Consider the following 230,686-nt stretch of genomic DNA (forward strand, 5'->3'; position numbering starts at 1 on the left):
ATCAGTAGGCTGGTGGAAGAGACTGTGGCGGCATTTAGAACCCATGAGGAAGCCATGCTTTCTGGGGAGTTTGACAAAGCCCTGACTGACTGCATTCCTTCTTCCAAAGCCTTGGACAAGATCACCACATTGTCCGTAAAAAAGATATATCGCTCCCAGCCAGTACTGGAAAAAGAAGCGGCCGGGTTTCAAGTATTGGAGGGACTATTGGAAGTTTTCTCCGATGCCCTCTATAACCAGTATTTCGATTCGGAGAGATTTTCAGGTAAGGATAAGAGTATTCTGAGGTTATTGCCGGAGGTCTTTAAGCCGGATAATGAACTCCAGATGCCCTATTTGTTGCTGCGCAATTTGGTGGATTTTATTGCAGGAATGACAGACAAGTACGCCCTGTCGCTTTACCGAAAAGTAAAGGGAATAGCCCTGCCCGGTACTTGACTTGTTAATTTTAGATTAAATAATTGTTTTTTGTAATTTTTCATAGATGTATAATCATAAATAAAACGAAACATTTGCTTAATCAGATTGATTGGTGCTCGATGTAAATTTGTGGAAACACAAACAACTATAAAGAGACCAATTATGAAAAAATTATTAACCATTCAGGCCATTGCCAGTGCCTTATTTTTGGCTGGTTGTAATGATGAAAAGGGAGGGGACACTCCAGTGCCGCCCAATGCTGAGGTGGAGCTCGCAAACCACTCTAAGACTCCTGTGTTTTTGAAGCTAAAATCAGGTTTTGAGGATGTCGAGATCTATAATTTGTTGACCTCGGAAGATCAGTTGGAAAACACACCGGATTTTGTTTACGGCAGTATGGCGGATGGTGCCGGGTTAATGAAAAATAATGATGGCACATTTACCCTGCTCAATAATATCGAGGCAGATTATTCTGTAGCTCGCATTGCCTTTGACGAAACGTTTAAACCAGTAGGCGGGGAATATATTCTAAATGCAGAAGCCACCGCGGCCACTGCGCAATGTTCCGGTTCCCTGATTACATTGGAGGAGCACGGATTTGGGCCATTGTATCTTTCAGGTGGGGAATGGGGTGGAAACTCCAAAGGGGTTTTTATGACTGATCCAAGTAAAGACCCTGCCGATGCCCAAATAGCGACCATGCTGCCTGCACTGGGACAATGGTCCGTGGAAAATGCTGTGGCCATCGGGAAAGAGGCTTATCCTGGCAAAACGGTCGTTTTCATCGGTGATGATACCAGTGACAATGAAACGCCTTCTGGTCAAGTGGCCATGTATGTGGGTGACCAAGGAGACCTTTCCAACGGCAAACTTTATGGCATGAAAGTGACCAGTCCCGGTATCACATTCGAAATGGACATGGAAGAGGGAGAAGAGTATGAGGTGGAGTTTAGGGAATACGAGGAGCGCACCTATGATGAACTCGAGCAGGAGTCCAGAGAAAAGGGCTTTATGGGCTTTTCCAGAGTGGAGGACATCGACTGGAGAAGAGGATCTGCGGAAAATAACCGTGAAATATACTTTGCCGTGACTGGAAGGAAACAGGATGCCCTGCTGGACAAAGGCACTTTTTATGGACGTGTGTACAAGCTCGTGTTGGACAGTGAAGACCCGACCAAGGCGACCATTTCTTGTGTATTGGATGGGGACAAACTTGACGGTAAAGCAAAAGCATTCCATAGCCCTGACAATATCCTGGTCACCGAAAATTATGTGTATATCCAAGAGGATCCAAACGGGTATTTTGACCAGGATGACAAGATGCATTTCGCACAGTTGTACCAATATGACATCAATTCTGGGGAGCTGAAGACAGTCTTGGAGTGTGACCAAGAAACTGCTGCTGCCCAAAACTACGGTTCGGATGAGCGTACGTGGGAAATTACCGGAATGATAGATGTGTCGGATATCTTGGGTGTGGAGGAGACCTTCCTGCTGATTACCCAAAACCACGGTTGGGAAGATGAAGGATTCACCGACCCCAATGCAAATGCCAATACGGACTCAAATGAAGGAAGTATGCTGTACGTTTTGAAAGGGCTAAACCGATAACCGCATGCGTGATATATTGATCCAAAAGGCTTGTGTTTTCATAAGCCTTTTGGTTTTTTCATCCTGTTTTTTTTCTTGCGACGAGCAAACTGAGCATAAGACCGCTCTTTCGCCTGTCGATCAGCTGGCAGAGCAATATCTTGGCCATTTAAACAAATCGTACCTGTACTTGGACAGCATGGTTTTGGAAACGGACCGTCATCAGGTGGAAAGCTATTTTATGCAATCCCGAAAGCATTTTAAAATGGCCGAGCCCATCTTGGCTTTTATGGATTCGGAAAACTATAAATTCCTGAACCAGCCCAATATTACCAAGATTGAAGAGGAAGATTTTACAGATATAAAGATTAAATCTCCAAAAGGTTTTCAAGTATTGGAAGAGACGATTTTTGTAAATGATCCTGATTGGAATTCCATAATCAAAACGGCAAAGACCACCTCAGGAAGGCTCAAACTACTCTATAAAAACACCTCTTTTGACTTTGTGCAGCCCTACCATGTCCTGTGGATGGTGAGAGATGGCTTTGTCCGGGTAGCTTTGACGGGCATTTCAGGGTTTGATTCCCCGGTGCTGCAGAATTCCTTGGCCGAAGGCCGTTATGTGTATGCTGGGCTAAAGGAGATCTTGTCGCTCTTCAAAGAGCAGTTTCACGATATGGCCCTTTACGAAAGGACCATTCAGGAGTTGGATCAAAGTATCCGGGCACTTGAAGGTGATTTTAACACGTTTGATCGGTACGGCTTTATCAAGGGCCATACCCAGCCCATGCTTGGGATTTGGAATGAGATCGTGGTTGATTGGGGACTGAAGTTCCCTTTTGATGAAGCCATCAGAAATGATGCTACTTCCCTATTTTCGGACCAGACGTTCAACATCAGTTATTTTTCATCGGAGAATTTTGAAGCATTGGACGATGAAAAAGTGGCGCTCGGCAAGCAGCTATTCAACGAAAAGGCATTTTCTCTCAATGGGGATATGAGCTGTGCCACCTGCCACCTTCCCGAGAGGAAGTTTACCGATGGACGGAAAACGTCTTTGGGGACCTCCCGAAACAGTCCTACATTGTTATATGCAGCACTCCAAAAGGGGTTTTTCTATGACAACCGATCTGGTAGTCTAGAGGGACAGATCGTGGATGTCACCACCAATGTAAATGAGTTCCATACCGACTTGGACCACCTTCAAGCGGTGGCCGCCCGAAACCCCTCCTATGTCGAGGCATTTCGGGCTTTATATGATCGTGAGGAAGTCCTGGAAGGAGACATTCGGAATGCCATTGCCACCTATATCAGGAGTTTGGTTCCGTTTGATTCGAAGTTTGATCGAAATATGAATGGCCTCGAACAAACGCTTACGGCCGATGAGCGCGAAGGTTTTAACCTCTTTATGGGAAAAGCCAAATGTGCTACTTGCCATTTTCCACCATTATTTAACGGAACAGTGCCGGTAGCCTACACGGAATCTGAAATGGAGCTCATCGGAGTTCCGGATGCCAACGACACCATCAATGCGACCATAGACGATGACTTGGGCAGGTATGATGTTTACCACACCGAAGAAAGGAAACATTTTTTCAAAACCCCCACTGTCCGAAATGCGGCACAAACAGCTCCATATATGCACAATGGCGTCTATGGTACCTTGGAGGAAGTAGTGGACTTTTATGACCGTGGAGGTGGCGCAGGTATTGGCATTGCACTGGAAAACCAAACCCTGCCCACAGATAAGTTGGAATTGACCGAAGCGGAGAAAGGTGCCTTGGTGGCTTTTATCGAGGCACTAAGTGATGGGGAAGCAAGCAGTCAAGATGATGCTGGTAAGCAAATGGCGGAAAGGTAATTAGTTGTTAGAGGTGTTTTATAGCAAATTTTTAATGACATTATTGAAGGCTTCTCGTAACCTCCGTATAATGGCTATAGAAATTTCTCGATCAACTGCATAAGCTTTCCAAGGTAATGGGCATCGGTTTCATCAAAATCGTTGAGCTGATCGCTGTCAATGTCGAGGACGAGGCTTACCTTTTCGTCTTTGAAGGCGGGAAGGACGATTTCGGATTTGGAGGCAGAGCTGCAAGCAATATGGCCTGGGAATGCTTCCACATCCGGAACCAGCTGCGTTTTCCCTTCTTTCCAAGCTGCTCCACAAACGCCTTTTCCAAATTGGATTCGGGTACAAGCGATCGGTCCCTGGAACGGTCCCAGCACCAGTTGGTCGTTTTTTACCAGGTAAAACCCAACCCAGAAGAAGTCAAAGGCCTCTTTGAGTGCAGCGCTGATATTGGCAAGATTGGCGGTCTGGTCAGGTTCACCAGTGGTGAGGGCTTCTATTTGCGGAAGCAGGGCTTGGTATTTATCTGCTTTGGTTGCGTTTTTAGGAAGGAATAGTGATTCAGCCATTGGTCGTATTTTTAGAAGTCGATTCGTTTTTCTCGAAAATTTCCAAGCAGTCGCCCATGATGTCATATTTTTCAGTGGCGATTTGTTTCAGCTTGGGTGCGGAAATTCCGCTTTTGAAGGTTTTATTGCCAGTAAACACCCGTGCTTCGTCCCAAAGTTCACTTTGGATAAATTTTTGTAACAAATAGCTCCCGCCCTCGATGATCACACTTTGTACTTTGCGATGGTGGAGATCGCTGAGGATGTCCTCTATGCCAAAATGTTCTTTTAGTTTTACATAAGCCAGGTTATTGACCGTCTCATCTTTGACCAGGTTATAACAAATTGTAGGAATGCTTTGATCAAACAAGTGGAGGTTCTTGTCGAGGGTAAGCTGCTTGTCCAGGACGATTCTTAAGGGCGGCTCGCCTTGCCAATCGCGTACATTGAGTTTGGGGTCGTCAAAGTGGGCTGTTTTAGTGCCCACCATAATGGCATCTTCCTCTGCTCGCCATTTGTGCACCATTTGTCTGCTATAGCTGTTGGAGATCCATTTGCTGTCATAGTTGGGACGAGCGATAAACCCGTCCAAGGTCTGGGCCCATTTAAGAATGACATACGGACGTTTTTTTTCAATGCTGGTAAAAAAGCGTTTGTTAAGTCGTCTGGCAGGCCTTTCCAAAATTCCCGTGAGCACTTCAATGCCCGTATCTTGCAGAATTTTAATGCCTTTTCCTCCTACCAGAGGGTTGCTGTCCACCGCCGCAATGACCACTTTTTTGACTTGCTTTTCGGCCAGTAGGATGGCACAAGGCGGGGTTTTCCCATAGTGCGCACACGGCTCCAATGTAACATAAACGGTCGCTTCTTTTAGCAATTTCTGCTCTTTTACACTGTTCACGGCGTTTGGTTCAGCATGGGGACCGCCATATTTCATGTGGTAACCTTCTCCAATGATAGTGTCTTCATGCACAATTACACAGCCGACCATGGGATTGGGACTTACATGTCCTCGGCCCAGTTCGGCTAGTTCCAGTGCACGCAGCATGTATTTTTCGTCTGTCGTCAGGGTCATTGGTAGGGTTATTCTTCGGGGTTTTGGGGGATTTGCAGGATGATGGGCTCCATTTGGGAAGTGCTGTCCAGTTTGGTGAATACCGTGGTCAGGCTGTCCAAATAGGGAGCTCTTGGTTCAATATACACTTGATATTCGCCTGCTTCCAATCCTATAAAAGTGAAATTGCCCAAGCTGTCGGTGAGGGTGGCTAAGGTGTCTTCGCCGAGAACAGCATATACGTATGGTTTGGCATCTAAAGGGCTCACTTCACCGGTAATTTTGGTATTGTTCGTTTTCTCAAAAACACGCATGAAAGGGGTAAAAAGGAAGCTGTTTTCATCACTTGGGTTGATGCCCACGGAGCGGCTCAGGTCAATGTCCATAATCAGATCATAGGACATTCCGCCTTCCAAAGGGTAATTGACTTCATGCTCATAAGCTTTGTCCTCTTGGTCTGCAAACTGGAGTGATCGTGCTTCGTTGTCCTGCACAAGATATTGCCCATCGCCAAAGACTAGTTTGACCTTGCTGATTTTTCCCAGTGGCAGTTCTCCCCTGCCCAAGATCAATCTGGAGTCATTTACCAGCGCGCTTACATTTACAATATTGCTGAGGGGTAGATAATCCAGGGGAATCCACTCTTGAGTGCCTGCACTGTTTCCGCTTTCGACGAATACCTCTACCCGTTGGATATCCAAGTACACCTGGTCCCAATCGCCGGGAGCATCCACCAGGTAGATGTTGACCAAAGCGTGGGTTTGGTTGGAAGCATCATCCAAACAGCTGAAGGTAAGGAGAAGGATTGGCAGAAAAAGCCCAAAGGATCGTTTAAGTCTATGCATTACCTGAGTGGTTGGTTTTAGGTAAACAACGTAAAATTACTGCATTATGATTTCGGAAGAAAGTTATTTGTCAAAACCCATGACAAATGTAGTGATTTAGATACAGGATCCTTTGGTGAAATGTGGTTTAGTCCGTGCAAATGCATGCAAGTTGCTTAATTCTATATCCTTGATGGATGTATGTGCGCTTCACAAATGGGCTAGGGGATTACAAATCCCGAACAGCCATAGTGATGAGTTGAAAACTCAAATCCACCTGGTTCCGCTGCCCAGCTGCCGGAACAACTGTGCAATTGTATATTTATTAACCTCAGCTCGATTATAAAATCGTCACTGCGAGGCTTAGAGGGAGATGTGAGGGGTGGAAGCCGTGGCAGCTCGCCGCGGCGAGTTGCCACACCCTTTTCCAACCCACATCCTCCTTAAAAGGGTTCGCAATGACGATTTTAATACTAAAATTAAGTCGAACTCAGGTTATTACTTTTCAAGTTTCGCATTTGAAATGCGAACTGTTGAGAAAGGCATTTGGGCTCTATATGGATTATAGTGGGTGAAGCCCATGGTAAATTTCCCGTCCCACGTTTTCGGTTTTAGCCGCATTTCCCCCCCTATTTCCCTGTGAAGGAAGCCCATCGTTTTAACAGTAAGAAATTTTCTTATATAAGACCATGTCAATATTCGTCCCCCCAGAAATAAGGCTTGACCCACAGTGTCGGGGCTCGTGTGTTCGAGAATAGCTTGGCCTGGACAAAGCGGTTGATACCAAAAGCGCTCAAACCTTTTCAGGCCTGAGCGCTTTGATTTATCAATTGGTGGTTTTTTTTATACAAAGGCAAAGAAAATCAGCCATGTAATAATCAATACCGGTAGTAGGATAGGAATCGAAAACCGGATGATATACCCAAAAAAGGAAGGCATCTTGATGCCGGATTGCTCGGCGATAGACTTCACCATAAAGTTTGGTCCATTTCCGATGTAGGTCATCGCTCCAAAGAATACGGAGGCAATGGATATTGCCATCAGCTGAAAGGCCGAGTCATGGTATCCATCCATAGCAAACTTCCTGACCATTTCCACATCACCAATACTTGCTCCCCTAGAGGCCATTGCTGCGGCAAGGAAGTTAAGGTAAGTCGGTGCATTATCCAGAAATCCTGAGAGTAGGCCTGTACCCCAATAGAGGCTGTTATGGGTAATGAGTTCCGCTCCTGCCGGTGACTTGGCAAAATTCCCCACCAGCTCCAAGGCCGGCATCATTGTGCCAAAGATCCCGATAAATATAAAGGCGACTTCCCGAATGGGCTCGAAGTTAAATTCATTGCCTTTGATGGCCCTTTTATCAGCAAACTTAAAGGAAAAGAACGCTACGGAAAACATGATGATTTCCCGGATAAAGGAGAACTTGGTGCCATCATATACAATCGCCGGCACCCAATCCAGTACATTGGGATCCAAGAATACAGAGATGATTACCACCAGTAGCCACAGAAAGTTTTTGGATCCGATAAGGGAGATTTTGTTTGTATAAGCCTCGGTGTCCTCGATTTCTTCGTCATTGGCCGCACGGCCAAGTTTCTTGTCGATGAAGAAGAATGCCACAGAAAGAATGATGAGGGCAATCACCCAAGCGGGCCAGTTATGTTCCATGGTCCAGAAGAACGGAACACCCTTGAGAAAACCTAAGAACAGTGGAGGATCACCGATCGGTGTGAGGGAGCCTCCGACATTACTCACCATAAAAATGAAGAATACAATGTGGTAAGCACGGATGTTATTTTTATTTAAACGAATAAAAGGCCTGATAAGTAACATGGAAGCACCAGTGGTACCGATCAAGTTAGCAATGATAGATCCTACGATCAGCAGGGTGACATTAGCCAGTGGTGTGGATTTTTTGTCAATGCTGATCATGATCCCACCTGAGGCAATGTACAGTGACGCAAGCAGCGCAATGAACTGCAGGTACTCGGCCAGTGCGTGTACTGGAGCATGCGTATTGTGCATGGCGAAAATATAATATAGCACTACCAAAGCAGCTAGGATAATGGCCACTTTAGGGTAGTTGTGATGCCAGAAATGCTCATAAAACAGCGGTCCTGTAGCGATCATGAGCAGCAGTACCACAAAGGGAATGACCAGCCATACCGGTGCATGGGCATGTTCCGCTTCTCCTTCAGCATGGGCGCCTGCATGTCCTGTGTCGGACTGATGATCATTTTGGTCTTCGTGTCCTTCCTGATGTGCTGATACTTCTGTCTCTTGGTGACTGTTTTGAGCCATGAGACTGGCTGAGCCTGTATAAAACATTGCCCCCCAAATAATCCCAAAAGCAATAATAATGTTCTTCATTAAAATAGAATTAGATTAATTCGTCTTAGGTTTTGATTCTTTTTTCCGCTAGGGATAAAAGTAGTTGAAGGAATACGCGCCCCTAAACTACAGAATTTGAACCAAACCCACCAAAATAAATTCATATGGTCGGAATAAATTAATTTTATGTTAATCTTTATTCCTGATAAGTAGTTTTTATCGTTATACAAGTTGGCGCAGCGCTATTTCAAATGATTTTTCAGCAATTCCCGTTTTAGAGGGATGCTCATCAGCGGTTTTTTTCATTGCCTTGAAGATTGTCTGGCGGACATCTTCAAAGATGGCCTGGTCAGTCACTTGACTATGGTCTTCCATAAGATAAGCAAATGTCCGGGCCATGCCACAGTTGGCGATAAAGTCGGGAATTAGCCCGATCCTTTCGTCAGCTGAAAGTGCTATAGGGCCAAAAAAGATTTCTTCGTCAGCAAATGGCACATTGGCTCCGCATGAAATCACTTCCAGTCCACCCTTGATAAGGCGATCCAGCTGCGCTTGTGTGACCAGTCTGGAGGCAGCGGCAGGAATAAATATTTCATGTTCCAAATCCCAGACAATTTGATCCATGGCCTTGAATGGGATTAATTTATCTGCGACGAGTTTATTGCCTTTTCTGTCCAAGAACAGCTTTCGTACTTCATCCAATGTAAATCCGTCCGTATTGATCAACCCTCCTGCCTGATCGATGATTCCGACGATTTTGACGCCCTCGACGGCTAAGAAGCAGGCCGCAGAGGAGGCGACATTTCCCCAGCCTTGGATGATGGCGCGTTTACCTTTCAGTGTACCACCCCAAAGCGTATAGTAATGCTTTACTGCTTCTGCTACTCCAAATCCGGTAATCATATCCGAAACCGTATATTTTTTTTTGCCGTCAGGCGTATAATGAGGGTCTTCGAGTACCTTGGATACACCTTGGCGTAACCGACCGATCTTTCTGATTTTCTGTGGCTCCGTAGCGTGAAAATACCCGTTTACGATGCCTTCCTGAGGGTGCCAGAGTCCGTATGACTCTGTAATGGGTATTACCTCGTGTATTTCATCAACGTACAAATCCCCTCCAGTGCCATAATAATTCTTCAGTAAAGGTATAACCGCCTCAAACCACCTTCTCAGGACCTCTTCTTTTCGCGGGTCATTGGGGTCGAAGTTGATCCCGGATTTTGCTCCCCCGATGGGAGGGCCTGAGACCGTAAATTTTATCTCCATCGTCTTGGCCAGAGATTCTACTTCACGCCTGTCCAGTCCAGCTCGCATTCGAGTGCCTCCCCCTGCTGCTCCGTTTCGAAGGGAATTGATCACTACCCAGCCTTCAGCCTCGGACTTGCTGTCACTCCATTCGAAAACAATTTCAGGCTTTTTGTCCTCAAACCGTTTGAGTAGTTTGTCCATACGATAAGATTTATCGGGTTGCACAAAAATATAAAAAATTCATAATTGGGCTATTTTTATAGCTGTTCATTCAGTGATTTTTGTTAAAAAAGTAAAAACAGGTTGTTTTTTGTGCTTATAACTTCAGGTTGGTATAAAGTACGGGTTTTCATGGCTGTTTTATTTGGGTTGTACATTAGGTTAGTAGTCTTTTGGAGACCAAGGAATAATCCCATTAATGTAAGAAAAAGTATTCAAATTACCCTGAATTTACTGAAACTAGCAGGTATTGATCGTGAGGGGTGGCGACACAAAGCGCAAAGTATAAAAGTATCCCTAAAGACTTAGAAGTGATGTTTTTCTTCCTTGGGTTTTGTCTCCTGTGTATTGGATGGGAGGTGTCATGGGTAGTGGACACCTCCACAACTGTCCCTTGAAGCCCCAGTCACCGATGCAAAGGTATTCACCTCATTGTTCAATTTTAGCACCCCCAGAAAGGCAAAAATCAACGCTTCCTTAAATTCTACGATGGACCTGTCCGGGACCACGACTTCAATATGATTCCCGAGTCTTTTCTGTAGTTGGCCGATAAAAAAGGCATTGTATGCACCACCTCCCGAGACGAGGAGTTTGCCCTTATGTGGAGGAAAGAGCTGCTGAACCACCTTGGCGATCTGCTCGGTATAGTGTGCCACCAATGTCGCCAAGAGATCTTCCTCCGTATCATTTTGTTGCTTTAATAAAGGTAGGAAAATACCTTCCATTTCTTCCCGTCCAAGGGATTTGGCTCCTTGATGAGTATAAAAATCGATGGCGTTTAGCTGAGCGAGAAAGGCGGTGTTGACCTTTCCGGCTGCCGCGAGATTCCCCTGGTCATCATACGGTAATCCTTTTTTTGCCGCAACTTCATTGAGCAGTAGGTTGAAAGGCGACACATCAAAAGCCAAGCGCTGCCCTTGGTGCATCATGGAGATATTGGAAATGCCTCCAAGGTTAAGGCAGCCTTCATAATCCGGGAACAGGAAGTGGTCACCGGCGGGCGCCAGTGGCGCCCCTTGCCCGCCAAGTGCTACATCCAGGCTCCTAAAGTCATTTATTACCGGAAATCCAGCTTTTTCCCTTAAGCTCCAGCCTAAACCGATTTGTTTGGTCATGCCGAGGCTTGGCTGGTGGAAAACCGTGTGGCCATGTGAACAGACGACGGCTGGTCTTAATTGGTGTTTATGACAGAATGCCTTTACCTGTTTGCCCATCCAAGCTCCAAAATCCACATCCAGCAGGGACAATTGCTCACCTGACAGGAGATGTGACTGGCTGAGCTTTTTAGCAAGTGCAGCTGGAAAAGCCACCGTTTCGGCTTCTACGATCGTAAACTCCCATTTGTCGTTTTGCTGGAAGCAGCAGTGCGCGATATCAAGACCATCTCCCGAGGTTCCGGACATCAGTCCGATGGCTTCATACGTATCGGAGGACTTCATAAGGGTTAAAGTTTGTTAAAAATGAAAGCTTAAAGTTAATTTTAATCAACGTATTTCAAACGGACTTTTTAAAATCCTTAATTTAGGGTCGAAATTCGGGATAATGTTTTTTGTAGGAAACATCCTGAACGGTAAGTAAATGTAGGAGACTTTCGAAGAAGGAGTATTGAAAAATTTGGTCATCGACATTGGCAATACGCGTATAAAATCGGCTTTGTTTCATGGTGAAGAGTTGGTGGAGGATTGCGTAGAGGAGTATTTGGATGAATTGCTATTGAGGATCAGTTCGTGGGAATTTGACCATGCCATGGTCAGTTCTGTAAGGTGGTCGAGAAAGGAGCTGGAAGTGCTGCTTCCTTTTACCTTTGTGTTTTTGGACCGCTCTACGCCCATGCCGGTCACCAATGCTTATGAGACGCCCCACACGCTGGGACTGGATAGGATAGCTGCGGCTATCGGTGCCCACGGGATGGCCGGCGGATCGGCAGTATTGAGCATTGATCTGGGGACTTGCATCACGTATGACTTTATCGATCAATCACGTTGCTACCAAGGAGGAGCGATCTCTCCAGGAGTGCAGATGCGTTTTACGGCCATGCACACACAGACGGCACGATTGCCACTGTTGGAACATGTCCCGACGGATGGATTTCCAGCCCTTACGGGAAATAACACACTGGAAGGCATGAAAAGCGGCGTTTATCACGGTGTGTATTTCGAAATGGAAGGGATCATTTCCCAGTATCGAAGGCATTACCAACATTTAAAGGTGTTTATTTGCGGTGGTGATGCGAAATTCTTTGAAAGCTTAACAAAAGACTACATATTTGTAATCCCCAATTTGGTCCTACACGGATTGAATAGAATTTTAAATTACAATGTCAATACAAACTAGACTGCAACTACTTGGCGTATTTAGCGCTATTTTCATATTTACGCAAGCAAAAGGACAGGTTGGTTCTTCCACGTACAGTTCCCTTGGCGTGGGCGATATGAACAATTCAGGCCTTACGCAAAACCAAGCCATGGGAGGACTTGGCATCAGTTATGGCGACGCTTGGTCTGTCAATCAGGTAAACCCTGCCCTGTCCGTGAAGAATAATGTTTTTAACTTTCAGGCAGCTTTTAATTACAAGCGTTATCGGGCATCTACGGAAAGCAGTAATTCTACCTTAGATGGTGGGGGATTGAGCTACGTGACCGTTTCGCTGCCCGTCAAGCCAAGGAAATGGACGATCGGATTAGGTTTGGATCAGTTGAGCACTGTGGACTATGAGCATTTGGTCGAGTCCCCAGTAGTCAATTCCGACTATAATTCCATTAGTCGAATGAGAGGACGCGGAGGGATTAGTGAGGTGTACTTGAACACCGGTTTTGAGCTATTCAAGAATTTCAATGTGGGTGTTCAGGGCTCTTATATTTTTGGATCCACGATCAAGCGCCAGCAGATTACGCTGACCAATGAAGATGGGCCACTGGTCGATGGACAGTCGGAATATTATAACAGGTTGACAATTAACGATTTTTCATTTAAAGGCGGTGTTCATTACGCATTACGCACTGGAGATCGCAGTAGAATGAATTTTGGTGCCATTTATCAGGCTTTTGGTGACCTTAATGGAAAAGTCTTCGCAAAAATGGCCGATATCGGTGAGGCCAGTGATGAGAATTCGGATGGGCAGACTATATTTAATAATGAAAGAGGAAATATTTATCTACCTAATAAGTTAGGTTATGGCGTATCTTTCGAAAAAATTAATAAATTTGTGATTGGGCTTGAGGCTCAGCATCAGGATTTTACGCAATATGAGTCTTTTATAGGAAGAAACGACGATCTCGGATCATCCTTTAAGGTAGGACTGGGAGGCCAGTTTATCCCAGATATTTACTCCATTGAAAGTGTTTTTATGCGGAGTACTTTCCGTGCAGGGCTTGAATTTGAGCAGACACCTTACCTGATAGGAGAGAATAAGGTCAATGATATTGGCATTAATTTTGGAGCGTCGATTCCTATGAACAGCTTGTCTCTGTTAAATTTTGCCGTAAAATTTGGACAGAGAGGTACAACAGACGATGGTTTGGTCAAGGAGGAATATGTGAAGTTTTCCCTTGGATTTTCCATCAACGACAACAGTTGGTTCTACAAAAAAGTATTTGAATAAACAAAATGAGTATGAAAGCTAAAATTGCATTATTTGGGTTATTGTCTTTTGTTTTCGTGGGTTTGGCCCAAGCTCAGGAGGGATGGAATTGGCCTTCTGACGAAAAAATGGAATCAAAAGCAAGGGAGTACAACGCTGCCTACAACGATTACATGAAAGCAGATCAATTTATCCAAGCCACAAAACCACTTCACTGGTTATTGGTAAATGCCCCTGATCTAAATGAAGCCATTTATATCAATGGTGTTACTGTATATGACGGTGCTTCAAAAGAGACAACAGACGAAGCCCAAAAGAAGATTTACCAAGATTCTGTCATGACGGTTTATAATCTACGCGGCGAAAAATACGACAACACCGCCAGTTGGATTGAAAACCAAGCTTATTATGCTTATAACTACTACAGAGGTGATAAGGACAAAGTGGCCGATGCGGCTGAATATTTTGCCAAGGACATTGAGCTTAATGGAGAAATCAATACCCCTGGGTTAGTTCCTGCGTATTTTGATTTGGTGTACAGAAACTACGCCTATAATCAAGCCTATTCTGATGAAGAAGTGCTTGAAATATACGATGCGCTTTATGCCCGATTGGACAAGGCAGAAGCAGCAGGCGGAGATGTTTCCGGACAAAAGACCACTTTGGACCAGATTCTTGTTAACATGGAAATCATCGATTGTGATTTTATCCAGAACAAGCTGGCACCACAAATGGAAGCAAACCCAAGTGATATTGCATTGGCCAAAAGGGTATTTCAATACTCTGTCCAATATAAATGTACTTCTTCAGAAGCCTTTACCAAAGCCTTGGAAATCGTAGATAACGATAGCCCGACTTTCTCCACTTCCCAGGTAAGAGGTATGCGAGCGATGCAAAGTAAAGAACATGCCAAAGCAGAAGAAATGTTTAACAAAGCATTAGAGCTAGCAGAAAATGATGGCCAACGGGCAGAAGTGTATTATGATCTTGCGAAAGCACAAGCCCAGCAGGGCAAAAAATCAAGTGCCCGCCAGTCTGCACTTAAGGTATTGGACTTTGACTCTTCCAAAACAGCAGACGTGTGGAACTTTATCGGTAGCTTGTACATGGGCTCTTCAGCAGACTGTAGAGGTGGCCAGAGCCGTGTGAAAGACTACTCGGTATTCATTGCTGCTTATGAAGCATTTGCCAAAGCGGGCAACAATTCAGGAATGGCCAACGCCAAAGCGAGATTCCCTTCCAAAGAAGAATTGTTTACTGAAGGTTACCAAGAAGGTCAAACCATCAATACTGGCTGCTGGGTAGGTCAATCCGTGACCCTCAGAACAAGAGATTAATGAAGCCATAAAGTCAATGACTATGGTCAACATTGAAAAGGCGGTTTATGAAACCGCCTTTTTTTTATTCCCCGCTGAGTAATAAGGAATAACTCGATTTTATTGATAAATTTGCTGCATGATTAGGAATCTGGTAATAGTGTTTATCGTGGTGTCGGTGGGATTTTCCTGCAGGGAGAGTGTGGACACGAGCCAGCTGGAGCAGTATAATGGACCAATGCGGATTACCACTGATATGGAAGTGTTCAGGAGTGATTCGGCGACCGTCCGTATCAAACTTACGGCAGGAAAACAATTGGTCTTCAATAATCAGGACATGGAGTTTCCAGAGGGCATTCAGATCCAGTTTTACGATGTGGACGGTAAGCTTACCTCTACGATCAGGGCTGATAAGGCCTATTATGATAATAAGACAAAGCTGTATCGTGGAGAAGGGGATGTAAGGGTTCACAATATCGAAAAAGGAGATAAACTGAATACCGAGGAGTTGTTTTGGAATGAGCGGAAAGAAATTATTTTTACGGAGAAGTTCTTCACCATAGAAAAAGCAGATGAGACACTGATCAAGGGTACAGGCCTAGAGTCAGACCAGTCCTTTAGCAATTATACATTATATAATATAGTAGATAGCCGATTGCCGATACAGGAAGAGGAGCAATAGTATGAGATTAAAAGGAATTATTTTGCTATCACTGTCAGCAGCGCTGGTAATTATAGGTACACACCTGACGATGACACAGGGGATTACCTTTTCTTATCCAGTGTTTATGTTTGCGGTGGCGTTGCTGTTTTGGTACAAGTATTTAAAGACCAAATGGGCGGAGCAAGACGAGCAATCATCTCAAGGTCAAGAGGGTAAGAAAAAGCGCAAATAATGGAATATCAGTACCTTGTTTATGTTTTGGTCACCTTAATGTTTTCAGCCTTGTTTTCTGGTTTGGAGATAGCGTTTGTGTCAGCGAACAAGCTGCACATAGAGCTTCAGAACAAGCAAGGTGATTTCACGGGAAAGGTGTTGGCGGGATTTATGAAAAATCCTGGCCAGTTTATTGGCACCACCCTACTAGGAAATACTGTTTCATTGGTCGTCTATGGTATTTTCATGGCCTACTTGCTGGAACCTGCGATAGCCCATTACTTACAGTATTTGCCGGATGGCTTGCATGGTTTGAACAATCAGGTGACGGTCATGCTTATCCAAACAGTGCTGTCCACCTTGGTCGTTTTGATCACTGCGGAGTTTATTCCCAAGAGCATATTTATGCTCAATCCAAATAACCTGCTGAGCTTTTTTGCCATTCCATTTATGATCATCTATTACACCATGTATCCGATAGTGTGGTTAGTGGTGGGGATGTCCCGTTTTTTTATTACCCGTATTTTGGGATTGGATTATAGCGAAGATCGGCCGGTTTTTAAGATCACGGACCTGAACAGTTTTATCCAGAACAATTTGGAGACAGAAGGCGATGATGCTACCGACATTGACACCAAGATTTTTGACAATGCGGTAGAGTTTAAAAAGGTAAAAGCAAGGGACTGTATGGTTCCCAGGACAGACATCGTGGCCGTGGATGTAGAAGACAGTATTGAGGAGCTGAAGTCCACGTTTATGGAAAGTGGGCATTCGAAGATCATTGTTTATAAAGAAAATATCGATGATGTGATCGGTTATTGTCATCACTTGGAGCTTTTTAAGAAGCCCAAGGAAATTGGAGATATCCTTACCCCTATCATCATTGTGCCGGAGACTGCATTGGTGAACGAGCTCTTGGTGCAATTTATTTCTGAGCGAAAAAGTCTGGCCCTGGTAGTGGATGAATTTGGTGGGACCAGTGGTATCGTCAGTATGGAAGACATCATCGAAGAGATTTTTGGCGAGATCGAAGACGAATATGATAATGATGACCTGATCGAGCAGGAGCTTTCGGACAACGAATATCTGCTCAGTGCCCGCCATGAGATCGATTACCTTAATGAAAAGTACGATTGGAATTTGCCGGAGGGGGATTTTGACACTTTATCCGGTTTTATCCTGTACATCACAGAAAATATCCCAAAAAAAGGAGAGTCTGCCGTGTATGGACCATTTACTTTTACGGTGGTTTCCAAGCAGGAGCACCGGATTGATACAGTGAAACTTAAAATAAATACATAAGTGAGGTGAGGAAGTGATTATTGGGGGCGATAATATTTTGAATTTACCGCCAGATGTAATTATTTTGCGACACTTCAAAAACTAGAAGAATGGCTTTAATAAAAGAAATTAGACAGAGAACAGGTCTTGCAATCGGTGTGATTGCGGTAGGGTTGATACTTTTCCTGGTAGGAGGAGATTTATTGGGTCCCAATTCAATGCTCTTAGGAGGTAGGGATACCGTGGTAGGAGAAATCAATGGGGAAGAAATTTCCTATGAAGAATACATTGCGCAGGTGGAGCAGTTTAAGCAAAACTATGTGCAAAACTCTGGGCGAAACCCAACAGAGAATGAGATGTACAGTGTGCGTGAGCAAGCATGGCAAGCCATGGTGGTGAAGCGTGTCTTTTCAGAGCAGTATGAGGAATTGGGCATGACCATTTCCGATGCTGAATTGGTAGATATGGTGCAAGGCAAAAACATTGTCGCCGAGCTTCGCCAGCAACTTACCAATCCAGAGACCGGGCAATTTGATCGGCAACAGTTGATTTCTTTCTTGCAATCACTGGAATCTGCCCCTCCCCAGCAGCGCGCTTTTTGGGCTCAGCAGGAGCAGACCTTCGCTGATTCCAGGTTGCGGATCAAATATGACAACTTGCTTTCATCATCTTCATATGCTACCAAGGAGCAAGGTGCCATGCAATATAAGATGCAAAACAGCATTGCCGATGTAGAGCACCTGTTTGTTCCTTATTATGCGATTTCAGATTCTGCTGTGAACATTACAGATGCTGACCTAGAATCATATCTTTCTGAGAACAGAGAGGAATTTGAAGCGCAGAATACCAGGGACCTTTCCTATGTGACTTTTAATCTTTATCCAAGCGGAGCCGATTCTGCTGCAGTGATCGATGAGATCAGCCAGTTGACAGAAGAGCTTCGTGCTGCTGATAACGATTCTGTTTTTGTACTGAGAAATTCAGAAATCTCCAACCCATACAGAACCTTCCTTCCTGGACAGACCCTTCCGGCTGATTTTACGTCAAATGTGGAAAACCCTGAAGTAGGTGCAGTTTACGGGCCATTCATTACCAATAGGAGTTCGTACGTGACGTACAAGGTATCCGAGCAATATGAAGGCACTCCGCGAATGAGGGCCAGCCATATCCTATTCAGCACCCAGGGAATGGACGATGCTGGAAAAGCGGCGGCGAAGACCCAAGCGGAGACGGTTTTGGCGCAACTTGAAGAAGGAGGAAATTTCTTTGCAGCGGCACAGCAATACGGACAGGATGGTACTGCCCAGCGTGGAGGTGATCTTGGATGGTTTGCAAAGGAAGACTTTGTGGAGCCTTTTGCTGACGCGGTATTTTCAAGAAATGAGACAGGTCTTATCGGAAAATTGATCGAAACGGAATATGGGTTCCATATCATTAATGTTACCGCGCTTCCTGAAAATGAAGTGGTGAAAATTGCAGTCCTTGAAAAAGAACTGGTGCCAAGTGATGCGACTAGAAACGAGGTCTTCAGAAATGCAGACATGTTTGCCGCCAGTACTGGCAACGCCGATCAATTTGAAACCAATGCAAAAGAAGAAGGCTATCGTGTCATGGATGCAAGTGGACTTGCCACTAACGCGAGGTCTATCAATAACCTTACAGGAGCCAGGGAAGTGGTTAGATGGGCATTTAACGATGCTTCTATTGGAGCCGTGTCCCAGGTGTTTGAACTGGAGAATGCCTATGTGGTAGCCCTGCTCAAGGGCAAAACAGAGGAAGGTGATGTGGAACTAAAACAAGTAAGGGGTGTCGTAAGAGACCAAGTCCTTCGTGAGAAGAAATTTGAAATGATAGCAGAGAAGCTTTCCGGTAAAGGGTCTCTCCAAGATATGAAAGCGGTATTCCCCAATGAAGCATCTATTGGCACTGCACCAAGTTTGAAATTGAGCGAAAACACCATTCCAGGTATTGGCTACGCCCCTAAAGCAGTAGGAGCAGTATTTGGATTGGAGTCCGGTCAGATTACACAGCCGATCAAAGAGGATATCGGAGTGGTCGTGGCCAAGCTAAACAGTAAGACCCCAGCAGGAGAAGTAGCTGATTACACCATGTACCAAAACCAGCTACAGGCCAATCAGCAACAGCGTACGGCCTATATGATCATGATGGCTGCGGAGGAATTAGCAGAAGTGAAGGACTACAGATATAAATTCTTCTAAGAAGCTCGTATGTACATAGCAAATCCCATTCTCTATTGAGGATGGGATTTTCTTGTTTATGGATTTAATTTTTTATCTGTCGTGTTAATACAGTAAATTCGACTATTATGATGAAAAAGGAGTTTAATAAGGCCGCTTTCAAGGAGAAACTAGAAGAGCAAACAAGTTTTCCGGCCCTTTATATGTTTAAATTTATCGTGCCCAGCGGTAAGGAAGATGAAGTGAAGGACCTGCTGCCAAAGCATGAAGTGGTCTTTAAGGAATCAGCCAAGGGCACTTATGTCAGTGCGACCATTAAGGCTATGATGAAAGACAGTCAGTCTATCATAGACGTGTATGATAGAGCATCCAAAATAGAAGGAATTATTTCGCTATAAAGAATCAGCTATGTGGGAAGAAAAGAATGATCAACTTGTAAGGGAATTTGAATTTTCGGATTTTCAGGAAGCATTTGCTTTTATGACCAGGGTAGCCTTTTTGGCAGAAGGACAAGGCCATCATCCCAACTGGAGCAATGTTTATAATAAAGTGACCATAGCCCTGACGAGCCATGATGCGGGTAATAAGGTCACTGGAAAGGATAAAAAATTGGCTTCGGCCATCGATAAGCTGATCTGATGACCGAAACCATAAAGCCGCACCTTTATCTGGTGCCTACTCCCATAGGTAATCTCCAGGATATTACCCTCCGGGCGATAGAAGTGCTTAAGAGCGTGGATGTAATACTCGCTGAAGATACGCGTACCACAGGTAAATTGCTGAAGCATCTGGAAATACAGCGACCCCTTCAGAGCTACCATATTTTTAATGAGCATAAGACCGTAGAGAAACTGGTGGAGCGCATGGAAGGAGGGGAGCAGTTTGCATTGGTAAGTGATGCGGGTACACCAGCCATATCCGATCCTGGATTTCTTTTGGTAAGGGCTGCCAGGGAAGCAGGGCTGGAGGTCAATTGTCTGCCAGGGGCTACAGCCTTTGTGCCAGCGCTGGTAAATGCTGCATTGCCAAATGATCGCTTTGTCTTTGAAGGGTTTCTGCCACATAAAAAAGGACGTAAAACCAGGATCGACAATTTATTGGAGGAGGAGCGAACCATGATCTTCTATGAATCGCCCCATCGGCTCCTAAAGACACTTGGCCAGTTTAAGGATGCCTTTGGTGCAGAGAGGATGGCCTGTGTATCAAGGGAGCTGACCAAGATGTACGAAGAAAATATCAGGGGCAGCCTGGAAGAACTTATAGCCTATTATCAAGAAAATACCATAAAAGGAGAAATAGTAATCACAGTAGCAGGAAAAAACTAACCAATGGAAATCAACACACTTTTAGACAAAACCATTGCCATCGCGAGGGAAGCTGGCGCTTTTATCAGAAGAGAGAGACAGAGCTTTGACCTGAATAAGGTAGAGCATAAGGGATTTAATGACCTCGTGTCCTATGTGGACAAGGAGGCCGAAAAGATTGTAGTGAGGGGCCTACAGGAGATTATGCCTGAGGCCGGTTTTATTACCGAAGAAGGAACGATAAACAAGGACGGGGAAGTTTACAATTGGATCGTGGACCCATTGGATGGCACGACCAACTTTGTTCATGGTGTCCCCGTATTTTCTGTGAGCATTGCCCTTATGAAAGAAGGGGAAATCGTTCTCGGTGTGGTCTATGAAGTCAATAACAATGAGTGTTTCTACGCCACCAAGGGAGGAGGAGCATTCTGTAATGATACGCCTATTGGCGTTAGCCCGACCCCTTCTCTGGCCTCTGGTCTGATTGCGACGGGGTTTCCATATAGTGCATTCGAGGAGGTAGATAAATATTTGGGCTTGCTGAAGGATATCATACAGCATTCGCATGGAGTCCGACGGATTGGTAGTGCTGCGGTGGACCTTTGCTATGTTGCAGCAGGAAGGATGGATGGATATTTTGAATATAACCTGAATTCTTATGATGTGGCCGGTGGCGTGATCATTCTTCAGGAAGCAGGAGGCAAAGTAACGGATTTTAGTGGAGGGGATGATTATGTTTTTGGTCGTGAATTGGTAGGGAGCAACGAAAAAATCCACGAAGAATTGTTGGGGACGGTTAGAAATCACTGGTAAAAAGTGTAAATAATACGTTTTTAAAGCTAGTTTTTGACTTTTTACCTGAAGTAAAATGTATTGAGCTTGTTTTCAGATAATTAGGTGTGGAAATGTTTGTTATAGAGTAATTTTTTTTATAGTTTTCACCTGATTGAGCAGGTGGTCATTACCAGATGTCATAATCACCCAACTTCTTTCCTCTCACCAAGGAAAGAAATCCGCACCTTTTTCGTTAAAACAGTACAGGATATTTTAAAGACCGCGTAAGCATGACGTTAGGAATTATTGGAGGGACAAAATTGTCAGTGACTTTAGGGAATAAATTTATTTCCCGGGGTTTGAAAGTAGTATTTGGAGTAAGGGAGGAGTTTGAAGCCAAGCAAATAGAATGGAAGATTCTTAAGATGCAAAAAGATAAGGTTTTTGGTTATTGCGAAGCAATGGACAAAGCCGATGTTATCATGGTTTGCTGTGAGAATGAGTTTTTGCCGTTGGTATGCAAGTGTCTTTCGAGATACGACGCGAAGGACAAGCTAGTCTTGGACTGCACCAATGGAAAGTACCATCCGAATTTTGGCTGTAATACCAGGTATATCCAAGAAAAATCTGATTATAAACGTGTCTTGAAAGGGTTTAATAACCTAGGGCTGGATTATCCAAAATCTGACCCGTTGGAACTGGTCAAGGAAACCTATTTCTGTGGGGACAATGATTTTGACAAATACCGTGTGAAGAAGCTGATTGAATTGATAGGGTTTAAAGCAATCGACGCAGGAGGGCTTGATAATGCACCATTGCTCGAGGCTTTTTATCATCTGAGAAGGCAGATTACGCATTTCAAAAAGGAAAATGTGGACTACCATTTTAAGTTGATGTCAGTATAAGCCTGTATTCAGGAATAAAAAGCTGTAAATTTTTGATTTTCGGGAACATAAGGGTGTTCCCTTTTTTATTGGGGCATCATATTTGATAACTTTGTAACAGTCTTGCTGGTAATGGTATTTTTAGTTCAAGGCAGGAAAGATGTATCACTAATTTTGACATTGTTATGAAAAAGACCCTTATTATCATATTTTCCGTATTTGCCTTTTTGCTTGTCGTACTGGTCGCCACGCCTTTTATCTTCAAGGATAAGATCGTGGAGCGGATCGACAAAGAAATTGCAAATGCCGTAGATGCACAGGTTTATTATGATGTTGATCAGATTGGCTTGAGCGTTCTGAAACGGTTTCCCAATATTTCTGCGACCGTAAAAGAATTTGGAGTGCACGGTAATGCGCCTTTTGAAGGTGATACCTTGGCGCATATCAATAACTTCCAAATCGACTTTAACCTTATGTCGGTCATTTTTGGAGACTATCCTGAGTTGACCGGATTGCACCTAAAAGGAGGTAGCATCTATGTCAAAGTACTGGAAGATGGCACGGCCAACTACGACATCGCCAAGGATTCAGGAGAGCCTACTGCTCCAGAGGAACCCTCCAATTTCAAATTGGGCATTGACCTGATGGAGATAGAGGATGTCAACTTTGTCTATGACGATCGGCAGTTAAATTACTTCATGGCACTTGAGGATTTTGACTTGGAGGGTTATGGAGACTTTACGACTGATGTGTATGGCCTGGACGGAAAGATTAGAACAAATATCTTACGGGTGGATTTCGAAGAGGTCAACTACCTGTCCAGTAAAGTCTTTACAGCTGATACAGAGATCCAAGTGGATATGAACCAGATGAAATTCACTTTCGGTGAGGGACAGTTTGGTGTAAATGATTTTTTGTTTGGTGTTGATGGCTTTTTTGCGATGCCATCCGAAGATATGGAATTTGACCTGACCTTCGAGGGCAAGAAAAATACGTTTAAAAGTGTGTTGTCTTTGGTACCGGGTGTGTACACGGAGTCATTTGAGGGGATGACCACCTCTGGCACCATGGATTTTGGAGGGTATTTTAAGGGTACCTATAATGACACCCAGTTCCCTGCCTTTGATATTGGCCTAAAGGTTACTGATGGGATGTTTCAGTATCCCGACTTGCCTAAGCCGGTCAGCAACATCAACGTGGAAATGTCGGCAAAAAATGAGACGAACAACTTGGACAATACACAAGTCAATATCCCTGCCTTTAACCTTACTTTTGGCTCGAATCCTGTTTCTGGAAGGCTGTTACTGGAGAATTTGGTCACATATGATATCGATGGTGAGCTCAAAGGGAAGCTTGACCTAGAGGAGCTTACCTCTATCTTCCCGATTGAAGGGATGGAATTGCATGGTGTTTTGGATGTAGATGCTGCTGCCAAAGGGCGTTACGATAGTGTTGCAAAGATCATTCCGGCGATTGACGCTAAAATGACCCTTAGCAATGGCTATGTAAAAAGCGAGGAATACCCTGCGCCTATCGAAGACCTGAACGTACATACCGTTATTGTCAACAATAGTGGTAAAATGAATGATTTTTTAGTGGATCTTTCGAATTTTGGATTCAAGCTGGAAGGAGAAGAAGTCAAGGGCAATATGGCCATCAAGGACTTGGATAGGCTCAATTGGGATGGTTCTATCCACGGAGCGGTGGATCTGGGTAAGATCAGCAAGATATTCCCCATGGAAGAGGTAATCATGGACGGCAAGGTCACAGCAGATATTGACACAAAGGGGAGCTATGCCGATGTAGAGGCTGAACGTTATAATCGGCTGGATACTCGGGGCCAAGTGTCTCTTGCAGATTTTTATTATACCGACAAGGATCTTCCGCAAGGCGTGCGTATCCATGAGGCAAAAGGGGATTTCAGTCCGAAGTCCATCAACCTGACCACCTTTGATGCGCGCTTGGGCGAGAGCCCTGTCAAGGCCAATGGTAGCTTGGCCAATTATATTGCTTACGTATTTGAGGACAATGCGGTACTTTCTGGAGAGTTAAATATCAGCTCTACCAAGTTCAATATCAATGAGTGGATGACCGAAAGCGAAACGACGACGGAAGACACCACAGTATTGCAGCTTATCGAACTGCCTCAGGACATTGATTTTACGATGAGTGTGCAGGCAGATGAAGTGCTTTACGATGATTTGGTGTTCAGTGATGCCAAAGGGACCATGACCCTTAAAAACGGCATCTTGACCTTTAAGGATGCTGGTATGCGGACCCTCGGGGGACAATTGACGTTAAATGGCGCATATAATACTCAGGATATCATGGATCCTAAGTTCAATATGGACTTTAATGTGAGTGCCATGAGCATACAGGAGGCCTTTAAGTACTTCAATACTGTAAAAGCTTTTGCGCCTGTAGCGCAGCATTTGAATGGGGATTTTACCACTAACTTTTCGCTGTCAGGAAATTTGGGGCAAGACATGATGCCGGTCCTTTCGTCACTGGATGGTAGTGGGGTGATCAAGGTGGCGCAGGCGGCGCTACAAAATAGCCAGATTGTAAATGGCATTACGTCCCTTACCAAGCTGAAAGACACCAATACCATCAATCTCAAGGACATCAACCTTCAAGCGGAAATAAAAGACGGCATGTTGGAGGTTCAGCCGTTTGATGTGAAATTGTGGGATTATGAGGCTAAAATACAAGGTAGCACCGGCTTTGATGGCAGCGTGAACTACCTGATCAATATGCAGGTACCTGCTGGTAAACTGGGGAGCCAGGCCAATAACCTACTTGCCAGTATTGCGGGTACAGAGGCTACTGGTGACACCAAAATTCCCATTGCCATAAATTTAGGAGGGACGTATTCTTCGCCAAAGGTGAGCTTGGCGGGAGGAGATAGCATGGAGGCCCTGCTTACCAATGCATTGAAATCACGCGCATCAGCAGAAAGTGCCAAACTCCAAGACCAAGTCCAAGAGCAGTTCAAGGCCCATGAGGACAGCGCGAAACAGGAGATGAAAGCCAAAGCTGAGGCAGCTCAGGACAGCGCCAAAAAGGAACTGGATAAAAAGGTGGAGGAAGCGCAAAACAAAGCAGCAGATGAGGTAAAGGATGCTTTGAAGGGGCTTTTTGGCAGGTCAAAGTCGAAACCAGATACCACTAAAAATAACTGATCCTGGTTGGGGAAATTCAGGTCCCAATAAAAGCAAATCCAAAAAGGCTATCGCTGACATCAGCGATAGCCTTTTTGGATTGCGTCGTTTGTGTTACTTCACCACATTCCCTTTAACGAGGATTTCATTGGGCGATAGGAACCATACTTTTTGTGTCCCTGCTACCGAGTAAGTGGAAATCACCCCAGTAGATTCGTCAATGGTAAGGGTGCCTTTGGTACTGGACTCATAAAAGAGGTTTTTTGATTTGGCGAGAAAGGTCACCTGCTTTACCTTGTCAGTATTCGCTGATAGGTAGGTGACTTTTATTTCTTTGATATTTCCTTTGGCTTCAGGTTTTAGGCGGTAGATGTTCTCTTTGCCATTTTTCTGCTCCTCGTAGGCTGTCGAATTAGCTGCTTTATTGATGTCTGCTTGGATGAAAGCGTCGAGTTCTTTTCGCCATTGTTCTTTGCTGAGGGTCACTTCCATAGCTTCTTCTGTACCATTTATCATGGTGGTTTTCCGGACTTTATGATCCTTGAGTTCATCAAGCTGATTGACCACAAAGCTTTTTAGCGGAAAATACTTATCTATTTGGGTCGGATTTGCCAAGGGCTGCTTTTCTCCATTATCACAGGAAAAAAGCAGCCCTAGAAGCAACATTAATGAAAATAGGTTTTTCAAAAGATCGTTTATTTTAGCAATACATCACCAGTCATTTCTGCTGGGATGTTTACGCCCATCATTTTGAGAATGGTAGGAGCCAAGTCACCCAGCTTACCGTCGTTTACTTCCAACTGGTCTTTCTTGTCAACCATAATACATGGAACTAAGTTCGTGGTATGGGCAGTATTTGGCGTCCCGTCTTCATTGAGCATTTTGTCACTATTACCGTGGTCGGCGATGACAATAACAGAATAGTCATTTTTCAATGCGGTGGATATGACAGAATTGGTGCATTCATCGACCGCTTCACAGGCTTTGACCGCTGCTTCAAATACGCCTGTATGCCCGACCATGTCGGCATTGGCAAAATTCAGACAAACAAAATCAGGATCTTTTTTATCCAATTCGACATTGATCTTTTTAGCGATCTCGTAAGCGCTCATCTCTGGCTGAAGGTCATAGGTCGCTACTTTTGGAGAGCTGCAAAGAATGCGGGATTCTCCTTCAAATTCTGATTCACGGCCTCCGCTAAAAAAGAAGGTAACGTGCGGATATTTTTCAGTTTCAGCTATTCTGATTTGTTTTTTGCTGTTTTTGGCCAATACTTCGCCGAGTGTATTCTTGAGGTTGTCTTTCTCAAAAATCACAGAGACACCCTTAAAGGTCTCGTCGTAATTGGTGAAGGTCACGTAATGCAGGTTGAGCTTTTTCATCTTATAGTCCTCAAAATCCTGCTGGGTCAATACTTGCGAGATTTCACGTCCGCGATCAGTGCGGAAATTGAAACAGATGACCACGTCTCCTTCTTCGATGGTGGCAATGGCTTTTCCGTTTTCATCCACTTGTACGATCGGACGGATAAATTCATCCGTGACCCCGTTACTATAGGATTTTTTGATGGCCGCTAGAATGTCCTTTGATTTTTCACCTTCTCCCAGGACCATGGCATCATACGCCAATTTAACCCTTTCCCAGCGCTTGTCACGATCCATGGCATAATATCGGCCAATCACAGAGGCAACCTTTCCAACTGATTGGCTGCAGTGCTCTTGAAGATCTTCCAGAAAGCCAAGGCCGCTTTTGGGATCGGTGTCTCTACCGTCAGTGAAAGCATGAATATACGGCTTATCGATGCCATTGGCCTGAGCGGCATCACATAGGCCCTTTAGATGCTTGATATGGGCATGTACACCTCCGTCGGATACCAGTCCTATAAAATGTACCTTTTTCTGACGCTCTTTTGCGGTGGCAAAAGCTTTCTTCAATATTGGATTGTCTTTGAGGTCTCCCTCGTCAACGGCCTTGTTGATCTTTACCAAATCCTGATAAACAACTCTCCCGGCACCGATATTCATATGCCCTACTTCTGAGTTGCCCATCTGTCCCTCTGGTAAACCCACTGCCAAACCAGATGCATCCAATTTGGAATGTGGATATTTTTCAAAAAGACTGTCGATGAATGGCGTGTTTGCCTTGTCAATCGCAGAAACTTCAGGGTTGGTGGCCAGGCCCCAACCATCCAAAATCATTAGTAAAACTTTTTTATCCATGAGGCAAATATAAAGATTTTAAATACAATGATAGAAAATTACTTCGATTCTGTAGCATAGAAAAGGGACTAAAGAAAGGAGGCAAGCATGAATGGACAAGATTAGTACTCCATTGTTAGGTAATAAACGATGATTAGAGTTGTATAGTACCGGTGTTTGCCTTAATGATTTTGATCCGATTTATGCCCCTGCAATCGCTATAGCCTGTAATGAAGAATGTCAAGAAGCGTTGTAACCTCAATAAAATCATGCTATTTATAGAAAGAGGCATCGGCTGTGGCATAAATAGACGAATGCATAATGAGGGGATGAATTACCCGGCCCCGGAAGTGTGGCTGGTCCGATATGGGGGAGGTATTTACTTATAAATAAGGAGGCCGTCCATACACGGGCAGCCTCCATAATTTATTTTATGAAGTTTATCTCATTTAGTGGCTTGTGTGATCAGTTTATCATCAGGGTTTTCCTGATAGGGAATGGCTGCCAACTGATCCATTTTTTCAGTTTTTACCCTTTCGAAAGCCATTTTGTTATTGTCCAAAATAGGATCGGAAGGTGGGATGTCTTCTTTTAGCCAGTCCACTTGCTTCCCGTGTTTCCAAAACCTAAAGCAAAGGTGAGGGCCAGTGGCCAAACCGGTGCTGCCCACATATCCGATGACTTGTCCCTGTTTTACACGAACGCCATTGCGAATGCCCGAGGCAATTTTGGACATATGAAGGTATTGGGTGGTGTAGGTTCCGTTATGCTTTACTTTGACATAGTTGCCATTCCCGCCAGTGTAGCTGGCAGCTATGATGGTTCCATCGCCAACGGAGCGGATTTCAGTGCCCCTAGGCGCTGCGTAATCTGTTCCTAAGTGAGCTTTATAGCGTTTTTGAACGGGGTGAAATCTCCTTGGGCTATACCGGGAGCTGATCCTGGTAAATTTAACGGGATCTCGTAAGAATGCTTTTTTAAAACTGTTTCCTTCCAAGTCAAAAAAGGACACTTGGCCGTTTTGTTCAAAAGGAATGGCATAATAGGGTTCTCCCATATGTTCGAAATAGGCCACTTGGATGGGCTCAATCCCAACGACCTGGTCGTCCACTACTTTTTCATTGTACACCACTTTGTATTTATCGCCCTTTTGGAGACGCTGAAAATCCACACTCCAGCCATAAAGGTCTGCAAATTCATCTATAAGATCCGGTGTGATGCCCTGTTCGGTCATGTTGACGTAGAGAGAAGAGGTGATTCGCCCGGCAATTTCCCGTTTGCGAAGTGTTACCGGTTTTGCTTCTTTATAAATGTCCTTGCCGTCCAATTTGTACACGACAAATTCAGCGGCATTTGGTTCATAAATAAAAAATTCTGCAGTGGCACTGCTGTCCCTAGCGGTGAGTACAGTGTATTTTTTGTTGAACGCAATTTTTCGAACGTCGAAAATATCTTTTGATTTTTTGGCTATCTGATCGATGATCTGGTAAGGAACCTCAAATGGTGCCAAAATAGTGGATAGGGTCTGGTTTCTCGACACTTTTCCTTCTACTACATCCAGTTCGTCTATATTAATTCCATAGAGTAAATTCTCTTCCTTAACCGCCGCTTTCTCTTCGATGTCCATCGCGGTTACTTCTGCTTCTACAACTTCACGTTGAGGTTTTAGCTTGGTCTCGTACAAGCCAAAACCTGCTGCCGTCAGCAGCGCGATTCCGGCTACTGCGATCCATGATTTCTTCATTCCCTAGTGTTGATTTTTGGTAATTAAAACGATCTTGTAATAAATTTAAATTTTGGTCAAATAGCAAGAAGTTGGGCCATTTTCTGCGTTCAATTGACTGTTTTTGGTATAACTTTAGATATAAACGAAACAATGGGGTCGGGATTGTGTGTCAAATCATGAAAATATCCTCCCAAACTAGAAAATGGCAGAAAAATGCTAGGATACTTTTTGTCATAATAGTAAACTGTGAATCGAATTATTATCTTTGGCGACTGGTATTGAATAAAAAATTAAAAATATGCTAAGAACACATACTTGTGGGGAATTGCGCATAGGAGATGTGGGCGAAGAAGTGACCCTTTCCGGCTGGGTACAACGGGTACGAAACAAAGGTGGTTTGGTATGGGTGGACCTCCGGGACAGATACGGGGTTACCCAACTGATTTTTGAAGAGGGCTCCAGTGATCAGTCACTGCTGGAAAAGGCAGCCTCACTGGGCAGGGAATTCGTTATTCAAGCTGTCGGTGAGGTCATAGAGCGGACTTCCAAAAACAATAAAATCCCTACGGGGGATATCGAGGTGAAGACCATTTCACTGGAAGTGCTGAATGCTGCCAAGGTTCCTCCATTTGTGATTGAAGATGAAACTGACGGTGGTGAGGACCTACGGATGAAGTATCGCTATTTGGATTTGAGAAGAAGGGTCGTTCGGGAAAAACTTCAGCTGAGGCACCGCATGATGCAGGAGACACGTAAGTTTATGGACAGTCTGGACTTTATGGAAGTGGAGACTCCTGTGCTGATCAAGTCCACACCAGAAGGGGCCAGAGACTTTTTGGTTCCCAGCAGGATCAATGAGGGAGAGTTTTATGCATTGCCGCAGTCGCCACAAACCTTTAAGCAGCTGCTAATGGTCAGTGGCTTTGATCGGTATTTCCAGATTGTAAAATGCTTCCGTGATGAGGACCTTAGGGCCGATCGTCAGCCAGAATTTACGCAGATAGACTGTGAAATGTCTTTTGTGGAGCAGGAAGATATTCTCACCACCTTTGAAGGGCTGGTAAGGCACCTGTTCAGTACCGTGAAGAAAGTGGAATTGGGTGAAGTGGAGCGGATGACTTTTGCCGATGCCATGAAGTACTATGGAAACGATAAGCCAGACTTGCGTTTTGATATGAAGTTTGTGGAGCTGAATGACGTGGCTCAAAACAAAGGCTTTAAGATTTTCGATGAGGCAGAATTGGTAGTGGGCATTGCTGCTCCAGAAGCGGCCAGTTATACCCGAAAGCAAGTGGATGCCTTGACCGAATGGGTGAAGCGTCCACAGATCGGTGCCAAGGGATTGGTGTATGTGAAATGCAACGACGACGGCACTTTTAAATCCTCAGTGGATAAATTTTATAGCCAAGAGGATCTCAAAGCTTGGGCGGATAAAATGAATGCCCAGCCAGGTGACCTCATCCTTGTTTTGTCTGGTGATCAAAATGCCACCAGAAAGCAACTTTCTGAGTTGCGACTAAAAATGGGAAGTGACCTGGGATTGAGGGACAAGAATACCTTCAAGCCACTGTGGGTATTGGACTTTCCGCTCTTGGAGTGGGACGAGGAAACCAAGCGTTTTCATGCCATGCACCATCCATTTACGTCTCCCAAGGAGGAAGATATTCCATTGTTGGAAAAAGACCCGGGAGCCGTACGTGCCAATGCATATGACTTGGTGATCAATGGCGTGGAAATCGGCGGTGGCTCCATTAGGATCCATGACCGCGATACCCAAAAGACCATGTTCAAGCATCTTGGCTTTTCCGATGAGGAGGCTCAGGCCCAGTTTGGCTTCTTGATGGAGGCATTTGAGTACGGTGCCCCACCGCATGGAGGCATTGCTTTTGGATTTGACAGGTTGTGTGCCATCTTCGGAGGAAGTGATTCGATCAGGGATTATATTGCTTTCCCGAAAAACAACTCCGGAAGGGATGTGATGATCGACTCTCCAAGTGCCATTGCCGATGAGCAGTTGAAAGAGCTGAGCATTCAACTGGCATTGAAAAAATAATCGCGTTTTAAAGAAACGTTTCTAAAGCCGCAGCACGGCCAGGATGATTTCTGGACGGTGCTGCGGCTTTGTTTTTTAGCAATTGCTAAGGATCAAGCGGAATAGTTGGGGGCTGCCTGTTTTCTTAATGGCAAAACCACGGATACATAAAAATGCCACAATGTCCCAAAGTCACCAAGTGCATGTATGAGTATCATGGAATGAAATGTAAAATTGCTTTGTGCCTGAGGCCATGGCGACGTATCATTGTTCTGATAACTAAATTCATCGCCTCACAGAAGTATTGCTTGATCCCTATTTTGCCGTAGGGCTGTGAACCAAGTGACTGCGAATACCCATCACGATGAGCAGCTGCGCCAAAATGTACGTACCCATGATCAGGATATCAGCATTGGCTATAGGGCTGAAGAACAGGTCGAGGGCCAAGATGCTGTCAGAGACCATAAACAATAATGCTCCCACAAACACCTGGATAAAACTCAGGATATTGGTGTGTTTAAAGCGCTCTCTGGCGATGGATACCATGAGCACCATCGCGAAAATGTACAGCACTACCGGAACTTTTAATTGGCCCAAGTGATCATTGACCAGAAAATACAGCATGGCCGCAAAAATATAGATCGGTAGGTTGAAGAAGAAGGTTTTGAGAAAATTGATATTTCGTAGGTTGATTTGGTGGTTTTGGGTGAGCTTAAAGGAAATGGTATAACAGATCAAGGTGATCAAGAAGGCTCCCAATCCATAGAGAAACATGGACGGAAAGAGCAGGAGAACGTCTCCAGCCAGTGCGAAAATCAAACCTGCTCCCATGGATTTCCTTAGGAGTGTGTTTTTGATCACGGCCGTAGTGGTCAGAAAATAAATGGCCAACGACAGCATGATCAATGGTTTGGAAAAATAGCGATATTCCTGATGACCTTCTACGATCATGATCATTTCGCTTACACCTGCGAATAAATAGAGGTATAGCCATGCTATTCCTTTTTGTTTCATGGTTTTTTGGTGGTTTTCAATTCCGGAATTGGCTAGAATATTAGGGCCAACATCATAACGTTTTTTTAGATGGGTGGTTTTGGGTGCACGCTTGATTTTTTTGATCAATCGAACATAAGGGATTATTTCCTTATAATTTGAACCCGCATTATGCATTAGCCTATCTATTCCGAGCTGATCCGCCGCGGCGGACAAAATCAGTCACTTCGCTGCTGTTTTCGACCTCACCATCCGCCGCGGCGGATGATTCAATCTCCAAACAGCCTGATTTTCTTGTAGTTTCAGCTCTCATTACGATTCCTAATGCATAAAACGAGTTGAAGATAATCAAAAAAGCCAATAGCAGGTATTTGGGGTGGGCAAATAACAATCTAAAAAAAATATGTAGGATAAAACAGATTTAAATTGTAACAATAGTTAGTATAGGTATGCTAAGAATACGAAAAGAATAAATTCTGTGTTTTTAATATATGTAAGGGTGAATTTTTCGGATTTGCTTTTTTTAGTTCTTATATTTAGAATAAAATTTTAGCCCAGTGCGAATTTAATGTTAAGAAAATCGATTGTAGCAAGGAGAAACTTAACAATTACTAAAATAAAAACCCTGTAAAGTCCTATACATTTGTATTGGAAAACCTTTTAAAGCAAATCAGTTTTTATCAATCACAAATCAAATTATGAAGCAACTATTACTAAAGAGTCTATTTGCAATGGCGATACTTCTTTTTGGAGTAAGTTCATTGTATGGCCAAGGGATTACCACTGCCAGCATGAGCGGAGTGGTGGAAGATCCTAGTGGAGAAACCTTGCCTGGTGCAAATGTAGTGGCTACCCACACCCCATCAGGGACGAAATATGGCGCATCTACACGTGCAGATGGTCGTTTTACCATTCAAGGAATGCGTGTGGGTGGACCCTATACAGTGGAAATCACCTTTATTGGTTTTGAAAAAGCAATTGTAGAGAATATCAATCTTCAGTTGGGTCAAGCTTATGGCCTGGACGTGGTGTTACAGGAAGAGGGGCTAGAGATTGAAGGTGTGGAGGTACTGGCGACCAGAAGTCCAGTGATCAACGATGAGCGTACAGGAGCTGCCACGAGTATCAGCAACGAACAGATCAATTCATTGCCTTCCATTTCCAGGTCTATTTCTGATTTTACTAGATTGACCCCGCAAGCATCGACTGCTGGTTCAGGAACTTCCTTTGCCGGTCAAAATAACCGTTACAACCAATTTTCCATTGACGGAACGGTAAACAATGACGTTTTTGGGCTATCTGCATCAGGAACCAATGGTGGCCAGACAGGGGTGCAGCCGATCTCGTTAGATGCCATCGAGCAAGTGCAAGTGGTGATTGCTCCCTATGATGTCCGCCAAGGTGGCTTTACCGGCGGTGGTATCAATGCCATCACCAGATCCGGTAACAATAACTACGAAGGTTCGGTGTACTATTACAGCAATAACCAAAATTTTGTAGGAAAAAGCCCGGATGAAGAACGTACCAAACTGGATGACTACACCGACTACCAAACGGGTTTCAGACTGGGAGGCCCAGTGGTAAAAGACAAATTGTTCTTCTTCGTAAACGGTGAGGTGACCAGCAGAACACAGCCTTTGCTATACCAGCCGGGTACAGGGAGTTCTAATATTGCGGTGGACGAAATGGAAAGAGTAGCCTCTGTAGCCGAGCGTCTTGGATATGATCCAGGCCCCTATGGAGCTTACAGTGATGTGACCAGTTCAGAAAAGATCTTTGCACGCTTGGACTGGAATATCAACCAAAACAATAAATTGACCCTGCGTCACTCTTATGTATATGGAGAAAACATAGATGGATCCAGAAGCCCAAATTCTGCTAATTTCTATAACTATGGTCAGTTTTTCCCTTCTACCACAAACAGTACCGTACTGGAACTGACCAGTAACTTCAGCAATAATATTTCCAATGAATTGCGTATCGGTTATACTTCCGTTCGTGACGACAGGGATTACCTGGGAGATCCTTTTCCTGCGATCAATGTAAGGTTAAGTGGCGGTAGAAGCATCAACCTGGGTTCGGAGCCATTTTCTACGGCTAACCAGCTAGATCAGGATGTACTGACCATCACGGATAACCTGACCCTGTTTAAAGGTAGACATACCTTAACCTTCGGTACACACAATGAATTTTACAGTACCTATAACCTGTTTATCCGTCAAAACTTCGGAGCTTATTCTTACTACAGCATAGAGGATTTCGAAACGGTAGGTACCCCCGGAGAAGTGTTGCCAAGAAGTTATGACTATTCTTACTCCAGAACAGATAATCCCCAGCAAGGTGCAGAGTTCAATGCCTTCCAACTGGGTTTCTACGCACAGGATGAATACCAAGCTACCAGAGACCTGAAGCTTACCGCTGGTTTAAGGTTGGATATCCCAACATTCTCAGAAAAGCCTTCCGTCAACGAACAGTTTAATGAAGAATTTGCTGAATATGGCGTAGCTACTGACCAAATGCCCGGAGCTCAGCTTATGATTTCTCCACGGGTTGGAGTCAACTGGGATGTCAATGGTGAAGGCACCACTCAAGTGCGAGGTGGTATAGGACTGTTTACCGGTCGTGTTCCATTTGTTTGGCTTTCTAATCAATATACTAATACTGGTAATGAGTTTGGTAGGGTTTCGTTGTTCCGAAATGAAGGAAATACAGGCGATTTTGTAGATGTTGAAGATTTTACATTCGTTCCAGACCCCTATGGTCAACCGGATGCTGCAGATTTAAACCAATCATTAGGAACTTCCGAAATCAACGTAACCGATGAGGACTTTAAGTTTCCGCAAATATTCAGGGTAAATGGTGCTGTGGATCATCAGTTTCCTGGTGGTTTGATTGCGACTTTTGAAGCCATATATTCCAAAAACCTAAAGAACATCGATTACAGAAATCTTAACAAAGAAGAAGCTGGCAATTTACAAGGTGGACCAGATGATCGGGTGGTTTTTGAAAGTGCATATATGAACGAAAACTTCACTGATGTCCTTTTATTGACCAATACCAATAAAGGTTATGCCTATAATTTGACTGCTCAATTGCAGAAGAACTTTGAAGGTGGTCTGTCCATGAGTGCTGCTTATACCTATGGCGAATCCAAAGACGTAAACGGCGGTACTTCCAGCCAGGCATACTCCAACTGGAGGTATGTAGAAACGGTCAATGGCGGTAACAATACCGAACTGGGCTTTTCGGACAATAATATCCGGTCTAGGGTAGTAGCCTCGGTAAACTATAAGATCAATTATAAAAATGGTTCTTCTACCAGCATCGGACTTTTCTACAATGGTCAGTCAGGTGTACCGCTTTCATATGTGTATGATGGTGATATCAATAATGATCGTACGTTTGGAAATGACTTGATCTACGTACCTGCTAGTGCTGATGAAATCAATTTTGTAGGGTCAGCGTCAGAGCAAGCTTCTCAGTGGAACAGACTGAATGCTTTTATCGAAGGCAATGAGTACCTCAGCTCCAGAAGGGGACAATATGTAGAGCGAAATGGCGATAAACTACCTTGGACCAATCAAGTGGATTTGCGCTTTATGCATGAATTCAAACTGGCCACTGTCGGTGAGACGAATCACAGACTGCAACTTTCCTTTGATGTGTTTAACCTCGGTAACCTGATCAGCAAAGAGTGGGGCAGACAGTACAGCGTCAGCAACAACTCCTTCTCCTTGATCAATTTTGAAGGTTATGAAGACGGAGGCTATGTGCCTACTTACAGCTATGATGGCTCCGGGCTAAGTGATGGCAATCCTTACTTTGTAAGTGACTTCCTTAGCAGATGGAGAGGACAGATTGGAATTCGTTATATCTTCGACTGATCCCGTCCATCTTATTAGAAATACAGAGGCATCCGTCAGAGGCGGATGCCTTTTGCATGTTATGATAGATGAATGGGATAGAAAATGCTAAATTCCAAGTTGGTTTTTCATCTCTTTACCTTTGCTACTTTTTTGCTTCAGGTCAAAAAAGCACCCCAAACCTGTCCGCCAGTGGTGGAAACCCCGCCGCTACGCCATGGCGCACAGGTGTGCACCTATTGGCCTAAAATTAAAACCTTCCCTCATGCAGGCAAACACCTTCTTTTTAGCTGCCAACATTCTTTTTGGCTAGCATTTCGTCAAACAAGCCTGCCTTCTTGCCGCCCGCTTTTTAATTTCTTAATGCCCAATACCTGCAAGGCGGATTCAGTTAATAAGTCCCAAAAATGTATCGCTTCGCTGCTATTTTCGATTTTACCACAGCGATGCTTTGATTCAATCTCCAAACAGCCTGATTTCTTATAGTTTCAGCTCTTCCCGATAGCTATCCTTTAGATTCCGGGTTTAAGTTTTTGCATTTTATTTAAAACCAAGGTGGTAATATTTACGTCCTTTAAGGCATAAATCATATTTACTACATCTTTTATGAGACTCCTTTTTCTATTATTACTTTTGGTGGGTGGATTTGGCGCCTATGCTCAAGAGAACAACGACAAACTTTATTTGGCCAATGAGACGCTAGATGTGTCTGTGGAAGAAGTCGGCATGAACACCATTACATACCGGTATCCTGGTGAAAATGCTAGCTACGTCATAAGCAAAAACAGAGTTGATAAAATCATTTTTGGAAGTGGAAGGGAAGAAGTCTTTAAGTCTAATTTCCATGATGTACTGACGATTGACGATTACGAAAAAGTTTACATCACGTATGTGCCTGAAGATATCAAAGGACTTGCGTCAAGGGGAGAGGTATTTGCCAAGGCGACTGGAGTGACAGCGCTTTCGAGTATCAACAATGTGAAAAATCGAGCGGTAAAAAAAGCCAAGATAGAAGCGACCATGCTCGGTGCCAATGTGATCTATGTGGGCAATATGTTTCAGCGGGGAAATCAATACGGGAGTGAAGAGACCCCTGCCAACTCTACTATGACCAGTATCAGCGGAACAGCCTATTCCAGTGAACCGTTGGATGTGAAGGCTGCCCGGGAATATATCCAAAACCATGAGTTTGTCTATAGCCATAATTACAAGCTTAACAGAAATGCTTGGGATGCCGATATTGAGCCAAAACCCATTACCAATACAAAAGGGGAAATCAATTTTGTCCAGTTTATGGATATTTATGAGCATGATGGAAAACTAATGGTAAAGGTGGACATTGGAGATAACAGGAAGAATGAATTGGAAGTGATCAAAGCCGAGCAAGATAAGCTGATTCTAATGGAAAGGAATGGTAAGAAAATTTATAATTACCTCCTTATCACCAAAGAAGATCCTCGAGTCAGCAATGCTTTAAAGGCCCAAAGGCATTCAACACTACCATAAAATGTGTGCTTAGGAAGGATGTGCAGGAATGTGCAGGATGACTTTTTGGTAATTTAATGAAAAATTATGGTGATGACTGATTAATCCCCATCGCCATGTCTTTTCTGCACCATACCCCCAAAGTAACCGATCTTTCCAGTTCCAGTGAGCGGAATACTGGGTTTTCGTATGCTAACATGGACGAAGTCCGGCTATGGGATGCTTTTAGAGAAGGGAATGAGGAGGCCTTTGTTGCGATGTACAAACAGTACGCAAATGTACTCTTTAATTTTGGTTGCCAACTTACCTCTGATTACGATTTAGTAAAGGATACCCTACAGGATTTTTTTATTTATTTGAGGCAAAAAAGAAGCCGGCTGGGCCAAACGGATGCCATCAAGCCATACCTGATCAAAAGCTTCAAAAGAAGGATGGTCGTGGTCCTGAAAAAGCGGCAAAAGCACGTTTCAGACAAAGGTACATTTGACTTCAGGCAGTTTCCGGTGGAGCTTTCCCACGAGACGGTGTACATCAATCGCCAATTCGAAAGCGAGCAGCTCAGACGGTTAAATGAAGCCTTACAACAGCTCGATGCCAGAGAAAGGGAGGCGATTTACTATTTTTATTTTGAGGGGCTCAGTTATCAAGAGATTGCGCTGATTTTCGAGTTTTCACATGTTTCCTCAGCGAGAAGATTGGTTTATCGTGGACTCGCCCACCTGCGGAAATTCTTTGTTGCCTACCTAGTGGGGGTTTTTTGGGGCCTCAAAGAGTGGTAGTGTGGCGCGGGTACTCACTACGTTTAGAATCAAACGGAGCATAACCATTCACTTCGCACTTCTATGCAGCACCTTCGGTAATTTGGCTCTATATGGATTATAGTGGGTAAAGATATTATTCCGGTTAAATTAATGTTGATTCATGTTCCTTTTCAGTGGGCAATTTTCTATTCTGCCTTGAGGTATTTGACGTTAAGAAATCAAAGAAGTGGGCTGGAAAAAGCGCAGGCTTGTTTGACGTGAATCAGTACAAAAAATTGGTATGCTGCACAAATAGAGGAGTTTGCCTGCGTGAGTGCTGGCTTTGATTTTAGTCATATAGCTCACCGCAGCGGGTTTTTTTGGTTACGTTTTTCACCTGAAGGAAAAAAGTAACATGGCCATGAGATGAAAGGCAAGCTAGAATTTGACATGCAAAGTAATAGTTACCCATAGTAAATCATATAGAACCGTAATTTTATTTGTGATCGAGTGGTCAATTAAAAAATTACTTATACTTTTGTATTTATTAATAATAAGTCTAAATAAAAACTGATGTTATGAAAAACAGTTTGCTTTTTTTGGTTCTCTTAAGCTTAAGCACCCTAAGCATGGCTCAAACAGGGAAACTAACAGGCACCGTCACTGACCAAAACGGCGAGGGGGCACAATACGTCAATGTACTCCTTGATGGTACGGGAAGAGGAACCCTCACCGATAAGGATGGAAGTTATACATTGGAGAATGTTGCAGCAGGTGAACAGACCGTTAAATTCAGTTCTTTCACCTATTCTCCCGTGTTTAGGACAGTGGTCATCAAGGAAGGTCAGACCACGACCCTGGATATTTCAGTAGATGAAGATGAGCTTCAGCTACAGACAGTGGAAATTATAGGCCGGGCAGAAACAAGCTATAAAAATACCAATTCGTTCATTGGGACGAAGTCCTCTACACCTATCCGGGATGTACCCCAGTCCATTGGCTATGTGACCAAAGAGCTGGCACTGGACCAAGGAGCGTACACGGTAAACGATGTGGTCAAAAATGTCAGTGGCGTAAATCAATTTACATTTTATAATGACATCACCATCCGTGGGCATCGTATCAAAGGCCAAGATCTTTCAGGTAACCTGGTGAATGGCATGCGTGCTTTTACCAGTTTCTGGAAGCAACAATTGATTCCACATATCGAGCGGGTTGAGGTGATCAAAGGACCTGCTTCTGCCCTTTTTGGGAATGCTTCAGCCGGTGGGACGATCAATAGGGTGACCAAAAAACCACTAAAAGAGAAGCGCCAATCCATCAGCTCCACGGTGGGAAGCTTTAATACCTTTCGCATGCTCGGCGACTTTACCGGGCCAATGACCCAGGATGAAAGCCTTCTGTATCGCTTAAATCTTGGTTATGAAAATTCAGGAAGCTTCCGTGACCTGCAGTATGCCAAGAACTTGGTCGTAGCTCCTTCATTTTCATTTTTGCCATCAGAGAAGACTTTGTTAAACTTCGATGTGGTGTATCAAAAATCCGATGGCATGCTGGACCGTGGGCAGGCAGTATTCGGTAACGGAGATCTCTTTTCCGTACCGATCAGCAAATCCATCAATGCCGTCAATGACTACTTGAAGGAGGAAAGTCTCAATGTGACCATTTCCCTTCGTCATCAAATTACCGATGGCCTGAGCTTCAATTCCGTTTTCATGCGTTCAGATTACAGTGAGGACCTTCAAGAGCACCGGGGCAATAATAAGTTTGCCAATAATGGTGACGGAAGTCTTGACATTGAGAAGGTGGAAATGCGGATGGGGATCCGTCAAAGGAGCTGGAGCAACAATAACTTTAGCAATTATTTTAACTATGATTTCAGCACTGGTGATGTGGACCATAAACTGCTCGTGGGGTATGATTACTTCCAGCAGACCCTGCGCCCAGGTGGCTCGCAACTTCAAGCCAGAGGGTATCTCACCGCAGACCGTACAGGCTCGATCAACTCTTATAATCCAGACAATAGGGAATTGTATGCCTTGGATGCGGATGGTAATCCCATCCCTGTCGTACCGCATTTTGACCTGACTGATCCGTACGGAAACCAACTGCAGGATATCAGTAAATACATTTACAGCACCAATAGTTTTCCGCAATCCAGCCTTTACTCGCATGGGGTATATGTACAGGAGCAAATGAAGATCGGAAAATGGAGGGTTTTGTTGGGGCTTCGTCAGGAGTACTATACCGATTTGCTGAATTATAAGACAGATAATGAGGAAAAAGTGACACAGGATGCCCTAATTCCCCGGGTAGGCGTGGTTTACTCCCTGACACCCAATATTAACCTGTATGGTACCTACGTCCAAGGCTACCAACCCCAAACAGCCACGGTGATCAATAACCCAGAAGCGGGTGGGCCATTTGATCCCCTGACCAGTGAGCTGAAGGAAGTCGGTGTGAAGAGTGATTGGTTTGAAGGCCGGTTAAGTGCTACCATGGCCCTGTACTACCTTACGGAAAAAGGGACACTATACAATGCAAATGATCCCGGCAATCCTGACTTGCTAGTACAGACCGGAAAGGACCTTTCCAAAGGAGTGGAGCTTGACTTGGTCGGAAGGATTACCGATAACTGGAGTGTGATAGTCAATTATGCTTACAACCAAGCTACCATTGAGGAAGGTGATGATGAAAACCTTGTGGGCCGTCAAAAGCCCAATGCACCCAAGCACGCAGGGAACCTATGGACAAAATATATCATCAGCGAAGGAAACCTGAAAGGGCTGGGATTCGGTCTTGGTGGTAACTTCGTGACAGAGCGATTTGGGTCATTAGGGGCTACCGAGGAGCCACCGGTTTTTCCGGGGTACGAGCTGGTAAATGCTGCAGTTTATTACAAGATCGACAAATTCCAAATCCAGATGAATTTTAACAATGTCTTTGATAAAACCCACTGGGTAGGAGGATACGATTACATCAGGGCATTCCCGGGAGCTCCACGCAATGTCATGACCACGGTTTCTTATACATTTTAAATTACAAGGTACAATTAGCTTGGTACGGTTTTGTGGTCTCGATATGGTACAATCGCTTTATGCTGTTCGCAGTGGCGCTTTCTACGTTCTTGCGAGCAGCGTAAGTGATGTAGAGGTAGGATAGCCTTATATTTGGTGGTATGGATAATAAGTTAATTTGGAAGATTCACAACTGGGTGGGCTTGTATGTGGGGGTAGTAATTGCCTTTCTCAGCATTACAGGCGCGGCTGCACTTTTCAGACCAGAGGTGGACCGGTTGCTGAATCCCCATTTGACGAAGGCGGCTCCTCAGCCAGACCAGGTTTCGCTCACCGGTGCCGTGGAGGAAGTCCTTGCGACCCATCCTGACCATGAGCTTTTTGAGGTCGAACTTCCCAAGGCTTACCTTGACACTTGGAATATACGACTGAGACCAAAAGATCCGGATCCCATGCAACCGACATTTTGGGAGGTTTTTGTCAATCCATATACAGGTGAAGTGCTGGGTGAAAGGAATTACTTTAAAAGTTTCAGTTATTTTTTGAGAAATATCCATGTGAGACTGTATGAAGCCCAATTTGGTAGGCAATTGGTAGGCCTTGCAGGAATCGCCCTGCTCATATCCACCATCACAGGCCTGCTCATTTACGGGAAATTTACCAAGAAGCAAGAATTCGGTAATATCAGAAAGAAAAACCTGAGGATCACCCAAGCAGATTTACATAAATTCGTCGGCATCACTGCACTCGCTTTTAACCTGGTCATAGCCATCACTGGTGCATGGCTCGGGCTGCAGGTGTATCTGATGCAAGCTGTTGGCATGGATCAGCCCAATGGCTTTGTACGGAAGGAGAAGCCTTTCACTGTTGAGGAAGATACCAATTATGCATTGGATTATGAGGAAGTATTGGAAACGACAAGAAAGGAGTTTCCTGCGTTGCAGGTATGGAATATCCGTCCGACTACTAACGGGGAAGGCATTATCCAAGTCCTCGGAAACGTTCAAGGCCAAGCCTATGAAAGAAGGTCCAATAAGCTGTTTTTGGATAAAAAGGATTTTAGTGTGCACCGTAAATACAATATTAGTGAGCAAGGTTTGGGAGAAAAGCTTTACTATGTTCAGGAATCGTTTCATTTTGGGGACTTTGGTGGATTGCCACTAAAGTTGCTATACTGTGTATTGGCAATTGGGTCTTCATTTCTTTCCTTAAGTGGGTTTATCATTTTTCTGGAACGCACCAAAAAGAAGCGTTCGCAGAAGCCCAGTTATGTACCTCTGAAGCCGCTGCTGTTGCGTTGGGGAGCAGGAATGGCTGTATTTATCATTATTGTGGCGATTCTAAGCACCAATTTTGGCATTGCTGTCCCTTCTTTACTAGTCACGACAGGCATATACGGCTTCTTTATTTATTTGATCATTAAGGCCATATGGAAACGGTATGTCGGTGCAGGACCGTTTTCTGGCACATCTGATTCTGTGGCATGAAGGAGAAAATAGACGTTTTACAACAGCACGTTTTAGTCCCTTTGCTTTTGGCATTGGCCTCCATTGCGATGGTGATGGCCCTCTATTTTTGTTCTGAGTGGCTCATCAGTGCCGAAGTTCCTGAGGAAACTGCTTTTTTTACCTATGAGGAAGCGGTCTCAAGCCGTGCGTACCAAAGCGAAATGGGAGGATTTGCCGTGCTGTTTTTGTTGGTCACCGTAAGTTGTATTGGGGCCGTATTCGTGAAGCAGCGCCTTGTTAGTTTTATGGCTGTGGGATTGGCAATAGCTGGAATATTCTATTTGGGATTTGGATAATTATCCTTTGAGGTCGGCACTTATGCCCGGTGCTTGAGGGGTTTGATAGCGTCCTTCCATGATACTTACAGGATGGACAAAATAGTCGTTAAGATGAGGAATATGCTCCAGCAATAGCGCAGGGTGATCCAGGGCAATATGGTTAAATAGTACCAAGTGTTGATGGATTTGACCCATGTCTCCCACATGTGGTACGACAGGCACATTGAATTTTTTGGAAAGCAAACTGATCAGAATAAATTCGGAAATACCACCGACCCGGACGGTATCCACTTGATTAAAGCTCATGCATCCCGATTGAAGGAAGTTTTTGAAAAGTATTTTATTGGGTACATGTTCTCCCAGAGCGATTTTAATGGGGACTTCTTCTGCTAGCCGGACATGGGCTAGGATATCATCCGGATGGGTGGGTTCTTCGATCCAATAGGGGTTTAGCTCATGCAATTCCTTGCAGATCTCAATGGCTTGGGGGAGGTTCCATTGTTGGTTGGCGTCAAACATGATCTTGGCATGGTCACCGGCGATTTTACGTACCAAGGCAGCCCTTCTGATGTCGCGCGTTGATTGAGCACTGCCCACTTTTAATTTCATAGCGGTAAAACCCTTGTCCATGGCTTTCTGGATATTCCTGACCACTTGGTCATCCCTGTAATTGAACCAGCCAATGGATGTGTCATAGCCAGGGTAGCCTAATGATAGGATTTTTTCCCGTTCTGGTTTGCCACCGTTTTTGGACTGGAGCATTTGGATCACTTCCTCTCGGTTTATAATCTCTTCACAGTGAGAGAAGTCCAGCGTGTCCGCCAATGCTTCTGGTGAGAGCGTTATCAAAAGCTTCCATAACGGTACTTGATGTGATTTTGCCCATAAGTCAAAGCAGGCATTCACGACCGAAGCCAGTGCTAAGTGTACCACGCCCTTATGCGGTCCGAGCCACCGGAAGTGCGGATCTTCCAACATGGCCCGGTAGGTTTTGCCAAATTCAGCCATCAATTCGTTGATTTCTTTACCTTGGATATGCTTGGCCAAGTATAAGATAGCATCACAGACCAGATTATTCCCCTCTCCTAATGTAAAGGCCAGCCCAGTCCCCTCGTGCCCGGTTTCGGTCATGAGCCTACATACGGCATAGGCGTAAGTTGGCTTGCTGTGTATGGCGTCTGAGCCAGCTCCTCCCTGGAGCGGGAAACGCACATCGTCCGCTGCTATTTTCTTGATCACTGTTGAGCTTTTCATCAATAATGCCGTTTCGGATTGGTCTGTGAAAAATGGTCTGGTCAATGGATGTCCTTAATTTAACCAAGTTAGTCCGTATGACCTATTTTTTTTGTTGGTTTCCAATAATATTAAGGGAGAATTCGGCTTTTGCCCAGTGGTTACCAAAAAGTAGCCTAATTGCCTAAAGGTGACGCTGATTTCGGGCAAAAAATCATGTGATTGTCAAGTCCAATAGAAAACCAGCTGCATATAATTAATTATTAATGATTTCATAAGCGAAATAAATTGACTTTTTGGCTCATGATTAGTTACTTGAAATTTCCACGATTCAGTTGAGTTCCTGGCAGGATAAACTGACATCCAATTCGGGCAGCCATGAAAAAAGTAGTGATTTTTTGTTTTGTGTTTCTCTATGGCCAAGTTTGCGAGGCGCAGTATTGGGATTTTGAAAAACCCGACTATGAAAAGATAGCAGAGGCGATTAAAGATGAAGCGTCCCTTATGCATTATCCGCCATTATTGGAGCGGTATCAACGTGCCGATTCGACGCTTTCCCTGATAGAAATGCGTCACCTATACTACGGCTTTGTGTTTCACCCTGCCTATACCACTGATGAGCCGGTGAAGGTAAAGGATAGCCTTGATGCCGTCCTTCGGAAGGAAGTGCATCATGATGAAGACCTTAAGCAGATTGTACGCCTGGGGAGTAGAATCCTCGAAAAAAATCCTTTTGACCTGAAAGTGATGAATTATCAATTATATGCGGTGGAGCAGCTTAAGGATACCGTAGGAGTTAAAAAAATCACCTTCAAAATGGACATGATCTTTGAGACGTTACTCAGTTCGGGTGATGGAGCTACCAAGGAGACTGCCTTTTTTGTAATAGACCCTGCGCACGAGCTGATCTTGATGGAGACGTTGGGTTTGAGGTCGGGAGATAAGCGTCAGGCGATTGGAAAATATGATTTTTTGGAATTGGCGGCCAACGATATTGGTTTAGAAGGTTTGTATTTTGATCTTAGTCCCCAAAGAAATTTTCTCATAAATTCATTACGAAACAATAATCTATAAAAGCACCTATTCTATGAAGACCCAGCCCCAAACCTCAAAAGCCTATTTTAAGAACTTAACAATACTTCATGGGATGCTTTTAGTGGCTCAGATAGCGTTTTTTACTGCCGCTTATTTTTTTACGGACAGGAGTATGGTGAGCAATGAGGAGCTGAATTCCCTGTTCACCTATCTTATTCCGGTATTGGTTCTTGCAGGAATTGCTGGAAGTAACCTTCTGTTCAGGAAGCAGCTGGCCAAACTCATTGAAACTGATACGCTAAAAGTCAAACTAACCGGCTACCTGAGCAGCTTGGTGATCAAGTATGCTCTGTTGGAAATCCCCGCGATGCTGTCCATTGTAGCTTATTTTATCACTGCCAATTACCTGTTTTTAGGGATGGCCGTCGTGGTTTTGATCGTTTTTGTCCTTGATAGGCCTTCGATGGGCAGGACGATCACTGATCTCCAGCTCAGCATGGCAGAGCGACAAAAAGTCGAAAACCCTCATGAAGAAGTGGCTGAGGTGAATATTCGATAAAGTAGAGGCCCTTACAGGGGGTTAATAACTATCGGTTTTTACTTCATCGATATGGTGCAGGTTTTTATAGACTTCTATACTAAATACCCGCACCGTATCCCCACGATAGGTGGCATAATGCGTTTCTTTCAGGATTCGTTGGTCAAATCCGTCCATTACCTCGGTACGATCAGCGGTATTCCACTGAATGAAAATACCATCGTAGCCTTTGTTTTCAAATTGGTCAATTCCGGGCCACAGGTCAAACTGGTTTTTTCTCCTTCCTAAATTGATAGTGTAGGTTTGTGGGTTTCCGTCCACATAAAAAGCCATTTCGGAGGCCAAATGGTAGCTATCACTGAAGATGAAGTGCTTTTCTAATGCTAGTGAGTCTATGAGTACATTGATTCTATTCCCCATTTCCCGATAGCCCGCCAGGCGTGCCAAGGGATCCTTGTCAGGGCGAAGTACTTTTCTGAAACCGATGGCATCCAGCGGAGCAGGTTTCATGATCAATATCAAAAGAACACCGGAGATAGCTGTGGCGTACACGGCGTACTTTCTCCAGCCTTGGGAGACCAAAGTCATTACATAGGCCATGGATAGCGGTAGTGTGACATAAGCAAATGCTGGCCAATTGACTTCTACACGCTTGGTAATGGAAATCAAGAAGAACAGCATCCAGACCAAGATGGCCGGCAAAAGGTTAAAGAGCATTTTTCTTTCCTTGTACTTGACCAGCCTCCGTATGGCCATGACCAAAAATGGAACAAAAAAGGCAGAAATGATCCCTAGCTGTCCACCTGCATATTCTGAGATGTATTTGAAGGATTCCCCAAAATCAAAGGGCTTGCTCTCTCCTTCTACCCCTCCCAAGGTACCTACGTGCTTAAAAGTGACAAAATCATGCTGGAAATTCCAGATAATGATCGGAATAAAGGATAGCGAGAAAACAAGACAATATACATAAAACCCTTTTTGCTTCAGCTGTTTATAATCCACCAGCAGCAGGTAAGCAAAAATCAGTGGAATGGCCAGTACCATGGTGTTTTTGGAGAGCATGCCCATGGCACTTGCCAAGCCGGCATACACCCAGTAGCTGGTCTTCTTCGCTTCGGTGGCACGGTATAGCCAGTAAAAGCTCAATGCCCAGAAAAAAAGCAGGGAAGAATCAGTGGTATGGAAAAAGGAGGCCAAGTGAAAATAAGGCATCACCACCAGCATCACAGCTGCCCAAAATCCGATTCTTGGATCCCGGTACATCCGCTGCCCGAGTTCGAATATCACCCAAGCAGTACCAGCGGAAAACAGCACGGCACTTAGCCTTACGGCCACATCGGTATTGCCGAAAATCCCCGTAAGGAGGTAATTGTAAACGGCAATCATCAATGGCTTGGAATAGTAGTTCCAGTCCAGATTTTGAGACCATAGCCAATATTGGGTTTCCTCAGAGAACAGGCTCAGGGAGGTGGTGGCGGTAAACAGGATCTTAAAAAAGGAAATGATGGCCAATAGTGCAATCAAGTAGATTCTGAGCGGTCTGGTGTCTTTCATGGCATGATTATTTTGGTGGTCACCCTATTTGGAGTGCAGCCAACTTGAAGCTACAAATCTGTCGAAAAGCCGTTAAATAAATAGCATTTTTTTAAAATTTTGCTCGAACCGAGGCGTATAAAGTGGTATAGACGGAAAAGAGGTTTTTTCTCCTTTCATCGAAATGACGCGGTATTTTTTACCTGTGTCGATGATTTTTGCGGTTGACTATCTATGGATTGCCAGCTGCTATTTTCCGATGAAATCCCTACCTTTGGAACAAAACAGAAAAGGATGGCAAAAAACATTATTTATTCCGAAGAGGCACCTGCACCGATAGGGCCCTATAGTCAGGCCGTTTTGGCGGGCAATACGCTTTATATCTCCGGCCAGATAGCGCTAGATGCCCAAACAGGCGAGTTGATCAACGAAAACATTACAGAAGAGACCCATGCTGTAATGAAAAATCTGGACGCTATTCTTTCTGCAGCGGGCTATAGTTTTGGAGATGTGGTCAAATGTTCTATTTTTATTAAAAACATGGACGATTTTGGTACCATTAACGAAGCGTATGGTCAATATTTTCCATCAAACCCACCAGCAAGGGAAACCGTGGAAGTAAGCAAATTGCCAAAAAATGTACAGGTAGAGATTTCTTGTATCGCCGTGAAGGCATAACCCTCCTGTGGAGGCAGGAAACAATGATCAAATACTTGCCCCATCATAGTGAAGTACTGGTTTCTTCCATGACCTGTGAAGAAGTCATCTCACGCTTGGATCATGTCACCAGGGATGTGGATTATTTATCTGATCCCTTAAGTGGCCATGCCAAGGAATGTTTATTTAACGGAAAAATAAACGAAGCCTCCTTTCGGCTGTCTATGGCGGTAAGAAAGGCAGATAGCTTTTTGCCGTTAATAAAGGGGAAGCTAGAATCTACCCGGACAGGCTGTATCATTTTTTTGGATTATCAGCTGTTTCCAGGTTCTTCATTTTTCATGATGTTTTGGTCCATTGTGACCTTGGCAATGGGAATGTTTTTTCTATTTGGTGAAGAGCAGCCAGCCTTTGCCATGATCAGTTTTGCGGTGGGAGTGGGGAATGTGGTGTTTGCTTGGTCACACTTCAAGCGAAAAGTCAAACACTCCCAAGAGATTTTCCATAAAATGCTCAGTCTGCAGAAGAACAGCTGATTTTTAAAGGCTGGGTAAAAATTTATTAAGACACAAAATCCGCTTACGCTTATGGTTTTTGCGGCTCAGGTCGTAATTTAGAGGCACTGTTGGCAAGCCGATTGTGAAAGTAGCGATAGCCAATTTTTGACTAAAATCAATTATAAACAGATGAAATATAGAGTAGAAAAAGACACCATGGGGCCAGTGGAAGTCCCAGCGGACAAGTATTGGGGAGCCCAGACCCAACGATCCATCAATAACTTTAAAATTGGGGGTGAGCGTAACCGGATGCCGCTTGAGATTACCCACGCTTTTGCCATCCTTAAAAAGTCAGCTGCACTGACCAATTCCGAGCTAGGGGTGTTGCCACAGGAAAAGGCAGTTACCATAGCCAAAGTGTGTGATGAGATTCTGGAAGGCAAGTTGGATGATCAGTTTCCACTGGTGATCTGGCAGACCGGATCCGGTACCCAGTCCAATATGAACGCCAACGAAGTGATCGCCTATCGAGGTCATGTACTGGAAGGAGGGAGCCTAGAGGATGAAAAGAAATCCATCCATCCCAATGACGATGTGAACAAATCCCAGTCTTCTAACGATACTTTCCCCACAGCCATGCACATAGCGGCATACAAAATGGTCGTGGAGACCACTATTCCGGGTGTCGAAAAATTAAGGGATACCTTAAAGCGCAAGTCTGAGCAGTTTATGGATGTCGTGAAGATCGGCCGGACGCACTTTATGGACGCTACGCCTTTGACATTGGGGCAGGAATTTTCGGGGTATGTGGCGCAGCTCGACCATGGTCTGAGAGCACTCAAAAACACCCTTGAGCACCTTTCTGAATTGGCTTTGGGCGGTACTGCAGTAGGGACAGGGCTGAATACGCCTAAAGGTTATGCTGAATTGGTGGCAAAGAAAATCGCTGAATTTTCCGGTCAGCCATTTGTGACCGCTCCCAATAAATTTGAGTCGCTGGCGGCCCATGATGCCATTGTGGAGACACATGGAGCGCTGAAGCAATTGGCCGTAAGCCTGATGAAGATCGCCAATGATATCAGAATGCTGTCTTCAGGTCCACGGTCGGGAATTGGTGAGATCCTGATACCTGAGAATGAGCCAGGTTCTTCTATCATGCCCGGCAAGGTAAACCCTACGCAGGCGGAGGCCATGACGATGGTGTGTGCCCAAGTGATCGGAAACGATACGGCAGTCTCAGTAGGTGGCTCCAATGGTCATTTCGAATTGAACGTCTTTAAGCCGATGATGATCCATAACTTGCTCACCTCTGCAAGACTGATAGGGGATGCATGTGTGTCTTTCCATGACAATTGTGTCATTGGCATCGAGCCAAACCGACCATTTATCAAGAAGCATCTTGAAAACTCCTTGATGCTGGTAACGGCTCTGAATACACATATCGGATATGAAAATGCGGCGGCAATTGCAAAAAAAGCACATAAAGAAGGTACTAGCCTGCGTGAAGCAGCCATCGACTTGGACTTGCTTACCAGTGAGCAGTTTGATGAATGGGTAAAGCCTGAAAATATGATCGGTGGGCTGAAATAGGTTTAAATTTCCTTCGCTGGAGGCTCTTGTATAAACTTTATTTTATCCAAATTTTAAAAGGGGGAGTATATTTCGTATTTTACATGAAATATGCTTCCCCTTTTTTATAACAAAAGAAAATCATTAATGAACATGGTTTCGAAAAACCTTTTGAGAAGTGGCCTAGTGCTAGGAATGATGCTGGCATTAACGATCAATGCCCATTCACAGCAGCTATCCAAAGATAAAAAGAAAGCCCTTAAAAAGGAGCTTAAAAGGATGAGTCCAGAGGAATATTGGCAGCTCAAAAACGAACAACAAGAGCAAAAGGTGGCGATTATAACCCTTGAAAAGGAAAATGAGGCCTTGAAGGAAAAGTTAGCAGAGCAAGCTGAGGATTTAGCCATAAAGCAAGACAAAAACGAACATCTTGAGGGTGAAAATGAGGCCATGACGAACACCAGATCCAGTGCCACTTCCCCTTCTTCCAGTCCAGTTCCTTCTGGCGAATGGGGAAAAGGGGTGGTCTTCAGAGTTCAGATTGGAGCTCTTACCGAAGAAGAATACGAAAAAGAAATACCCTCAGGCTTTAGCTTGGATGTAGAGCATAAAGGAGACCTGAAGCGTATGCTAGTGGGTTATTACAGAGATTATGACGAAGCAGATTCTTTTAAAAAACTGATGCGGAAGCTTGGCATCCGTACTGCTTGGATCGTGCCTTATAAAGACGGTAAACGAGTGCCGTTAAAAGAGGTCTTGGGTGAAGTGGTAAATTGATTTTTTAAGGCGTTTCATAGCCAAATTGCTCCAATTCTGATGCGGACATTTCGAGGACGTTTACTTCCATGGTGATGTCTTCGAGAGGAGTGTCGGTGGAGTCAGTAGGAACCTTTGCGATGGCGTCCAGAACGTCCAATCCTTTAAAGACCTGACCAAATATGGTATAATTATCGTCAAGCCTTGGAATCCCGTCTTTGTCATGTACGAGGTAAAATTGGCAGCCTGCCGAAAGTTTTTCGGGATTGTCGTCACGGCCAGCTCCTACCGCCCCATAGACATGACGAATGGAATCTACAAATTCAGGTTTGAGCAAATACGGTGAATCTCCGAATCCTGCAGGCGTGTCGGGACATCCTCCCTGAATCACAAACCCCTCTATGACCCTGTTAAAAGTCAATGAGTCCCAATAATGGGCATTTGCAAGCTGTATAAAGCTTTCCCTGTGTTGAGGTGTCTCATCATATAGCCAAAAGAGCATTTCCCCCTTTGGGGTAGTGATTTGGCCGATTTGGTATTTCTTTTCTGCGCTCGAGGTACAGGAAAGAAGGGCGAGGCATGTGCCGAAAATCAGAAGGTAATTTTTCATGCTATGAATCTAACCAATAGATGCTGGGAAAGCTATAAAGGATCGATGAAAATGTTTTACCTATTGATATGATTACCTGATATGAAAAGCCGCCATCGCAGGGCAAATGCATTTGTGTATTTTGATGGACAAAAACTGGATGGCCTTATGCAGCAGGGACTTACCTTACATTCAGTGAAAGTGGCGGAAATAATTGCAAATTTTTTTAATAAAGAAGTACTTTAGTTTAGTAATTTAGGAGGTATGGAGTTTAGGTGGGAAATAAAAAGCAAGGCAGACCAATCAACAGTACAATCTCTCAGCAGTGAAATCAACGTCAATCCGGCATTGGCCAATTTGTTGGTTAATCGGAATGTGAACAATTTTCAGGAGGCCAAGGATTTTTTCCGGCCCGACCTGGATAAAATCCACTCGCCATTCCTAATGAAGGATATGGACAAGGCTGTAGAGCGATTAATAAGGGCCATAGATCATGAAGAAAAAATCCTGGTCTATGGTGATTATGATGTAGATGGTACTACTGCAGTGGCGTTGTTTTATGGGTTTTTGAACGCGGTCTATCCTCATGTGGATTTTTATATTCCCGATCGCTATCAAGAAGGCTATGGGGTGTCAGAAAGAGGGGTACATTATGCCGCTGAAAATGATTTTAAACTGATCGTATCCTTGGATTGTGGAATAAAGGCTTTGGAAAAGGTAGCGTTGGCCAATAGCCTGGGGGTGGATTTTATTGTCTGCGATCACCATACGCCAGGAGAGGAGCTTCCCAAAGCCCTTGCAGTGCTCGATCCCAAGCGCCAAGACTGCGAATACCCCTATAAGGAGCTAAGCGGCTGCGGGGTGGGCTTTAAGCTCATTCAGGCATTTACCGAAAAAACCGGCAAGAATGCCAGTCATCTTTTTGGGTTGTTGGATTTGGTGGCGGTAAGCATTGCGGCGGATATTGTGCCCATCACGGGTGAAAACAGGATTTTGGCTCACTATGGGCTAGAGCGGTTGAACAATAACCCGCGGCCGGGGCTTATGGCATTGATTTTGGCTGGAAAGGGACAGCGTAGCCTTCAGGAGCTGCTCGACAACCGTCAGCTACTCCAGCGTGAAATGCTGCAGTTAAAATCGGATAAGGACATTGAGATTTCTGATATTGTTTTCCGCATTGGCCCACGTATCAATGCCTCGGGCAGGCTAGAACATGCCAAAGCGTCCGTGGAGCTGTTGATCTCCCAGGATATCCATGATGCCTTGCGAAGGGCAGAGGTGGTGGAAGACGTGAATTCCGCTCGGAAGAATTTTGATGAAAACATTACCAAGGAAGCCATTCAGATGATAGAAGACCGCGATCAAGAAAAGCCCTTCAAGAGCACGGTCTTGTACAAGGAAGATTGGCATAAGGGAGTGATCGGGATCGTGGCATCCCGCTGTATCGAACAATATTACCGGCCTACGATTATCCTGACATCATCTAACAACAAGGCGACGGGCAGTGCACGGTCGGTATATGATTTTGATATTTATGAGGCCATTAGCGAGTGTAGTGATCTGCTGGAACAGTTTGGGGGGCATAAATATGCGGCGGGTCTTACCATGGAGTTGGATAAGGTGCCTGCTTTCCAAGAGCGGTTTGAGGAGGTGGTTACCAGCCGTATAGCGGATATTCATAAGAAACCCGTGCTGGAAGTGGATGATGAACTGGAGCTGGATCAGATCAATTATAAATTTTATAATATATTGCGTCAGATGGCGCCATTTGGGCCGGGGAATACGGAGCCGATATTCTGTGCAAACCAAGTATATGCGCAGAACATCAAGGTGTTAAAAGACAAGCACCTTAAATTTGAAATCGTACAAGATGGCCAAGTGACCAGTCCTGTATGCATAGCTTTTGGCTTTGCGACCTATTATGAAATGCTGCGCAGCAAAATGCGCTTTAATATCGCTTTTGAAGTAAGAGAAAATACGTTCAGAAATACCAGCAGCCTTCAGCTATATGTGAAGGACATCAAATTCGACTGACCATGATACTAAGAGGAGAAGACCTGATCAAGATATACAAAGGCCGAAAAGTGGTGAACAATATTTCGGTGGAGGTAGAGCAAGGGGAGATCGTGGGGCTATTGGGGCCCAATGGAGCAGGTAAGACCACTTCTTTCTATATGATCGTGGGCTTAATCAAGCCCAATAGTGGTAAGGTCTTCTTGGATAAGGAGGAGATCACCCCCCTTCCCATGTACCGAAGGGCAAAGCTAGGGATTGGCTATTTGGCGCAGGAAGCGTCAGTCTTTCGGAAGCTGTCCGTGGAAGAAAATATCATGGCCGTTCTGGAGATGACCGACCTTCCTAAAGCGGCCCAAAAGGAAAAAATGGAAGGGCTATTGGAAGAATTTAGCCTTACCCATGTACGCAAAAACCTTGGCATGGTTCTTTCTGGTGGGGAGCGTAGAAGGACCGAGATTGCACGGGCTTTGGCAGTCGATCCCAAGTTCGTATTGTTAGATGAGCCTTTTGCGGGGGTGGATCCCATTGCAGTAGAGGAAATCCAAACAATTGTTGCTAAATTAAAAAACAAAAATATTGGCATTTTGATCACTGATCACAATGTGAATGAAACCCTTTCGATAACCGATCGCGCTTACCTGATGTTTGAGGGTAAATTGCTCAAAGCAGGTACTGCCGAAGAGCTGGCCGCCGATGAGCAGGTTCGGAAAGTTTATCTTGGAAAGCACTTTGAGCTGAAACGTAAGATTTAATTTATGGACGTATTAAATACTTTTATGACCTGGATTTTTAAGATCCGTATTGGTCAGATTGATAACTTCAAGGAAAATCCCATAGAAGTTCAGCAAGACATTTTTTTTGACCTGATAAAGTCCGCAAGGAAAACCCAGTTTGGAAAGAAATATGGCTTTTCGGACATTAAAAGCCCGAAGGATTTTGACCGTCAAGTACCGATCCACAGTTATGAGCAGATGCAGCCCTATATCGAGCAGACGATGAAGGGCGAGCAGAACGTGATTTGGCCATCAGAGATCAGTTGGTTTTCGAAATCCTCTGGAACGACCAGCAGCAGAAGTAAATTTATCCCTGTTTCCCAAGAATCCCTGGAAGATTGCCACTTTAAGGGCGGCAAGGATATGCTGTCCCTGTATGTAAACAATTACCCGGACAGTAAGCTATTTACGGGGAAAAGTTTGGCGATCGGCGGGAGCAGTGAAGTAAATGCACTAGATATCAACAAAAACAGCCAGTACGGTGACATTTCAGCAGTGATCATGCGTAACCTGCCTGTGTGGGCCCAGTTGGCCAGAACACCAAGTCTGGAGACCGCCTTGATGAGCGAGTGGGAAGAAAAAATCGAGAAGATGGCCAGGGAAACCATGGAGGAAAATGTGGTCAGTATTTCGGGCGTGCCCACGTGGACCATTGTGCTGCTCCAGCGGATAATGGAGCTGACGAATTCCAAAAATATTCTCGAAGTATGGCCAAATCTGGAGGTGTTTTTCCATGGAGCAGTGGCTTTTGGGCCATACCGACGGGTTTTTGAAGCGTTGGTGCCTTCCACATCCATGCGGTATATGGAGACGTATAATGCCTCCGAGGGTTTTTTTGGGATACAGGACCAAAAGAATTCCGATGAGCTGTTGCTGATGCTGGATTACGGGATCTATTATGAATTCATCCCCATGGAAGAGTGGGACCGTGAGGATCCCAAAGTATTGCCACTGGAGGAGGTGGAGCTGGGCAAGAATTACGCTTTGGTGATCAGTACGAACGGTGGGCTTTGGCGGTATAAGATCGGCGATACCGTGAAATTTACTTCCATCCGCCCTTATCGTATCAGGATTTCCGGAAGGACAAAACACTTCATCAATGCATTTGGTGAAGAAGTGATCGTAGAAAATGCCGAGAAAGCCATAGCGGTGGCTGCTGAAGCTACGGAGGCCATTGTGGTAAACTTTACGGCAGCGCCGGTCTATTTTGATGGAGCCGATAGCAAAGGAGCCCATGAATGGATTATTGAGTTTAGCAAATCTCCCAAGGATTCAGAAGCCTTTAAGTTGAAGTTGGACGCAACCCTTCGCGAGGTCAATTCTGATTACGATGCCAAACGGTACAGGGACATTGCCTTGGACAAGCCTCTGATTCACTTTGCGGAAGAAGGGCTTTTCGAAAGGTGGATGAGGTCACGCGGAAAGTTGGGGGGACAAAATAAAGTGCCCCGTCTAGCCAATAATCGCGAGTACATTGATACGATATTGGAGCTCATGAATTAATCTAAGTCAAAAAAACAATCCTGCGATGGTGCTGAAGCCATGGCAGGATTGGTAACGGTGCTTAAATACATTTGCTGGATTAGATGTTTAGCAAAGCCTGAAGGAAGTTCATGTTCTCACCTTTCCTTTTGATGACCAGCATAGGGACTTTGTAATTGATTTCTACGAGTCTTTCGGCGACGCTTCCCAGCAGCAGGGCGGCTGAGTTGCTTCGGCCCCTACTGCCAATGACGACCAAGTCTATGTTTTTGTCGAGCGCGTCCTTGAGGATGTCATCGGCCTTGATAGAATCCTTATTTAATACAAAATCGCAAGGGTGGTCTTCAATTTTATGCTTCTTGACCATTTTATCAAATTCCTTCATTGCATTCTCCTTCATGATTTCTGCAAATTCTTCATAGGATTTGCCTGTTTTGTGATAGCCAATGGGCACATCATAAAGGTGTATATATCGGATTTCAGCTTCCTTTTTCTCTTTGATAAAATTTTCTACTTTTCCGAGGACTACTTCTGTATGCTCTGAAAAATCAATAGGCACCAAGAGCTTTTGCAGCTGGTTTTGCCCCATGTCCTCAGTGACAAAAAAGACCGAAGCAGGAGCTTTCTGAGCAATGCGTTTTGGCAGCCTTCCGGAACCTTCTAAGGCTGTCTTCCTGCCCATGACGATAAAATCCACATGTTTGATCTTTGACCATCTCAAGAGGCTGTCCATGGGGTCGCCCTCCTCTGCATTCACTTCCACTTCCACTTCCGCAGGGAGGCCCAAGGTTTCAATTTTCTTTTCTATTTCTTTTTCGATGCTTTCATCGACAGGAGCCATCAAATTTGGATACGTACTGGCAATGTCATCGGGAAGGGCGAGATTGGTCGCCACGTGTGTGAAATAGAGCTTTTTGAGGTTTAAAAGTTCGATGACCTTTTTGATGTTTTCCAAGATTACTTGGTCCATTTTAGTGAGGTCCAGTCCGACTAATGCTGTATTATTCTGTGCCATAGGTTGATTAAAGAATTTGTAACAATTTAATAGATACGAAGGAGCTAAGAAAGAGAAAAAGGGATAATTGTGGTTAAGTAACGTGTAAATGGTCAATTGGTCAGTGTTGTCATTTGCAAGTAGTGGGAGAGCGGGGAAATGACTTTTAGATGAGGGCTTGCTTTTTCCCATGGAATTTACGCATCTTTGGATCATGCCAAGATCAATGCAGAAATATTTTGTGGCGATAGTTCCACCGGAAGAAGTACAGGCACAGGCGCAGGAGGTAAAAGAAGCGGTCCGTGATAAGTTTAATGCCAAGCATGCGCTGAAATCCCCAGCCCATGTGACGCTCAAGATGCCATTTGTCTGGAACGAACATAAGGAAGATAAGCTTGTCGGGCTGTTGGAAGATTTCTTTAAAGAGCGGGCTCATTTTCAGGTGGAATTTAAAGGAATTGGACGGTTTGGCAGGCGAATTATGTATGCGCGCGTCCATGGAGGAGATGCATTGACGGAGATGCAGGAGGCATTTAGCCACTACTGTAAGAGAACACTAAAACTCAATATAGAACTCAGTGACAAGGCCTTTACGCCCCATGTTACCTTGGTGTACAGTGACCTGAAGAAGCGTTTTTTTGATGAATGCTGGGCAATGTTAAAAGAAAGAGGCTTTTATGCCAAGATGGATGTCCAGCAGGTGGCCTTGCTCAAAAAAGTGAATTATCGCTGGCAAATAGTGGAAATGATAGCGCTTGGTCCTGTTCTTTAACAGCAAAAAAGGGAGCCATTTTGGCTCCCTTTTTTGATTACTTGAGACTGTGAATTAGTGCTTCACAGTGATTTTTTCTTTAACTCTTGCAGCTTTACCCTGACGACCACGTAGGTAGTAAAGTCTAGCTCTTCTCACTCTACCTTGTCTTAGCACTTCGATTTTCTCAATGCTAGGGCTAAGAAGGGGGAAAATTCTTTCTACACCGATGCCACTAGAGATTTTTCTTACTGTGAAAGTCTCTCCATTGGAGTTAACGTTTTTACGTTGGATCACGGTACCTTGGAACAGCTGCACACGTTCTTTGTTACCCTCTTTAATACGTACGTGAACGTTAATTGTATCTCCTGACTTGAAAGAAGGGAACTTGGCTCTCGCCTCGTTGTATTCCTCTTCTACAATTTTAAGTAGTTCGCTCATATCTTTATGATTTATGTGCTTATCGCAAATTCGAATTGCAAAGGTATGCAATTATCTATTTTATTCAATTAATTATCAACTATTTACGTTTTTCGCCAGCCTCAATATTTTTGCCCTCCAGTAAGTCAGGCCTTCTTTTTTTGGTACGGCGAACCGATTCTTCAAACCTCCAATTGGCGATCTTTTCATTGTGACCGGAGAGCAGTATGTCTGGTACTTTCATACCTTCATATTCTGCAGGCCGCGTATAGATCGGTGGAGCCAGAAGTCCGTCTTGAAAGGAATCCGTCAAGGCTGAGGTCTCGTCATTGAGCACCCCGGGAATCAGGCGGATCACTGCATCAGCGACTACGGCTGCCGCAAGTTCGCCACCAGAGAGTACAAAATCTCCGATACTGATTTCGCGGGTGATGTACCTTTGCCTGATCCGTTCATCCACACCTTTATAATGACCACAAAGGATCATCAGGTTTCCTTTTAGCGAGAGGGAATTGGCCATTTGCTGATCGAAGGTTTCCCCATCAGGGGTCATGTAGATGATTTCATCGTAATCCCGCTGGCTTTTCAGGGCTTCAATGCACCTGGCCACGGGCTCGATCATCATGACCATGCCTGCTCCTCCTCCAAAAGCATAGTCATCGACTTGCTTTTGTTTGTTAGTAGCATACTCCCTGAGGTTGTGTACTTGTACCTTTGCCAGTCCTTTTTCTTCTGCCCGTTTGAGGATAGAATGTGAAAAAGGCCCTTCCAAAAGGCCGGGTACTACGGTGATTATGTCGATCTGCATGGACTAATCCTCTAGATATATTTCAAGTAAGCCATCTGGCAATTGACAGAAAACTTTTTTTGCTGTCTTGTCCACTTTAAGGATAATGTCATCCTGAATGGGTACCAGGATTTCCTTTCCTTTATAATCCAGCCCAATAAGGTATTGGGTTTGGAGGTCGTATATCACATTTACACTACCTAGTACTCCTTTGGAGGAGTCTTCTACTTCAAAGCCCACCAACTCGTGAAAATAGTACTGATCTTCATCGAGTACAGGAAGGTCTTTCAGCGGAAGATAGAGTGCCGTTCCCACAAGTGTGTCGGCGGCGTTTTTGTCATCAAATCCCTCAAACTTGGCCAGAAAGCGGTTGTTTGGCTGGGAGACAAAGTGCTCTAGAAAGTAGGGGGCCATTCGGTTGTTTTTTTCCAAAAAGACATGCTCGATGTCTTCGTAATTTTCTGGATAATCTACATCCAGCACAGCCACCACTTCTCCTTGGAGTCCATGAACTTTAGCAATGTAGCCTAATTGGAAACAGTTGTCCTTGTTCATGGAAAGGTGCGCAATTAACCTTTGTTTTCTTCTTCTTCGTTGCTTTCAGCAGCAGGTGCTTCGCTTTCCTCGCCTTCAGCAGGAGCTTCAGCTTCAGCGGCTTCTGCCTCAGCAGCGGCTTTGGCTTCTTCTTCTCTTTTCTTGATTGCCTCAAGACGGGCCTCATTTTTGGCGACTTCAGCCTCATGAGCCTTCTTACGGGCATCTTCCTTGGCTTGGGCGATTTTGTCTTTCTTGCCAGTGATGGAAGTTTCTTTTTCGTCGATCCAAGCTTGGAATTTCTTGTCTGCTTCCTCCTGGGTGATCGCGCCTTTCAAGACACCGATCTGAAGGTGTTTTTTAAGCAATACACCACGGTAAGAAAGCATCGCTTTTACAGTGTCCGTAGGTTGGGCACCGTTAAGCAACCATTGCAATGCTCTATCATTATTGATGTTGATAGAAGCAGGGTCAGTGTTCGGGTTATACGAACCGATTTTTTCGATAAAGCGTCCATCACGTGGAGCTCTTGCATCAGCTACAACGACATCGTAGATGGCTAATCTTTTTCTACCTCTACGAGCTAATCTGATTTTTACTGCCATATTATATTGATATTTAGTTTGTTGATGGATCTCGTCCATCGTAAATTTGGACTGCAAAGATAGCGGATTTATCTTTAAAAGAACAAGTTAGGCCTAGAATATTTGCGGAATAAGGAAAATATGTTTTAAATTGCGGCACATTTTAGGAAGGGAAGGAGCTAGCAGGCGCTTTCCACCTTTATTAACAGGTAGACTGGTCCCGTAGTTCAATGGATAGAATAGAAGTTTCCTAAACTTTAGATACAGGTTCGATTCCTGTCGGGACTACAAAAAAACCTCTTCAAATTGATTTTGGGGAGGTTTTAATTTTTGGGGGATGGATTGGGGGACACAATAGATTTTTGTGGATATTTCAAGAAATAGAACCAATCTTAAGATATCACATACAGAAGAATTACCAATAGAGATTTTCACAAATTTCCTATTACTTAAAATAATTCAAATTTACCTTTTGGTTAAAATTGTATAATTTACTACCCAATATTAGTTAGTATGGCACTAAATAGAGATGTTCTCCGGTTTTTAGCACTTAAAATGCTTCCAAATATGATGAAAACCTATCCAAATCAACCAATATATTCATATTTTATAAATTTCAATGAGGGGCGTTATCAGGTTTGGATGAAGGAGGTTAATGGGGAATGGGAGATGGTTCAATTTGAAAAGATTACTTGAATATATCTATCAACTTTTTAATTTTATCATTTAAAATGACATCAGATTTGTCATCAAATGACCATCAAATAAGAATGTGTTTACTGGACACTTACCCCGCTGCCGTAGTAAATCACTACGTCAGATATTCACCTGGTACAAATAAATTTAGGGTTATATTATCACAAATGAGACTCAAACCTATTTGCATATCATTTCATGGGAAAATACGAGGCGCAAAGGCGAACTAACGACCTGTCAACCGTCAACCTGACTAACGTGCAAATTATGCACAATGCAATTATAACCTACCTTATTTGCGCTTAACCCTAATTTCACAATCATTAAAAAAGGGCACCCACATAATGAGTACCCCCTTATAACTGACATTTGAAAAAGTGGAATAATTAACCTAATCAACCTTAGTTCATGGCCTGTCATACCCGTTTGAATTGCCCTTGGTATTTCTGTTTATAGAAACCAATTCCTTATAAGACCTAGCTTGCCATTGCGCTATTTCTTGCAGGTAATTGACCTGTTGCAACCCTATCTGTAATTGTTCGAACAGGTAGTTGTTTGCAATTTTCTGATTGTCATAAAATGACCTGAAAAGCCCGGCCAATTCCGATCCCGTCTCTTCTGTTATCGACCTCTGTATGGATCCTACCGCGCTACCGGCATTGGACTGCGTTTCTTCAAGTGATATCCCTACTTCTGACAATGCTTTGTTCATAGCATCGAATGCCGGGCCTGATGATGTGATCACACCGTTCACACTTTTTACAAACTTTTCAATTTCATTATTGTCTAGCCCGTCCAGCGCATCTTCTCCAAACTGGTCTATTATTTTGTTCAATGGCTCTTCGAGTATCCTGTATTTGAAGCCTTCCAACATGGCATTCCTTACTATCTCTTCCAGGTCTGTTCCAAAATCTTCGGCCGCCCTTTTTCCCTGCCTAAAACCTTCAATTATTGTATCTGCAATGCTCAACCCATCAATACCACCTACCAGCGCATCTTTATAAGCTTCCCGTAACTCTTCAAGCTGTTGTGTCCATTCCTCCATTTCGGCACGTTGCTCTTTGAGCTGATCAAAAAGCTCTTTGGCCTGTGGTGTTAACTGGTCGTAAATCTTTTCAATATTCTCATATGACATTCCTGCCAATGATTCAAATTGCCTCACCACTGTTTTTCCGATTCCTAAAAATCCACGTTCTATCCTTGGTTCTACCTCGTAAACAGAATCCCCAAGTTTGTCCATGTATTTTTTAAAAAGGTTATTGGAATCTTGATAGAAACTATCATTAAGTTTGCTTAAATCTTCGCCACTTACTGATCTTGTCAACTGCCCAAAAATACCATTGAACTCTTCATTTATCTCCCTTATGTTTTGCTGGAGTGCATTGGTCTGTGATTGGAAGTTCTTAGTCATGGAGTTTTCAATTTCAGCGGCCAGTGCCCTTCTCTCCCTATAAAGGGCATTAAGCCTCAACTCTCCTTTTTCAACCTTGCTTTGGAACTCCAAAACCTGTTGTTCGGCAAGTCTTGATTGCTGTGAAATTGAATTGACTATACCGGCCACTGCCTGTATTCCCGCAAATACACCACCGGCAATGCCCAAACCTGCCCCAATGGCACCAAGTGCATTACCCGTGCTTTGAGCTGTCTTGAATGCTTCTATGTTGGTCTTTACCTGTGCAGTTCTTTGTATTAGATCGGAAACCACACGCAATGTTTGACCAAATCCGCTGTTTACATCTCCAATCGTGCCAACAATATCATTTAATTGGGATGATATTTCAGATAGGCCTTCAGGTAGTTCATTCTGTACGTTTTCTTCTGCATTTCTAAGGAATGTAATGAAGTTGTCCAGCTGACCTTCGTCAATCAATCCCTTTTTGAAAAGCTTCTCAAACTCTTTTCTCAATTGGGCAATACCTTCCAGTGCCGCGCTCCTTGACATCGTTTCGATGTTGTCAAAGAATTTTTGAAAACCGGTAACATTAATTGCCGCCTCTTCATTCAGCTTTGTAATCTGTTCTTTGAACTGCCTATCAAATTCCTGTAGGTATTCAAAATCACCCCTTGATACTATTTCAGCCCTTTCACGTTGGTATTGCTCGGTTAATGCATTTCTTTTTTGCTCATAATTTTGTACGCTTAACAGTAGTTGGTCGTACTGCTTGTTTTGGTATTCCTTCTCTTTATCCAATACCTCCTGCAAGAACTCCAATCTCTCTTGTTCTACCCCTGACCTGTCCCCTGCGGGCGTGGATGCAAGGTTTTGATATTCCTTTTGCGCCTTTTCGATGTAGCTTTTAACCTCTTCGAGCTCCACGCCATACCTTTCCCTTGCTGCCTGAATTCCAAAATCGTTCACGTAGTCGGTATATTCCCTGTAAAGCTGCTCCCTTTTTTTGAGCTCGTCCTCCAAAAGACTGGTTTCTGTCCTGTATGCAATATCACCGGTAGCCCTATCTTCCAGGCTATCAATTCTATCCACTACACGTCCTCCCAATCCGTTTTTGACTGCCAGTTCCCTAAGCTCTTTGAACCTTCTCTCTGTATCCCTTATCTCCTGTTCTCCCCGTTCGAATGATTTTTTGTAATACTTATCTTCCAGCTTTTCAAGCTCTTTTAATACCTCCTCCCTTTCTTTTACGGCTTCATTTTGCTCTTTCTTATCGGACTTTGTGCTAAATGCCTCCAGGTTTTGTTGAGCGGAAAGTATCTTTTCTCTGTATTCCTTCGCTCTTTTTTCAAAGTCATCAGCTGATTTGTCAAGTGCGTTTAACCCTTCTGTGTTTTCTTGGATTATCTGTTCAAAGTATGCTTTGTTTTGTGCAGCCCTTTCCGGTTGATCCTCGGTATCAGTTAGTTTTTCCCTTAGTTTTTGTATCTCGTCCTCATACTGCTTGTATTCAGATGATGTGTCTTTGAAGGCCTTTTGTACCTGCTTATAAAACTCGATCTGTTTTTGTACCGATTCTGATGTATCGTCAAAAGTATCACCAAGTTTACGGTTGATATCTTCCTGTGATTGCAGTAGCCGTGAAAGGTTCTCCTGTGTCGTTTGGATCTCCCTGTTTGCGGCTGCTATCTGCCCCGAATTTGATGCAGCGCCGGAACTTGAAAGGGTTTGGCTTTCCTTTCTTAGTTGGTTAAGCCTTTCCTGTTGGTCTATTAAACGCTGTTCAAGCTCGGCTCTCTTTTGGGCAATGGTAACGCCCTCATTTATGAGTGCTTCCTCTTCCCTTCTGTCCCTAAGTGCATTGATGTAGCCATAAATTGCAGCGGTCAAATCCTTTGTTTTGGCCTCTTCAAATGATAATCCACGGACAATATCAGGCGATATATTGTTAAGGTCTTTGTAAGCTTTCAATCTTACCGATTCGGCTACGTTTTGGTCCTGCAATATGCTGACCAACTGACCTATTTTAGCCTGTTGTTCACTCACTGAATTATTTACATCAGTGTATAATCGGTTAAGTCTATCCTGGCTCTTTTCTACCTCTTCTACTTCATCCCTTAAGAACACAAATGCGCCTACCAAGACCCCCAAAGCTGTCGCCACGGCAACGTATGGGTTTGCCAACATCGTGGTATTTAATAACGCTTGTGCTTTTTGGAGGTTAAGCGTAGCAAGTCTCAATAATCCCTTAACAGATACGCTTTTTATTTCCCCTGCCGTTACTGCAGCTTCAAGTGCTTGCGTGATTACCAGCGCGGCACGGTAGGATCCATATGCTGTAACAAGAACGCCAATAGTATCTATTACACGTTCGTAATTTTCTATAAGGAATGAAATCGACTGTATGCCACCTTTTATCAAGCCTTCATTTGATTTCCCAATTTCATTGAACATCAATTGCAACCTGTCCTGTAGCTTGGCAATCTGACCGGTAACAGTCTCGGATTGCTTTTCCATGAGGTTAAAAAATATACCTCCTTCAGTTGTAAGGGATTGGAAAGCTTTCTGTACCTCCGGAAATCCTATCTTACCGGCGGAAACCATTTCATTTATTTCCTTCTCGGTAACATTGAACTGTTCTGCAAGCTCTCTAACTACTGGAATACCTCTAGTTGTGAACTGGCGTATATCCCTTGCAAATGCCCTTCCCTGTGTTTTCAAGGTACCATATGCATAGGCGACCTCTTGGAATGTTGCACCTACACCACTGGCGACATTGCCAATGGCAAGTAACTCCCCTTTTATTTCCTCCTGTGCAAATCCATAAGCCAATAACTGTTTTGTGGCATCGGCCACCTCGGTCAACTTAAACGGGGTGCTTGTCGCAATTTGAACGATGTCGGCCATCAGCCTTTCGGCATCCGCCTTGCTTTGCAGCATTGTTTCAAATGAAACCTGTAGCTTTTCTATTTCACCCCTTACCTGGATGATGTCGTTTACAAGCCTACTACCTTGCTGTATGGTGAAAAGTCCGGTCGTTGCAAGTAATATTTGATTGAGAACCTTACCTGACGACCTCGCCCCTTTCATTGACCTGTCAAGCTTGGTAATCTCCTTGTCAAGCGATCTTATTTGCTTTTCAAGCCTACCGCCTACTGCTGCATTCTGTCTTTCTGATTCACTTAGCGCAGTGTAGGATTTTTGAAGCTGTTGTAATTTTGCCCGCTTTTGGTCAATGGAACCATTTGCGGCATTCATAACGGCATTGTTTGCCCTAATGCTATTGGAGTATTGTTCTATGTTTGTTTTGAGCTCCTGTGTCCTTACTGACAGTCCAGCGGTGGCTCTGTTGTATTCGACTTGGCTTATCCTTCCTTTTTGGAATTGGGAATCAAGTTTCTTTTGTGCTGATGATACCTGTGATAGTTCTGTTTGGAATGATTGAAGGATGGAAAGTTGTTTTTGCATTTCAGGCGTCATTTGCTGAAAAGCCCTCAATCCATCTTGATATACTTCGCGGTAATTCTGGGAAAGTTTGGAAAGTAGTTTCTTTTCCTGGTTGGCCTGTTCTTTGGTAAGACCATCGAATATATCTTCTACCTTTTTGGCATCCCTTTCAAGTCCGGAAGTGTCTATCCCGGCTTTCCAATATAATCCGCCATCGTTTACCTGAACTGCCATTTATTGTGATATTTTAAGTGTCAATTATTAGTAAAAAAATATACTCCCAAATATCCAAAAAGTGTATTTGTCAATGAATAAAACACCAAACAATTAGCTTGACACTTTGCGAATTGTCAAGTAAAAAAATACCCCATTTCGGGTATTTCATTTAGGTATCGGAAATGGTATTTTTGGAATTCACAAAAAAGTTTTACAATGAAACTACGATCTACTCTACTAACGGCCATTGGCATGGCCATGTTTTTTTCATGCTCCAATGGAGACGAGAACCCGAACGACAACCAAATAAACCTTAGTGAATCATCCATTGAGATAGATGTGGACCAAAATTTTAAGCTGGAAACGTCTTTTAACCGTGAGGGCTATTCAACCAATGAATTTAAATGGGAATCCGACAGCTCCATTGTTGCCAGTGTATCAGGTGATGGTACAGTCACCGGTAAAATCAAAGGAGAAACAACTATCCGTGTCACTACCAATGATGGCCAGTTCTCGGGAGAATGCCAAGTGAAGGTAAATCCAATCAATTTTTTATACGTTGAACCTCTATTTGCTTTCGGTGAAGGCATGGAATACTTTAAATCAAACGAAAATAGAACCCTTGGTAATCAGTCCGATGATGGATTGGTATTTAACGATTCAAATGTGGATGTGGAAATGGTCATGTACCTTTTTGAAAATGCCAAAATGTATGGAGGGGCGGTAATCCTAAAATCCACTGAATCGGTAGCCGAAAGAACCATTGATTTTTTGCGGCAAAGATACATCCCGGTAGGTAACGAGAACGATGTGTATTATTTCGCTGACAATGATGTGATAGCAGGTGTAACCGTTGATAGCCAGCTAGGTCTTACCGTCATGTATTTGGAGCTCAGCGAAAGCGAATCTGGAAGGATTGATATAAAGGCCGCTATCAATGAAGGATTTGAAAAATTAAGGGCTAAAGACCTGTAACCGATAACATGTTATGAAAAAGATACTACTGCTATGTTTTGTTGCTGTTATGGGGTTTGGGTGCAAGGATTACGACATTGCCCCGGAACAAATTTCGCTTTCAATATTCGGTGAAGAATTTAAAAATGGCGACACTATGAATATTATGGCTATTATTGAGGAAAAGGAACCTAATCAAAAATGGGAATATGAAATTTACATCGAAGGAAATACTATTTTAACGGGTGAAACAGAAAAAGGAACCCTTAATAGGGTTATTGAAACTGAATATGTGGTTGATTTGGAGCCTGGGCCATATCAAGTTACATTTTCTGTTCAAAGCAAAAAAGGAAAGCAATCTAAGGTTGAAGGTTTTTGGGTGAGGGAATAAATAAAGCCGGGAATTACCCCGGCTTTGTTCTACCTTTTGGCATATTCCTGGACAAGCTTATCAAACTCTTCTTCATACCAATCTTCTATGCAAGTCCAGTCTGTATATCCAAGATCGCTTAAAATAAATACTTCGTTTTCGCATTCTTCCCTATGATCCTCTCTTGGAGTAAGTTGAATTTTAACAGCTTCGCCATCTTGATAGTATGCAAAGAAAACCTCTGCTTTAAAATCACCTTCTCCTTTTGAAATCTTCAAATCTTCTGATAGTCCACTTAACATATCCCCGGGGTCGTTTCGGTACATTTGATAGGCGTATGCCATCGCACGAGCTCTAAGAAGATGAGGGTGCTCAAATACTCTATAATCGATAGGTTCTTCCTTTTCATCAAAAGTGATTACTTCATAGAATGCAAAATTTGGTTCATTGTGTTTTTCCATTTTTTAGTAGTTTGAATGGGGTGCCACATCTGACACCCCATAGTTATTAAATCGTTGTTTTCAGTTGCTAAAATCCCTGTCATTAGGATTCTTTACGGGCTTCTTTTTGCTCTTTGATTTTGCGGTTGTGGTCCGCAACAATCAGCTCTTTCATTCTGTCGATTGCCGTTCTATCCTTCCAGGATGGAACGCTTTTGGGCTTTACTGGCTTGCCAATTGAAATAACCTTGGCCATTATGATGCTGCTTTAAGTTGGTCAAAAGAACCTGTCTTGAAGTCACTTTGAAATGATTCTTTTAGGCATTGGATACGGTTTTCCAGTGCCATCACCCAATCGAAATACCAACTGTCATCATCAAAAGCCTCATCATTGAATTTGATTTTGGCCATTGCGGCTTCCATTTCTTGGATTCCTTTAGAGATGTTTTGGATTGCTTCTTTTCTGTTTTTCATGGTCGTAATTTTTAAAGTTGAATATTGAATTTTTCGTATGTTCGTTTTTTAAGTTGATCATTGGCATGTTGAGAATACCAAACCGAAAACCAGACATCACCGGTGTCATTTAATATCTTTTCCGCCCTTCGCTTGATAGCTTCTTTTTCGGCTTGGATTTTCCTTATCTGTTTTTGCTCGGTTTTCGATATTTTCCCCTTACTGATCATGGTATAAACCTATGACAAACAAACCTTAACTCCAAACATAAATTTATAATATTTTCAATTGTAAATATGATTAAGCATTGAGTACTTGCACTTTTAAAGTACTATACCTACAAATGTAAGTACTATTAAGTATTATACTTACAGTCATGTCAGTATGTCAGTGAATGGTGGATGTTTGTGAAATGTTTGAGCGCTGAAATAATTTAGCCCCAAAGAGGGTCATTAAGAGACGTTTGGGGCGTCTGTATGAATACAGTAGAAGTATTCAAAGTCCAAGTAGATTATTCCGGATTTGGGCTTTGTTCAATATCTTTGTCAGCTCGTCCAGTAATACCTTGGCGTGTTCCGCTTCTTCACCGTCCAGGTGGTTGATTTTATTTGATATATTGATTGATTTGCGGGCCATTACAGCCAGTTCTTTGCCAAATTGGTTTGCTTGGTTCACCCTGTAGGCGTGGAGGTTTTCGACTACTGCCATGCAGGCATAAACCAAGTTCTTAAACATTATGTCCGTATCCGGGATCTCTTCCAAAGTGACTAAGCTTTTTCGTAGGTTATTCAGCTCTCTAATGAGTGTTTTCTGTGATTCGATATCTTTCATGTTTTTTTGATTTTAAGGGGTATGTGTCCCCTGTTTTGCCCCCTTATGTGGATTAATTGCTTTGATATGGTGTGGAGGTTGATTTTTGTAGCCGTATGTAGGCTATCGTGGTCAAAAATTCCATTCGGGAAAACCATTAATGAATTTTTCTAACTGTTCCCGTTCCTTATCTAATTCTTTCATTCTTGCTTCCATCTCCATCGAAGCCCTCAGCTCTATTTCATCTATTTTCTTTTGAATTCTAAGGTATCTTTTTGTTGGTTTTCCTTTGTAGTACTTTTTAAATCCTGGTTGGCTCATTTGATCCCGTAACTTACCGATGTCCAGCTCCCATCCGTAGGTAGCCCACATCTCTCGGTACTTTTTAGAATAGGTTTGCTGTTCGTACATTCCATCCAATAGGCTAAGGTGGCCAAACCTGTCGCCAACGCTGTAAAGCTTGCGGCACCGCTTACCAGTAATTGGGCACTGAAAATACCAAACCTTACCTAAGTTCAAATTGGAGGGTATAGAGACCAATTTAAGGGCATCCCTGGTAGACCTTCCCCGATAGGAATATGTGAGCTCCATGTAAGGGAATTCACCCATTGAGAGGAAAATATAAACACTTCCGGCTCCATTTTCGAGGTTATAGTGACCTTCCGATCTTGTGTTAGGCTCAAAACTGGCCCATTTTTTTAATCCTGAAATGCTGATATAGGGCGTAAAATCGATAATAGGGGGAAATGTAGCTATCTTTGCCATTTTAGTTTAACCTAAATTTTTAGGGATGGTGTTCACAAGGAAAATTGGAGGGGCACAAAGCCCCGCCCTTATCATTTGACATTAAGGCTCCTGAAATAGGCATTAGTCTTGTGTGGCAAAAACCTAGAGGAATCAGCATTTATCATTCGAATCCCTTCTAATTGGTTGATGTCAAACAAGCGATTTACATCCTTAGGGAGTAGCACATCATTGCTTTGCGCATAGCCAACAAACTCATTGAAGGCCTTGATCATGGCAGTGTACTTGTCGTGCAATTCCAAATCAACCGGATCGCTAATTGCTACCTCAAAGAGGTGCCTATTCTCCTCGATGTAGGTGTTAACCCCTTCCAGTGTCATGGTAAGATCCTCAGATATCGGCATCTTATCGACATCGATCAGCTCATACGGAAACTTCCCAATATTTGGGGCAAGGTCTTGCTTCCATTGCTGCAGTTCGGTGATGGCCGGCTTTAGGATGGTGTTCATTTGCTTATAGGCCTCTTCAAGGGCATGGCCCTGTGTAAGCTTTGGAAAGGTCTTTACCTTTTTCTCAATCAGAAACTCAACTGGGCCAATACCATGCCCCATGATATCCTTTAGTAGGGCCTTATCCAGTGGCTCTAGTTCTGTTTCTTCTACAAATTTGTCATAGGCCTCCACCAATCCAGGTAGCTGGTTAAGTCTAAACTGGTTCAATTTAGCTGCAGCGTGGTTTCTCTCTTTCTCTTTAAACTTGATTACTAGCATATCAATATTTCATTATGTTTTTTACCATCTTTTTCGTTTTGCTTAGCTTTTTCGGGCTATCGGTTGCATTTGGCTTAGGGGGAATTCTAAGCATATTCCTGACGATTTCATTTATTTTCGCCTTTTGGGAATCATCATCAGCTTGGCTATTGCTTGCCCTACCTGGATGGCCTCCAAATCCTTTCAACTTGCCATTGGCTTGCAGCTGTTGCAATTCTTGCAGGTCGTTGGCTACTTCATCAGCATAGCCGTTAAAATCATCCTCGTCTTTGAAATTCATTCTTTCAATAGACCTTAGATTGTAGTCGATAAATTTTTGTGGTGCGCCTTTGAGCTTTTCTGTCAAGGCTGCTTTTTGCTCTGCTACTGTCATGGTATTATTTTTTTGGTTTAATTATTTTATGGAATAGCTTAGTTTTTTTGGCTTGTCATCTTCTGACATTTCAATTTTCTCTTTTGTCCAGTCTTTTTCACACCATGCCCCATTGTTGTATTTTTCCTCACGGGTTCCAATGTACTTTTGCCATCCATGTTTAAACCCGTTGGCCTCTTTTAGTTTCCTGTAGGCGTTAAACTGTATTGCCAAATCCTTTAGGTCGCCCCGTTCAAACAGGCATCTTGCAAAATCACCAATAGCCATGTAGGATTTGGTGTTTGACATTTCTGTGATGTTGAAAAATGATGCAATGTCCTTGGTGGCTTTTTGAACTGGTAAAGGATCTTGATTATGAAAACTTAAAATATCATTATCAATATCAATATCAATATCAATATCAATATCATTATCGGCTTTTTTGGGTTTTGCTGGGTTGCCAGAAAACCTACTGGGTTCTTTGGGTTTTGCCGGGCGTCCTCCTTTCTTTCCATTCTCTCTATTTCGCTCTACTATCGACTCATATTTTTCACGGTCTCGAATAAGAGCTTGCCTTATTGGGGCGAAAACAACCTTGATTAGCAGGTCGTTTATTTCAATATTTTCACCGTTAACGAATTCAAGGATCACAGTGAATAGCTCGCCTCTTTTCTCCATGGGTAGCTCCTTCACAACCTCAATAAGGTCATTGTAAAGAACGAATGACTTCTTTTCACTCATCATTCAACCTCCTTTCCAGCGCCTCCACAAACCCTTCATAGCTTCGAGCCACTATGTAAATGCCTCCACTGGCCTCCACTTTGTCCCGGTACCTTTTTTGGGCTTCACTTAATTTATCCCTGCCAATTTTTAACTCTATTTTAAGGCTTTTTCCCTGCCATATGGCGCTTATGTCAGCAGTACCGTTGGTGCCAGTGCCAGGCACGAACTTAACCCCGCCAATGGTCTTTTGCTGTCCCACTACATTGGTGTAGGTGTATGAGTTATCTATCACCCGTCCGGTGTTGCTGATTCTCTCGGCCTGGCCGCCGGATAGGTTGATGGCATCGATTATGCATTTGGTAAGTCCGTTGGCGGTGCTGTCCTTATATGGTTTGGGCTTTGCCAGTGCATGCTCCGGGACATTGGGGTACTTTGCTCTTATTTCCTTGATTTTTAAAGCCGACAAGGTTTTCAAATCCCATGGGAAATCGACATCTTTGAGGGCTGCATTTGATTGGACACCATTAGCAGTCAAAGCCTTGCAACGGGATTGCCCTTGTGGGGCTTTTGCTTTTTGATTTCCCATTGCTTAGTACTTAACAGTTTTTACTTCGGTTAGGGCTGCTTCTACCTCATCGGTACGGTAAAGTACCCTACCGCCGATTGAGTAGCTTTTCAGTAACCCGCTGTTTGTCCAATTGTGGAGGGTCTGTAATGTTACTTTTAGGGTTTTTGCCGCCTCTTGGCGGGTAAGGAATTTTTCTTTTTTTGTTTCCGGACTTTTGACCGGTGATTGGTGTTTAATACCGTACTCTTCTAGGGCGCTAGCAATGATTGATCGTAGTTGCTCGGGTGTGCTTACTATTAGCTCCATTTCTGTCTGTGTTTTTGTTATGGGTCAAATATGGAACAATGTGTTTAGGTGCTAAGTCGGATAGTCGGATTCCGATTTTTTTCCGATAAAAAAATATCAACCTACTGAAAAGTAAAAAACCCGAAAGGGCTATCCGTTCGGGTTTTGATTTAGTGGTAATGGGGCTATCAACTGTTTTTTATACTGTTTATTATAGCTTTAAATGGTTCCCTGAATAAGTTTGCCATGTGACTTTTGTCAGTAGGGTCTATTTTCTTTTTCGGGTCCTTAAACCCTTTGAATTTTGTTTGCATCAATTTCGTTGCTGTACTCATAGGCACGGATATTACATTGGCTTTTTTGAGCTCTTCGAGATACACCATTCCCGCCTCCTTTATCCCTATCCAAACATCATTAACATCTACCAGCCTGCCCATACCTCCCTGCCAAGTTTCCTTTTTCAGAATGGTTATGTATGCATCTGCTTTACCAGCTGGGAATAGGTCATCAAAAGTTTTTAGGTGCTCATGTTTGTTGATGGGCCGTGGCTTTGAATTTACTTCACTGTTTAGTCCATCCAGCCAGTCAAAGAAATGTCCGGTAAGTTCGTGGTATTTTTTTCCTGTATCAACACGTACCAATGATGTGGTACCTTCTTGGTTGGTTTTCACTTCCAAAACGCTGCACCTGCTTTTGCCTCCTTTCTCACGTTCCTTTGTAAGGGAAACTAGCCAAATCTTTAACTTTTCTCTAATAGGTTCTATAGCATCAATGTTTCTAGTATTGCCAATTTCCCTGGTAAGTATTTCTTCAAATCCTGCTTCTGTATCCAAGGTTCGGTATTTCAAAGTTTCTTTATCCCTAATGCTGAAAAAGCTAAACAGCTTTTGCATATTGCTAAAATCCTTGTCATTGTAAAGGTTTTCGACGATTTTATGAATCATATTGTCCATATCAAACAACTTTTAAAACTGATTCTTTCCAATGTTCTGCCAACTGTACGGCTACATCTTCCGGCTTTACTTTAATGTACTTCAAGAACGCACTTTCTGTTCGGTGGCCTGTGATTTTCATAAGACTAATAGCCGGAAAACCACTTTTATAGACGTTGGTCGCAAATGACCTTCTAGCCGTGTGAGTTGTTACAAATTCCCATTTTGGCCTCATTTCCGTTACCTTATGGCCGCCCTTAATGTATTCTGCCTCTACTACCTCTTCCAAACATTCCACTTGTTTGGTGATATCCTTTAGATAGTCGTTCATTTTTTGGTTAGAGATAGGAGGGGGTAAACTGTTAGGGTATTTGCCCTCATATTTTGCCATGATGGCCTTAACTGTCGGATGGATAGGTATTATCACCTTTTCACCTGTTTTCTGTGTTTTGATGTGTAAAAAACCATCCTGTATGTTTTCCGGTTTAATAGTCGTGAAATCTGAGAACCTAAGCCCAGTCCAGGCCCCAACTAAAAATAGATCCCGCACCCTTTCGAGGTGAGGGGTTTTTGATAAGTCCTCTTTGTATAGCTCCTCAAGTTCTTTGACTGTTAGGTATATTGAAAACCCTGTGACACTGTAGGCTTTAAACTTAGAGGATTTAAAGTACATGTTGGTATTGTAGCCCATTTCAGTAGCATAGTTCAAAAAGGTTTTGATAATCATTATGTACTTACCTACTGAATTCAGCTTATATCCTTCATTATTCAAATAAGCAACAAACTTGGAGTAAAAGCTATGGTTGATGGTGTCAAAGGTAAGGTGATATGATTTCCCAAATTCTGCCAGCTTGTTCTTTGTGGTCCTGTACTTTTGGATTGTCCTTTTATCGTATCGTTTACCGGTGGCTGTAAGCCTGATCCCGTTTTCTGCCTCTGTAATGAACCTGTCGAAAAGCTCAATTAGAGTTATAGGCTTATCTGTTTCATGTTCTTTTATTGCGGCCCTGTTTAGCTCAATGTCCAGCTGATCTTTTAGCTCGGAGGGTAATGGGGACCTTTCCAGTTTTAGCTTTAACTGTCTGAATACTTTTTCTGCAGTGCCTTTGATATGGGAAAGGGTGTCATTAAAAATCTTGTGGGCCGGGAAAGCCTGTACCTCTTTGGCCAATTGCTTTTTGTCGTTCCATAATTTGGGATGGATTTTTTCCAGTGAGGGATACTTCAGCCTTTTACTGTTATAGGATATGAAAAGCGTAATTGGTGTCTCCCCGTCTTTACCCTTGTCCCGAAGGTAATAATTGAATTCTGCCATAAACGAACTTTGATTGGATATTCAAATATAGCGTTTTTGATATTGGGGGACACAATGGGGGACAAAAAAATTTGATTGTTTATTATTTTATTGGATTGTTCTTGATGTTGGAGTAGCTTTAAAATGCTGTTATTCAGTAATATGGAGTGTATTATAGTCTATGTTAATCAAAATGTATGTAGTCCTGTCGGGACTACAAAAAAACCTCTTCAAATTGATTTTTGAAGAGGTCTTTTTACTTTTTGCATAAAGTCAATGGCCAATATGCTGACAAATCAATCCTTCACACACCTGATGGGCATGTGGCGTCCGTAGAGAGATCTTCCCCGAGAAATTCCTGAGCCATCGTAAACACCATTGCCGTTAGGGAAAATGGTCCTGCTAATAATTTCTCCTAAAGTGGTAGTGCTATACCATACAGCCGCTGAGGCAGTATTGATCCCAAAATAGTAGCCACTTTCATAATCAAAATCCACTCCTCCCGTGGGATATGCAGAAAACCTACTTGTGTTCGTGATACGAATACCCGTGAGCGCTGGAGAATAATAATCTGTCCAATCATTGGCCATGATTTTATCGGCCAGCTCTGCACCAATTCCTCGAAGATGAGAGGTACTCTCCATTTCACTCTCGTCAATGCCCAGGTACCGTTCCAGGGTCTTCCAGTCTTCATCAGTACTCACATGCCAGTTGCACGGGCAGATATTTTCATCGCTTAAGGCCACAGATGCGGGGTAGTAAAAATTGGTGACTTCCCTGGCTCCATCACCTCTTGTTAGGACATATTCGTGATAGGGGTTTTCTTCCCATTTCATTGGCAGCTGCAGAGCTGGGATAGTTTCACCATTGCAATAGGTACTGGAGGCAAGGTTTTCTCCCATCCAGTATTGGTTTCCGATTTTAACGATCGGATAGACATTGCCCTCCGCGTCAGTGACCGTTTGGCCTTCTCCAGCTATGTTGACATTGTTGAAGTCAAAATGAAACTCTCCGAGGTTGAGTCTAATGAGGCTCGGTCCCGCTTCATTTTCTGTCAGTTCCAGCTTATAATGGTAATGGCGATATCCTTGTAAAGTAAGCTCTTGCTGCAAGGGTTGGTTATGAAAGTTTTCCACCACCGTAAGGCTCCTACGGCTGCCTTTTTTTACATACAGGTAGTAGTATTTACCATCTTCGGTCCGTTGAAGGGCTTTGCCATTATCGAGGTATGCCTCCTTTACATGCGTAGCATCCACGGTGATCAGGCCAAACTTAGTGGTGGCCTTGACCGTGATATTCAATTGGGAGCTGTTAAGGTCAAACTCACCGCTTAGCTTGTAGGGCAAGTATTTTGCTTCATCTGCTCCCCATACCTTGGTGTAGTAGGTGTATGGCCCATAGGGCAAAGTGATGGTGGCTCCGGCCAGTAAATCGTATGGATTGTACGTCAGCATATATTCCTGACCGGTGTCCTTATGCGTAAATAATACCTCTGCTTCCTCGGGCAAAACATGCTGCCAATCCGAGAGGGAGGTCGTGCGGCTGTTTGGCTGAGAGGATTTCAGGTCCTCAAAAACAATACTGGAAAACGAGACTTTTCCAAGCCGTGGAGCATTTTCGGTAGCTTCTTGCATACAGCTGGACAATAGCCCAAGCAAGAAAATCAGGATAAAGTAGTTTTTTTTGTTCATGGTAAAAAAGGTAAATTGACAATAAAAATAATCGTCTGAAAGTTAGCCAAATAATTCGCTACTTTATTTAGAAAACATATTTATGTGTATAAAATACCTATAAGTATGTTTTAATGTATAAAAATGTATTGGTTTGTGCTACTGGTCTATAGCATCTAGTCGCCTACCTGTTATTCTTCCAAGACCGATAGAATGTTTCCTTCTGGGTCCTTGAACCAAGCGACTTGGGGACCTTGGTCACTTCTGCAGATGCCCTTTGCATCGGTTTGGATATCACCGGTATATTGTTCGAAGACGATGCCTTTGGCAATCAATGCGTCCACGGCCTTTTCGATATCATCCACTAGGAAATTCAATACGGTAAAGACTGCAGGCTGATGGTCAGGCTTGGGATAGATGATGATGGGCTGATTACCGGTGGTCTCTACCTCCAAAATGCCCATGGAGTTTGTCGTTACGGTCAGGCCTAATTTGTCACCATAGAAATGCCGGGCTTTTTTGATGTCTTTTACGGAAAAACTGCTGAATGCGGTGCTGGTTGATAACATGATGGTTTGGGTTTATGTGATTTCTTGAACAAAAGATACCATTTTACTGATTTTTGGATTTTTAAATCCACTGAACACATAAGTGTCACAGAAAGCAAACTTTCTGGTTTTTTCCGCGGGCATGATGATCGCACCCCTGACGGCGGCTTCTTTGCCATGCGTAATGATCTGCGCTATTTCTGCCTTTCCTGCCGTATCTACGGCCATTTTTTCGAGAGCTTCAATGAACGCTGCTTTGCCCCTCAAGGTCTTGTCCCCGACAATGGTCCATTCGATATCGTCTGTGACATGTGCTGCGATATAGTTTACATCACTGGCTGCGAAAGCTTCGTTGAACTTCTTTAGAAATTTTCCTTTTTCGGTCATGATGATGGGTTTAAAGTGCTTTTGGGTCGGCATAATGCAGCAGCGTATTGCCGTTTGCAAATTGCCTGGATTCTTTTAGTACCAAAGAAAAGGGAAGTTCGATATCCTGAAATAGCTGTTTCCCCTTACCTAATATAACGGGATTGATGATAATACGGTATTCATCAATCAGATGATTGCGGATAAAACAGGCTGCGATGGATGATCCGGCAAAGAGTACCAAATCTTTTCCAGTTTTAGCTTTTAGGGATTGGATAAATTTAGGATCGACACGATCAATGATTTTCCCATTCCATTCAGCGACCTTGAGTGTTTTGGAGAAGACCAGTTTTGGCGTATCGTTCATCACTTGGGCAAATGCCCCTTGCTGTTCAGGCCAATGCTTTAACATTAGTTCATAGGATTTACGGCCGTAGATAAATGTGTCCACTGAGGGAAAGAAATCCATCATATAGGCATCCATCTCCTCATTCCATACGTGCCAACTGATGTCTCCATTCTCGCCTTCAGTATATCCATCCAGAGACACCATCATGGACAAAATGATCTTGCGCCGTGGTGTAGGGTTAAGAGACATTGTGGTAAGAATTTTTGGGGAGCTTGGCAATGATCTTTTCTAGCTGATAAACATGTCTTCGCGTATGGAAAATGGTAAACCACATCCATTCCAATCGGGTAAATTCACCATATTCTGGAATAATGAAGTCCAGGCACACCCGATGGAGATCTTCATCTTTTAGTGCTTTCAGTTCCTCGATTCTTTCGGTTAATTGACGGATAAGTTGAGCTTTAGAGATAGGGTTGTTATCAGGAAGGATCGCTTCTGGTGATGCCATCTTTATTGTAAAGTCCAAAAAAACGTTTTTGATATCCCATACTTTTTGGTCTACTTGTCGATCACATGCCGCGGTATTTCCTTTCAAGGTATATGCCACCGCATAAGATTTGAAGAGATGGTTCCCAACCTGTGCAGCGGTCCAAGAGCCTTCAAAAGGAATGCTGTTGAGCTGGTTTTCTGATAGGTCCTTCAAGTGGGAAATCAACTGTGTGCTGATTTCCTCAAAGGCTTCAAATACATTTTTAGCTGCGTTCATAAATCTTTTATTTTTGATCCAATGGTAAGAGGACTTGCCATTTCTTACCGAATTTGTCTCGGAGGACACCGAAAGTATCGCCCCAAAACTGTTTTCTCACTGGTTCATATACTTTGCCACCTTTGGCCAGCTGATCAAAGCATCGGTGTATTTCGGCTTCATTATCAAAGGTAAGCTGAATGCCCATGTCATTCCCTGGCTTGTGACCATCTGCCCCTTGCATGTCAGTAGCCATCAGTACCAGATCACCGTTGCGGAGTTCTGCGTGCATGATTTGGGCCAGTTGTTCCTTTGGTGTCTGTTCGGCCATGGGGCCATCTGCCATGGTCATTAAGTTTAGATCACCTCCCAGACATTGCTGATAAAAGGTCATGGCTTCTTGACAGTTTCCGTCAAAGCTTATGTAAGGATTTATCTTGATCATGGTGTTAGTCGTTTGGTATTGCCGTTTCGTTCATAAAACAAAGTTCCCATTGGTGGCCATCGGGATCAGCAAAACTGTGCTGATACATCCAGCCTTGGTCCAAGGGGGCCGAATAAGTGCTGCCTCCCGCATCGATTGCTTTTGTAACCATTTCATCTACGGCAGCTTTGCTGTCCATATCAATGGCAATGAGCACCTCGGTGGTCTTGTTGGCGTCTGCGATTTCTTTTTTGGTAAACTGCCTAAAGAATGGTTCCGTTAGGAGCATCACGTAGATATTATCCTCATTGATGACCAAACATGCGGCTTTCTCGTCGGAGAATTGTGGGTTGAAATTAAAACCCAAATGTTCGAAAAAGGCTCTAGATTGGGAGAGATCCTTAACCGGTAAGTTTACGAAAATTTTACTTGGCATGATGTCTATTATTTTAGGTTCAATACAAATTTACAAGACTTTCTATACATTGCAGGTGTGTAAATACGACTAACTAAGGGGTTGATTGCGACGGGTTTATTGCCTATCTTAGTAGCATGAAGCATGTAACGATTCTCGTCCCCAAGGGACATTTCAGTTTGGTCAACATAGAGGGAACCCACCATATTTTTAGTTGGGTAAATGAATGGCTGGCGCAATCGGGACGTCCGCCATACTTTGACATTCAGCTGGCCGGTCTCTCTCAGCCTGCATTGCAAAGCACCGGGATTTATGAAATCAATCCTGGACGGCTGATTAGCGAAGTGCATAAGACGGACTTGATCATTATTCCAGCGGTTCATGGTGATATCGACCAGGTACTGGAGGACAATAGGCCATTTTTTCCTTGGATTATTAGCCAGTACAAGGCTGGGGCTGAAGTAGCCAGTTTGTGTATTGGTGCATTTTTGCTGGCCGAATCGGGACTGTTGGATGGGAAAAAAGTGGCTACCCATTGGCAGTTTGCCAATGACTTTCGCAAGCGGTATCCCAAGGCAATTATGGTAGATGACAAAATTCTTACGGATTCGGATGGACTTTATACCAGTGGTGGAGCATTTTCCTTTACCAGTTTGCTGGTATATCTCATCGAGAAATTTCAAGGCCGTGAAGCGGCAATCCTTGCAGCCAAATCATTCATGATTGACATTGATCGTAATAGTCAGTCTCCCTTTATTCTTTTCAGTGGCCAAAAAGAACATCACGATGATGCCGTGCTCAATGCCCAAAAGTACATTGAGGATAACTTTCAGGATAAAGTCACTGTAGATGACTTGGCCAGTAGATTTGGAGTGGGCAGGAGGAGTTTTGAGCGGAGATTTAAGCAAGCTACGAGCAATACTGTTGTAGAGTATATGCAGCGTGTGAAAATCGAAGCAGCCAAGAAAGCACTAGAAAAGGGCCGTAAAAATGTCAGTGAGGTAATGTACGATGTCGGCTATAGCGATACGAAGGCATTTAGATCGGTTTTCAAAAAAGTTACTGGTCTATCTCCTGTACAGTACCGAAATAAGTACGCTCCCCAAGAGGTAAAGAAAGCGCTCTTGTCCAATTAACCTCAGTTCGATTATAAAATCGTCACTGCGAGGCTTAGAGGGAGATATGAGGGGTGGAAGCCGTGGCAGCTCGCCGCGGCGAGTTGCCACACCCTTTAGCAACCCACATCCTCCTTGAAAGGGTTCGCAATGAAGCTTTTAATACTAAAATTAAGTCGAGCTCAGGTAATTAGCAATTTTCCAACCCTCTTAACCGTAAATTTCATTGAGAATGCCCGCCAACCTAATGCCGCCAGCCAGCAGGCGCTGTTCGATTACGGGAAAAGTAACATAATCATATTCGTAAGATAATCGTTTGCTCTCTGGCAAGTCGTAAACGATATCCCGTAACTGGACAGCTTCATTTAGCCAGTCGGCATATGAGGCAGCCTGGAGTTTTTTTACGGTTTCCTTATCAGCTTTTCTGTTGAGGTGATCGGCCAGCTCGGTATAGCTCAGCTTTTGACGGTCAATGACCTTGGTGTCCCACACGGTATGTAGGTTGGTGCTTTGGCCAAAATAAGTAACTCCCACTTCGTTGCCGCCTTTGTCCTCACCGGTGCCTACATGGAGTGGTTGATGGAGGTCGCCCACGATGTGAATGAGCATTTTCAGGTTTTCTTGTCTTTTGACCAAAGATAGGGGCTTGTTTTTGAGTTCATCGATCAGCCTCAGCATGACGCCATAGGCATCTCCATCTTCTTCTTGGATCTCAGGCTCATAGCCCTTGCCCTCATGGACGGTTAAAAAATGCCAGGTATAAGCGTGGTCATATGCCCTGTCTGAGCGGATTTCGTCCATCCAGTTGGCAGTCATGGCCAAGGATGTCGGCCCTAGTATGGCCTGAATGTTTCGCTGGGCCTTTTTGCTGAGGTGCCATTCGGCAATTTGTCCGACTACCCGATGACCTGTTTTTCCCCAACCAAAGGATAGGGAGTTTATCATGGTGCAAAGCACAAGCGCAAAGAAAAGCTTTTTCATGGTTTCCGATATTATGCTTCTGACATCAACTCATTGATGGCTATCCATGCCATCAGTCCAGCACCGACTTCCAGTGCACTTTCATCAATGTCAAAGGTAGGCGTATGGACGCCGCTTGTGATGCCTTTTTCTTCATTTCGTATTCCCAATCGATAGAAGCAGCCGTCCATTTCTTGGGTGTAATAGGAAAAGTCCTCCGCAGCCATCCAAATGTCCAAGTCTTCCACATTTTCTTCACCAAGGTATTCTTGGGCGGCCTTGTAAGCCCTGTCGGTCAATTCTGGAGCATTTTTTAAAAAAGGATAACCTTTGCGCACCTCAAAATCCACGGATCCTCCCATGCCTTCGGCAATCCCTTCAGCTATCTTGACCATTTTCTTATGGGCTTCAGCTCTCCACTCTTCGTCCAGCGTACGGAAAGTCCCTTGTATATTGACTTCATTTGGAATGACATTGGTAGCGCCCAGGGCTTCGATACGGCCAAAGCTAAGGACGGAAGGAATCTTCGGGCTGGCATTGCGGCTGATCACTTGCTGAAGTGCCACGATGATATGCGAGGCAATCAGAATCGGATCGACCAAGGTCTCCGGCATGGCACCGTGACCGCCTTTGCCGATGACTTTTACATAAAGCTCATCCGCACTGGCCATGTACATGCCTTTGCGAAAGCCTACTTTGCCGGCATCGAACAGGGGCATTACGTGCTGGCCAACGATTCCGCTGGGACGGGGATTTTCCAAGGCTTTGTCCTTGATCATTAACGAAGCTCCACCAGGAATTTTTTCCTCCCCAGGCTGAAAAATGAGTTTTACTGTTCCTTCAAATTGGTCCTTTACGGCATGAAGGATCCGTGCCGCTCCCAAAAGGGAGGAAGTGTGCACATCGTGTCCACAGGCATGCATGACCCCTTCATTTTTGGATTTGTAGGGGACATCATTTTGTTCGATGATGGGCAGGGCATCCATGTCTGCACGCAATGCGATGACTTTTTTGGAAGGATTTTTTCCCTCTATCAGTGCAACCAGTCCAGTGTTGGCTTTGCGCTCAATATTGGTAATGCCGATTTCCTGCAAATGCTTTTCCACAAAGGCGCAGGTATTGTGCTCTTCGAAAGAAAGCTCCGGATTGGCATGGATATGCCTGCGGATTTCTATCGTTTGATTAAGCTGGCCAGCGGCCAACTTCTTGATGGTTTCTTTCAGCATGGGGGTTATTTCGCTTCTTCGATTTCTTCTTCCTCTTCCTCCTGGTTACCAAAGCGCTGTTGGATGATCCTGGCGCTTGGGAATTCCTGTTTGATGGTATGGAAGAGTGATTGTGCCTCTATTCGGTTTATGTACCTGCCGACCTTTACCAAGTAGCGGGGTTGCTCGTATTCCATTTCCGCTTTTACCTGTGATGGCAGCGTATTGTAGAGCTTATTTCTGGTAGAAAAAGCCTTTTCCCTGTCCACACCGCTATATACTAAAATGGTAAAGCCATTATAAACGCCTCTATCAGCGTTCTTATTGGCAAAACTGGTCAGTGAGGCTTGCAGATCGTTGTCCACGGGATCCCCTGCTTCTGCACTTACAGGACCACTGCTCTGGGAAGGTACTAGGTTTTCCTCCTTAGGAAGGTCAGGATAAGTGGTGCGGTAAGAGGACAGGTTTTCTTCGTAGTTATTGTAGGCTGCAGCGGATTTGCTCATTTTGCTTCCCCCTGCACATCCTGCCAATACCGTGACTACGAAAATGGAAAGATAGGCTATATTCTTTTTCATAGTGTTTTTTTAATCTTCTATAACAACACACTTGCCAGAACTGATGTCCTGTTCCACACTTTTGTATTTCACGTCTTTTTTTACATTACCATTGGTGTACTGTACTGAAACACGGTCATTTCGGCCGTATGCTTTTTCTGACTTTCGTGGAGCGACTACCTGTTTTTGAGCTCCCCTGTTCGCAGAAGCAGCGGCTTGTGCAGCCCTGTTGGCATGGGGGTTCAGGGTACTGTTGGCTTCTTCCTTGGAAGCTTGGACCTTGGGCTCAGGTTGTTTTTGTGCTTGGGCAGCACGTACCTGATCTGGGTTTTGCTTCGGCAGCTCTGCCTTTGCCAAGAAGGAAATTACGTCCTCGTTCAATTTGCCTACAAAGCGCTTGAACATTTCGAACGCCTCGAATTTATAGATCAACAATGGGTCTTTTTGCTCATACACTGCGTTTTGTACGGATTGTTTCAAGTCGTCCATGTCGCGTAGATGCTCTTTCCAGTTTTGGTCGATGATGGCCAGGGTGACATTCTTCTCTACCGCACGGATCAAATCACGGCCTTCATTTTCAATGGTGGATTCCAAATTGCAGACTACACCAATTTGCTTGATACCATCAGTAATTGGGACCATGATTTCTTTGACCGTAGCTCCCCTGTTTTCATATACATCTTTAAGTACGGGCAATGCACGGTCAGTGACGTGCTGGTTTTTGGCAACATAGTTTTTATAGCAGGCATCAAAAAGCTCTTGGCTCAATGTAGCAGCCGGCTTAGATTTAATGTCATCTTCAGTGAATTTATAATCAATGCCAAGTGAACTATAAATATTCATGCGGAGGCTGTCCATATCTTCAGTGGACTTGGCTACTTCTACAATGCCTTCACACACGTCGTACATGACATTGAGGATGTCCAGTTCGAGTCTTTCGCCCATCAGCGCATTCTTTCTTCGCTTGTACACTACCTCACGCTGGGAATTCATGACATCATCATATTCCAAGAGGCGTTTACGCACGCCGAAGTTGTTTTCTTCCACTTTGCGCTGGGCCCTTTCGATGGATTTGGAAATCATGGAGTGTTGGATCACCTCACCTTCTTCCAGTCCCATGCGGTCCATGAGCTTGGCGATACGTTCTGAACCAAATAAACGCATCAAACTATCTTCCAGGGAAACAAAGAACTGGGAAGAGCCCACGTCACCTTGACGTCCTGCACGTCCACGAAGCTGTCTGTCCACACGTCTGGATTCGTGACGTTCTGTGCCGATGATGGCCAGTCCACCAGCCTTTTTGGCTTCCGGCGTCAGCTTAATATCCGTACCACGACCGGCCATATTGGTGGCGATGGTCACCGTGCCCGGTTTACCCGCTTCGGCTACTACTTCAGCCTCCTTGGCGTGTTGCTTTGCGTTGAGTACCTGGTGTTTGATTTTTTTGAGCGTCAGCATTCTGCTGAGTACCTCTGAGATCTCCACGGAGGTAGTACCCACCAATACCGGTCTTCCTGCATCGGTCAGCTCATTGATTTCATCCACTACTGCGTTAAACTTCTCTCTGACCGTTTTATAGACTTTATCATCACGGTCATCCCGCTGGATAGGCTTATTGGTAGGAATTACCACCACATCTAACTTGTATATTTCCCAAAATTCCCCAGCTTCTGTCTCGGCAGTACCCGTCATACCGGATAGTTTGTGGTACATCCTAAAGTAATTCTGGAGCGTAATGGTCGCGTATGTTTGGGTGGCGTCTTCTACTTTTACATTTTCCTTTGCCTCGATCGCTTGGTGAAGGCCATCTGAGTACCTTCTTCCTTCCATCACACGGCCTGTCTGCTCATCGACAATTTTGACCTTGCCATCCACCAAGATATACTCGGTGTCCTTTTCGAACATACAATAAGCCTTCAGCAGTTGGTTTACCGTGTGGATACGCTGGGCCTTGACACCATAATCCTTGATGATCTCCTCCTTGCGAATGAGTTTTTCTTTTTCATCGATGGATTCGTCTTTCTCCATTTCGGCGATTTCTGTACCAATGTCCGGAAGGATAAAGAAACTGGTGTCTTCGTTTTTCTTGGTGATTACCTCGATGCCATTGTCGGTAAGGTCCACGGTATTGGATTTCTCATCAATGGTAAACAGCAGCGGCTCGTCCGCCTCCGGCATCATGCGCTTGTTGTCCTGTAGGTAATAGTTTTCAGTTTTTTGGAGGACTACCCTGATGCCCGGCTCGGAGAGGTATTTGATCAATGGCTTGTACTTGGGCATGCCTCGGTAAGCCCGGAAAAGTGCCAATCCGCCTTCTTTCTGATTGCCTTCGCCGATCAGCTTTTTGGCAGTAGAGAGATAGCCTTGGATCAATTTTCGCTGTTCATCTACCAAGGTCGAGACCCTTGGTTTCATTTCATAAAACTCATGCTCGTCGCCCCTAGGGACAGGGCCGGAAATGATCAGCGGTGTTCTGGCATCATCGATCAGCACGGAATCGACCTCATCGATCATGGCAAAGTGATGCTTTCCTTGCACCAGGTCGTCGGCATTGCGAGCCATGTTGTCACGCAGGTAGTCAAAGCCAAATTCATTGTTTGTACCGTAAACGATGTCCGAATTGTAGGCCTTTCTTCTTTCGGGGGAGTTGGGTTTGAACTTATCGATACAATCTACCGTCAAGCCGTGGAACTCAAATAATGGTGCATTCCACTCACTGTCCCTTTTGGCAAGGTAGTCGTTTACCGTTACGATATGCACGCCACGTCCGGCCAGGGCATTCAGGTAGGCCGGAAGGGTGGACACGAGCGTTTTACCTTCACCAGTGGCCATCTCGGAGATTTTACCTTTGTGAAGGGCGACACCACCGATCAGCTGTACATCATAGTGAAGCATGTCCCACGTGATCTCGGTACCTGCAGCTAGCCATTGGTTATGCCAGATGGCTTCGTCGCCGTTGATTTCCACATTATCTTTTCTGGCCGAAAGCTCCCGGTCATAGTCATTGGCCTTTACGACCAGTTTGCCGTTTTCCTTAAACCTCCTGGCCGTTTCCTTCATTACAGCAAAAGCCTCGGGAAGTACTCGCTCGAGTACTACTTCCAAGGCTTCGTTACGGTCTTTTTCGACTTTGTCGATCTGATTAAAAAGGGCGTCTTTTTCGTGGACCTTGTCCGGCGCCAACGCATCGATTTCTCCTTTGAGAGAGACGATATTGTCATCAAAGGACTTTAATTCCGTATCGACAATTCCTTTGATTTCTATGGTTTTGTTTCGTAGCTCCTCATCTGTGATGGATGAAAGCTGGTCAAATGCTGCGTTTATCTTTCCTACGAAAGGGTATAATTCTTTTATATCCCGGTCTGACTTGGTCCCGAAGACTTTGGTCAGCCCCTTTGCGATAAAATCTAACATAGTAGTTATTGTATATTATAATTGGGCTTAAAATTACTTTCTTTTTATAACAATCGGTAGTTTTTAACCGTTCGATTGGTCTTGGATATTAAATGGTTATCAAATACTGTGTAATTAGATGACTGTAGATCCTTTAAATACCTGCTCTGCAGGGCCTATCAATACGATATCTTTAAAGCTGCCGTTTTCTCCTTGGGTAAATTTTACGGCAAGGTTTCCTCCCTGTGCTTTGATGTCCACATGATCGATGTTTTTCTGGGAGCCAAAAACAAGGGCGCATGCTGTGACGCCTGTTCCGCAGGAAAGTGTTTCATCTTCTACGCCTCGTTCGTATGTGCGCACGTAGATATGGTCATCCCCTAGTACTGAAATGAAGTTGACATTGGTGCCGCTTGGGCGGTAGTCATCGCTATATCGGATGGCTGCTCCTGTATCCACAACGGGATAATGCTCTACATCCTCTACAAATCGGACATGATGCGGGGAGCCGGTATCCACAAAGAAATCTTCACCTTTATTTTCTAAGGATACTACATTTCCCATGCCCAGTTCTACATTTCCATTGATGATACGCGCTTGGTGCGGCCCATCTATGGCAAGAAAGTGGGCTTGGGCTGCCACAATCCCCAAAAAGCTCGAAAAAGCCACTGCACAGCGGGCTCCATTCCCGCACATGCTCTGGGAGCCATCTGCGTTAAAATAGATCATTTCGAAATCATAACCCTCCTTGTTCCGGATAAGGATAAGCCCGTCGGCACCAATCCCAAATTTACGGTCACAAAGTTGGCTGACGAGATCCAGGTTTTGTTCATCAAAATGCTCCGACCTGTCGTCGATCATCACAAAGTCATTCCCTGTACCTTGATACTTATAAAATGATATTTCCATATCCTCGTTATAAATTAATAAAGCATTGTGATCGGCTCAAAAACCAATCCATTTTCCGTTTGTCCTACAAACATAACCAACTTGTCATTAATTCAGACAAATGGTCTGATTATTGGTTTTATTTTATCAGTTAAATAGTTAACTTGCTAAAATAGCAATGAAAAATATATTCATATAAAAGTACTGAATATCAAAATAATTTCGGAACAAAATTTTACTAATAATGAAAAAAGTTTCATTTAATCCTTCCAGAAGGACTTTTATAACACATAGTACCAAAGCCACATTGGCAGTAGGAATCGGAAGCAGTGCGATAGGTTCTGCCTTCTTGACGGCCTGTGGGGCGTCCAAGGAAGAGGAGACCGAAGAGACTGCCCAGTTGAGCACCGGTTTTTCCCAAGCGGGACTTGCGTATGATTATGCTGCACTGGAGCCAAATATAGATGCGACTACCATGGAAATCCACTATACCAAACATGCTGCAGGTTATGCACGAAAGCTGAAGGCAGCCTGTGAAGCCGAAGGTGTGGACATGACCAAGCCACTGGAAGAGACGCTTATGAAAGTGTCCAACTACAGTACTGCCATGAGAAACAATGGTGGAGGGCACTATAACCACGAACTCTTTTGGAGCATCATGTCTCCTGAAGGTGGCGGTAAGCCGACAGGTGACCTTGCGGCAGCGATCGATGAGGCGTTTGGTAGTTTTGATGCTTTTGTAGAGAAATTTGAAGGAGCCGCCAAAGGGCGCTTTGGATCCGGATGGGCTTGGCTGGTAGTCGATGCCAATAAAAATCTGAAAGTAGGTTCTACTCCCAATCAGGATAATCCGCTGATGGATGTGTCAGAACTCCAGGGGATTCCGTTGATGGGGATCGATGTATGGGAGCATGCGTATTACCTTCACTACCAAAATGAGCGTGGTAAATATGTGTCAAATTGGTGGAATGTCGTAAACTGGGCTGCCGTACAGGACCGGTACAGTGCTGTCGTTTAAACTGACCTTTAGTTTATTCATAATATACGGCCGGATGGGAGCGTCTCCCATTCGGCTTTTTTTTAACTGATTATCCACGTGCTTGCCGGTAATAAAGTTTTTCACAGACCTGCCGCGACGGAAAATTTTTCCTGGACCATCACAGATAAATAATCAAAAATCCGTGCTCCCCTGTCTAGCCGCCCGCTTTTTAATTTCTTAACGCCCAATACCTTCAGTGCGGATTCAGTTAATAACCTTAGCTCGACTTTTTTTTTGTATAAAAACCGTCATAGCGAACCCTTTTTAGGTGGATGTGGGTTGGAAAAGGGTGTGGCAACTCGCCGCGGCGAGCTGCCACGGCTTCCACCCGCTCAGGCCTACCTCTAAGCCTCGCAGTGACGGTTTTATAATCGAACTGAGGTTAATAAGTCTGTTATATGCTATAAGGAGTCTCTTTTGGATAAATTACCAGCATCATTCTATGCAGTGTCATGATTTCTTAAGTAACCAGGTTGAGCCAAAATAAGGTATTGCTTCTTTATGACGGCCCTTGGTTTGCCTGTTTTTCAGGACGCTAAGCACTTCTCCAGCTTCAGAAGTAGTGCTAGCGGCGCAGATGATAGCTGCCCTGCACGAAATATAAAATGCGTTTGCCCTGGGAATCATTTTGTAAACGGTGGATATTTCACTTTTTTTGTTTCTTTAATTATTCGAAAAATTTAATTTATGAAAAATCCCAAGACGCTCAGTGCCGTAGCCGCATTTCACCAAACCTTCAAACATCCCATTTTAGAAAAACCTGCCATTCCCAATGAAAAGCGGTCCAAGCTTAGGGTTTCTTTGATCGCAGAGGAACTAAAAGAGTTGGAAGAAGCGATCAAAGATGAAAATATCGTAGAGGTGGCAGATGCTTTGTGTGACATACAATATGTATTGGCCGGCGCCGTGTTGGAGTTTGGGTTGGCGGATAAGTTCAAGGAGCTGTTTGACGAAGTGCAGCGCTCGAATATGAGCAAGGCCTGTAAGTCTGTCGAAGAGGCTGAAGCCACTGTTTCACATTACCAAAAACAGGGAGTGGATTCCTATTATGAAAAAGAAGGTGACCTCTATTTGGTATTCAGGCAGGAAGATAACAAAACCCTTAAGTCTGTAAACTATTCCCCTGCCGACCTTAAAGGGGTTCTTTCCAAATAGGTAACGTGCCATTCCCAAAATCTATTTATGAACCACTAACACCATTTGATGATGACCTGTCTTTCCAAATCCCTTTACGCCTTAGCTTGTACTGTAATGATCTCCTTTGGCAGCCATGGCCAGGAGCGGGCCAGGGATTATGGCTTTACGTTTGGCGTGATGTCGCCGGGAAAGTGGAATGCCATTACCGATGTGGATGGTGTGAAAGTAGGCCATCGGACGCTAATCAAAGATGAAGGTGTCCGTACTGGGGTCACAGCCATTTTGCCACATGGTGGAAATGTTTTTCAGGAAAAAGTCCCGGGAGCAGTGTATGTGGGCAACGGCTTTGGGAAGTTGGCAGGAACCACCCAGGTAGAAGAGCTAGGGAATATCGAAACGCCTATTATTCTGACAAATACGCTTAGTGTGGCGGCAGGAATTGAGGGGGCCATTGATTATACATTCCTGAATCCCGAAAATGCCAATGTCCGATCTGTCAATGCCCTGGTGGGAGAGACCAACGACGGGTATCTCAACGATATCCGTGGCATGCATGTGAAGCCAACCGATGTCGTAACTGCCATCCAGTCTGCCCAATCTGGAACTGTAGAAGAAGGAAATGTAGGTGCCGGGACCGGTACGGTTTGCTTTGGCTTTAAGGGTGGAATAGGCACTGCTTCCAGAAAGCTCCCTGCTGATATGGGAGGCTACACCATAGGCGTGCTCGTACAGACCAACTTTGGAGGAGTCCTGCAGATTGATGGACTTCCCGTAGGTAAGGAACTCGGTCAGTATGCTTTTAAGAATCAGCTGGAATCGGCTGACGGATCATGCATGATCGTCGTAGCCACCGATGCACCGGTACACGCCCGAAACTTAAAGCGCATTGCAAAAAGGGCGATTATGGGGCTGGCTAAAACAGGCGGAATTGCCTCTAATGGTTCAGGGGATTATGTGGTGGCTTTTTCAACGGCAAAGGACCTACGGATTCCTTATGATAGCCATGGAGCAGAACGACTGACGATGGAAGTGGTTAACAATGACTATATGAGCGGGCTTTTTTTGGCTACCATAGAAGCTACCGAAGAGGCCATTATCAACTCCCTGTTTGCTGCAGAAACCATGAAGGGCTACCAAGGTCATGAGGTCAAAGCACTTTCCCACGACCGTGTTTTGGAGATAAAGCGTAGCAAAGGTTTTTAATTTGACGTGACGCTATTTTTGAGCCCTGGTGAAAAAACATGTTTATAAGGAATACCTGGCCCCTATGAGCTTTACTGGACTGATTTAGAATTTTTAACAAGTCTAAAATTTGAAATAGAAAAAAACCATTATATATTTACTTTGTAATTCAAAGTACTTTCTATGGATCAGCAAAAATACATGGACGATTTGCGGGAAATCCGTGAAATGATGAACAAGTCCTCTAAGTTTATTTCCCTTAGCGGTATGTCAGGCATTGCCGCAGGGATCATAGCATTGATAGGGGCGTTTGTGGCCTATCGGCTCGTCTATTCCCAGTGGTCGTACGATACAGGTGTTGACGAAATGTCCATGCTTTTTCGTTTGATGTGGATAGGAGGGTTGACCTTGGTGGGCGCTATTGCAGCTGGCGTTTTGTTTACCAGAAATACAGCGAGGAAAAATAAACAAAAGCTTTGGGATCACCCGTCCAAACGTCTGCTGGTCAACCTGGCCATTCCGATAGTTTCAGGAGGTATTTTCTGTGTGATTCTTTTGCTTAAGGGAAATTTGGAGTGGATCGCCCCCTTAACGTTGGTGTTTTATGGATTGGCACTGATCAATGCCAGTAAATATACCCTGGGCGCAATTCGCAGTTTGGGTTGCGCAGAAATAGTGTTAGGTTTGCTGGCTGCCTGTTTTACAGGATATGGGATTTGGTTTTGGGCCGTTGGTTTTGGAGTGCTCCATATTGTTTACGGATTGGTCATGCAATTAAAATATAAGTTGTGAAAGAGCTCTTAAAGGATCTTAATAAAGCCTTTGAAAATAAAATCAGGTTGGGGATAATGTCTGCTTTGGTGGTCAATGATCACCTGGACTTTATGGCATTAAAGGACCTTTTGGGGGTGACTGATGGGAATTTGGCAAGTCACTTGAAAAACTTGGAGAAGCATAAATATATCCGGTTCAAAAAAGAATTTCTCGACCGTAAGCCGAATACCAAGTATGCAGCCACACCGGAAGGGATCAAGGCGTTTGAGAAGCATATCAAGGCAATTGAACAATTATTGAAATAAAAAAAATTTACTTATTTACTTTGAAGTACAAAGTACTTTTAAAAACAGATAATTATGAAAAATGAAAACACGTATTTGGAAAAATTAGGTGCTTGGATCAGTAATTCCGTCAGTCTAAAATTATTGGTCATCACCATTTTGGTTTTACTGTTGTTGATTCCATCGTCGATGATCATGGATTTAATCTCCGAGCGCGAAGCGCTCAATGAGCAAACCAAGGCTGAAGTGAGCTCAAAATGGGCCAATAGCCAGCAAGTGAACGGTCCGGTGCTGACCGTTCCACTGCTATATGAATATCATGATAGGGAGGAGGTCAGAGAAGAAATAAAGTACCTCTACTTACTCCCCGATCAGCTGTTGGTAGATGGGAAAATCACTCCCGAGACCCTTCGTCGGGGGATTTATGAAGTAGTGGTGTATAAATCCCATTTGGTGATAGCAGGAGACTTCCAGCTTCAAGAGGATTTTAATCGGAATAACCTCAAGGAAATCCAATATGACAAAGCCTTTCTGACCATCGGAATATCCGACCTCAGGGGAATTAAGGAGGAGCTGGTCGTAAATTGGGGCGGTGAGAAGCTGCAAGTGAAGCCTGGATCTAAGATTCCAGCGTTGATCCATCAGGGGATCTCGGTGGATTTGCCTAACCTGGACTTGATGAAAGGTCAGAGGATTCCTTTTTCATTTGCATTGAATTTGCAGGGGAGCCGTAGCATGACATTTGTTCCCGTGGGTGGGACGACCGAAATACGGTTGACGTCACCCTGGTCTTCACCTAGCTTTAGTGGTAATTTTCTACCTGATCAGCGTGAAGTTACCAACCATGGATTTACCGCCAATTGGAAAGTACTGCAGTTGAACCGGAATTTTCCGCAGTTTTGGGTGGATGAATCCCAAGGAGGAAACCTTCAAGCAGCGGCATTTGGTGTGGATTTGATATTTCCTGTGGACAATTACCAAAAGTCAATGCGTTCTGCCAAGTACGCGGTGATGACCATTGTCGTTACTTTTCTGGTTTTCTTTTTGGTAGAAGTGCTCAATAAACGGAAGATTCACCCCTTCCAATACGCTTTGGTCGGCTTAGGACTTTGTTTGTTCTATGTATTGCTAGTATCCATCACGGAGCATTTGGATTTCAATACGGCCTATGCCCTTGCCACTTTGGGCGTTGTGTCCATGATCGTACTGTATTCGCTGGCCGTTTTCAAAAAGAAAATGCTGAGTTTGCTCTTATTGGTAGCGTTAGCGGGGGCTTTTGGGTTTTTATATGTGACCTTACAGTTAACTGATTATGCCCTGCTGATGGGAAGTATTGGCCTGACAGTGATGTTGGCCATGACCATGTATTTTACACGGAATATTAATTGGTATCAATTGAGCATCGGAAAGCAAGAAGATAAGTGATTGTGTTAAGCTAACTATGTACCTGCCCTTTTTTGGCAAAAAAGGATCATTTACTTGCCGAAAAAACGGGGCAGGTATTGGTTTTTATGGCTGTGCATACTGAAAAAATGATGGTGAGCATACTTTTTTGGGAAATCACCAAGTGGAGGCAGCAGGCAGTGATAATGGCGGTATTTTGGAGAAACATATCGGCCACCGTTCCAAGAGATTTAGTGCCATCAAAATCGTATATTAGGGCTTTTCGTGTAAATTAATTTTTTATCCTACAAGGAATCAATAATTTAATGCGTTCAAATCAAGTAATACCCTATAGGAAATATGAATAGACGCGAAGCAATGAAGGGCGTGGGCCTGCTATTTGGCAGTGCCCTATCGGTATCTACCCTTGCTGTATTCCAGCAGGGCTGTACCCGCTCAAAAAATGCCGTGGCTGGTGTTTTCAGTGATGAAGATGCCGGGTTGATGGCAGAAATTGGGGATATCATCATCCCTGAAACATCCGACTCCCCAGGTGCCAAAGCCGTTGGAATCGGAACATTTATGGTGAAAATGCTTGAAGACTGTTATTCCCAGGAAGACCGGGAAAAAGTTTCCGAAGCATTGGATTATTTTGAAAGGAAGAGGGATTTTTCATCATCACCGGCGGCTGAACAGGTCGCTGCAGTAAGTGAGCTGGACAGTCAGGTCTATGCCAAGGAAAGTAAACTTGATGAGAGCTTGTCCGGAGGCTATAAAATCATCAAAGAGTTGACTCTTTTTGGATACTTTAGTTCGGAGGCAGGTGCCACTCAGGCGCTGCGTTACGAACTGGTGCCGGGCCATTATGATGGCTGTGTCGATCTGAAGCCCGGAGACAAAGCCTGGGCATAACCTAAAATAATCCTTCCCATGAATTTAAATATCAAAGCAACAAAAGAAAATACCTACGATGCGATCGTGGTGGGCTCCGGCATCAGTGGAGGCTGGGCAGCAAAAGAACTATGTGAAAAGGGACTAAAAACCTTGGTGCTGGAACGCGGCAAGAATGTGGAACACATAAAGGGCTACCCCACCACAAACCTGAACCCTTGGGAACTCGATCACCGCGGATGGTCGACCAATGAAAGCAAGGAGAAGCATCCCATCCAAAGCCGATGCTATGCCTTTGGTGAAGATACCCAGCAATTTTGGGTAAATGACCTCGAAAATCCCTACAATGAAGTCAAACCATTCAATTGGCTCAGAGGCTACCATGTAGGCGGCCGCTCACTGATGTGGGGAAGACAGTGCTACAGGCTGAGCGATATTGATTTTGAAGCAAATGCCAAAGATGGCCATGGGGTGGACTGGCCGGTAAGGTATAAGGACTTGGCACCATGGTACACGTATGTGGAGAAATTTGCAGGGATATCTGGCCAAGCGGAGGGACTCCCCCAGTTACCTGACAGCCACTTTTTGCCAGCGATGGAAATGAACTGCGTGGAAAAGCACGTTGCCGCACGGGTAAAAGAAAAGTTTGACGACCGGATCATCACCATTGGCAGGGCCGCACATGCTACGGAGGCCATCAATGGTCGAGGACCATGTCAATATCGGAACCTCTGTGCCAGAGGCTGTCCTTTTGGTGGGTATTTTAGCAGTAACTCAGCTACACTTCCCGCCGCCATGCAGACAGGGAATATGACTTTGCGTCCTTATTCTATCGTGACTGAAGTCCTGTACGACAAGGAAAGTGGCAAAGCAAAAGGCGTCCGTATCATGGATGCCGAGACCAAAGAATATACGGAGTATTATGCGAAGATTGTTTTTCTGAATGCTTCGACCTTGGGCTCTGCATATATCTTGCTGAATTCAGTTTCTGACGCATTCCCTAATGGCTTGGGAAATGGTAGCGAGCAAGTAGGACATAACCTGATGGACCATCACTTTGGCGTGGGTGCTTCAGGAACCATCGAAGGCTTTGGGGATAAATATTATTATGGGCGCAGGCCAAATGGCATCTATGTGCCTCGTTTTAGAAACATCAGTGAAGCCACCAAACGGGAAGATTATGTGCGTGGTTTTGGCTATCAGGGAGGTGCTGGACGTGGTCGCGGCCAAGGCGGCCCAGCAGGAGTAGGTGCTGACTTTAAGCTCTCCAAAACCCAGCCTAGTGAAGATTGGAGCTTTGGGATCGGCTCTTGGGGTGAGCATTTGCCGTATTATGAAAATAAGGTAAGCCTTAATCATGAGAAGCTGGACGCCTATGGACTGCCAACGTTGGACATTGATTGCGAATTTAAGGAGAATGAAAAGGCCATGCGAAAAGACATGCGGCAAAGTGCTGTTGAGATACTGGAAGCAGTAGGTGCCAAGAATATCAGCTCCTATGACAGTGCCCCGCCTCCGGGACATTGTATTCACGAAATGGGTACTGTAAGGATGGGACGGGACCCCAAGACTTCCGTACTCAATGGTTACAATCAAATGCACGAAGTCCCCAATGTGTTTGTCACGGATGGCTCTTTTATGGCCTCCTCAGCCTGTCAAAATCCATCACTTACCTACATGGCTTTTACGGCGCGGGCATGTGATCATGCCGTAAAGGAGCTTAAGAAGCAGAACCTGTAAATAGCTTTTCTTATTTGTCATGGATAAATAGGCAGGGGATGCCTTGTGCTTTTTATCCATGGCATTTTATTTAATGTAAAATTGACCTTATACCCCATGACCCTTTCACCTGCGAAAGTCCTATCGGTTGCAATGACCATATTCCTGAGTGTATTTGGAAGCTGTGTGGCGCAAGTAAATGATGTTCCGGCCATCGTGCTATCTTCGATTAGGGGAGAGCACAGTAAGGCAGATACAGTGGCTTTTCGGCTTGGTGAGCAGGCTTTGGATAAGGTAGAAGTGACCTTTTTAGGCGATCAAGCAGAACTTTTTTCAACAAATAAAATAGCATCCATAGATGATAAATTGGTCGTGTCTGTGCAGTTTAAACCAAGCATGGAATTCATTGGTCTTGCTGAGGTGGTCATGGAAATATCACAGGACGGTGAAGTATTGGTCAGTAGGCCAGTTCGTGGCTTGAGCACAAAAGCCTTGGAAGGCGAAAATGAACCTCCTTTGTCCTTGGTGGTTCAGGCACTTGGCTGGAAACTGGATCTAGGATGGACTGGACTGGCCCACCATACCACGGCCGATCTGCAAGGTGATGAATTGTCGGTAAAGTATTTTAGAAAAGCGGAAGGTGCTGAAACTGTGGAGATGATACCGGTAGCACGATATAGCCCACCATTTGAGCTTCCCTTTGGGTATTATAAATCCGGCATTGAGCCCCCCGTATTGAAGCAGGTAGGCGTGCTGGCAAATAGTGCCAGCTATCCTGAACACCAAACCCTGTACCCATCCCTCGAGGAAGGGAAGACTTCATTTGATCCGGGTAAATTGTCTTTTGGCTTTTATACCACCAGCCCGAGCCATGTGGCCTATTCAGAAGACCGTTGGAATCATTTGCTTCATCCAGACCATGCTGTTCATGCCTGTAGGGTGTATGCGGTTAAGGATAATAATGGAAAAGTTCTTCCAGAACAATACTTGGTATGTTTTGAAGAAGCTGCCAATGGGGATTATCAGGACTATGTCTTTTTGGTGAAATACGTGGTTGCAGAATAGTGGTTGGTACTAAGTGAACTATTGTGGGTAAATTTTTAGTTTAAGACCCTGCTTATTCTGGGTTAAATTTGGGTTCTATATGATTTAGTGTGGGTAAGTATTAGGATAGATTGTTAAATTTTAGTGAAATGGCTCCTTTAACCTTTGTCACTTTTTTGCTACAGGTCAAAAAAGTGACCAAAAAAAACCGCCGCATTTCATCTATTGGGCTAAAATCAAACCCCGCCCACATGCAGGCAAACTCCTCGTGTTTAGCTTGCAACAACCATTTTTTCCACCATTTCGTCAAACAAGCCTGCCCTTTTTCCGCCCGCTTGTTTAATTTCTTCATGCCCAATAGCTGCTAGGCGGATGATGTCCTTGGGGCTATTTTATTAGGTAATGATTAATCATCAGGATTTTAATAAAATAATACCCACTGTAATCCATATAGAGATTAAATTTGTCCTATTGGCCTAGTTTGGCAATTTCATATTTTTATCTTTGCAGCTTCATGCACAAGTAACATGCTTTTTGACAGATGATTCTTTTAGTTTTTACCTAATAATTGTTAAAATTACTTAAATATTAAACAATTGTTTAACCTTTTTAATTAAACGTTTGTTTAACTACTATAACAAAACAACTTTGCATCATGGAACTCAATGAAAAAAAGGTGAAGATCATGGAAGTAGCCGAAAAGCTCTTTGCAAAAAATGGTTTTTCGGGGACTTCCGTCAGGGAGATCGCAAAGAAAGCAGATGTGAATATCGCGATGATTTCCTATTACTTTGAGAGCAAAGAAAAATTGCTGGAAGCAATATTTCATTATAAAGGGGACTACCTGAAAGTTATGGTAGAAAATTTACTCCAAAAGGATTCCTTTACCCGTTGGCAAAAGCTGGATTGGTTGGTGGATGAATATGTGGACAGATTTTTGGAAAACCAATACCTGCACCGGATTATCTTACGAGAAAGCGGCTTGCACAGCAAGGGAAGCCTGAGGGAGTTTATAGATAAACAACGCTATGGCCATTATAAAATGGTAAAAGAGTTTATCGAAAAAGGGCAAAAAGATGGCGAGTTTAAAGAAGGATGTGATTTATTGATGCTTTATTCATTGCTGCCGGGAACCACCAAGCACTTGCTTTTTCATGAATCCTTTATGAGGCATGTGATCAAGGGGGAGACAGGAAAGGATATTGATTTGGATGATCTAAAGGTCAGGACTCAGTCGTTTCTGAAAATGACCTTGCGCGTACTCCTTCAGAAGGATTAAATAGCTGTCATCCGTGAGGATAGTGCTGTTTGCCCAGTTTATTCTGTGGTCTCCCGGCTTTGGTAGTGCTTTCAATAGCGGGATCAGGTGATCACCTGATATTATCCCAAACAGAATGTAAAGTTCCAAAAGAACGACCACTGTCGCTATAAATTTGCCCTGTAAAAAAGTACCAACTACATAGCTGGTGCTTTTTTTATGGTATTTCGACGTGTTAAGAAGTAGTGAAAATTACATGTTTAAGTGTATTTTATATAAGGTTTCAACAGCATAAATTTGGAGTAAATGAATTATTATCGTGTACAACCTTTTTTTCGAAATGAAAACATTGAAGAAACTACTTCTCTTTACCATTGTGCTACAGGTGGTTAGTTGTAGCATGGTCAGGGATGAAGATGGATCCGACCCATCTGATCCCGAAAATCAAACAGAAAATGAAATCCCAAGCAGTCTTCACTTTGCCTTTAAAACAGAAGATTGGGAACGGCAGATAGACTGTACGCATCTGGATTTGGATGCTACCAATAGTGAGCTGCTGATGGCCACTTCCCAGTCCACGGGGTCCAAGTTTTATTTTGTAGTACCTGCCAGCAGTCATCAGATGGCTTTGGCAGATAGCGTGGGAAAATACCCCGTGGGGACGGATGGATATTTTTCTATGGCGCAGATTTTACCCGTGAGCCAAGGCAGTGAGAAAAGGTTAAAATCTGAAATAGGCTTTGATGAAGAAGGCTCTTTTAACGAAATCATGTCTATCACGCTGGATAGCTCTGAAGAAGCATTTGATTATTATAAAGTAAAGGGCCAATATCACATGAAAATGGTCGGAATAGAGGATGAATCTTTGAAGAGGACCTGTTCTGGCACTTATCACTTCAAAATTAAAACGGCCAAAGATTAAATTTTTGCGATTGATTTGATTTTCACCCCTGTCTGCTGGTTTAGGACAGGGGATTTTTATTGCAACCCTTATCTTTTATTCGCTGAAAGGATTCTGTTTTTGCCTTGGAGGTCTTGGTGTACTTTTATATTGTGATAGCCTAGATCGGTGACCAATTCTTCCATTTCAGAAGCCAGCGCCTCGTTGATTTCAAAGTACAATTTCCCACCGGATTTCAAGGCACCCAGGCCTTTTTTGGCGATGGTACGGTAAAAAACCAGCGGATCAGCGTCCGAAACAAACAACGCAAGTGAAGGCTCATGCTCCAGGACATTTTTATGCATTTGGGCTTTTTCCAGTTCACGGACGTAGGGCGGATTGCTCACGAGGATTTCCAAATCACCGACTGGAATATTTTCGCCTAGGATATCGGTTTGTAAAAAAGACACTTTTGCACCATGTATGCCTGCATTTTCATTTGCTGTTCGTAAAGCACTTTCACTGATGTCGATGGCTGAAACCACGGGTTCGGCCATTTCCAGATAAAGCGTAATGGGAATACAGCCGCTCCCCGTTCCGATGTCCAAAATGCGCACTCCTGGCTGAGGGTTCTCCTTGATGATCAGGTGGACCAGTTCCTCGGTTTCATTTCGGGGGATGAGCACGGAGGGATTTACCTTAAACTCCCTGCCATAAAATGGGGCTTCACCAAGGATATACTGAATGGGTTTACCGGCCTGAAGTTCTTCCAAGGCAGTATGAAGTGCCTTTGGGATTCCTTGGAGCTCCTTATCACGAATAATATCTCCTCTGCTGACCTGAAGGAAATGTTCCAACATCCAAAAGGCTAGCGACTGTGCTTCCGTTTCTGGATAACTATTTTTTAGTCGGTTTACAATATTTTGGTAGAGGTTCCTTGAACTGTTCATATCGGATGAGTGAAGAAATTCCCTGGTTTCGTAATTGGTTTGACATTAAGAAAATAATTCCAACAAAGATTCTTTGGTCAGCGCACTCAATATGCTGCCGCCTTCACCGATAATGTCCTTGGACAGTTTCATTTTGGCTGCTTGGAGTTGGAGGATTTTTTCTTCCACTGTGTTTTTACAGACCATCCGGTAGGCAAAAACATTGTTCTTTTGTCCCATGCGGTAGCACCTGTCGATGGCCTGGTTTTCGGTGGCGGGATTCCACCAGGGATCGACTATATAGACATAATCTGCCGCAGTGAGGTTTAGCCCCGTTCCACCAGCTTTTAGGCTGATCAGGAATACCCTGTTTTCTTGGTTTTCCTGAAAGGCCTTTACTCTACTTTCCCGCTCCTTCAGGCTAGTCTTGCCATCCAAATAGGTGAAAGTGACATTTTCCTCCTTCAACCTCTCCGTAATCAGTTCCAACATTTTAACAAATTGGCTGAAAATCAATATTTTATGTTTGCCAGTTTTTTCCAAGATATGCTCCAGTAGCAGGTTGATTTTGGCTGATTCCTGAATGGGCTCTCCGTTCTTCACCAATGCAGTGGCATCGCAGATTTGGCGAAGCCTGGTCAGCCCTTCCAATACATAGAAGTTGGTGTTTTCATCAGCGTCATCTTCCAGTTTTCCCTTTAGGAAGTCGCGGTATTCATTCCTGTGGGCATCGTAGAGCTTGCGTTGGACAGTTCCCATTTCACAGTAGAGGTACTCCTCTGTTTTTTCGGGTAATTCCGTGAGGACTTCTTCTTTGGTACGCCTGAGGATAAATGGAGCCACTTTTTTGCGTAGTTCTGTAGCCAGACTGTCTTGGTCAGCTTTTTTAAGTGGGTTGGCATAGTCCCGCTTGAATGCAGCAAAGGTGGTGAAGAACCCGGGATTTACGAAGTTCATCTGGGCAAATAGTTCCGTGATGTTGTTTTCTATGGGCGTGCCGGAAAGGGCCACTTTTAGTGGGGAGGTAAGCTGGATCAGGGAGCGGTGCCTTCTGGATGAGACATTTTTAATGGCTTGTGACTCATCTGCCACGATCAGCTGAAAGTTGATGTTTTTCAATAGATCAATGTCATTGATCACTACACCGTAGCTGGTGAGGATCACGTCGTGCTTCTTAAACTCCGCAGGGTCGTCGTACCGCTGGCCATGGTGGATGAAGTAATCCAAGTGCGGTGCGAATTTGTCCAGCTCGTTTTTCCAGTTGAACAATAGGGTCGTGGGCGCCACTACCAAGACTGGTGCGGATTTTTTATCTTCTTTGATTTGGCAGATAAGAGCGATGAGCTGTAGGGTTTTGCCTAATCCCATGTCATCTGCCAAGATGCCTCCCCAACCGTAATCTTTTAGGAAATTCAGCCAGTTGAGCCCTTCTTGCTGGTAATGCCTGAGTTGGGCCTTTAGCTCCTTGGAAGGGGTGCTGTTTTCAATTTGCTTAAAAGATGACAGCCTTTCTTTTTTTTCTGCAATTTCTTTTAGTACGGCTTTGTGCTGTTTAGGGTCTGCCAGTTCATCCACTAATGAAAAGTGGGTTTTGGCCACTCTTAGGGTTTCTTTGTCCTGTAAGGAAGAACGGAAGAGCATGGCGAATTTTTTCATCCACTTTTCGGGAAGGATACCGATGGTGCCGTCTCCCAGCTCAATATAGTTTTGGCCCGATTCCACCGCTTTTTTGAGGTCCTTGAGCTTTACCTTGTTGTTCCCAAAAGCCACTTCCACATTGGCTTCAAACCAATCCGGCTTAGTGCCCAGGTCAAAGTCCACTTGGGCGGTATGAGGCGAAAATTTAAAGCCCTTGAGCTGATCCATTCCAAATACCCTGATGCCGCATTCCTTTAGTTTTTCGAATGCTTCGAGGAACCAGTAATTATTCATAAACTGGTCAAAACTCAAGTAAAAGAAACCTTGTGAACCCTTATGCGTAAATGCCGGATGCATCTCACGGATGTGCTGTACCAGTTGGTCTTCTTGTTCTGTATCCTGTAAATAGACCTTGTTATTTTCCGGATCGATGAGCGTGCCTTTTTCCAAAGGATAGGAGAGCACTCCTTCCTTGTACTGAATGGCGGGCCTAAAAAGGACAAAATTCCCCATTTCAGAAATATACAGGTGCCGTTGTAGGTGTTCAGTGGTTTCATCCATTTCCATTAACCCATCTTGATAGTTGATCTTGAAGTCTTTTGCCAGCCGTTGGATAAGCCCTTGTTCCATTGCTGGCTTTTCTTTTTCGGTAAAGCGGATGAGTGAATTAGACAGAAAATACAATAAAGCCTTGTGTTCTTTTGGAGTGGAAAAATAAGCCATTTTTTCCTGACCAATAAGGACAAACAAATCATAGATAATACATCGCTCATCCAGTTCATTGACATAGAACCGCTCGTTTTCTATTAAAATAAATGGCCGTAAAAGGTAGGTGTGTTCTTCACGGGAAAGCTCAAATTCGAAGCTTGCCGCCAATGGAGTGATCTTTTGCAGGTCTTTCGGCCTAGGTTTGTAATGGTGATAATGGCCTGTTGGCGTTAACTGGTATAAGGGCAAAGACTCACCAATGGTCAAAATAGAGAGGAATTTTTCATGGAGTGTGAAGAGTGAAGTGTCCTGGTTTCTTTCAGTCAATAGCTTGTTAAAGCTCGTCAATCGGGGAAAAAGCTCTTTGATATCCTCAGTAGCAGGTAAGGATTCATCCTCCGGATCACGTATCCAATCCAGTTTGGTATTTAAATCATTGGGGGCGCGTTTGGTCCCTTTTCCTTTGATGAGATTAATAGTGGCTAACTTTTTAGAATAATCATTTGTGATCAAGACAATTCCAGCATTGTATTCTACAGTATCTTTTGGGCTGATATCCAGCAACTGTTCACCTGCCCCCCAGCTGTGAAGTGTCGAAAACAGCTCCTTGTCTATGGACTCAATGAACAGATCGGTCTTAAATATGCCTTCTAATGGCCCCTTTGGGTAGGCATAGAGGGTCTCTCCTGATAGCTTGATTTCAAAGTAATCTTCAAATTTCCCGGTTATTCCTTTCAGTCCATGGTCTGCCAAAAAGGCCTTCATCATCTTGGACCTGGCAGCGGGAATCGCATAGTTTAGTTCAGTGGGGTATTGTTGTATCCGTTCATAAAACCATAAAAAGGCATTTTTGATCAAAATATCCCTTTGATAATTACATGACAATACGATCTTATCCTTCTTAATATCAACGGAGAGCTCGTAGAGATGGGAATAATCGGACAAATGGTAAACGAAATGATTGGGGGTGATCGCTATATTTTCCAATCTGCACTCCCACCCGCTATAGTCGCCAATAAATTCCAGGTTTTTCAGCAATACGCTGGGGTCATTTTTATCCAGACCAACCTCCATAGGGTTCATGGGGTTCAAGGCTTTTTCTTTTGTCTTTTTGGGAATGCGGATAGTACGATTCTTATGATCCAAAAGATATAGCAAAGCCGCTGCAGTATGCTTACATTCTAAATTTTCCTCGAAGTAGATACAATCGCAAGATGCTATGTCTCCTTCCCAAAAATCCATCTGCGCTTCTGCTCCATCAAGGGTGACTTCAACTTCATAAAAAGGCTGGGCATTCCCTTCTACCAAAAAGTTGAATGCTCGATAATAGGCGTTCACATTGTTCAGTTCGCAAGCGCCATTTTGAAAAAGCTGTTTTCCTCTTTGGAGAATAGTTGGGGAAAAATAGTCCAGTTCTATTCTTATACAGGTGATTTCCTCAGTTGTTAACTTCATGTGATTCTTGTAAAGAAATTAGCTTTTTAGCAGCTGCAAAATAAGTTGAAATAATGAACATGAAAAGAAGCGACAAATCAATTAATGGGAACGTTTCCTGATTTTCAATACCTCATCAAGAATGCGCTTTGTAATTAGTCGTTTCATGTCAAACCGGAAACCCCTATGAGAAGTTTAGTAGTTACCTGAGCTCGACTTAATTTTAGTATAAAAAGCGTCATACGAACCCTTTTAAGGAGGATGTGGGTTGGAAAAGGGTGTGGCAACTCGCCGCGGCGAGCTGCCACGGCTTCCACCCGCTCAGGCCTACCTCTAAGCCTCGCAGTGACGATTTTATAATCGAACTGAGGTTATTTATAAAGTTATTAACTTATAAATAGTCTTCTCTAAGCTTTACAAACTGAAACATATCACCCACAGTATTGTTCTTGATAAACCCACCTTTGAGTATGGCTTCTTCTTCAAATCCCGCCTTCTGCAGTACCCGCATGCAAGGTACATTGAAGTCATAGACCGTAGCGAAGACCCGCAGGACTTCAAAGTTCTTGAAGAGATAAGGAACGAAAAGCTTGACGGCTTCTGTGGCGATACCTTGTCCCCAAAAAGGCTCGCCCAGCCAAAAGCCAAGTTCCATATTAGTGCGGAGTTCATTTTCTCCTTTGTGGATACCGATGGCGCCGACAAGAGTGCCGTCTTTTTCTATGGCAAAATTTTGAGGTGGATTGAATTTGATATTGTGCTCGATCCAGAAGCGGGCATGGTGAAGGGTATAGGGCTGGGGAAAGCTATCTTTTAAGTTTTTGGCAATGGCAGGATTGTTGGCCAAAGGGTACAGTTTGTGGAAATGCTGTCCGCCCCAGGTATTTAGCGTGATACCATGTTCTCCTTCGATTTTCATATACAGCGTTAAGTTTTTTTGATGAACTAAATGACTTTGCACCCACTGCATATTCTATACCTAAAATCAGCTCCTACAGAAAAAAAATGGTTCTATATGATTTACTGTGGGTAACTTTTATTTTGTTTGGCAAATTATAGCGTGACGATCACTTTGTTATAGTATTACTTTTTTGCTTCAGGACAAAAAAGTAACCAAAAAATCCCGCTGCGGTGAACGATTTCGGCTAAAATCAAAGCCAGCACTCGCGAAGGAAAACTCGTTCATTTGAGCAGTAAACCAACTTTTTGTGCTGATTCACGTCAGACAAGCCTGCGCCTTTTCCAGCCCACTTCTTTGATTTCTTAACGTCAAATACCTCAAGGCAGAACAGGAAATTCCCCAGTGGAAAAGATGATGAATCAACGGTAAAATAACCGACATTTTATCTTAAGCCACTATAATCCATATAGAGCAAAAAAAATAATGTCAAGAAAAAAGCATGGAAGTTAGTCTTCCATGCCGCTGTTTTTGAGTCTTTCTGCATTTTCTGCAAAGCGCAGTGCACTTGTAAATTCCTCGAGGTTACCATCCATTACATCGGGAAGGTTATAGACAGTCTTGTTTATCCGGTGATCGGTTACCCGGCTTTGGGGGTAGTTATAGGTTCTGATCTTGTCGGATCGGTCACCGCTGCCTACCATTGATTTTCGCTGGGCGCCCACCTCTTCGTTATGCTTGGCCAGCTCGATTTCATAGATTCTGGATCGCAGTACTTTGAGGGCCTTTTCGAAGTTTTTGATTTGCGATTTTTGGTCTTGGCAAGTTACTACGATGCCGGTAGGCTCATGGGTAAGTCTCACGGCAGAATACGTCGTGTTTACCGACTGCCCTCCTGGCCCTGATGAGCAGTAGGTGTCTTTGCGGACATCGTTCATGTCGATTTGTACATCGACATCTTCCATTTCGGGAAGAACGGCGACCGTGGCAGCAGAGGTATGTACCCTGCCCTGTGTTTCTGTGGTAGGGATCCGCTGAACCCGATGGACACCAGATTCGTATTTGAGCATGCCATATACATCGGCGCCAGAGACTGTGCTGATGATTTCTTTGTACCCGCCTGCAGAGCCAAAGGTTAGGTCCAAGACGGTCAGGTTCCAGTTTTGCTTTTCAGCATAGCGCTCGTACATGCGGAAGATATCGCCCGCAAAAATGGCCGCCTCATCACCGCCTGTACCACTGCGGATTTCCAGGATACAATCTTTGGAATCATTCGGGTCTTTGGGAATGAGCATTTGTTTCAGCTCTTTCTCGTATTCGGTTTCTTTTTCTTTTAGCTCATCCAGCTCTGCTTTGGCCATTTCCCTGAAATCAGGGTCCTTTTCGGTTTCAAGTATTGCTTTTGAGCTTTTGATATTGTCCAGTACCAGTTTATATTCGTCAAAAACCTGGACGATTTTTTCCAAGTCTTTATATTCTTTGGTGAGCTTGGTGTATTTGCTCATGTCGGACATGGCGTCCGGCTGAATGATCAGCTGCCCCACTTCCTCAAATCGGTCTTTGATGTGCCCTAATTTATCAAGCATATAGTTTTTTATCTTTGCAAGCACAAAATTAAGAAAATTAGTGACATGGCGATAAACGGGACGGCTTCATTCAGGGGCAAACGCGTTTAGTGTTTTGAAGGGAAACAATTTTCGGGTAGGCATAGCTATCATCCGTGCCGCTGGCAGTACTTCGGGAGGTGGAGGAGCGCTTAAGCTCCCTAGGTTGAATCCGCAGGTTGCTAAATTTATCGTCCCACTGGCCCTTTGCCTCGATTTGTACATTGGAAACCGCAGAAGCCTGTCTTGCCGAATGGCGGGATGGGCTGAAAGAATGATGAGTTGATTTGGTTGGGGTAAAACTGGCTTTGGTGCAGTTTATGGCCTACCTTTGAAGTAACGAAAATGAAGAAGATGATACGGATTTTATTTATAATATTAGCGGGATTGTTGGTCTCTTGTGGCTCAAGAAAGAAGGTGGATCGGGAAGTATTCGATGCCGTCAATGAATCCATGGAGGTCAAAAAGGTCAATGAAGTGGATATCATTAACAAGGCCATCAAATGGGGCAATGAGATCAGTGCAGAAGCCCAACAAAAGTTGATGGAAAAATTGACCACGGCGATCAATGAAAAAGGAGTGGCAGGAGCAGTGGAGTTTTGCAATGTGGAGGCACTTCCCTCGCTGGATAAGGTGAGCAAGGAACACAAGGTCGTCGTAAGAAGGGTTTCCCATGATTACAGGAATCCTTCCGATCAGCCCAATGACAAAGAGCAAATGTTGCTTCAGGCTTACGAATACAATGAGGAAAATGACGTGGAGAATTCTCCAAATGTTCAGGAAATTGAAAATGGTGAAATTTTACTTTATACAAAAGCCATCACAATTCCTGGAGAGATGTGTTTGAATTGTCACGGTGATCCAAAAAACGATATTGATGAGGCTACCTTGGCAAAGATCGGAAAGCTATACCCCGAGGATAAAGCTATAGGCCACGATGTTGGCGATCTCAGGGGAATGTGGAGCATTGCCATTCCCAAAAAGGAAGTGGTAAAGAAGCTGTAGGATTCCAGTATGAAGTAGCAAGATGGAAGTATCAAGAGCCAAGGAGACGTGAGTCTTGGGAGAAATGAGCGTTACCGGGTTGTGCGGGGTTTCTGCCCCAGCACGGGCAAGTTTTGAGTCTCTGACTCAATTAAGGTGTTCCAGATTTGTTACCCTCCCAGTTATTACCATATATAATTATGAAAACTAATATTAATCCGTTCAACACTAATCAGGGAAGTACAGAAAAGACAACCGACAGTATGTAAGTTCAGGGTAGTTGGATGGATCAGTTCAGTTTCCAAATTCTTCATTCCGCATTCCTCATTAAATTCATCCCCCGACCATTTCCCCGATCCAGAAGGGCTGCATGGATTGGAAGGTAATGGTGCCTTCCTCGGCTTCCACGAAGGTGGCATGTTTGATATGGATAAATTGGCTTTCCACCGCAGTTTTCATTTCGATAAGGGCGCCATCTGGCGCATGCAATTGGATAGCGCTGTGAGGGAACCATTTTTTAAAGGATTTAGCCCTCACGGGAAAATAGCGGATAGGCCCATCAAAGACCACGATATTCACGAGGTCCAGTTTTTCTTCCAACTGAAATAGCTGTTGGTGATCGTAACCAATAATATTGACATCAGGATGCTTGGTGGCGATGAGGTATTGGAGTCCTTCCTCCAGGAAATTTTCCTGCTGCGAAGTCAAAAAACGCAGCGGGTACTGTTCTTCCAGTAGGTTGAAATGCTCTTTTTGAAATTCACTTGTAGCGAGGATCACGTCGATTTTAATGCCCCAAGACAGCACGGTATCCACCATCGGTTCGGCCACCAGCACAGTAGGCACCCACTCTAGCAGTGGGGCAATCTGCTCGTACGAAAGCTGTTCAGTGCCCATGATGAGCATGGCGGGCTCCTGCTGTTCTTTGACAAAATGATGTGAAGACATTACTCGGTTGTTTTGAAGGAATTTTTTTCAAATTAACGATATTTTCTTTGAAGATGGAAGAGGGAGTGTGTCCTGGGGCCATTGTGAGATTTTTTTACGATGAGCTACTGCATTCCTTTCGAATTACCCTTTGGCGAATCATAATAACTGCTAGTTTTTTTTTACTTTTATGGGGCAAAAGCCATCCGCAATATTGGGCGGAAGGAAGCATTGGGAGGTAGCGCAGACCCTTCCCGTTTTACCATAACTACTAAGCAAATGGCATTGACTAAACCGTTTAACTTCAGAAAATGGATTGACGAAAACAGGCACTTGCTGAAGCCACCTGTGGGCAATCAGCAGGTGTATAAGGGGAATGATGATTTTATCGTGATGGTCGTGGGCGGTCCCAATTCCCGAAAGGATTATCATTATAATGAAGGCGAGGAATTCTTCTACCAGCTAGAAGGAAATATCGTGTTGAAAGTGATCGATGAGGGCAAGCCAAAGGATATAGAAATCAAAGAAGGTGAAATTTTCCTTTTGCCACCAAAAGTACACCATAGCCCCCGACGTCCTGCCAATACGGTGGGGCTGGTTATGGAGCGCTATCGTCAAGAAGGGGAAAAAGATGGGTTTATCTGGTATTGTGAAAACTGCGGAAACAAGCTCTATGAGGAATATGCCGCGGTGACGGACATTGTCAGCCAATTGCCGCCTATCATGGAGCGTTTTTGGAGCAATCCTGATAATTTCACCTGTAAATCTTGTGGGACCAAAATGGAGAAGTAGCCTTAATAGGCTATCTGGGCAACCCGTTTCGGTGTTTTACATGAGCAATGTAGGGCATGATTACTGGAATGACCAATACCACAATTACAAAATGATATGACTGCATACCGTTATAGTTTGGCCTTTGCCCAGGAAAGGGATCGTGAAGATCCCCTGAGGAAATTCAGAAGTCGATTTTACTTTCCCAAGGTAAATGGTGCGGAAGCCATTTACTTTTGCGGCAATTCCTTGGGGCTTCAACCAAAGGCAGTCAAAGAGTACCTCGAGCGGGATTTGGATAGCTGGGCGACCAGGGCGGTGGATGGCCACTTTGATGGCGAGCAGCCGTGGTTTTCTGTCCATGAAAGGTCCAAGATCACCTTGGCAGAAATCGTTGGTGCCAAAAATCACGAGGTAGTCGCCATGGGAAGTTTGACCAGTAACCTTCATTCCCTTATGGTGTCCTTTTATCAGCCAGAAGGAAAACGAAATAAAATCCTGACAGAAGCGGGTGCTTTCCCTTCAGATATGTATGCACTGGAAACCCAGGCAAAACACCATGGATTGGATCCTGGTGAGGCCATTGTCGAAGTAGCACCCAGGGCTGGAGAGCATACCCTCAGGACAGCGGATATTCTAGAAGCGATATCAGCCCATAAGGATGAACTCGCTTGTGTGATGATGGCAGGCTTGCAGTATTATTCTGGGCAGGTGTTTGACATGGCAGCAATTACCAAAGCAGGGCATGAGGCAGGTGCTTTGGTCGGATTTGACCTTGCCCATGCAGTGGGAAATGCACCCTTACGATTGCATGAGTGGGGAGTGGATTTTGCGGCATGGTGCAGTTACAAGTACCTAAATTCGGGCCCCGGTAATGTGGCGGGAATCTATGTCCATGAGCGGCATGGTGACAAGCCGGAGCTGAATCGTTTTGCTGGCTGGTGGGGCCATGATGAAAAAGTGCGCTTCAAAATGGAAAAGGGTTTTGTTCCCATGTATGGTGCCGATGGCTGGCAGACATCCAATGGCAATGTCCTGGGGATGGCGGCACACCAGGCTTCCTTGGATATTTTCAAAGAGGCGGGGATGACAAGCTTAAGGAAAAAAAGCGTGCAGCTAACCGGGTTCCTAGAATACTTGATTCGTGAAATAAGCGGTGATAGCGGTGTGCTGGAGATCATTACGCCAAGTGTTGAGGAAGAGAGAGGCTGCCAATTGTCCCTGCTGATCCATAAAGGTGGAAAAGCCGTTTTTGATGAATTTTACAGGAATGGGATTGTTGGAGATTGGCGAAATCCCAATGTGATTAGGATTGCCCCGACACCCCTTTACAACAGCTTTGAGGATGTATTAAGATTTGCCAGAATCTTGGAACAATCGCTATCAAAATTTCCTTAATAAAACGAACCTATTACAAACCTATTAATATATAAAACCAATGAAGAGAAATGATGTCAGCATTATTGGTGCAGGACTAATTGGCTCATTGCTGGGGGTTTATCTTCAGAAGAAAGGGCTCAACGTTTCTATCTATGAGAAGAGACCCGATCTGCGGGACGAAAAACATGCCCGAGGTGGTCGCTCCATCAATATGGCCCTTAGTGACAGGGGATGGAAGGCCTTGGATAAGATCGGTCTTCGCCAAATGGTAGAGCCCTATGTGATTCCGATGTACGGAAGGAGGGTTCATGACGAGCACGGTGAGACTTCTTTCTTGTCCTATGGCGAAGAAAATCAAGCGATCTATTCGATCTCTAGGGGCAAGTTTAACCATATGCTCGTAGATGAGGCCGAGAAGTATGGTGCCAAATTGAATTTTAACCATATTTGTGAGGAGATCAATATTGCGGAGACAACCTTAGGGTTGATCTTGCCCGACGGGACAAAAGAACAGCGTGAAACGGATGTGATCATTGGTGCGGATGGCGCTTATTCGTCTCTTAGAGATGCGATGCAGCGTCAGACAAGACTGAACTACAAGCAGGAATATATCTCCCATGGCTATAAAGAACTGACCATTCCTGCTACGGCAAATGGTGAATTTGCGATGGATCCCAATGCCCTTCACATCTGGCCTAGAGGGCAATTTATGTTGATAGCCTTGCCCAATCCGGACAAGTCCTTCACCTGTACACTTTTCTTGCCTTTTGAAGGGGGCAAGGTATGCTTTGACAAGATCAATGATGAAGGTGATTTGGAGAGTGTGTTCAAAAATTATTTTGCTGATGCCTTTGCGCTAATGCCCGACCTGAACGAGGAGTACTTTGGCAATCCCACCTCTTCCCTCATCAATGTCGAGTGCTTCCCTTGGTTGGCCAATAAGTCACTATTGATCGGGGATGCTTGTCACGCGATGGTGCCTTTCTTCGGACAAGGGATGAATTGTGGCTTTGAAGATTGCTTTATACTGGACGGTCTTATTGAAAAGTACGGCACCACTTCTTGGGAATTGGTCTTTGAGAAATTTCAAAAAGTCAGAAAACCAGATACCGATGCCATCAGTCAAATGGCCAGGAATAATTTTACTGAGATGAGGGACAGTGTGGCCAATCCTCGCTTCTTGGTTCGCAAGAAAATAGAGGCCAAGCTGCATGAACTGTATCCCAATGAGTGGACACCCCTCTATACGATGGTGACTTTTTCAGATATGAAATATGCAGATGCTTATGCCCAGGGGCAGCTTCAGGATGAAATTATGGATAAAGTAATGGAGGATCCTATGATTTTACAAAATTATCATCAAGTGGATTATGCGGCCATTATTTCGCAGATAGAAACTGCCCGGATGGTGTAGGATTTGCCGATGAGCTACCGAATATATAGCCATGGGCCTATATTTTGGTGTCTTAAAGAGGCTGTCTCATAATTGAACAATCCGTCATCACGAGCCGATCGAAGCTTGCCAAGCGGTGTGCAGGCTTCTTCCGATATCCATTGGAATCGCAATGATGAGGACTTATGATGAGGCAGCCTCTTGTGATTTTAGGTAAAAGAGGTTGAGAGAAAAACTGGTTTTAAGCCTGGCACTCGACTTTTCCAGTGGCCATCTATTTTTTATCAATGGTGCTTACCGGTAGCGGTTTTTTTTGAGGATCTGTGCATCCATAGAAATGTTTCCTGGGCCAGAAAGAAAGAGGGAGATAAATATGGTCAGGTAAAGCAAGCCCACTTCCTTATGGCCGAATGGGTCACCTCCATGGGCAATAAATACGGCCACGATCATAGTGATCATTAGCGGGATCAATGCCCACCTGGTCATAAAACCAAGTGCTAACAATATAGAACAGAAGAACTCAGCGAAAATAGTCAATTGTAAAGATACTGCTGGGCCGACACCTATGGGATCAGCGAATTTGGTCAGGTATTCGCTGAAATTCATGATTTTTGACCATCCATGAGTCATCATAAATGCAGCAGCTCCCACCCTTAAGAGAAGAAGTGACAGGCTACGAGATATAGGACTATTGGAAAAGAGTATCTTTTTCATATTTTTTAGCTAGGTATATGTAATGTGTTTATTCTAAAACGCCGGTTTGGTAAATCTATTGGAACTGATGTTTTGAAGTTTATTTCCAAAGGTGGTCAGGATAGTCTCCCTTATCATGAAGACGCTTTAAAGCGGTTACCACTACGGGTTTATCTTCTGGATAGGTCACCCCAAACCATGTCTTGCCACCTTCCAAAATGGCGATATTGGCTTTTTTCTCTTCGATAAGGGTGTTGGCTACTGAAGGAATGTAAAACTCTGATTTGATATTGTCCTTATTTTCGGGAAGGAAGGCTTTCCATATTCTGTCCGCCTCTTCGAAGAACGAAGGATGGAAGCCCCAGCAGTTCATGCTCACAGGGGTCTCTGGAGCTATTACTAAGGGATCTTCTTCTTCCCTGCTGATGATTTTGTCTCCCTCGCGGGCAATGGCCGTGCGTTCTGTCATGCCGATAAGCTGAAAGTGCTCATTGGTCTCGCATACCCCGCGGCTGACGGTGCCGTTTTCGGAGAGGACATCTTTTAGTGCGTAGCCGACCATGCAGTGAAGGTTTTCCTTGACGTCTTCTTTTAGGAACTTGCCCAGTGCTTGAAAGGCTTCTTTTCCATAAAAATCATCCGCATTGATCACGGCAAAGGGTTTGTCGATGGCGTCTTTGGCACAGAGTACAGCATGACCTGTGCCGTAGGGTTTTTTTCTTTCAGGAGTTTGATATTCTTCTGGCACTAGGGTTTGCAGGGATTGTACGACAAAGTCCACGGTTATTTTTCCTTCAAGTTTAGGCAAAAAGATTTCCTTGACCGTTTCCAAAATTTCCTCGCGCACGATGAAGACCACTTTTCCAAAGCCCGCACGAATGGCGTCGAATATGGAGTACTCTATGATGGTTTCCCCATTGGGGCCGAATCCTTCGATTTGTTTGTTTCCTCCGTATCGACTGCCGATGCCGGCAGCCAGGATCAAAAGTGTAGGTTTGTTCATGAAGTTAATTGTTGAAATTGCTTTATCCGGTTTGTTTTGGTACTTAAAATTAAAACAATCTTTATTAACAGCCCATAAACCGGGCTAAATTTTAAAAAAACTAACTAATCGGTGTAGTATTTAAGCATTTGGGCGATAAAAGTTGGTTTCCTGTGGTATTTTGGTTCAAAAACAACCATAAATATGATTAAAAATCAAAAAATATTGTTTTTATCGTTGTTGTGGAAATCTAATTTATTAAGTTTGTAGCCGATTCCGATAAAATCGGTTATAAATACAACCAATCAGTTTGTCAGTTAACTAAAATGAAAAAAGTAGAAGCAATTATTAGAACATCTCGATTTGAGGTGATTCAGCAGTGTATTGCTGCGCTCGGAGTGAAGTTCCTTACATTTTATGAAGTAAAAGGTATGGGGCTTGAGCACGCAAAAATCGAAAAATACAGGGGGGTTGCTTATGAGCCCGCGTTTATCCCTCGGACAAAATTAGAAATCGTGGTTACCGAAGAATTGGTAGAGCCTGTGATCAACTGCATCCTCAAAGAGGGTCGTACGGGTCAGATTGGTGACGGAAAGATATTCGTGACCGATGTACTGGAAGCCTACCGGGTGAGGAATGATGACAAAGGAGCTGATGCCCTATAGCATCCCACCGATCTTTACCGATCCAATTAAATCCTAACAAACTAGCCGTAACCATATAAATTACCCATTCAGATGAATCAAGAATTATTTACCATCAATAATGTGTGGATGATGGTAGCCACTATCCTGGTATTTATCATGCACTTGGGCTTCGCCTCTTTGGAAGCCGGTCTTACCAGGGCCAAAAATACCGTCAACATTCTTTTTAAAAATTCCATTATCCCAGCCATGGGGCTATTGACATATGCCTTTGTGGGTTTTAATTTAATGTATCCAGGGGAGGCTTTTACAGGAGGCTTTTTCGGACTGAGCGGTCTGGGCCTGAGCCTGCCGGAAGGATGGGATACTGCTAATTATAACGAAGGCTACACCTTCTTTACGGACTTTATCTTTCAGGCCATGTTTGCAGCCACTGCAGCGACGATCGTTTCCGGTGCCGTAGCGGAGCGTATCAAACTTGGACCATTTATCATTTTCTCCACACTTTACGTGGCCATTTGCTATCCTATCGTGGGGATGTGGAAGTGGGGAGGAGGCTTTTTGGATAGCCTAGATACGCCATTTTATGATTTTGCAGGTTCTACGATCGTCCACTCTGTCGGTGGATGGGGCGCATTGGTAGGAGCTTACTTACTCGGCCCAAGGATCGGTAAATATACCGACAAGGGTATGAAAGCGATTCCAGGGCATAATATCCCAATGGCAGTAATCGGTGTATTCCTGCTTTGGTTTGGATGGTTTGGGTTTAACGGTGGGTCTGTCCTTACTGCTGATCCAGGGACTGTGTCAAAAGTTTTTGTGACCACTTCTATTGCGGGTGCTGCAGGAGCGTTTGGTGCCTTGGTTTTTTCCTACATCAAATTCAAATCCTACGATATTACCATGGTGTTGAACGGGATCTTGGCAGGATTGGTAGGCATTACTGCTGGAGCTGACCTGATGGGGGTAGGTGAATCTGCTATTATTGGATTTGTAGGAGGTGCCCTGGTTGTCTTTGCCGTTGTGTTCTTTGATAAAGTGAAAGTAGATGACCCTGTTGGTGCGATTTCCGTTCACTTGGTAGGTGGTATTTGGGGAACACTCGCAGTAGGGATCTTCGGTGATCTGGCTGGGTTCTCTCAGGTGATATCCCAGCTGATAGGAATTGGTGCAGTGGGGGTATTCTGTGTGATCTTCAGTTTTGTGGTGTTCTATTCCATGAAAAGGACAGTCGGTATCCGGGTGCACGAGCAGGAGGAAGTGGAAGGACTGGATATCAATGAGCACAGCATGCGTGCCTATCCTGATTTTGCCACAAAAGAATAAATATGTCGAGTAGTTCATTCTACTCCAAACCCTAATAAGCCAAAGCCCCACGGAATTGCTCTGTGGGGCTTTTTGTTGGTGATAGGACCCCTGCAGTTTTTTTGGTCAAGCACTATTTCTGGGGGTAAATATTTGCTTGTTTATAAAAAAATGCCCCTCTCCTATAGCAGAGATGGGCATTAAAATAGTTATTAGACTAATGAAAAAAATCGCTAGCGAATGAAAAATTATGAACTGAGAATTTAAATCTACATCGGTGTGTGTTTAAAATCAAATAATCAGATGCGCATATGTGCGCATTACTACGCAAATGCTAAAACGTCTATTTTTTATTTTTTTGGACAATTAATTTTTTACTCTCATTAGGCTGCTATTACCGATCAATGGGTTTTGTTTTTTTCTGAGGCGTAGGGTCAATATAAGTGTGAAAGCACAAGCTTACAACTTGTAAGTACAACTATACAATTCTTCCACCGTCAAGGATATTCTTTCCGAAGCGGACTAAAGGCCCTTACCCCAGAAATATTGCTTGATTCAATACCAGCTACAAAACACATCGTATCTCGTACTTCGTGCCTTGTGCTTAACCGCTTCCTGGGAGATCGCTTTTAGCCGAAAAAGATATTTAATTTTAGGCTAAAAGAGTCAGTCAGACCGAGGGGAGTCGGGGGCCAACGTCTGACCTTCTACTCTATCTGGCGAATAGACAGGTCCTCTCAGGCTGACACCTCTTTACTGTTTACCTCAGTTCGATTATAAAATCGTCACTGCGAGGCTTAGAGGGAGGCCTGAACGGGTGGAAGCCGTGGCAGCTCGCCGCGGCGAGTTGCCAAACCCTTTTCCAACCCACATCCACCTAAAAAGGGTTCGCTATGACGCTTTTAATACTAAAATTAAGTCGAGCTCAGGTTGTTAGTTTAAAAATAATTTTCCTGACCTCTCCCCAGATTACACTTTGGGGTCCAATATGCGCTTGGTGCCTTTGTGGTATTTTTATTTTTCGGTGGTTTTCCATTAACAAAACTGGCAGTTCCCAACTTTTCCGCTTGATCCTTAATTTAAGGTGTATGGATATAAAAAGAGGCTGTTCCAAAAGTTGGAACAGCCTTCTTTGCGGTATATATAATAGTTGGTATTCGTTTTTTAATCCGGTTTACCCATTGCCTTGCTATAGAATAAAATGATAAAACACAGAGCAATGACCACTTCCAAATTATTTAAAATCCAATATTCGCGGGTTATGGCGGTGGTTTATAAGGGCATTCCGGATTTAATTTCCGGTTTCGATCTCTATTTCCACATCTGCTGTCGTTTCCAATTCCACAGGATCGAGAACGGTGATTTCACCGTCCAGAGTAGGAACACTATAAAGGGTGTCCGCTTCGTATTCTTCAGTAGGATCGAAGATGATGGTATAGTCTCCTTCGGCAAGTCCTCTCAGTGCAAAGGACCCAGACTCGTCAGCAAAGGTACTGACAGTGTCTTCGTTGATGATACCGTAGATTACAGGATGGGCTTCAACGGGAAGTACTTTCCCCTCGATCGATGCAGATTGCTCGGCTACGACCCTTAAGACAGGCTTAAGGATATATTGTCCAGAATTACCTGCTTTTACAATGGATTTGGCCGCGTCAAAATCGATGACCAAGTCATACTGAATGCCTGCCATGAGTTCTTGGTCGAGTTGAAGCTTTAGTCCGCTTTGTTGGGCACTTGGAGTAGTCAGCGGAGTCTCTTCACCATTTATGACCAAATAATTGTCGTCACCTAATACCAAGCGCAATTTAGAAATTGAACCTGCCGAAATTTCTTCTGATCCGATATAGGCCTCGTTACCATTGACCAATGAAAGGAGGTTAATGTGCGTATCTTCTTCATCGTATGGGATATAGACCCAGCCATCACCATCTTCCTCTTCATCACCTGGTAGGAGCTCTACTCCCAAAACCTCAATCCATACTTCATCATAATCCGCAGGTGCATCCACTAATGAGACATTTACTGTGGCAGTTCCCTCCATTGTTTCTTTGTCTTCTGAACTACATGAAGCCATTAAAAGTAATCCTGCAAGCCCGAATAGCCAGTTTTTAATAGGTAAAGTTTCCATAGTATAATATTAATTGGTTTAGAAGTAGCACTTTGCAATTAGCATGCCATTGAGGAGGTGTTTATGGTGTGGGTTACCAGTTTCACGTATGGTTTTCGTTTTTTCATTGATTTTTTCAATCACTCTAACCGAAATGCTCCCCCCCCCTCAAATTAACAAGGATTGATTTACCCTATCAGGTTATTAACGGCTAGCTGGTAACCCAATCCCACCAGGATACCCCCAATGATGATTATTGGGGAAGGGATTTTAGTGAATTGGAGCAGAAAATAGGTGATGGCAATGGCTGCAATGTTAAAAAAGTTGGCAGGCATGGGTTCGAAGAGTAAATAGGCAGCGGCTATCAGCATACCACAGCTGACTGCATTGATCCCTTCCAGAGCGGCCCGAACGGGACGGTATTTTTTTAGTTCATCCCAAAACCTAATGACGAAGAATATCAGGAAAGTACCAGGAAGAAATATTCCTGCTGCAGAAACCAAACCGCCTACGATGGCTCCCCCTACACCCATTCCAGCACTCCTCATGGACAGGGCTCCTATGTAGGAACTGATGCTGAAAGTGGGTCCGGGGACACCCTGTGAAATGGCATATCCCGTCAGGAATTCCTCCGAGGTAAGGTAGGCCTTAAATTCCACGAATTCCGTGTACAAGTAGGGCACCAGTACCTGCCCTCCTCCAAAGATCAGACTGCCGTTACGGTAGAAGTTCTCAAACAATCGGATTGGGAGGATTTTTGTAAAATGACCCAAGGTGGCCGCTAAGATCAGCACTCCTCCCCAAAGCAGGAAATTGGCCCACTGGATCTTGATGCCACTTTTTTCTTCGATTTTAGGTTGTTTGTTGAATTTCAGAGAGGTGGTGATGCCCCCGGCCACCAGCATAAAAGGGAAAATATAGGGCGAATTATAAAAGAAAGCCACAAAAGCCGACAACAGCATCAGTACCATTGCTTCAGTGGTTTTTACCATTTTTCCAATGGTTTTTTGAGCGGCATAAATGATAAAGCCGATGGCCATAGGCTGAATAAACTTGGCAAAATCCAGCGAGCCTTCGGTTTGGGTCTGGAGGAAATCCACCAAAACCGCGGCGCCTGTCATGATGGTGGTGGCCGGCAGGATCCATACCAAAAGAGATAGGTAAGCGAGGTTAGGGCCACCTACCCGGTAACCAATGGCCGAGATGGTCTGTGTGGAAGTAGGGCCAGGGAGCACCTGACAGAGGGCGTGAAGTTCCCAAAGTTCTTCTTCCGTGATGTAGCGTCGTTTCTTGATCATGATATCCAATACCATGGCCAAGAAGGCCTGCGGTCCCCCGAAGGCCGTTACTGAAAGGGTGATAACATCCTTCAGGTAAAGGTAATATTTTACTTTTCGGACGGTCACCAACGCCTATTTTCGAAGCCCCAATTCACGAAGTCTCTCTTCCAGAAACGCTCCCGCCGTGGCATCTGAAAAGGCTTTGGGGTTTGCTTGGTCCACACAACTATCTAGGCAGGTGAGGTCCATTTCTGACCTTGGGTGCATAAAAAACGGAATGGAATAGCGGCTGCTGTTCATCTTTTCCCGTGGAGGATTGACCACACGGTGGATGGTAGATTTTAGCTTCTTATTGGTGAGTCTTTCGAGCATGTCCCCTACATTGACCACGAGTTGGTCTGGAAGGGCGGTAATGGGGATCCATTGGCCATCTTTCCGCAGTACCTGAAGCCCGTCCGCACTTGCTCCCATTAGCAAAGTGATGAGGTTGATGTCGCCGTGTTCGGCTGCGCGGACAGCATCTGCTGGAACTTCTGCAGGATTCTCGATGGGAAAATAATGGATAGGGCGTAGAATAGAGTTGCCGTGGAGTACTTTGTCCTCAAAGTACATCTCATCAAGGCCTAAGTGCACGGCAATTGCCTGTAGCATGGCCTTCCCAGCAGCTTCTATGATGCGAAAAACTTCCAACGCAGTGTCTTTAAAGTCCGGGATTTCTTCTGGCCATACATTTGGAGGATAATCCCCTTTGAGCGGATCGGAGTCAGGGATTTTTGACAATTCCTGCCCTACATGATAAAATTCCTTCAAATCCCCTGTGTTTCTGCCTTTTGCATGCTCTTTGCCTTTCCCTGTATAGCCACGCTGGTAGCCAATTTCTGGCCGCTCATATTTGGATTTGATGGTGTCTTCAAGGGAGAAAAAAGCTTTGATCGCAGCATAGAGCTTGTCTTGAAGTGTCTGGGTAAGCCCGTGGTTTTTTATGGCTACAAAACCAATATTCTCGTAGGCATCACCAAGTTTTTGTACAAATGCCTCTTTTTGTTCGGCATTGCCCGAGGTAAAATCGGATAGGTCTAAGGAAGGGATTTCTTTAAAGAGGATTTCGCTCATGGTTGGATTATTTTATCCTGCAAGGTAAATATTTTATAGGAAAATTAAATATCTTTAACTTAACCCAATCATCCACCAGCTATGAAAAATAACGTATTCCTATGGTTTATTGGTAGTCTTGTTTGCCTCTCTTGTGCATCGGACTCCAAAAAAGAAACCACCAGCGAACTTCATGAATCGGTCCAGACGCCCGCTCCGGCAAAGAAGGACGTCTCTTTTCGTTACCAGATGCAGGAAAATTCTTATCCAGATGCCATGTTGGAACTTCATAGCCCACTTGAAAACCAATCGTTTGATGAGGGAGCAGTGCCTTTTGAGTTTAATATTAAAAATTACCCTTTTGAGCACGGAAGGAAAGGTTTTCAGCTAAAAATGATCATTAATGGTGCGGATCCTATTGGGTTTAATATGCCTATTTTCAGAAAGGAGTTCGACACGGGTACTTTTAAGGTGCTGGCTTTTTTGGTGGATGATGATGGAATGGCACTCAAGGAATACGGAAATTACGTAGAGCGGGATTTTATGGTGGGTGATTCAAAGCCTTTTCCAGAAGAAGAGGATCCCTATATCGGTGTAAACATGCCTGTAAATGGTGCCGAATACAAAGAAGGGGAGGATATTGTCGTGGACTATGTGTTGGTGGGCGGTGATTTGGAGGAAGACGGCTTACGGGTAAAGGTCGCCGCCGGTGGACAGGAGTTTATGACGGACAAATTAGGTCTTGTCAATATCGGAAACTTGGCCAAAGGACTTCACAAGATCACGATATCCCTAGTGGATGGTAGTGGAAAGGAGTTGTCGGGTGTTTTTTCGAAGAGTATCAAGCAGGTGGAGGTGAAGTGATATCATCAGCTACATCAAATTCCTTAAAACTTCCAATGATCGGATTTCGAAAAAGGTGTCCAAGTGTATCTTATAAAAGGCCAATAGGTCATCCAATAAACTTTTTCTTATGGTTGAGGGGATTTTCACCTCGGGATCAAATGGTTTTTTCAACAGTTGAGTAAAATGTTTTTTCTCTTCCAGACTGAAATAGGGGTCGTTTACATCTGGGTGGGTTTGTTCAAAAAATTCTCCGGCAGAATCTGGGGCAAAACCCAAAAACCGAGAAGTCTCCAACAGGAAAGATAGGGGGTAGGTGCTTAGGCTAATGGGTTCACTGTCCAAAAAAGCAATTGATTGATAGATAAAATCAAACAGGTATTCATTTTGATAGTTTTCATAAATTGATTTGCTTAAGATTTCTCCTACAAACATGGCCACTCCTGAACGGTAATAATCAAAAGGTATTCGTTTGAAGGGATACGTCAGCTTCACTTCAGAAATGCGGTTTAGCGAAGCGTTTTCCTTATCATAAACGACTAGATCAAGAAGGCTGAGTGGCTGATAAAGGGCCATCTTTGATTTGGACTTGGCGCTTCTGACACCGTTGACGATATAGCTCTTGAGTCCCAAATCCCGAGTGAAGATCTTCACGATAATGGACGACTCACGGTATTTTATGTAATGGATGACGATGCCTTGGGTTTTCTTGATCATGGTTTACGATCGATGGCTTAAGCTTTGTTTTCGTAGAAGCATTTTCGACAGCGAGCTTCGTAGCTGTCTTTTTCTCCCAGTACTACCTTTTCCTTGGCAGGGGTTAGGCGGTAGCTGTATGATGCAAGGTCGCCGCATTTCATGCAGATGGCGTGTACTTTGGTGACGTATTCAGCGCTGGCCAAAAGCTGCGGCATCGGATCAAAAGGCCTTCCCTCAAAATCCATGTCCAAGCCAGCCATAATCACTCTTTTGCCGGCAGTGGCGAGCTTGTTCGCAACCGTTACGATCTGTTGGTCGAAGAACTGGGCTTCGTCGATCCCTACCACATCGCAGTCTCCTGCGAGCAAAATAATGTCATCGGCAAACTGCACAGGAGTTGACCTGATCACTGTTTCATTGTGGGAGACGACATCGCTTTCATGGTACCGGGTATCGATCGCGGGTTTGAAGATTTCCACCTTTTGTTTGGCGATGAGGGCCCTGTTTAGCCGGCGGATAAGTTCTTCGGTTTTGCCCGAAAACATCGATCCGCAGATCACCTCAATGTGTCCTTTTTTATCTTTGGGGTTGTTGTTTCCTATGGCAGGTTCTATGAACATAATATTGGAATGTTAAGGAAAATTACGGATAATCGCCCTTTGAAGAAGGATCATTCGCTGTAATCCATATGTGGTAGCTTGTACTGGTCATTGACGCGGATGCGGATGGTGCCTTCTTTTAGGCGAGCTTGACATGTAAGCCGTTGATTGGGTTTTAGCTTTCCCAGATTTCGGTAGCTAACTTCCCTTTCGGTGAGCTCAGAAAGGTTTTCCATTCCATCTTCCACGATCATCATGCAAGTGGTGCAGCGTCCTTTTTTTCCACAAGCATGCATCCAATCTACATAATTATCATGGATAATTTCGATAACTTTGTAATCAGGTTCTTTTGCGGAAATCTCCTTGTGGTATAGGTTTTCAATTATTATTTTAGGCATCAATCTCAAACGACTACAGCAAATACAACTACTAATGAACGATAAAATTAACCTCATTTATTTAGAAAACTATGCTCATGAAGTATCAGAAAAGATTTGTTCTGCATATTTCGGTACCAAAAAGTACATGTCTGGGCAGGAAATCATCCAACTGACCCCTAGCTCTCAGGTTAATTTTATGGTGATCAAGACCTTATTTGAGAAATGGAATGAAGAGATTGAAAAAATGAAGGCCAATCCCTATTTTGACTATAAGGATATTGCTGTGTCCGAAGCACTAAAGGAATTTATGAATGTGCTTTCCCGTGCGATCAAGATTGAGCATACCCATTTTTTGCCGCTGTTGGAAGTGGCGGTGATCGACACGGTGCTCTTGGCGCTGGATCCCATGGTTTACTTTTGGGGAGAGATAGAGAAAAGCCAAGGCGATAGCCCTCATGGTCACCTAAAGGCTTCCAGAAAATACATCAAATGGCATGAAAAATTGCTGAACGAGCTGATGGAAAAAGGAGGTCAAGGAGATACAGAAGTGTACAAAAAGGCACTAAGTGATGTTTTTCAGCAGTCACAGGAAATGTTGGAATCTCCCAAGGCCTTGCTGGAGGGCTTGTCACAAATCTTACCGATTGACTGGGGCCAGCTGGTGCCAGAGGAAGAGGAGCCAAAGAACTCGGAATCGACTGGGGAAGGACAGCCCCAAGAGGAAGAAGAGGAAAATCAAGCGGAAATGAATCGTGTGGATGGAAAAGCGGAAGCTGTCCCAGCGGAAGGTTCCTTGGCGGCCCAAGAAGGGGGAATCGACCCTGCTTTGGCTTGGGCCAGGTTTGAAGCAGAGCAAAGTGGTGTACTCAAAGGCCCCATCGCATCAATGGACGAAGGGCTGGCCATTAATCAGCGCTTTATGTTTACCAAAAAACTATTTGACAGCAATCCTGACCTGATGGGGCATGCATTGAAGTCCATTGATGAATGCGATAGTTTTGTGGAAGCCATAGAACTGGTCAATGATCGGTATGTTACAAAGTTGGAATGGGACAAGGATTCTGATGAGGTAGCCGAGTTTTTGCAGCTGATTTACAGGAAGTTTGACGAAAAATAGTATCTTGCTGCCCCTAACACACCCGATAATTCATTATTTTGATTTCATAGTCTTGCCGTTCCGTTAATCATAGGACTGGTAGGATTTTAGTGCGTTAAAAGTTGAAAAATGTATAAGATCGGATGTTTCCTGTTTGTTGAATGGCTATTGATAACGCCTTTAATGGCCCAAGATATTTTCTCACCCCCCGCATCAGGAGGGGAGTCTCGTCCCAATTATGTGCTTATTGTCGCCGATGACCTTGGTTACGGGGATTTGAGCTTTACGGGAAGCACCCAGATCAAAACGCCCCATATTGACCAACTTGCTGAATCGGGTGTTTTTTTTCCGGAGGGGTATGTTTCTTCTGCGGTGTGTAGTCCATCCCGGGCGGGCTTACTTACCGGTCGTAACCAAGTGCGCTTTGGCTACGATAATAATTTGGCCAATAACCAGCCGGGATTTGATCCTGCTTTTTTGGGATTGCCGGTAGGTGTAAAGACGGTGGGTGACCACCTAAAGGAACTGGGGTATGTTACCGGCATGGTTGGGAAATGGCATTTGGGGTATGAAGACCAATTTTTCCCCGTGAATCGTGGCTTTGATGAATTTTGGGGGTATAGGGGTGGAGGCCATGATTATTTTGAGGCCTCGGAAGCTAAGCGCGGCTACAAGGCCAAAATTGAATGTAATTATAAAACCCCGCAGGAAATCACTTATATTACTGATGACAAAGGGGACGAATGTGTCAACTTTATTTACCGCCATCAGGATGAGCCATTTTTCCTATATGCTTCATTCAATGCACCGCATACCCCCATGCAGGCAACTGCTGAAGATTTGGCCATCTACCAACATATCGAAGATGAAAAAAGGAGGACCTATGCTGCTATGGTACATCGGTTGGATGTAAATGTAGGGAGGATTGTTGCTGCCGTGGAGGAGGCGGGTTTACTTGAAAATACCATTTTTGTATTTATCAGTGATAATGGTGGTCCTGTGATGACCAATGGTTCCATCAATGCACCATATAATGGCAAGAAAGGCACGCTGCTGGAAGGAGGCATCAGGGTGCCATTTTTCATCAGTTGGTCTGGACACCTTCAGCCTGGAGAAGTGTTTGATTATCCGGTAAGTGCATTGGACCTCACGCCCACCTTTGTTGCGCTTGCGGGTAGGGAGGCCACAGAGCAGGATCAATTCGATGGGCTCAATCTGATGCCTTACCTGCTAGGCCACAAGGATGGTGCGCCACATGAGGAGATGAAATGGAAGTTTACCGTTAGTGCAGCGATCCGGGATGGGAAATGGAAATTGGTAAGGCTCCCGGACAGGTTACCGATGCTATTTAATCTCCAAACGGATTTTTCAGAGCAACATGACGTAGCCTTGGAAAATCTAACGCTTACCAAAAGCCTCCTCAAGAAACTTGGGGATTGGGACGTAAGGTTACCGCATCCGTTGTTCTTGGAGGGCCCTGAATGGCGTAAAGTCCAAGTGGGCCAATACGACAAAAAATATCCCATTGTGCAGCCTCACTAAAGGTCAGTTCATCCTTCCCAGCAGTTGAATACGGTGGGAATCCAGTTTGATAAAGATGAAGAGCAGGATGGTAAATGACCAAAGGGAAGAGCCACCATAGCTAAAGAATGGCAACGGAATCCCTACCACAGGAAATAGGCCAATGGTCATGGAGATATTGATCATAAAGTGAAAGAGCAAGATCGATATGACGCAGTAACCATATACTCTAGAGAATCGTGTTTTTTGCCGCTCGGCCAGAAAGACCAGTCTAATCAATAGGGCAACAAATAGGAATACCACCACCAGGCTTCCAATCCAGCCAAATTCTTCTCCAAGTGTACAAAAGATAAAGTCGGTGTGTTGTTCAGGAACGAAGTCGAATTTGGTTTGGGTACCTTCGAGATAGCCTTTTCCCCAGAAGCCTCCCGACCCGATAGCGATTTTGGACTGGGTGACATTCCAGCCCACCCCAAGAGGGTCAATGTCAGGGTTAAAGAGCACCATGATCCTATTTTGTTGGTGCTGGGGCAGTTTGGAAACGACCAAGTCAAGGCTGTAAGAGTATGCAATAATGGCGATGCCGATCATGCACAACGTCACGATACGTTGCCAGTTTTTTTTGCCCATCAAGATGAGGGCGAGGGTAAGTGCAGCGACAGGAAGTGCTATGTACAGGTTATTGTCCACCGCAAGGGAGAGTAACGAAATAGCGATAAATACCAATGCGAAGACAAAGTATCTTTGCGGCATTCCCTCTCGATAGAGCATGATAAAAAATGCCATATAAACCATTGCCGTACCGGTATCGGGCTGCATCATGATCATCGAAACGGGCAGCATGATGATAAGGATCGCCTGAAACTGAAACTTTGGCTGGCTAAGGTCAAAGGAAGGTTTTTCAATAAATTTTGCGAGTGCCAAAGCTGTGGCAAATTTGGCGAATTCCCCAGGCTGTAAGCGGAATGGCCCTATTTCAAACCAAGCGCGTTGCCCGTTGATCTCCTTTCCGATGAAAGGGGTGAGGAGGAGAATTAGCAGGAAAACCCCATACAGTATGAGGCTGAGGTTATCAAAGAGCCGGTAGTCAGCCACCATGATGACTGTGATCAGCAGTACGGCAGTGCCGATCCAGACGAGCTGCTTTCCACTGTTAATGCTAAAATCAAAGATGCTTTTTGCTGCCTGCTCATCATAGACGGCGGCATAGATATTAAACCAGCCGATCATCACCAAAGCTCCGTAAAGCAAAATGCTCAGCCAATCAATTTTGTTGATATATAAATCGTCTTGTCTCACGTCAGTCTGCAAAGTCTCCTACCAGCACATATTCTTCGAGTGCCGGTCTTTCTATATGTCCTCTCAAGTATTTTTCGATCATCAAGCTGGCGGTACTGGCAGCCGCTCGACCTCCCCAACCGGCGTTTTCCACGTAAACGGCAATGGCGATTTTGGGATCATCTTTTGGAGCGAAGGCGACGAAAACCGAGTGATCTTCCCCGTGGGGATTTTGTGCAGTTCCTGTTTTGCCAGCGATGGCAATGTCCTTGATGATGGCGCGCATGGCCGTACCGTAAAGTGCCTCTGCCATGGCATCTTGCACCATGTCAAAGTGGTGGGCAGCTACGCCGACATCATGTTTTGTAGTATATTCTTCAGGAATATTGTCAGGATCACCGTTTATGGCCTTGATCAGGTGTGGTGTATAATAATAACCTTTATTGGCGAAAATAGCCGCTAAATTGGCCATTTGGATGGGGGTTACCTCCATTTCACCTTGGCCTATCGACAGGGAATAGATGGTGCTGTATTTCCATCTGCCTTTTCCATAAATCCTATCATAAAGGGAGCTGCTAGGAACACTTCCACTGTTTTCGTAAGGCAAATCGACACCGAGTTTATGGCCCAGCCCGAATTTTTCCACTGCTTCATGCCACTTGTCAAGACCGATTTGGGTGTCTGTATAGGTGTTTGAGGACACCTCTTGATTGATCATTTGCCTGAAAGCTTGGTAGTAATAGGGGTTGCAGGAATTTCGGATCGCACCGAACAAGTTCACCGGGCTTGGGTGATTGTGGCAGGCCACTAGGGCTTTGTTGCAAGCATAGGTGGTATTTGGTGTCAGGATACCCCATTGCAATCCAATTAAGGACTGCACCACCTTGAAAATTGAGCCTGGAGGATATTTTGCTTGGATAGGCCTGATAAAGAGCGGTTTGGTCGTGTCCGATAGTAAGATATTGTAATTTTTACTGTAGGCAGCGCCAGCCAGTAAATTAGGATCATATACGGGTGCGGAGATCATGGATAGGATCTCGCCAGTTTTTGGTTCGATCGCCACGACAGAGCCCCTTTTTCCTTTCATGAGTTTTTCGCCGTACTTCTGTAAGGTTAGATCGATAGTGGATTGCAGGTTCAGTCCAGCTACAGAGGCGGTATCCAGTGTTCCGTTTTTGAAAGAGCCTTTGTCCACACCACGGACATTGACCATTTTGTATTTGGCTCCCTTCTTACCTCGAAGTATTTTTTCATAGAAGGATTCAAGGCCTGAGTGGCCGATGTAATCTCCTTGGGTATAGTAGTTTACGGTGTCTCGCTCAAGCTGTCTGGGGGCAATTTCTGCAATATAGCCCAATGCACTGCCGGCAATGGAGTCGGGATATGCCCTTACTGACCTGGTCATGACAAACAGGCCCGGGTAGTCGATTAGGTAGTCCTGAATTTTTGCGAAATCTGTAGTGGAAATCTGCTTGATCAGCGGCGATGGTTTTACCCAAGAGTATTTTTTTGCGGCTGTGTACCGTTCAATCAGTTTTTCCTTTTCGATCTGAAAGATGTCGCAGAATTTTGCGGTGTCAGCGATGTTGAATTCCTGCGGGATGACCATAAGGTCAAACACTGGGTTGTTATAGACCAAAAGTTCATTGTTCCGGTCTGATATTAATCCACGATAGGGGTAATCGACGATCCGCTGGACGGCATTTCGTTCGGCACGCCTTAGGAAACTGTCATCGACCACTTGGATCATAAACAGCTTGGTCAGCAGGATTACCCCAACGATAATGATAACGATGACGATGACACTGTGTCTATTTTCGTTCATTTAGATGCCTCTTCTTTTCTTATAGAACAAAACCTGAACGATCATTCCAATGATAAATGTAAAAACCGTGCTGCTCAGTGTCTTGTAAATCATCGGAATATACAATGAAGTCCCTAGATTATCAATAAGGAAGAATGTCAAATGGTGCAGCAGGAGAAGCGGAAGGCTATACACTAAAAACCATCCCATGCCCATATTGAGCAAAGTGGGAGGGGTGTTGGTGTCATAGCCGCCTGTCGGCGTAATGACCGTGAGCCAAGGTTTTCTGAAAAAGGCCAGCATCACCGCACTGGCGGTATGGATGCCTAAGCTGTCATAAAATATATCGATCGAAAATCCCAAGACAAAAGCGATGAGCATCAAGGGGATGGTTTTGATTTCGATAGGAAGCAGTAAAAGGTAAATGACGTATAGGAAACAAAATGCCATACCGAAAAGCACCAAGTTTTTCAGCACCAATACTTGGATGATAAAATACAGAAAAATACCTCCGATAGAAGCGATGACTGTTCTACTATTCATTGACGATTTCGGTGATTTCTTGAAGGGAATCCAGTTCCACTTCCCGATTGTTTTCTACTAGATATACATAGGTAAGCGTGCTGAAGTTTGCCGCCAATTCTATGGTGATATCAAGGTAATTTGTTTCCGTTCCGTTGCTGACTGTGTCCACTGTCCCCACTAGGATTCCTTCTGGGAATACGGCATTGTACCCAGAAGTGACTACTGTGTCACCCTGGGCCACTTGGACGTGTCTGGGGACAAATTTCAGCTTAGCTTTTTGTGGGTTTTGTCCGTCCCATTGGGTAGATCCAAAAGCGTCTGTGGATTTTATCCTCGAGGACACAAATAGGTCTGTATGGAGCAATGAAATGACGGAGGCATAGTGTCTGCTGACGCCTTTCACACGTCCCACGATACCATCTCCATTGAAGACGCCCATGCCTTCCTTGATGCCATCTTCAGCGCCTCTGTTCAGCGTGATATGATTATTGCGGAGATTGATGGAATTATTGATGACCTTCGCGGAGTAGAAGTCATAAGTATTTTCCATTGCACTGTCCAAGGGGATGTTCACACTGTCCTTGACCGGTCGCAAATTGGCCAGCTGCTTCATCAGTAAGGCATTCTTTTCGGCCAGTTCTTCATTGGCCCTGCCCAAGGTGAAGTACTCCGTAAAATTGTCTTTGGTACTCAGGAATGCCCCAGTAAAGCTATTGGAGCTATTGAAGAAGACGGCCCCTTGTGGTGAATTATAAGAAACGATCAGCCAAATGGCGGCGGTTTCCAATGTGATAAACAGCAAGAAGGCCCTTATACTATATAGAAATAATAAAATGCGTTGCATTCAGTCATCAGGTCATCAGCACGGTTCGGAAACTATTTATGTTTTTCAGGGCGGTGCCTGTCCCTCGCACCACTGCTCTTAGTGGATCTTCCGCGATATGGATGGGCAGCTTGGTCTTTTGGTGAAGTCTCCTGTCCAGGCCTTTGAGCAGGGCTCCGCCACCAGTGAGGTGAATGCCGTTATCATAGATATCTGCAGACAATTCTGGTGGAGCAATCTCCAATGCCTTGAGCACTGCTTCTTCGATTTTGGAAACCGACTTGTCCAGCGCAAAAGCAATCTCGGAATAAGAAACCTTGATCACCTTAGGAATTCCTGTCATGAGATCACGTCCACGGATTTCATAGTCTTCTGGAGCATCATCCAGCTCTGTAAGGGCTGAGCCAATGGCGATCTTTACCTTTTCTGCAGAGCGCTCACCGATTAGCAAATTGTGCTGCCTTCTCATATAGTCCAAGATGTCCTTGGTGAACGTATCGCCTGCGACCCTGATGGATTGGTCAGCGACGATTCCAGAGAGGGCAATCAAGGCAATCTCTGTGGTGCCACCTCCAATGTCCACGATCATGGAGCCCATGGGTTTTTCGATGTCTATTCCGATACCGATGGCGGCAGCAATTGGTTCGTACACCATGTACACTTCTTTGGCACCGGCGTGTTCGGCCGAATCCCGTACCGCTCGTTTTTCAACTTCTGTGATCCCGGAGGGAATACAGATGACCATGCGGTGGGACTGTGGGAACATGCCCTTTTTGTGGCCGGGAATCATTTTGATCAATCCACGGATCATTTGTTCGGCAGCATAGAAATCCGCAATCACACCATCCTTCAGCGGACGGACGGTCTTGATGTTTTCGTGCGTCTTTTCATGCATGTTCATGGCTTCCCTTCCCACTGCCAAAATCCGGTTGCTGGATTTGTCAATGGCTATAATGGAAGGTTCGTCCACTACAATTTTTTCTTTATGAATTATAAGGGTATTTGCGGTACCTAAATCTATTGCTATATCACTTGAGAAAAAGTCAAATAATCCCATCCTGGTATTTTTACTTAGAATTTACGTTTGAGTTGATCGTTTAAAGTTAGCATTAACAATGCTTAAATAAAACGAGGGACGACAAAATTATTACCTTAATTTGGATTTATAATAGTGACCTGTGACTTTTTTTAAGTCACTTGCACAGAGATACAAATAGCCCAAATTTCAAAACTCAAATTAAAGAGGTACATGAGGGTTTTTCGGATGATGCTTGATTGCCGGACCAAGTTTTGGTCTGGACAAGCAAAAAGCAGTCCATTTTTTGTTTAATGCCACTGTTCGGGGTGCTGCTGTTCGGGATTTGTAATCCCTAACCCGAATGCGCCGGATTTGTAATCCGGCTATGGGAGGATTGCAAATCCTCTTTATCTGTCCTCGGGATTGCAAATCCCGAGGAGCTATCAGGCAAAAAAAATCCCCAACAAAACTGCTGGGGATAGGGAAATTATTATTGCGGGATATTTTAGTGTTTGAAGTGTCTTACTCCTGTCATTACCATGCTCATGCCGGCTTTGTCACAGAAGTCGATGCTGTCTTGGTCCTTGATAGACCCTCCAGGTTGTACTACGGCAGCGACTCCTTCTTTAGAGGCGATCTCCACGCAGTCAGGGAATGGGAAGAAGGCATCTGATGCCATCACAGAACCTTTCAGTTCGAAGCCAAATGACTTGGCTTTTTCGATGGCTTGCTTCAGCGCATCTACACGTGAAGTCTGGCCCACACCGCTTGAAAACAACTGATCCTTGTTGCTCAGAACGATAGTGTTGGATTTGGTATGCTTACACACTTTGGCTGCGAATACCAATGCATCTTTTTGTTCTTCGGTAGGTGCCACTTTGGTAGCCACTTTGAAGTCCTCTTTGGTTTCAGTTGCGAGGTCTTTGTCCTGTTCGATGATACCGTTGAGCAGGGTTTTGATCTGCTTGGTACCGCCCACTTTGGTTTTCTGTACCAAGAGGATCCTGTTTTTCTTGCCTTTCAATACTTCCAGGGCATCTTCGTCAAATGCAGGAGCGATCAGCACTTCAAAGAACAGGCTGTGCATCTCTTCTGCAGCCGCTTTGTCCACCGTCTGGTTGGTGATCAGCACGCCACCAAATGCGGATAGGGTGTCCGCTTCAAAAGCTTTTAGATACGCTTCTTTTACCGAGTTTCCTTTTGCCACGCCACAGGCATTGTTGTGCTTTAGGATGGCAAAGGCCGTTTCACCGTCAAATTCAGCGATCAAGGCCACTGCGGCATCCACGTCCACGAGATTGTTATAAGAGAGCTCTTTGCCGTTCAGCTGATCAAAAAGATCCTCCAATTTCCCGTAGAAGTGGGCTTTTTGGTGTGGATTTTCGCCGTAGCGTAAAGCTTTAGAGGTGTTTTCGCTTACTTTCAGTGCGGGGATTTCTTCCGTTTGGTTGAAGTAATTGAAGATATGGGTGTCGTAGTGCGAAGATACTTGAAAAGCTTTGGCAGCAAAATATTTTCTGTCTTCCAGGGTAGTGCCACCTTGGTTGTTTTTCAATCGCTCTTCCAGCTCACCATATTGGTCGCGTGAGGCGATGATGGTGACATCCTTGAAGTTTTTGGCTGCTGCCCTGATCAGGGAAATGCCTCCAATGTCAATCTTTTCGATTATGTCCTGCTCTGAAGCGCCAGAAGCTACTGTTTCCTCGAAGGGATACAGGTCCACGATCACCAGGTCAATGGCGGGGATTGCAAATTCTTGCGCTTGGGAGAGGTCACCGTCATCTTCTCTCCTGTGAAGGATACCTCCGAATACTTTTGGGTGAAGGGTCTTTACCCGACCTCCAAAGATAGATGGATATCCTGTAAGGTCTTCTACAGCAGTTACTTCTGCGCCTTGTCCTTCGATGAACTTTTGTGTGCCTCCAGTGGAGTAGATCTTTACGCCTTGCTCTTTTAGCTGGGCGATGATCGGTTCAAGATTGTCTTTATAAAAGACCGAGATAAGGGCAGATTCTATTTTCTTAACAGCCATTTTTTGAAGTATTGAATGAAATAGGTTTGCTTGATTTTGATTTAAACTGCAAAGTTAGGAAAATCAGTCGATTAAAGCAGGCTTTCGATGACTTTTGGGAAATATTTGTGCTCGAGGGCATGTACTTTATTGGCGATATCCTCAGGGGTGTCGGTTTCCTCCACTTTTACACTTTCCTGAAAGATGACCCGGCCGTCATCGTATTTTTCATTTACATAATGGATGGTAATGCCTGTTTCTTTTTCGCCTTTAGCCTTTACGGATTCATGAACCCTCATACCATACATTCCCTTGCCCCCAAATTTGGGGAGCAAGGCAGGGTGGATATTGATCACCCTTTCAGGATATTGTTGGATGAGGCCGTCAGGAACCTTGAGCAGAAAGCCCGCCAAGACTACCAAGTCAATTTCCAGCTCTGCGAAGGTCTTTTCCAGAAACCCATCATCCATTTCTTTTCTAGTGAAGGAAATAAAGGAAATATCATGGTTTTTAGCTCTTTCCAGCACATAGGCGTCTTTTTTGTTGGATGCGATGACAGCGACTTTCCCTTTGGTGGAGCCTTCAAAGTGCTTGATGATTTCTTCAGCATTGCTGCCGTTTCCCGATGCGAGTATGGCGATTTTTTTCAATTGAAAAACAGGTTTATGTGCGTTACGTTAAGTGGGGCAAAAATAATCATAAATTATGGTTAACCCGAAAATAAATATTGACCAATCTATTTCAAACCACTGGTTCAGTTTATCCAATAGGGTAAATAGAACGGGACAAGGTAATTAACAGGTACTCCGAGTCTGGTATTCAATATAGCCTGTCCATCCCAAAAGTGCAAAACCTACTGACTAGGTAGCTGAAGTGGCATTGCGATGGTTTTGGTGAGGCCTATGGCATAATATAAATCAAGAGCTGCGCCAGATTTTACGTTTTTATAAAAAAGCCATGCTCATCACGCCGGTCAGCATCAGTATCTTGGATAGTTTGCTCAGCCTGGAGAAGTGTGTTTTGCGGTCTGCATGATAGATCAGGTACATAAAATACATGAACAATATACCGATAAGTCCAAAGTAAAGGTACAGCAACGTTTGGTCTATTTTGAAGGCTACCACCAAAATGGACACGACAAATACGGCTGCAATAAGAAAGATGATGTTTTTGGTGGCTCGAAAGCCCAAAACCACCGGCAGGGTCTTGCAGCCATGTTTTCTGTCTCCTTCCCTGTCTTCGATGTCCTTGATGATTTCACGGATAAGGTTGATGAAAAATGCAAAAATAGCATACGTGAGCACTAAAAGCTCTGATTTTTGGTAATAAAATCCTACGATCCATATGGCTAGTGCCGTTAATAGCGCCACGGCCAGGTTGCCCACAAAAGGGAGGCGCTTTAGGGAGTTGGAATATATCCAGAGTAAAAAGGCAGCTATAAAATGTATTGCTCCCACTTTTAGGCTGACCAAGCATGCCAGTCCAATGCCTACAAGATTTAGAAAAGTGTGGAGAAACATCACCATTCTGCGGCGCAGTCCCTTACCGATGACGACTTCATTCGGCTTGTTTATATAATCGATCTTTACATCATAATAGTCATTTATCAAGTAGCCAGAAGCAGCGATCAGAATGGTGGACGTGATCACCAGGTAGATTTTGGGATCCATAAGTGCTGGAGTGCCGGATAAGGTTTTTTCTACCAGAAAATAGGCCGTCATCAGCTGAGCAAAAGCCATCATCAGCAGGTTGTCCATTCTGATGATTCTTAAAAAAGCAACAAAGGAAAAAGCTTTTTCAGCTGATGAAGAGTGAGTCATACCTCAAAAATACGCGAAAGACTTGTATATGTTCCAGATCAAGTGGCTTTTCATGAAAAAAGAAAAAACCATTCGCTATTGAACGAATGGTTTTTGATTAATAAACCCCTAATTAAAATTATAATTATGTTCCGAATTTAGGGAAATTACTTTGAATTACCGTCCTGTACTGTCTTGTATGTTAGGTTGGTGGACAAATTGGTTACTTTTGTAAACTTACTTGCCAGTTCCAAGCATCGCGCAGGGCATCTTCTAGTCCGTACTGAGGCTTCCAGCCCAATACATGGGTGACTTTGTCGGTATTGGCCCATACTTTTTCGATATCACCGGATCTTCTCGGGCCGATTTCAAAATTGAGCGGTTTTCCACTGACTTTTTCAAAGGCCTTGATTACCTCCATGACGGTATTGCCATTTCCTGTGCCCACATTAAAGAGGTCAAAGAAGTTGTCCTGTTTAGTAGCGAGGTACTGAATGGATTTTACATGGGCATCTGCGAGGTCCATGACATGGATATAATCCCTTACGCAGGTACCGTCATGGGTGTCGTAGTCGTCACCGAAGACGGTGATTTTTTCACGGATGCCTGCCCCGGTTTGCGTCACAAAAGGAATCAGGTTTGCCGGTACGCCCAGCGGAAGTTCGCCAATGAGTGAGGAAGGGTGTGCGCCGATGGGGTTAAAGTAGCGTAAGGCCACTACTCTTGCGGAGGCGCCACTTTTGATATGGTCCGCCAGGATGTCTTCACAGATTTTCTTGGTATTGCCATAGGGGCTTTCGGCATCTTTCCTCGGCGTGGACTCCTTAACGGGAAGTTTGTCCGGCTGGCCGTAAACCGTGCAGGAAGAGGAGAAGACAATGTCCTTGACGCCATGTTCTTTCATGGTCTCCAAGAGTATAATGAGGGAGTTGATGTTATTGCTGTAGTAGGTGAGCGGGATTTTGGTGCTTTCACCTACTGCCTTGGAGGCAGCAAAGTGGATGACCCCCTGAATGTCGTTTTCTTTGAAGACAGATTGCATAAATCCACGATCATTGCAATCACCCTCATGGCATTTTACAGGAGAGCCGAGAATTTTTTCTAGTCCATTTAAGACATTTTTGTTGGAATTGGAAAAATTGTCAACGATGATTGGCGCATAGCCGGCATTGACGAGCGCCACAGCAGTATGAGAACCGATGTAGCCTGCTCCGCCTGTGATTAAAATCTGTTTCATGAAATGAAGTTGTTTTACTAGGGTTTACAGGTTGACAAATGATGTAGGGACAAATATAATTTAAACCCGTCGTGCATGAAATTATTCTTGGTTTTTAATGGCTGAAAACTAATTTTTTTAGTTGGAAGTTAATATCTTACATAGGGCGACTGGGGTCAAATAGCGAAAAAGTAACTTTTTTCTTCTCCCTGCCTAAAGTATTACAACCCAAATAATAACAACATTATTATGATGAATTTTCAATTGACAGAAAACCAATCCATGATTGCGCAGATGATCAGGGATTTTGGTGCAAAAGAAATTGCTCCCTTCCGAAAGGAGTGGGACGACAACCAGACTTTTCCGCTACCACTTTTTAAGCAACTTGGGGAACTGGGGCTTATGGGAGTGCTGATCCCGACCGCATATGGCGGGAGTGGTTTTGGCTATATGGAGTATGTGACTGCCATCACGGAACTCGCCAAGCTGGATCCTGGAGTAGGACTTTCCATGGCTGCACACAATTCCCTCTGTTCTGGGCATATTATGCTTTTTGGTTCGGATGATCAAAAACAACAATACCTGCCAAAACTGGCCTCGTGTGAGTTTTTGGGTGCTTGGGGGCTGACAGAACCGAACACGGGCTCGGATGCTGCCAATATGAAAACGACTGCTAAACAGGACGGTGATTATTTCATTCTCAATGGTGCCAAAAACTTCATTACGCATGGCGTATCAGGGGATGTGGCTGTGGTCATTGCCCGGACAGGGGAAGTGGGGGACAAGCACGGCATGACGGCTTTTATTATTGAAAAAGGGACGGCGGGATTCCGTGGTGGCCGAAAGGAAGATAAGCTGGGTATGCGAACTTCCGAAACGGCGGAATTGATATTCGAAGACTGCAGGGTGCATAAGTCACAGGTATTGGGAGAAGTGGGGGAAGGCTTTGTCCAATCCATGAAGGTGCTGGATGGGGGGAGGATATCGATTGCGGCACTTTCTCTGGGGATTGCGGAAGGGGCATTAGAGGCCGCACTGCGCTATTCCAAAGAGCGTCAGCAGTTTGGCAAACCGATCAGCGCTTACCAAGGGGTTTCTTTTAAGCTGGCGGATATGGCCACCAAGCTAGAGGCGGCCAAATTGCTGACATTTAAGGCGGCAGATTTAAAAAACAGAGGTGAATACGTGACCCTGGCCAGTGCCAAAGCCAAGTACTATGCTTCAGAAATAGCCGTCGAGCTGGCCAATGAGGCCGTTCAGATTTTTGGGGGGTATGGATTTACCAAGGATTATCCAGTGGAAAAATACTACAGGGACGTAAAGCTCTGCACCATTGGTGAAGGGACTTCAGAAATCCAGAAAATAGTGATTGCGAGAGAGCTGTTAAAGTGATCCAAGTGGTTTTTCCTTATATCAAGGCGGGCTTTGGCTAGATGAGGGAGGCCGTTTACGATATAAAAAACACCGGATAAGGGGATTTTGGATAAGGCTTTGGTTGTCCTAAAGAACTGCTATTTTTCCATATTAAAATATAGCGTAACTTTGCGGAAAATATTTCACCTCTTCATGCAAAAGACTGCCCGAAAAAACATCATCTACTCCATCATTTTGCTTTTGGTGGTTTTTCTTGTTTACCTGTATAGACAAAACCAGCAAACCCCTCAAGTGCCGGAGCCTGAAAAGGATGGTAAGCAAACCATTACTGGAAAAACCATGGGGACGAGCTATCGGATCGTTTACTTGGATAAGCAGGGCAGGGATTTTAAGCCAGCCGTGGACTCCTTATTGGAGGTCTTTAACCAGTCTCTGTCCACTTATATTTCCGATTCTGAACTGAGTCGGTTCAATGATGACGATACATTGGCCTTCGAATCAGTATATCTTCCTACCGTGCTGAAGACCAGCAAGGATATTTTTCAGCGAACGGACGGAGCATTTGACCCGACCGTTGGGCCGTTGGTGAATGCTTGGGGGTTTGGGCCGGAGGGAGCTCATTTAAAAGATAGTGTGAATATTTTTGAATTACTGCGGTTGATAGGATTTGAAAATATCCAGTTTGATACCGAAAAAGTATGGAAGACCCAGTCTGATGCCTACCTTGATTTTAGTGCCATTGCTAAAGGTTTCGGGGTGGATGTGGTCGCTGGATACCTTCTGGATGAAGGGATAGATGATATGTTGGTGGAGATCGGCGGCGAATTGGTCGCGCGTGGTACCAACGAAAATGGAGAGCTCTGGAAAGTAGGGGTAAATCAGCCTAGCGAAGATGTCAGCTCCAATGAAATTTTCAGCATCATAGGACTGGATAATAAAGGAATGGCCACTTCGGGAAACTATCGTAATTTCTACTATAAAGATAGCGTCAGGTATTCCCATACCATCGACCCTAAAACCGGCCAGCCCGTCAACCACAGTCTGCTCAGTGCGACGGTGGTAGCAGAAGACTGTATGACGGCCGACGCCTTTGCCACCGCTATGATGGTGATGGGCACGGAAAAGGCCATTGACCTTCAGCAGTCCCAAGATGATATAGAAGTCTTTTTGATCTACAGTGATAGCTTGGGAATGCAAACATACATCAGTGAAAAACTCAAGCCTTTTGTTTCATATATCAAAGGGGAAAAATAGCAAGCATGGTCACAAATATCCTGGTACTTTTTTTATCGGCGTTGTTGTCAGGGCTTTTGGCCGTGGCCATGCCCAGTTGGAAAGAGAAGAATTTCAAAATGATTTTGGTCTTTGCAGGATCGTATCTTTTTTCGATTACAGTGCTGCATATTCTTCCTGAGCTATTTGCCAATCCGGACTCGGCTTATTATATGGGGCTTTATGTGTTGATAGGTTTTTTGCTGCAGCAGGTGTTGGAATTCCTGTCCTCGGGGATAGAGCATGGTCATATCCATCACCATAATCATGGAAAAAATACCGTTTGGATGGTCATGATTGGGTTGTCACTGCATGCTTTTTTGGAAGGGACTTTGCTTAGCCAACAGCCTTCGCTGCATGGTCATCACCATGGAACGGAAACATTGCTTTTTGGGATCGTAATGCACAAGGCTCCGGCGGCATTTGCTTTGGTAGCGGTGCTTCTTGGTAGCATGAAGCGGAGTTCGGTGTTGGTGCTTTTGGTTGTTTTTGCAATGGCCTCGCCTATGGGAGTACTTGTATCTGATATTGTATTCTCCCAGCAGGTCTTGGCAGCAGGGGCCATGGACGTATTATTTGGTTTGGTCGCAGGCGGCTTCTTGCATATTTCCACTACGATATTTTTTGAGAGCAGCCCTCATCATAAGTTTCACCTGACACGACTATTAGTGAGTTTATTTGCGGCTTTTCTTGCCATTGCCTCAGAGTATTTGATATAACCGGAAATTAAGGCCGTTTCGTTAGTGTGTATCTGGAAAATACGGGTTCTATCTTTTTTCCTTGGGCAGTTATTTTTCTAGCTAAATTCCTAGGTGGTTTTAATCCTTTACCTTCGTTACTTTTTTCCTTCAGGTCAAATAAGTAACCCCAAAACCCCGCCGCTACGCCACGGCGCACAGGTGTGTAGCTATTGGGCTAAAATTAAACCCACATTATGCATTAGCCTATCTATTGCGACCTGAAACTACTTCAAAATCAATCGCTTCGCTGCTGTTTTCGATTTCACCATAGCGATGCTATGATTCAATCTCCAAACAGCCTGATTTTCTTGTAGTTTCAGCTCTCATAACGATTCCTAATGCATAAAGCGGGTTAAAGCCTCCCCCCCCATGCAGGCAAACTCCTTCTTTTTAGCTGCCAACATTCTTTTTGGTCAGTATTTCGTCAAACAAGCCTGTCTTATTGCCCGCCTGCTTTTTAATTTCTTAACGCCCAATACCTGCAAGGCGGATCCAATTAATAAGTTTCATTTGGATAAATTAATATTATTATTCCATGTAATGGCATATTTCTTAACTAAAAGGTTGAGCCAGAATTATGGCCCTATTGAGTCCACAAAATGTATCGCTTCCTTTTGACGGCCCTTGGTATTCCTGTTTTTCATCCGGTGGTGCAGGCCGTTAAGAAAGTGAGCTGGCTCGCGTCGTGGAACAGCGAGACCCATTCGCTTTTAGGCCGTAGCCATCGGGTGGAAATTAAAATGGGTGACGGATCCACGTCGCAGGGGAAATCCATGTCCCATTTTAAAGGGCAGACCACCGGCCTAGATTTTTTTCTTTCTTTTTTCATCAAAATAAAAAGGTAAAATCCACCAAAACATCCAACGTTCTGCGCCCAAGGTAAGGCTTTGGGGTGCAGGTTCAATAGTTCAATTTTTGAGGTAGTGATGGGTAAAAACTCAAATTTACGTGGTTCAGGAGGCCAGCTGTCGGTACAACTGTGCCGTTCTGGATAGTCCTGGGTGCATTTACTTTGTTTAACAATAAATAAAATAAGTTAGACAAACATTTGATTTTTGTTTAATTAAAATTAAATTTGATTAAACAAAACGGTAAAATATGACAACTTTAGAATTCAGTTACTCGATAAATGAGCATTCTAAGTCATTAAAACCATTCGCGCTTAGGCTTACCAAAGACGCTGATGATGCCAATGATTTGCTGCAGGAAACCATGCTAAAAGCATATACGAACCGGGACAAGTTTTCGGATGGTACCAATCTTCGAGCATGGCTATACACCATTATGAAAAACACGTTTTTTACGCGCTATCAGCGTATGATACGGCGGGCTACTTTTATAGATACTACCGATAATCTTCACTATATTAACTCTGGGGACATCTCTATCGAAAACCGGGCGCAAAGCAAATTTGCGATGGATGATATTAATTTCTGTATAAACCACCTTAATGCTGATTACAGAACCCCCTTCATGATGTATTTCAAAGGGTTTAAATATCAAGAGATTGCAGACGACCTTAATTTGCCGATAGGCACCGTTAAAAACAGGATTCACCTGGCCCGAAAAATCTTAAAGGATAACCTAAAAGTTTACAAGACAAATTAATGGGAAAAGAAGAGGCAATCGTCATTGGAGCTGGTTTTGCCGGTATAGCAGCAGCTACCACTTTGGCTCAGCAGGGCTTTCGTGTCACTGTGTTGGAAAAGAATGGCAGTGCTGGTGGAAGGGCGCGAAAATTCACTTCGGATGGATTTACTTTTGACATGGGCCCCAGTTGGTATTGGATGCCAGATATTTTTGAAAAGTATTTTGCCCGTTTTGGAAAACACCCCAGAGACTATTATGATTTAGTACGCTTGGATCCTTCATATAAAGTTATTTTCGGTGAAAACGATGCGTTGCTTATGCCGGCCAATTTTGAGGAGCTTCAGGCACTCTTTGAGTCCTTGGAACCGGGAGCGGGAAAACGTTTACGGGAATTTTTGGACCAAGCCGCCAGAAAATATAAAGTGGGTATTCAGGATTGGGTTTATAAGCCTTGTCAGAGCGTTTGGGAATTTGCCCAGCCCGGAATCTTCAATGACCTTATCAGGCTGGATCTCTTCCAATCCATGCACAAGCACGTTCGAAGTTTTTTTAAAAATGAGAAGCTGGTGCGGATCATGGAGTTTCCGGTGTTATTTTTGGGACAGACTGCCGAAAAAATCCCTGCACTGTACAGTATGATGAATTATGCAGATTTGGTGTTGGGTACTTGGTATCCTAAGGGAGGGATGCATGAAATCATCAAAGCAATGGTCAGCCTTGCAGAGGAAATGGGTGTTCGCTTTGAATACCATGCTGATGTTTCCCATATCAATACCAAGAATGGTGTGGCCACGTCGGTGGCATTGAAGGATGACCGGAAGTTTTATGCGGATGTGGTGGTCGCAGGTGCAGACTACCACCATGTGGAGACCAAGCTTTTGCCACCAGGATCGAGCAATTACTCAAAAAATTACTGGGATAAACGGACCCTTGCTCCATCAAGCTTGATTTTTTACTTGGGAGTGGACGATAAAATAGACCGTTTGGAGCATCATAACTTGTTTTTTGACGAGCCGTTGGCTCCTCACGCGGCGGCTATTTATGATCAGCCAGGTTGGCCGGATAAGCCACTATTCTACGTTTGTTGCCCTTCCAAAACCGATCTTTCCGTGGCACCGGAAGGTAAGGAAAACCTCTTTATCCTGATCCCTTTGGCGCCTGATCTGGAAGATACAGAAGAAAAGCGTGAAGCCTATTATGACTTGGTCATGAAGAGACTTGAGAAGCATACCGGGCAGGCAATCCATGAGAAGGTTTGCTACAAGCGATCTTATGCCCACAGGGATTTTATCAGTGATTATAATGCTTTTAAAGGGAATGCCTATGGGTTGGCCAATACCTTGGGCCAGACAGCAATGCTCAAACCAAAAATAAGAAACAAAAAGGTCAGTAACCTTTTTTATACAGGACAGCTTACCGTTCCTGGTCCCGGCGTACCTCCTTCCTTGATTTCGGGGCAGGTGGTGGCCGATGAAGTCGCCAAGGAGTATCTACCCACCTCACTCGAACACTAAACTATGAACGCACTAAAACTATATCATCAGACCACGATGGAATGCAGTAAGCTGATTACCCAGCGGTACAGTACTTCTTTTAGTTTGGGAATCAGGACGATGGATGTCAAATTTCACAAACCAATATATAGTATTTACGGCTTTGTTCGTTTTGCTGATGAGATCGTGGATACCTTTCACCATCAGGACAAGGAATTGCTGCTTCACAAATTCCGACAAGACACTTATGAAGCCATAAACATGGCTTTTTCCCTTAATCCAGTACTTCATGCCTTCCAAATGGTGGTGCATCAGTATGGTATCACATTGGACATGATCGATGCATTTTTGGATAGCATGGCCATGGATTTGGATTTTAGCACCTATAATGACAATAAGTACAAAGAGTACATTTACGGGTCTGCTGAAGTGGTGGGACTGATGTGCCTAAAGGTATTTTGTGAAGGAAATGAGGCAACCTATGAAAAGCTCAAGGTACCTGCGTGTAAACTGGGGGCAGCATTCCAAAAAGTGAATTTCCTCCGGGATATTAAAAGTGATTATGAAGAAAGGGGAAGGGTGTATTTTCCTGGGGTGGATTATTTGACTTTTGACGAAAAGGCCAAGCAGGCAGTAGAGCGCGATATTCAGAAGGACTTTGATGAAGCTTACGTTGGCATAAAGCAGCTGCCCGCTGGCGCGAAGATGGGAGTCAAAATTGCCTATCTGTATTACCTCAGTTTATTCTCAAAGATCAAACGACTAAAACCTCAGACGATTACTGCCAAAAGGGTGCGGATTCCCAATATCAAAAAACTTTCACTGCTGATAGGGATGTATTTCGGGTCAAAACTGGGATTTGAATAATATTGAAGATGGAGCGTTATTTGTATTTGATTTTAAATATTGGCACAATTCTTTTTCCTCTGCTCTGGTCATTTGAGCGTAAGGTTTCCTATTATAAAAAATGGGCATACTTCTTTCCAGCCATGGTCATCACGGCCACACTTTTTTTGATCTGGGACCATTGGTTTACAGAGTTGGGGGTATGGGGGTTTAACGACCGTTACCTGACAGGAATCCATTTAGGAAATTTGCCGTTGGAAGAATATTTGTTTTTTGTGACGGTGCCTTTTTCCTGCATATTTATTTATGAGGTCTTGCTTTATTATATGCCTCATGATCCCTTGTCACCCTATGTCAAGCCCATTACTTTTGGGCTGATCGGGCTCTTTACGGTACTCGCTGGGTTCAATTGGGACAAATGGTACACTTCTGTCAACTTCTCTTTTGTGGCTTTACTCTTGGCTTTCCACTTTACGATGTTTCGTTCCAGATTTTTGGGACGATTTTATGTGTTCTATTTGATTCACCTCATCCCTTTTTTATGTGTGAATGGTGCATTAACTGGAGGGTTTACCCCAGAGCCGGTAGTGTATTATGAGAATATGGAGAACCTGTCGATTCGTATTTTCACTATTCCCATTGAGGACTTTGTTTATTCGATGGGTTTAATGCTCATGAATGTGTCTCTTTATGAATTTTTCCGTCAGCGGAAAACAATAGCTGTTTCAATTGGTTAGTATAGTATGAAGGATCTCACCGTTCATATCGATCAGCATTCAGGTTTTTGCTTTGGGGTGGTGTACGCCATTGAGATGGCGGAGGATATCCTGGATCAGGAGGGGCACCTCTATTGCTTGGGCGACATCGTCCACAATGATGAAGAGGTGAAACGATTGGTACACAAAGGCCTTAAAATCATCGATCATGACAGCCTTCAGAGCCTGCATGGAGAGAAAGTGCTCATTAGGGCGCATGGCGAACCGCCTTCCACCTATCAGCTGGCCATCAAAAATGACCTAACCCTGATCGATGCAAGCTGTCCTGTGGTGCTGAAACTTCAGCACAGGATCAAAAATGCTTTTGATAAAGACGAGCCCATCTATATTTATGGGAAACATGGCCATGCAGAAGTGGAGGGGTTGTTGGGACAGACCCGTAATGAGGCGGTGGTATTTCAAGATGTGGAAGAATTGGATTTTGATTCGATGCCATCCCGGATCACCTTGTTTAGCCAAACCACCAAAAGTACCGATAAGTTTTATGCCATCAATAAAATGCTCCGTGAACGAGGGATAGAGGTACAGACCAATGATACGATCTGTCGGCAGGTTTCCAACCGGGACAAAGAGCTTAGGAAATTTGCTTCTGAGTTTGACCGGATTGTTTTTGTCAGTGGTAGTAAATCCAGCAATGGAAAAGCGCTATTTGAAGTGTGTAAGCAGCAAAATGCCCACACGTTTTTTGTGTCCCACCCTGATCAAATCGATCAGAGCTGGTTCCTGAACGGAGATTCGGTAGGAATTTGTGGTGCCACCTCCACGCCCATGTGGCTAATGGAGGAAGTAAAGGAAAGGCTGCTGACCTTCTAAAGTTTTTAAGTACCTTGTACCAAATTCACCTTATTCATGTCCTTGCCTCGACCTGCATCTCGTCCGATAGATCCCGTAGGAACCATGATCGCATTGCTGATCATAGGGCTTTGGGCAGTGTCCCTGATTTTATTGTTGTACTGGGAATTTGAGTTTACCAATCCGTTGGTCTATGTGGGGGTACTTTTCCAGATGCATTTATATACCGGTTTGTTCATTACGGCACACGATGCCATGCATGGGAGTGTCTCGCGGCATGCTACTGTAAATAAAGTGATTGGCTGGATCGCAGCAATCTTGTTTTCCTATAATTTTTATAACCGGTTATTGCCCAAGCACCATGAACACCACCGTTTTGTCGCCACTGGGTCAGACCCGGATTATCATTCATCTGACCATTTTTGGAAATGGTACTGGAGTTTTATCACGACCTACTTGTCTCCCCTCCAGTTGGTATTGATGGGAGCGACTTTTTGGTTGTTGCAGGTGTTCTTTCCTATTGAGAATTTGGTTTTGTTTTGGATGCTTCCCGCCATTATGTCCACCTTCCAACTGTTTTACTTTGGGACTTATCTGCCTCATCGTGGCGAACACCATAACAAACACAAGTCTGGGACACTAGCCAAAAACCATTTTTGGGCATTCTTGAGTTGTTATTTTTTTGGCTATCATTTTGAACACCATGACTCGCCAGGAACCCCTTGGTGGCAGCTATGGCGGATGAAATAGCCAAAAGAAACTTTTTGCTACATTCCTTGGGTTTCATGGTTTTGATGTACTTTTATGCCTTGATTCATATCCATTTTTGCTGATGATGCTTTGCCATAGAAAACGTATGTGCCAGTGGGTGTTTTGCTGGTTGTTTTTTCAGTCCGCTTTTTCTGCAATTGCCCAGACGGACAGCCTAGCAACGACAGATACACCCAATACAGCACTCCACGATAGGCTGTTAAACACTGCAGACGATGTGTTGGAATGGATGAGTACCGACACGTGGTCATTTATTCCCGTAGTGACTTATTCCCCAGAGACCAGTCTGGGATTAGGAGTAGGAGCCATCAAAGTATTCCGGCCAAAAGAAGGTGCTTCTCCCACGCTACGCCCCTCTTCCATGCCCATCACGTTTATTTATACCCTTAAGAAACAAGCAGTGCTGGAGATAGATCTGGACTTATGGAAACACGACAACAGAGATTATTTCAATGCAAGCCTAGAACTGGCCAATTACCCTTTTGAGTTTTATGGTATCGGTAATGATATGCCTGCAGAAAGCCAAGAATCCTACTCCAGCCGTTACTTTTATGTGCGTTTAAACTATATGCGAAGGGTATTGCCCAATGTTTACCTTGGCCCTTGGCTGGAATTTAGGACTGAGAATGTCTATGAGACCGTTCCGGGAGGATTGCTGGCCAGTGGAGCCGTTCCCGGCAGTGATCGTCCACAAGTAGCGGGGCTGGGACTAAAGCTCAACTATGATTCCAGAAACGACATCTTTCAGCCAAGCAAGGGATCTTTTCATCAGGTGTCCTGGATCACCAATCAGTCTTTTTTGGGCAGTGGCTATTTATTTGACCGATATGAGGTGGACCTACGAAAGTACATTCCAGTTTGGAAAAACAAAGTCTTGGCAGTGCAGGGGTACTGGAGTTTTGTGGATGGTGTGGCCCCTTTTCAGCAAACTTCCTTGCTGGGCGGCAGCAAAAGGATGCGCGGGTATTTTGAAGGAAGGTATAGGGACCAGCTATCGATGATATATCAGGCAGAACTTCGGATGCCCATTTATCGGAGTTTGGGAATGGTGTTTTTTGGCAGTACAGGTCAAGTGGCTGAAGCGGTTTCCCAATACAGCTTTGACCGGTTTCATTATGGTGCGGGCTTTGGGTTTCGCTACCAGCTGATGGAGGAGGGGATCAATATCCGCATAGACTTTGGGTTTGGAGACCAAAGTGCTTTTTATTTTGGCCTGAATGAGGTTTTTTAGGAACTTTTGCTTGTCCTTTATCATGGATTCATGTATATCTGTTGACTGTTGAGGTAATTCACCAATGGGCTTCTGATCAGCAGTCCATTTAAATCAAGAAATTCCAAATAGAGAGAGAAGATTTCCTTTTCAAGGTCCAATCGTATTTGTTGTTTTTTGATAATATTCTCTTTTACCTTCAATAAGACCAAAGGGGAAATTCCTTCTATAGATCTATATTTTTTCAATGACTCTTGTTCTTTGCTTTCTTTAAGAATGGTTGATAATAACTTGTGTTTATCAAATAATACATCTAACCTTAAAACGATTTCTCTTATGCTTTCATTTAATTCAAATTTGAGTTCATCCAGTTCATTTTTTTCTTTGACGATCTTGATAACCCGTTCATTAAGGCTTCCTTTTACCGCTGACCCGATAGGGATTTTTATTCCCATGCCCACACTAAAGTCTTTTCTGAACGTGTCATTCAGGTCATCCCTGTAGGAAGCCTCGAAAAATTTTATAGGGTTTTTGGCGGAAGCTTTCTTTTGTTTGTATTCCAGTTCAGCTAAGGTTACATTTAGGCTTTGTTGTTTATAGTAAAAATTATTGTTGTCAATCCCTCCACTATAGGATTTTACAAACAACATAATGTCATTTATTGATATCAGGTCTTTTTCTTCTAACTCAATTGGCCCTTGGATATTTAACAGCCTCCCGATCTCTTTGGATGATTGCAAAACGTTGTTTTCAAGGTCTACTTGATCAATCCGTAGTTTGTGTAAATCATTTTCGGCTTCTAAGAGTTCTTGATAATCAAAGTCAAGATTATTTGCTAGTTTCTTTAAGGTGCTGATGCGGTCTTCCAATAAATCCTTTAATTCCAGCTTCCCTCGCAAAACTCGTTGGTTTTTTATTAAGGATATGATTAATTTATATCGGTTTTTTAGGGCGTTGTTAAGCTTTTCTTTTCCTTGGAGTCTACCTTCGTTGAGACTCTCTTCTTTGTAGGTTGTATTTAGCTTCCTCTCTTTGGGGAAATTAGTATATGCCCTAAACCGAAGCATTTGTTCGTTCAAATTAAAATTGCGTGTTCTGGTCCTTAATTCAAGATGGTCTACATAAGAGAGTTTGTAGGTGTTTTTGTCGATATAATCAAGTTGCTCAGTATGATGAATATAAATTGGATCTTCCGATGCTGTAGCCAATATCGCTGAAGAGGAGATTTTTATCGTGTCTTGTTGGGAAAGACCTAAAAGTGAAATTAAAAAAACTAGTAACATACCATTAATGTGTCTTTTTGAGGATAACTTTTTCGCCAAGTAACAATTGATTTTGTTTTGGGATTTTTACTTGGATTTCCCTTCCCCATAATCGTACTTCCATGTTCTTCCTAAGCCGTTCAGGATATTCGGCGATATTCGAGCCCACGCCCACTACTTCCCCTGTAAGTTTTTTTGAATTATCCGCCAAGGACTGTACTTGGACCTGATCGGCTATTTGTATGTTTTGGTAGCTGTTTTCATGAATGAATCCGGTGATGTAGGAAGGGGTTTGCGAATTAAGAATTAAAATAGGGGTGTAAGGGGAAACAATTTCTCCTGATTTAAAACCCACAGTACCAATTACACCATCGGCTTGAGCAAAAACAATAAGTTTTTTCTTTTCTTGTTTTAGCTTATTTAATTCATTCTCCAAATTTTGTATCTGAATGTTATGAGGATTTTTTTGTGGGTTTGACTGTGCTTTGAGCTGTTCTATTCGAAGCTTAAGGGGGCTGGTTAACAATTCTAAATCCTTATTTAGCGAATTGATTCTTGCTTCAGTTGGATTCAATGTGGTAGAACTGTCAGCTGCAAACTTCAAACTTTTCAGTTCATTGGTCAACGATTTGTTGATGTCATATTGCATTTCAATTTGCCGGATTTGAGACTCTATTTCAGCACGCTTGGCTTTTATTTCAGCTTCCAATTGCGAAATGAGGGACTGATTGTTCATTTCATTGGCAATTTTTTGACTCCTCAGCGTAACCAGTTGGTCAGAGATTTCGCGGATTCGTTGATCTAGTTCAGGTCTTATTACTTCAATCAACGTGTCCCCTTTTGTCACATTTTGGCCTGATACTACATGGATTTCTTTAATTTCCACTAAACCTCCATAACTAACAACAAAATCATTGTTTTCGGCAATACCATAAAATGAGTTGTTAAAATTACTAAGGTTGAAATTGACATAAATCAAGCATCCAATAATGATGATCCAAAAAGTGAGAATATATGTAAACTTGCTCATTACTAATTAAAAGTTTCGTTAACAATATCGTACTCCATCCGTAGAGAAAAATTTGGATTGATTTTTTGAAGTGATGCCAATAATTGTGTTTCTATTTGTTGATTTTTCATGCGTACTTGATATGAAAACTGGTACTTTCTAAAGTCTTCTACGGAGATATTTGACCTTAATACTTGAAGGTTAAAAGATTTACACCAATTGCTAAGCTCTTTTTCGATCGAGTCCTTTAAGTCTTCAGTTCCTTCATAATTTATCCTTAGCATTCCAGTTGGTAAATGATTCTTTCCAAAGGAGGTTAAATTTAAGATGAAAGCAGTAAGGCAGAAGAAAAGCGTACCCACGATAGCGATTGCATATCCATAAACTCCGCAGGAAATCCCAATGGCCAAGCTGGCAAATAGGAAAATAATATTCCTCGGGTTTCTGAAATTAGTCCGAAACCTGATGATTGCCAATGCTCCTAGCATGCCCAAGCCTATGGCTACACTGTCTCCAATAGCTTGAATAACCATAATAGCAACTATCGGGCTTAGCACCAAAGCTTGAATAAATGTTGCACTGTACCCTGCGATTTCTGACGTCTTGTAATAGGTAAATGCAACTAATACCGCTAGGCTAAATGCAAACATGACAGAATAGAGCACTGTGAAAAAAGCGGGATATTCAGCGGTAGTTTGAAGACTAAAATAATCCATAGTTTATTGAAAATTAATGCGTTTTAATCAACTTGTCAGTGTTATAATTTAATGAATTTGGAGATTTCTATTTTTTGATTTGTCACTATCTTCAGGGTGTAAATCCCCGTAGGAAACGCTGAGGTAGAAATAATAATTTGACTTGATGGGATATTGTCGATCTTATTTATAATAATGCCATTTGAATTTATGATTTCCATATACCTGATATTTGAGTGACTATCACCCTTGAACTTCAGGTTCAGTTTGTCGTTTGCAGGATTGGGATATATCTTTTCAAGATAATTTTCTGGTGCTTCTTCGGAAATGGTGGGGAGATCCGTTATTACATCTTCAAGTAGATATCCATCTACACTGACATTGTTGAAACGTGCATTGCCAGCATCACCGAATACAGTGGGACCGCTAAACTTTAGTCTCACCTTGAAGTCCTTGTTGTTGTTAGCTCCAGGGATTGACGTGAAGTCCATAGAAGCTAACTTAAAATCTTCTTCGAGTAAAATTTCTTTTGTTTCTAAATGGTCACTAATCCACTCCTCTCCATCCAAGGTGTACTCTATCAAAGCTTTTTCTGGCCCACTTCCTGTTCGAGAGATAGCCATCGATAATATGATGTCTTTAAAATCATTTGTAGGGATTTCAAATACCAAGAAGGCTTCTTTTCCGCTCATTACTAGTGGATTACGCGTTCGGATGCCTCGCATTTGGTCTGATAGATAAGGCTTATCACGGTTGCCTTTTTCTCTGTAGTTTATTGGTGTGGGATCGTTGACTCGGTCCATTATTCCTGCTGTGCCAGAAGGAGGAGGATAATATGGAATGACAGGTTGGAAATGTAAGACAGCATTTGATCCGGTAAGACTGTAGGAAGCCTCTATTTGTGTTAATGCGACATCATTTTCTACATTATCTTTATCAAAATGCCAAAAATGAATGAGACGCTGTGATTGCTCTTCAGTCGGAGCAAATATAGCTAGGGCCTTTGTGTTTTCCTCTAAGCTTAATGTAATTGTTGGATCATTATACCTTTCCTCACCTACAGCCCAGTGTTGGAATTCAAAGCCCTCCATTGGTTTTGCTTCTAAAGTAACTGGGATGTTTTTAAAATAGGTGCCATTCCATGGGTAAGATTGATCTACTATTCCAGGGGTGCTCGGCTTAATATCGATGGTGTTGCATTTGATAAATCCATGATTTGGATTCGATACATCGAGTGTCAGTTTCAGATCTTCTTCGATATTAAAGTGGTCCTCAATATGTTTTCTTTGATGGTTGGGACGTTCTTTGAAATAGGTAATCAACTCATTTTTTCGATCTTCGTTTGTTCCATGATGGTTCCATCTTTTAAAGTGTTCTTCCAGATGTGGTTGAAGTTCTTGGTATCTTTCTTGGATTATCCTTGCTGTCCTATCGGGATGAAAAGTGGTGTTAATGTGATCAGCAAACCTGTTTATAAAGAGGTTTCTGAAAGAAGCATTGGTAAGTAGGCTTCGCAACAGGGCAGTTTTCTCCGGATCGCCAGCGGGGCGGAATTCACCTCCGCCCTCGGGGTGAATAAAGTTGTCTAAAAAATCATATGAGGCTGGAGCTTGGTAGCGGGCACTTGCGTCAAAATCCCATATCATCAAACGCCATTTACCATCTTCATATGGCTTACTACTCGTTTCCTTTGTTCTCCAATACCTAAAATGTTTTTCTCCGTCCCAGTCCGTATTGTTCATGTAGATAAACATGATGTTATAATCTACATAACTAAGAACGTCTAAACGCTCTTCTATATAACTATAATTTGTTTCCTGACTGAGATCTTTGTCAATCGCAAATTGATATAGATTACGATAATAACTAATATCTGATGGCTCGCCCGTTTCTACTTGGCTTTCACTTCCATTTCCCCAAGGGGCATTAAGAATTATTAGATTGTCATCTTTTACGTGATATTTTCTGGAAATATGGTGGTCATTTAATCTTTCTCGTAGATTGATAATCCCCCAAAATTCTCCATTTAATAGCAGGATAGAGGGGCGACTGTCCTGAAGATCTACTTTTGCTGGAGACATGATTTTTTGAGATACCGCATCTGTATAAATATCCATGTAATCCCCTCCAGCTCGTAACAAAAAATGCTTATAGCTTTCCATCGTATTTCCAAATGCATCTGATGCCTCTGGCAGAAAAGTATAAGCCATTTCATTGTCACTATCATATTCATTTCTTCCGTATAACCTAAGGCTTTTCATAGGTTTGGACCTTGACCCCCCACCATGTACACGGGTGCCGAGATTTTGAGAAAAATCGAGCTTCCCGTTTTTTAAAAAAAATTCTAAATGAACCTGTTTTTCCCAATCTTTGCCCCTATGGTAGTAATTCGCAACGGAAACATAGCTGTGCTCAGTACCGCCTGCATCAAAATATTCTTTTCCTTGTACGTAGATTCCTTCTTCATGACCAAATAAGTTTTCCTGGGAAGAAACCAAAGAGACTATTGGTAATTTATACCGGTTATTTTTATCTGGATGGAAAAGGAAACTGCCAGTATTTACAGGACTGATATTTCCGTCTTTGTAGGTGGCCGTTCTGATGACTTGACCTTTGAATACGTTTTCTTGAGGGCGCTTCCAGCCATGGCCAAAATCAGTACGATATGTAGTGATGATATCTGATAAATCATTGTCTTTGGATGTTTTATCGGAAAGTTGAAGTGGCGTTGTGTATACGTATGTTGTATTCCTTCTTGAGATATTTTTGCTTTCGTTCCATTCTCCAAAATGAAAATAATTAATGAGAAACGGAATCCCATCTCCATTGAGATTGTTTATATCCGGAATAGATCCATCAAGTGTATAAAGGATCATTGCTTCTGGGACAGAGGAAGTTAATTCGATGGTTGTGGGCTGTGAATACCATCCTGGAGGTGTTGAAAATGTTGGAGGTGATAGTAGATTTGACTGTCCATTTTCTCCATTACTTTTTTTTGGGCTTGGAGAGTTATAAAAATACCAATCACCAGTTCCATTTGGAAATCTGCCATAGGAATAATTAGTGGGTAGGGGAGGAACGTCTATTTTACTGATTTCCTCATTGTCAGGTGTGAATAAATACAGAGTCTCCCCATCAGCACTGATGCTGAAATTAGTATGCAGTGGAGACATGGAGTCTTTTTTGTTTTTACCGGATGCCCAAATCAATAGGTAAGCACCTGGCTGTAACGTGAAATCTGGAAACTCCCATTTATCTGTTTCATCCTTATCATCTGTTAATGAAAAACCTCCTAAGTTTATAGCGGATTCCCCATAGTTGTATAGTTCTATCCAATCTTCATCATCATTATCATCATCATAAAAAGATCCATCATTTGAAGACATTACTTCATTAATCGTGATATGCTGAGACTTTACTCCAAAATTGATAAAGAATAATAGTGTACAAAAAAATAAAACTTTGTGCATTTTAGTAAACAACAGTGGTTCGAAAATATTTTCCATAAAGAGCCCGTATTTGTTGGTTAATATCAGGACCTTATAATGATTAAGACGATCATCTAAGCAGTTTCGCTACAGTATTCCTTTAAAGTATTAATCTGGTACACAACAAAATCCTCATACAGCTTATGATTTGCTATGTAATAAGAACAAGATAATCCTGAAATTCGAAAAAAGGGCAAGATGATATTTCTGTCTGGTCAAATATAAAACTAAATTTTTGAGAATATCAAATAGCTACCACGGTTTCGGTTTTGATGTAAGTTTATTTTCGACATGGACAAGGTATTTTTCCCAGTTCATACTTTGTTAAGAGACCCAGCTAATTTGGTTCTCGTTTATTCAAATAAATACATCAAACTTACTTGTCCTACAAAATTATTACGGTCCCATCCGGCCACGAAATATTGGTCTGGACTGTTTTCCAAGTACCATTTGTAGTTGAGCGAATAAATGTATTGGAGCTTTCCGGAAAGTAGAAAATTATCCAATTTCCAATCCGCTACCAAAGCAGGTGTCAGGTCAATATATTTACGCCTCCAGTCCTTGATACTCTCGTAGGTTTTGTAGTAATAATCGAGGTTGTAAACAATGCGCTCTACTTGAAACCCTATTCTGTTGTAATTTTGGACATAGCTGGCGCCGGCAAAAATCACATTGCTCCCTGGACCATTCCCTGCACCCAAAACCTGTCCCATATGAGTATATCCATGCCTGACATAGGGGTGGGTGTACCATGAATTGTAGGATATGATGGCATCACGTACGGTCTGGCCGGTTTGGGTCATTTCTGAGCTGATCTGGATGTAGGCATCCTCTTTTTTTAGCGGAATTAGATTGCTAAACCCGAATGTAAAAGCCCTGTTCAGGTCAGGATTTACCAAGAAATCCCTTAATTCACGGCTGTTGCCATTGGAGCCGTATTCTCCATAAAATTCAAACAGCCCACCGTGGCTCATCCAGCGGAAATAACCAGAGCTAAGTTGGTTGCGCTGGTCACGGTCTGGGTTTTCGATGTTCTTTGGTCCCTTTTCGCCGTTAAAAATCGGCAGGTAGTCACCAAAGCTGTCCATGTCATTATGGTACATTTGGGAAACACTGCTGTAGCCGACACTTAGGCCGGGAACCCATTTGGGCTGATAACTAATGGTAATGCCTGAAAGGTACCGCCAGTCTTCATCTCTTTTGGGGATGTATGCTGGAGTGTTTTTATAGACCAAACCGGAATTTGGAGGGAGGAATCCTGAACTTTGCAATTGGCCAGCGATAAGCTGCCCCTCGAAGTAACCGATATTGGTTTTAACAGGTCTTTTGGTTTCTATCGTGGCATGTAAAAAGCCGGGAGCATTATTGCTCATCAAGAGGGAGTTGCGCTTGCCAGGCCCCCACCAAAGCATTTCCGTGGAAATTCCCACAGAAAAATCACGATAATAGTATTTGATGCTGGATTGGCCGGGAAGAAACTTGGTGTAGGATCCTGTGCCAAAGCGCTCTGGGATATCACTGGTGTTCAGCCATTCATAATAATCCATGTAGTGATAGCCATTGGTCTTGTCCGGAAACCCAATGTAATCTCTATTTTGGGCACTCATCAATTCTGGTTGGAATTGGACAGTGAGGCCCCCATATGCTAAGTACACCCCACCACTCAGCAATACTTGAAGTCCCCGATTAGGGATCATGGCACCGTCGTTCACCCCAAATGCATACTTCGAGTTGAACTGGGATTTAATGAATATGGGCAAGGGCTTGACCACTAACTTGCCATCTTCAAAAACCTGATCGTCATTATAGCCATAGAGTTTGGCGTAAGTACTGTTTGCAAAGGCCCCTTCTAAATCCTCCATGTTGGGGTTTAGTGGACGTAGGTTAAACGAAAAGTGCTTGTCAAATTTCCCAATTAGCTGCTGTCTTCTCATGTAATCTTCCAGAAATGGCGCATTGAGGTTAGCTGTCTGGGCCATGGCAGCCAAAGGCATCCATACCATGGAGAACAAAAATATCGCTTTGAAACGGAAAGGCATTATAATGAGCTTTAATAACTTCATTTACTTCACAGTAAGGGCACTGACTTCGATTTTAGAGATGGACCAGCTTTCATCACAGATAGGGACAGGAGCATTTTCCTGCAGCAATTGGTCTCCACATGTGATGGTGAGCGATGGTCCGTTGTGGGATACCAGCTTGGAAATCCTGTACTTGGTGGTCCAATTCGGAGTATCGGCGTATTGGCAAAGCCCGGGAAGATCGGTTTCCATGGCTCCTGTTTTCGGGTCATTGTGGCGTCCATATTGGTCAGGATAGGACTGGAACAAGCAATAGCTCCAACTACATGGCGAATTTGAAAAAGTGGTGTTGAGGATTTGCACGCCACTTACTTCCATAAACCAATAATCCGGTCCACTTACTCCTGTGTTGTTTCCATCCCAACTGTCATGGACGAGTAGTTCGATCACCACCCGGACGGTGTTGTGTCCCGGCATACCGTTTACGGCCACGGATACCTCTTCGTTATTATAATTCCCCAAAACGGTATCCTCTTCGAATACCATTAATTTGCCATTTTCTATACCGGTAAGGCTGGCAGCTGTAGAAAAATCATTTTCATATACCAATACCTCTCCCATCAATTCATCTTCATGACAGGAACTGGTCAAGGCAAAGAGGGGAATGAGTAAAAAAAATACTATAAACTTGGGTGTAATAAACTGCATGGAGTAATATAGCTGGAATTAATTGTTCATTTACTGATTTTATCCATTGAAGGACAGTTGATTGCTCTATTTTTTGGAGCACACAAATATAAGGGAATTTCAAAGAAAGTTTTTGATCTCTCCTTTGTAAATACATATACATCAACGAAAAGGAGGAATTTGCGAGCACATATGATGCTCCACCAAAGACAGAATGTGTATATTCGCAGGCATGAACAGTTCGTTTACCCTATACCGCCAAATGCCAATAATATGCTTCAAATCACGCTGATAGCAGGTGCCCGACCAAATTTCATGAAAATTGCACCTCTTATTCATGCCATCCAGGCTTTACAAAATTCAGGCCATGCTGTAAGGTATAGGCTGGTACATACTGGACAGCACTATGACCACAAAATGTCGGGGGATTTTTTTGAGCAACTGGAAATTCCCGATCCAGATGTCAACCTTGGTGCAGGAGGTGGCACCCAGGCCGAACAAACAGCGGCGATCATGATGGGGTTTGAAAAGGAATTAATGGATCACAGGCCGGATGTGGTCTTGGTGGTGGGTGATGTGACTTCTACATTAGCTTGCAGCATCACCGCTAAGAAGCTCATGGTGCCGGTGGTACATGTGGAGGGCGGCATCCGCTCTGGGGATATGAGTATGCCTGAAGAGATCAATAGGATCGTTACCGATAGTATTACCGACCATTTTTTTACTACTTCCGAATTGGCAAATGAAAACCTCAGAAAGGCGGGAGTGGAGGAGCGCCGGATCCATTTTGTGGGCAATACCATGATCGACACCCTCCTGAAGCAAAAGCCAAGATTCACAAAACCTAAAGGAGCGTTGTTTGAAGGGCTTGAAGCGGGGGATTACTTTGTCCTTACCCTTCATCGGCCAGCAAATGTGGACGAAGAGGCGAAACTAAAGGCGACCATGGAAGCCATTTTATCTGGAACAGGAAGCCATCCTGTGCTCTTTCCAGTTCATCCCCGAACGGCGAAGATCCTCAAAAATCTTGGAATACAACACCCGAGGCTACATTATTTGGAGCCGCTATCGTATTTGGCATTTAACTATTTGGTACAGCATGCCAAAGGGGTCATCACCGATTCGGGAGGAATTACAGAAGAGGCTTCTGTGATGAACGTGCCCTGTCTCACCCTGCGGGACAATACCGAACGACCCGAAACCATCGACCAAGGAACCAATGAGCTGGTAGGTACTGATCCGGCCCGGTTGAAACCTTTTCTTGAGAAAATGCTGAAGGGAGATTGGAAGCAGTATCAGGGGATTCCTAAGTGGGACGGGCATGCTGCTGAGCGGATAGTGCAGGTGCTTTATGATATTTATCAGGGATAAGGAAATCATCAGTCCAAATAATAAACCCGTTTTACACGGCTGCTGATATTGGTAAGAAGCTCATAAGGAATGGTGCCAATGGCGGCAGCTTGTTCTTTTAGCGAAAGCCCTGCTCCATAAATGATGACTTCGTCACCCTCATGGACATCCATACCGGTGACATCGATCATGGTCATGTCCATACAGATATTTCCGATGACAGGTGCTTTTTGGCCATGTATGATTACTTTGCCGATGCCATTGCTGAACCTCCTGTCATATCCATCAGCATAGCCAATGGCGATGGTGGCGATTTTGCCGTCATGGTTCATGGTGCCTTTGCGACTATAGCCGACTGTTTCGCCTTTTTTAAGAAGTTTGATTTGGGAAATGGTCGTTTTAAGAACACTTACTGGCTGGAGGGCATTTTCATGGAGACCGTTTACTTCTACCCCATACAGTCCAATGCCTAGTCTGACCATGTCCATTTGAAATTCCGGGTACCGCACGATCCCGGCAGAATTGAGGGCGTGCATCAAAGGACGATACCCTAGAAAAGACTGTATGGAAGAACACATGGATTGGAATAGGGATAGCTGCCGCATGGAATAGGTTTCGTGTGCAGCATCATCTGCCCCTGCCAGGTGGGTGTATAGGCTTGCTATTCTCAGTTCTGGATAACGATGGGTCAGGGAACGGAGCTCCTCCAGGTCCTCTTCTCCAAATCCCAACCGGTGCATCCCTGTGTCTAAGTCCAAGTGAACGCTGATAGCGTTGTTGTTTGACCGGCAGTATTCGCCGAGCTGGCGAAAAAAGGACAAGCTATAGACCACTGGTTCCAGACGATGCTTGATCAGGTTACCAAAGGAATCCTGGACAGGATTGAGGACCATGACAGGCAGGGTTATTTTTTCATTTCGTAAGCTTACCCCTTCATCCGTATAGGCCACTGCCAGGTAATTGGCATTTAGCTGCTCCAGGTGATGGGCGATTTCGGTAGCCCCACCTCCATATGCAAAGGCTTTTACCATGATCATGGTTTTGGTGGTGGGTTTTAGGAGGCTTTTGTAAAAAGTAAAATTCTTTCTCAGGGCATTCAGGTTGATCTCTAGCACTGTGCCATGAATTCGCTCTTGAAGCGCGTCAACTATGCGCTCAAACTGGAAGACCCTGGCTCCTTTGACCAAGATAAGGTCATCTTGGAATGATAGTCCAGGGAAGTCCTCCAGAAAATGGGCGGTGTCACGGTAGAAATAGACTTCACATGGGGGGGCGGATTTTAGCCGGTGGATGTCTGTACCCACAGCGATGAGCATATCCAGCTGGTAATGGCGTATCAGTGCATTGACATGACTGTAAACGGAGCCTTTGTCCCCTGCTTGGAGCAGGTCCGATAGAATGAGGATTTTTCGTTTTTTGGGACGTTGGCTGTTCATGAACTCCAAGGCGATATCAAGCCCCGCCAGGTCATTGTTGTAGGTATCATCGATGATCAGGCATTGGTGGATGCCTGATTTGAGGGTCAACCGCATCTCCACAGTATCCAGTTCCTGAATGGACTGTTGGATCTGGGGCTCTGAAAGTCCCAAGACCAGCGATGCGACGATCGTGTGGCGGAGGTTTTCCAGCGAAGCTTCGTCAGTGAAGCGACTGTGGAAGGTGTAGAGGCCAAGGTCTGATTTGATCAGGGTGATTTTGCTGCCTTCCTTTTCTTTTTTGATGGATAGGGTGTAGTCTCCACCAGGCTGTTCAGACCAGGCCACCAACTTGTCGGCAGGATACAGGTTTTGTAAAGACTGGTGGATGGCCTCATGGTCTTTCCGGTAAATGATCAGTTGTGCATCTTTAAAGAGCCGGAGTTTTTCGTTGAGCTTCTCCTTTTGATCGGAAAAGCCTTCTGCATGTGCGGTGCCGATATTGGTCATAATGCCGATATTCGGCTGGATGATGGCTTGGAGTTTGGCCATCTCGTCAGGTTGGGAAATTCCCGCCTCTATGATGGCTGCTTTGTGATGCCGCTCGATGCCGAAAACGGATAATGGGACGCCTGTCTGGCTGTTGTAGCTTTTAGGACTTTTGGTGATGTCAAAGTGGTTTGCCAATATTTGGCCAAGCCACTCTTTGAGGATGGTTTTGCCGTTACTACCTGTGATGCCCACTACAATGCCCTCATATTGAAGCCTGTTCCACGTCGCCAAGTCCTGCAAGGCTTCCGTGGTGCTTTTGACCCTGATCACAGTGCTATTAGGAATGTGGGTATCCGTGTCTTCATGCTGTACGACAAAGATCCGAACCCCTTTTGTATATGCGTCTGCAATATAGTCATGCCCGTCCACCTTGAAGCCTTTTAGTGCAACAAAAAGGGTCTGATCACCATGGATGATTTTTCGGGAATCTGTGCTGATGTAGTTTATCGAGGAAAGCGGTCCTTGCTGAAGGATTTCTCCTCGAGTGATGTGAAGTAGTTCGTTGGGCGTTAAGGTATTTACCATGGTTTAAAAGACGAGGGTGATCGTCAACTGGGTTTTAAGAAAGTTTTGCTCCGTTCGGAATTGGCAGATCTACGGTGGCCAGTGCGACATGGCCATGCTCGTCATGGAAGCCGGTGACCAGTACTTCTGACATGATGTTGGCGATTTGTTTCGGAGGAAAATTGCAAATGCATATTACCTGCTTTCCTATTATGGCTTCAGGAGAATAGTTTTCTGTAATTTGCGCGGAGGATTTTTTGATCCCTAAATCACCCAAATCTACCTGCAATTTATAGGCTGGTCTTCTCGCTTCCTTGAAGTTTTCAGCACTGATGATGGTCCCAATCCTGATATCAACCTTTTGAAAATCAGGTAACTGAATTGTTTGCATATTATCTAATTATTTGTATATTTGAAAACCTCGAACTCTTTGAGAATAATAAAATATTGTTATAATTATATTTTACAATGTTCAAAGCTAACCAAATTCTATCTAATTACTGCAAGGTTATCCTTTTGGGGATAGGTTTCGTGGTTTTTTATTCCTCAGAGGTTAGTGCGCAAGAGGTGAGGGACTGTGATCGTGATCGGCATTTTGAGGAGGAGCCTGGATCACACGAAAGTGAATTTGCTGAGGCTCCTTTTGAAGAATATAAACCTGAGAAAGTGACTTCCTCCAAACCAGCCAAATCCTCTGTTAAGGAGAGAAAAGATAATCCAATCTATAAAGCTGGTGGTGAGCAGGAAGCAAAAAAAGAAGAAATGTCCACCTTGTCATTCAACCTTTTTCTATACATCGTGGATCGATTTAAAGAAGACTAAAAAAAGAACCCATTTTACAATTAACAATAACCCAAGGAAAGGAGGCTTTAATCGGCCTCCTTGCTTTTTTTATGTCATTACCATCTTTAACCCGCATTATGCATTAGCCTATCTATTCCGAGCTGATCCGCCGCGGCGGATGATTCAATCTCCAAACAGCCTGATTTTCTTGTAGTTTCAGCTCTCATTACGATTCCTAATGCATAAAACGGGTTTAATTTGGATCAAGCCCTATTTCGGATCAAGCAAAACAGTTGAGGGCTGCGAGTTTACTTAATGTAAAAACCACCGATACATATAAATGCCACAACGTCCCAAAGGCACCAAGTGCATGTTGGGCCTGCATTGAAAGATTACACTCGAAAGCTAGCCCCAGAGGAGCGACATGTTCATAGCCATGGATGAAGCGTGTGGTAAATTGTCCATCCAACGTTTTCAGTTTAAGTTGCATTTTTCCTCCTATTCCCCACAAATTCCCGCTAAAACGCATTCGTGCGGATGGAGGAAGCCCATCGTTTTAACGGCATGAAATTTTCTTTCATAAGACCATGTCAACATTTGTCCCCCCAAGAAATATTGCTTGATCCCATATTTCTTGAGGCATCACTGAAAGGAGGCATTACAAATGTCTTTCTCAGCAGTTCGCATTTCAAATGCGGAACTAGAGAAGTAATTAGAATGATGCGGAACCAATGTTGTTGCTTCAAGCGAATTAAAAAAGTAAAGGCCACAAAATCCCATTTGCGTTTGGGCTTTGTGGCCTTTTATGTCACATTAAAGTGGCATAAAGCGATTATTTGTTTTTTTTGGCTTCCTTCATAGGGTTGCTGCCGCTAGCTGCTCCACGAGGACCGCTTTCTCTCTTGAAGAGTTCAAATCGTGAAGGGATATTTCTTCTTGGGAAATAATTGTTTTCCTCGTCGATATCGGCAGTTTCCCGGTAAGGGTCCAAGACGATGCTTTCCACTTCCTTTTTGGTCGGGAAGACTTTGGTTACTTCTGATTCATTTTTTCTCCAAATGTAGGCTGGTATTCGCTGTACTTCAGAAGATCCGTCTGTATAATTAAACTGGATGATCAGTGGCATGACCAATCCTCCAATATTTTTAAAGGTCAGTTCATAATAGTTTAGCCCACTGTTAAAGAGTTCGGTTTCTTTTTCATTTAAGCTGGAAACAAAATCCTTATAAGCCTTTTCATTATTTGGGCTTACCGAGAATTTGTCGTAGCTACTGTAGAAGTCTCTGGTGGAAGGATCTCTTTCCAACACCGTTTCCGGGACATCCTTTTCGTTTCTGGTTTTGGTCAGATAACTTTCATGTTTTTCGTATTCCGCTGCTTCTGCTTCTTTCTTTTCAGTTGGGGTACGGTTGTCCAGTTTGTACCACTGTACGTCTGCCAAGGAAATATCCACAGGCTCAGTGCCAAAGAACCAGCCCCTCCAAAACCAATCCAAATCTACACCAGAGGCATCTTCCATGGTTCGGAAGAAGTCAGCCGGAGTAGGATGTTTGAATTTCCAACGCTGTGCATACTGCTTAAAGGCAAAGTCAAATAAGTCCCGCCCCATTACTGTTTCTCTCAGGATATTCAGCGCCGTTGCAGGTTTGGCATAAGCATTGGCACCAAACTGAATGATATTTTCAGAATTGGTCATAATAGGCTCAAGGTACTGCTTTTCGCCCTTCATATAATCGACGATCTTGTGGGCAGGGCCTCTTCTGGATGGATAATTACGGTCCCATTCTTGTTCTGCAAGAAATTGCATGAAGGTATTGAGTCCTTCGTCCATCCATGTCCACTGGCGCTCGTCAGAATTGACGATCATCGGGAAGAAATTATGGCCTACTTCGTGGATGATGACGGAGATCATGCCATTTTTAATGGCTTCAGAATAAGTTCCATCCTTATCAGGGCGGCCATAGTTAAAGCAGATCATGGGGTATTCCATCCCGTTCGAAGCTTCTACGGAAATGGCTGTCGGGTATGGATAGTCAAATGTTCTGGAAGAATAGGACTTTAGGGTATGCGCCACCACACGTGTCGAATATTGTTCGTAGAGCGGATTGGCCTCCTTGGCATAGTATGACATGGCCATGACATTTTTATTGCCGACATCTACTGCCATGGCGTCCCAGATAAACTTACGCGAGGAGGTCCATGCGAAGTCCCTTACATTCTCAGCTTCGAACACCCAGGTTTTGGTGTCAGAAGCTTTTCCTTTTTCGAGTTTCTCCGCTTCATTCTGAGTACGGATGATCACAGGCTTGTCAAACGTCTCTTTTGCCTGGTTCCAGCGGTCCAGTTCGGTGTCGTTCAGTACTTCTTCTGGATTTTGGAGTACACCAGTGGCGCCCACCATATGATCAGCAGGTACGGTGATGCTCACTTTGTAATTTCCAAAGGTAAGGGCGAATTCCCCGCTGCCATAGAATTGTTTGTTTTGCCAACCTTGGAAGTCAGAATATACCGCCATTCTAGGAAACCACTCCGCCATGGTATAGAGGTAGTTACCGTCTTCTTCAAAGTATTCGTAGCCGGGCCGACCTCCGATGAAGCTGGTTCTGTCGTGGATGTTAAAACTCCAGTCCACGGTAAATTCTACCTGTTCCCCAGCTTTAAGGGGATCGGGGAGATCTACGCGCATCATGGTTTTGTTGATGGCTACGGGAATGTCATTGCCTTGGGCATCCTTTACACTGTGGATTTTGTAGCCCAAATCCAGGTCGTGCCATAGGATGGATTCCAACTGGCGCATGGACATTTTGTCGTAGATTTTGCTGGTCGAAGCCTTGTGGCTGTCGGAGTCTTTTGCCCGTTGGTTTTGGTCCAGCTGGATCCAGATATAGCTAAGGACATCAGGGGAATTGTTGATATAAGTGACGGTCTCCGTGCCTTTGATGGTTTGGTTTTCGTCATCTAGCTCCACGCTTATGTCATAATTGGCTTGCTGCTGCCAGTACAAGTGACCAGGTGCACCAGAGGCTGTTCTATAGACGTTTGGAGAGCGCAGCATTGGACCGAGTTGTTCGAATCGCTCAGCGTGGTTTTGCTCGCTTTGCTGGGCCATCCCGTGGGAGGAAATCGCCAAGGAGACAGCAAGGAAGTAAACAAATCTTTTCATATCTCTTATATATCGGGTTTTGAGGTTATGGTTGGACGACTGTGCAATTGTATGATCGTTTGATTGTCATGTGTCCTTGGCTCCGCAAGATTGGCAGTCCGCACCAGTGGTTGCGGGAAAGCAGCGTTATTTGCAACCAACTCCACCATGCGGCGGTTCCACAATCCAACAGTTTTCCATTTCAACTGGCCATTTCATACGTTACCAATAAACTTTATCCAATATCATCATGATGGACATTCCCAGCACTATAGAGGAAATGACCAGCGCCCATTCCTTTCGGTTAGTGCCAAATATACCAATCGTAATCGAAGAAATCACAATGAAAATGCCCACGATGATGAGTTGGCCGGCCTCAAGACCAAGGTTAAAGGCTAGCAATGGCTCCCATATGGAGTTTTCTCTGCCCAATAGGGAACGCAGGTAATTCGAAAACCCCAGGCCATGGATAAGCCCAAAGAACAAAGCAAAGGCATAATTGGCTTGGATGCCACTTCCGCTGGAAGGCCGTGGCTTGAGAATATTGAAGAAAGCGGTAACCGCTATGGTCACTGGTATCAGGAATTCGATCAAGTTGGAATTTACACTGAAAATCCTGAGCGTGGCCAGCGCTAAGGTGATGGAATGACCAATGGTAAAGGCCGTTACCAGCACGAGGATCTTTTTCCAATCACGAAGCAAATAGATGGCACATAGGGCAATCACAAATAAAATGTGATCAAAACCATTAAGGTCAAGAATGTGTTCAATACCGAGTTTGAAATAAGCTTGAAACTGACTCATGTAATAATGTTTGTTTGCCCTTTTTACACCGAATGCACTTTGCAATGACCCAATAGCTTCAAGAGGGATCATCTAGGCAGGTAAAAAGGCTTGGGTGTTGTTTTAATTTGGGTTTGGAAAAACTGGTTGTAATATTAATGTTAAATTCGCATAAAAAATAACAATCAAAGCTTAAATGTTGTACAATTATATATTTTCCATAATAATAGGATGGATGGCATATTTGCATCCATTTTATATAAGTGTTACGGATATCAACTACAATGAAAATTCCCAAAGCTTGGAAATCGCCCAGAAAATTTTCTGGGATGATCTCGAAGTGGCTTTGGGCAATTTAGCGGGTAGATCAGTGGATTTTATGCATCCCGATGACCCGGAAGCATTGTCTTCAATGATCGAATCTTATTTATTAAAAAACAATCAGATTTCCGTCAATGGGAAAAAAGCGGAGCTGCAGTATTTAGGCTTTGAAGTGGAGGAGGATGCAGCTTGGTTTTATTTGGAGGCAAAGGGAGTCAGCAAACCTACCAAAGTGAAAATTTCCAATGAAATTTTGATCAGGGACTATCCCGACCAGCGGAATATGGTGAATTTTTATGTGGATGATGTGCCAAAGACTTTAATCCTCTATGAGGATAATGAAAGCGGCAGCTTGGAGTTTTGATGTTGGTTTGGGAGGTAGTGGAAGTGCGGGAATGTCCATGCGGCGCTCACTGCTCATATCCCTCCTCTCATCATTCGTTTTATAATAGCTTCGGACAGGCTCAGAATGGGATTCAGGGATAGCTTAATTGAGTCAGCGACTCAAAACTTGCCAGTGCTTGGGCAGAGAACTAGCACAACCCGGAGGCCGGCAAAACCCAGCATTTGTTAAATTTTGTCTTAAGACTCGCTACTCATATCTCACCTCTCAATCTACCCTTTCATGATCCATTTCATAAAGGCCTTGATGATACCGGAGGTTTTTAGCCCATATGGTGGATAGAGTAATTTGGGCAGGGTATGTCCAGTCCGTTGTTTCAAAACTGATTTTACATTGCTAAATGCCATGAATCCGGCATGTCCGTGTGACCGGCCCATTCCGCTGGCACCGATGCCACCAAAGGGCAATTCAGAATGAAGAAATTGGATCGCACAGTCATTGACCACCAATGCTCCACTGCTGGTGTTTTTTCTGAGTTTTTCCGTAACCATGTCTTCTGTGGTGAAAAGATAGACGGCAAGTGGTTTGGGCTTTAGCCGAATCAGTTGGATGACATCATCTAACTGGTGATAAGTGATGACAGGCAAGATCGGGCCAAAAATTTCTTCTTTCATCAGGGTCATTTCTTCAGATACCTGGCTCACGACGGTAGGTTCCATGAATTGGTTGTCAAGGGAGCTTTTACCGCCAAATTCCACATGTGCACCCTTTGTCTGGGCATCATTAAGTAGGTTTTGGAGCCTGAGGATGTGTTGGGCATTGATGGCCCTGCCATAGTCAGCACTTCGGTCAAAGCCTTTTCCATTGGCGTTGTACATCCCGTTCACTTGGTGTTTGAGCGCTTCTATGAAGTCATCTTTTTGGGACTCATGTACAAAAAGGTAATCGGGAGCGATACAGGTCTGTCCGCTATTTATAAATCTGCCAATGGCGATTTTCTTGGCAGCATCCTGCAAGTCAAACCCTTGATCAATGATCACTGGCGACTTCCCGCCCAATTCCAAGGTGACACTGGCCAGGTTTTTAGCGGCGGATTTCATGACGATTTTTCCTACATCGGTACTTCCGGTGAAGAAAATATGATCAAAAGGCTGTTCGAGAAGTTCTTTGGTGACGGGAATTCCCCCTTCAAAAATCGCGACATCTTCCACTGCAAATAGTTCTGTGACCATTCTTCTGAGAAGGGCGGCAGTGTGCGGGCTATGCTCTGAGGGCTTTAGGCAGGCGCTACACCCCGCCGAAATGGCAGAGACCAAAGGTGCTACGGTAAGGTTAAAGGGGTAATTCCACGGTGAAATAATCAGTGCAGCACCTTTTGGTTCAGCTTGGATGTAGGCTTGGGTGCCCAGCATGTGGATGGGCTGTTTTACTTTTACCGGAGCAGTCCATTTGGCCAGGTTTTTTAGCGCAGCATTGATTTCCATCACCACAAAGCTGGTTTCAGTGACGGCTACTTCGGCAGCGGGTTTATGGAGGTCAGCATAGAGTGCTTTCTCTATTTCCTTTTGATTGGATCTGATCCATTCTTTCAGCTGTTCCAGTTTTTTGGTTCTGGCAGAAAGTGCCGATTGTTGGTTTTTTATAGCTTTTTCCTTTTGGATATCAACAGTTTTTGGGATCATGGGATCAGATTTCTTGTTTGAATTTCAGCCCTTTAGGTACTGTTGTACAAGATATAAAATAAACTCCAAACAGATAATATCGTGAGGGATGATTGTGAAAAAATCAAATTTTATAAATTTTTAATTATATTTTTAAATACATTAAAATTATTTTTGTTTATATAAAAATGTATTTCAATTAAAAATAAATGCTGTTTGTTTTGTTAGGTATTGTAATTAATTGCATATTTACATCAAATAAATGTATTTGAAATGCAGTAAACAATGGTGATTGTGTTTTGGCTATGTTTGTGACAGGAGGTTCCTCTTTTACTACATTTTTGAACCTGACAATTTTAAAAGAACTACGATAAACTCTACTTATTTATGAAAGCACTTTTATCCAGCTTTTTGTTTTGGGCTGCATGCTGCTTTGCTCATGTGGCTGTTGGATTTGGTCATGACCCCGTGGAAGGCCCCAGGAATCCATTTGGGGAAGACGTCCATCTCCTTTTAGAAAAGACGGGGCATTATGAAGATAGTAATGAGGATGGAGAATTTAGTGCTGGCGACACGGTTTTTTATTCTTTTTTGATTAAGAACGTCTGTACTGGCACGATAGATCAGATCAGTGTGCAAGATCCTTTGGCCACCGTCGAAGGAGAGCCGATTACCTTGTCGCCTGGAGAAGAAAACGGAACGGCTTTCTCCGCTTATCATGTGCTTTCCCAAGAAGATGTGGATGCAGGAGAATTTAAGAATAAAGCTACCGTTTCCGGAAAATTGCCTTCAGGAGAAGTGACGACGGCAGAAGATGAGGATATTCAGGATATTTATGTGAAAGGCTCCATCAAGCTGGAAAAAACGGGGACCTATGAAGATACCAATGGAGACGGTGTGCCCAATGTCGGCGACCATGTCCATTATTCATTTGTGGTAAAAAACAGCTGTCATGCCACTTTATACGATGTGGTAGTAGTGGATCCGCTAGTGGAGGTAAGCGGAGGCCCGGTCATGTTGGCTCCGGGAGAAAAGGACAGGACGACCTTTACAGGGACGTATGCGCTTACACAGACCGATATTGATGCGGGCACCCTGGTAAATACTGCTACTGCGACGGGAAGAAATTCCCACGGGGAAGTCATCTTGGATAAAGATGAGGATACACAGTTTTTTGAGGTCAGTGGTGCTGTCAAGTTAAAGAAAGTAGGTGAATACCAAGATAGCAATGGTGATGGATATGCCAGCCCAGGGGATCAAATCCTGTACACTTTTGAAGTGAAAAACAGCTGTCATGTTACCCTAAAAAATGTCCACATTGTGGATCCCTTGGTAGCGGTTTCTGGTGGCCCGATTACCTTGGCTCCGGGGGAAAAGGATAAGACTACTTTTAAGGCTATTTACACCATTACCCAGGAAGATGTGGATCGTGGCAAAGTGGTGAACGAAGCCACAGCGACAGGGGAAAATCCACAAGGAGAGCCGATTACTGACTGCGATACCTATACCGTACTTTTGGAAGGGCCTGATCAGACCGTTATGTTTGAGCTGACCAAAACCGTGGATGTCACCCAAGCGGTACTGGGGCAGCAATTGACCTATACCATATCCATTACGAATACTAGCCAAATAGAGGTTAAGGACATCACGGTCACTGATCACTTGCCGGGAGAATTGACCTTGATATCTTCTTCACTGGAGCAGGAAGTGGGCGGTGGCTGGAGCATTGCGTCTATGGAGCCTGACGAACAATTGGTGATTGAAATAGTCGTAATGGCTACCCAAGTAGGAGAAGCTGTCAATGTCGTCGAATTGACTGTTGGGGATTGCAGGGTCGAGGCTGAGGCTGAGGCAGTAATCATCACGGACAGAAATGTGGACATGGTCATTTCCAAAACATCTGAAGCAGCCAAGATTTACCAAGGGGATGAATTTACCTATACTATTATAGTGCAAAACACTGGTGAGGGCCAAGCTACTGAGGTTCTGATCGTAGATCAGCTCCCTGAGCTGGTGAGCTATGTTGGCAGTTCGTACCTGCTTTCTACCAAGGAAATCGAGCCGCAGCTGTCGCAGGAAGGGAATACACTGCGATGGATCATCGCTGAATTTCCCGCTGGTGCAAGCATGGCAATTACCCTTACGGTAAAAGCCAATATGCTGGGAGATCTGCTGAACGAGGTGAGTGTAGAAAGTGCGCAAGAAGATGTGAACCCGGCTGACAATACCGATAGCGATGTGAATACCATAGCAGAGTTTTTCATTCCCAATGTCTTTACGCCCGGTACCAAGGATAACATCAACGATTATTTTATGATCCGTGAATTGCAGCAATTTACCCGAAACCGTATCGTGATCATGAACCGCTTGGGTGATCATGTCTTCGAAAAGGAAAATTATCAAAATGATTGGGACGCTGAAGGGCTCAATGGCGGCGCTTATTTCTACGTCTTACAAGTAACCGACGCCCAAGGTGATCCACATGTATTCAAGGGATGGGTGCAAGTGATCAAATCTACCACTTCCAGTCAAACCGAACGATAACCATACCAATCATGAGAAAGATTTTTACAGTATATAGTCTGTGCCTTTTTGCATGGGCTTTCCTTAGCGGTAGTGAAGGGCAAGCCCAGCAGCTGCCCCAGTTTAGCCAATATATTTTCAATGGCCTGACGATAAATCCTGCTTATGCAGGTTACAAGGGCGTGCCTTATATCCAGTCGTCTTATCGTAGCCAATGGTCTGATTTTCCTGGAGCTCCCAAGACCTTTTCACTGTCAGCCGATCTAAGCGCCAATGAAGGCACAATGGGGTTTGGGGCGTCTATTTTATCCGACAAGCTTGGCCCCACGTCCACTTTCTCGGCACTGTTGACATATGCCTATAGGGTGCAGACTGGCTACGATTCGTTTTTGAGTTTTGGAATTAGCGGAGGGGTTTCGGAATATGCCGTGGACGGGACAATGCTGAGTCCTGACCAAGGGAATGATCCAGATATCCCTGCGGGCAAAGTAAATACCTTTACTCCAAATATGAATACGGGGGTTTTCTTTCATACATCAAGGTTCTATGCAGGACTTAGTATGTTTAATATGATTGGTAGAAAAGCCCTTGAAAGAGAGGATATATCCCTGGCATATCATGATTTTCACTACTACCTCACGGCAGGAACGATGATTTATATTTCCGATGATGTACAGTTTAAGCCTTCCGTGCTGATCAAGGAGGCCAAAGGAAGCCCTACCAATTACGATATCAATGGAATGGTACTGCTGATGGAACGGCTGTGGTTGGGAGCCTCTTACCGGTCAAACTTGGGGAATGGCAATAAAAATTTGCAAGAAAACCTCAATAATCGAAATGCAATAGCTGCAATTGTGGAAATCTTTGCAACTAAACAACTTAGAATAGGGTATTCCTATGATCATAATGTAAATATTTTGAGTAACTTAAGGAATAATTCCCATGAAATTTCGGTGGGATATTATATTATTCCTGGAGATGTTAGAGTACATAACCCAAGATGGTTTTAAGCATGAACAAGATTTTTAAAGCAGCATTTGTCATCATTTTTGCGTTGCTGGTGTACGGAAGGAGTCATGGCCAGCAAGCACTTTTGCGGTATGCGGATAAAGAATATGGGCTATTGCATTACCAAGAATCCGCCGAGGCTTATGAGCGGGCTTACGAAAAGCGCGGAAAATACCGGGCTGCCAAAGGAGCGGCCATCAGCCACGAAAAGATGAACGATTATCAGTCCGCCTATGAGTGGTGGGAGAAGGTCGTTGGTTTTGAAGAAGCCGTGACGGAGGATTATGTGCATTTTGCAGCAGCAGCCAATTATGAAGGTAAGCTCGATAAGGTAAAGTCCGCACTGGACACCTTGCCATACCGAGAAGGGCTGGATGCCTTAAATTTGGATTCCCTACAGTACTGGTACGCCTCGACTTCAGAAATGGCGTTGGAGCCTGTGAAAGGGATCAACAGCAGTGCTTCCGATTATGGCTTGGTGGTAGATGCCCATGGTAATATGTACTTTACTTCTGATCGGGGCAAAACGGGCAATTCTAAAAAAGCAGCGATACGCTTTGACCTGTCTGAAGGGATGGATGAGGACATTTATGAATGGACGGGAAGGGACTTTCTTCATGTTTATAAAGCTGACAGTACAGGGGCTATTCGTTCCTTGGAATTGCCCGTGCCGGACAGTTACCACTTTGCAGATCCATTTTTTGTGGATGATGGCAACACGGTCTTCTATACGGTTACCCGAAAGATCAAGCGCCAAAATGGAAAAAAAATCAAACCTGCTAATCGCGTAAATCCAGAGATGGATTATGGTCAGCAGGCAGATGCTTATGTTGATTATCATTCGGAATTGTACTTTAGCCATGTCGGCAAGGACGGGAAGTTTGCTGATTATACGCCTGTTCCTTGGAATGATGCTATTGGATATTCCGTGATCACACCATTTGTGGATGAAGAAGCAGGGAAATTATATTTCGCTTCAGATATGCCAGGAGGTTTTGGGGGATATGATATTTATGAGGTGAGTTTTGATGAGGATTTTAATTTTGGCACCCCCAGAAATGTGGGTGAGCTGATCAATAGTGCTGGAGATGAGCGAGATCCATTTTTGATGGATGATACATTTTATTTTTCATCCAACGGTCATTTTGGCTTGGGAGGCTTTGACCTGTTTAGTGCGGGCTACCGGGAAGGTGACTTTTCGGGGTTGAAAAACCTCGGGATTCCTTATAATTCGCCACGCGATGATTTTGGGTTTTTGTTGGTTGAAGGCGGTAAAATGTACCTTTCCAGTGATCGCATTGGTGGTGAAGGGCTGGATGATATCTACAGCATGCAGGCGATGTTGATGCGTTTCCTGGGTAGAGTGGTGGATTGTGATGGGGCATTGGTCAGTGATGGCTTTATGGCCGAGATGATCAAGAAGGATGAGCAGCGAGCATTAACGCTCGATCAGGAAACGGCAGGTGAAATCAAGCGTGACTTGGAGCCTGGGGAGGATTATAGCTTGAAGATCAGCAAGCGCGGTTATTTTCCCGTTTATGACGATCAGATCAAGGCGGAAGCTGAAGATGGACTGGTCGAGCGGGAGTACACGCTTGTTCCCATACCCTATCAAAGGACGGTATTCGTGGACTTGGTGTATTACGACCTTGATAAGGCCGTCATTCGATCCGATGCCATGCCGGTATTGGATCAAGTGGCCGAGTTGATGGCTTCCCAGTCGTATTTGGATTTGCAGGTACGATCCCACACTGATGCCCGTGCATCCAATGAGTACAATGAGAAGCTCAGTAACTCTCGCGCCGATGCTGTAGCCGCTTATTTGGAGCAGAAAGGGATTTCGTCAGAGCGGGTTCATGAGGCTTGGTATGGAGAGGAAGAATTGATCAATGATTGTGGTGATGGTCAGCCCTGCCCAGAATGGAAGCATCAGCTAAATCGCCGAAGTGAGTTGGTGCTGATGGCGTTTTCTGAGGAGGGCAAAGAGTATGAACTGCCTGCTGACCTGAAGGACCTTTGTGAGGAACCTAATTTGGGCGTGACGATGGATGTGCCAACGATTTATTTTGATTTTGATAAATACACCCTTCGCCCGAATAGCATTTCGCAGTTGGACCGGGTGGCCCTGCTGATGAGGGAGCGTCCGGCGATGGAGTTGGCATTGGCTGGTCATACTGATATTAGAGGTTCGGAAAGCTATAATGAAGTACTGTCCGAGCACCGTGCGGAGGTCGTACGGGATTACTTGGTGGCTTTGGGGATTGATGCCGATAGGATTTCCTACAAATGGTATGGCAAGACACAGCCAGTCCACGATTGTAGTGAGCAACCGTGCTCTGAGGCCGATCACCAGCTCAACCGCCGAACAGAAATCATGCTGATGCTGGATGGGGTAAATATCAATGATGCCCCTGATTCCATGTCCGGCGGAGAAGAAGCGGCTGCCATGCCACTGGCCACTGATGGGATTTACCTGATTTCTGGGGTGTTTAGTACTGTAGATAATGCATCAGAGCATCTGGATGATCTTGGCCGGAAAGGTTTTGGCCAAGCAAAATACTTTTATAATCCCGATGATCAGCTCTTTTACTGCTATGTGACTACGTTTGACAGCTTTCATGCTGCTTCCAAGGGCTTGGAGCAGTATAAATCTGACGGGCTGGAAAATGTCTGGGTAAAGAAGATGTAGCTTATTGTTAAAATAAAGACGGCACTAGGGGTTATCTGATCTGCAAATCAACTCATCATTATTTCAGTCTATCCTGATTATTTGGCGAGATAGGCTACTGCGATTCCCAACGCACAAATCGGGGCAACGTGCCAGTGGCATGGATGATGGCTATGCCTACGCGAAAATTGTTTCCTTTCAATAATACTGCGTTGCCCCTGATGTACCTATGGCAATTTAAAATTGAATCCGTACCTGCTACTGTTATCGAACTTTCATGCCTAAGGCATGGACTGCCTTGGATACAAACAGGCCTTAGAATACAGGCAGGTTTAATATGACGTCAGGAACATTTTTTTAAAATACATTACCCGAGTAGAGGTTTTTGCACTGGTATTACAGAAAAAATCAGCATTTTGTCATTTTAGACGTATAGATGTCACAAAGTAGACGTGTTTGCGACACTATCGAAACCAAGGAAATGCCCCTAGTTTTGGGAAAAACAAAATGTTATTAGGTTATGGAAGACAACAGTATTTCAGCAAAATTAAAAGGACTTAGGTCAAGTAAAGGGATTTCTCAGGAGTTGCTGGCAGAAGAGGCGGGAGTAAGCTTGAGAACAGTCCAGCGCATAGAGAGCGGTACTTCAAAGCCAAGTGGATCCACCTGTCAGCGTTTGGCAGAGGCCTTGGGAATAAGTCCTGATGTATTTATTGATCCCAATCTCATAGAAAACACGGATTTTCTAAAAAAGATGAGCTTGTCGGCACTGTCATTTATCCTTTTTCCATTACTGGGGATTTTAGTGCCATCTGTACTTTGGGTGCTTTACAAGGATAAAGTCAAAGGAATTGATGAGGTAGCACGTCCGCTCATTAATTTTCAAATTACCTGGACACTTTTGTGTGTGTTGTTTCCTTTTCTAATAATGCCCCTATTGTATGCAATGCTTGAGATAGCTTTGGGCGTGTTTGGCGTGTACGTTGATTTTCCTTTTACCAGTAGGCCTTTTGAAGCTAAACTAGTGTGGTTTTTGATGTATGTTTACAACGCCACGGTGATAGTCATCAATACCTTTAGGATCCATGACAACAAGGCGATAAAGTATTTTCCCACTGTGGAATTTATAAGAGCCAAGTAATGACCACTGCTGACTTATGAATGACAACTTTTAAGTCATACTCAGGTGAATAGGATCGGACAGGCAGCCTGATGACCAAACATCGGAAAATGAATGTGACCAAACAATTCTTTATTTAGGCAGTTACACTTTAAAAGCGATTTTAACATGGATACCACAGGGAACGTTTCAGGCAAGAAGATCAACTGGCTACATCTATTGCTATTTGTGGCCGCGGCGGTTTTGTTGGGCAGCATTTCGGGCATTGCCAATGCGGGCAACATTACCACGTGGTATGCGGATTTACAAAAGCCGCCCTTCAATCCACCAAATTATCTGTTTGGCCCGGTTTGGACGGTGTTGTATGCATTGATGGGGCTAGGGCTGTACTTGATCTGGAATGCTCCGAAGTCTGAGAAGAGAAAGAGGACCATTCAAGTTTTTGTGGTGCAGTTTGTGTTAAATTTCTGCTGGAGCTTTATCTTTTTCTACTTTCACCTGATCGGGTGGGCCGCCATTGAAATCGTCGTACTGCTGGGCATGATCATTTGGATGATCGTGCGCTTCAAGGCTGTCAACAAGTGGGCGGCGTATTTACAGGTTCCCTACCTGCTTTGGGTAAGCTTTGCTACCTTGCTCAATATCAGTATTTGGTGGCTTAATTCTTGATCTTACAGGGCGTGTTAATAAAACTTTCTAACGACTTGCGAAGTTAAGAAGGGGAATAAATCAATAAACCGTTACCATGGGACATTACCAGTTGTTTTCTGAACAAAAAATTCCCGCCACAGTCGAGGAGGTTTGGGATTTTATTTCTTCCCCCAAAAACCTGAAGGAAATCACTCCCAACCACATGGGGTTTGATATTACCTCTCCACAGCTGCCCGAAAAGATGCATCCGGGGATGATCATCAGTTACAAGGTCAGTCCAATGCTGGGGATCAAAATGACTTGGGTGACGGAGATCACGCAGGTGAAGGAAAGAGAATTCTTTGTGGATGAGCAACGTATCGGGCCGTATGCGATGTGGCACCATCAGCATCACTTGGTGCCGATAGAAGGCGGGGTGATCATGAAAGATATCGTGACATATCAGCCTCCATTTGGGCCTTTGGGGACTATCGCCAATTCCGTTTTTATTCGAAAGCAACTGGACACCATTTTTGCCTACAGGTTTAAGGCGGTAGAGGAAAAATTCGGAAAGTTTGAATGAGCTTTAGCCTATAATTTTACCCCGCGAACCATTTCCTTTTTGCCCGGAGGGCCAGGAAGTGTTTCTACTTTTAATCCCACTGCTGCAAGGTCTCTTTTTACCTGTCCTTTGGCACAATAGGTGACAAATACCGCCCCTGGGTTCATCGCGTCCACTACTTTTTGCAACAAGTCCTTGGACCATAATTCAGGCTGCTTGCTTGGTGCAAAGGCATCAAAGAACACCACATCCGTAGGGTACAGCTGTACTTTTTCCAAGGTGGTTTTGTCCTTCTTCATATTGAAATATGGTGTGATGGCGCCGCCTTTATCCCATTCTGCTTGATGAAGTTCATCAAAAGCCCCTTGATAAAGGCGAATATCCTGGTCGATATTTTTATAGTTGAGTTGGGTGTAGACCTCTTCAGGAACAGGGAATGGCTCAATGGTGTGGTAAAGCAACGGAACCTTGTTCTGCTCCGCCCAAACAAGCGCCAGCCAAGCATTCAGTCCCGTACCAAAACCAACCTCAAAGACCCGAATGGGTTTTTGGTGAGGGTGATGGGTAAACCAATAATCCAAGCCATAAAGAAAAAACACGTGAATGGATTCCCGATAAGCGCCATGAAAAGAGTGGTAGGTCTCATCCAACTCGGGCACATAGAGCGAGTGGGATCCGTCTTCCGTTTCGATAAGTTTTATCGCTTTGTCCATATCAGTTATTTTTATAAACAAGTGCCACACAGTAGGCGGAAACCCCTTCCTGTCTTCCTACAAAACCAAGCTTCTCGGTCGTGGTGGCCTTAATGGAGATATCCTCTTCCGAAATGCCCATCACTTCTGACAAGCAGGTTTTCATGGTATCGATGTGCGGGTTTACCTTTGGGAGTTGGAGACAGATGGTGGTGTCCAGGTTGCCGATTTCGTAACCTTTTTCGCGGATCATTTTTAATACATCGGCCAGTAGGATCTTACTGTCGATGCCTTTATATTCCGGATCCTGATCTGAGAAATGATGGCCAATGTCCCTCAAGTTGGCGGCACCTAGTAGGGCGTCGCAGATCACATGGATAAGTACATCGGCATCAGAGTGCCCTACAGCACCTTTGCTATGTTCGAGTTTAATTCCTCCCAGCCAAAAGTCATAGCCTTCCCGCAGCTGGTGTACATCATAACCAAATCCAATTCTAAATTTATTCATGCGGTGAAGATAATGGATTTTGCCCAAATTTTTGAAATAACGCGGGTGGGAAGTAGGGAAATCGCTTTTCAACTATCTGTGAAGTGATGTCAGCTTGGGTGAGGGGAATGCTTTTGGATACTTTCCCTATTGTACCCTCCTATGTGCCTAATGTGGATGCCAAATAAGTTAGCTACTATAGGTTACTTTTTTCGATGTCGTGGAGTCCGGGTTTAACTGAGATATTATACCGCTTACTTGATCATCCCTACTGCTTAGTGCTTTTATAATATAGCACAGAAGCATTGGATTCCTGGATAGTAGCGCGTGCCATTTCGGAAATTTGGTCAGCAGAGATGGCTGTTTTTCGGTCATATTCGATCTGATAGATATCAGGTGATCCCAGTTGGGTGTAGTAAGCAAGGGTCATGGCCCGGTTTATGAGCTGGATAGATTCGTAGGTCTTCATGGCCTCCGCTTGGTTTTTGACCTTATCAAGTGTTTCCTTGGCGATGGTGTTTTCGATAAATTCTTGAACCACCTCGTCCAGTAATTTTTCGGCCTCTTCAGCGGACTTACCTTGCTCCATATTTCCGGAAAAAACCATCAACCCTGGATCCAAGGCCCCAAGGATATAGCCGTTGCAGGAAGCAAAGACATCGGTGTTTTTGACCAACTTTTGTTCTAAAAGGGAAGATCTTCCGAAGCCTAAAATATCGGTAATCAAATCACACTCCAGATAGCCATTTTGCATTCTTCCTGGCATGTGATAGGCTTTGTACAGGGCGTCAGTAGGCACGTCAGCCGAATGATAGAGGGTTCGTTTATGGGTTTGTTTGGGTTCTTCGAGGATGTCAGCTGATGAAGCGTTGGTTGGAGGGATGGGACCAAACCACTTTTTTGCCATTTCCAATACTTCCGAAGGTTTCACATCACCAGCGATTACAAGAATGGCATTGTTTGGCGCGTAATGGTGTTGATAGAATGACCGGATGTCTTCTTCTTCAAATCCTTCGATATCTTTGATCTCCTTGCCTATGGTGGGCCATTGATAGGGATGGGCCTTATAGCAAAGTCCCCTCATCAAGTGCATGGCATCACCATAGGGCTGGTTTAGGTACCGCTGCTTAAACTCTTCAATAACTACCTTTCGCTGTGTTTCGATGGTCTTTTGGCCTAGGTTTAGCTGCAGCATCCTGTCCGATTCCAGCCAAAAAGCCGTTTCGATATTGGTGGCGGGAAGTGTGATGTAATAATTGGTGATATCGGTATTGGTAAAGGCATTGCATTCTCCACCAACGCGTTCCAGGGCACTGTCAAATTGGGGTACATTCTTGGACCCGCCAAACATCAAATGCTCAAAGTAATGGGCAAGACCTGTTTTTCCTGGGGCCTCATTGCGGGAGCCTACCTTATAGATAATATTGGAGACAGCCATCTTGGTGCTGTGATCTGGATGGATCAGTACCTGAAGGCCATTGTCCAATACATAATGTTCGTAATTGATCATCGACTTGAATTGCTGATTTTCAAAAAAATATCTAAGACTTATATCGTCAATTAGACAAGGCTTTGAAAATACTTGTATGTGAATTTATCTGAGTAGTAAAACTACCGTTGGTCAGACGGTATAACATTACGCACCAACAAATCTAATAAAATCCTTGAACATTCATGCCCAAACGCACTAAATCAACGAAGCAACTGGGATTGTTCTGACTGGGATACTACCTGCCTCTATAAATATGGGGTCAAGTAATCTTTCTGGTAACGAGCAGTTTATGTTTTTAAGGATTCAGAATCCTTTCTCATATGTTCTTGGTTTTTACCATACCATATGCCCTAAACAGGGTAGGGGCAGCCGACAGGTAATTCAGCGAAATCCTAATTGTCTCGCCGAGGCAATTTAGGTGCCTTCAAAGACAAGTCCATCAACTTTGCCGCTTCCCTGGATCTAAATATGGTCAGTATTTTGCGGGGCTTGATCAATGAAAAAGGGCTCATCGCCCCCGTATAACTGGAAAATCAACTAAATATGATGATGGTTCTTACTACGCTCCGATCGGTTCTCCTTCAAATCCGGCTGCTTTCAAGGCAGCTTGTGCCTCTGCTACTGTGGCTTCACCGGTTAAGGTCAGTATTTTTTGTGGATCATCGAGATCGACTTTCCATTCACTGTTGGGCAGTGCGTCCAGTAATGGCGTGACAGCTTTGATGCATCCTGTGCATTTGATATTGGTCTTTAGCTTGATCATGGTTTTGTTGTTTAAGGTTTGAAAGTTATAATATTCAATCACTGCCGTCCGATTAATTTCACTTGCGCTGAAAACGTAGCTTTAAATGAAAAAAGATGAGATTTACTTCATTTCGTAAAACTACCCGTCCTTTGAATAGATGATAAGAAAGTCCCCTTTAGGGGATTTAGGGGCAGATTTGGACGAATTTTTTTCAATTCTAAAATCTTTACTTGGACGACAATAATATTCAATAAGTTCAAGAAGCTGTAGAATCGTCGAACTGAAGGATTGTTTGAGTGGGAAATCCGATATTGGATTCGTGGTTCTACGATTCTAAAATCACCCAATTCTACCACATCATTTTACATTGGACATCCAGCATGTAAGCTTCATCCCTTCTTTAGGCGGAGGCTATTGGTGACGACTGAGACCGAACTCAGTGCCATGGCCGCACCGGCTATCATGGGATTGAGGAGGAAGCCAAAGGTCGGGTAGAGTGCTCCCGCGGCAATAGGAATGCCGATAATATTATAAATAAACGCCCAAAAGAGGTTTTGACGAATGGTTTTGATGGTTCTTTTGGTGAGGTGGAGCATTTCGGGGACTTGCCTTAAGTCTCCATGTATCAGCGTAACTTTGGCGACGTTCATGGCGATATCTGTTCCTTTGCCCATGGCAATGCTAAGGTCGGCAATGGCGAGTGCTTCACTGTCGTTGATGCCGTCCCCGATCATGGCCACCTTGTGTCCGGCAGCTTGCAAAGCTCGGATATGATCGGCTTTTTCGGATGGAAGCAAGCCTGCTTTATAGTGTTTGATATTTACTGCTTTGGCGATGATGGCAGCTGTTTTTTCTTGGTCTCCGGTAAGCATGTGTACATCCAGTCCCATTTCTTGGAGGTCGGATATGGCATGTTGAGAGCCAGGTTTGAGTTGGTCGGTAATGCGGATGACGGCGATGATCCTATCACGCTTTGCCATGTGGATGACAATTTCCCCGTTGGAAAGGCCATTTTCTTCGGCTTCTGTGAGTGATGGATCGGGCTTGTATCCTTTTTCGAGCAGCCAGCCTTTTTTGCCGATTGCATAGGCCGTTCCTTCAAAGATAGCCGTAATGCCATTGCCAGTATGGGACTGGAACTGGTCAATAGGGGCTTTTTTATCATCTCCCCTTAGGTATTGGGTAACGGCTATTGCCAGCGGGTGTTCACTTTTGGCTTCCATTGCCAAGAGCACTTGTCGCTCTTTTTCTTGGCTACTGATGTCAGGGCTGAACAGAATTGCTTTTACTTCCGGTTTGCCGGAGGTAATGGTCCCGGTTTTGTCCAGGATGATGGTATCCACGGCTTGACCTGCTTGGAGGCTTTCGGCATCTTTGATGAGCATTCCCAGCGATGCTCCTTTTCCAATCCCAGCCATGATGGCCGTGGGTGTGGCCAGTCCAAGGGCACAGGGGCAGGCAATGACCAAGACAGTGATAAATGCCAGCATTCCATGTAGCCAAGGGTTTTCGGCACCACTAAATCCCCACACCAAAAGCGAGAGCAGCGCAATGGCGATGACCACTGGCACAAATACCGCTGTGATTTTATCCACCAGTCCTTGGACGGGAGCCTTGGAGCCTTGGGCTTCTTTGATCTTTTGGATAATCTGCGAAAGGACGGTCTCCTGTCCTGCCTGCTCCACTGTAAAGACAAAGCTGCCTTGTTGGTTGATTGTGCCTGCAAATACCTTCGCCCCGGTTTTTTTTTCGGCAGGAAGCGGTTCTCCAGTAAGCATACTTTCATCCACAAAGCTATTGCCGTCCGTAATCTTTCCGTCCAGCGGGATTTTCTGGCCGGGTTTTACCAGCACCATTTCACCCGGAGCTACTTCACTGGTCTTTTTGGTCAGCTCTTGGTCATTGATCAGGATGGTGACTTCACTGGGCTGCAATCCCATCAGCTTTTTGAGCGCTTCGGTAGTGCCCGTTTTGGCTCCCGATTCCAACATCCTGCCCAGTAGAATCAGGAAAATGATGACCCCAGCCGCTTCGAAGTACACATGTGGTTCGATTCCCCTTTGGGCCAGCCATGCTGGAAAAAACGTGTTGAACGTGCTGTATAGATAGGCTATGCCAGTACTTATGGCTACCAAGGTGTCCATATTGGCTGCCCCGTGTTTGGCCTGGCGCAGCGCATTGGTGAAAAACTGCCGTCCAAATACAAAGAGGACAGGAGTGGTCAATAGCCACATGATCATATTGGCATAAGGGATGGCCGAAAGAAACATGCCAATGACAAATACCGGAAAGACCAATATCCCTGCTGCAAGGGTGTTCTTTCGGAGTTTTTGATAGGCTTTCTGTTGGAGGACTTCAGGGTCTTGTTCTCGCTCAATAAGGAGATCATAGCCGGCATCACGTACAGATTTCTGGAGGAGGGTTGGGTCGGTGTTTTCTTCCAATTCCACGAGCGCGGTATGGTTGGCAAAATTGACACTGGCTTTTTTTACGCCCATTTGGTTGTTCAGTGTCTTTTCTACAGTATTGGCGCAGCCTGCACAGGTCATGCCGGTCACAGGCCATTCTATTTTATTGCTCATGTTATGATGTTCTAAGGATATTCTTGGAATTTACATCTTCTGGTACAAAGTTACAGGAGGAAAAGCTTGAGGGGTTACATAATTTTTGATCAAATTAAACTGAGGGAGCAGGATTCCGGTTTTCAAGAAAAAATCCCGAACTTTAAGGGGCTTATATCAGTTAAACCACCTAAAGCCCTTTTTCAGCGCATCAAAAACCTTCAGAATTTATGTTGAAATCTACTGTAGAGCCCGAGTGTACCGGGCAGTTTTCACCATTGTTTATCGATTATATCCGACAGCAAGAGAAGCTTGCACCTTTCTACAATGCCTTTCCGAATTTGGATAATTTTGGGTCAGCCATCAGAAACAGGCAATTTGATCCATATAAGCGGGAGGTGTTGGTAGCGGCATTGAGAGCGCAGTATGAGGGTGTCGAAATAAGCGAGAAGGTGGTGGAAAATGTCGATGCATTGGAAAATGAGAACACCTTTACGGTGACCACAGGGCATCAACTCAATCTTTTTACCGGGCCCCTGTACTTTATTTACAAGATTGTGTCCACGGTCAACCTCGCCAAGCAATTGGGGGAAGCGTATCCCCAATACCGCTTTGTGCCGGTGTATTGGATGGCATCGGAAGACCATGACTTTGAAGAGATCAATTACTTTCATTACGGAGGAAAGAAATACAGCTGGAGTACCGATCAAAAAGGTGCTGTGGGTGATTTTGCTTTGGATGGCACGATGGAGGAGCTGCTTAAGGAGGCGAATTTTGTTCCCGACTTTTTCAAGGAGGCCTATCGCAAAAACACCACCTTGGCTGAGGCAGTGAGGCAGTATGTCAATCACCTGTTTGGTGACAAAGGCCTGGTGATCGTGGATGGCCATGACCCAAAACTGAAGGAGTTGTTTGTACCGATCATAAAGGATGAATTGCGTTCAGGAAAAGCCAATGACCTGGTCAATGCACAGACGCAAAAACTGGAAGATCTGGGCTATAAGAGCCAGATTTTTCCCCGAGAAATCAATTTTTTCTACTTGGATAAAGGCATCCGTAGCCGGATCGTAAAGACCAAGAGAGGATTTGAGGTACTGGATACAGGGAAGGTTTTTACGGAAGGAGAGCTGTTGGATTTGGTAGGAGAAGATCCTGCCAGGTTTAGCCCAAATGTGGTGTTGCGACCACTTTACCAAGAGTATATATTACCTAATATCGCCTACCTCGGAGGGCCTGCCGAGGTGGCCTATTGGCTGCAATTGAAAAGCGTATTTGATCATTATGAGGTGGATTATCCCATGATCCTTCCCCGTAATTTTGCCATGATCAAGAATATAAAGGTGCAGCGAAAAGCGACCGCACTAGGACTGGATGAGGTATCTTTATTTGCTTCTTACGATGAGTTGAAAAAGCGCTATGTAAAGGCCAATGCCCAGTCGGATTTGGATCTGACAAAGGAAAAGAAGGCCTTGTCAGCAGTATTTGAACAGTTGGGAGATGAGGCGGTCGAAATAGACAGTACCCTGAAGCATTCTGCGGAGGCGGCAAAGGTGAGGGCACTCAAGGTCCTGGAGCATTTTGGCAGGAAGCTGCGTCAAGGTGAAGAGCGAAAGATGGAAGTGGCCCTGAGAAGGCTTGGAGAGGTCAAGGAAATGCTATTCCCTAGCGGTACACCGCAAGAGCGGAGGATTAATTTCCTCGAATTTTACCTTGCCGACGAGCAGTTTGTCGAGGGCCTATATGCGCATTTTGATCCGTTGGATTTTAACTATGTCATATTGGAACAGGATGGATGAAAAGAGCCTTCTTAGAAAGCGCTATAAGGAAAAAAGAAAAGCGCTTGGCGCCAAGCGAAAAGCTGATCTAGATGTTCGGCTTATGCATCAAGTGGTGGATTATTGCCGTGCGCATCGGCGATTTCAGCATTTTCATATTTTTTTACCGATTTCGAAGATGTTCGAGATTGATACTTTTCCTATGGTCAAGGCATTGCTGGCAGCGGGGAAGCAGGTTTATACCTCCATTGCAGACCATGAAGCGGGAGGGATGACGACTGTAGAAATCTCCTCGGATACCCAGTATGTAAATGACCAATGGGGTATTCCTGTACCCATAGAAGCCAAGGAGGCGGATGAAACGCAGGTTGATGTTGTATTTGTGCCACTTTTGGTATGCGATTTGAAAGGTAATCGAATTGGATATGGCAAGGGGTTTTATGACCGTTTTTTGGCAGATTTGTCCCCAGAGGTATTTAAAGTAGGGTTGTCTTACTTTGTTCCGGAAGTATCCATTTCGGCAGAAGCGCATGACATTCCATTGGATATTTGTATTTTGCCGAGCGGAATTATAGAGTTCAACTAAACCAACATTATTAAATTTATTTCTATGATCAAGAAAGCACTTATTGCCGCTTTTGTGGTGACGGTTTTGGCCGTCAGTAATCGAGCTGAAGCCCAGACGTATTCTACCGGTGTCGGCCTAAGGGCGGGCGTTTCCAATGGCTTGACGGTAAAACATTTTATTTCCTTGGACGAGGCCATTGAGGGGATGCTGCACACCCGATGGAAGGGATTAATGGTCACCGGACTGTATGAGAAGCACAAAGATATCCGTGAAGTGAGGGGCTTGAAGTGGTTTTACGGTGGTGGTGCGCATATCGGGACCTGGGGAGATCGCAGTGATCCTCCATTTCATGATTATGATGACAGCTATACCGTGTTTGGTATCGATGGTATCATCGGGCTGGATTATAAGTTTATCGATGCGCCGGTGAACCTATCCTTGGATTATAAGCCTGCTTTTAACATTACCGATGACGTAGGCTGGTGGGGAGATGAGATTGCCCTGTCCATTCGCTTTACGTTTCATTGATAAAGTGGCATCACGGCTTTATAAAACCTTCTAGCATTAATATCTTTTCCAACTTTAAACCTAAAAACCATGGCCCAGCCCATTTGGATAATGACTTCGGCATTTGACCAGTTGAACTTGGATGAAGTGATCAAGAAAGCCCATGAAACAGGAGTTCAGGGACTCGATGTGTGTGTATTCCGAAAGGACGGCACGCGAGATGATTTTGTGGCGACACATTTGGATTATGATCATTTTACACTCGATACGGCCAAGGAAGTGCTGGATAAGTTTAACAGTGCCAAGTTGCGGCTTTCCATCGGGGCTTTTGACAACCTCATCGGTGGCGATCCTGCACAAAGGATCAAAAACCAAAACCACCTGCTGAAGCTTATCCGAATAGCCCATTTGCTGGGCGGAGATGCCAATGATGTAAAAGTGGGGACTTTTGTGGGGTATAACCATGATCTGGGAAATCAGGAGAATGGTTTTGAGAAAAATCTGGAGGAGTACGCTAAGGTATTTAGCCCTATCATCAAGTATGCCGAGGATTTGGGCGTGACAGTACTGTATGAAAACTGCCCAATGGAGGGCTGGCGGTCGGCAGGCTATACCAGCACCTTCAATAATCTTCCCGGTGTGCTGGCTGCACGCAAGCTGATGTATGCCATGATCCCCAGCAAAGCCCATGGTGAAATATATGACCCATCACATGACGTTTGGCAGCACACCGACCCTGTGGAAGTGATCAGGCATACGGACATGGATCGGCTGAAGCGCATCCATGTAAAATCCACCCGAAACAATGCGGATCCTTACTGGGGAAATATGTACCCTACACAGTTGGTGGATAAAAGCCTAGCAGATCGAGCGGGTGTACCTACTGCCGAGCATGAATGGGACCGGCACCATTATGAGGCTACTTTGCCCGGTTTTGGTGTGGGGGACAGCATGGATTGGCGGCGATTTATCACTACGCTGCAAGAGAAGGGCTTTTCGGGGCCTTTTGAAATCGAAAATGAAGCGGGGCTCTCCAAAGGAACCGGAAATATGGCCGCCATTATGCAAGGCTACAAGGCTACCGTCCTCAACCTCAGTCCACTGCTATGGCCCCTTACGGAAGATGGCTACCAGTATCCCGCTGAGGAGTTTAAAGAAATGAAGGCTTTGGCGGGAAAGGATATTCCTGTAGTGACCATGGAGGAGCTGGGGTAAGGGAATTAATCTGCCATTAAATTGGTGATGACATCGATATGGTGACAAGATGCATTTACCCCTATTGTTTCTTATGCGGTTAACACCAAGTCATGTCAAAAAAACTAATTCGGGGTGTTGAGTTAAAGAATATATGAAGATAATTTTTTTGCGTATAAGTGCGTAGTTGTTTATTTGATTAAAGTAAGTGGGAGGGTTAAATTAGGTGAAATTATTAATTGTTTTAAACCTAATTTATTATGAAAATATGTTTAAAAATTTTTGCAGCAGCAGTGATGTTTATGGCAGTTTCAGGTAGCCTTCACTCCCAAAATCATGAATTTAAACAAGTGGAAGAACCAGGGGATGGCGGGTATAGCTGTACCATTACTACAAATTGTTTCAACATTGGTGGTAAAGTTTCAGGGACAGTAGGATGTACAGGTACCAAAAAATGTAAAAGAGGGGCTGGATATGTTGAATGTGACGGTAAAAGGACAAGTTGCTAGGTGATTTAAATTGATCTCTACTCCTCTTACGACATATAGGAGTAGAGGTCTTTTTTGTTAAAAAAGTGTTATGACATAAGGGGTATGAATGAGCATAAAAGAGAATTAGTTGTTTTAATGGTGATCCTCATAGGGGCACATTTTTTTTTAGGGTGTAAAGGAAAGGTAAGTGGACATTATGGAGAGGACTCATACGTTTCATTAACAGATGTGGGGATTAGTCCTGTGATGTTGGAAAGTTTTGTTTCCATAGATACTTATGAGGATGGAGCATTGATCAGTGATCCAGAGTTACTGGTAAGTCCAGGAGAAAAGTCCCCTTTTATATATTTTTACGATGGAAAGCAGCATAAGATAGGGAAAATAGCTATAGGGAGTAACATGGTGGTTATGTCCTTTGGTGATTTTGGTACTGGTCCTGGTGAAATCAGCTCAATTTCAAGTATAGATGTGAATCGAGATACGGTGTATGTCTGGGATTGGGAAATGATGAGGCTTTCTAAGTTTTCGGCAACTGATGGGGCTTTTTGGGAATCCCAAAAAGTGAGCAATTTTGTTTTTAATGGAAGGATCATGAATGTAGATCAGGATGGTTTTTTTCTAGCTACCATGAACGAAGAGGTGGCTCAGCCTGTGGCTGAATTATATTCGGAAAAAGGATATGGGTTTAAAAATCAAAAAAATTATTATACTGGAGTAGCCGAAAAATATGATGATAAATTGTTGCACAAAGTAGGTGATTGGTTGTATTTAGTATCAACTTCCCGTCCTGAGATCGAATTGATAAATATATCATCTTTGGACAGTACTGTCTATGACCTGTCTCAAATAAGTTTCTATATGAAGGAGTCTGAATTGATCACTGAAGAATATAGAAAGGATGGGAATTCGAATACAACCATTATGATAGTGGAAGATTTTTGTGTGGGTGAAGAGGAGATTGTTTATCTTCTATGTTACAGCAGGAAAAAGGGAACGGGTTTAAATACAGTGATCGCTTGTGATCTGAAAAACAAGTCGGTATTGGCCAATTACATATTGAAACGGAAAGGCGACAATGAATCCAATTGGTATAATTCAATTTTTGTAAGAAATGGTGTTTTATATGCTTCGAACAATACACATTCTTCAGTTGATGTTTTTAAGCTGCATTAAGAAAATAAATGCCATAAACAGCTGAAATGTCGCATCAAGCAATATTTCGGAGGGGAAGAATTTCTATATGGATTTCTGAAATTCACTTTCCTTACTATTGCTTAAAATGGGTTTTAGCGGGAATTGGTGATGCATAGGATGGTCATGGCTGCTAAAACTATACCCCTTAACCGGGCTATGGATGTGACGCCATTCTGTGTCTGGCTTCATGTCAAATACCAAATTATTTTTTACTTCACCTCTCCTCAGTTTTTGCTTGAACCACAAAATCCAACTAAGGCCCTTTGTGTCTTGGAGTCTTGGTGGCAAAAAAACACGGATGCCATCCAATAATTCCACTTGATTTTATATTTTCGTTTTCATCCAAAAACAAAAAGCCCCGCTTGAGGCGGGGCTATTATGATTAGGCGAGTTTTACAAAATATTTATTGAGTACTCCCAAGTAAATTTTTGAAAACGTCTTGTAACACCAGGTTTTAAACTCCTGAACCTCATGGGGCGTCAGCATGTTGAGGCCCTTTCTTAACTCTTTCTCGAAAAGTTTTTTGTCAAAACTCACCTTGAGCAAAATGGTTTTAACATATTCTATCATGGCTCATTTATTTTTTATGTTGGTTAAACAATACTATAATTGGTACGACAATACTTTGAATTTGTTGCGTTTAAAATATACTCGTTAATTTGCAACCTAAAGCATTCCGATTACCTATGAAAAGAACGAAATTTTACATTACCCTAGTATTCATTTGGACGATGGTTTTTTCCTATGCCTATGCTCAGGATGTAAAAGTTGCACTAGGCCCAGATGAAATAGGGTTGAATGAAACGTTCAGCGTAAAAATAACCATTTCTAATGAAAAAATAAAGTCTTATGATCAGTTTCCGGAGATTCCGGGATTCCAAAAGCAAGGGGTGTCCCAGTCCTCCTCCATGAACGTGATCAATGGACAGGTGAGCAGTACCAACAGTATCGTCCAATATTACAGACCGCTGAAAAAAGGGTCGTTTACCCTGCCGGATTTTACTGTGCAGATCAACGGGGAAAGTGTGTCATCACCGGGTAAGACGATTAGGGTAACCGATCCGAAGCAGTCCCAACGTAGCCAGCGTCAGCGAAGGGATCCTTTTGATGATTTCTTTGGTGGAGGAGAAGGTGATCAGCAGGAGTTTATTGAGCTTGATGATGAGGCTTTCTTTGCCATGAGCGTCAATAAGGACAGTATTTACGTGGGAGAGGGCTTTAATGTCAGCTTGGCTTTTTACATGTCGGAGGCCAACCAAGCACCCTTTGACTTTCACGAGCCGGGGAAGCAGTTGGAAGAAATTGTAAAGAAGATAAAGCCTACCAATGCTTGGGAAGAGAATTTTAATATCACTAATATTCAGCCGGAGCGCGTGACCATTGACGGCAAAAATTGGACACGCTTCAAGGTCTATGAATCCACCTATTATCCTTTCAATGAGGGTGAGGTGAAACTGCCTTCTATCGACTGGGAAATGATCAAATATAAGGTCGCCAAGAACCCTACCTTCTTTGGTAATAATCGCCAGCAGGATTTCAAGACTTTCCATGCATCAGGAAAGACGGTTTTTGTCAAGCCTCTGCCTCCCCATCCGCTAAAAAATCAAGTAAGTGTAGGGGTTTATCGACTACGTGAAAACTTCGATACCAAGAAGGTGGAAACCGGTGAAGGGGTGACTTATGATTTTGGAATAACTGGGGAGGGGAATATCAGTACCATCAAGGCTCCCCGAAAGAAAAATATCCAAAAGCTCAATACCTATGATCCCAACGAACGCCAACAGATCAACAGGGGCCGTGGGCGTGTGACGGGGATCAAGCAGTTTGAATATTACCTGACCATCAATGAGCCGGGAGAGGTAAAACTGGCCGATCACTTTGAGTGGATTTATTTTAACACAGACCAAGCCAGCTATGACACATTAAGGCCAAAGGCTGTCCTGAATGTAGTAGGAGAAAGCAAGATCAACCAAGCGATTTCGAGTACCAGGCTCGGTGGAATTTATGATTTAATTGAACTTGAAGACAATAAGCTTTTAAACGAACGATTTAAGTATTATTTTTCGGCTTTTATCAACTTACTATTGGCCGGTGCAGTGATTCTACTGGTCGTATTGATTATTAAAAAGAGGTAATGGGCAATTCATTTGGAAAAGTATTTAAGATAAGCACCTTCGGCGAATCGCACGGAAAGGGGCTAGGAGTGATCATTGATGGCTGTCCGGCAGGTCTGCCGATTGATGAGGACTATATCAGACAGGAGCTACAGCGCAGAAAGCCCGGCCAATCCAAAATTACTACCCAGCGAAAAGAGGAAGACGAATGCCAGGTTCTTTCTGGGGTTTTTGAGGGAAAGAGCACGGGGACGCCCATTGCTATCGTGATCATGAACACGGATCAGAAGAGCAAGGATTATTCCCATATCGCTGATAAATACCGACCTTCCCATGCGGATTTTACCTACCAGGAAAAATTCGGTGTACGTGATTATCGTGGAGGAGGGAGAAGTAGTGCACGTGAGACAGCCGCCCGTGTGGCAGCAGGAGCCGTAGCCAAGCTGTTCTTAAAGCATATAGGAGTGGAAATCAACGGCTATGTGTCACAAGCAGGGCATATCAAATTGGAAAAGCCCTACCAAGAGCTGGATTTTGCTGAGATAGAGAAAAATATCGTTCGGTGCCCCGATCCGGAGGTGGCGCAGGACATGATTGACTATATAGATGAGATCCGTAAAAACAGGGATACTGTAGGAGGTGTGGTCAGCTGTGTGGCAAAGAACGTTCCAGTGGGACTGGGGGAGCCTGTATTTGACCGCTTGCATGCAGAGCTAGGGAAGTCCATGCTTAGCATCAATGCCGTAAAAGGATTCGAATATGGTAGTGGATTTGAAGGGGTGACCATGTTGGGATCAGAGCATAATGATGCTTTTTATATGGATGGAGAGCAGGTAAGGACCAAAACGAATAATTCAGGCGGTATCCAAGGCGGGATCTCAAACGGCGAAGATATTTATTTCCGAGTGGCTTTTAAGCCAGTGGCCACCATCATGAAAGATCAAGAGAGTGTCAACCAATCAGGAGATGCGGTGACTGTTTCCGGAAAGGGCAGGCATGACCCCTGCGTAGTTCCACGTGCGGTACCGATCGTGGAAGCTATGGCGGCCTTGGTACTAGCGGACTTCTTGTTGTTAAAGCGATTAAATAAATTGGATGTTTAGGAATATAACCCAGATAAAATGCTGAAAAAAATACCCCTTCATACGCAGATCATCATCGGCCTTGTTTTGGGCTTAGTGTTTGGTCTGATCGTGATCAAGACTCAGATTTCACCCGATTTTACGGTAGATTTTATCAAGCCCATTGGTACGATCTTTATCAATGCGCTTAAAATGATCGCAGTGCCCTTGGTGCTGGCCTCATTGATCGTAGGGGTGTCCAATTTGGGCGACATTACCAAGCTGGGTAGGATCGGTGGCAAGACCATTGGTGCATACATGATGACGACTGTTATTGCGGTGACTGTGGGGCTCTTGCTGGTTAATATCTTTGCTCCGGGCAAGAGTTTACCACCGGAAACACGTGAAAACCTCATGACCCTGTATGATGATGTGGTAGGTGATAAGACCAACCAAGCGGCTGAGCTGGCGGAACAAAGCCCTTTGAAGCCTTTGGTTGATATCGTACCCCAAAATGTGTTTCTAGCGACTACCGATAACGGAAGCATGCTACAGGTAGTTTTCTTTGCTATTTTGGTGGGAATTGCGCTATTGGAAATCCCCAAGTCCAAAGCCAGTCCTGTAATTGCTTTTTTTGATGGCCTGAATGATGTCATCATCAAGATCGTGGGATACATCATGTTGATTGCACCGTATGGGGTGTTTGCGTTGATGGCTTCCTTGATTGTGGAAATTGCCGGAGACAATCCGGATTCCGCTATCGAGCTATTATTTGCATTGTTAAAATACAGCCTGTTGGTGGTAGCTGGGCTGTTGCTGATGGTCTTTTTGGTGTACCCGACCATTCTTAAGGTATTCACCAAAGTGAAGTACAAGGATTTCTTCAAAGCCTTGAGGCCTGCACAGCTGTTGGCATTCTCTACGAGCTCCAGTTCTGCGACCTTGCCCGTGACGATGCGGCAGGTAGAAGAAGAAATAGGGGTTTCGGAAGAAGTCAGTAGTTTTGTGCTTCCGTTGGGAGCGACGATAAATATGGACGGTACAAGTCTGTATCAAGGGGTGGCCGCTGTGTTTATTGCCCAAGCGCTTGGACTGGACCTGACGCTTACGCAGCAGTTGATGATTGTGCTGACAGCTACTTTGGCGTCTATTGGTACGGCGGGAGTGCCCGGAGCAGGGTTGATCATGCTGTTGATCGTATTGGAGTCTATCGGGGTGCCCTCAGCAGGTTTGGCGCTGATTTTGGCTCCGGATAGGATCTTGGATATGTTCAGGACAGTGGTGAATGTCACCGGTGATGCGACTGTCTGTACGGTGGTGGCCAGCACCGAAGGGGAGCTGCCTGACGGATTGATCAGAGAAGCAAACCCATTGACTTCTACCTCAGATTCATAAATTTGTAGTAGAAAAGGAACTTATCATCGGTTTTACTGTTTGAATTGCTAGAAACCACCACAAGTTTACTTGGAAGTAAAAGGGGTGGTTACTGATGGTCTGTTTACCACATTAGATATTCGCAAGAAAAAATATTAGCCATGTTACAAGCGCAAAAGAAGCCAGTACATATTTATATGGAAGCCAACCCTAACCCAAACTCGTTGAAGTTTGTGGTCAACTTCATGTTGACCGATGAAGGGGTGAGCTTTGACTATCCAGATGAAAAGAGTACAGAGAATTCGCAGTTGGCAAAAGAGTTGTTCAACTTTGCAGCGGTGGACCGTGTCTTCATCACCTCCAATTTTGTGACGGTGACCAAAACGGAAGAAGTGGAGTGGCCGGAAGTGCAGGATTTTATCCGTGATCATATCAGGCAATACCTGGAATCCGGAAAACCTGCCATAGACGTAGTATTGGACAAGGATCCTTTGTTCGATGAGAACGATAGTGAAGTGGTCAAAAAGATCAAGGGAATCCTTGATGAGTATATCCGGCCCGCAGTGGAGCAGGATGGCGGCGCCATTATCTTCCATAGTTTTCAAGAAGGAGTGGTCAAGGTGCTCTTGCAAGGAGCTTGTTCTGGTTGTCCCTCAAGTACAGTGACCCTAAAAGCCGGAATAGAAAACCTCCTTACCCGAATGCTACCTGATGATGTGAAGACTGTGGAGGCTGAAGGGATTTAAAGAAGTAATTGAATCGTTCAGGTCATTCGAGATAGCGGATGGCCTTTTTTTTGCTGACAGTTTATTAAAACTTTTGCTAGTATATGTTGAAGAGAAACTGGACTTGGGTGTTTTTAGGAGTGTTGTGCCTTGTCATCCGCTATTTTGCAGTCCGGTTTCCCGAGGCGACAGAGCGCATTTATTCCCGTGAGTTTTTTCCAGCTATCCGTAATATCATTGATATTACCGTTTCCCGTTTGCCTTTTCCAACCGTATATCTTTTCTTTTTGGGTGTATTGGTGTCGTTTGGGCTGTTTATCTGGAAGGTAAGGAAACGAGTAGGGTGGAAGGGTAAATTGTTGTTCAGTGGCAGGTGCGTGCTCAATTTTGGTGGTTTTTTGGTTTTTTTCTTTTTGGTGCTTTGGGGGTTTAATTATCAACGGGTGCCAATTTTTCAGCAACTGGGCCTTAAACCAATGGCATTAGAAAAAGAAACCTTGGTGAATGAAATGGTGCTGACCAGGGATTTGCTCCATCAGATACGTCCTAATATTTCGGATGACACCGTTGCGATAGGAAGCACCTTGCCATATGGTGAGCTGGAAAATGTGGTTCGGGCGAATATCCGTGAAAACCTGTACATGATGGGCCTTAATTTTACAGGTCATCCCCGAACCAAGCAGCTTTACCCAGATGGATTACTCAGAAAACTGGGGATTTTGGGGATTTATTTTCCATTTGTGGGAGAAAGTTACATAGATCCCACATTGCATCCGCTGGAAAAGCCCTTTACGATCGCGCACGAGATGGCGCATAGCTATGGTGTGACCAATGAAGGGGAAGCCAATTTTATCGGTTGGGTAATCTGCAGCCATAGTGATAATCCACTTTTACAATACTCTGGACACTTGAGGTTATTAAGCTATCAGCTGAACGATCTGTATCGGTTAGATCCGGCAGGGTATCGACAGTTTTTGACTACCATGGATAAGGGTTTAAGAAATGACCTGATCGATATTTCGGAAAACCACCGGCAAATCAAGGCCTTTTCCTTAGAGCTGAGTAGGCGGTCAAATGATCTTTTTCTTAAAGCCCAGGGAGTCAAGGCAGGCGTGAAGAGCTATGCCCAGTTGCCCATGCTGGCCTATGCTTGGAGAAACAAGTTGAAGGGAAAATAGTGGTATTAAGATAATGGCCCGGTGATTTGAGAAATTAGGATGCCCAAAGGGGCGAAGTGTCACTGCGGAATCACAACATTTTTACCGCTACTCTCCCGGGAGAGCTTTTTACAAAAGAGATGAGCAAAAGAGAAATTAGGCACTGGAAGAAGGCGCAGCAATGACCTGTTTTTTCTTTTTTCTGTTCCCGATCCAGACTCCGGTAATCACCGCAATCATGCCCATGAAATGCCCTGGAAGGAGGACTTCACCGTCCCATACCCCCCATCCGATCGCTACAATAGGAATAAGGTAGGTGACCGAGCTCGCAAATACAGGACTGGCGATTTTAACTAGGCCGTTGAAAAGGATAAGGGAGACGGCTGTTCCGAGGACTCCTAGAATAGTCAGGTAGCCAGCGGCCATGAGTGCCCCATCTTCATGGATTAGCTTATGCGTGAAGTCCGTTTGAAGGAGAAGGTATCCTAGTGCTACTGGGAGTGCTAGCAGCAATGAAATGGCTGTGATTTCAACAGGTTTCAGTGCGTTAAACCAGTGTTTGATAATATTCAGGTTAATGCCGTAACAGATGGTCGCCAAAATAACCAACAGTGCATAGGCATTAATGGAAGACAAACTGGTGATGCTGCTGCTGCCTTCTTTTACGCTGATAAGTATGATGACGCCAATAAAGGCAATGAGCAGTCCCAAGCCATTTCTGACAGTTATTTTTGCCTTAAAAAACAAAGCCCCTATCACCACCACAAAAAGTGGTGTGAGTGCATTGAGTACACCTGTAATGGAACTGCTCAGTTGTGTTTGGGCTTTGGCAAAGAGAAATGCTGGTAAAAAACTCCCCACTAATCCCACTACCGCAAGATTGCCGATTTGCTTTCTGTTTAACTTCGCTATCCTCGGAAGGGAAAGCGGAAGCAGTACGGCGGCGGCAGAGACGATACGGTACGCCCCTACTTCGCCAGGGGAAAAGGCCATCAGACCTTTCTTAATCAGGATAAACGAACTGCCCCAAACCAGTGATAGAAAACCCAAGAGAAGCCAACTCCTCAGCGGTTGATTATCCGTAGTGTTTGATGTCATAAAGGGTTAAGTCTTTGTGGTTGATAATCTGCAAAATTTCAAGTTTTTCCATAACACCCCACTGAAATGGATAGTTGCACGGGGCAAAAGTTTTTTGTGATTTGGATATTTAGGAATCGACAGCTAGTCTCCGGTTTTTTTAGGACCAAGCGGAAAAGTTGGGACCTACCAGTTTTCTTAATGGCAAAAAAACCGATACATAAAAATGTCACAAAGGTTTAAAGGCACCAAGTGCTTGATGGACCTGCATTGAAAGATTACACTCGAAAGCTAGCTCCCAGAGGAGCGACATGTTCATAGCCTTGGGTGAAGCCCATGGTAAATTGCCCATCCAATGTTTTCAGTTTTAGCTGCATCCCTCCCTATTCCCCCACAAATTCCCGCTAAAACCATTCGTGCGGATGGAATAAGCCCATCGTTTTAACGGTATGAAGTTTTCTTTCATAAGACCACGTCAACATTCGTCCCCCCAGAAATATTGCTTGATCCTTTTTTTACTTTACCCAATGGAACGGATCATTCGAATGCAAAAAAAAGAAGGCTGTGAACAAAATTTCACAGCCTTCTTTTGGAGTAATAACCTGAGCTCGACTTAATTTTAGTATTAAAAGCGTCATAGCGAACCCTTTTAAGGAGGATGTGGGTTGGAAAAGGGTGTGGCAACTCGCCGCGGCGAGCTGCCACGGCTTCTACCCCTCATATCTCCCTCTAAGCCTCGCAGTGACGATTTTATAATCGAACTGAGGTTAATATGATGTGGAAGCTTATTCCACCGTCACTGACTTGGCCAAATTCCTTGGCTGGTCCACATTACAGCCACGCATCACCGCGATGTGATAGGAAAGCTGTTGCAGTGGAAGCACGGAAATTAACGGTACAAAGGCCTCGTGAGCCCTTGGGATTTCGATCACATGGTCGGCCATTTTTTTCACGGTTTGATCACCTTCCGTCACTACGGCGATGATCTTTCCTTTACGGGCTTTTACCTCTTGGATATTGCTGACCACCTTTTCATAAGAACTATCCTGAGTGGCGATAAATACCACCGGCATTTCTTCATCTATCAGGGCGATAGGACCATGCTTCATTTCTGCAGCAGGATATCCTTCAGCGTGAATGTAGGAGATTTCCTTCAGTTTAAGAGCTCCCTCAAGTGCCACTGGGAAGTTATAGCCCCTTCCCAGGTAAAGGAAGTTTCTGGCGTCCTTATACTGCGCAGCGATCCGTTCGATTTGCTCATTTAGCTTTAGGGCCTTTTCGACTTTTGCAGGAATCGCTTCCAATTCGCTGAGCAGTTCCATGTATTTACTTTCGGGAAGTGTACCTCGTTGGTAACCAAGCATCAGCGCCATCATGGAGAGCACTGAAATCTGTGCCGTAAAGGCCTTGGTAGAGGCGACGCCGATTTCAGGTCCGGCGTGGGTGTAGGAGCCAGCATGTGTTGCACGGGCGATGGATGAGCCTACCACATTACAGACACCAAAGATCGTGGCTCCCTTCTGCTTGGCCAATTCGATAGCGGCAAGCGTATCTGCCGTTTCTCCAGACTGGGAGATGGCAATAACAAAGTCACGGCTGTTGATCACTGGATTTCTATAACGGAATTCCGAAGCGTATTCTACTTCCACGGGGACACGCGCAAATTCCTCAAAGAGGTATTCTGCCACCAATCCGGCATGCCAACTGGTGCCACAGGCCGTAATGATGATTCGGTCGGCATTTTGGAACTTGTTCATATAATCTCTCAATCCGCCAAGGATCAATCGGCCGGCCCTGGAGTCCAGCCTTCCCCGCATACAGTCCGCAATCGAACGCGGCTGCTCGTTGATCTCCTTGAGCATGAAGTGTTCGTAGCCGCCTTTTTCGATGGCTTCCAGCTCCATGTCCAATTTATTGATATAGGGGTGGGTTTCGACGTTTTCGATGGTCTTGATCTGGAGTTTGGCATCACGGATAACCGCAATTTCATAGTCGTCCAAATAAACCACCTGATTGGTGTATTCCACTATAGGGGTGGCATCAGAAGCCAGGAAAAACTCTTCCTCGCCTACACCGATGACCAGTGGAGAACCTTTTCGGGCAGCAATCAAGGTGTCGGGTTCCTCTTTGTTCATCAAAACAATGGCATATGCCCCTACAATCTTATGAAGTGCCAGTCTAACGGCCTCTTCCAAGCTGCAGTTGTTGTTTTGGTGGATGTCTTCAATAAAGTTGATAAACACTTCCGAGTCTGTATCACTGTGAAAGGTGTATCCTTTGTTGATCAGGTCGGTTTTGAGAACTTCGTAATTTTCGATGATGCCGTTATGGATCATGGCAAAATTTTCCGAAGAGGAGTAATGCGGGTGGGCATTGACATCATTGGGCTCGCCATGGGTGGCCCATCGGGTATGTCCTATACCGATGTGAGAGTGAAGGTTAGGGTTGGCTTCGATGAAGTTTTCCAGTTCCGAAACTTTTCCTTTCTTCTTATAAACGTTTAGTCCGGCGTCATTTAGTAAGGCCACACCGGCACTGTCATAGCCACGATATTCGAGGCGTTTTAGGCCTTTTATGATGACAGGCAGGGCTTCCTGCTTGCCAACATAGGCAACAATTCCACACATAAAAATTACTTATTAGGGTCCGAATTTAATTTCTAATTATATCATGATCAATTATCTAAGTTTAGAATAATAGATTTTGAGCACTATTGAATTTTGATTGATAATGTACTCTCTAAGGGAGCGGGTAAAGTCACTGGAAGTGGAAATAGTCCTTCCTGATATAGATACCCTAGCGGGGTATAGCAGCAAATCCGTACGCATGACATCCGTTCTGTACAATGCGTCCACATAGTCAACGATGCCGCTTTGGGAATTGGCCGGTACGTATGTGAATTCTTCGGTATTGAATGCTAATGGGTTGGTACCGCCAGATGTGATTGCCGGAACCGCATTCCCGTTTTCATCGGTGGTGGTCTGCGGTACAGTACCTTGTTGTACACTATATGGAGCACCATCTTCTTCCCTTCTTAGGATTTTGTTGGTGTCATCCGTAAAATACTGGATGAGCCCTTGAATGGGCATTTTACTGTCTGGGAAATTTTCGACAGGCCCCATCTCCAAGGTGGCCCTGTTGAAGATTACATTGTCCACAGTATCGAGGAAGTTTGACAGCGGTTCCATGTCAAGTTTTACCATGTGTCCGAGCAGGGCCTTGCTGCCTACCAAGTTACCGACGTTATAAGCGGTATTTTTCTCTGTAACGATCTCCGTCGGCGTACCGGTAGGGTTATTTGTCATGCCATTGAAGTGTCTGGAACCATTGGTATAAATGGAATAGACGCTGGAAACAGTGTCTTCTTCGCTGTTTCTGTAATACAGCTTGATACCTGTATTGGGTGGGCCACTGTTATATTGCCCCCTGTTTACATGAATGGTCGTTTGCTGTTCGGCTGACCCTTTCAGGGCAAAGCCCGGAAAGTAATCCCTAAAAGCAAAGATATCCTTAAATACCGGGTCTTCATCCTTTAGCTTGGTGAAGAGATCCGTGGCCAGGGCCTCGTCCAAATTCATGAATACGATCGTATCGGAATTTTCCTCCAACATAAAGGAACCACTGGCAAAGGGAGCTTCCTCGTAGTCCAAGTGGTCGAAATTGTAATAAGCGGTATCGAGAATAGGTTCTGTAAGTTTGTGGGCAGAGAAGGTTTTGGCCTCGTCGAGGTCTTCTGCGGTCAACGTCAGGATGTCCAAGCTGAATTTGGCGGAATCAAGGATGGCATCGCTGTTCGGGCGGGCGGCAGAATTCCCGAAGGAGAGTCTGCTGAACGCCGTTGATTCGGTTTCCCCAAAATAATCGCTCATGTCACCTCCAGCGACCAAGACTCCGGAATTGGTGGTGTTTAAACTGTCTATGGATACCAAATAAGCAGAAAGGGGTATTTCTGCATAGAAAACCCCTATTCTGTTTGCCTCTGGATCCAGCACCAATCCGATGTCGGATGGGTCAGTACATCCATTGATCAATGGTGTAGAAAGCATCAATAGACCTGCAAGCTTAGCCTGCCAGGTCTGTATAGATGTTGTAATAACTTTCAAAAAGTTGTTCTTCTTCGTCTTCGTTGTTAATATCACACTTTTTGTCTTTAGAGCACTCTTCAATAATTTGATTTAGACTGTCAGAGATTTCGTCGCCTTTGATCACCACATCGGCATATTCCATGCCTATTTTGAGGAAGCCTTCGAAGTCTTTGGACTTCAATGGTGACAGGATGCTATCATCGATATCGACCATTTTGACCTTTTCTAACAAGTCATCGCCAAATTTATGATTAAATCCGTTATTATAAATGGTGAATACGGATTTTGTGTTTTTAAATAGCGGTTCGTTTTTGTAGGTGGTTTTCAGGTACAATGGAATCAAGCTGGTCATCCAGTCATTGCAGTGGACCACGTCAGGGGCCCAGCCCAGTTTTTTGACCGTTTCGATGACACCCTTACAGAAGAAAATGGCCCTTTCGTCATTGTCTTCATAGAATTTTTCCTGCTTGTCATGGAAAACGCTTTTTCGCTGGAAATAGTCTTCGTTGTCAATAAAATATACCTGAAGCTTTGCATTAGGAATGGAAGCCACCTTAATGATCAATGGTTTTTCCTCCTCACCAACAGAAATGTTGATTCCTGAAAGCCTTACCACTTCATGCAACCTGTTCTTTCTTTCGTTGATCAAACCAAATCTCGGAACAAGAATACGGATTTCCATTCCTTTCTCCTGCATTGCCTGCGGCAAGGCCCTAACGAAGTTAGCTACCTCTGAGGTTTGAAGAAATGGATTGATTTCACTTGCTACGTAGAGAATACGAAGTTTGGACATATCTTGTTTTTTTTGTTGAGGGATAATACGGGACTACAAAGATACAAAAAAAAATACAAAAACCCGTTGATATTGTCTAGAATAATTTACTTTTGCTCCTATTTTGCTAAGTGTAATTGAAAAGCCGTGAAAATTCTCGAAACCAAACAAGCCCTTAAACAGCAGCTATTTGCCTGCCGGAAAACAGGCCAAACAATTGGCTTAGTGCCCACTATGGGAGCCCTCCATGACGGGCACTTAAAATTGGTGAAAAATGCCAAGGCCAATACTGATTTTGTTGTAGTCTCCATCTTTGTCAATCCCACCCAGTTTAATAATCCTGCGGATCTGGAAAAATATCCCCGGACCATAGAGCAGGACGTGAAGCTGTTGGGCGAAGCGGGAGTGGACATGGTGTTTTTGCCTGCTGTGGGAGAGATGTACCCTGAACCCACCAAGCTGACTTTTGACTTTGGGGCTTTGGAGAGGGTCTTGGAGGGGGCATTTAGACCGGGGCATTTTAATGGCGTGGGGGTGATCGTTTCCAAGTTGTTTCATATCGTGCAGCCCGACAAGGCATTTTTTGGCCAAAAGGACCTTCAGCAGGTAGCTATTATCCGGAGAATGGTGGATGACCTGTCTTTTGGGGTGGAGGTGGTCGTCGTGCCTACTTCACGTGAACTTGATGGCTTGGCCATGTCTTCCCGAAATGGAAGGTTGACAGCGGTAGATCGTAAAAGGGCCTTGATTCTTTTTGATTCCCTGACCTTGGCGCGAAAGGAACTTTTAGCAGGCAAGTCGTGGTTTGAAGTGCAGAAGAAAATATCACACAAATTTAATTTGGAACAGGGAGTGGAGCTGGAATATTTTGAGTTAGTGAGGACAAAAAGCCTCGAAACGGTGTCAGCAATAGATATTTCGCAACAAGCCGAACCTCAGGAATATTCTATTTGCACCGCAGCTTACGTAGGAGAGGTGAGGCTGATCGACAACTTATCGATTTAATCCTTAAATTTGTGGCAAATTTAGAAAGCAATGCAAATTCAGTTATTGAAATCAAAGATTCACAGGGTCAAGATTACACAAGCAGAACTTCATTATGTGGGAAGTATCACCATTGATGAGGATTTGATGGACGCTGCTAATATGATTGAAAACGAAAAAGTACAGATCGTCAATATCAACAATGGTGAGCGACTGGAGACTTATGTGATCAAGGGTGAGCGTGGCAGCGGAATGGTCTGCCTGAATGGACCTGCGGCCAGAAAAGCACAAGTAGGTGATGTAGTGATCATTATTTCGTATGCTTCCATGGATTTTGAAGAGGCCAAGCAGTATAAACCAGTGGTCATATTTCCGGACGACTCAAATAAATTGATCTGATTTGAAACTTAGTGTAAAGCAATGGATCCAAGTGGCCATATCCTTAGTGGTGGCTATTTGGATTTTTTGGTTCTTATATAAAGATGTAAAAATGGAAAGCCTGTTGGAAGCACTTCAGCAGGCTTCACTGTTTTGGATCTGCATGTCCATTGGTGTCTCGATCTTGGGATTTGGCGTAAGAGCATGGCGATGGAAGTTGCTCATAGATGCAGATCTGGAAGAGAGGCTGCCTACTTCAAGGGCTTTCTGGGGCCTTATGATCGGCTATTTGGTCAATATGCTTGTGCCTCGAGCAGGAGAAGTAGCCCGCTGCGGAGTGCTTAAGAAGACCGAGAATCTTCCGGTCAGCAAATTGCTCGGTACCGTGATTTTGGAGCGATCAGTGGACCTGCTGTTTATGTTGGGGGCTATTTTTTTGGCATTTATCCTCGAACGTGAAGTTTTTGTGGGATTGGCACAGGAACTGGTTTCCCTTGAAGCCATTGGGGCTGGCTTGCAGGAATATATGCCCTTGCTGATCGGTGGAGTGATTTTGTTGGCGATTATATTTTATTGGGTTTCCAATCGCTATCGTGATCACGGATTGGTCAAGAAATTTCATCACTTTATGAGAGAGCTCATTGGAGGGCTTAAGAGTGTACAGCGTATGAAAAACCGCTTGGGTTTCTGGCTTGCATCTGTAGGCATATGGATAATATATTTTCTGATGATGTATTTCATTGCCATGGCCATGCCCAGTACTGCCAATTTGTCTCCTTCGGCGGTATTGATGGTTATGGTAATGGGGAGTATAGGCATGGTGGCACCTGTCCAAGGGGGAATAGGGACCTTCCATGCCCTAGTGGCTTTTATTTTAATGACATATGGGCTGACTGAGGAAGAGGGCAAAATATTTGCGGTGATCGTCCATAGTTCGCAAGTGCTGATCGTGTTGGTGGCAGGAGTGATCAGCCTCTTAGTAGTGGCAAAAATTTCCGTTACAGCAAAACCACATGTAGAACATTTGCGTAATAATTAAGCGTTTAAAACAAACAAAAATATGTTACTGATTCTAATTGTAGTTGTATTTGGGATTATGGGCTTTGTCATCAGTCAAAAGCTCAAGAGTAAATTCAAGAAATATTCCCAAACGGCCTTGGAGGCCAATTTATCCGGTAAGGAAATAGCGGAATTAATGCTGGCTGATCACGGGATACATCATGTGACGGTGAATTGTGTGGAGGGGAAGCTTACTGACCACTATAATCCACAAAACAAAACGGTAAACCTCAGTCCTGATGTTTACTATGGAAGGAATGCCGCAGCGACTGCAGTGTCAGCCCACGAATGTGGCCACGCCGTGCAGCATGCCCAGTCTTATGCTTGGCTGGGATTACGATCAGCGATGGTGCCGATTCAGAATGTCAGCGGTAAAATCCTTAATTTCGTACTGATCGCTTCGCTATTTGGTGGCTTGGCACTTTTTGGCTTGCCGTTGGAAGCTGTAGGGGTGATTGTGGTAGGCTCATATGGCGTGATTACGCTATTTACGTTGGTGACCCTGCCTGTAGAGTTTGACGCCAGTAGAAGGGCCTTGGCTTGGGTGAAGGAGAGAAATATAGTCACGCCTTCAGAATATGAAATGTCCAAAGATTCCTTGAAATGGGCCGCGATGACTTATGTGGTAGCCGCGCTAGCTTCTTTAGCGACATTGGCATATTATGCGATGATCTTTTTTGGTGGAAGAGACTAAGTAAAGAGAAAAGAGCCAACAGGAAAGAGAAAAGTGTATCAAGATTTAACAGCATGAATAGGGCTGCCTTCGAGTGGGAAGGCAGCCCTATTTGATGTAATGATGGTTACTGGATCAAGCGTAAAAGTTGGGGGCTGCCAGTTTCTTAATGACCAGAGCTCGACTTAATTTTAGTATAAAAAGCGTCATACGAACCCTTTTCCAACCCTCAAATCTCCCTCTAAGCCTCGCATTGACGATTTGATAATCGAACTGAGGTTAATGGCAAAACCGCCGATACATAAAAATGCCACAAAGGCCCAAAGGCACCAAGTGCATGTTGGGCCTACATTGAAAGATTGCGCTCGAAAGCTAGCCCCAGAGGGGCGATATATTTATAGCCATGGGTGAAGCCCATGGTAAATTGCTCCTTGGTGGGATTCCAAGTACAAGTCTCCCCTCCCAAGACTTACGCCTCAAATCTGGGCCTCTTATTAGCCTTGATTGACAAACTGATAGTCAGCAAAATCCACGGAGACTTGATCTAGGAGTGAAGATACTTCGGCATAACTGTCTGCGGTGACCATTTTGGTGCGGTAAGGCTTGAAATTGGGCATGCCACGGAAGTAATTGGTATAATGCCTTCTCATTTCCAAGATGCCGAGTTTTTCGCCTTTCCATTTGACAGAAAAGTCCAAGTGTTTTTTAGCAATACTGATCCGTTCTTCCAAGCCTGGGGCAGCAAGTTTTTCCCCGGTTTCAAAGTAATGCTTTATTTCATTGAAAATCCATGGATAGCCGATCGCCGCACGGCCGATCATCATGCCGTCCACGCCAAAGCGGTTGCGGTATTCCAGCGCCCTCTCAGGACTGTCGATGTCGCCATTGCCAAACAATGGAATGTGGATTCGTTGGTTTTCCTTGATCTTGGCCAGGTATGTCCAGTCAGCTTCACCTTTATACATTTGCTTTCTGGTACGGGCATGTACGCTGATGGCCTGGATTCCCACATCCTGAAGCCTTTCCACGACTTCTACGATCCGGATGGTGTTATTGTCCCATCCCAGTCGGGTCTTAACGGTAACGGGGATATTGACAGCCTTGACGATCTCTGCAGTCATGCTCACCATTTTATCGATGTCGAGCAAAATGCCGGCACCAGCACCTTTACAGGCTACTTTGTTGACAGGGCAGCCGTAGTTGATGTCCAGAATGTCCGGTCCGGCCTGTTCGGCGATGGCCGCCGCTTCCCGCATGGAGTCGATTTCATTTCCGAAGATCTGGATCCCGATAGGGCGTTCATATTCAAAAATATCCAGTTTTTGGACACTTTTTGCCGCATCCCTGATCAGTCCTTCAGAACTGATAAACTCCGTGTACATCAAATCCGCTCCATTTTCCTTACACACCGCTCTGAACGGTGGGTCGCTGACATCTTCCATCGGTGCCAAGAGTAAGGGAAATTCCCCTAAGGCTAAGTTTCCTATTTTTACCACGATTGATTTATAATTTTCCTGTAAATTTACCCCAATTATGGAGATTTATAAAACCCAAAGCCAAATTGCTGCAAAACACAACTGGTTATTGTCGTTGGTTGTGCTCGTTTTGATCACCTTTGGCGTACTTGCACTGACACAAGGGATTGCATTGGTTATTATCCCTTTTCTATTCGATATTAGCTATGAAGACATCCTGCCCTTGTTTACTGGAGAGTTGGAATATCCCAACGGACGCATGGCAATGCTCTTTCTTCAAGGCCTAGGCGGAGGACTGGCTTTTTTTATTGCCGGATGGTTGTTTTCCCGGATTGTGGAAAAAGCTGACCTGGGATGGAAACAACAGTTTGCCCGTGTAAAGTTCATTTATCTCTTGCTATTGCTGCCATTGCTTTTTGGCTTCATTTTATTTGATGCCAAGGTAATCGAGTGGAATATGAACGTGGAGTTTCCGGCGTTTATGGAGGGATTTGAAGCTTTTGCCCGTGAAATGGAGGACCAAGCCATGAAGATGACCAAGTTTTTGACCGATTTTCAGAATTTTGGTGAGTTTTTGGCGGGCGTTTTGGTGATCGGAGTATTTGCTGGTATTGGTGAAGAGTACTTTTTTAGAGGAGTACTTCAGCCAAAACTGCACCGCTATTTTGGCAATGCCCACGTAGGAGTATGGTTGGCAGCATTTGTATTTTCTGCCATTCACTTTCAGTTTTACGGTTTTTTCCCGCGTTTACTTCTTGGAGCACTTTTTGGTTACTTGTACTTGTATTCAGGAAGTCTGGTTTATCCCATGGTAGGGCATGTGCTGAACAATACCTTTACGATTGTCATGGTCTATCTAAACAAGTTGGGGGTGATGGAGTTTGATATAGAAGACCCTGAGAGCGTCAGTTGGTACACGGTGCTATTGGGGCTAATGGTCTTTATCATCTGCATGCGATTTTTCATCCAGCAAGGAAATCAAAATAATACTTCACATGGAGAAGTGGCAGAAGGTTTTTGAGTCGGGATCTATTGTCAGGGCAGAGATCGTCAAGGGAGTACTTGGCGAGCATGACATCACCGCAATCGTACTGAATAAGAAGGAATCTGTGTACCAAATCAACGGGAGTTATCAGGTGATGGTGGCTTCCGATAAAGCCTTTGAGGCTGCTAATTTAATTAAGAATGAGATATCGTTTTAATATTTCCAATTATAGTGAACTGGGACAGCGTATCATTACTGCCCTATTGGGGGCGGCAGTCATTGTGTTGGGATGTATGTATAGTGAATGGGCTTATTTTTCTATTTTTGGGACAATTTTGGTTTTGTCTCAACTTGAATTTTATAAACTTTGCGGGCTGGACGGGATGCTTCCCCTAAAGTCATTTGGTACTTTTTTGGGACTTATGATCTTTGTGATGACTTTTTTTGTGGAGATGCAGCATCTGGATGGCAAGTATTATTTTCTTATCTTTCCGATGATATCCATGATATTCTTTATCAAACTCTATCGTAAATCGGATAAAAAACCATTCACGGGTATTGCTTACACATTTCTAGGGATATTCTATGTGGCAGTGCCGTTTTCGTTATTGAACTTAGCGGCATTTTCGGTGGGTAAGACCTTCCATTATGAGGTCATCGTGGGGTCACTTTTTATTCTCTGGGCAAGTGATAGTGGTGCGTATTTTGCAGGAACAAAATTCGGTAAAACGAAGTTGTTTGAGAGAGTGTCCCCCAAAAAATCCTGGGAAGGTAGTTTGGGAGGAGCGGCTGCTGCGATTTTAACGGCTTACCTGCTTAGTTTAAACTTCGGGGTGATTCCACAGTGGAAGTGGTTTTCCATCGGAGGAATTATCATTATTGCCGGTACCTATGGCGATTTAATAGAATCGTTGTTTAAGCGGAGCATAGCGATCAAGGATTCGGGAAAAGGGCTTCCCGGACATGGAGGGTTTATGGATCGTTTTGACGGATTGTTAGTTTCAGCGCCTTTTATTGCGGCATTTTTAAAAATATTTTAAAATGTATAGTGCAATTTTGAGAATGTGTCTAATATTGTATCAAATTTAGTCTCTACATAAACTAAAACCCAATTATGGCTTATATCGAACCGGCTCCGATTACGGACAAAGAAAATCCGTTGGAGTCAATGATGGAGAGGTTTAATATTGCAGCAGAAAAGTTAGGTCTTTCAGATGAGGTCTATAATGTGCTGAAGAACCCTGCAAAACAGGTGATTGTATCTCTTCCCATCACCATGGACAATGGCAAAATAAAAGTTTTTGAGGGCATTCGTGTGGTCCATTCCAATATTTTGGGACCTGCAAAAGGAGGGATTCGTTTTGCGCCGGATGTACATATCGATGAGGTCAGGGCGCTGGCAGCTTGGATGACATGGAAGTGCGCGGTGGTGGACATTCCCTATGGAGGAGGAAAAGGCGGTGTGCGCTGCAATCCTAGGGAAATGTCTCCAGGCGAAATCGAGCGGTTGGTCCGTGCCTATACCCTTGCGATGATCGATGTTTTTGGCCCGGATAAGGACATCCCGGCACCTGACATGGGGACCGGTCCCAAGGAAATGGCCTGGTTGATGGATGAGTACTCTAAGGCCAAAGGAACGACCGTAAATGCAGTGGTGACTGGCAAACCGCTCGTCCTGGGTGGTTCTCTGGGAAGAACGGAGGCTACGGGTCGTGGTGTGATGGTATCCGCTCTGGCTGCCATGGAAAAACTTAAGATAAACCCATTCCAAGCAACCTGTGCGGTACAAGGTTTCGGCAATGTAGGTTCCTGGGCGTCAGCCTTGCTGGAAGAGCGAGGGCTGAAAGTCGTGGCGGTATCGGATATTTCAGGTGCTTATTATAATTCCCATGGCATTAACATCCAAGAAGCTATAGCCTATCGTGACGGAAACAAGGGAACCTTGGAGGGTTTTGATGGGGCAGAAAAACTGTCCGATCCCTTGGAATTGCTCGAATTGAAGGTGGACGTGCTGGTGCCGGCTGCTGTAGAAGATGTGATCACCAAAGGGAATGTGGACAAAATCAATGCTCGACTGATCGTAGAGGGTGCCAATGGGCCTACTTCCTTTAACGCAGATAAAATCATCAATGAGAAGGGCATCATGGTGGTTCCGGATATCTTGGCCAATGCTGGTGGCGTGACGGTTTCCTACTTCGAGTGGGTGCAAAACCGCCTTGGGTATAAATGGACGGCGGAAAGGGTAAATAGAAGATCAGACAGGATCATGAAGGAGGCCTTTGACCAAGTGTACAAAACTTCCGTAAAACATGAAGTGCCGATGCGGATTGCTGCCTATATCGTAGCGATCGATAAAGTAGCCCAAACGTATCAGTTCAGGGGTGGATTTTAAATTAGTCGCCGTAATTTAACCACAAAGATCACCAAGGAACCACCAAGGGCTCTGAGTAGGTTATAAGTTTTTTCGACAAATCTTTGTGCACTCAGTGCGTGGCTTTGTGATCTTAGTGGTTAGGTGTTTTTAACCACTAAGATCACCAAGGATGCATAAAGGAATTGGTATGGCTGAAAACCATATGGCTAAGCGTATATTGAATTTTTTCTTTAACATACGGAGAAATATTGGCAAATTGCAGCCGAATTTAATTTGGGACAGTAAGATTGTTTGTAATAAAGGAACCAAAATTGAATTCATAACATTGATTTATATTGAATTAACCCCATTCTGATGACGATACATAAAGAAGGAAGACAATTACTGTTTTGGATGCTGGTAGTACTCGCGGGCGTCAACTTTGCGACACATCAATTAATGCCAGGACAGGATACCGTATTGAATTTGATTTTACTGGCCAGTATCATCATATATTTGTTGGTGCTGCAGTTTTTTAGAAACCCTACCATTCCCTTGCCGGAAGATGAGCAGTTGGTTTATGCTCCTGCGGATGGAAAGGTAGTGGTGATCGAAGAGGCCCAAGAAGATGAATACCTTAAGGAGCGTAGAAAGCAAATTTCCATATTCATGTCTCCAGTAAATGTCCATGTAAACCGGTCTCCGGTGAGCGGTATTGTAGAATATTTTAAATACCATCCTGGCAAATATATGGTGGCATGGCATCCTAAGGCCAGTTACGAAAATGAGCGTTCAACAATGGTGGTCAAGCACTCCAAGACAGGCGTGCAGTTATTGGTAAGGCAAATAGCAGGAGCAGTGGCAAGAAGGATCAAATACTATGTGAAAGAGGGTGATCCTTTGGTGCAGGGTGGAGAATTTGGCTTTATCAAGTTTGGGTCAAGAGTCGATGTCTTTGTGCCCTTGGATGCTGAGATATTGGTGAATATAGATGATAAGACAAAGGGTGGTATTACGCCTTTGGCCCGTTTGAAATAGAAGCTGCAGGTGACTCCTGCGCCCTAAAGTGTGTACCACCCATATCATGAAGTTCCTCAGGAACGGCAGCCATCAGCCAGATTGGGACATGCTATACTGCTACTGATGCTCCCAATAGAGGATCTGTCGCCCCTATGGAACTAGGTCAATGCTCTTAAGCTAAAGAAACTAAGTGAGGTCAGGCTCGGGCGGAGTCGTGGTCCCACACTACCCTCCGACTCTACCTGGAGGATAGACAGGTAGAGTCCAAGGGTGACAAGGGGTGTACTTCCCCGAACTTAAGAGCATTGTGGGGCTAGTTCCCGGGTGTACTAAATGCCAAATACCTTTTGTTTCTTGAATCGGAACCCAATCCCCGAAAACGTTGCGCCTGGCTTGACCCTTATTTTTTTCCGATCGTATATCGAAGTCCGAAATTACCCCTTAACCCAAGGGCTCCATTATACATGGGGGTAGCCTCCATCATGATGGCAAATGCCCGGTGGTTTGAAATTGGCTTGAAGGCAAATAGCACAGGAGCTCCCACACGTGCACCATCATCGAATTCGTAATAACCCAGCATTAAGCCAGCTGAAACGTTATACCAGTCTGATTGATAGAAATTATATTGTCCGATAGCTTCTGCTCCAAAATAGCGATTGAGATAATCTCCGGCAAATAATCGCCCTTCCCCGAAAAATTTTCTGTCTGGGTCAGTGCCAGCGGCTAATTGGGTAAGTATTCCATTGGAATAAACGCCCACAGTGACTTGGGCATTGGCAAGTTGTGTAATGCATGCTTGAAAAAGTAGCAAAAAAAGGATGCTTTTAAGATAAGTCATTTTTTATTGGTTTAAAGATTAGAAATAATTTTGCAAAAATCGTTTTGAACTTCACTACCCAAGCCAAGCTTATTCCGACAAACGGAATACACCCTCCTGCTCTTTTTGGTAGAGTTTTCCTAGGGCTGGAATATGTACGATGAGTTTTTCGAACAGTCCTTCCTGATCATAGATGACAGTGGGTTTTTCATTTAGAAAATTCAAATATACTTCCATCATATTTTCCTGGTCTGCATAATCTGTCAGCACCCGTTTGGAAAGACGGAAGTTAAGGTAGGGACTTGCCAATTTGGTATGCTGATAGGCACTTATTTCATCGCCGAGAATGACGATCCTTTTGGCGCGAGGCTGGACAGATTCCTCCAAGGTATAATTCCATGTTTTCTTGGCTTGGATTTTATAAACAGTCCAGGTGTAACCTACTGCCGGGATGAGGAGAAGAAAGGTGTAGAAAAGAGCATTCAGTTGTTTTCGATTGGTCAGGTGGATAAATATCTGGGCAATAAAATAGGTCAGTCCCGGTAGGATGATGACCATTTGGTAGGGAGTCCTTCTGTTGGCAATGAAAACAGAAAAGATCGCAAAAATGGTATAGAGCAGCATCAACTGTTTTTGTTTTTGTTGATTGACAGTGATGCTGGTCGTGACAGTACCTACAAAATAGCCGATAACTGCAAACAGCAGTGGTGCGACCATTAATGTCAGCAGGTCAAAATAGGTCACATGTGGATAGCTGCTGGTTATTCGTGTGGCCAAAACGAATTCCGTAATAAATTCCGGCAGGCCTCCGATCCAGAAAAAATAAATGCAGCACATCACGAATGGTTGGAAATAGCCTACCAATGAAAGGATGAGTTGATTAAAGCTAAAGCCACTGACGGTAATACCAGCTACCAAAAGGAAGGGCAGAAATATGATCAATGGGAAGTGGAAGCATACGGCGACGCCTCCAAAGAGGCCTACAAGCAAAATGGACTCGGTGTTTTGCTCATTTAAAAGTGTCTGTGAAAATAATTGGCCCAAAGCCAGTATAATAAAAGTCGTTCCCATCAACGCTGGTGAAAGTGTCAGCATATCAAAAGAAAAGTGGAACAGTACCAACATGACTAAAGCAGGAATATAGGAGGTGTTGTCAAATGCCTTGTACTGGATAAAAAGCCGATTGACATAGTAGATCTGAAAGAGGATGATACATGCCGCTAAGAATTTATACATCCACCAAGATCGGCCTACCAAAGCATCAATCAACCAATACATATAGGCTGAAAGAGGCCCAATGTCATCGACAATATCAACGTATAGGTAATGACCATGACTGAGGCGCTCTCCTACCAGCATCCATGAAAGTTCAGGGCTTAGCAGCGGGATGTTCATCAGCTCATAAGGTAGGCTGAGTGCTATAAGTAGCAACGCGATGCCTAAGATTCTAAATGGATCGTTGATTTTAAAAAAGCTAAGCAAGGATAATATCTGTTGATAGTTATTTATTTCTGAACGTACGAAATTAAAGGTTAGTCGATTAAATCACTAAATTTGTATCGATAAATATTCAATATGGAAAGCAAGAGACAACAAAAGTATTCAAAGTTAATTCAAAAGGAACTGGGGGAGATCTTTCAGCGGGAATCCCGGCCGTTGGTGGGCAATGCCATGGTTTCAGTTACCAGAGTGCTGATGAGTCCAGACTTGGGCGTGGCCAAAATCTACCTAAGTTTCCTCTTAGCGAACAACAAGGAGCTGTTGGAAAAAATCGATGGGCACAAAAAGGAGATCAGGAAACACCTCGGAAGACGCATTGGAAAAACAGTAAGGAGCGTTCCGGAATTGGTCTTTTACCCAGATGATTCTTCTGCATATGCACAGCATATGGACAAGATTATCGGAGATTTGGATATCCCAGAGGCACCTGACGATGAGGAAGAAGAGGACTGATCAATGGGTTTTTTCGAGCCCATTTTTTTCGAGTCCAAAATTAAAGTACCTTAGGTCAGTGGGCATTGTTAAATGGGCATGACCTTTAGCTGCCCCCTGATGCCCGGTTCCTTTTCTCCTATTAATAAAAGATGAGTTATAGCCGGTCGGATCAGTGTTCTGTACTTAAATTACCATTAAATTATTCACCTTTAATTACGTTATTAACCATCCAGTGAATCTCTCCTTTTTTATTGCATCCCGGTATTTCAGAAGTAAGAAGAAGCGGAATTTTATCAATATCCTGTCCAGGATAGCGATGATTGGTGTGGCAGTGGGAACCATGGCGCTGGTAATTGTGCTATCCGTGTTTAACGGGTTGGAGGATTTGATCAGGGGCTTATATGCCTCTTTTGATGCGCCACTGAAAATAGAGCTGGTGAAGGGCAAGTCTTTCGAAGCGGGGGATGATTTTTTGGATAGCCTAAGGGATGTGGAAGGCGTGGAGGCCATCACGGAAGTAATAGAAGACAATGCCCTGCTGAAATATGGCGAAGATCAAATGGTGGTGACGATGAAAGGGGTCAGCGATGAATTTTTGGACGAAGAGCGATTTGAGAGGGGGTATTTTGCGGGTGAGATGACCTTAGGGAGCCAAAAGCAGCCCAAAGCCATCATGGGTAGAGGCGTAAGCTTTATGCTAGGGGTGGATCCCAAAAATGAGTTTGAGCAGCTGCGGATGTTTTACCCAAAGGCTCCTCGGGCTGGTACGATCGATCCCAGGCAAATGTACAATTCCGGTAGGTTGGGGTTGGCCGGGACCTTTAGCGTGGAGAAAAAGTTTGATGATAATTATGTCGTAGTGCCATTATCTTTTGCGAGGGATATCATGGGGTATGGAGATAGGCGTACGGCATTGGAAGTGAAAGTGGCTGCTGATTTTTCGGTGTCCGATGTGAAGGCCAGGCTACGGCAAATGCTTGGTGGTGATTTTACCGTGAAAGATACAGACGAGCAGCATGCAGGATTGCTCAGGGCCATCAGGATCGAAAAGTTATTTGTATTTATCACCTTGACGTTTATTTTGGCGGTAGCTTCATTTAATATATTCTTTTCACTGAGCATGCTGGCGATCGAAAAAAAGAAAGACATTGCCGTGATGATGGCCATGGGCGCTACCGAAAAGCTCATTCGTGCTATTTATGTCAAACAAGGCGCCATTATAGCCTTTTCTGGAGCCATTGTAGGGCTTGTGTTGGGATTTTTGGTGTGTTGGTTTCAGGATCGATTTGGGCTGGTGTCACTTGGCGTGGCGAGTTCTGTAGTGGACAGTTACCCTGTCAAGATGATTTGGACAGATTTCCTGTGGACGAGCCTAAGTCTTATTGTCATTACATTTTTTGCTGCATATCGACCGGCTAGCATCGCGTCCAAAGTCAATACGGTGGAGCATTTATAGGGCTTGTTTGGGAATGCTTCTAGATTCCCATTTAGGAGGTGTCGATGCTTACTGATTTTTTGGACAGAAAGTGCTGGAGTGATCATCCTTGCCAAAATGAAAAGGCACCTTGGGGAGGAATGTTTGTCCCCAAGGTGCCCGTGTGTTTTGGACAATTCAGGTATTTTATTGATAGCTAAACGTTTTATCAAAATCCAGTCTTGCCATTCTGTAGGCTTTGTTATACTGTCCCAAGACCACCATTTGATGGTTGGAGACTTGTTTACAGGCGAGCGGCTTTGTGAGGATGTGGAGGTCACGGCTGAAAGGCAATGCTGCCTTTTTTACATTCCCATGCCAATCCACTTCCACCATGGCGATCAAGACGTCCTTCTGGGTGGCTTTAGGATTAAAGTGCACTGGCTCACAAACTCCCTCACACAGGTTTTCGGGATGGTCATTAAAAACCAAGTAAACTTTGTCATTTAGCACTGCCGTAGCATAAGAAGAGAAAAAGCTGTATCCTTCAGGAGACACTTGGTTTTTACGGATTTGCTCCGTCCACATTACCTCACCGTCTGGCGCGATGCTTACCACAGCGATAGTGTTAAAGGCTGTTTTGGCTGTACGGTAGTTGGTTCGGGGATTAAAGCCAGCTGTTTGGGTGGCTTGTTCCGCAATGAGGATGGCACTTCCATCACCCCGGAAAGTAATATCATTCAAGCGATAGGCGTATAGTCCTTCCTGTTTTTCTTCTTTGTTGGCCTTGTCGTTTTCTGCCAAAAGAATGGGTGCAAAAGGTTGAAAGCTTTTTTGGATCATCTTAGGGCCGGCGAAGGTCAGGAAATAGCTGCCTGCGGTTGTTTGCTCACCGGTGGTGGTGAAAAAGCCAGTACATACAAGTTGCGATTTTGCATTTGTTCCGATTTGCATTTTGGTCAGGTGTCTTCCGGCCACTTTTGGAAAGACTTCGGCGGTAGTAGTTCCGTCGTGGGTGATGGCGGTAATGCTGAATTGATAATTCGGTTGCCAAAACCTTTCGAGTGCTTTTTCACTATCGCCCACCTTTTTCAGGATAAATACATCCCCCGTTTGGGATATGTGATAGTTGAGGATGTGATAGTGGCCAGTCTCCTGTGAAGCCTCGAGTTGGCGGCTCCAACGAGGTGATAGCTTATCGTCCAGCACGGCAAAATGAAGTTGATCTGGCGTGTTTTTAGTCCCGGGTTGTGTAAATGTACTCAGGAGGAAATTACCTCCCTCAGACAGTTTGATATGGAATGCGGGGCGTTCGAATTTCGCTTTGGCCTCTTCTGGGATGCGCTGTAGGACGGTTGGAGTTTGGCTAAGAGTAAGGGTGGATTTGTCGATCTCATCTGCCAGAAGTACATTCCTATCGTCCTCATGGATGCTGTAGAAGCAATAGAGTTTTCCGCCGATTTGTAAGATCCTTTCAAATTTGGCAGGAGAATTACTGTTTACGACTTGAAGCTGGCGAAAGCTTCTGAGTTCCATTTGGTTGTTGTAAAATTCCAGGATTGGGAATGCTTCCCTTCCTCGCAGTTCATTACTGAGTTTTATTTTGGTTACAAAGATGCCGTTTTTGTCGTGAGCTACAATCTGACTGGGCATCATATTGTTTTTTGTATAATGTTGGCTACCCAAGTGCACCTGAGGTCCGCTGCTTGAGGGTGATTGGGCCTGAAGCACCGCAAAGGAAAAGACGAATAGTAGAAGCGTTAAAGTAGTTTTCATAAGGGGTTGATTTTAAGGCAAATATCAATATTATTTTTTCGAAATGCAAAAAATAATATTTGAAATACATTTAATGTGGGTTTTGCGTAAGTTTTTAGACAGGCTCAATATTTTAGATACTGAGTCTGTAGTTTATTAATAAATGTGTAACCGGAATGATGGGGTGATCAAAGATTACATGACAAAAATATACCTTTTATTATCAAAAAATGCTTTTTCACATACGCAAATGTACGCATATTAGGTGAATTTTCTGTTAAAGGCTTTATATAGGGATCAAGCAATATTTCTGGGGCTTTGTGGCATTTTTATTTATCCGTGGATCTACCATTACGAAAACAGGCAATCCCCAACTTTTCGCTTGGTCTTTATATCAGACGTTTACTTAAGATAGGGGTTGTCTTGAAGGAGTTGTTTCGATAAAGCAATTTGGCTTTACCGATGATTTTGAAGGGACTTTTGGACAGCATTTGGGATGAAAAGCATATAATGGCTGAAAAGAGGTCTTTTGACCTAGAAAAAGTTCATTATAGGGGAAGGGGATATAAGTAAACTTAAATTGGTGATAACTGCCTTAATTCATCTCTTTTTTCTATTAAAAGTTGAAATAATTATTTACTTTGCAAGCTAGTATATTTTAAAAATCATACCTCTCCGGGTGGTTTTAGCTCGATAGATTAGCAGAAATAGATTATGAAAGTTTCTCCGGACAAGTCTTTTGAAATTATATATTCTCTTTTTAGTCATGAATATTTAGGGATTCTTTTTGAATCTTTCGTAATACAACATGATGAGAAAGGTAGGCTCTCGTTTGCCTATCAAAATATTGCTACCCAAAATGCCAAGGAGTTTGCTTCAGGTTTGGATAACACAGATTATGAGCTTATCGAGCTGATGGACAGCATGCAGCATGCCGCGATCGTCAAGAAATTTAACACCAAAAAGCTGAAACCAAAGGAGTTTCTCAGAAAAGTCTATGAGACGAATAGTGAGACTACTGCCAATAAGGAAATTCGTAGGCTGATAGAGATCAGGCTGGAAGGAATCCGGGCGAAGATATTGGAACGGATAATAGGGAAGCGGCTTTTTGAAATGGGAAATGATGGCAATCCGATATGGAAGGAGATCCATGTGATGGAAGAAAAAGCTTCCGTGCTGTTTCATTTTAGGAGAAACGAGGATAATACGCATTATTTCCCCACTATTAAACATGATGGTGAAAAATTGGATTGGCAATACAAGGGGGGCTACCTCCTCTGTGAGGAGCCTGCTTGGCTGGTGGTAAACGGAAATTTATACAATTTCGAAAAGGGTGTGGACGGTAAAAAGCTAAAGCCTTTTTTGAACAAGAAATTTATTGTCATCCCGAAAAATGTAGAGCAGTCCTATTATCAGAAATTCATCACACAGCTGGTGGCTTCTTTCGATGTATATGCCAAAGGCTTTGACATTAAGGTACAGCGTAGCCAACCGGAGGCACTGTTGAGTTTGAGCGATTTGCCTGGCGGTAACGGTAGTACGGATCTTTTTGGAAATGCCCAAGAGGCTGCTGAAGAAGACAAAATTGTATTTGACCTGCGTTTTCAGTATGGGGAGTACTCTTTTCGTTCGGAAGAGAAAAAATCCAATAACGTACAGCTGGAACAAAACGGGGATAACTATATTTTCCACAAAGTCATCCGGGACCTGGAAAAGGAGCAGTCCTACGGGGATTATCTGAAAGGCCTAGGACTGCCCGTCCGTACATCCCGTTTTTCGATTGGCAAATCAAAGGCCTTCGACTGGCTAAATTCCAATAGGGAAGCACTGGAGGACATGGGCGTGAGAATCCTTCAAAACCAAAGTTCAAAGGGCAAAAAATATTTTATTGGTAATGCATCCATTAAGGTCGATATCAAAGAAAATATTGATTGGTTTGACGTGGATGCGATCATTAATTTTGGGCCTTATGACGTGCCTTTTGCCCAGATCAGGAAGTTGTTGGTGAAGGGAAAGTCAGAATTTGAATTGCCCAATGGGGAGATAGCTGTTATTCCCGATAGTTGGTTTGTGAATTACTCGGAGATTTTTTCCTTCCTCGAAGCAGGAGAGCAAAAGGATGAAATGATGATGCTCAAAAAGCACCATATTGCCCTTGCCCAAGAACTTCAAAAAGGGAATCTCATTAACCTTACCTTAAGCAGAAAACTTGAAAAACTGAAAGGCTTTTCTGAAATGGAGTCCTATGAGCTTCCAGATACCTTCAGGGGAACTTTGCGTCCATACCAGAAAGCAGGCTATGACTGGTTGAGGTTTTTAAATGAATACAACTTTGGGGGCTGCTTGGCCGATGACATGGGGCTTGGTAAAACCGTCCAAACATTGGCGATGTTGGCCTACGAAAAGAAAAGGACCGAGGGAGCGACCTCGCTGTTGGTCATGCCCACTTCACTAATCTATAACTGGGAAGTGGAGGCGCGTAAGTTTACGCCTGACCTGAAAGTATTGGTATATACCGGATCCCAGCGGATCAAAGACAGCAGTAGGTTTTCCAATTATGATTTGGTCTTAACCTCTTACGGGATCACGAGACTCGATGTGGACATTTTGAAGGATTTTTTCTTTAATTATATTATTCTTGACGAATCCCAAGCTATAAAAAATCCAAACAGTATTATATCCAAAGCGGTGAATCAGCTGGTGTGCAAGCATCGACTTATCCTTACGGGTACTCCGGTCGAAAACGGCACCATGGACCTTTGGTCCCAGATGAATTTTATTAATCAAGGTCTTTTGGGTACTCAGAGTATTTTCAAAAAGCAATTTTTACAGCCAATAGAAAAGAAAAATGACATGGATAAGGCTGCAAAGCTGCATGCCATGATCAAGCCATTCATCCTGAGAAGACTTAAAACTCAAGTGGCTACCGATCTTCCTGAAAAAGTGGTCAATGTCAAATACTCCAATATGACGGCTGAGCAAGAGAAAGCCTATGAGGAGGTAAAGAGCTATTACCGCGAGAAGATCGTCAAAGAGATGAGCATCCCGGGCATGAACCGGCAGGCATTTACCTTACTGAGAGGCTTGACGCAGCTTAGACAGATCGCAAATCACCCGCGGCTGACCGATACCTCGTACACCGGAGATTCAGGTAAAATGGAGGATATTGTGCACATGCTGGATTCTACTGCCAGAGAGGGGCATAAGGTGTTGGTATTTAGTCAGTTTGTGAAACACTTGGCCATCGTGAAGGAGCACTTGGACGAAAGTGGAATTGCTTATTCTTACTTGGATGGGACTACCAAGGACCGTCAAGCAGAGGTCAGGGAATTTCAGGAGAATGATAAGGTGAAAATTTTCTTAATTTCCCTAAAAGCAGGTGGGGTTGGTCTCAACCTGACCAAGGCCGAATACGTGTTCTTGCTGGATCCATGGTGGAATCCAGCGGTGGAAGCCCAAGCCATCGATAGGGCACACCGTATAGGGCAGGAAAATAAGGTGATGATTTACAAGTTTATTACGCACAATACTGTTGAGGAGAAGATCATGGCCCTACAAGAGCGGAAAATGGCCCTTGCCGATGAGCTGATCAGTACGGAGGAAAGCTTTATGAAGAGCCTCGAAAAAGAAGATATTGAGGCATTGCTGGCATAGGGGATTTAAATCTTTAGGGGTGCTTGATACAAGTAGCCGGATGGTATAGTGGCATCTGTCATAATGTAATGCTTGAGAAAGGAATAGCACGGGGCTCTGTCTGATCACAGGCTAGTTTGGAAAACCGTGGGGCTTGCGGTTACGCTCAGCCACACATAACTTTTCTTAAACCCGCATTATGCATTAGCCTATCTATTACGATTCCTAATGCATAAAACGGGCAATGTCGCTTAGTTAAGGCCATTTCCCTGTTTTTACCTGCTAGGAGTTTCTTTTCTATTTGACTTTGGCTGTATGGCTTTGGCCATTTTGGTGGATTTTATCCTTTTCCTTTTTTCCATTGATGAAAAAAGAAAGAAAAAAATCCAGGCCGGTGGTCTGCCTTTTAAAATGGAACATGGATTTACCCTGCGACCGAGATCCGTTCCCCATTTTAATTTCCAGCCGATGGCTACGACCTAAAAGCGAGTGGGTCTCGCTGTTCCACGACGCGAGCCAACTCACTTTCTTAACGGCCTCCACCATCGGCTGGAAAACAGGCATACCAAGGGCCGTCAAAAGGAAGCGATACATTTTTGGGACTTATTAACTGAATTCGCCTTGCAGGTATTGGGCGTTAAGAAATTAAAAAGCGGGTAGGCAAGAAGGCAGGCTTGTTTGACGAAATACTAGCCAAAAAGAATGTTGGCAGCTAAAGAAGGTTTACCTGGCTTTAGACAGGAGGAGTTTACCTGTATGGGGGGTAGGCTTTATTTTAGCCCAATAGCTGCACACCTGTGCGCCGTGGCGTAGCGGCAAGGTTTTTTGGTTACTTTGTGTGTCCTGAAGTTCGGGAAACCGGACATGCTATCCAACTGATGTCGAATAGGGCGTTACAACCCTTGGCACGACGGCTGGGACTGGATCAGGCAGACCAGTCAAATTCCCCTGATGGTGCTGCGCTTTCAAGGCTGTGGTACTGAGCGATCAGAAGGGATGCGTTTCGAAAAGCTGAACGAAAGTGAACCGTTCGATGAAGTGTCGTGAAAAATACTTCCTGTCAAAACCGGGGGCTAGAGTAACTTCCGGGACAAAATAGGCAGCGCAGACTGAGAGTTGGCCTATTGGCAGGCGGCATTAAGGCGGCAGGAGTTCGAAACAGGCGGTTGGATGGAACAGGAGAACCATCCCCTTTGATAGGGATGGGGCGGATCAGTCCGTAGTAGTGTTGAAAGCTCTGGAAACGGAGAAAGAGCGAAGGGACTGAGGCAATCAGTTTTAAATGGTTACACAACCTAAAATTAGGGAAGATGGAGTTGTTTGAAACAAAATCTGGAACATCAGATTTGATTGCCAAGAGCCGTATGACGGGAGACTGTCACGTACGGTTCTGAGAGAGGCTTGGGCATAGGGCCCAGGCCTACTCGACTTTGACCTGAAGCAAAAAAGTAACAAAGGTAAAGAGGTGAAGACCATCTTGGAATTTAGCAGAAAAATAATAGAACCAATATTTCCAAATTCACACTAACTAAACGACATTGATAAAACGGGTTAAACGTTCCCAATGTGTAGTTGGGAACGTGTATAAACGGACCAGAATTTTAGTAATGGTTGCACTCAAAAACACTGGCCCTTAGATGAATAAAGGCCAAAGAAATGAAATAGCCATATTTTCCCGCCACAAAAGTAAAATGTTTCCCTTTACTGGATATCTTAGTGGTGGGAAACGTATTACCCACTAAATAGCAATCATAAATTTTTATCGTTTTATGGAATCCGCAATATTAATCATCCAGTGTAAGGATCAGAAAGGCATCGTCGCTGCTGTGACGCAGTTTTTATATTTTCATAATGGCAATGTACAAGAAGTAGATCAGTACATTGACAGTGAGACAGGGGACTTTTTCATGCGTGCCAAATGGGAACTAGCGCGCTTTGCCATTCAGAAAGACCATATCCATCGGGTGTTTTCAGAGACGGTCGGAGATAAGTTTGAGATGAACTTTACGCTACACTTTAATGAGCCCAAGCCCAGAATGGCCATATTCGTGTCGAAGCTATCCCACTGTTTATTTGATATCGTGTCGAGGTATTATTCTGGCCAGTTTGATGTGGAAATTCCGCTGGTCATTTCTAATCACGAAACTTTAAAACCTGTGGTAGAGGCATTTGATATCCCGTTTTATCATTTGCCCATTAATAAGGAAAACAAACTGGAACAAGAGGACAAACAGCTACAATTACTTAAAGAGCACAATGTCGATTTTATTGTCTTGGCGAGGTATATGCAGATTTTGAGCCCCCGATTTATTGCAGCGTACCCTCACAATATCATTAATATCCATCATTCTTTTTTGCCTGCTTTTGTCGGAGCCAAGCCGTACCATGCTGCACATAAAAGAGGGGTGAAGATAATTGGCGCGACGGGGCACTATGTGACCGAAGAACTGGATGCAGGTCCGATTATCGAACAAGATATCGCCAGGGTCAAGCATCATAACACCATCGAAGAACTGGTGCAGATAGGCCAAGATGTCGAAAAAGTAGTGCTCTCCAAGGCCATCAAATATCATTTGACTAAAAAAGTAATGGTCATGGGGAATAAAACGGTCATATTCAACTGACCTGTTCATCCCCCTTCAGCGGGTCCAGGATTTCAAAATAGATTCCTGGACCCGCTGGGAGATAATGTCTTCATCATAAAAGGATTGGTGAGTTCGAAGTCCTTTTAAGGGAAGTCAATCTACCTGCTCAAATTCTACGGTAATGTTTCCTTCACCATCGTAAAAGACCATTCTATTAGCAGTGGTCGTGTATTTTTTACTCATTTCCAAGGAGCTTAGGTAGGCTGTCTGAACGGTTTTTTCGTCGCAATTTTGCGAGTCAGTATAGAGTGTGGAAAATTTGATTTTTTCTGAATTATAAACTGCTTTTCCCCTGAATTCATCGCATGGAGCCTGGCCATTTACTTTCTGTTCTTTACCAAAATTAAGGGTAAGTTTAGCCAGTTGCTCCTGCGTGGCAGGAGCACCATTAATGGACCTTACTTTCCAAGTATATTGACCAATGTCATCAGAACCGCCACAAGAAAACAAGGAGATTGATAGTAAACCAGCGCAAATTAGCGTTTTGAATAAGTTCATTTTTAATTAAATTTTAACATTAGAAAAAGATGAATGTCCATGTCGTTTGTCAGATTCTCAATGAACTGAACAGTTCATTGAGAATGATACGATAAAACACGATGTTTCCTGTCTTTTTCAATGCAAATACCATACTTAAAAAGGTAGTTATGACAATTATTCATGTTAAAAAATGATAAATGGAAGATTTCTTTTATCAATAGACAATTTTCCGGGGAATATCATTGGGGAGACGTGTAAGGAGTTCATAATTGACTTGCTGCGTGGTTTCGCTAAAAGAGGCTACAGTGATCTCATTGCTTTTTTGCTTGCCGATGATGACGACTTCATCACCTTTTTTGACATCCTTGAGATCGGTGATATCAACAGAGATGGCATTCATTGTTACCGTACCGACCACAGATACCATTTTGCCCTGGATAAGCACTTTGCCCAGATTGCTGAGCATCCTGCTGAATCCATGGCAATAGCCGACAGGAACCAAGGCAATTTTCATTTTGCGATGCGCCATAAAAGTGGTGCCATAACCAACAAAATCCCCCATGCCCACTTCCTTGATGCTCATGATAGAGCTTTTCCAACTGATAAGCCTCTTAAGCGGGTTTTTCTTGTTGGCCGCGAGTTGCTTGAATTTGCTCATATAGGTTTCTTGGCTCGGCCAGAAGCCGTATTGTAAAATTCCGATCCTGACCATGTCCATGATGGTTTCGGGGTAGCTTAGTGAGGCCGCAGAGCAAGCGGTATGATAAATGCCAAATTTAATCCCGTGGCTGTCAAACCAGCTTTTAAAATTCCTATATTGTTTGATTTGATTTTGGACACGGAGGTAGTTGGCGATGCTTTCGGCGCCAGCATAGTGGGTGCATAGTCCCGAAAGCTCCAAGTGAATGCCATGTTCGTAAATAATGTCCGCAAGAAATTCCTTCTCGTTCCATTCAAATCCTGTTCGGTGAAAACCCGTTTCTACTTCCACATGGATTTTGGCAGGGATTTTAAGTTTTCTGGCCACTTTGATAGCGGTCATCAATCGATCAAACTCAAACACAAAAAAACTAATGCCGTTTTTGATGATCCATTCCAAGTCTCGATTGTCCACCATGCCCATGATCATGATTTTACTATCTTTTTGGCTGGCATGATGGATACGATAGGCTTCGTCGGTGCTGAATGCGCTGAAATGCCTAATTCCCACGTCTTCGGCAATGGATACGATATTTTCGATTCCGTGTCCATAGGCATTGCCTTTTACTACGGCAGAGATAATGGTGTCATCCCCCACTTGACTTCGAATGAATTTGATATTTCTGCGATAAGCAGACTTGCTGATCTCTATACGTGAAGTGTGCCTCATTTGTGCGGGTGATTATAAGTGTGTTGGGGTTAACGGTTTAGTTGATTGATGAGTTGACTGAACATGCTGACTCCCGTGGGTAGAATGCTGTCAGGAAAATCAAAGTTGCTATTGTGAAGCTGAGGTTGTGTTTTGCCACTTCCCAGCCCAAAGAACATGGTGGGCGTGTCGATTGAAAATTGCCCGAAGTCTTCTGACCATTTGAAAGGATTGCGGATATGTTTGGTCTTGAGCTTTAATTTTTTGGCAGCTTGGTTGACATATTCCCAGGCGGTCTCGTCATTGGTCGTGCTGGCGAAGGACTCGGTGTAGGAGATTTCTATGTCCAAATGGTGTGATTGGGCAATTATAGTGGCGAGCTCCGTGGCAAAATGGGTAAGCCGCTCCATGGTTTCGTTTTCATAAGTACGCAGGGTGGCACGGACAGTCGCTTCACCGGGAGTGGTACCAAATGCAATTTCACCTAATACTGCATGGATAACGGTGATCAGGCTAAATCCATTCATGCTTTCTGGAAGCGCTTGCAGTCCTGCAATGATTTTGGCCATGGCCAATGCCGGGCTATTGCCATTTTCAGGATGTGCTGCGTGGGACGTTTTGCCCTTGAGGTGGATCACCATACCTTTTGAAGCGGCCGCAAACGGGCCTTTTTTGAGGACAATTTCGTTTTTGGGATAGCCTGGAAGGTTGTGCAAGGCAAAGGCAAAATCTGGTTTGAGCGTTGAAAACTGCTTGTCCTTGATCACCCTTTCGGCGCCCTCACCGGTCTCTTCGGCAGGTTGATAGAGCAGTACCACGCGACCTTTCGAGATAGGCTTTTGGGCAATGTCCATGCCCACGCCAGCCACAATGGCCATATGTCCATCATGACCACAGGAATGGGATTTTCCTGACACTGTACTTTTATGTTTGGAACGGGTTTCTTCTGGAATGGGAAGTGCATCCAGTTCGCACCGGATCATGGTGGTAGGCCCCTTCTTATTGCCTTCATAAATAAAGGCCAGTCCATTGCCTCCTATTTTATCGATGACTTTATCGGGCTTTAATGGCTCAAAAAAATCCTTGATTCGATGGGCCGTGGCAGCTTCGTCATTGGAGAGGTCAGGGTGCTGGTGGAGCTCCTTTCGCAGCTTGATCAGGGTATTGATGTCTTCTTTTTTCATATCTGGAAAAGTTGCTGAATGATTTAAAATAGAATTTTCTTGCCGATTCTTCAAATTATCGACTGGTTTAGATACTAGTCCTTTTCACTAGCAAGCAAAAAGCCTTCCTTAATTTTTTTGACTCGTATTCAATTAGTTAATGGAAAGGTTTGAAAAATAATTTTTTTGGGCGAACTTATTTACCAGTAATATTGCTTGACTATTTTATCCTAAACTATTTCAACCTATGACAGCAGAACAAAAACAAGCCTTGACAGAAGAAATCGAAAAGCTCCAGGGATCATTGACAGGAGATATGTTTCAGGATATGGAGATCCGGGACAAGATCCACAATTTGGAGATGCAACTAAATGGCACCAAGCCTACGGACAGCCATTTTGACTGTGTTGGCTGCGGAAGCTAATAACCGTTGTGTAAATGAGCCTAGAGAAAGCCGGAAAGGACTAGCCTCTCCGGTTTTTCTTTTTTTGGCATCTATCACTGAGTAAGGAATAATAACAGCTAATTGTCGAGCTAAAAACTCAAGGTTTGTGGTTCCACAGTACAGCTGTCGGAATAACCGGATTTTTTACAAAACCCTTGGTGGCTTAGAGCCTTCGTGGCGGCATGAATGATGAATGGAAAACTTACCTTCTTCCAGAAATAGTTGGGGTAAAGCATAAATTTGGTTCTCTTTTTTATGAACTAACAAAACCTTTTGTATCTTTGTGTCGTTAAGTCTTCACAGACAAGAGGAGGGAATATGAAATTATCATCTGAACAACAGGAAGTTATAGAACGAATCGGCGTCTTTTTCGAGCGAAAAGGACACCAGCCGATTTTGGGAAGAATCATGGGGTTGTTATTGGTGTTGGATGATGCTGAGGCCACCTTTGACGAGATTCAGGAGTACCTTTCCGTAAGCAAAAGCGCTGTCAGCAATGCCCTTACGCTGCTCCAGACTCAAAATAAGGTGGAATATACCACGAAGCCTGGAGAAAGGAAACGGTATTTCAGGCTAAAAGTCAGGAACTGGCGAAAGGATATGCAGGATGACATGCAGGGCATCTTCAGAATAAATATGCTCTTAAAAGATGTCATGGCCATGCGGTCGGCCAAGAATATGGAATTTAATAACTGCATTGAAGACTTTCAGCAGTTTATTGAATTTATGCAGGAGGAAATGCCAAAATTGATCGAAAAATATGATCAGCTACATAATCGCTGATATATTTTTTTGTTCAGTAAGTTCTTTTTTTACAGAACAAAGTAATTATTAATGAATTAACTATAATTAATTAAAATGAAAAAACAACTTTGGACCGGACTTATTGCGGTTTTTTTCGTGGGCAACAGCCTCATGGCCCAAGAGCCGATAGCGGATGGAGAAGTACTTACCCTTCAAGAGTCCATCCAGCTGGGGCTGAAGCACAACACGGAAATCAAAAAAGCGCAGTTGGATGAAGATGCTGCTGATCATCAGCGAAAGGAAATCACCGGTACTGGTCTTCCCCAAGTGGACGCCTATGGTGATTACAACAATTTTCTGGACGTATATCCCCAGGCGATTCCCGGAGGAGTACTGGATCCCAATTCAGATCCGAGTGATATCAACGTAATCGCATTTGGTGTCCCTCAAAGCGTAAAGGCAGGGGTACAGGTGAGCCAATTGATTTTCAGCCAATCGTATTTGGTAGGATTGAAGGCGGCCAAGACTTCTGAGGAATTCTATCAGCTCATGACACGAATGACCGAGGAGGATATCATTTACGACGTGGCACTGAATTACTACTCGGTGATTTCCACGGAATTGCAGATGGATAACCTGCAGGCCAACCACGATCAGCTAAAGCGGTTGGAGGAAATCATCCGGTCACAGTACGAGAATGACTTGGCCAGAAAAGTAGATTATAATCGTGTGAAAGTAAACCTGACTACGCTGGAAACCGAAATGGACAATCTTGAGATCGCCATCGAGCAGCGTAAGAATTATTTGAAATTGGTCATGGGGATTCCGGTAAATACGGAGATCGAATTGGCCCCATATGATTTTAGCGATAAGTCATTGCCACTACAGGCACTTCAGATGGATCCTGATCTGGGCCAGCGATACGACCTGAAAGTATTGGAAAAGCAGCAGGAGCTGAATGACCTGAATGTCGATAATATCAAATCAGGATATTACCCGACCCTTTCTGCCTTTGCAGATGTGAATTACAACGCGTTTTCCAGTGAGTTTGATTTTCTGTCCACTGGCCATGTTTGGTACAGGGGAGCATTGGTAGGTTTGAAGCTTTCCGTGCCGATCTTCGATGGTTTTCAGAAGAAACACAAAATTGCCCAGGCAAGAGTGGAAGGTCAAAAGATCAAGTATGACCAGTACATGGCGGAGCAAAATGCAGAAGCCGAATACCTGAATGCTGTAAAGAAACTGAACAACAGTATTAAGAGCCTTAAGGCGCAAGAGTCCAACCTGGAGCTGTCAGAAGATGTCTTCAAGCAGACCGGACAGCTTTATCGAGAGGGACTTTCGCCGCTGACGGATTTGTTGGATGCGGAGACATCACTTCGCCAAGCCAGGTCAAGCTATTACCGGCAGGTCATCAATGTCAAAACCGCCGAAGCGGACCTGTACAAATCTACGGGCCAAATCGAAAAAATCATCAAAAACTAAGTTAGCTAATCCAGGAATCCAATTCCTCAAAACAATATCATCAATAGCCATGAAAAAAGTTATCACACCTTTAATAATTGTAGGCATTGCCGCCGTAATCGGCTTTACGCTATTTAAGAACAAGCAGGAAATGGAGGTCAAGGCCGAGCAGGCCATGAAGACCAGTGAATCTATTCCAGTGAGGACGGAGCGGATCAAAAAGACCCCTCACAAGATTTCCTTTACTTCCAATGGTACTTTCGCGCCGAGCCAAGAGCTGACGCTGAAGGCAGAGGCCAGTGGAAAAGTGCTTAAAATCCATAAAAAGAAAGGGGATTATGTCCGCAAGGGTGATGTGATCGCCAAACTGGATGATGAGCTGATCCAGTCGGAGCTATCCATTTCTGAGGTGAAGCTCAGCCAAAACCGGAAAGACCTAAGCCGCTATGAAAACCTGGCGGGTACAGAGGCGATTACCGAGAAGCAATTGGAGGAAATCCGCAACGCTACCAAAATGGCTGAATCCCAGGTAAAGATGAACAAAAAACGATTGGCCAATACGGTGATCACTGCACCGATTTCGGGTTATATAAACGAAGATTATATTGAGATAGGTACCCTGATGAGCCCAGGGATGAATGTGGTGGATATCGTAAATGTAAAACCACTAAAGCTCGTCGTGGATGTTTCGGAGCTGGAGATTGCCCGGATCAGTGTGGGAGATACAGTAGGTGTAAAAGTAGGGGTATTGCCAGAGAAGGATTTTACCGGAAAGGTAAGTTTTACCAGCCACAAGGGTGATGCATCATTACGCTACGAGGTGGAGATTGCGCTTGACGAAGAGACCGAACAGATCAAGCCTGGGATGTTTGCTTATGCGTCATTTTCCTATCCAGCAGAGGAAGCCATATTGATAGATCGTAAGGCTTTGGTGAACGGTGTAAAAAGCCCAGAGGTATTCGTGGTAGAAAATGGAAAAGCAGTATTGAAAAAAGTGAAGTTGGCACAAGTGGGCGATAATAAGTTGGTATTGCTGGACGGGCTGAAAGAAGGGGAGCAGCTGGTGACTTCCGGTCTGATCAACTTGAAAGATGGTACCGCGGTATCAGAACTTTAATCCGAAAAATCAAGAACTATGCAGATTACGAAAATATCCATAAAGCGGTCCACCATCGTGGTGGTGCTGTTTACGATTTTGACCTTGCTGGGGATTTTTTCCTATACGCAGATGTCATACGAGCTGTTGCCCAAATTCAGCCCGAATGTGGTCACCGTATCCACGGTATATCCCGGAGCAGCACCTTCGGAGGTGGAAAACTCTGTGACCAGAAAGCTAGAGGATGCCTTGGCTGCCCTAGAGGGCATCGACGTGATGAAATCAACGTCTTTGGAGAGTTTTTCCATTATCACGATCGAACTGGACGATGATGTAAACGTGGACTTGATCCTGCAGGATGCCCAACGGGAAATAGATGCTGTATTGGGAGACTTGCCGGAGGATGTGGATCCCCCGTCTTTGGGCAAGTTCAGCTTGGACGATATGCCCATCATGCAGATGGGTTCTTACGCTAACCTGACCGCGACGGAGTTTTACGACCTGATGGACCAACGTATCCAGCCGATGATTTCACAGATTGACGGGGTGGCACAGGTAAACCTCTTAGGAGGTGCCGAAAGAGAAATCAAGGTGAATTTGGATCAAAATAAGCTGAATACTTATGGGATTTCTCCTTTGCAAGTAAATCAGGCAATTGCCCAGGCCAATTTGGATTTTCCTACGGGAAAGCTGAAAAGTGATGAGGAGCAGATTCTCATCCGTTTGGCAGGGAAATTTAGTAGGGTATCTGAAATTGGCGAGCTGGTCGTTACCTATGCAGATGGTTCGCCGATCAAGGTCAAGGATGTGGCCGAGGTGATCGACTCCAATAAAGACGAAGAAATCCTCAGTAGATTAAATGGAAAAAGTGCCATCGGTGTCAGTATTCAGAAGCAGTCTGATGCGAACGCAGTGGACGTGGCCGAGCGGGTGAATGAAGCTTTGGCCCAATTGGAGACCACCTATGCTGGAGATGACCTACGGTTTGAGATATCGCAGGACAGCTCAGAGTTTACCCTCGAAGCTGCTAATGCAGTGATCCATGATTTGATCATTGCCGTCGTGCTGGTAGCGGTGATTATGCTCTTGTTTTTGCACAGTTTTAGAAACGCCGTCATTGTGATGATTGCCGTTCCGGCTTCTATTATTGCCACGTTTACGGTGATGTATTTGGCAGGGTTTACCCTAAACCTGATGAGCCTGCTGGCCCTTTCACTGGTAGTGGGGATTTTGGTGGATGACGCCATTGTGGTGATCGAAAACATCTACCGGCACATGGAAAAAGGCAAGTCTGCAATCCAGGCTTCCTATGACGGCATTCGTGAAATCGGTGGTACGGTGACGTCCATTACGTTGGTAATTGTGGTGGTATTTGTGCCTTTGGCGATGACGGGAGGTTTGATTTCAGGTATCCTTACACAGTTTAGCATCACGGTGGCGGTGGCCACGATGATGAGTTTGCTGGTGGCCTTTACCCTTATTCCGCTCCTGACTTCACGGTTTTCCAAACTGGAACACCTTAACCCAAACAGTGTGTTTGGAAAGGTCGTCAATGGCTTTGAAGGGTTTTTGGACGGTTTTGTTGCGTGGCTGACAGGGATTTTGAAATGGGCATTTAACCATAAAATCATTACCCTGGTGGTGACCTTCGTATTATTTGTTTCTTCGTTTCTTTTGGTGGGATTTGGTTTTATCGGAAGTGAATTTGTAAGTGAAGGGGATAAAGGGGAGTTTATTGTCCGATTGGAATTGCCCAAATCGGCGACCCTGGAGGAGACCAACTTTACTACGAGAGAGGCAGAAAACTACCTGACCAAGAATTCCCTGGTCAGCAGTGTATTTACGACAGTGGGACAGACTACAGGAGGAATGTCCGGAAGCCAATCCACACCTTATGCGGCTGAGATCACCGTCAAGATGGTCGATGCAGAAAAGCGGAACATTACCGCTCCGGAGTTTGCCAAAGAAATGGAAATCGCCCTAGAGGAGAATATCATCGGTGCAGAATTTACCGCCGTACCAATAGCCATTACCGGGACCGCCAATGATGCCCCGATACAAATTGTCCTTTCAGGACCTGACTTGGATACCCTAAGGAGTTTTTCCAAAAAAGTGCTGGCGGAGGTTGAAAGCGTTTCCGGTACCCGAAAGGCAGAAACTTCACTGGAAGAAGGTAACCCGGAGATTCGTGTGGAAGTGGACCGGGCGAAAATGGCTGACCTTGGCTTAAACATGTCCATGGTAGGTGGTACGATGCAGGTGGCCTTTAATGGCAATACCGACACCAAATACCGCGACGGAGACTATGAGTATGATATCAATATCCGCATGGATGAATTTGACAGAAAATCGGTCGCCGATATTGAAAACCTGGCCTTTGTCAATAATGTAGGGCAGACGGTTTTGCTAAAACAGTTTGCCAGTGCCATCCCTTCTGAGGGTCCCAGTGAGCTAAACCGTCAGGACAGGATTACCGCTGTGACGGTGCAATCCCAAGTGTCCGGCCGGCCTACAGGTACCGTCGGTGCGGAAATCCAAGAGCGGATAGCTAAGCTGGACCTTCCCAAAGAAGTGACCATTGCCTATGAGGGAGATATGAAAATGCAGGAAGAAGGTTTTGGGAGCTTGGGAATTGCCTTGCTGGCTTCCGTGCTCTTGATCTACCTGATCATGGTGGCACTTTATGATAACTACGTCTTTCCACTTGTGGTGATGTTCTCCTTGCCGCTGGCGGTGATAGGTGCCTTACTGGCATTGGCAATGTCCAGTTCTGCACTGAGTATATTCAGTATATTGGGCTTGATCATGCTGATGGGGTTAGTGGCGAAGAACGCGATTTTATTGGTGGATTTTACCAATCAATTGAAAGAGGCTGGTCTGGAAGTGAAAGCCGCCCTGATCAAGGCAGTGGAAATTCGTTTCCGACCGATCCTGATGACCACACTAGCAATGGTGTTTGGTATGCTGCCGATCGCCATGGCCTCAGGAGCAGGTGCTGAGTGGAAGAATGGGCTTGCTTGGGCATTGATCGGTGGATTGATCTCCTCCATGTTCCTGACCATGGTGGTGGTGCCGGTGATCTATTACATCTTTGACCGTATCCTGGCGCGCTTTGGAAGAGACCAGAAAAAAGAAATTGTGATCGAAGAAACTGAGCTTTCGGAGTCTGAATCGGAGGTGGCCGAGTATGTTTAATTATAGTTAGTTGGTGATTGATGATAGTCGGTGTGGCCTGAAGGGATGTACAGCCACCTATACAGGCGGGAAGCTCAGCATTCCCTTGGCCACACCGATATTGATCATTTCACTCAGGGTAAATGATGCGGAAAGTGTCATTTAAGAAAGTGATAAAATTAATGTTGGGACGAAAACATGACTTGTCTCGTCTTAAAAGAAAAGTTAAAAGCCATGAAAACAACAAATTACACCAAACTGAAGACCATCATCGAAGTGATGGGTAAATATGGTATCACGACCGTGTCCAAAGTAAAGCGGTCCGATTTTGTGGAGGATATGGGGTTTGACCAAATTTACCTTAACGGACTGATCTTTGAAGTGGAGGATGCCCTTCACCTGGAGCTTTCCGAGGAAATGGCCCACTCCCTCAAAAGTCCTGAAGAGCTTATTCGGTTCATGATACAACACCAAAATTGATAAAATAAACGTGGAAGGCCCCCCCGTTTTCATTAAAAGGGTGTCCTTCCGGTAAGGCGATGCGAAAACAATTACAGGTAAATAGCAAGTTTGAATTTTTAAGAAACTATTTGGAGGAGATTCCTGATAAATTTAACCAGCGTGGGGAGGTGATCTATGACCTTCGCAATCAAGTGCGAATTGATGAAGTGGACGGTGTGAAATTAGTCATCAAATCCTTCCGAAAGATATACTTGGCCAATAGGTTGATTTATGCATATCTCCGCCCCACCAAGGCTAAAAGGGCCTATGAGTACGGTCGTTTGCTGCAGGAGCGTGGGATCAATACGCCAGAACCTGTGGCCTATATAGACTGCTTGGATAATGGGATGCTGAAGGCGGGGTATTTTGTGTCACTGTACACGGATTACCAACCGCTTTCATCATTTGATGTATCTGATGCAGGTAGGGCAAGGAACTTACTGGACAATTTGGCTCACTTTACCGTCAAGCTCCATCAGAACGGGATTTTTCATGAAGACTATACCCTCAGCAATGTGCTCTATCAGGAACAAAACGGGGTTTTTGACTTCAACTTGATTGACAATAACAGGCTGAAGTTTGCCT

General features: G+C 44.2%; 202 protein-coding genes and 1 tRNA gene (2 of these 203 running past the window's edge). 109 read left to right on the forward strand and 94 right to left on the reverse strand.

What is annotated here, in order from left to right:
• The 3 genes from FDP09_RS06020 to FDP09_RS06030 form a co-directional block, all read left to right on the forward strand.
• Positions 1-438, forward strand: the final stretch of a protein-coding gene (locus tag FDP09_RS06020) for a deoxyguanosinetriphosphate triphosphohydrolase (RefSeq protein ID WP_373289257.1). It extends 909 nt beyond the left edge of the window; only the last 438 of its 1,347 coding nucleotides appear in the window; its start codon lies beyond the left edge, outside the window; it ends in the stop codon at positions 436-438.
• Between the two features lie 144 nt (positions 439-582).
• Positions 583-2,031: a PhoX family protein gene (locus FDP09_RS06025; protein ID WP_137401792.1), complete on the forward strand. Its 1,449-nt coding sequence runs from the start codon at positions 583-585 to the stop codon at positions 2,029-2,031.
• 4 nt (positions 2,032-2,035) lie between these two features.
• Positions 2,036-3,871, forward strand: coding sequence for a cytochrome-c peroxidase (locus tag FDP09_RS06030; RefSeq protein WP_137401793.1), 1,836 nt, complete (start codon positions 2,036-2,038; stop codon positions 3,869-3,871).
• A 74-nt stretch (positions 3,872-3,945) separates the two neighbouring features.
• Here the strand turns inward: FDP09_RS06030 and FDP09_RS06035 are convergent, their stop codons facing one another.
• The 6 genes from FDP09_RS06035 to FDP09_RS06060 form a co-directional block, all read right to left on the reverse strand.
• On the reverse strand, positions 3,946-4,428 hold the full coding sequence (locus FDP09_RS06035) for a GAF domain-containing protein (protein WP_137401794.1): 483 nt from the start codon (positions 4,426-4,428) through the stop codon (positions 3,946-3,948).
• On the reverse strand, positions 4,421-5,482 hold the full coding sequence (gene ribD, locus FDP09_RS06040) for a bifunctional diaminohydroxyphosphoribosylaminopyrimidine deaminase/5-amino-6-(5-phosphoribosylamino)uracil reductase RibD (protein WP_137401795.1): 1,062 nt from the start codon (positions 5,480-5,482) through the stop codon (positions 4,421-4,423). The genes FDP09_RS06035 and ribD overlap by 8 nt, the downstream gene beginning before the upstream one ends.
• Before the next feature lie 8 nt (positions 5,483-5,490).
• Positions 5,491-6,306: a DUF4382 domain-containing protein gene (locus FDP09_RS06045; RefSeq protein WP_137401796.1), complete on the reverse strand. Its 816-nt coding sequence runs from the start codon at positions 6,304-6,306 to the stop codon at positions 5,491-5,493.
• 822 nt (positions 6,307-7,128) lie between these two features.
• Positions 7,129-8,655 carry a sodium:proton antiporter gene (locus tag FDP09_RS06050; RefSeq protein WP_137401797.1) on the reverse strand — a complete coding sequence of 509 codons (1,527 nt, stop codon included), beginning with the start codon at positions 8,653-8,655 and terminating at the stop codon, positions 7,129-7,131.
• Positions 8,656-8,838: 183 nt separating this feature from the next.
• On the reverse strand, positions 8,839-10,065 hold the full coding sequence (locus FDP09_RS06055) for a Glu/Leu/Phe/Val dehydrogenase dimerization domain-containing protein (RefSeq protein WP_137401798.1): 1,227 nt from the start codon (positions 10,063-10,065) through the stop codon (positions 8,839-8,841).
• A gap of 380 nt (positions 10,066-10,445) precedes the next feature.
• A complete protein-coding gene (locus tag FDP09_RS06060; protein WP_137401799.1) occupies positions 10,446-11,522 on the reverse strand; it encodes an anhydro-N-acetylmuramic acid kinase in 1,077 nt (358 codons plus the stop codon).
• A 175-nt stretch (positions 11,523-11,697) separates the two neighbouring features.
• On the opposite strand from FDP09_RS06060, the gene FDP09_RS06065 reads away from it, so the two are divergent.
• From FDP09_RS06065 to FDP09_RS06125, 13 genes are all read left to right on the forward strand, one after another.
• A complete protein-coding gene (locus tag FDP09_RS06065) occupies positions 11,698-12,417 on the forward strand; it encodes a type III pantothenate kinase (RefSeq protein ID WP_308421142.1) in 720 nt (239 codons plus the stop codon).
• The gene (locus FDP09_RS06070) at positions 12,401-13,684 is read left to right on the forward strand and encodes a hypothetical protein (RefSeq protein WP_137401801.1); all 1,284 of its coding nucleotides are present in this window, start codon (positions 12,401-12,403) and stop codon (positions 13,682-13,684) included. The genes FDP09_RS06065 and FDP09_RS06070 overlap by 17 nt, the downstream gene beginning before the upstream one ends.
• An 11-nt stretch (positions 13,685-13,695) precedes the next feature.
• The gene (locus FDP09_RS06075) at positions 13,696-15,000 is read left to right on the forward strand and encodes a tetratricopeptide repeat protein (protein ID WP_137401802.1); all 1,305 of its coding nucleotides are present in this window, start codon (positions 13,696-13,698) and stop codon (positions 14,998-15,000) included.
• 118 nt (positions 15,001-15,118) lie between these two features.
• Positions 15,119-15,661: an LPS export ABC transporter periplasmic protein LptC gene (gene lptC / locus FDP09_RS06080; protein ID WP_137401803.1), complete on the forward strand. Its 543-nt coding sequence runs from the start codon at positions 15,119-15,121 to the stop codon at positions 15,659-15,661.
• A gap of 1 nt (position 15,662) precedes the next feature.
• Positions 15,663-15,875 carry a hypothetical protein gene (locus FDP09_RS06085; RefSeq protein ID WP_137401804.1) on the forward strand — a complete coding sequence of 71 codons (213 nt, stop codon included), beginning with the start codon at positions 15,663-15,665 and terminating at the stop codon, positions 15,873-15,875.
• Positions 15,875-17,158: a hemolysin family protein gene (locus FDP09_RS06090; RefSeq protein ID WP_137401805.1), complete on the forward strand. Its 1,284-nt coding sequence runs from the start codon at positions 15,875-15,877 to the stop codon at positions 17,156-17,158. Before FDP09_RS06085 ends, FDP09_RS06090 begins: the two co-directional genes overlap by 1 nt.
• Before the next feature lie 89 nt (positions 17,159-17,247).
• The gene (locus FDP09_RS06095) at positions 17,248-19,356 is read left to right on the forward strand and encodes a SurA N-terminal domain-containing protein (RefSeq protein ID WP_137401806.1); all 2,109 of its coding nucleotides are present in this window, start codon (positions 17,248-17,250) and stop codon (positions 19,354-19,356) included.
• 110 nt (positions 19,357-19,466) lie between these two features.
• Positions 19,467-19,733 (forward strand): DUF493 family protein, encoded by a 267-nt coding sequence (locus FDP09_RS06100; protein ID WP_187328858.1) that lies wholly within the window; start codon positions 19,467-19,469, stop codon positions 19,731-19,733.
• A gap of 10 nt (positions 19,734-19,743) precedes the next feature.
• On the forward strand, positions 19,744-19,974 hold the full coding sequence (locus FDP09_RS06105) for a 4a-hydroxytetrahydrobiopterin dehydratase (RefSeq protein WP_137401808.1): 231 nt from the start codon (positions 19,744-19,746) through the stop codon (positions 19,972-19,974).
• Positions 19,974-20,660, forward strand: coding sequence for a 16S rRNA (cytidine(1402)-2'-O)-methyltransferase (gene rsmI / locus FDP09_RS06110; protein ID WP_137401809.1), 687 nt, complete (start codon positions 19,974-19,976; stop codon positions 20,658-20,660). The genes FDP09_RS06105 and rsmI overlap by 1 nt, the downstream gene beginning before the upstream one ends.
• Positions 20,661-20,663: 3 nt before the next feature.
• On the forward strand, positions 20,664-21,452 hold the full coding sequence (locus tag FDP09_RS06115; protein WP_137401810.1) for an inositol monophosphatase family protein: 789 nt from the start codon (positions 20,664-20,666) through the stop codon (positions 21,450-21,452).
• 251 nt (positions 21,453-21,703) lie between these two features.
• The gene (locus FDP09_RS06120) at positions 21,704-22,318 is read left to right on the forward strand and encodes an NADPH-dependent F420 reductase (RefSeq protein WP_137401811.1); all 615 of its coding nucleotides are present in this window, start codon (positions 21,704-21,706) and stop codon (positions 22,316-22,318) included.
• Between the two features lie 164 nt (positions 22,319-22,482).
• Positions 22,483-25,479, forward strand: coding sequence for an AsmA-like C-terminal region-containing protein (locus FDP09_RS06125; protein ID WP_137401812.1), 2,997 nt, complete (start codon positions 22,483-22,485; stop codon positions 25,477-25,479).
• Positions 25,480-25,572: 93 nt separating this feature from the next.
• Here FDP09_RS06125 and FDP09_RS06130 read toward each other — a convergent pair whose 3' ends face one another.
• From FDP09_RS06130 to FDP09_RS06140, 3 genes are all read right to left on the reverse strand, one after another.
• Positions 25,573-26,124: a hypothetical protein gene (locus FDP09_RS06130; protein ID WP_137401813.1), complete on the reverse strand. Its 552-nt coding sequence runs from the start codon at positions 26,122-26,124 to the stop codon at positions 25,573-25,575.
• A 29-nt stretch (positions 26,125-26,153) separates the two neighbouring features.
• Positions 26,154-27,677 (reverse strand): 2,3-bisphosphoglycerate-independent phosphoglycerate mutase, encoded by a 1,524-nt coding sequence (gene gpmI / locus FDP09_RS06135; RefSeq protein ID WP_137401814.1) that lies wholly within the window; start codon positions 27,675-27,677, stop codon positions 26,154-26,156.
• 424 nt (positions 27,678-28,101) lie between these two features.
• Complete coding sequence (locus FDP09_RS06140; protein ID WP_137401815.1) at positions 28,102-29,400, reverse strand: M23 family metallopeptidase; 1,299 nt, start codon at positions 29,398-29,400, stop codon at positions 28,102-28,104.
• Between the two features lie 280 nt (positions 29,401-29,680).
• On the opposite strand from FDP09_RS06140, the gene aspS reads away from it, so the two are divergent.
• On the forward strand, positions 29,681-31,435 hold the full coding sequence (gene aspS, locus FDP09_RS06145) for an aspartate--tRNA ligase (RefSeq protein WP_137401816.1): 1,755 nt from the start codon (positions 29,681-29,683) through the stop codon (positions 31,433-31,435).
• Between the two features lie 294 nt (positions 31,436-31,729).
• Here aspS and FDP09_RS06150 read toward each other — a convergent pair whose 3' ends face one another.
• A complete protein-coding gene (locus FDP09_RS06150; protein WP_137401817.1) occupies positions 31,730-32,428 on the reverse strand; it encodes a lysoplasmalogenase in 699 nt (232 codons plus the stop codon).
• A gap of 677 nt (positions 32,429-33,105) precedes the next feature.
• On the opposite strand from FDP09_RS06150, the gene FDP09_RS06155 reads away from it, so the two are divergent.
• The 6 genes from FDP09_RS06155 (at position 33,106) to FDP09_RS06180 (ending at position 43,316) form a co-directional block, all read left to right on the forward strand.
• The gene (locus tag FDP09_RS06155) at positions 33,106-36,291 is read left to right on the forward strand and encodes a TonB-dependent receptor (protein ID WP_137401818.1); all 3,186 of its coding nucleotides are present in this window, start codon (positions 33,106-33,108) and stop codon (positions 36,289-36,291) included.
• Between the two features lie 585 nt (positions 36,292-36,876).
• Positions 36,877-37,776: a hypothetical protein gene (locus FDP09_RS06160; protein ID WP_137401819.1), complete on the forward strand. Its 900-nt coding sequence runs from the start codon at positions 36,877-36,879 to the stop codon at positions 37,774-37,776.
• 95 nt (positions 37,777-37,871) lie between these two features.
• Positions 37,872-38,534 (forward strand): RNA polymerase sigma factor, encoded by a 663-nt coding sequence (locus tag FDP09_RS06165; protein WP_137401820.1) that lies wholly within the window; start codon positions 37,872-37,874, stop codon positions 38,532-38,534.
• A gap of 539 nt (positions 38,535-39,073) precedes the next feature.
• Positions 39,074-41,533 (forward strand): TonB-dependent receptor, encoded by a 2,460-nt coding sequence (locus FDP09_RS06170; RefSeq protein ID WP_137401821.1) that lies wholly within the window; start codon positions 39,074-39,076, stop codon positions 41,531-41,533.
• Between the two features lie 140 nt (positions 41,534-41,673).
• Positions 41,674-42,999, forward strand: coding sequence for a PepSY-associated TM helix domain-containing protein (locus FDP09_RS06175; protein WP_137401822.1), 1,326 nt, complete (start codon positions 41,674-41,676; stop codon positions 42,997-42,999).
• Positions 42,996-43,316, forward strand: coding sequence for a hypothetical protein (locus tag FDP09_RS06180; RefSeq protein WP_137401823.1), 321 nt, complete (start codon positions 42,996-42,998; stop codon positions 43,314-43,316). Before FDP09_RS06175 ends, FDP09_RS06180 begins: the two co-directional genes overlap by 4 nt.
• Here FDP09_RS06180 and FDP09_RS06185 read toward each other — a convergent pair whose 3' ends face one another.
• The gene (locus tag FDP09_RS06185) at positions 43,317-44,552 is read right to left on the reverse strand and encodes an enolase C-terminal domain-like protein (protein ID WP_137401824.1); all 1,236 of its coding nucleotides are present in this window, start codon (positions 44,550-44,552) and stop codon (positions 43,317-43,319) included.
• A 357-nt stretch (positions 44,553-44,909) separates the two neighbouring features.
• On the opposite strand from FDP09_RS06185, the gene FDP09_RS06190 reads away from it, so the two are divergent.
• Positions 44,910-45,605, forward strand: a complete 696-nt coding sequence (locus tag FDP09_RS06190) for a DUF4919 domain-containing protein (RefSeq protein WP_137401825.1) — start codon at positions 44,910-44,912, stop codon at positions 45,603-45,605.
• A 13-nt stretch (positions 45,606-45,618) separates the two neighbouring features.
• On the forward strand, positions 45,619-46,125 hold the full coding sequence (locus FDP09_RS06195) for a hypothetical protein (RefSeq protein WP_137401826.1): 507 nt from the start codon (positions 45,619-45,621) through the stop codon (positions 46,123-46,125).
• Positions 46,126-46,146: 21 nt separating this feature from the next.
• Here the strand turns inward: FDP09_RS06195 and FDP09_RS06200 are convergent, their stop codons facing one another.
• On the reverse strand, positions 46,147-47,658 hold the full coding sequence (locus FDP09_RS06200) for an ArnT family glycosyltransferase (RefSeq protein WP_137401827.1): 1,512 nt from the start codon (positions 47,656-47,658) through the stop codon (positions 46,147-46,149).
• A gap of 273 nt (positions 47,659-47,931) precedes the next feature.
• Between FDP09_RS06200 and FDP09_RS06205 the strand changes: the two genes are divergently transcribed.
• The 4 genes from FDP09_RS06205 to FDP09_RS06220 all read left to right on the forward strand — a co-directional run bounded on the left by FDP09_RS06205 (position 47,932) and on the right by FDP09_RS06220 (position 51,137).
• Positions 47,932-48,315, forward strand: coding sequence for a RidA family protein (locus tag FDP09_RS06205; RefSeq protein ID WP_137401828.1), 384 nt, complete (start codon positions 47,932-47,934; stop codon positions 48,313-48,315).
• Positions 48,316-48,338: 23 nt separating this feature from the next.
• The gene (locus FDP09_RS06210; protein WP_187328809.1) at positions 48,339-48,830 is read left to right on the forward strand and encodes a hypothetical protein; all 492 of its coding nucleotides are present in this window, start codon (positions 48,339-48,341) and stop codon (positions 48,828-48,830) included.
• A gap of 150 nt (positions 48,831-48,980) precedes the next feature.
• Positions 48,981-50,381 (forward strand): class II fumarate hydratase, encoded by a 1,401-nt coding sequence (fumC, locus tag FDP09_RS06215; RefSeq protein WP_137401829.1) that lies wholly within the window; start codon positions 48,981-48,983, stop codon positions 50,379-50,381.
• Between the two features lie 132 nt (positions 50,382-50,513).
• Positions 50,514-51,137, forward strand: a complete 624-nt coding sequence (locus tag FDP09_RS06220; RefSeq protein ID WP_137401830.1) for an SPOR domain-containing protein — start codon at positions 50,514-50,516, stop codon at positions 51,135-51,137.
• A 4-nt stretch (positions 51,138-51,141) separates the two neighbouring features.
• On the opposite strand, the gene FDP09_RS06225 is transcribed toward FDP09_RS06220, so the two are convergent.
• A complete protein-coding gene (locus FDP09_RS06225; protein WP_137401831.1) occupies positions 51,142-51,726 on the reverse strand; it encodes a peptidylprolyl isomerase in 585 nt (194 codons plus the stop codon).
• A 243-nt stretch (positions 51,727-51,969) separates the two neighbouring features.
• Between FDP09_RS06225 and recJ the strand changes: the two genes are divergently transcribed.
• Genes recJ through FDP09_RS06240 form a run of 3 tightly spaced genes read left to right on the forward strand, consistent with a single transcriptional unit; the run spans position 51,970 to position 55,997 of the window.
• Positions 51,970-53,739, forward strand: a complete 1,770-nt coding sequence (gene recJ, locus FDP09_RS06230; protein ID WP_137401832.1) for a single-stranded-DNA-specific exonuclease RecJ — start codon at positions 51,970-51,972, stop codon at positions 53,737-53,739.
• A 2-nt stretch (positions 53,740-53,741) separates the two neighbouring features.
• Positions 53,742-54,473 carry an LPS export ABC transporter ATP-binding protein gene (gene lptB, locus FDP09_RS06235; protein WP_137401833.1) on the forward strand — a complete coding sequence of 244 codons (732 nt, stop codon included), beginning with the start codon at positions 53,742-53,744 and terminating at the stop codon, positions 54,471-54,473.
• A 3-nt stretch (positions 54,474-54,476) separates the two neighbouring features.
• Positions 54,477-55,997, forward strand: coding sequence for a GH3 auxin-responsive promoter family protein (locus FDP09_RS06240; RefSeq protein WP_137401834.1), 1,521 nt, complete (start codon positions 54,477-54,479; stop codon positions 55,995-55,997).
• A 79-nt stretch (positions 55,998-56,076) separates the two neighbouring features.
• On the opposite strand, the gene FDP09_RS06245 is transcribed toward FDP09_RS06240, so the two are convergent.
• Entirely contained in the window at positions 56,077-56,991 is a 915-nt protein-coding gene (locus FDP09_RS06245; RefSeq protein ID WP_137401835.1) for a universal stress protein, read from the reverse strand.
• A 205-nt stretch (positions 56,992-57,196) separates the two neighbouring features.
• On the opposite strand from FDP09_RS06245, the gene FDP09_RS06250 reads away from it, so the two are divergent.
• Complete coding sequence (locus FDP09_RS06250) at positions 57,197-57,742, forward strand: 2'-5' RNA ligase family protein (RefSeq protein ID WP_229683401.1); 546 nt, start codon at positions 57,197-57,199, stop codon at positions 57,740-57,742.
• A 54-nt stretch (positions 57,743-57,796) separates the two neighbouring features.
• Here the strand turns inward: FDP09_RS06250 and rplS are convergent, their stop codons facing one another.
• The 4 genes from rplS to FDP09_RS06270 form a co-directional block, all read right to left on the reverse strand.
• Positions 57,797-58,162, reverse strand: a complete 366-nt coding sequence (rplS, locus tag FDP09_RS06255; RefSeq protein ID WP_137401837.1) for a 50S ribosomal protein L19 — start codon at positions 58,160-58,162, stop codon at positions 57,797-57,799.
• 79 nt (positions 58,163-58,241) lie between these two features.
• A complete protein-coding gene (gene trmD, locus FDP09_RS06260; RefSeq protein ID WP_137401838.1) occupies positions 58,242-58,949 on the reverse strand; it encodes a tRNA (guanosine(37)-N1)-methyltransferase TrmD in 708 nt (235 codons plus the stop codon).
• A gap of 3 nt (positions 58,950-58,952) precedes the next feature.
• Complete coding sequence (gene rimM, locus FDP09_RS06265) at positions 58,953-59,483, reverse strand: ribosome maturation factor RimM (protein WP_137401839.1); 531 nt, start codon at positions 59,481-59,483, stop codon at positions 58,953-58,955.
• Between the two features lie 14 nt (positions 59,484-59,497).
• Positions 59,498-60,067: a 30S ribosomal protein S16 gene (locus FDP09_RS06270; protein WP_137401840.1), complete on the reverse strand. Its 570-nt coding sequence runs from the start codon at positions 60,065-60,067 to the stop codon at positions 59,498-59,500.
• Positions 60,068-60,262: 195 nt separating this feature from the next.
• On the opposite strand from FDP09_RS06270, the gene FDP09_RS06275 reads away from it, so the two are divergent.
• Positions 60,263-60,334 (forward strand) — tRNA-Arg (locus FDP09_RS06275).
• A gap of 814 nt (positions 60,335-61,148) precedes the next feature.
• On the opposite strand, the gene FDP09_RS06280 is transcribed toward FDP09_RS06275, so the two are convergent.
• Positions 61,149-65,813, reverse strand: a complete 4,665-nt coding sequence (locus FDP09_RS06280) for a tape measure protein (RefSeq protein ID WP_137401841.1) — start codon at positions 65,811-65,813, stop codon at positions 61,149-61,151.
• Positions 65,814-66,011: 198 nt separating this feature from the next.
• Here FDP09_RS06280 and FDP09_RS06285 point away from each other — a divergent pair, with 198 nt between their 5' ends.
• Entirely contained in the window at positions 66,012-66,770 is a 759-nt protein-coding gene (locus FDP09_RS06285; protein WP_137401842.1) for an Ig-like domain-containing protein, read from the forward strand.
• A 13-nt stretch (positions 66,771-66,783) separates the two neighbouring features.
• Positions 66,784-67,140, forward strand: a complete 357-nt coding sequence (locus tag FDP09_RS06290; RefSeq protein WP_137401843.1) for a hypothetical protein — start codon at positions 66,784-66,786, stop codon at positions 67,138-67,140.
• A 29-nt stretch (positions 67,141-67,169) separates the two neighbouring features.
• Here the strand turns inward: FDP09_RS06290 and FDP09_RS06295 are convergent, their stop codons facing one another.
• From FDP09_RS06295 to FDP09_RS06380, 19 genes are all read right to left on the reverse strand, one after another.
• On the reverse strand, positions 67,170-67,580 hold the full coding sequence (locus tag FDP09_RS06295; protein ID WP_137401844.1) for a hypothetical protein: 411 nt from the start codon (positions 67,578-67,580) through the stop codon (positions 67,170-67,172).
• A gap of 82 nt (positions 67,581-67,662) precedes the next feature.
• Positions 67,663-67,815, reverse strand: coding sequence for a hypothetical protein (locus FDP09_RS23725; protein WP_187328810.1), 153 nt, complete (start codon positions 67,813-67,815; stop codon positions 67,663-67,665).
• Complete coding sequence (locus FDP09_RS06300) at positions 67,815-68,033, reverse strand: hypothetical protein (RefSeq protein WP_137401845.1); 219 nt, start codon at positions 68,031-68,033, stop codon at positions 67,815-67,817. Before FDP09_RS06300 ends, FDP09_RS23725 begins: the two co-directional genes overlap by 1 nt.
• Before the next feature lie 474 nt (positions 68,034-68,507).
• Positions 68,508-68,843 carry a hypothetical protein gene (locus FDP09_RS06305; protein ID WP_137401846.1) on the reverse strand — a complete coding sequence of 112 codons (336 nt, stop codon included), beginning with the start codon at positions 68,841-68,843 and terminating at the stop codon, positions 68,508-68,510.
• A 111-nt stretch (positions 68,844-68,954) separates the two neighbouring features.
• On the reverse strand, positions 68,955-69,587 hold the full coding sequence (locus FDP09_RS06310) for a hypothetical protein (RefSeq protein WP_137401847.1): 633 nt from the start codon (positions 69,585-69,587) through the stop codon (positions 68,955-68,957).
• A gap of 71 nt (positions 69,588-69,658) precedes the next feature.
• On the reverse strand, positions 69,659-70,336 hold the full coding sequence (locus FDP09_RS06315; protein WP_137401848.1) for a hypothetical protein: 678 nt from the start codon (positions 70,334-70,336) through the stop codon (positions 69,659-69,661).
• Between the two features lies 1 nt (position 70,337).
• Positions 70,338-70,709 (reverse strand): hypothetical protein, encoded by a 372-nt coding sequence (locus tag FDP09_RS06320; RefSeq protein ID WP_137401849.1) that lies wholly within the window; start codon positions 70,707-70,709, stop codon positions 70,338-70,340.
• Between the two features lie 21 nt (positions 70,710-70,730).
• Positions 70,731-71,432 (reverse strand): DUF6291 domain-containing protein, encoded by a 702-nt coding sequence (locus FDP09_RS06325; protein ID WP_137401850.1) that lies wholly within the window; start codon positions 71,430-71,432, stop codon positions 70,731-70,733.
• On the reverse strand, positions 71,422-71,997 hold the full coding sequence (locus FDP09_RS06330; protein ID WP_137401851.1) for a hypothetical protein: 576 nt from the start codon (positions 71,995-71,997) through the stop codon (positions 71,422-71,424). The genes FDP09_RS06325 and FDP09_RS06330 overlap by 11 nt, the downstream gene beginning before the upstream one ends.
• A gap of 3 nt (positions 71,998-72,000) precedes the next feature.
• Positions 72,001-72,285: a helix-turn-helix domain-containing protein gene (locus FDP09_RS06335; RefSeq protein WP_137401852.1), complete on the reverse strand. Its 285-nt coding sequence runs from the start codon at positions 72,283-72,285 to the stop codon at positions 72,001-72,003.
• A 167-nt stretch (positions 72,286-72,452) separates the two neighbouring features.
• Entirely contained in the window at positions 72,453-73,157 is a 705-nt protein-coding gene (locus FDP09_RS06340; protein WP_137401853.1) for a hypothetical protein, read from the reverse strand.
• A gap of 61 nt (positions 73,158-73,218) precedes the next feature.
• A complete protein-coding gene (locus FDP09_RS06345) occupies positions 73,219-74,511 on the reverse strand; it encodes a site-specific integrase (protein ID WP_137401854.1) in 1,293 nt (430 codons plus the stop codon).
• 275 nt (positions 74,512-74,786) lie between these two features.
• On the reverse strand, positions 74,787-76,181 hold the full coding sequence (locus FDP09_RS06350; protein WP_137401855.1) for a fibrobacter succinogenes major paralogous domain-containing protein: 1,395 nt from the start codon (positions 76,179-76,181) through the stop codon (positions 74,787-74,789).
• 170 nt (positions 76,182-76,351) lie between these two features.
• A complete protein-coding gene (locus FDP09_RS06355; RefSeq protein WP_137401856.1) occupies positions 76,352-76,729 on the reverse strand; it encodes a VOC family protein in 378 nt (125 codons plus the stop codon).
• A gap of 12 nt (positions 76,730-76,741) precedes the next feature.
• A complete protein-coding gene (locus FDP09_RS06360) occupies positions 76,742-77,095 on the reverse strand; it encodes a nuclear transport factor 2 family protein (RefSeq protein WP_187328811.1) in 354 nt (117 codons plus the stop codon).
• Positions 77,096-77,105: 10 nt separating this feature from the next.
• Entirely contained in the window at positions 77,106-77,672 is a 567-nt protein-coding gene (locus tag FDP09_RS06365) for a dihydrofolate reductase family protein (protein WP_137401858.1), read from the reverse strand.
• Positions 77,662-78,189 carry a DinB family protein gene (locus FDP09_RS06370; protein ID WP_137401859.1) on the reverse strand — a complete coding sequence of 176 codons (528 nt, stop codon included), beginning with the start codon at positions 78,187-78,189 and terminating at the stop codon, positions 77,662-77,664. Before FDP09_RS06370 ends, FDP09_RS06365 begins: the two co-directional genes overlap by 11 nt.
• A 7-nt stretch (positions 78,190-78,196) precedes the next feature.
• Positions 78,197-78,613 (reverse strand): VOC family protein, encoded by a 417-nt coding sequence (locus FDP09_RS06375; RefSeq protein WP_137401860.1) that lies wholly within the window; start codon positions 78,611-78,613, stop codon positions 78,197-78,199.
• 4 nt (positions 78,614-78,617) lie between these two features.
• Positions 78,618-79,028 (reverse strand): VOC family protein, encoded by a 411-nt coding sequence (locus tag FDP09_RS06380; RefSeq protein WP_137401861.1) that lies wholly within the window; start codon positions 79,026-79,028, stop codon positions 78,618-78,620.
• 116 nt (positions 79,029-79,144) lie between these two features.
• On the opposite strand from FDP09_RS06380, the gene FDP09_RS06385 reads away from it, so the two are divergent.
• Positions 79,145-80,143 carry a GlxA family transcriptional regulator gene (locus FDP09_RS06385; RefSeq protein ID WP_137401862.1) on the forward strand — a complete coding sequence of 333 codons (999 nt, stop codon included), beginning with the start codon at positions 79,145-79,147 and terminating at the stop codon, positions 80,141-80,143.
• Between the two features lie 189 nt (positions 80,144-80,332).
• Here the strand turns inward: FDP09_RS06385 and FDP09_RS06390 are convergent, their stop codons facing one another.
• The 5 genes from FDP09_RS06390 to dapF form a co-directional block, all read right to left on the reverse strand.
• Positions 80,333-81,103 (reverse strand): S1/P1 nuclease, encoded by a 771-nt coding sequence (locus tag FDP09_RS06390; protein ID WP_137401863.1) that lies wholly within the window; start codon positions 81,101-81,103, stop codon positions 80,333-80,335.
• Between the two features lie 11 nt (positions 81,104-81,114).
• Positions 81,115-82,308, reverse strand: a complete 1,194-nt coding sequence (locus FDP09_RS06395) for a M20 metallopeptidase family protein (RefSeq protein WP_137401864.1) — start codon at positions 82,306-82,308, stop codon at positions 81,115-81,117.
• Between the two features lie 5 nt (positions 82,309-82,313).
• Positions 82,314-82,865, reverse strand: coding sequence for a hypothetical protein (locus tag FDP09_RS06400; protein ID WP_137401865.1), 552 nt, complete (start codon positions 82,863-82,865; stop codon positions 82,314-82,316).
• A gap of 9 nt (positions 82,866-82,874) precedes the next feature.
• Positions 82,875-86,258: a preprotein translocase subunit SecA gene (gene secA, locus FDP09_RS06405; protein ID WP_137401866.1), complete on the reverse strand. Its 3,384-nt coding sequence runs from the start codon at positions 86,256-86,258 to the stop codon at positions 82,875-82,877.
• A 114-nt stretch (positions 86,259-86,372) separates the two neighbouring features.
• Positions 86,373-87,146 (reverse strand): diaminopimelate epimerase, encoded by a 774-nt coding sequence (gene dapF / locus FDP09_RS06410; RefSeq protein ID WP_137401867.1) that lies wholly within the window; start codon positions 87,144-87,146, stop codon positions 86,373-86,375.
• Positions 87,147-87,369: 223 nt separating this feature from the next.
• On the opposite strand from dapF, the gene FDP09_RS06415 reads away from it, so the two are divergent.
• The 11 genes from FDP09_RS06415 (at position 87,370) to FDP09_RS06465 (ending at position 98,758) form a co-directional block, all read left to right on the forward strand.
• Positions 87,370-88,143 (forward strand): superoxide dismutase, encoded by a 774-nt coding sequence (locus tag FDP09_RS06415; RefSeq protein ID WP_137401868.1) that lies wholly within the window; start codon positions 87,370-87,372, stop codon positions 88,141-88,143.
• A gap of 708 nt (positions 88,144-88,851) precedes the next feature.
• Positions 88,852-89,319, forward strand: a complete 468-nt coding sequence (locus FDP09_RS06420) for a pyrophosphohydrolase domain-containing protein (protein WP_137401869.1) — start codon at positions 88,852-88,854, stop codon at positions 89,317-89,319.
• A 51-nt stretch (positions 89,320-89,370) separates the two neighbouring features.
• Entirely contained in the window at positions 89,371-90,504 is a 1,134-nt protein-coding gene (locus FDP09_RS06425) for a P1 family peptidase (RefSeq protein ID WP_137404955.1), read from the forward strand.
• 162 nt (positions 90,505-90,666) lie between these two features.
• On the forward strand, positions 90,667-91,275 hold the full coding sequence (locus FDP09_RS06430) for a hypothetical protein (protein WP_137401870.1): 609 nt from the start codon (positions 90,667-90,669) through the stop codon (positions 91,273-91,275).
• Positions 91,272-91,562 carry a winged helix-turn-helix domain-containing protein gene (locus FDP09_RS06435; RefSeq protein ID WP_137401871.1) on the forward strand — a complete coding sequence of 97 codons (291 nt, stop codon included), beginning with the start codon at positions 91,272-91,274 and terminating at the stop codon, positions 91,560-91,562. Before FDP09_RS06430 ends, FDP09_RS06435 begins: the two co-directional genes overlap by 4 nt.
• A gap of 54 nt (positions 91,563-91,616) precedes the next feature.
• Positions 91,617-92,966, forward strand: coding sequence for a cell envelope integrity protein CreD (gene creD, locus FDP09_RS06440; RefSeq protein WP_137401872.1), 1,350 nt, complete (start codon positions 91,617-91,619; stop codon positions 92,964-92,966).
• 318 nt (positions 92,967-93,284) lie between these two features.
• Positions 93,285-93,836 carry a gluconate 2-dehydrogenase subunit 3 family protein gene (locus FDP09_RS06445; RefSeq protein ID WP_137401873.1) on the forward strand — a complete coding sequence of 184 codons (552 nt, stop codon included), beginning with the start codon at positions 93,285-93,287 and terminating at the stop codon, positions 93,834-93,836.
• Between the two features lie 18 nt (positions 93,837-93,854).
• The gene (locus tag FDP09_RS06450; protein ID WP_137401874.1) at positions 93,855-95,555 is read left to right on the forward strand and encodes a GMC oxidoreductase; all 1,701 of its coding nucleotides are present in this window, start codon (positions 93,855-93,857) and stop codon (positions 95,553-95,555) included.
• Between the two features lie 96 nt (positions 95,556-95,651).
• Positions 95,652-96,599, forward strand: a complete 948-nt coding sequence (locus tag FDP09_RS06455; protein WP_137401875.1) for a hypothetical protein — start codon at positions 95,652-95,654, stop codon at positions 96,597-96,599.
• A 634-nt stretch (positions 96,600-97,233) separates the two neighbouring features.
• Positions 97,234-97,857 carry a TetR family transcriptional regulator gene (locus FDP09_RS06460; RefSeq protein ID WP_137401876.1) on the forward strand — a complete coding sequence of 208 codons (624 nt, stop codon included), beginning with the start codon at positions 97,234-97,236 and terminating at the stop codon, positions 97,855-97,857.
• A 319-nt stretch (positions 97,858-98,176) separates the two neighbouring features.
• Positions 98,177-98,758, forward strand: coding sequence for a hypothetical protein (locus FDP09_RS06465; RefSeq protein ID WP_137401877.1), 582 nt, complete (start codon positions 98,177-98,179; stop codon positions 98,756-98,758).
• Between the two features lie 68 nt (positions 98,759-98,826).
• Here FDP09_RS06465 and prmC read toward each other — a convergent pair whose 3' ends face one another.
• The 4 genes from prmC to prfA form a co-directional block, all read right to left on the reverse strand.
• Complete coding sequence (prmC, locus tag FDP09_RS06470) at positions 98,827-99,666, reverse strand: peptide chain release factor N(5)-glutamine methyltransferase (RefSeq protein ID WP_137401878.1); 840 nt, start codon at positions 99,664-99,666, stop codon at positions 98,827-98,829.
• Positions 99,667-99,711: 45 nt separating this feature from the next.
• On the reverse strand, positions 99,712-103,446 hold the full coding sequence (locus FDP09_RS06475; protein ID WP_137401879.1) for a DEAD/DEAH box helicase: 3,735 nt from the start codon (positions 103,444-103,446) through the stop codon (positions 99,712-99,714).
• Positions 103,447-103,816: 370 nt separating this feature from the next.
• Entirely contained in the window at positions 103,817-104,344 is a 528-nt protein-coding gene (locus FDP09_RS06480) for a GNAT family N-acetyltransferase (RefSeq protein WP_137401880.1), read from the reverse strand.
• Between the two features lie 488 nt (positions 104,345-104,832).
• Positions 104,833-105,909, reverse strand: a complete 1,077-nt coding sequence (gene prfA, locus FDP09_RS06485) for a peptide chain release factor 1 (RefSeq protein ID WP_137401881.1) — start codon at positions 105,907-105,909, stop codon at positions 104,833-104,835.
• Positions 105,910-106,272: 363 nt separating this feature from the next.
• On the opposite strand from prfA, the gene FDP09_RS06490 reads away from it, so the two are divergent.
• Positions 106,273-106,932, forward strand: coding sequence for a Tll0287-like domain-containing protein (locus FDP09_RS06490; RefSeq protein ID WP_308421141.1), 660 nt, complete (start codon positions 106,273-106,275; stop codon positions 106,930-106,932).
• 312 nt (positions 106,933-107,244) lie between these two features.
• On the opposite strand, the gene FDP09_RS06495 is transcribed toward FDP09_RS06490, so the two are convergent.
• On the reverse strand, positions 107,245-107,859 hold the full coding sequence (locus FDP09_RS06495; RefSeq protein WP_137401882.1) for a thiamine pyrophosphokinase: 615 nt from the start codon (positions 107,857-107,859) through the stop codon (positions 107,245-107,247).
• 258 nt (positions 107,860-108,117) lie between these two features.
• Here FDP09_RS06495 and FDP09_RS06500 point away from each other — a divergent pair, with 258 nt between their 5' ends.
• The 3 genes from FDP09_RS06500 to FDP09_RS06510 all read left to right on the forward strand — a co-directional run bounded on the left by FDP09_RS06500 (position 108,118) and on the right by FDP09_RS06510 (position 111,403).
• Positions 108,118-108,630, forward strand: a complete 513-nt coding sequence (locus tag FDP09_RS06500; protein WP_137401883.1) for a 3-hydroxyanthranilate 3,4-dioxygenase — start codon at positions 108,118-108,120, stop codon at positions 108,628-108,630.
• Between the two features lie 96 nt (positions 108,631-108,726).
• Positions 108,727-110,007, forward strand: coding sequence for a kynureninase (gene kynU, locus FDP09_RS06505; protein WP_137401884.1), 1,281 nt, complete (start codon positions 108,727-108,729; stop codon positions 110,005-110,007).
• Positions 110,008-110,047: 40 nt separating this feature from the next.
• Positions 110,048-111,403: an FAD-dependent oxidoreductase gene (locus tag FDP09_RS06510; RefSeq protein WP_137401885.1), complete on the forward strand. Its 1,356-nt coding sequence runs from the start codon at positions 110,048-110,050 to the stop codon at positions 111,401-111,403.
• 273 nt (positions 111,404-111,676) lie between these two features.
• Here the strand turns inward: FDP09_RS06510 and FDP09_RS06515 are convergent, their stop codons facing one another.
• Positions 111,677-112,096 carry a DoxX family protein gene (locus FDP09_RS06515; protein WP_137401886.1) on the reverse strand — a complete coding sequence of 140 codons (420 nt, stop codon included), beginning with the start codon at positions 112,094-112,096 and terminating at the stop codon, positions 111,677-111,679.
• 79 nt (positions 112,097-112,175) lie between these two features.
• A complete protein-coding gene (locus FDP09_RS06520; protein WP_137401887.1) occupies positions 112,176-113,078 on the reverse strand; it encodes a nucleotidyltransferase family protein in 903 nt (300 codons plus the stop codon).
• Between the two features lie 305 nt (positions 113,079-113,383).
• Between FDP09_RS06520 and FDP09_RS06525 the strand changes: the two genes are divergently transcribed.
• On the forward strand, positions 113,384-113,722 hold the full coding sequence (locus FDP09_RS06525; protein WP_137401888.1) for a P-II family nitrogen regulator: 339 nt from the start codon (positions 113,384-113,386) through the stop codon (positions 113,720-113,722).
• 72 nt (positions 113,723-113,794) lie between these two features.
• Positions 113,795-115,027: an ammonium transporter gene (locus tag FDP09_RS06530; protein WP_137401889.1), complete on the forward strand. Its 1,233-nt coding sequence runs from the start codon at positions 113,795-113,797 to the stop codon at positions 115,025-115,027.
• A gap of 1,270 nt (positions 115,028-116,297) precedes the next feature.
• Here the strand turns inward: FDP09_RS06530 and FDP09_RS06535 are convergent.
• The 3 genes from FDP09_RS06535 to FDP09_RS06545 form a co-directional block, all read right to left on the reverse strand.
• Positions 116,298-117,134: a DUF4382 domain-containing protein gene (locus tag FDP09_RS06535; RefSeq protein WP_137401890.1), complete on the reverse strand. Its 837-nt coding sequence runs from the start codon at positions 117,132-117,134 to the stop codon at positions 116,298-116,300.
• Positions 117,135-117,301: 167 nt separating this feature from the next.
• Positions 117,302-118,519, reverse strand: a complete 1,218-nt coding sequence (gene chrA, locus FDP09_RS06540) for a chromate efflux transporter (RefSeq protein WP_137401891.1) — start codon at positions 118,517-118,519, stop codon at positions 117,302-117,304.
• 6 nt (positions 118,520-118,525) lie between these two features.
• Positions 118,526-119,506 carry an isopenicillin N synthase family dioxygenase gene (locus FDP09_RS06545; protein ID WP_137401892.1) on the reverse strand — a complete coding sequence of 327 codons (981 nt, stop codon included), beginning with the start codon at positions 119,504-119,506 and terminating at the stop codon, positions 118,526-118,528.
• Between the two features lie 81 nt (positions 119,507-119,587).
• Between FDP09_RS06545 and FDP09_RS06550 the strand changes: the two genes are divergently transcribed.
• Positions 119,588-120,349, forward strand: coding sequence for a hypothetical protein (locus FDP09_RS06550; protein WP_137401893.1), 762 nt, complete (start codon positions 119,588-119,590; stop codon positions 120,347-120,349).
• A 9-nt stretch (positions 120,350-120,358) separates the two neighbouring features.
• Here FDP09_RS06550 and recO read toward each other — a convergent pair whose 3' ends face one another.
• From recO to FDP09_RS06565, 3 genes are read right to left on the reverse strand one after another with little or no spacing between them, the layout of a single operon-like run.
• Entirely contained in the window at positions 120,359-121,045 is a 687-nt protein-coding gene (gene recO, locus FDP09_RS06555) for a DNA repair protein RecO (protein ID WP_137401894.1), read from the reverse strand.
• A 17-nt stretch (positions 121,046-121,062) separates the two neighbouring features.
• Positions 121,063-121,647, reverse strand: a complete 585-nt coding sequence (locus FDP09_RS06560) for a thymidine kinase (RefSeq protein WP_137401895.1) — start codon at positions 121,645-121,647, stop codon at positions 121,063-121,065.
• 50 nt (positions 121,648-121,697) lie between these two features.
• Positions 121,698-122,024, reverse strand: coding sequence for a 2Fe-2S iron-sulfur cluster-binding protein (locus tag FDP09_RS06565; RefSeq protein ID WP_137401896.1), 327 nt, complete (start codon positions 122,022-122,024; stop codon positions 121,698-121,700).
• Positions 122,025-122,058: 34 nt separating this feature from the next.
• Here FDP09_RS06565 and FDP09_RS06570 point away from each other — a divergent pair, with 34 nt between their 5' ends.
• On the forward strand, positions 122,059-123,123 hold the full coding sequence (locus FDP09_RS06570) for a hypothetical protein (RefSeq protein WP_137401897.1): 1,065 nt from the start codon (positions 122,059-122,061) through the stop codon (positions 123,121-123,123).
• A gap of 108 nt (positions 123,124-123,231) precedes the next feature.
• Positions 123,232-124,644: a sulfatase-like hydrolase/transferase gene (locus tag FDP09_RS06575; RefSeq protein WP_137401898.1), complete on the forward strand. Its 1,413-nt coding sequence runs from the start codon at positions 123,232-123,234 to the stop codon at positions 124,642-124,644.
• Positions 124,645-124,647: 3 nt separating this feature from the next.
• On the opposite strand, the gene rodA is transcribed toward FDP09_RS06575, so the two are convergent.
• The 9 genes from rodA to galE all read right to left on the reverse strand — a co-directional run bounded on the left by rodA (position 124,648) and on the right by galE (position 135,118).
• Positions 124,648-125,922, reverse strand: a complete 1,275-nt coding sequence (gene rodA, locus FDP09_RS06580; RefSeq protein WP_137401899.1) for a rod shape-determining protein RodA — start codon at positions 125,920-125,922, stop codon at positions 124,648-124,650.
• A 1-nt stretch (position 125,923) separates the two neighbouring features.
• A complete protein-coding gene (gene mrdA / locus FDP09_RS06585; protein ID WP_137401900.1) occupies positions 125,924-127,726 on the reverse strand; it encodes a penicillin-binding protein 2 in 1,803 nt (600 codons plus the stop codon).
• Positions 127,727-128,248: a rod shape-determining protein MreD gene (locus FDP09_RS06590; protein WP_137401901.1), complete on the reverse strand. Its 522-nt coding sequence runs from the start codon at positions 128,246-128,248 to the stop codon at positions 127,727-127,729.
• Entirely contained in the window at positions 128,241-129,074 is an 834-nt protein-coding gene (gene mreC / locus FDP09_RS06595; protein WP_137401902.1) for a rod shape-determining protein MreC, read from the reverse strand. Before mreC ends, FDP09_RS06590 begins: the two co-directional genes overlap by 8 nt.
• Before the next feature lie 7 nt (positions 129,075-129,081).
• Complete coding sequence (locus FDP09_RS06600; protein WP_015265297.1) at positions 129,082-130,110, reverse strand: rod shape-determining protein; 1,029 nt, start codon at positions 130,108-130,110, stop codon at positions 129,082-129,084.
• Positions 130,111-130,576: 466 nt separating this feature from the next.
• Entirely contained in the window at positions 130,577-132,103 is a 1,527-nt protein-coding gene (gene purH / locus FDP09_RS06605) for a bifunctional phosphoribosylaminoimidazolecarboxamide formyltransferase/IMP cyclohydrolase (protein ID WP_137401903.1), read from the reverse strand.
• Between the two features lie 71 nt (positions 132,104-132,174).
• Positions 132,175-132,732 (reverse strand): phosphoribosylglycinamide formyltransferase, encoded by a 558-nt coding sequence (gene purN, locus FDP09_RS06610; protein WP_137401904.1) that lies wholly within the window; start codon positions 132,730-132,732, stop codon positions 132,175-132,177.
• 294 nt (positions 132,733-133,026) lie between these two features.
• Entirely contained in the window at positions 133,027-133,902 is an 876-nt protein-coding gene (locus FDP09_RS06615) for a geranylgeranylglycerol-phosphate geranylgeranyltransferase (protein ID WP_137401905.1), read from the reverse strand.
• Positions 133,903-134,104: 202 nt separating this feature from the next.
• Positions 134,105-135,118 carry a UDP-glucose 4-epimerase GalE gene (galE, locus tag FDP09_RS06620; RefSeq protein ID WP_137401906.1) on the reverse strand — a complete coding sequence of 338 codons (1,014 nt, stop codon included), beginning with the start codon at positions 135,116-135,118 and terminating at the stop codon, positions 134,105-134,107.
• A 231-nt stretch (positions 135,119-135,349) separates the two neighbouring features.
• Between galE and FDP09_RS06625 the strand changes: the two genes are divergently transcribed.
• The 11 genes from FDP09_RS06625 to FDP09_RS06675 all read left to right on the forward strand — a co-directional run bounded on the left by FDP09_RS06625 (position 135,350) and on the right by FDP09_RS06675 (position 145,982).
• Positions 135,350-136,489 (forward strand): acyl-CoA dehydrogenase family protein, encoded by a 1,140-nt coding sequence (locus tag FDP09_RS06625; protein ID WP_137404957.1) that lies wholly within the window; start codon positions 135,350-135,352, stop codon positions 136,487-136,489.
• A 174-nt stretch (positions 136,490-136,663) separates the two neighbouring features.
• Positions 136,664-137,725, forward strand: coding sequence for an FAD:protein FMN transferase (locus FDP09_RS06630; RefSeq protein WP_137401907.1), 1,062 nt, complete (start codon positions 136,664-136,666; stop codon positions 137,723-137,725).
• Positions 137,726-137,730: 5 nt separating this feature from the next.
• Positions 137,731-138,462: a ZIP family metal transporter gene (locus tag FDP09_RS06635; RefSeq protein WP_137401908.1), complete on the forward strand. Its 732-nt coding sequence runs from the start codon at positions 137,731-137,733 to the stop codon at positions 138,460-138,462.
• Positions 138,463-139,082: 620 nt separating this feature from the next.
• Positions 139,083-139,328: a hypothetical protein gene (locus tag FDP09_RS06640; protein WP_137401909.1), complete on the forward strand. Its 246-nt coding sequence runs from the start codon at positions 139,083-139,085 to the stop codon at positions 139,326-139,328.
• Positions 139,329-139,581: 253 nt separating this feature from the next.
• Positions 139,582-140,091 carry an RNA polymerase sigma factor gene (locus tag FDP09_RS06645; protein WP_137401910.1) on the forward strand — a complete coding sequence of 170 codons (510 nt, stop codon included), beginning with the start codon at positions 139,582-139,584 and terminating at the stop codon, positions 140,089-140,091.
• Complete coding sequence (locus tag FDP09_RS06650; protein WP_137401911.1) at positions 140,091-141,587, forward strand: phytoene desaturase family protein; 1,497 nt, start codon at positions 140,091-140,093, stop codon at positions 141,585-141,587. Before FDP09_RS06645 ends, FDP09_RS06650 begins: the two co-directional genes overlap by 1 nt.
• Before the next feature lie 3 nt (positions 141,588-141,590).
• Entirely contained in the window at positions 141,591-142,433 is an 843-nt protein-coding gene (locus FDP09_RS06655) for a phytoene/squalene synthase family protein (RefSeq protein WP_137401912.1), read from the forward strand.
• An 8-nt stretch (positions 142,434-142,441) separates the two neighbouring features.
• A complete protein-coding gene (locus FDP09_RS06660; protein WP_137401913.1) occupies positions 142,442-143,149 on the forward strand; it encodes a lycopene cyclase domain-containing protein in 708 nt (235 codons plus the stop codon).
• Positions 143,150-143,155: 6 nt separating this feature from the next.
• Positions 143,156-144,001, forward strand: coding sequence for a 4-hydroxy-3-methylbut-2-enyl diphosphate reductase (locus FDP09_RS06665; protein ID WP_137401914.1), 846 nt, complete (start codon positions 143,156-143,158; stop codon positions 143,999-144,001).
• Between the two features lie 36 nt (positions 144,002-144,037).
• Positions 144,038-144,730 (forward strand): fatty acid desaturase, encoded by a 693-nt coding sequence (locus FDP09_RS06670; protein WP_137401915.1) that lies wholly within the window; start codon positions 144,038-144,040, stop codon positions 144,728-144,730.
• A gap of 82 nt (positions 144,731-144,812) precedes the next feature.
• Positions 144,813-145,982 (forward strand): BamA/TamA family outer membrane protein, encoded by a 1,170-nt coding sequence (locus FDP09_RS06675; protein WP_137401916.1) that lies wholly within the window; start codon positions 144,813-144,815, stop codon positions 145,980-145,982.
• 20 nt (positions 145,983-146,002) lie between these two features.
• On the opposite strand, the gene FDP09_RS06680 is transcribed toward FDP09_RS06675, so the two are convergent.
• The 6 genes from FDP09_RS06680 to FDP09_RS06705 all read right to left on the reverse strand — a co-directional run bounded on the left by FDP09_RS06680 (position 146,003) and on the right by FDP09_RS06705 (position 155,144).
• The gene (locus FDP09_RS06680; RefSeq protein ID WP_187328812.1) at positions 146,003-147,283 is read right to left on the reverse strand and encodes a TolC family protein; all 1,281 of its coding nucleotides are present in this window, start codon (positions 147,281-147,283) and stop codon (positions 146,003-146,005) included.
• Positions 147,249-148,253, reverse strand: coding sequence for an HlyD family secretion protein (locus FDP09_RS06685; protein ID WP_137401918.1), 1,005 nt, complete (start codon positions 148,251-148,253; stop codon positions 147,249-147,251). The genes FDP09_RS06680 and FDP09_RS06685 overlap by 35 nt, the downstream gene beginning before the upstream one ends.
• A gap of 2 nt (positions 148,254-148,255) precedes the next feature.
• Positions 148,256-148,948 carry a DUF4956 domain-containing protein gene (locus tag FDP09_RS06690; protein ID WP_137401919.1) on the reverse strand — a complete coding sequence of 231 codons (693 nt, stop codon included), beginning with the start codon at positions 148,946-148,948 and terminating at the stop codon, positions 148,256-148,258.
• Positions 148,949-148,989: 41 nt separating this feature from the next.
• Positions 148,990-152,433 (reverse strand): CotH kinase family protein, encoded by a 3,444-nt coding sequence (locus FDP09_RS06695; RefSeq protein WP_137401920.1) that lies wholly within the window; start codon positions 152,431-152,433, stop codon positions 148,990-148,992.
• A gap of 335 nt (positions 152,434-152,768) precedes the next feature.
• The gene (locus FDP09_RS06700) at positions 152,769-154,454 is read right to left on the reverse strand and encodes a capsule assembly Wzi family protein (protein WP_137401921.1); all 1,686 of its coding nucleotides are present in this window, start codon (positions 154,452-154,454) and stop codon (positions 152,769-152,771) included.
• Between the two features lie 24 nt (positions 154,455-154,478).
• Positions 154,479-155,144: a hypothetical protein gene (locus tag FDP09_RS06705; protein WP_137401922.1), complete on the reverse strand. Its 666-nt coding sequence runs from the start codon at positions 155,142-155,144 to the stop codon at positions 154,479-154,481.
• A gap of 252 nt (positions 155,145-155,396) precedes the next feature.
• Between FDP09_RS06705 and wecB the strand changes: the two genes are divergently transcribed.
• Positions 155,397-156,494 (forward strand): non-hydrolyzing UDP-N-acetylglucosamine 2-epimerase, encoded by a 1,098-nt coding sequence (gene wecB, locus FDP09_RS06710; protein ID WP_137401923.1) that lies wholly within the window; start codon positions 155,397-155,399, stop codon positions 156,492-156,494.
• A gap of 8 nt (positions 156,495-156,502) precedes the next feature.
• Here wecB and FDP09_RS06715 read toward each other — a convergent pair whose 3' ends face one another.
• Both FDP09_RS06715 and FDP09_RS06720 read right to left on the reverse strand, forming a co-directional pair.
• On the reverse strand, positions 156,503-158,965 hold the full coding sequence (locus FDP09_RS06715; RefSeq protein ID WP_137401924.1) for a bifunctional UDP-N-acetylmuramoyl-tripeptide:D-alanyl-D-alanine ligase/alanine racemase: 2,463 nt from the start codon (positions 158,963-158,965) through the stop codon (positions 156,503-156,505).
• A 34-nt stretch (positions 158,966-158,999) separates the two neighbouring features.
• On the reverse strand, positions 159,000-159,335 hold the full coding sequence (locus tag FDP09_RS06720) for a tRNA-binding protein (RefSeq protein WP_137401925.1): 336 nt from the start codon (positions 159,333-159,335) through the stop codon (positions 159,000-159,002).
• A gap of 77 nt (positions 159,336-159,412) precedes the next feature.
• On the opposite strand from FDP09_RS06720, the gene FDP09_RS06725 reads away from it, so the two are divergent.
• On the forward strand, positions 159,413-159,766 hold the full coding sequence (locus FDP09_RS06725; protein ID WP_137401926.1) for a hypothetical protein: 354 nt from the start codon (positions 159,413-159,415) through the stop codon (positions 159,764-159,766).
• Positions 159,767-160,559: 793 nt separating this feature from the next.
• On the opposite strand, the gene FDP09_RS06730 is transcribed toward FDP09_RS06725, so the two are convergent.
• Positions 160,560-162,890, reverse strand: a complete 2,331-nt coding sequence (locus FDP09_RS06730; protein ID WP_137401927.1) for a M1 family metallopeptidase — start codon at positions 162,888-162,890, stop codon at positions 160,560-160,562.
• Positions 162,891-163,091: 201 nt separating this feature from the next.
• Positions 163,092-163,673, reverse strand: coding sequence for a HupE/UreJ family protein (locus tag FDP09_RS06735; RefSeq protein WP_137401928.1), 582 nt, complete (start codon positions 163,671-163,673; stop codon positions 163,092-163,094).
• A gap of 214 nt (positions 163,674-163,887) precedes the next feature.
• Here FDP09_RS06735 and FDP09_RS06740 point away from each other — a divergent pair, with 214 nt between their 5' ends.
• Entirely contained in the window at positions 163,888-164,337 is a 450-nt protein-coding gene (locus tag FDP09_RS06740) for a DUF6702 family protein (RefSeq protein ID WP_308421140.1), read from the forward strand.
• Positions 164,338-164,588: 251 nt separating this feature from the next.
• Here FDP09_RS06740 and FDP09_RS06745 read toward each other — a convergent pair whose 3' ends face one another.
• A complete protein-coding gene (locus tag FDP09_RS06745) occupies positions 164,589-165,998 on the reverse strand; it encodes an aldehyde dehydrogenase family protein (protein ID WP_137401930.1) in 1,410 nt (469 codons plus the stop codon).
• Between the two features lie 366 nt (positions 165,999-166,364).
• Here FDP09_RS06745 and FDP09_RS06750 point away from each other — a divergent pair, with 366 nt between their 5' ends.
• The 6 genes from FDP09_RS06750 (at position 166,365) to FDP09_RS06775 (ending at position 174,509) form a co-directional block, all read left to right on the forward strand.
• A complete protein-coding gene (locus FDP09_RS06750) occupies positions 166,365-168,521 on the forward strand; it encodes a DUF7507 domain-containing protein (protein WP_137401931.1) in 2,157 nt (718 codons plus the stop codon).
• Positions 168,522-168,532: 11 nt separating this feature from the next.
• On the forward strand, positions 168,533-169,510 hold the full coding sequence (locus tag FDP09_RS06755; RefSeq protein WP_137401932.1) for a PorP/SprF family type IX secretion system membrane protein: 978 nt from the start codon (positions 168,533-168,535) through the stop codon (positions 169,508-169,510).
• A 2-nt stretch (positions 169,511-169,512) separates the two neighbouring features.
• Positions 169,513-172,197 carry an OmpA family protein gene (locus FDP09_RS06760; protein WP_187328813.1) on the forward strand — a complete coding sequence of 895 codons (2,685 nt, stop codon included), beginning with the start codon at positions 169,513-169,515 and terminating at the stop codon, positions 172,195-172,197.
• 499 nt (positions 172,198-172,696) lie between these two features.
• Positions 172,697-173,317: a helix-turn-helix domain-containing protein gene (locus FDP09_RS06765; RefSeq protein ID WP_137401934.1), complete on the forward strand. Its 621-nt coding sequence runs from the start codon at positions 172,697-172,699 to the stop codon at positions 173,315-173,317.
• A 147-nt stretch (positions 173,318-173,464) separates the two neighbouring features.
• Positions 173,465-173,965, forward strand: coding sequence for a TspO/MBR family protein (locus tag FDP09_RS06770; RefSeq protein ID WP_137401935.1), 501 nt, complete (start codon positions 173,465-173,467; stop codon positions 173,963-173,965).
• A gap of 76 nt (positions 173,966-174,041) precedes the next feature.
• Positions 174,042-174,509 (forward strand): SRPBCC family protein, encoded by a 468-nt coding sequence (locus FDP09_RS06775; protein ID WP_137401936.1) that lies wholly within the window; start codon positions 174,042-174,044, stop codon positions 174,507-174,509.
• A gap of 8 nt (positions 174,510-174,517) precedes the next feature.
• Here FDP09_RS06775 and mnmD read toward each other — a convergent pair whose 3' ends face one another.
• The 5 genes from mnmD to FDP09_RS06800 all read right to left on the reverse strand — a co-directional run bounded on the left by mnmD (position 174,518) and on the right by FDP09_RS06800 (position 180,486).
• Positions 174,518-175,201: a tRNA (5-methylaminomethyl-2-thiouridine)(34)-methyltransferase MnmD gene (gene mnmD, locus FDP09_RS06780; RefSeq protein ID WP_137401937.1), complete on the reverse strand. Its 684-nt coding sequence runs from the start codon at positions 175,199-175,201 to the stop codon at positions 174,518-174,520.
• Between the two features lies 1 nt (position 175,202).
• Positions 175,203-175,688, reverse strand: a complete 486-nt coding sequence (gene ispF, locus FDP09_RS06785; protein ID WP_137401938.1) for a 2-C-methyl-D-erythritol 2,4-cyclodiphosphate synthase — start codon at positions 175,686-175,688, stop codon at positions 175,203-175,205.
• 247 nt (positions 175,689-175,935) lie between these two features.
• Entirely contained in the window at positions 175,936-177,177 is a 1,242-nt protein-coding gene (locus FDP09_RS06790; protein ID WP_137401939.1) for a M16 family metallopeptidase, read from the reverse strand.
• Positions 177,178-177,718: 541 nt separating this feature from the next.
• Positions 177,719-177,922, reverse strand: a complete 204-nt coding sequence (locus FDP09_RS06795; protein WP_137401940.1) for a heavy metal transport/detoxification protein — start codon at positions 177,920-177,922, stop codon at positions 177,719-177,721.
• Between the two features lie 371 nt (positions 177,923-178,293).
• The gene (locus FDP09_RS06800; protein ID WP_137401941.1) at positions 178,294-180,486 is read right to left on the reverse strand and encodes a heavy metal translocating P-type ATPase; all 2,193 of its coding nucleotides are present in this window, start codon (positions 180,484-180,486) and stop codon (positions 178,294-178,296) included.
• A gap of 209 nt (positions 180,487-180,695) precedes the next feature.
• Between FDP09_RS06800 and bshC the strand changes: the two genes are divergently transcribed.
• From bshC to FDP09_RS06830, 6 genes are all read left to right on the forward strand, one after another.
• On the forward strand, positions 180,696-182,261 hold the full coding sequence (gene bshC, locus FDP09_RS06805; RefSeq protein WP_137401942.1) for a bacillithiol biosynthesis cysteine-adding enzyme BshC: 1,566 nt from the start codon (positions 180,696-180,698) through the stop codon (positions 182,259-182,261).
• Positions 182,236-182,826: a 5-formyltetrahydrofolate cyclo-ligase gene (locus tag FDP09_RS06810; protein WP_187328814.1), complete on the forward strand. Its 591-nt coding sequence runs from the start codon at positions 182,236-182,238 to the stop codon at positions 182,824-182,826. Before bshC ends, FDP09_RS06810 begins: the two co-directional genes overlap by 26 nt.
• Before the next feature lie 24 nt (positions 182,827-182,850).
• Positions 182,851-183,336: a hypothetical protein gene (locus FDP09_RS06815; protein WP_137401944.1), complete on the forward strand. Its 486-nt coding sequence runs from the start codon at positions 182,851-182,853 to the stop codon at positions 183,334-183,336.
• Positions 183,337-183,405: 69 nt separating this feature from the next.
• Positions 183,406-184,530 carry a sugar phosphate isomerase/epimerase family protein gene (locus FDP09_RS06820; RefSeq protein WP_137401945.1) on the forward strand — a complete coding sequence of 375 codons (1,125 nt, stop codon included), beginning with the start codon at positions 183,406-183,408 and terminating at the stop codon, positions 184,528-184,530.
• A gap of 239 nt (positions 184,531-184,769) precedes the next feature.
• Positions 184,770-185,018, forward strand: coding sequence for a hypothetical protein (locus FDP09_RS06825; protein WP_137401946.1), 249 nt, complete (start codon positions 184,770-184,772; stop codon positions 185,016-185,018).
• Positions 185,019-185,102: 84 nt separating this feature from the next.
• Positions 185,103-186,173, forward strand: a complete 1,071-nt coding sequence (locus tag FDP09_RS06830) for an NHL repeat-containing protein (RefSeq protein ID WP_137401947.1) — start codon at positions 185,103-185,105, stop codon at positions 186,171-186,173.
• A gap of 403 nt (positions 186,174-186,576) precedes the next feature.
• Here the strand turns inward: FDP09_RS06830 and FDP09_RS06835 are convergent, their stop codons facing one another.
• Entirely contained in the window at positions 186,577-186,765 is a 189-nt protein-coding gene (locus FDP09_RS06835; protein ID WP_137401948.1) for a hypothetical protein, read from the reverse strand.
• A gap of 116 nt (positions 186,766-186,881) precedes the next feature.
• Here FDP09_RS06835 and FDP09_RS06840 point away from each other — a divergent pair, with 116 nt between their 5' ends.
• From FDP09_RS06840 to FDP09_RS06860, 5 genes are all read left to right on the forward strand, one after another.
• Positions 186,882-188,330 (forward strand): BatD family protein, encoded by a 1,449-nt coding sequence (locus FDP09_RS06840; protein ID WP_137401949.1) that lies wholly within the window; start codon positions 186,882-186,884, stop codon positions 188,328-188,330.
• Positions 188,330-189,412, forward strand: coding sequence for a chorismate synthase (aroC, locus tag FDP09_RS06845; RefSeq protein ID WP_137401950.1), 1,083 nt, complete (start codon positions 188,330-188,332; stop codon positions 189,410-189,412). Before FDP09_RS06840 ends, aroC begins: the two co-directional genes overlap by 1 nt.
• A gap of 18 nt (positions 189,413-189,430) precedes the next feature.
• A complete protein-coding gene (locus FDP09_RS06850) occupies positions 189,431-190,765 on the forward strand; it encodes a dicarboxylate/amino acid:cation symporter (protein WP_137401951.1) in 1,335 nt (444 codons plus the stop codon).
• A gap of 140 nt (positions 190,766-190,905) precedes the next feature.
• Positions 190,906-191,490, forward strand: a complete 585-nt coding sequence (locus tag FDP09_RS06855) for a NifU family protein (RefSeq protein WP_137401952.1) — start codon at positions 190,906-190,908, stop codon at positions 191,488-191,490.
• Positions 191,491-191,573: 83 nt separating this feature from the next.
• Complete coding sequence (locus FDP09_RS06860) at positions 191,574-192,647, forward strand: DUF3810 domain-containing protein (RefSeq protein ID WP_137401953.1); 1,074 nt, start codon at positions 191,574-191,576, stop codon at positions 192,645-192,647.
• A gap of 135 nt (positions 192,648-192,782) precedes the next feature.
• Here FDP09_RS06860 and FDP09_RS06865 read toward each other — a convergent pair whose 3' ends face one another.
• From FDP09_RS06865 to FDP09_RS06880, 4 genes are all read right to left on the reverse strand, one after another.
• A complete protein-coding gene (locus FDP09_RS06865; RefSeq protein ID WP_137401954.1) occupies positions 192,783-193,724 on the reverse strand; it encodes a DMT family transporter in 942 nt (313 codons plus the stop codon).
• 764 nt (positions 193,725-194,488) lie between these two features.
• Positions 194,489-196,330 (reverse strand): glutamine--fructose-6-phosphate transaminase (isomerizing), encoded by a 1,842-nt coding sequence (gene glmS / locus FDP09_RS06870; protein ID WP_137401955.1) that lies wholly within the window; start codon positions 196,328-196,330, stop codon positions 194,489-194,491.
• 51 nt (positions 196,331-196,381) lie between these two features.
• Complete coding sequence (locus FDP09_RS06875) at positions 196,382-197,806, reverse strand: DUF4270 domain-containing protein (RefSeq protein WP_137401956.1); 1,425 nt, start codon at positions 197,804-197,806, stop codon at positions 196,382-196,384.
• Positions 197,766-198,581, reverse strand: coding sequence for a glycogen/starch synthase (locus tag FDP09_RS06880; RefSeq protein ID WP_137401957.1), 816 nt, complete (start codon positions 198,579-198,581; stop codon positions 197,766-197,768). The genes FDP09_RS06875 and FDP09_RS06880 overlap by 41 nt, the downstream gene beginning before the upstream one ends.
• Before the next feature lie 126 nt (positions 198,582-198,707).
• Here FDP09_RS06880 and panC point away from each other — a divergent pair, with 126 nt between their 5' ends.
• The 4 genes from panC to FDP09_RS06900 are packed head-to-tail and all read left to right on the forward strand — an operon-like array spanning position 198,708 to position 201,675.
• Positions 198,708-199,565 carry a pantoate--beta-alanine ligase gene (gene panC / locus FDP09_RS06885; protein WP_137401958.1) on the forward strand — a complete coding sequence of 286 codons (858 nt, stop codon included), beginning with the start codon at positions 198,708-198,710 and terminating at the stop codon, positions 199,563-199,565.
• A 30-nt stretch (positions 199,566-199,595) separates the two neighbouring features.
• Positions 199,596-199,943 (forward strand): aspartate 1-decarboxylase, encoded by a 348-nt coding sequence (gene panD / locus FDP09_RS06890; protein WP_137401959.1) that lies wholly within the window; start codon positions 199,596-199,598, stop codon positions 199,941-199,943.
• Position 199,944: 1 nt separating this feature from the next.
• Positions 199,945-200,961: a lysylphosphatidylglycerol synthase transmembrane domain-containing protein gene (locus FDP09_RS06895; RefSeq protein ID WP_137401960.1), complete on the forward strand. Its 1,017-nt coding sequence runs from the start codon at positions 199,945-199,947 to the stop codon at positions 200,959-200,961.
• A gap of 21 nt (positions 200,962-200,982) precedes the next feature.
• Positions 200,983-201,675, forward strand: a complete 693-nt coding sequence (locus FDP09_RS06900; protein WP_137401961.1) for a zinc metallopeptidase — start codon at positions 200,983-200,985, stop codon at positions 201,673-201,675.
• A 473-nt stretch (positions 201,676-202,148) separates the two neighbouring features.
• Here FDP09_RS06900 and dusB read toward each other — a convergent pair whose 3' ends face one another.
• The gene (dusB, locus tag FDP09_RS06905) at positions 202,149-203,150 is read right to left on the reverse strand and encodes a tRNA dihydrouridine synthase DusB (RefSeq protein ID WP_137401962.1); all 1,002 of its coding nucleotides are present in this window, start codon (positions 203,148-203,150) and stop codon (positions 202,149-202,151) included.
• Between the two features lie 37 nt (positions 203,151-203,187).
• Between dusB and FDP09_RS06910 the strand changes: the two genes are divergently transcribed.
• The 5 genes from FDP09_RS06910 (at position 203,188) to FDP09_RS06930 (ending at position 207,505) form a co-directional block, all read left to right on the forward strand.
• Positions 203,188-204,150, forward strand: a complete 963-nt coding sequence (locus FDP09_RS06910) for a CPBP family intramembrane glutamic endopeptidase (RefSeq protein ID WP_137401963.1) — start codon at positions 203,188-203,190, stop codon at positions 204,148-204,150.
• Positions 204,125-204,331: a putative signal transducing protein gene (locus tag FDP09_RS06915; protein ID WP_137401964.1), complete on the forward strand. Its 207-nt coding sequence runs from the start codon at positions 204,125-204,127 to the stop codon at positions 204,329-204,331. The genes FDP09_RS06910 and FDP09_RS06915 overlap by 26 nt, the downstream gene beginning before the upstream one ends.
• Entirely contained in the window at positions 204,315-205,154 is an 840-nt protein-coding gene (locus tag FDP09_RS06920; RefSeq protein WP_137401965.1) for a phosphatidate cytidylyltransferase, read from the forward strand. The genes FDP09_RS06915 and FDP09_RS06920 overlap by 17 nt, the downstream gene beginning before the upstream one ends.
• 74 nt (positions 205,155-205,228) lie before the next feature.
• Entirely contained in the window at positions 205,229-206,506 is a 1,278-nt protein-coding gene (locus FDP09_RS06925; protein WP_137401966.1) for a Glu/Leu/Phe/Val family dehydrogenase, read from the forward strand.
• 336 nt (positions 206,507-206,842) lie between these two features.
• The gene (locus tag FDP09_RS06930; RefSeq protein WP_137401967.1) at positions 206,843-207,505 is read left to right on the forward strand and encodes a phosphatidylserine decarboxylase family protein; all 663 of its coding nucleotides are present in this window, start codon (positions 206,843-206,845) and stop codon (positions 207,503-207,505) included.
• Positions 207,506-207,887: 382 nt separating this feature from the next.
• Here the strand turns inward: FDP09_RS06930 and FDP09_RS06935 are convergent, their stop codons facing one another.
• Positions 207,888-208,325, reverse strand: a complete 438-nt coding sequence (locus FDP09_RS06935; protein ID WP_137401968.1) for a hypothetical protein — start codon at positions 208,323-208,325, stop codon at positions 207,888-207,890.
• A gap of 69 nt (positions 208,326-208,394) precedes the next feature.
• Entirely contained in the window at positions 208,395-209,786 is a 1,392-nt protein-coding gene (locus FDP09_RS06940; RefSeq protein ID WP_229683400.1) for a hypothetical protein, read from the reverse strand.
• Positions 209,787-209,879: 93 nt separating this feature from the next.
• On the opposite strand from FDP09_RS06940, the gene rbfA reads away from it, so the two are divergent.
• Entirely contained in the window at positions 209,880-210,257 is a 378-nt protein-coding gene (gene rbfA / locus FDP09_RS06945) for a 30S ribosome-binding factor RbfA (RefSeq protein ID WP_137401969.1), read from the forward strand.
• Positions 210,258-210,471: 214 nt separating this feature from the next.
• Positions 210,472-211,695: an FtsX-like permease family protein gene (locus FDP09_RS06950; protein WP_137401970.1), complete on the forward strand. Its 1,224-nt coding sequence runs from the start codon at positions 210,472-210,474 to the stop codon at positions 211,693-211,695.
• Positions 211,696-211,860: 165 nt separating this feature from the next.
• Here the strand turns inward: FDP09_RS06950 and FDP09_RS06955 are convergent, their stop codons facing one another.
• Positions 211,861-213,429, reverse strand: coding sequence for a hypothetical protein (locus FDP09_RS06955; RefSeq protein ID WP_137401971.1), 1,569 nt, complete (start codon positions 213,427-213,429; stop codon positions 211,861-211,863).
• 693 nt (positions 213,430-214,122) lie between these two features.
• Between FDP09_RS06955 and FDP09_RS06960 the strand changes: the two genes are divergently transcribed.
• Positions 214,123-217,062, forward strand: coding sequence for a DEAD/DEAH box helicase (locus FDP09_RS06960; RefSeq protein ID WP_137401972.1), 2,940 nt, complete (start codon positions 214,123-214,125; stop codon positions 217,060-217,062).
• A 276-nt stretch (positions 217,063-217,338) separates the two neighbouring features.
• Here the strand turns inward: FDP09_RS06960 and FDP09_RS06965 are convergent, their stop codons facing one another.
• Positions 217,339-217,635: a hypothetical protein gene (locus tag FDP09_RS06965; protein WP_137401973.1), complete on the reverse strand. Its 297-nt coding sequence runs from the start codon at positions 217,633-217,635 to the stop codon at positions 217,339-217,341.
• Positions 217,636-217,838: 203 nt separating this feature from the next.
• Here FDP09_RS06965 and FDP09_RS06970 point away from each other — a divergent pair, with 203 nt between their 5' ends.
• Together FDP09_RS06970 and purU are read left to right on the forward strand one after the other, a co-directional pair.
• Entirely contained in the window at positions 217,839-218,024 is a 186-nt protein-coding gene (locus FDP09_RS06970) for a hypothetical protein (protein WP_137401974.1), read from the forward strand.
• A 786-nt stretch (positions 218,025-218,810) separates the two neighbouring features.
• Positions 218,811-219,665: a formyltetrahydrofolate deformylase gene (gene purU, locus FDP09_RS06975; RefSeq protein WP_137401975.1), complete on the forward strand. Its 855-nt coding sequence runs from the start codon at positions 218,811-218,813 to the stop codon at positions 219,663-219,665.
• 114 nt (positions 219,666-219,779) lie between these two features.
• Here the strand turns inward: purU and FDP09_RS06980 are convergent, their stop codons facing one another.
• From FDP09_RS06980 to FDP09_RS06990, 3 genes are all read right to left on the reverse strand, one after another.
• Positions 219,780-220,184, reverse strand: a complete 405-nt coding sequence (locus FDP09_RS06980) for an META domain-containing protein (protein ID WP_137401976.1) — start codon at positions 220,182-220,184, stop codon at positions 219,780-219,782.
• A 196-nt stretch (positions 220,185-220,380) separates the two neighbouring features.
• A complete protein-coding gene (alr, locus tag FDP09_RS06985) occupies positions 220,381-221,535 on the reverse strand; it encodes an alanine racemase (RefSeq protein WP_137401977.1) in 1,155 nt (384 codons plus the stop codon).
• 29 nt (positions 221,536-221,564) lie between these two features.
• The gene (locus tag FDP09_RS06990; RefSeq protein WP_137401978.1) at positions 221,565-222,698 is read right to left on the reverse strand and encodes an amidohydrolase; all 1,134 of its coding nucleotides are present in this window, start codon (positions 222,696-222,698) and stop codon (positions 221,565-221,567) included.
• A gap of 226 nt (positions 222,699-222,924) precedes the next feature.
• Between FDP09_RS06990 and FDP09_RS23730 the strand changes: the two genes are divergently transcribed.
• The 7 genes from FDP09_RS23730 to FDP09_RS07020 form a co-directional block, all read left to right on the forward strand.
• Complete coding sequence (locus FDP09_RS23730) at positions 222,925-223,101, forward strand: hypothetical protein (RefSeq protein ID WP_187328815.1); 177 nt, start codon at positions 222,925-222,927, stop codon at positions 223,099-223,101.
• 339 nt (positions 223,102-223,440) lie between these two features.
• Entirely contained in the window at positions 223,441-223,905 is a 465-nt protein-coding gene (locus FDP09_RS06995) for a GbsR/MarR family transcriptional regulator (protein WP_137401979.1), read from the forward strand.
• Between the two features lie 75 nt (positions 223,906-223,980).
• On the forward strand, positions 223,981-225,351 hold the full coding sequence (locus tag FDP09_RS07000; protein ID WP_187328816.1) for a TolC family protein: 1,371 nt from the start codon (positions 223,981-223,983) through the stop codon (positions 225,349-225,351).
• Positions 225,352-225,400: 49 nt separating this feature from the next.
• Positions 225,401-226,447, forward strand: coding sequence for an efflux RND transporter periplasmic adaptor subunit (locus FDP09_RS07005; RefSeq protein WP_137401980.1), 1,047 nt, complete (start codon positions 225,401-225,403; stop codon positions 226,445-226,447).
• A gap of 18 nt (positions 226,448-226,465) precedes the next feature.
• A complete protein-coding gene (locus FDP09_RS07010; protein ID WP_137401981.1) occupies positions 226,466-229,621 on the forward strand; it encodes an efflux RND transporter permease subunit in 3,156 nt (1,051 codons plus the stop codon).
• Between the two features lie 213 nt (positions 229,622-229,834).
• Positions 229,835-230,080 carry an acyl carrier protein gene (locus tag FDP09_RS07015; RefSeq protein WP_137401982.1) on the forward strand — a complete coding sequence of 82 codons (246 nt, stop codon included), beginning with the start codon at positions 229,835-229,837 and terminating at the stop codon, positions 230,078-230,080.
• A gap of 59 nt (positions 230,081-230,139) precedes the next feature.
• Positions 230,140-230,686, forward strand: partial view of a lipopolysaccharide kinase InaA family protein gene (locus FDP09_RS07020; RefSeq protein WP_137401983.1) — the 5' portion only. Its footprint extends 233 nt past the window's final position; the window shows 547 of its 780 coding nt (coding positions 1-547); its start codon is at positions 230,140-230,142; the stop codon falls past the right edge of the window.

Source organism: Echinicola rosea, assembly GCF_005281475.1.
GTDB lineage: Bacteria > Bacteroidota > Bacteroidia > Cytophagales > Cyclobacteriaceae > Echinicola > Echinicola rosea.

Excerpts from the sequence above, each read along its gene's own strand:
- FDP09_RS06480 (WP_137401880.1), bottom strand. The coding sequence starts at position 104,344 with ATGAAAATCGAAGGAGAACATGGTATCACGCTAAATACCTGGGGCGGA.
- FDP09_RS06745 (WP_137401930.1), bottom strand. The coding sequence starts at position 165,998 with ATGATCCCAAAAACTGTTGATATCCAAAAGGAAAAAGCTATAAAAAAC.
- purH (WP_137401903.1), bottom strand. The coding sequence starts at position 132,103 with ATGGCTGTTAAGAAAATAGAATCTGCCCTTATCTCGGTCTTTTATAAA.
- FDP09_RS06690 (WP_137401919.1), bottom strand. The coding sequence starts at position 148,948 with ATGGATTATTTTAGTCTTCAAACTACCGCTGAATATCCCGCTTTTTTC.
- FDP09_RS06395 (WP_137401864.1), bottom strand. The coding sequence starts at position 82,308 with ATGCTGAAAGAAACCATCAAGAAGTTGGCCGCTGGCCAGCTTAATCAA.
- FDP09_RS06740 (WP_308421140.1), top strand. The coding sequence starts at position 163,888 with ATGGCATATTTGCATCCATTTTATATAAGTGTTACGGATATCAACTAC.
- glmS (WP_137401955.1), bottom strand. The coding sequence starts at position 196,330 with ATGTGTGGAATTGTTGCCTATGTTGGCAAGCAGGAAGCCCTGCCTGTC.
- FDP09_RS06830 (WP_137401947.1), top strand. The coding sequence starts at position 185,103 with ATGAATGAGCATAAAAGAGAATTAGTTGTTTTAATGGTGATCCTCATA.
- FDP09_RS06350 (WP_137401855.1), bottom strand. The coding sequence starts at position 76,181 with ATGAACAAAAAAAACTACTTTATCCTGATTTTCTTGCTTGGGCTATTG.
- FDP09_RS06140 (WP_137401815.1), bottom strand. The coding sequence starts at position 29,400 with ATGAAGAAATCATGGATCGCAGTAGCCGGAATCGCGCTGCTGACGGCA.
- FDP09_RS06315 (WP_137401848.1), bottom strand. The coding sequence starts at position 70,336 with ATGCTAGTAATCAAGTTTAAAGAGAAAGAGAGAAACCACGCTGCAGCT.
- FDP09_RS06155 (WP_137401818.1), top strand. The coding sequence starts at position 33,106 with ATGAAGCAACTATTACTAAAGAGTCTATTTGCAATGGCGATACTTCTT.
- FDP09_RS06190 (WP_137401825.1), top strand. The coding sequence starts at position 44,910 with ATGAAAAAAGTAGTGATTTTTTGTTTTGTGTTTCTCTATGGCCAAGTT.
- FDP09_RS06375 (WP_137401860.1), bottom strand. The coding sequence starts at position 78,613 with ATGATCAAGATAAATCCTTACATAAGCTTTGACGGAAACTGTCAAGAA.
- FDP09_RS06305 (WP_137401846.1), bottom strand. The coding sequence starts at position 68,843 with ATGAAAGATATCGAATCACAGAAAACACTCATTAGAGAGCTGAATAAC.
- FDP09_RS06575 (WP_137401898.1), top strand. The coding sequence starts at position 123,232 with ATGTATAAGATCGGATGTTTCCTGTTTGTTGAATGGCTATTGATAACG.
- mrdA (WP_137401900.1), bottom strand. The coding sequence starts at position 127,726 with ATGAACGAAAATAGACACAGTGTCATCGTCATCGTTATCATTATCGTT.
- FDP09_RS06795 (WP_137401940.1), bottom strand. The coding sequence starts at position 177,922 with ATGATCAAGCTAAAGACCAATATCAAATGCACAGGATGCATCAAAGCT.
- FDP09_RS06415 (WP_137401868.1), top strand. The coding sequence starts at position 87,370 with ATGAAAAAAGTTTCATTTAATCCTTCCAGAAGGACTTTTATAACACAT.
- lptC (WP_137401803.1), top strand. The coding sequence starts at position 15,119 with ATGATTAGGAATCTGGTAATAGTGTTTATCGTGGTGTCGGTGGGATTT.
- FDP09_RS06345 (WP_137401854.1), bottom strand. The coding sequence starts at position 74,511 with ATGGCAGAATTCAATTATTACCTTCGGGACAAGGGTAAAGACGGGGAG.
- FDP09_RS06920 (WP_137401965.1), top strand. The coding sequence starts at position 204,315 with ATGAGATATCGTTTTAATATTTCCAATTATAGTGAACTGGGACAGCGT.
- FDP09_RS06515 (WP_137401886.1), bottom strand. The coding sequence starts at position 112,096 with ATGAAAAAGATACTCTTTTCCAATAGTCCTATATCTCGTAGCCTGTCA.
- FDP09_RS06390 (WP_137401863.1), bottom strand. The coding sequence starts at position 81,103 with ATGAAAAAGCTTTTCTTTGCGCTTGTGCTTTGCACCATGATAAACTCC.
- FDP09_RS06430 (WP_137401870.1), top strand. The coding sequence starts at position 90,667 with ATGGATCAGCAAAAATACATGGACGATTTGCGGGAAATCCGTGAAATG.
- FDP09_RS06335 (WP_137401852.1), bottom strand. The coding sequence starts at position 72,285 with ATGGAGCTAATAGTAAGCACACCCGAGCAACTACGATCAATCATTGCT.
- FDP09_RS06750 (WP_137401931.1), top strand. The coding sequence starts at position 166,365 with ATGAAAGCACTTTTATCCAGCTTTTTGTTTTGGGCTGCATGCTGCTTT.
- FDP09_RS06535 (WP_137401890.1), bottom strand. The coding sequence starts at position 117,134 with ATGGAAACTTTACCTATTAAAAACTGGCTATTCGGGCTTGCAGGATTA.
- FDP09_RS06645 (WP_137401910.1), top strand. The coding sequence starts at position 139,582 with ATGACAACTTTAGAATTCAGTTACTCGATAAATGAGCATTCTAAGTCA.
- FDP09_RS06075 (WP_137401802.1), top strand. The coding sequence starts at position 13,696 with ATGAAAGCTAAAATTGCATTATTTGGGTTATTGTCTTTTGTTTTCGTG.
- FDP09_RS06720 (WP_137401925.1), bottom strand. The coding sequence starts at position 159,335 with ATGCAAACAATTCAGTTACCTGATTTTCAAAAGGTTGATATCAGGATT.
- FDP09_RS23725 (WP_187328810.1), bottom strand. The coding sequence starts at position 67,815 with ATGGCCAAGGTTATTTCAATTGGCAAGCCAGTAAAGCCCAAAAGCGTT.
- gpmI (WP_137401814.1), bottom strand. The coding sequence starts at position 27,677 with ATGGATAAAAAAGTTTTACTAATGATTTTGGATGGTTGGGGCCTGGCC.
- FDP09_RS06220 (WP_137401830.1), top strand. The coding sequence starts at position 50,514 with ATGGTTTCGAAAAACCTTTTGAGAAGTGGCCTAGTGCTAGGAATGATG.
- rimM (WP_137401839.1), bottom strand. The coding sequence starts at position 59,483 with ATGAACAAGGACAACTGTTTCCAATTAGGCTACATTGCTAAAGTTCAT.
- FDP09_RS06775 (WP_137401936.1), top strand. The coding sequence starts at position 174,042 with ATGGGACATTACCAGTTGTTTTCTGAACAAAAAATTCCCGCCACAGTC.
- FDP09_RS06650 (WP_137401911.1), top strand. The coding sequence starts at position 140,091 with ATGGGAAAAGAAGAGGCAATCGTCATTGGAGCTGGTTTTGCCGGTATA.
- FDP09_RS06425 (WP_137404955.1), top strand. The coding sequence starts at position 89,371 with ATGACCTGTCTTTCCAAATCCCTTTACGCCTTAGCTTGTACTGTAATG.
- FDP09_RS06385 (WP_137401862.1), top strand. The coding sequence starts at position 79,145 with ATGAAGCATGTAACGATTCTCGTCCCCAAGGGACATTTCAGTTTGGTC.
- FDP09_RS06910 (WP_137401963.1), top strand. The coding sequence starts at position 203,188 with ATGGAGATTTATAAAACCCAAAGCCAAATTGCTGCAAAACACAACTGG.
- FDP09_RS06865 (WP_137401954.1), bottom strand. The coding sequence starts at position 193,724 with ATGACATCAAACACTACGGATAATCAACCGCTGAGGAGTTGGCTTCTC.
- FDP09_RS06685 (WP_137401918.1), bottom strand. The coding sequence starts at position 148,253 with ATGAGCAAGTTTACATATATTCTCACTTTTTGGATCATCATTATTGGA.
- FDP09_RS06285 (WP_137401842.1), top strand. The coding sequence starts at position 66,012 with ATGAAACTACGATCTACTCTACTAACGGCCATTGGCATGGCCATGTTT.
- FDP09_RS06355 (WP_137401856.1), bottom strand. The coding sequence starts at position 76,729 with ATGTTATCAACCAGCACCGCATTCAGCAGTTTTTCCGTAAAAGACATC.
- panD (WP_137401959.1), top strand. The coding sequence starts at position 199,596 with ATGCAAATTCAGTTATTGAAATCAAAGATTCACAGGGTCAAGATTACA.
- FDP09_RS07005 (WP_137401980.1), top strand. The coding sequence starts at position 225,401 with ATGAAAAAAGTTATCACACCTTTAATAATTGTAGGCATTGCCGCCGTA.
- FDP09_RS06855 (WP_137401952.1), top strand. The coding sequence starts at position 190,906 with ATGTTACAAGCGCAAAAGAAGCCAGTACATATTTATATGGAAGCCAAC.
- aroC (WP_137401950.1), top strand. The coding sequence starts at position 188,330 with ATGGGCAATTCATTTGGAAAAGTATTTAAGATAAGCACCTTCGGCGAA.
- FDP09_RS06670 (WP_137401915.1), top strand. The coding sequence starts at position 144,038 with ATGTCCTTGCCTCGACCTGCATCTCGTCCGATAGATCCCGTAGGAACC.
- FDP09_RS06600 (WP_015265297.1), bottom strand. The coding sequence starts at position 130,110 with ATGGGATTATTTGACTTTTTCTCAAGTGATATAGCAATAGATTTAGGT.
- FDP09_RS06695 (WP_137401920.1), bottom strand. The coding sequence starts at position 152,433 with ATGGAAAATATTTTCGAACCACTGTTGTTTACTAAAATGCACAAAGTT.
- rbfA (WP_137401969.1), top strand. The coding sequence starts at position 209,880 with ATGGAAAGCAAGAGACAACAAAAGTATTCAAAGTTAATTCAAAAGGAA.
- FDP09_RS06635 (WP_137401908.1), top strand. The coding sequence starts at position 137,731 with ATGGTCACAAATATCCTGGTACTTTTTTTATCGGCGTTGTTGTCAGGG.
- FDP09_RS06545 (WP_137401892.1), bottom strand. The coding sequence starts at position 119,506 with ATGAGCGAAATCCTCTTTAAAGAAATCCCTTCCTTAGACCTATCCGAT.
- rsmI (WP_137401809.1), top strand. The coding sequence starts at position 19,974 with ATGACCGAAACCATAAAGCCGCACCTTTATCTGGTGCCTACTCCCATA.
- FDP09_RS06730 (WP_137401927.1), bottom strand. The coding sequence starts at position 162,890 with ATGAAAAGATTTGTTTACTTCCTTGCTGTCTCCTTGGCGATTTCCTCC.
- FDP09_RS06490 (WP_308421141.1), top strand. The coding sequence starts at position 106,273 with ATGAAGAAGATGATACGGATTTTATTTATAATATTAGCGGGATTGTTG.
- FDP09_RS06045 (WP_137401796.1), bottom strand. The coding sequence starts at position 6,306 with ATGCATAGACTTAAACGATCCTTTGGGCTTTTTCTGCCAATCCTTCTC.
- FDP09_RS06800 (WP_137401941.1), bottom strand. The coding sequence starts at position 180,486 with ATGAGCAATAAAATAGAATGGCCTGTGACCGGCATGACCTGTGCAGGC.
- FDP09_RS06450 (WP_137401874.1), top strand. The coding sequence starts at position 93,855 with ATGAATTTAAATATCAAAGCAACAAAAGAAAATACCTACGATGCGATC.
- FDP09_RS06185 (WP_137401824.1), bottom strand. The coding sequence starts at position 44,552 with ATGAAAAGCTCAACAGTGATCAAGAAAATAGCAGCGGACGATGTGCGT.
- FDP09_RS06900 (WP_137401961.1), top strand. The coding sequence starts at position 200,983 with ATGTTACTGATTCTAATTGTAGTTGTATTTGGGATTATGGGCTTTGTC.
- FDP09_RS06825 (WP_137401946.1), top strand. The coding sequence starts at position 184,770 with ATGAAAATATGTTTAAAAATTTTTGCAGCAGCAGTGATGTTTATGGCA.
- FDP09_RS06500 (WP_137401883.1), top strand. The coding sequence starts at position 108,118 with ATGGCATTGACTAAACCGTTTAACTTCAGAAAATGGATTGACGAAAAC.
- FDP09_RS06420 (WP_137401869.1), top strand. The coding sequence starts at position 88,852 with ATGAAAAATCCCAAGACGCTCAGTGCCGTAGCCGCATTTCACCAAACC.
- trmD (WP_137401838.1), bottom strand. The coding sequence starts at position 58,949 with ATGCAGATCGACATAATCACCGTAGTACCCGGCCTTTTGGAAGGGCCT.
- FDP09_RS06445 (WP_137401873.1), top strand. The coding sequence starts at position 93,285 with ATGAATAGACGCGAAGCAATGAAGGGCGTGGGCCTGCTATTTGGCAGT.
- FDP09_RS06370 (WP_137401859.1), bottom strand. The coding sequence starts at position 78,189 with ATGAACGCAGCTAAAAATGTATTTGAAGCCTTTGAGGAAATCAGCACA.
- FDP09_RS06960 (WP_137401972.1), top strand. The coding sequence starts at position 214,123 with ATGAAAGTTTCTCCGGACAAGTCTTTTGAAATTATATATTCTCTTTTT.
- FDP09_RS06665 (WP_137401914.1), top strand. The coding sequence starts at position 143,156 with ATGAAGGATCTCACCGTTCATATCGATCAGCATTCAGGTTTTTGCTTT.
- FDP09_RS06120 (WP_137401811.1), top strand. The coding sequence starts at position 21,704 with ATGACGTTAGGAATTATTGGAGGGACAAAATTGTCAGTGACTTTAGGG.
- FDP09_RS06820 (WP_137401945.1), top strand. The coding sequence starts at position 183,406 with ATGGCCCAGCCCATTTGGATAATGACTTCGGCATTTGACCAGTTGAAC.
- FDP09_RS06525 (WP_137401888.1), top strand. The coding sequence starts at position 113,384 with ATGAAAAAAGTAGAAGCAATTATTAGAACATCTCGATTTGAGGTGATT.
- FDP09_RS06160 (WP_137401819.1), top strand. The coding sequence starts at position 36,877 with ATGAGACTCCTTTTTCTATTATTACTTTTGGTGGGTGGATTTGGCGCC.
- FDP09_RS06050 (WP_137401797.1), bottom strand. The coding sequence starts at position 8,655 with ATGAAGAACATTATTATTGCTTTTGGGATTATTTGGGGGGCAATGTTT.
- FDP09_RS06630 (WP_137401907.1), top strand. The coding sequence starts at position 136,664 with ATGCAAAAGACTGCCCGAAAAAACATCATCTACTCCATCATTTTGCTT.
- FDP09_RS06205 (WP_137401828.1), top strand. The coding sequence starts at position 47,932 with ATGGCAAAAAACATTATTTATTCCGAAGAGGCACCTGCACCGATAGGG.
- FDP09_RS06060 (WP_137401799.1), bottom strand. The coding sequence starts at position 11,522 with ATGAAGTCCTCCGATACGTATGAAGCCATCGGACTGATGTCCGGAACC.
- FDP09_RS06725 (WP_137401926.1), top strand. The coding sequence starts at position 159,413 with ATGTTCAAAGCTAACCAAATTCTATCTAATTACTGCAAGGTTATCCTT.
- fumC (WP_137401829.1), top strand. The coding sequence starts at position 48,981 with ATGAAATATAGAGTAGAAAAAGACACCATGGGGCCAGTGGAAGTCCCA.
- FDP09_RS06495 (WP_137401882.1), bottom strand. The coding sequence starts at position 107,859 with ATGTCTTCACATCATTTTGTCAAAGAACAGCAGGAGCCCGCCATGCTC.
- aspS (WP_137401816.1), top strand. The coding sequence starts at position 29,681 with ATGCTAAGAACACATACTTGTGGGGAATTGCGCATAGGAGATGTGGGC.
- FDP09_RS06115 (WP_137401810.1), top strand. The coding sequence starts at position 20,664 with ATGGAAATCAACACACTTTTAGACAAAACCATTGCCATCGCGAGGGAA.
- FDP09_RS06245 (WP_137401835.1), bottom strand. The coding sequence starts at position 56,991 with ATGGCACAGAATAATACAGCATTAGTCGGACTGGACCTCACTAAAATG.
- FDP09_RS06835 (WP_137401948.1), bottom strand. The coding sequence starts at position 186,765 with ATGATAGAATATGTTAAAACCATTTTGCTCAAGGTGAGTTTTGACAAA.
- wecB (WP_137401923.1), top strand. The coding sequence starts at position 155,397 with ATGCTTCAAATCACGCTGATAGCAGGTGCCCGACCAAATTTCATGAAA.
- FDP09_RS06520 (WP_137401887.1), bottom strand. The coding sequence starts at position 113,078 with ATGAACAAACCTACACTTTTGATCCTGGCTGCCGGCATCGGCAGTCGA.
- secA (WP_137401866.1), bottom strand. The coding sequence starts at position 86,258 with ATGTTAGATTTTATCGCAAAGGGGCTGACCAAAGTCTTCGGGACCAAG.
- FDP09_RS06770 (WP_137401935.1), top strand. The coding sequence starts at position 173,465 with ATGGATACCACAGGGAACGTTTCAGGCAAGAAGATCAACTGGCTACAT.
- FDP09_RS06150 (WP_137401817.1), bottom strand. The coding sequence starts at position 32,428 with ATGAAACAAAAAGGAATAGCATGGCTATACCTCTATTTATTCGCAGGT.
- FDP09_RS06570 (WP_137401897.1), top strand. The coding sequence starts at position 122,059 with ATGAACGATAAAATTAACCTCATTTATTTAGAAAACTATGCTCATGAA.
- FDP09_RS06640 (WP_137401909.1), top strand. The coding sequence starts at position 139,083 with ATGTATCGCTTCCTTTTGACGGCCCTTGGTATTCCTGTTTTTCATCCG.
- bshC (WP_137401942.1), top strand. The coding sequence starts at position 180,696 with ATGTTGAAATCTACTGTAGAGCCCGAGTGTACCGGGCAGTTTTCACCA.
- FDP09_RS06565 (WP_137401896.1), bottom strand. The coding sequence starts at position 122,024 with ATGCCTAAAATAATAATTGAAAACCTATACCACAAGGAGATTTCCGCA.
- FDP09_RS06925 (WP_137401966.1), top strand. The coding sequence starts at position 205,229 with ATGGCTTATATCGAACCGGCTCCGATTACGGACAAAGAAAATCCGTTG.
- FDP09_RS06850 (WP_137401951.1), top strand. The coding sequence starts at position 189,431 with ATGCTGAAAAAAATACCCCTTCATACGCAGATCATCATCGGCCTTGTT.
- FDP09_RS06090 (WP_137401805.1), top strand. The coding sequence starts at position 15,875 with ATGGAATATCAGTACCTTGTTTATGTTTTGGTCACCTTAATGTTTTCA.
- FDP09_RS06995 (WP_137401979.1), top strand. The coding sequence starts at position 223,441 with ATGAAATTATCATCTGAACAACAGGAAGTTATAGAACGAATCGGCGTC.
- FDP09_RS06755 (WP_137401932.1), top strand. The coding sequence starts at position 168,533 with ATGAGAAAGATTTTTACAGTATATAGTCTGTGCCTTTTTGCATGGGCT.
- prmC (WP_137401878.1), bottom strand. The coding sequence starts at position 99,666 with ATGAACAGTTCAAGGAACCTCTACCAAAATATTGTAAACCGACTAAAA.
- FDP09_RS06760 (WP_187328813.1), top strand. The coding sequence starts at position 169,513 with ATGAACAAGATTTTTAAAGCAGCATTTGTCATCATTTTTGCGTTGCTG.
- recO (WP_137401894.1), bottom strand. The coding sequence starts at position 121,045 with ATGATCAAGAAAACCCAAGGCATCGTCATCCATTACATAAAATACCGT.
- FDP09_RS06130 (WP_137401813.1), bottom strand. The coding sequence starts at position 26,124 with ATGTTGCTTCTAGGGCTGCTTTTTTCCTGTGATAATGGAGAAAAGCAG.
- FDP09_RS06860 (WP_137401953.1), top strand. The coding sequence starts at position 191,574 with ATGTTGAAGAGAAACTGGACTTGGGTGTTTTTAGGAGTGTTGTGCCTT.
- FDP09_RS06560 (WP_137401895.1), bottom strand. The coding sequence starts at position 121,647 with ATGTTCATAGAACCTGCCATAGGAAACAACAACCCCAAAGATAAAAAA.
- FDP09_RS06320 (WP_137401849.1), bottom strand. The coding sequence starts at position 70,709 with ATGACAGTAGCAGAGCAAAAAGCAGCCTTGACAGAAAAGCTCAAAGGC.
- FDP09_RS06810 (WP_187328814.1), top strand. The coding sequence starts at position 182,236 with ATGTCATATTGGAACAGGATGGATGAAAAGAGCCTTCTTAGAAAGCGC.
- FDP09_RS06330 (WP_137401851.1), bottom strand. The coding sequence starts at position 71,997 with ATGGGAAATCAAAAAGCAAAAGCCCCACAAGGGCAATCCCGTTGCAAG.
- FDP09_RS06380 (WP_137401861.1), bottom strand. The coding sequence starts at position 79,028 with ATGCCAAGTAAAATTTTCGTAAACTTACCGGTTAAGGATCTCTCCCAA.
- FDP09_RS06295 (WP_137401844.1), bottom strand. The coding sequence starts at position 67,580 with ATGGAAAAACACAATGAACCAAATTTTGCATTCTATGAAGTAATCACT.
- FDP09_RS06400 (WP_137401865.1), bottom strand. The coding sequence starts at position 82,865 with ATGAAAAAGAATATAGCCTATCTTTCCATTTTCGTAGTCACGGTATTG.
- FDP09_RS06510 (WP_137401885.1), top strand. The coding sequence starts at position 110,048 with ATGAAGAGAAATGATGTCAGCATTATTGGTGCAGGACTAATTGGCTCA.
- FDP09_RS06735 (WP_137401928.1), bottom strand. The coding sequence starts at position 163,673 with ATGAGTCAGTTTCAAGCTTATTTCAAACTCGGTATTGAACACATTCTT.
- galE (WP_137401906.1), bottom strand. The coding sequence starts at position 135,118 with ATGAAACAGATTTTAATCACAGGCGGAGCAGGCTACATCGGTTCTCAT.
- FDP09_RS06990 (WP_137401978.1), bottom strand. The coding sequence starts at position 222,698 with ATGAAAAAAGAAGACATCAATACCCTGATCAAGCTGCGAAAGGAGCTC.
- FDP09_RS07010 (WP_137401981.1), top strand. The coding sequence starts at position 226,466 with ATGCAGATTACGAAAATATCCATAAAGCGGTCCACCATCGTGGTGGTG.
- purU (WP_137401975.1), top strand. The coding sequence starts at position 218,811 with ATGGAATCCGCAATATTAATCATCCAGTGTAAGGATCAGAAAGGCATC.
- FDP09_RS06700 (WP_137401921.1), bottom strand. The coding sequence starts at position 154,454 with ATGCCTTTCCGTTTCAAAGCGATATTTTTGTTCTCCATGGTATGGATG.
- ribD (WP_137401795.1), bottom strand. The coding sequence starts at position 5,482 with ATGACCCTGACGACAGACGAAAAATACATGCTGCGTGCACTGGAACTA.
- FDP09_RS06765 (WP_137401934.1), top strand. The coding sequence starts at position 172,697 with ATGGAAGACAACAGTATTTCAGCAAAATTAAAAGGACTTAGGTCAAGT.
- FDP09_RS06225 (WP_137401831.1), bottom strand. The coding sequence starts at position 51,726 with ATGAAAAATTACCTTCTGATTTTCGGCACATGCCTCGCCCTTCTTTCC.
- recJ (WP_137401832.1), top strand. The coding sequence starts at position 51,970 with ATGGAGTTTAGGTGGGAAATAAAAAGCAAGGCAGACCAATCAACAGTA.
- FDP09_RS06175 (WP_137401822.1), top strand. The coding sequence starts at position 41,674 with ATGGATAATAAGTTAATTTGGAAGATTCACAACTGGGTGGGCTTGTAT.
- FDP09_RS06105 (WP_137401808.1), top strand. The coding sequence starts at position 19,744 with ATGTGGGAAGAAAAGAATGATCAACTTGTAAGGGAATTTGAATTTTCG.
- FDP09_RS06030 (WP_137401793.1), top strand. The coding sequence starts at position 2,036 with ATGCGTGATATATTGATCCAAAAGGCTTGTGTTTTCATAAGCCTTTTG.
- FDP09_RS06590 (WP_137401901.1), bottom strand. The coding sequence starts at position 128,248 with ATGAATAGTAGAACAGTCATCGCTTCTATCGGAGGTATTTTTCTGTAT.
- FDP09_RS06475 (WP_137401879.1), bottom strand. The coding sequence starts at position 103,446 with ATGAAGTTAACAACTGAGGAAATCACCTGTATAAGAATAGAACTGGAC.
- FDP09_RS06360 (WP_187328811.1), bottom strand. The coding sequence starts at position 77,095 with ATGACCGAAAAAGGAAAATTTCTAAAGAAGTTCAACGAAGCTTTCGCA.
- FDP09_RS06300 (WP_137401845.1), bottom strand. The coding sequence starts at position 68,033 with ATGAAAAACAGAAAAGAAGCAATCCAAAACATCTCTAAAGGAATCCAA.
- FDP09_RS06055 (WP_137401798.1), bottom strand. The coding sequence starts at position 10,065 with ATGGACAAACTACTCAAACGGTTTGAGGACAAAAAGCCTGAAATTGTT.
- FDP09_RS06070 (WP_137401801.1), top strand. The coding sequence starts at position 12,401 with ATGTCAATACAAACTAGACTGCAACTACTTGGCGTATTTAGCGCTATT.
- kynU (WP_137401884.1), top strand. The coding sequence starts at position 108,727 with ATGACTGCATACCGTTATAGTTTGGCCTTTGCCCAGGAAAGGGATCGT.
- mnmD (WP_137401937.1), bottom strand. The coding sequence starts at position 175,201 with ATGGACAAAGCGATAAAACTTATCGAAACGGAAGACGGATCCCACTCG.
- FDP09_RS23730 (WP_187328815.1), top strand. The coding sequence starts at position 222,925 with ATGACAGCAGAACAAAAACAAGCCTTGACAGAAGAAATCGAAAAGCTC.
- FDP09_RS06455 (WP_137401875.1), top strand. The coding sequence starts at position 95,652 with ATGACCCTTTCACCTGCGAAAGTCCTATCGGTTGCAATGACCATATTC.
- prfA (WP_137401881.1), bottom strand. The coding sequence starts at position 105,909 with ATGCTTGATAAATTAGGGCACATCAAAGACCGATTTGAGGAAGTGGGG.
- FDP09_RS06095 (WP_137401806.1), top strand. The coding sequence starts at position 17,248 with ATGGCTTTAATAAAAGAAATTAGACAGAGAACAGGTCTTGCAATCGGT.
- FDP09_RS06340 (WP_137401853.1), bottom strand. The coding sequence starts at position 73,157 with ATGCAAAAGCTGTTTAGCTTTTTCAGCATTAGGGATAAAGAAACTTTG.
- FDP09_RS06465 (WP_137401877.1), top strand. The coding sequence starts at position 98,177 with ATGAAAACATTGAAGAAACTACTTCTCTTTACCATTGTGCTACAGGTG.
- FDP09_RS06625 (WP_137404957.1), top strand. The coding sequence starts at position 135,350 with ATGAATTTTCAATTGACAGAAAACCAATCCATGATTGCGCAGATGATC.
- FDP09_RS06530 (WP_137401889.1), top strand. The coding sequence starts at position 113,795 with ATGAATCAAGAATTATTTACCATCAATAATGTGTGGATGATGGTAGCC.
- FDP09_RS06280 (WP_137401841.1), bottom strand. The coding sequence starts at position 65,813 with ATGGCAGTTCAGGTAAACGATGGCGGATTATATTGGAAAGCCGGGATA.
- FDP09_RS06915 (WP_137401964.1), top strand. The coding sequence starts at position 204,125 with ATGGAGAAGTGGCAGAAGGTTTTTGAGTCGGGATCTATTGTCAGGGCA.
- FDP09_RS06675 (WP_137401916.1), top strand. The coding sequence starts at position 144,813 with ATGATGCTTTGCCATAGAAAACGTATGTGCCAGTGGGTGTTTTGCTGG.
- rplS (WP_137401837.1), bottom strand. The coding sequence starts at position 58,162 with ATGAGCGAACTACTTAAAATTGTAGAAGAGGAATACAACGAGGCGAGA.
- FDP09_RS06100 (WP_187328858.1), top strand. The coding sequence starts at position 19,467 with ATGAAAAAGGAGTTTAATAAGGCCGCTTTCAAGGAGAAACTAGAAGAG.
- FDP09_RS06615 (WP_137401905.1), bottom strand. The coding sequence starts at position 133,902 with ATGACTCACTCTTCATCAGCTGAAAAAGCTTTTTCCTTTGTTGCTTTT.
- FDP09_RS06880 (WP_137401957.1), bottom strand. The coding sequence starts at position 198,581 with ATGTCCAAACTTCGTATTCTCTACGTAGCAAGTGAAATCAATCCATTT.
- ispF (WP_137401938.1), bottom strand. The coding sequence starts at position 175,688 with ATGAATAAATTTAGAATTGGATTTGGTTATGATGTACACCAGCTGCGG.
- alr (WP_137401977.1), bottom strand. The coding sequence starts at position 221,535 with ATGAGGCACACTTCACGTATAGAGATCAGCAAGTCTGCTTATCGCAGA.
- FDP09_RS06955 (WP_137401971.1), bottom strand. The coding sequence starts at position 213,429 with ATGAAAACTACTTTAACGCTTCTACTATTCGTCTTTTCCTTTGCGGTG.
- FDP09_RS06195 (WP_137401826.1), top strand. The coding sequence starts at position 45,619 with ATGAAGACCCAGCCCCAAACCTCAAAAGCCTATTTTAAGAACTTAACA.
- FDP09_RS06660 (WP_137401913.1), top strand. The coding sequence starts at position 142,442 with ATGGAGCGTTATTTGTATTTGATTTTAAATATTGGCACAATTCTTTTT.
- mreC (WP_137401902.1), bottom strand. The coding sequence starts at position 129,074 with ATGCAACGCATTTTATTATTTCTATATAGTATAAGGGCCTTCTTGCTG.
- FDP09_RS07015 (WP_137401982.1), top strand. The coding sequence starts at position 229,835 with ATGAAAACAACAAATTACACCAAACTGAAGACCATCATCGAAGTGATG.
- FDP09_RS06935 (WP_137401968.1), bottom strand. The coding sequence starts at position 208,325 with ATGACTTATCTTAAAAGCATCCTTTTTTTGCTACTTTTTCAAGCATGC.
- FDP09_RS06250 (WP_229683401.1), top strand. The coding sequence starts at position 57,197 with ATGCAGAAATATTTTGTGGCGATAGTTCCACCGGAAGAAGTACAGGCA.
- FDP09_RS07000 (WP_187328816.1), top strand. The coding sequence starts at position 223,981 with ATGAAAAAACAACTTTGGACCGGACTTATTGCGGTTTTTTTCGTGGGC.
- creD (WP_137401872.1), top strand. The coding sequence starts at position 91,617 with ATGAAAAATGAAAACACGTATTTGGAAAAATTAGGTGCTTGGATCAGT.
- FDP09_RS06715 (WP_137401924.1), bottom strand. The coding sequence starts at position 158,965 with ATGGTAAATACCTTAACGCCCAACGAACTACTTCACATCACTCGAGGA.
- FDP09_RS06210 (WP_187328809.1), top strand. The coding sequence starts at position 48,339 with ATGATCAAATACTTGCCCCATCATAGTGAAGTACTGGTTTCTTCCATG.
- FDP09_RS06270 (WP_137401840.1), bottom strand. The coding sequence starts at position 60,067 with ATGGCAGTAAAAATCAGATTAGCTCGTAGAGGTAGAAAAAGATTAGCC.
- FDP09_RS06705 (WP_137401922.1), bottom strand. The coding sequence starts at position 155,144 with ATGCAGTTTATTACACCCAAGTTTATAGTATTTTTTTTACTCATTCCC.
- FDP09_RS06165 (WP_137401820.1), top strand. The coding sequence starts at position 37,872 with ATGTCTTTTCTGCACCATACCCCCAAAGTAACCGATCTTTCCAGTTCC.
- FDP09_RS06240 (WP_137401834.1), top strand. The coding sequence starts at position 54,477 with ATGGACGTATTAAATACTTTTATGACCTGGATTTTTAAGATCCGTATT.
- FDP09_RS06325 (WP_137401850.1), bottom strand. The coding sequence starts at position 71,432 with ATGATGAGTGAAAAGAAGTCATTCGTTCTTTACAATGACCTTATTGAG.
- FDP09_RS06365 (WP_137401858.1), bottom strand. The coding sequence starts at position 77,672 with ATGTCTCTTAACCCTACACCACGGCGCAAGATCATTTTGTCCATGATG.
- FDP09_RS06085 (WP_137401804.1), top strand. The coding sequence starts at position 15,663 with ATGAGATTAAAAGGAATTATTTTGCTATCACTGTCAGCAGCGCTGGTA.
- dapF (WP_137401867.1), bottom strand. The coding sequence starts at position 87,146 with ATGGAAATATCATTTTATAAGTATCAAGGTACAGGGAATGACTTTGTG.
- FDP09_RS06290 (WP_137401843.1), top strand. The coding sequence starts at position 66,784 with ATGAAAAAGATACTACTGCTATGTTTTGTTGCTGTTATGGGGTTTGGG.
- FDP09_RS06965 (WP_137401973.1), bottom strand. The coding sequence starts at position 217,635 with ATGTATCGCTTCCTTTTGACGGCCCTTGGTATGCCTGTTTTCCAGCCG.
- FDP09_RS06655 (WP_137401912.1), top strand. The coding sequence starts at position 141,591 with ATGAACGCACTAAAACTATATCATCAGACCACGATGGAATGCAGTAAG.
- FDP09_RS06310 (WP_137401847.1), bottom strand. The coding sequence starts at position 69,587 with ATGGCAAAGATAGCTACATTTCCCCCTATTATCGATTTTACGCCCTAT.
- FDP09_RS06930 (WP_137401967.1), top strand. The coding sequence starts at position 206,843 with ATGACGATACATAAAGAAGGAAGACAATTACTGTTTTGGATGCTGGTA.
- FDP09_RS06815 (WP_137401944.1), top strand. The coding sequence starts at position 182,851 with ATGATCAAGAAAGCACTTATTGCCGCTTTTGTGGTGACGGTTTTGGCC.
- FDP09_RS06980 (WP_137401976.1), bottom strand. The coding sequence starts at position 220,184 with ATGAACTTATTCAAAACGCTAATTTGCGCTGGTTTACTATCAATCTCC.
- FDP09_RS06840 (WP_137401949.1), top strand. The coding sequence starts at position 186,882 with ATGAAAAGAACGAAATTTTACATTACCCTAGTATTCATTTGGACGATG.
- FDP09_RS06035 (WP_137401794.1), bottom strand. The coding sequence starts at position 4,428 with ATGGCTGAATCACTATTCCTTCCTAAAAACGCAACCAAAGCAGATAAA.
- FDP09_RS06550 (WP_137401893.1), top strand. The coding sequence starts at position 119,588 with ATGAAAAATAACGTATTCCTATGGTTTATTGGTAGTCTTGTTTGCCTC.
- FDP09_RS06125 (WP_137401812.1), top strand. The coding sequence starts at position 22,483 with ATGAAAAAGACCCTTATTATCATATTTTCCGTATTTGCCTTTTTGCTT.
- FDP09_RS06180 (WP_137401823.1), top strand. The coding sequence starts at position 42,996 with ATGAAGGAGAAAATAGACGTTTTACAACAGCACGTTTTAGTCCCTTTG.
- FDP09_RS06200 (WP_137401827.1), bottom strand. The coding sequence starts at position 47,658 with ATGAAAGACACCAGACCGCTCAGAATCTACTTGATTGCACTATTGGCC.
- FDP09_RS06025 (WP_137401792.1), top strand. The coding sequence starts at position 583 with ATGAAAAAATTATTAACCATTCAGGCCATTGCCAGTGCCTTATTTTTG.
- FDP09_RS06460 (WP_137401876.1), top strand. The coding sequence starts at position 97,234 with ATGGAACTCAATGAAAAAAAGGTGAAGATCATGGAAGTAGCCGAAAAG.
- FDP09_RS06170 (WP_137401821.1), top strand. The coding sequence starts at position 39,074 with ATGAAAAACAGTTTGCTTTTTTTGGTTCTCTTAAGCTTAAGCACCCTA.
- FDP09_RS06790 (WP_137401939.1), bottom strand. The coding sequence starts at position 177,177 with ATGATCAATTACGAACATTATGTATTGGACAATGGCCTTCAGGTACTG.
- lptB (WP_137401833.1), top strand. The coding sequence starts at position 53,742 with ATGATACTAAGAGGAGAAGACCTGATCAAGATATACAAAGGCCGAAAA.